This is a genomic window from Variovorax sp. OV329 (assembly GCF_900114785.1).
In the GTDB taxonomy this organism is placed as follows: domain Bacteria; phylum Pseudomonadota; class Gammaproteobacteria; order Burkholderiales; family Burkholderiaceae_C; genus Variovorax.
This window is the reverse complement of sequence record NZ_FOUG01000005.1, coordinates 55,602-281,361: the sequence shown is the minus strand read 5'-3', so window position 1 is coordinate 281,361 and position 225,760 is coordinate 55,602. Positions and strand designations below refer to the sequence as shown.

The 225,760-nt window shown below is 67.1% G+C and carries 199 protein-coding genes, 2 tRNA genes and 1 pseudogene (1 of these 202 running past the window's edge); 123 read left to right on the top strand and 79 right to left on the bottom strand.

Going from position 1 to position 225,760, the window contains the following annotated elements; all coding sequences use genetic code 11:
* The 4 genes from ftsH to BM345_RS10820 form a co-directional block, all read left to right on the top strand.
* A protein-coding gene (gene ftsH / locus BM345_RS10835) for an ATP-dependent zinc metalloprotease FtsH (protein WP_093379071.1) crosses the window boundary here: on the top strand, positions 1–1,907 show its 3' portion. The gene continues 13 nt to the left of window position 1, outside the view; 1,907 of the gene's 1,920 nt are visible here — the last part of the coding sequence; its start codon lies off the left edge, out of view; it ends in the stop codon at positions 1,905–1,907.
* A gap of 94 nt (positions 1,908–2,001) precedes the next feature.
* On the top strand, positions 2,002–2,868 hold the full coding sequence (folP, locus tag BM345_RS10830; RefSeq protein ID WP_093379456.1) for a dihydropteroate synthase: 867 nt from the start codon (positions 2,002–2,004) through the stop codon (positions 2,866–2,868).
* Positions 2,865–4,202: a phosphoglucosamine mutase gene (glmM, locus tag BM345_RS10825; protein ID WP_093379068.1), complete on the top strand. Its 1,338-nt coding sequence runs from the start codon at positions 2,865–2,867 to the stop codon at positions 4,200–4,202. Before folP ends, glmM begins: the two co-directional genes overlap by 4 nt.
* Before the next feature lies 1 nt (position 4,203).
* Positions 4,204–4,689 (top strand): GNAT family N-acetyltransferase, encoded by a 486-nt coding sequence (locus BM345_RS10820; RefSeq protein WP_093379065.1) that lies wholly within the window; start codon positions 4,204–4,206, stop codon positions 4,687–4,689.
* A gap of 51 nt (positions 4,690–4,740) precedes the next feature.
* On the opposite strand, the gene BM345_RS10815 is transcribed toward BM345_RS10820, so the two are convergent.
* Genes BM345_RS10815 through BM345_RS10795 form a run of 5 tightly spaced genes read right to left on the bottom strand, consistent with a single transcriptional unit; the run spans position 4,741 to position 10,251 of the window.
* Positions 4,741–6,009 (bottom strand): acyl-CoA dehydrogenase family protein, encoded by a 1,269-nt coding sequence (locus BM345_RS10815; RefSeq protein WP_093379062.1) that lies wholly within the window; start codon positions 6,007–6,009, stop codon positions 4,741–4,743.
* Positions 6,010–6,045: 36 nt separating this feature from the next.
* The gene (locus BM345_RS10810; RefSeq protein ID WP_093379059.1) at positions 6,046–7,152 is read right to left on the bottom strand and encodes a phosphotransferase; all 1,107 of its coding nucleotides are present in this window, start codon (positions 7,150–7,152) and stop codon (positions 6,046–6,048) included.
* A gap of 11 nt (positions 7,153–7,163) precedes the next feature.
* Positions 7,164–7,886, bottom strand: a complete 723-nt coding sequence (locus BM345_RS10805) for a Crp/Fnr family transcriptional regulator (RefSeq protein WP_093379056.1) — start codon at positions 7,884–7,886, stop codon at positions 7,164–7,166.
* A 58-nt stretch (positions 7,887–7,944) separates the two neighbouring features.
* Positions 7,945–8,724 (bottom strand): oxepin-CoA hydrolase, alternative type, encoded by a 780-nt coding sequence (locus BM345_RS10800; protein ID WP_093379053.1) that lies wholly within the window; start codon positions 8,722–8,724, stop codon positions 7,945–7,947.
* A gap of 6 nt (positions 8,725–8,730) precedes the next feature.
* Positions 8,731–10,251: a 3-hydroxyacyl-CoA dehydrogenase gene (locus tag BM345_RS10795; RefSeq protein ID WP_093379050.1), complete on the bottom strand. Its 1,521-nt coding sequence runs from the start codon at positions 10,249–10,251 to the stop codon at positions 8,731–8,733.
* 88 nt (positions 10,252–10,339) lie between these two features.
* Here BM345_RS10795 and BM345_RS10790 point away from each other — a divergent pair, with 88 nt between their 5' ends.
* Complete coding sequence (locus BM345_RS10790) at positions 10,340–12,466, top strand: hypothetical protein (protein WP_093379047.1); 2,127 nt, start codon at positions 10,340–10,342, stop codon at positions 12,464–12,466.
* 16 nt (positions 12,467–12,482) lie between these two features.
* On the opposite strand, the gene BM345_RS10785 is transcribed toward BM345_RS10790, so the two are convergent.
* The 3 genes from BM345_RS10785 to lexA all read right to left on the bottom strand — a co-directional run bounded on the left by BM345_RS10785 (position 12,483) and on the right by lexA (position 14,712).
* Complete coding sequence (locus BM345_RS10785; RefSeq protein ID WP_093379044.1) at positions 12,483–13,490, bottom strand: D-2-hydroxyacid dehydrogenase family protein; 1,008 nt, start codon at positions 13,488–13,490, stop codon at positions 12,483–12,485.
* A 79-nt stretch (positions 13,491–13,569) separates the two neighbouring features.
* Positions 13,570–13,908, bottom strand: coding sequence for a hypothetical protein (locus BM345_RS10780; protein ID WP_093379041.1), 339 nt, complete (start codon positions 13,906–13,908; stop codon positions 13,570–13,572).
* A gap of 120 nt (positions 13,909–14,028) precedes the next feature.
* Positions 14,029–14,712, bottom strand: coding sequence for a transcriptional repressor LexA (gene lexA, locus BM345_RS10775; protein WP_093379038.1), 684 nt, complete (start codon positions 14,710–14,712; stop codon positions 14,029–14,031).
* 85 nt (positions 14,713–14,797) lie between these two features.
* Between lexA and BM345_RS10770 the strand changes: the two genes are divergently transcribed.
* From BM345_RS10770 to BM345_RS10760, 3 genes are read left to right on the top strand one after another with little or no spacing between them, the layout of a single operon-like run.
* A complete protein-coding gene (locus tag BM345_RS10770; RefSeq protein WP_093379035.1) occupies positions 14,798–15,781 on the top strand; it encodes an asparaginase in 984 nt (327 codons plus the stop codon).
* Between the two features lie 4 nt (positions 15,782–15,785).
* Positions 15,786–16,202: a hypothetical protein gene (locus BM345_RS10765; protein WP_093379033.1), complete on the top strand. Its 417-nt coding sequence runs from the start codon at positions 15,786–15,788 to the stop codon at positions 16,200–16,202.
* Between the two features lie 17 nt (positions 16,203–16,219).
* Complete coding sequence (locus tag BM345_RS10760; RefSeq protein WP_093379030.1) at positions 16,220–16,693, top strand: DUF6152 family protein; 474 nt, start codon at positions 16,220–16,222, stop codon at positions 16,691–16,693.
* Between the two features lie 12 nt (positions 16,694–16,705).
* On the opposite strand, the gene adk is transcribed toward BM345_RS10760, so the two are convergent.
* From adk to BM345_RS10730, 6 genes are all read right to left on the bottom strand, one after another.
* On the bottom strand, positions 16,706–17,362 hold the full coding sequence (gene adk / locus BM345_RS10755) for an adenylate kinase (protein WP_093379027.1): 657 nt from the start codon (positions 17,360–17,362) through the stop codon (positions 16,706–16,708).
* 133 nt (positions 17,363–17,495) lie between these two features.
* A complete protein-coding gene (gene kdsB / locus BM345_RS10750) occupies positions 17,496–18,269 on the bottom strand; it encodes a 3-deoxy-manno-octulosonate cytidylyltransferase (protein ID WP_093379024.1) in 774 nt (257 codons plus the stop codon).
* A gap of 5 nt (positions 18,270–18,274) precedes the next feature.
* The gene (locus BM345_RS10745) at positions 18,275–18,457 is read right to left on the bottom strand and encodes a Trm112 family protein (RefSeq protein WP_093379021.1); all 183 of its coding nucleotides are present in this window, start codon (positions 18,455–18,457) and stop codon (positions 18,275–18,277) included.
* Complete coding sequence (lpxK, locus tag BM345_RS10740; RefSeq protein WP_093379018.1) at positions 18,450–19,421, bottom strand: tetraacyldisaccharide 4'-kinase; 972 nt, start codon at positions 19,419–19,421, stop codon at positions 18,450–18,452. The genes BM345_RS10745 and lpxK overlap by 8 nt, the downstream gene beginning before the upstream one ends.
* On the bottom strand, positions 19,418–19,843 hold the full coding sequence (locus tag BM345_RS10735) for an ExbD/TolR family protein (RefSeq protein ID WP_093379453.1): 426 nt from the start codon (positions 19,841–19,843) through the stop codon (positions 19,418–19,420). Before BM345_RS10735 ends, lpxK begins: the two co-directional genes overlap by 4 nt.
* A 25-nt stretch (positions 19,844–19,868) precedes the next feature.
* The gene (locus BM345_RS10730; protein ID WP_093379015.1) at positions 19,869–20,501 is read right to left on the bottom strand and encodes a MotA/TolQ/ExbB proton channel family protein; all 633 of its coding nucleotides are present in this window, start codon (positions 20,499–20,501) and stop codon (positions 19,869–19,871) included.
* A 319-nt stretch (positions 20,502–20,820) separates the two neighbouring features.
* On the opposite strand from BM345_RS10730, the gene xseA reads away from it, so the two are divergent.
* Positions 20,821–22,137 carry an exodeoxyribonuclease VII large subunit gene (xseA, locus tag BM345_RS10725; RefSeq protein ID WP_093379012.1) on the top strand — a complete coding sequence of 439 codons (1,317 nt, stop codon included), beginning with the start codon at positions 20,821–20,823 and terminating at the stop codon, positions 22,135–22,137.
* A 59-nt stretch (positions 22,138–22,196) separates the two neighbouring features.
* Positions 22,197–22,778, top strand: coding sequence for a superoxide dismutase (locus tag BM345_RS10720; protein WP_093379009.1), 582 nt, complete (start codon positions 22,197–22,199; stop codon positions 22,776–22,778).
* Positions 22,779–22,848: 70 nt separating this feature from the next.
* Here BM345_RS10720 and BM345_RS10715 read toward each other — a convergent pair whose 3' ends face one another.
* Together BM345_RS10715 and BM345_RS10710 are read right to left on the bottom strand one after the other, a co-directional pair.
* The gene (locus BM345_RS10715) at positions 22,849–23,319 is read right to left on the bottom strand and encodes a DUF192 domain-containing protein (RefSeq protein WP_093379006.1); all 471 of its coding nucleotides are present in this window, start codon (positions 23,317–23,319) and stop codon (positions 22,849–22,851) included.
* 175 nt (positions 23,320–23,494) lie between these two features.
* Complete coding sequence (locus BM345_RS10710) at positions 23,495–23,815, bottom strand: cell envelope biogenesis protein TolA (RefSeq protein WP_093379003.1); 321 nt, start codon at positions 23,813–23,815, stop codon at positions 23,495–23,497.
* 192 nt (positions 23,816–24,007) lie between these two features.
* Between BM345_RS10710 and icd the strand changes: the two genes are divergently transcribed.
* The 6 genes from icd (at position 24,008) to cls (ending at position 32,432) form a co-directional block, all read left to right on the top strand.
* A complete protein-coding gene (gene icd / locus BM345_RS10705; protein WP_093379000.1) occupies positions 24,008–25,267 on the top strand; it encodes an NADP-dependent isocitrate dehydrogenase in 1,260 nt (419 codons plus the stop codon).
* 166 nt (positions 25,268–25,433) lie between these two features.
* Positions 25,434–26,822, top strand: a complete 1,389-nt coding sequence (locus tag BM345_RS10700) for a DUF1800 domain-containing protein (protein ID WP_093378997.1) — start codon at positions 25,434–25,436, stop codon at positions 26,820–26,822.
* A gap of 2 nt (positions 26,823–26,824) precedes the next feature.
* The gene (locus BM345_RS10695) at positions 26,825–27,979 is read left to right on the top strand and encodes a DUF1501 domain-containing protein (RefSeq protein WP_093378994.1); all 1,155 of its coding nucleotides are present in this window, start codon (positions 26,825–26,827) and stop codon (positions 27,977–27,979) included.
* Between the two features lie 184 nt (positions 27,980–28,163).
* On the top strand, positions 28,164–28,523 hold the full coding sequence (clpS, locus tag BM345_RS10690) for an ATP-dependent Clp protease adapter ClpS (RefSeq protein ID WP_093379451.1): 360 nt from the start codon (positions 28,164–28,166) through the stop codon (positions 28,521–28,523).
* Between the two features lie 54 nt (positions 28,524–28,577).
* Positions 28,578–30,896 carry an ATP-dependent Clp protease ATP-binding subunit ClpA gene (clpA, locus tag BM345_RS10685; RefSeq protein WP_093378991.1) on the top strand — a complete coding sequence of 773 codons (2,319 nt, stop codon included), beginning with the start codon at positions 28,578–28,580 and terminating at the stop codon, positions 30,894–30,896.
* A gap of 90 nt (positions 30,897–30,986) precedes the next feature.
* Complete coding sequence (cls, locus tag BM345_RS10680) at positions 30,987–32,432, top strand: cardiolipin synthase (RefSeq protein WP_093378988.1); 1,446 nt, start codon at positions 30,987–30,989, stop codon at positions 32,430–32,432.
* Between the two features lie 10 nt (positions 32,433–32,442).
* Here the strand turns inward: cls and BM345_RS10675 are convergent, their stop codons facing one another.
* Complete coding sequence (locus tag BM345_RS10675) at positions 32,443–33,813, bottom strand: serine hydrolase domain-containing protein (RefSeq protein ID WP_093378985.1); 1,371 nt, start codon at positions 33,811–33,813, stop codon at positions 32,443–32,445.
* A gap of 105 nt (positions 33,814–33,918) precedes the next feature.
* Between BM345_RS10675 and sbcB the strand changes: the two genes are divergently transcribed.
* Complete coding sequence (gene sbcB, locus BM345_RS10670) at positions 33,919–35,373, top strand: exodeoxyribonuclease I (RefSeq protein ID WP_093378982.1); 1,455 nt, start codon at positions 33,919–33,921, stop codon at positions 35,371–35,373.
* Positions 35,374–35,390: 17 nt separating this feature from the next.
* On the opposite strand, the gene BM345_RS10665 is transcribed toward sbcB, so the two are convergent.
* Complete coding sequence (locus BM345_RS10665) at positions 35,391–35,951, bottom strand: peroxiredoxin (RefSeq protein WP_093378979.1); 561 nt, start codon at positions 35,949–35,951, stop codon at positions 35,391–35,393.
* A gap of 91 nt (positions 35,952–36,042) precedes the next feature.
* Here BM345_RS10665 and BM345_RS10660 point away from each other — a divergent pair, with 91 nt between their 5' ends.
* A complete protein-coding gene (locus BM345_RS10660; RefSeq protein ID WP_254789678.1) occupies positions 36,043–37,593 on the top strand; it encodes a phospholipase D family protein in 1,551 nt (516 codons plus the stop codon).
* On the opposite strand, the gene BM345_RS10655 is transcribed toward BM345_RS10660, so the two are convergent.
* Positions 37,590–37,961, bottom strand: coding sequence for a nuclear transport factor 2 family protein (locus BM345_RS10655; protein WP_093378973.1), 372 nt, complete (start codon positions 37,959–37,961; stop codon positions 37,590–37,592). The two genes, BM345_RS10660 and BM345_RS10655, sit on opposite strands and share 4 nt — an antisense overlap.
* Positions 37,962–37,966: 5 nt before the next feature.
* Positions 37,967–40,132: a sodium-translocating pyrophosphatase gene (locus BM345_RS10650; protein WP_093378970.1), complete on the bottom strand. Its 2,166-nt coding sequence runs from the start codon at positions 40,130–40,132 to the stop codon at positions 37,967–37,969.
* 258 nt (positions 40,133–40,390) lie between these two features.
* Between BM345_RS10650 and ppa the strand changes: the two genes are divergently transcribed.
* The gene (gene ppa, locus BM345_RS10645; RefSeq protein WP_093378967.1) at positions 40,391–40,918 is read left to right on the top strand and encodes an inorganic diphosphatase; all 528 of its coding nucleotides are present in this window, start codon (positions 40,391–40,393) and stop codon (positions 40,916–40,918) included.
* Positions 40,919–40,993: 75 nt separating this feature from the next.
* Here ppa and BM345_RS10640 read toward each other — a convergent pair whose 3' ends face one another.
* Positions 40,994–42,175, bottom strand: a complete 1,182-nt coding sequence (locus tag BM345_RS10640; RefSeq protein ID WP_093378964.1) for a GNAT family N-acetyltransferase — start codon at positions 42,173–42,175, stop codon at positions 40,994–40,996.
* A 2-nt stretch (positions 42,176–42,177) separates the two neighbouring features.
* A complete protein-coding gene (locus tag BM345_RS10635; protein WP_093378961.1) occupies positions 42,178–43,119 on the bottom strand; it encodes a DMT family transporter in 942 nt (313 codons plus the stop codon).
* A gap of 108 nt (positions 43,120–43,227) precedes the next feature.
* Between BM345_RS10635 and BM345_RS10630 the strand changes: the two genes are divergently transcribed.
* Together BM345_RS10630 and BM345_RS10625 are read left to right on the top strand one after the other, a co-directional pair.
* On the top strand, positions 43,228–44,916 hold the full coding sequence (locus tag BM345_RS10630) for an NAD+ synthase (RefSeq protein WP_093378958.1): 1,689 nt from the start codon (positions 43,228–43,230) through the stop codon (positions 44,914–44,916).
* Positions 44,913–45,251 carry a P-II family nitrogen regulator gene (locus tag BM345_RS10625; protein ID WP_093378955.1) on the top strand — a complete coding sequence of 113 codons (339 nt, stop codon included), beginning with the start codon at positions 44,913–44,915 and terminating at the stop codon, positions 45,249–45,251. The genes BM345_RS10630 and BM345_RS10625 overlap by 4 nt, the downstream gene beginning before the upstream one ends.
* Before the next feature lie 50 nt (positions 45,252–45,301).
* On the opposite strand, the gene BM345_RS10620 is transcribed toward BM345_RS10625, so the two are convergent.
* From BM345_RS10620 to BM345_RS10595, 6 genes are all read right to left on the bottom strand, one after another.
* The gene (locus BM345_RS10620; protein ID WP_093378952.1) at positions 45,302–45,904 is read right to left on the bottom strand and encodes an LOG family protein; all 603 of its coding nucleotides are present in this window, start codon (positions 45,902–45,904) and stop codon (positions 45,302–45,304) included.
* A gap of 18 nt (positions 45,905–45,922) precedes the next feature.
* A complete protein-coding gene (locus tag BM345_RS10615) occupies positions 45,923–46,321 on the bottom strand; it encodes a diacylglycerol kinase (RefSeq protein WP_093378949.1) in 399 nt (132 codons plus the stop codon).
* Positions 46,314–46,829: an RDD family protein gene (locus BM345_RS10610; RefSeq protein ID WP_302847517.1), complete on the bottom strand. Its 516-nt coding sequence runs from the start codon at positions 46,827–46,829 to the stop codon at positions 46,314–46,316. The genes BM345_RS10615 and BM345_RS10610 overlap by 8 nt, the downstream gene beginning before the upstream one ends.
* A 79-nt stretch (positions 46,830–46,908) precedes the next feature.
* A complete protein-coding gene (locus BM345_RS10605; RefSeq protein ID WP_093378944.1) occupies positions 46,909–47,709 on the bottom strand; it encodes a DUF3106 domain-containing protein in 801 nt (266 codons plus the stop codon).
* Positions 47,699–48,139, bottom strand: coding sequence for a DUF3619 family protein (locus tag BM345_RS10600; RefSeq protein ID WP_254789677.1), 441 nt, complete (start codon positions 48,137–48,139; stop codon positions 47,699–47,701). Before BM345_RS10600 ends, BM345_RS10605 begins: the two co-directional genes overlap by 11 nt.
* On the bottom strand, positions 48,136–48,702 hold the full coding sequence (locus BM345_RS10595; protein WP_093378941.1) for an RNA polymerase sigma factor: 567 nt from the start codon (positions 48,700–48,702) through the stop codon (positions 48,136–48,138). Before BM345_RS10595 ends, BM345_RS10600 begins: the two co-directional genes overlap by 4 nt.
* 298 nt (positions 48,703–49,000) lie before the next feature.
* On the opposite strand from BM345_RS10595, the gene BM345_RS10590 reads away from it, so the two are divergent.
* The 7 genes from BM345_RS10590 (at position 49,001) to BM345_RS10560 (ending at position 58,112) form a co-directional block, all read left to right on the top strand.
* Positions 49,001–50,785: an acetolactate synthase 3 catalytic subunit gene (locus tag BM345_RS10590; protein WP_093378938.1), complete on the top strand. Its 1,785-nt coding sequence runs from the start codon at positions 49,001–49,003 to the stop codon at positions 50,783–50,785.
* A gap of 130 nt (positions 50,786–50,915) precedes the next feature.
* The gene (ilvN, locus tag BM345_RS10585; RefSeq protein ID WP_093378935.1) at positions 50,916–51,407 is read left to right on the top strand and encodes an acetolactate synthase small subunit; all 492 of its coding nucleotides are present in this window, start codon (positions 50,916–50,918) and stop codon (positions 51,405–51,407) included.
* 47 nt (positions 51,408–51,454) lie between these two features.
* A complete protein-coding gene (gene ilvC, locus BM345_RS10580; protein ID WP_093378933.1) occupies positions 51,455–52,471 on the top strand; it encodes a ketol-acid reductoisomerase in 1,017 nt (338 codons plus the stop codon).
* Positions 52,472–52,566: 95 nt separating this feature from the next.
* A complete protein-coding gene (gene pssA / locus BM345_RS10575) occupies positions 52,567–53,391 on the top strand; it encodes a CDP-diacylglycerol--serine O-phosphatidyltransferase (protein ID WP_093378930.1) in 825 nt (274 codons plus the stop codon).
* Positions 53,392–53,575: 184 nt separating this feature from the next.
* Positions 53,576–55,279 (top strand): 2-isopropylmalate synthase, encoded by a 1,704-nt coding sequence (gene leuA, locus BM345_RS10570; RefSeq protein WP_093378928.1) that lies wholly within the window; start codon positions 53,576–53,578, stop codon positions 55,277–55,279.
* 38 nt (positions 55,280–55,317) lie between these two features.
* Positions 55,318–56,856, top strand: a complete 1,539-nt coding sequence (locus BM345_RS10565; RefSeq protein ID WP_093378925.1) for a 2-isopropylmalate synthase — start codon at positions 55,318–55,320, stop codon at positions 56,854–56,856.
* A 119-nt stretch (positions 56,857–56,975) separates the two neighbouring features.
* A complete protein-coding gene (locus BM345_RS10560) occupies positions 56,976–58,112 on the top strand; it encodes a serine hydrolase (RefSeq protein WP_093378923.1) in 1,137 nt (378 codons plus the stop codon).
* Between the two features lie 64 nt (positions 58,113–58,176).
* Here the strand turns inward: BM345_RS10560 and BM345_RS10555 are convergent, their stop codons facing one another.
* The 4 genes from BM345_RS10555 to BM345_RS10540 are packed head-to-tail and all read right to left on the bottom strand — an operon-like array spanning position 58,177 to position 62,088.
* The gene (locus BM345_RS10555) at positions 58,177–59,001 is read right to left on the bottom strand and encodes an IclR family transcriptional regulator (protein WP_093378920.1); all 825 of its coding nucleotides are present in this window, start codon (positions 58,999–59,001) and stop codon (positions 58,177–58,179) included.
* A 30-nt stretch (positions 59,002–59,031) separates the two neighbouring features.
* The gene (locus BM345_RS10550) at positions 59,032–59,781 is read right to left on the bottom strand and encodes an arginyltransferase (protein ID WP_093378918.1); all 750 of its coding nucleotides are present in this window, start codon (positions 59,779–59,781) and stop codon (positions 59,032–59,034) included.
* On the bottom strand, positions 59,778–60,554 hold the full coding sequence (aat, locus tag BM345_RS10545; protein WP_093378915.1) for a leucyl/phenylalanyl-tRNA--protein transferase: 777 nt from the start codon (positions 60,552–60,554) through the stop codon (positions 59,778–59,780). The genes BM345_RS10550 and aat overlap by 4 nt, the downstream gene beginning before the upstream one ends.
* 13 nt (positions 60,555–60,567) lie before the next feature.
* Complete coding sequence (locus BM345_RS10540; RefSeq protein WP_093378913.1) at positions 60,568–62,088, bottom strand: helicase HerA-like domain-containing protein; 1,521 nt, start codon at positions 62,086–62,088, stop codon at positions 60,568–60,570.
* 128 nt (positions 62,089–62,216) lie between these two features.
* On the opposite strand from BM345_RS10540, the gene BM345_RS10535 reads away from it, so the two are divergent.
* The 10 genes from BM345_RS10535 to fabG are packed head-to-tail and all read left to right on the top strand — an operon-like array spanning position 62,217 to position 71,656.
* Positions 62,217–62,525: a phosphopantetheine-binding protein gene (locus BM345_RS10535; protein ID WP_093378910.1), complete on the top strand. Its 309-nt coding sequence runs from the start codon at positions 62,217–62,219 to the stop codon at positions 62,523–62,525.
* Positions 62,526–62,542: 17 nt separating this feature from the next.
* Positions 62,543–63,181 carry a COG4648 family protein gene (locus tag BM345_RS10530; protein ID WP_093378908.1) on the top strand — a complete coding sequence of 213 codons (639 nt, stop codon included), beginning with the start codon at positions 62,543–62,545 and terminating at the stop codon, positions 63,179–63,181.
* 29 nt (positions 63,182–63,210) lie between these two features.
* Positions 63,211–64,893 (top strand): AMP-binding protein, encoded by a 1,683-nt coding sequence (locus tag BM345_RS10525; protein WP_254789676.1) that lies wholly within the window; start codon positions 63,211–63,213, stop codon positions 64,891–64,893.
* Positions 64,890–65,882: an LpxL/LpxP family acyltransferase gene (locus tag BM345_RS10520; protein WP_093378903.1), complete on the top strand. Its 993-nt coding sequence runs from the start codon at positions 64,890–64,892 to the stop codon at positions 65,880–65,882. The genes BM345_RS10525 and BM345_RS10520 overlap by 4 nt, the downstream gene beginning before the upstream one ends.
* Positions 65,866–66,432, top strand: coding sequence for an outer membrane lipoprotein carrier protein LolA (locus BM345_RS10515; protein WP_254789675.1), 567 nt, complete (start codon positions 65,866–65,868; stop codon positions 66,430–66,432). Before BM345_RS10520 ends, BM345_RS10515 begins: the two co-directional genes overlap by 17 nt.
* A gap of 25 nt (positions 66,433–66,457) precedes the next feature.
* Positions 66,458–68,824: an MMPL family transporter gene (locus BM345_RS10510; RefSeq protein ID WP_093378898.1), complete on the top strand. Its 2,367-nt coding sequence runs from the start codon at positions 66,458–66,460 to the stop codon at positions 68,822–68,824.
* A 54-nt stretch (positions 68,825–68,878) separates the two neighbouring features.
* The gene (locus BM345_RS10505; RefSeq protein ID WP_175544965.1) at positions 68,879–69,700 is read left to right on the top strand and encodes a polysaccharide deacetylase family protein; all 822 of its coding nucleotides are present in this window, start codon (positions 68,879–68,881) and stop codon (positions 69,698–69,700) included.
* The gene (locus tag BM345_RS10500) at positions 69,697–70,461 is read left to right on the top strand and encodes a class I SAM-dependent methyltransferase (protein ID WP_093378893.1); all 765 of its coding nucleotides are present in this window, start codon (positions 69,697–69,699) and stop codon (positions 70,459–70,461) included. Before BM345_RS10505 ends, BM345_RS10500 begins: the two co-directional genes overlap by 4 nt.
* The gene (locus BM345_RS10495; RefSeq protein ID WP_093378890.1) at positions 70,458–70,928 is read left to right on the top strand and encodes a hotdog family protein; all 471 of its coding nucleotides are present in this window, start codon (positions 70,458–70,460) and stop codon (positions 70,926–70,928) included. The genes BM345_RS10500 and BM345_RS10495 overlap by 4 nt, the downstream gene beginning before the upstream one ends.
* A complete protein-coding gene (gene fabG, locus BM345_RS10490; protein ID WP_093378887.1) occupies positions 70,925–71,656 on the top strand; it encodes a 3-oxoacyl-ACP reductase FabG in 732 nt (243 codons plus the stop codon). The genes BM345_RS10495 and fabG overlap by 4 nt, the downstream gene beginning before the upstream one ends.
* Before the next feature lie 18 nt (positions 71,657–71,674).
* Here fabG and BM345_RS10485 read toward each other — a convergent pair whose 3' ends face one another.
* Genes BM345_RS10485 through BM345_RS10470 form a run of 4 tightly spaced genes read right to left on the bottom strand, consistent with a single transcriptional unit; the run spans position 71,675 to position 75,029 of the window.
* The gene (locus tag BM345_RS10485; RefSeq protein ID WP_093378884.1) at positions 71,675–72,454 is read right to left on the bottom strand and encodes a glycosyltransferase family 2 protein; all 780 of its coding nucleotides are present in this window, start codon (positions 72,452–72,454) and stop codon (positions 71,675–71,677) included.
* Positions 72,418–73,221: a lysophospholipid acyltransferase family protein gene (locus BM345_RS10480; protein WP_093378881.1), complete on the bottom strand. Its 804-nt coding sequence runs from the start codon at positions 73,219–73,221 to the stop codon at positions 72,418–72,420. The genes BM345_RS10485 and BM345_RS10480 overlap by 37 nt, the downstream gene beginning before the upstream one ends.
* A gap of 15 nt (positions 73,222–73,236) precedes the next feature.
* Complete coding sequence (locus tag BM345_RS10475; protein ID WP_093378878.1) at positions 73,237–74,262, bottom strand: chorismate transformation FkbO/Hyg5 family protein; 1,026 nt, start codon at positions 74,260–74,262, stop codon at positions 73,237–73,239.
* Positions 74,259–75,029 (bottom strand): class I SAM-dependent methyltransferase, encoded by a 771-nt coding sequence (locus BM345_RS10470; protein ID WP_093378875.1) that lies wholly within the window; start codon positions 75,027–75,029, stop codon positions 74,259–74,261. The genes BM345_RS10475 and BM345_RS10470 overlap by 4 nt, the downstream gene beginning before the upstream one ends.
* A gap of 120 nt (positions 75,030–75,149) precedes the next feature.
* Here BM345_RS10470 and BM345_RS10465 point away from each other — a divergent pair, with 120 nt between their 5' ends.
* From BM345_RS10465 to rng, 8 genes are read left to right on the top strand one after another with little or no spacing between them, the layout of a single operon-like run.
* Positions 75,150–75,875, top strand: a complete 726-nt coding sequence (locus tag BM345_RS10465) for a YebC/PmpR family DNA-binding transcriptional regulator (protein ID WP_093378872.1) — start codon at positions 75,150–75,152, stop codon at positions 75,873–75,875.
* Between the two features lie 10 nt (positions 75,876–75,885).
* Positions 75,886–77,184: a phosphoribosylamine--glycine ligase gene (gene purD, locus BM345_RS10460; RefSeq protein ID WP_093378870.1), complete on the top strand. Its 1,299-nt coding sequence runs from the start codon at positions 75,886–75,888 to the stop codon at positions 77,182–77,184.
* Complete coding sequence (hemF, locus tag BM345_RS10455; protein WP_093378868.1) at positions 77,184–78,104, top strand: oxygen-dependent coproporphyrinogen oxidase; 921 nt, start codon at positions 77,184–77,186, stop codon at positions 78,102–78,104. Before purD ends, hemF begins: the two co-directional genes overlap by 1 nt.
* Positions 78,095–78,733, top strand: coding sequence for a nicotinate (nicotinamide) nucleotide adenylyltransferase (gene nadD / locus BM345_RS10450; protein ID WP_093378866.1), 639 nt, complete (start codon positions 78,095–78,097; stop codon positions 78,731–78,733). The genes hemF and nadD overlap by 10 nt, the downstream gene beginning before the upstream one ends.
* The gene (gene rsfS / locus BM345_RS10445) at positions 78,733–79,425 is read left to right on the top strand and encodes a ribosome silencing factor (protein ID WP_093378864.1); all 693 of its coding nucleotides are present in this window, start codon (positions 78,733–78,735) and stop codon (positions 79,423–79,425) included. The genes nadD and rsfS overlap by 1 nt, the downstream gene beginning before the upstream one ends.
* The gene (gene rlmH / locus BM345_RS10440) at positions 79,422–79,889 is read left to right on the top strand and encodes a 23S rRNA (pseudouridine(1915)-N(3))-methyltransferase RlmH (protein WP_093378861.1); all 468 of its coding nucleotides are present in this window, start codon (positions 79,422–79,424) and stop codon (positions 79,887–79,889) included. The genes rsfS and rlmH overlap by 4 nt, the downstream gene beginning before the upstream one ends.
* Positions 79,886–80,491: a Maf family protein gene (locus BM345_RS10435; RefSeq protein WP_093378858.1), complete on the top strand. Its 606-nt coding sequence runs from the start codon at positions 79,886–79,888 to the stop codon at positions 80,489–80,491. The genes rlmH and BM345_RS10435 overlap by 4 nt, the downstream gene beginning before the upstream one ends.
* A gap of 8 nt (positions 80,492–80,499) precedes the next feature.
* Entirely contained in the window at positions 80,500–82,026 is a 1,527-nt protein-coding gene (rng, locus tag BM345_RS10430) for a ribonuclease G (RefSeq protein WP_093379446.1), read from the top strand.
* Positions 82,027–82,041: 15 nt separating this feature from the next.
* On the opposite strand, the gene msbA is transcribed toward rng, so the two are convergent.
* Positions 82,042–83,832 carry a lipid A export permease/ATP-binding protein MsbA gene (gene msbA / locus BM345_RS10425; RefSeq protein ID WP_093378856.1) on the bottom strand — a complete coding sequence of 597 codons (1,791 nt, stop codon included), beginning with the start codon at positions 83,830–83,832 and terminating at the stop codon, positions 82,042–82,044.
* Positions 83,833–83,984: 152 nt separating this feature from the next.
* On the opposite strand from msbA, the gene tolB reads away from it, so the two are divergent.
* The 5 genes from tolB to BM345_RS10400 all read left to right on the top strand — a co-directional run bounded on the left by tolB (position 83,985) and on the right by BM345_RS10400 (position 87,631).
* The gene (tolB, locus tag BM345_RS10420) at positions 83,985–85,301 is read left to right on the top strand and encodes a Tol-Pal system beta propeller repeat protein TolB (RefSeq protein WP_093378853.1); all 1,317 of its coding nucleotides are present in this window, start codon (positions 83,985–83,987) and stop codon (positions 85,299–85,301) included.
* A gap of 25 nt (positions 85,302–85,326) precedes the next feature.
* Positions 85,327–85,842, top strand: a complete 516-nt coding sequence (gene pal, locus BM345_RS10415) for a peptidoglycan-associated lipoprotein Pal (RefSeq protein WP_093378851.1) — start codon at positions 85,327–85,329, stop codon at positions 85,840–85,842.
* On the top strand, positions 85,839–86,579 hold the full coding sequence (gene ybgF, locus BM345_RS10410) for a tol-pal system protein YbgF (protein WP_093378848.1): 741 nt from the start codon (positions 85,839–85,841) through the stop codon (positions 86,577–86,579). The genes pal and ybgF overlap by 4 nt, the downstream gene beginning before the upstream one ends.
* Before the next feature lie 61 nt (positions 86,580–86,640).
* Entirely contained in the window at positions 86,641–87,474 is an 834-nt protein-coding gene (locus BM345_RS10405) for a tRNA threonylcarbamoyladenosine dehydratase (RefSeq protein WP_093378846.1), read from the top strand.
* Between the two features lie 81 nt (positions 87,475–87,555).
* A tRNA-Lys gene (locus BM345_RS10400) sits at positions 87,556–87,631 on the top strand.
* Between the two features lie 218 nt (positions 87,632–87,849).
* Here the strand turns inward: BM345_RS10400 and BM345_RS10395 are convergent.
* The 3 genes from BM345_RS10395 to BM345_RS10385 form a co-directional block, all read right to left on the bottom strand.
* Complete coding sequence (locus BM345_RS10395; RefSeq protein ID WP_139237496.1) at positions 87,850–88,164, bottom strand: hypothetical protein; 315 nt, start codon at positions 88,162–88,164, stop codon at positions 87,850–87,852.
* Between the two features lie 129 nt (positions 88,165–88,293).
* Positions 88,294–89,184, bottom strand: a complete 891-nt coding sequence (locus BM345_RS10390; RefSeq protein ID WP_254789674.1) for a response regulator — start codon at positions 89,182–89,184, stop codon at positions 88,294–88,296.
* A 7-nt stretch (positions 89,185–89,191) separates the two neighbouring features.
* Complete coding sequence (locus BM345_RS10385) at positions 89,192–92,578, bottom strand: hybrid sensor histidine kinase/response regulator (RefSeq protein ID WP_093378838.1); 3,387 nt, start codon at positions 92,576–92,578, stop codon at positions 89,192–89,194.
* Positions 92,579–92,811: 233 nt separating this feature from the next.
* Between BM345_RS10385 and urtA the strand changes: the two genes are divergently transcribed.
* The 7 genes from urtA to BM345_RS10350 all read left to right on the top strand — a co-directional run bounded on the left by urtA (position 92,812) and on the right by BM345_RS10350 (position 99,417).
* Positions 92,812–94,077: an urea ABC transporter substrate-binding protein gene (gene urtA, locus BM345_RS10380; RefSeq protein WP_093378836.1), complete on the top strand. Its 1,266-nt coding sequence runs from the start codon at positions 92,812–92,814 to the stop codon at positions 94,075–94,077.
* 82 nt (positions 94,078–94,159) lie between these two features.
* Positions 94,160–95,074 carry an urea ABC transporter permease subunit UrtB gene (gene urtB / locus BM345_RS10375; RefSeq protein ID WP_093378833.1) on the top strand — a complete coding sequence of 305 codons (915 nt, stop codon included), beginning with the start codon at positions 94,160–94,162 and terminating at the stop codon, positions 95,072–95,074.
* Positions 95,075–95,109: 35 nt separating this feature from the next.
* On the top strand, positions 95,110–96,333 hold the full coding sequence (gene urtC, locus BM345_RS10370; protein ID WP_093378831.1) for an urea ABC transporter permease subunit UrtC: 1,224 nt from the start codon (positions 95,110–95,112) through the stop codon (positions 96,331–96,333).
* Positions 96,334–96,355: 22 nt separating this feature from the next.
* On the top strand, positions 96,356–97,099 hold the full coding sequence (gene urtD / locus BM345_RS10365; RefSeq protein ID WP_093378828.1) for an urea ABC transporter ATP-binding protein UrtD: 744 nt from the start codon (positions 96,356–96,358) through the stop codon (positions 97,097–97,099).
* A gap of 2 nt (positions 97,100–97,101) precedes the next feature.
* The gene (gene urtE, locus BM345_RS10360) at positions 97,102–97,803 is read left to right on the top strand and encodes an urea ABC transporter ATP-binding subunit UrtE (protein WP_093378826.1); all 702 of its coding nucleotides are present in this window, start codon (positions 97,102–97,104) and stop codon (positions 97,801–97,803) included.
* A 33-nt stretch (positions 97,804–97,836) separates the two neighbouring features.
* Positions 97,837–99,066: a formamidase gene (fmdA, locus tag BM345_RS10355; protein WP_093378823.1), complete on the top strand. Its 1,230-nt coding sequence runs from the start codon at positions 97,837–97,839 to the stop codon at positions 99,064–99,066.
* 6 nt (positions 99,067–99,072) lie between these two features.
* A complete protein-coding gene (locus BM345_RS10350; RefSeq protein WP_093378821.1) occupies positions 99,073–99,417 on the top strand; it encodes an FmdB family zinc ribbon protein in 345 nt (114 codons plus the stop codon).
* On the opposite strand, the gene BM345_RS10345 is transcribed toward BM345_RS10350, so the two are convergent.
* Positions 99,407–99,883 (bottom strand): hypothetical protein, encoded by a 477-nt coding sequence (locus BM345_RS10345; RefSeq protein WP_093378818.1) that lies wholly within the window; start codon positions 99,881–99,883, stop codon positions 99,407–99,409. The two genes, BM345_RS10350 and BM345_RS10345, sit on opposite strands and share 11 nt — an antisense overlap.
* A 133-nt stretch (positions 99,884–100,016) precedes the next feature.
* Here BM345_RS10345 and BM345_RS10340 point away from each other — a divergent pair, with 133 nt between their 5' ends.
* The 3 genes from BM345_RS10340 to BM345_RS10330 are packed head-to-tail and all read left to right on the top strand — an operon-like array spanning position 100,017 to position 103,484.
* Positions 100,017–101,060 (top strand): aliphatic amidase, encoded by a 1,044-nt coding sequence (locus tag BM345_RS10340; RefSeq protein ID WP_093378816.1) that lies wholly within the window; start codon positions 100,017–100,019, stop codon positions 101,058–101,060.
* Between the two features lie 14 nt (positions 101,061–101,074).
* Entirely contained in the window at positions 101,075–101,869 is a 795-nt protein-coding gene (locus BM345_RS10335) for a CbbQ/NirQ/NorQ/GpvN family protein (protein WP_093379443.1), read from the top strand.
* Entirely contained in the window at positions 101,856–103,484 is a 1,629-nt protein-coding gene (locus tag BM345_RS10330; RefSeq protein WP_139237495.1) for a nitric oxide reductase activation protein NorD, read from the top strand. Before BM345_RS10335 ends, BM345_RS10330 begins: the two co-directional genes overlap by 14 nt.
* 206 nt (positions 103,485–103,690) lie before the next feature.
* On the opposite strand, the gene BM345_RS10325 is transcribed toward BM345_RS10330, so the two are convergent.
* Positions 103,691–104,593 (bottom strand): LysR family transcriptional regulator, encoded by a 903-nt coding sequence (locus BM345_RS10325; protein ID WP_093379441.1) that lies wholly within the window; start codon positions 104,591–104,593, stop codon positions 103,691–103,693.
* Positions 104,594–104,718: 125 nt separating this feature from the next.
* Between BM345_RS10325 and mdlC the strand changes: the two genes are divergently transcribed.
* The 10 genes from mdlC (at position 104,719) to BM345_RS10270 (ending at position 117,386) form a co-directional block, all read left to right on the top strand.
* The gene (mdlC, locus tag BM345_RS10320; RefSeq protein WP_093378811.1) at positions 104,719–106,341 is read left to right on the top strand and encodes a benzoylformate decarboxylase; all 1,623 of its coding nucleotides are present in this window, start codon (positions 104,719–104,721) and stop codon (positions 106,339–106,341) included.
* 68 nt (positions 106,342–106,409) lie between these two features.
* Positions 106,410–107,858, top strand: a complete 1,449-nt coding sequence (locus tag BM345_RS10315; RefSeq protein WP_093378808.1) for an aldehyde dehydrogenase — start codon at positions 106,410–106,412, stop codon at positions 107,856–107,858.
* Positions 107,859–107,869: 11 nt separating this feature from the next.
* A complete protein-coding gene (gene pobA / locus BM345_RS10310) occupies positions 107,870–109,060 on the top strand; it encodes a 4-hydroxybenzoate 3-monooxygenase (protein ID WP_093378806.1) in 1,191 nt (396 codons plus the stop codon).
* A 260-nt stretch (positions 109,061–109,320) separates the two neighbouring features.
* On the top strand, positions 109,321–110,703 hold the full coding sequence (locus tag BM345_RS10305; protein WP_093378803.1) for an MFS transporter: 1,383 nt from the start codon (positions 109,321–109,323) through the stop codon (positions 110,701–110,703).
* Between the two features lie 55 nt (positions 110,704–110,758).
* On the top strand, positions 110,759–111,679 hold the full coding sequence (locus tag BM345_RS10300; RefSeq protein ID WP_093378801.1) for a ketopantoate reductase family protein: 921 nt from the start codon (positions 110,759–110,761) through the stop codon (positions 111,677–111,679).
* A gap of 45 nt (positions 111,680–111,724) precedes the next feature.
* Positions 111,725–112,699 (top strand): Bug family tripartite tricarboxylate transporter substrate binding protein, encoded by a 975-nt coding sequence (locus BM345_RS10295; RefSeq protein ID WP_093378798.1) that lies wholly within the window; start codon positions 111,725–111,727, stop codon positions 112,697–112,699.
* Between the two features lie 438 nt (positions 112,700–113,137).
* Positions 113,138–113,776, top strand: coding sequence for a 4Fe-4S dicluster domain-containing protein (locus BM345_RS10285; RefSeq protein WP_093378793.1), 639 nt, complete (start codon positions 113,138–113,140; stop codon positions 113,774–113,776).
* A gap of 16 nt (positions 113,777–113,792) precedes the next feature.
* Positions 113,793–115,442, top strand: a complete 1,650-nt coding sequence (locus tag BM345_RS10280) for an FAD-dependent oxidoreductase (RefSeq protein ID WP_093378791.1) — start codon at positions 113,793–113,795, stop codon at positions 115,440–115,442.
* Between the two features lie 18 nt (positions 115,443–115,460).
* Positions 115,461–116,705, top strand: a complete 1,245-nt coding sequence (locus BM345_RS10275; RefSeq protein ID WP_093378788.1) for a complex I 51 kDa subunit family protein — start codon at positions 115,461–115,463, stop codon at positions 116,703–116,705.
* 9 nt (positions 116,706–116,714) lie between these two features.
* On the top strand, positions 116,715–117,386 hold the full coding sequence (locus BM345_RS10270) for a COG3904 family protein (RefSeq protein ID WP_093378785.1): 672 nt from the start codon (positions 116,715–116,717) through the stop codon (positions 117,384–117,386).
* Positions 117,387–117,436: 50 nt separating this feature from the next.
* On the opposite strand, the gene BM345_RS29670 is transcribed toward BM345_RS10270, so the two are convergent.
* The 5 genes from BM345_RS29670 to BM345_RS10250 form a co-directional block, all read right to left on the bottom strand.
* A complete protein-coding gene (locus tag BM345_RS29670) occupies positions 117,437–117,676 on the bottom strand; it encodes a hypothetical protein (protein WP_175544964.1) in 240 nt (79 codons plus the stop codon).
* Between the two features lie 86 nt (positions 117,677–117,762).
* Positions 117,763–118,365: a hypothetical protein gene (locus tag BM345_RS10265; protein WP_093378782.1), complete on the bottom strand. Its 603-nt coding sequence runs from the start codon at positions 118,363–118,365 to the stop codon at positions 117,763–117,765.
* Positions 118,366–118,410: 45 nt separating this feature from the next.
* Positions 118,411–119,307, bottom strand: a complete 897-nt coding sequence (locus BM345_RS10260; RefSeq protein ID WP_093378779.1) for a DUF2950 domain-containing protein — start codon at positions 119,305–119,307, stop codon at positions 118,411–118,413.
* Between the two features lie 23 nt (positions 119,308–119,330).
* A complete protein-coding gene (locus BM345_RS30745; protein WP_093378776.1) occupies positions 119,331–120,743 on the bottom strand; it encodes a DUF3300 domain-containing protein in 1,413 nt (470 codons plus the stop codon).
* Positions 120,744–120,928: 185 nt separating this feature from the next.
* Complete coding sequence (locus BM345_RS10250; RefSeq protein WP_093378774.1) at positions 120,929–121,675, bottom strand: hypothetical protein; 747 nt, start codon at positions 121,673–121,675, stop codon at positions 120,929–120,931.
* A gap of 273 nt (positions 121,676–121,948) precedes the next feature.
* Here BM345_RS10250 and BM345_RS10245 point away from each other — a divergent pair, with 273 nt between their 5' ends.
* Positions 121,949–123,181 carry an alpha/beta fold hydrolase gene (locus tag BM345_RS10245; RefSeq protein ID WP_093378771.1) on the top strand — a complete coding sequence of 411 codons (1,233 nt, stop codon included), beginning with the start codon at positions 121,949–121,951 and terminating at the stop codon, positions 123,179–123,181.
* Positions 123,182–123,225: 44 nt separating this feature from the next.
* Here BM345_RS10245 and BM345_RS10240 read toward each other — a convergent pair whose 3' ends face one another.
* Together BM345_RS10240 and BM345_RS10235 are read right to left on the bottom strand one after the other, a co-directional pair.
* Positions 123,226–124,323, bottom strand: a complete 1,098-nt coding sequence (locus tag BM345_RS10240) for an AraC family transcriptional regulator (protein ID WP_093378768.1) — start codon at positions 124,321–124,323, stop codon at positions 123,226–123,228.
* Positions 124,324–124,445: 122 nt separating this feature from the next.
* Positions 124,446–126,152 (bottom strand): tannase/feruloyl esterase family alpha/beta hydrolase, encoded by a 1,707-nt coding sequence (locus BM345_RS10235; protein ID WP_093379438.1) that lies wholly within the window; start codon positions 126,150–126,152, stop codon positions 124,446–124,448.
* Between the two features lie 413 nt (positions 126,153–126,565).
* Between BM345_RS10235 and BM345_RS10230 the strand changes: the two genes are divergently transcribed.
* Positions 126,566–127,810 (top strand): branched-chain amino acid ABC transporter substrate-binding protein, encoded by a 1,245-nt coding sequence (locus tag BM345_RS10230; RefSeq protein WP_093378765.1) that lies wholly within the window; start codon positions 126,566–126,568, stop codon positions 127,808–127,810.
* Between the two features lie 104 nt (positions 127,811–127,914).
* Positions 127,915–128,691: an SDR family oxidoreductase gene (locus tag BM345_RS10225; RefSeq protein WP_093378762.1), complete on the top strand. Its 777-nt coding sequence runs from the start codon at positions 127,915–127,917 to the stop codon at positions 128,689–128,691.
* On the opposite strand, the gene BM345_RS10220 is transcribed toward BM345_RS10225, so the two are convergent.
* Complete coding sequence (locus tag BM345_RS10220; protein ID WP_093378760.1) at positions 128,688–130,652, bottom strand: helix-turn-helix domain-containing protein; 1,965 nt, start codon at positions 130,650–130,652, stop codon at positions 128,688–128,690. The two genes, BM345_RS10225 and BM345_RS10220, sit on opposite strands and share 4 nt — an antisense overlap.
* Before the next feature lie 219 nt (positions 130,653–130,871).
* Between BM345_RS10220 and BM345_RS10215 the strand changes: the two genes are divergently transcribed.
* From BM345_RS10215 to BM345_RS10180, 8 genes are all read left to right on the top strand, one after another.
* Positions 130,872–131,663 carry an SDR family oxidoreductase gene (locus BM345_RS10215; RefSeq protein WP_093378757.1) on the top strand — a complete coding sequence of 264 codons (792 nt, stop codon included), beginning with the start codon at positions 130,872–130,874 and terminating at the stop codon, positions 131,661–131,663.
* Between the two features lie 3 nt (positions 131,664–131,666).
* Positions 131,667–132,608, top strand: a complete 942-nt coding sequence (locus BM345_RS10210) for a branched-chain amino acid ABC transporter permease (RefSeq protein ID WP_093378754.1) — start codon at positions 131,667–131,669, stop codon at positions 132,606–132,608.
* Between the two features lie 8 nt (positions 132,609–132,616).
* Entirely contained in the window at positions 132,617–133,894 is a 1,278-nt protein-coding gene (locus tag BM345_RS10205; protein ID WP_093379436.1) for a branched-chain amino acid ABC transporter permease, read from the top strand.
* A complete protein-coding gene (locus BM345_RS10200) occupies positions 133,891–134,646 on the top strand; it encodes an ABC transporter ATP-binding protein (RefSeq protein ID WP_093378752.1) in 756 nt (251 codons plus the stop codon). Before BM345_RS10205 ends, BM345_RS10200 begins: the two co-directional genes overlap by 4 nt.
* Positions 134,643–135,365 carry an ABC transporter ATP-binding protein gene (locus BM345_RS10195; protein ID WP_093378750.1) on the top strand — a complete coding sequence of 241 codons (723 nt, stop codon included), beginning with the start codon at positions 134,643–134,645 and terminating at the stop codon, positions 135,363–135,365. The genes BM345_RS10200 and BM345_RS10195 overlap by 4 nt, the downstream gene beginning before the upstream one ends.
* An 18-nt stretch (positions 135,366–135,383) precedes the next feature.
* Positions 135,384–136,325, top strand: coding sequence for a 3,5-dioxohexanoate:acetyl-CoA acetone transferase (locus BM345_RS10190; RefSeq protein WP_093378748.1), 942 nt, complete (start codon positions 135,384–135,386; stop codon positions 136,323–136,325).
* Between the two features lie 25 nt (positions 136,326–136,350).
* Positions 136,351–137,268 carry an SDR family NAD(P)-dependent oxidoreductase gene (locus tag BM345_RS10185; protein ID WP_093378746.1) on the top strand — a complete coding sequence of 306 codons (918 nt, stop codon included), beginning with the start codon at positions 136,351–136,353 and terminating at the stop codon, positions 137,266–137,268.
* Positions 137,269–137,452: 184 nt separating this feature from the next.
* Positions 137,453–137,995, top strand: coding sequence for a hypothetical protein (locus BM345_RS10180; RefSeq protein WP_093378744.1), 543 nt, complete (start codon positions 137,453–137,455; stop codon positions 137,993–137,995).
* Here the strand turns inward: BM345_RS10180 and BM345_RS10175 are convergent.
* The 6 genes from BM345_RS10175 to BM345_RS10150 form a co-directional block, all read right to left on the bottom strand.
* A complete protein-coding gene (locus tag BM345_RS10175; RefSeq protein WP_175544963.1) occupies positions 137,985–148,631 on the bottom strand; it encodes a VCBS domain-containing protein in 10,647 nt (3,548 codons plus the stop codon). The genes BM345_RS10180 and BM345_RS10175 overlap by 11 nt on opposite strands.
* A 171-nt stretch (positions 148,632–148,802) precedes the next feature.
* Positions 148,803–150,911 (bottom strand): site-2 protease family protein, encoded by a 2,109-nt coding sequence (locus tag BM345_RS10170; protein ID WP_093378739.1) that lies wholly within the window; start codon positions 150,909–150,911, stop codon positions 148,803–148,805.
* Positions 150,912–150,925: 14 nt separating this feature from the next.
* Positions 150,926–152,275, bottom strand: coding sequence for an efflux RND transporter periplasmic adaptor subunit (locus BM345_RS10165; RefSeq protein ID WP_254789673.1), 1,350 nt, complete (start codon positions 152,273–152,275; stop codon positions 150,926–150,928).
* The gene (locus BM345_RS10160; RefSeq protein ID WP_254789672.1) at positions 152,272–153,090 is read right to left on the bottom strand and encodes an efflux RND transporter periplasmic adaptor subunit; all 819 of its coding nucleotides are present in this window, start codon (positions 153,088–153,090) and stop codon (positions 152,272–152,274) included. The genes BM345_RS10165 and BM345_RS10160 overlap by 4 nt, the downstream gene beginning before the upstream one ends.
* Positions 153,090–154,619, bottom strand: coding sequence for a TolC family protein (locus tag BM345_RS10155; protein WP_093378736.1), 1,530 nt, complete (start codon positions 154,617–154,619; stop codon positions 153,090–153,092). The genes BM345_RS10160 and BM345_RS10155 overlap by 1 nt, the downstream gene beginning before the upstream one ends.
* Positions 154,620–154,795: 176 nt before the next feature.
* Positions 154,796–155,305, bottom strand: coding sequence for an Lrp/AsnC ligand binding domain-containing protein (locus tag BM345_RS10150; protein WP_093378734.1), 510 nt, complete (start codon positions 155,303–155,305; stop codon positions 154,796–154,798).
* A gap of 74 nt (positions 155,306–155,379) precedes the next feature.
* Here BM345_RS10150 and putA point away from each other — a divergent pair, with 74 nt between their 5' ends.
* On the top strand, positions 155,380–159,153 hold the full coding sequence (putA, locus tag BM345_RS10145; RefSeq protein ID WP_254789691.1) for a trifunctional transcriptional regulator/proline dehydrogenase/L-glutamate gamma-semialdehyde dehydrogenase: 3,774 nt from the start codon (positions 155,380–155,382) through the stop codon (positions 159,151–159,153).
* 68 nt (positions 159,154–159,221) lie between these two features.
* On the opposite strand, the pseudogene BM345_RS30740 reads toward putA, so the two are convergent.
* Positions 159,222–159,341, bottom strand: a pseudogene (locus BM345_RS30740) (LuxR C-terminal-related transcriptional regulator); the annotation flags it as partial.
* 255 nt (positions 159,342–159,596) lie between these two features.
* On the opposite strand from BM345_RS30740, the gene BM345_RS10135 reads away from it, so the two are divergent.
* The 6 genes from BM345_RS10135 to BM345_RS10115 all read left to right on the top strand — a co-directional run bounded on the left by BM345_RS10135 (position 159,597) and on the right by BM345_RS10115 (position 167,064).
* Positions 159,597–162,185 carry a type VI secretion system Vgr family protein gene (locus tag BM345_RS10135; protein WP_093378729.1) on the top strand — a complete coding sequence of 863 codons (2,589 nt, stop codon included), beginning with the start codon at positions 159,597–159,599 and terminating at the stop codon, positions 162,183–162,185.
* 10 nt (positions 162,186–162,195) lie between these two features.
* Positions 162,196–162,966 (top strand): DUF4123 domain-containing protein, encoded by a 771-nt coding sequence (locus BM345_RS10130; RefSeq protein WP_093378726.1) that lies wholly within the window; start codon positions 162,196–162,198, stop codon positions 162,964–162,966.
* Between the two features lie 961 nt (positions 162,967–163,927).
* A complete protein-coding gene (locus BM345_RS29665) occupies positions 163,928–164,512 on the top strand; it encodes a DUF3304 domain-containing protein (protein WP_175544962.1) in 585 nt (194 codons plus the stop codon).
* 26 nt (positions 164,513–164,538) lie between these two features.
* Complete coding sequence (locus BM345_RS10125) at positions 164,539–166,365, top strand: T6SS phospholipase effector Tle1-like catalytic domain-containing protein (RefSeq protein ID WP_093378724.1); 1,827 nt, start codon at positions 164,539–164,541, stop codon at positions 166,363–166,365.
* Positions 166,362–166,811, top strand: coding sequence for a hypothetical protein (locus BM345_RS10120; protein WP_093378722.1), 450 nt, complete (start codon positions 166,362–166,364; stop codon positions 166,809–166,811). The genes BM345_RS10125 and BM345_RS10120 overlap by 4 nt, the downstream gene beginning before the upstream one ends.
* Complete coding sequence (locus BM345_RS10115; RefSeq protein WP_093378720.1) at positions 166,804–167,064, top strand: PAAR domain-containing protein; 261 nt, start codon at positions 166,804–166,806, stop codon at positions 167,062–167,064. The genes BM345_RS10120 and BM345_RS10115 overlap by 8 nt, the downstream gene beginning before the upstream one ends.
* A 57-nt stretch (positions 167,065–167,121) precedes the next feature.
* On the opposite strand, the gene BM345_RS10110 is transcribed toward BM345_RS10115, so the two are convergent.
* From BM345_RS10110 to BM345_RS10080, 7 genes are all read right to left on the bottom strand, one after another.
* Positions 167,122–167,757 carry a response regulator transcription factor gene (locus BM345_RS10110; protein WP_093378718.1) on the bottom strand — a complete coding sequence of 212 codons (636 nt, stop codon included), beginning with the start codon at positions 167,755–167,757 and terminating at the stop codon, positions 167,122–167,124.
* Positions 167,754–168,662 (bottom strand): sensor histidine kinase, encoded by a 909-nt coding sequence (locus tag BM345_RS10105; RefSeq protein WP_093378716.1) that lies wholly within the window; start codon positions 168,660–168,662, stop codon positions 167,754–167,756. The genes BM345_RS10110 and BM345_RS10105 overlap by 4 nt, the downstream gene beginning before the upstream one ends.
* A 91-nt stretch (positions 168,663–168,753) precedes the next feature.
* On the bottom strand, positions 168,754–169,623 hold the full coding sequence (locus BM345_RS10100; protein WP_093378713.1) for an endonuclease/exonuclease/phosphatase family protein: 870 nt from the start codon (positions 169,621–169,623) through the stop codon (positions 168,754–168,756).
* Between the two features lie 2 nt (positions 169,624–169,625).
* On the bottom strand, positions 169,626–170,462 hold the full coding sequence (locus tag BM345_RS10095) for a carbohydrate ABC transporter permease (RefSeq protein WP_254789671.1): 837 nt from the start codon (positions 170,460–170,462) through the stop codon (positions 169,626–169,628).
* Entirely contained in the window at positions 170,459–171,331 is an 873-nt protein-coding gene (locus BM345_RS10090) for a carbohydrate ABC transporter permease (RefSeq protein ID WP_093378708.1), read from the bottom strand. Before BM345_RS10090 ends, BM345_RS10095 begins: the two co-directional genes overlap by 4 nt.
* A gap of 20 nt (positions 171,332–171,351) precedes the next feature.
* A complete protein-coding gene (locus BM345_RS10085; RefSeq protein ID WP_093378705.1) occupies positions 171,352–172,653 on the bottom strand; it encodes an ABC transporter substrate-binding protein in 1,302 nt (433 codons plus the stop codon).
* 45 nt (positions 172,654–172,698) lie between these two features.
* A complete protein-coding gene (locus BM345_RS10080) occupies positions 172,699–173,721 on the bottom strand; it encodes an ABC transporter ATP-binding protein (protein ID WP_093378703.1) in 1,023 nt (340 codons plus the stop codon).
* 136 nt (positions 173,722–173,857) lie between these two features.
* Between BM345_RS10080 and phbB the strand changes: the two genes are divergently transcribed.
* The 3 genes from phbB to ybaL all read left to right on the top strand — a co-directional run bounded on the left by phbB (position 173,858) and on the right by ybaL (position 177,800).
* Positions 173,858–174,595: an acetoacetyl-CoA reductase gene (gene phbB, locus BM345_RS10075; protein WP_093378700.1), complete on the top strand. Its 738-nt coding sequence runs from the start codon at positions 173,858–173,860 to the stop codon at positions 174,593–174,595.
* Between the two features lie 78 nt (positions 174,596–174,673).
* The gene (locus BM345_RS10070) at positions 174,674–176,017 is read left to right on the top strand and encodes a dicarboxylate/amino acid:cation symporter (protein ID WP_093378698.1); all 1,344 of its coding nucleotides are present in this window, start codon (positions 174,674–174,676) and stop codon (positions 176,015–176,017) included.
* A 61-nt stretch (positions 176,018–176,078) separates the two neighbouring features.
* On the top strand, positions 176,079–177,800 hold the full coding sequence (gene ybaL / locus BM345_RS10065) for a cation:proton antiporter domain-containing protein (protein WP_093378695.1): 1,722 nt from the start codon (positions 176,079–176,081) through the stop codon (positions 177,798–177,800).
* A 19-nt stretch (positions 177,801–177,819) separates the two neighbouring features.
* On the opposite strand, the gene BM345_RS10060 is transcribed toward ybaL, so the two are convergent.
* On the bottom strand, positions 177,820–178,227 hold the full coding sequence (locus BM345_RS10060; RefSeq protein ID WP_093378693.1) for a hypothetical protein: 408 nt from the start codon (positions 178,225–178,227) through the stop codon (positions 177,820–177,822).
* Positions 178,228–178,399: 172 nt separating this feature from the next.
* On the opposite strand from BM345_RS10060, the gene BM345_RS10055 reads away from it, so the two are divergent.
* From BM345_RS10055 to dusA, 3 genes are all read left to right on the top strand, one after another.
* Positions 178,400–178,618 (top strand): hypothetical protein, encoded by a 219-nt coding sequence (locus tag BM345_RS10055; protein WP_093378690.1) that lies wholly within the window; start codon positions 178,400–178,402, stop codon positions 178,616–178,618.
* A 30-nt stretch (positions 178,619–178,648) separates the two neighbouring features.
* Positions 178,649–179,221: a hypothetical protein gene (locus tag BM345_RS10050; protein ID WP_093378687.1), complete on the top strand. Its 573-nt coding sequence runs from the start codon at positions 178,649–178,651 to the stop codon at positions 179,219–179,221.
* A gap of 79 nt (positions 179,222–179,300) precedes the next feature.
* Complete coding sequence (gene dusA, locus BM345_RS10045) at positions 179,301–180,320, top strand: tRNA dihydrouridine(20/20a) synthase DusA (RefSeq protein WP_302847514.1); 1,020 nt, start codon at positions 179,301–179,303, stop codon at positions 180,318–180,320.
* A 20-nt stretch (positions 180,321–180,340) separates the two neighbouring features.
* Here dusA and BM345_RS10040 read toward each other — a convergent pair whose 3' ends face one another.
* On the bottom strand, positions 180,341–181,078 hold the full coding sequence (locus BM345_RS10040) for an SDR family NAD(P)-dependent oxidoreductase (RefSeq protein WP_093378686.1): 738 nt from the start codon (positions 181,076–181,078) through the stop codon (positions 180,341–180,343).
* Positions 181,079–181,220: 142 nt separating this feature from the next.
* Positions 181,221–181,868 carry a GntR family transcriptional regulator gene (locus BM345_RS10035; protein ID WP_093378684.1) on the bottom strand — a complete coding sequence of 216 codons (648 nt, stop codon included), beginning with the start codon at positions 181,866–181,868 and terminating at the stop codon, positions 181,221–181,223.
* A 133-nt stretch (positions 181,869–182,001) separates the two neighbouring features.
* Here BM345_RS10035 and scpA point away from each other — a divergent pair, with 133 nt between their 5' ends.
* From scpA to BM345_RS10005, 7 genes are read left to right on the top strand one after another with little or no spacing between them, the layout of a single operon-like run.
* Positions 182,002–184,161, top strand: a complete 2,160-nt coding sequence (scpA, locus tag BM345_RS10030) for a methylmalonyl-CoA mutase (protein WP_093378681.1) — start codon at positions 182,002–182,004, stop codon at positions 184,159–184,161.
* Positions 184,162–184,163: 2 nt separating this feature from the next.
* The gene (gene meaB, locus BM345_RS10025; protein ID WP_302847512.1) at positions 184,164–185,207 is read left to right on the top strand and encodes a methylmalonyl Co-A mutase-associated GTPase MeaB; all 1,044 of its coding nucleotides are present in this window, start codon (positions 184,164–184,166) and stop codon (positions 185,205–185,207) included.
* A 58-nt stretch (positions 185,208–185,265) separates the two neighbouring features.
* Complete coding sequence (locus BM345_RS10020; RefSeq protein WP_093378678.1) at positions 185,266–186,798, top strand: acyl-CoA carboxylase subunit beta; 1,533 nt, start codon at positions 185,266–185,268, stop codon at positions 186,796–186,798.
* Positions 186,799–186,815: 17 nt separating this feature from the next.
* Positions 186,816–186,941 (top strand): hypothetical protein, encoded by a 126-nt coding sequence (locus BM345_RS30735; RefSeq protein WP_302847511.1) that lies wholly within the window; start codon positions 186,816–186,818, stop codon positions 186,939–186,941.
* The gene (locus tag BM345_RS10015) at positions 186,934–188,982 is read left to right on the top strand and encodes an acetyl-CoA carboxylase biotin carboxylase subunit (RefSeq protein ID WP_093378676.1); all 2,049 of its coding nucleotides are present in this window, start codon (positions 186,934–186,936) and stop codon (positions 188,980–188,982) included. Before BM345_RS30735 ends, BM345_RS10015 begins: the two co-directional genes overlap by 8 nt.
* Entirely contained in the window at positions 188,982–190,004 is a 1,023-nt protein-coding gene (gene bioB, locus BM345_RS10010) for a biotin synthase BioB (protein WP_093378673.1), read from the top strand. Before BM345_RS10015 ends, bioB begins: the two co-directional genes overlap by 1 nt.
* On the top strand, positions 190,001–190,489 hold the full coding sequence (locus tag BM345_RS10005; protein ID WP_093378670.1) for a VOC family protein: 489 nt from the start codon (positions 190,001–190,003) through the stop codon (positions 190,487–190,489). Before bioB ends, BM345_RS10005 begins: the two co-directional genes overlap by 4 nt.
* Here the strand turns inward: BM345_RS10005 and BM345_RS10000 are convergent.
* Positions 190,479–190,976 carry an Lrp/AsnC family transcriptional regulator gene (locus BM345_RS10000; RefSeq protein ID WP_093378667.1) on the bottom strand — a complete coding sequence of 166 codons (498 nt, stop codon included), beginning with the start codon at positions 190,974–190,976 and terminating at the stop codon, positions 190,479–190,481. The two genes, BM345_RS10005 and BM345_RS10000, sit on opposite strands and share 11 nt — an antisense overlap.
* Before the next feature lie 97 nt (positions 190,977–191,073).
* Here BM345_RS10000 and BM345_RS09995 point away from each other — a divergent pair, with 97 nt between their 5' ends.
* The gene (locus tag BM345_RS09995; RefSeq protein WP_254789670.1) at positions 191,074–191,958 is read left to right on the top strand and encodes an EamA family transporter; all 885 of its coding nucleotides are present in this window, start codon (positions 191,074–191,076) and stop codon (positions 191,956–191,958) included.
* A gap of 6 nt (positions 191,959–191,964) precedes the next feature.
* Here BM345_RS09995 and BM345_RS09990 read toward each other — a convergent pair whose 3' ends face one another.
* The 4 genes from BM345_RS09990 to BM345_RS09975 all read right to left on the bottom strand — a co-directional run bounded on the left by BM345_RS09990 (position 191,965) and on the right by BM345_RS09975 (position 196,115).
* Entirely contained in the window at positions 191,965–192,597 is a 633-nt protein-coding gene (locus tag BM345_RS09990) for a LysE family translocator (protein WP_093378662.1), read from the bottom strand.
* Positions 192,594–193,241, bottom strand: coding sequence for an RnfABCDGE type electron transport complex subunit B (locus tag BM345_RS09985; protein WP_093378660.1), 648 nt, complete (start codon positions 193,239–193,241; stop codon positions 192,594–192,596). The genes BM345_RS09990 and BM345_RS09985 overlap by 4 nt, the downstream gene beginning before the upstream one ends.
* Before the next feature lie 9 nt (positions 193,242–193,250).
* Positions 193,251–194,690 (bottom strand): polyhydroxyalkanoate depolymerase, encoded by a 1,440-nt coding sequence (locus BM345_RS09980; protein ID WP_093378657.1) that lies wholly within the window; start codon positions 194,688–194,690, stop codon positions 193,251–193,253.
* Between the two features lie 228 nt (positions 194,691–194,918).
* Positions 194,919–196,115: an amino acid aminotransferase gene (locus BM345_RS09975; RefSeq protein ID WP_093379423.1), complete on the bottom strand. Its 1,197-nt coding sequence runs from the start codon at positions 196,113–196,115 to the stop codon at positions 194,919–194,921.
* A 125-nt stretch (positions 196,116–196,240) separates the two neighbouring features.
* On the opposite strand from BM345_RS09975, the gene uvrB reads away from it, so the two are divergent.
* The 13 genes from uvrB to BM345_RS09910 all read left to right on the top strand — a co-directional run bounded on the left by uvrB (position 196,241) and on the right by BM345_RS09910 (position 207,460).
* Positions 196,241–198,364 (top strand): excinuclease ABC subunit UvrB, encoded by a 2,124-nt coding sequence (uvrB, locus tag BM345_RS09970; RefSeq protein WP_254789669.1) that lies wholly within the window; start codon positions 196,241–196,243, stop codon positions 198,362–198,364.
* A gap of 236 nt (positions 198,365–198,600) precedes the next feature.
* Entirely contained in the window at positions 198,601–199,137 is a 537-nt protein-coding gene (gene iscR / locus BM345_RS09965; RefSeq protein ID WP_093378655.1) for a Fe-S cluster assembly transcriptional regulator IscR, read from the top strand.
* A 76-nt stretch (positions 199,138–199,213) separates the two neighbouring features.
* Positions 199,214–200,434 carry an IscS subfamily cysteine desulfurase gene (locus BM345_RS09960; protein ID WP_093378653.1) on the top strand — a complete coding sequence of 407 codons (1,221 nt, stop codon included), beginning with the start codon at positions 199,214–199,216 and terminating at the stop codon, positions 200,432–200,434.
* A 33-nt stretch (positions 200,435–200,467) separates the two neighbouring features.
* Positions 200,468–200,878, top strand: coding sequence for a Fe-S cluster assembly scaffold IscU (gene iscU / locus BM345_RS09955; RefSeq protein ID WP_093378651.1), 411 nt, complete (start codon positions 200,468–200,470; stop codon positions 200,876–200,878).
* Positions 200,879–200,880: 2 nt separating this feature from the next.
* A complete protein-coding gene (gene iscA / locus BM345_RS09950) occupies positions 200,881–201,204 on the top strand; it encodes an iron-sulfur cluster assembly protein IscA (protein ID WP_093378648.1) in 324 nt (107 codons plus the stop codon).
* Between the two features lie 108 nt (positions 201,205–201,312).
* Entirely contained in the window at positions 201,313–201,831 is a 519-nt protein-coding gene (hscB, locus tag BM345_RS09945; protein ID WP_093378646.1) for a Fe-S protein assembly co-chaperone HscB, read from the top strand.
* 11 nt (positions 201,832–201,842) lie between these two features.
* The gene (gene hscA / locus BM345_RS09940; RefSeq protein WP_093378643.1) at positions 201,843–203,699 is read left to right on the top strand and encodes a Fe-S protein assembly chaperone HscA; all 1,857 of its coding nucleotides are present in this window, start codon (positions 201,843–201,845) and stop codon (positions 203,697–203,699) included.
* An 11-nt stretch (positions 203,700–203,710) separates the two neighbouring features.
* On the top strand, positions 203,711–204,049 hold the full coding sequence (fdx, locus tag BM345_RS09935; protein ID WP_093378640.1) for an ISC system 2Fe-2S type ferredoxin: 339 nt from the start codon (positions 203,711–203,713) through the stop codon (positions 204,047–204,049).
* Positions 204,050–204,068: 19 nt separating this feature from the next.
* Positions 204,069–204,794, top strand: a complete 726-nt coding sequence (gene dnaQ / locus BM345_RS09930) for a DNA polymerase III subunit epsilon (RefSeq protein ID WP_093378638.1) — start codon at positions 204,069–204,071, stop codon at positions 204,792–204,794.
* Positions 204,795–204,830: 36 nt separating this feature from the next.
* Positions 204,831–204,905: transfer RNA gene (locus tag BM345_RS09925), tRNA-Val, on the top strand.
* Positions 204,906–205,191: 286 nt separating this feature from the next.
* A complete protein-coding gene (locus tag BM345_RS09920) occupies positions 205,192–206,295 on the top strand; it encodes an NAD(P)/FAD-dependent oxidoreductase (RefSeq protein WP_093378635.1) in 1,104 nt (367 codons plus the stop codon).
* Positions 206,296–206,392: 97 nt separating this feature from the next.
* Positions 206,393–206,704 carry an ElaB/YgaM/YqjD family protein gene (locus BM345_RS09915; protein WP_093378633.1) on the top strand — a complete coding sequence of 104 codons (312 nt, stop codon included), beginning with the start codon at positions 206,393–206,395 and terminating at the stop codon, positions 206,702–206,704.
* Between the two features lie 51 nt (positions 206,705–206,755).
* Positions 206,756–207,460 (top strand): phage holin family protein, encoded by a 705-nt coding sequence (locus BM345_RS09910; RefSeq protein ID WP_093378630.1) that lies wholly within the window; start codon positions 206,756–206,758, stop codon positions 207,458–207,460.
* Positions 207,461–207,470: 10 nt separating this feature from the next.
* Here the strand turns inward: BM345_RS09910 and BM345_RS09905 are convergent, their stop codons facing one another.
* Complete coding sequence (locus BM345_RS09905) at positions 207,471–208,529, bottom strand: quinone-dependent dihydroorotate dehydrogenase (RefSeq protein WP_093378628.1); 1,059 nt, start codon at positions 208,527–208,529, stop codon at positions 207,471–207,473.
* A 45-nt stretch (positions 208,530–208,574) separates the two neighbouring features.
* Here BM345_RS09905 and rpiA point away from each other — a divergent pair, with 45 nt between their 5' ends.
* Positions 208,575–209,264: a ribose-5-phosphate isomerase RpiA gene (gene rpiA, locus BM345_RS09900; RefSeq protein WP_093378625.1), complete on the top strand. Its 690-nt coding sequence runs from the start codon at positions 208,575–208,577 to the stop codon at positions 209,262–209,264.
* Between the two features lie 15 nt (positions 209,265–209,279).
* On the opposite strand, the gene BM345_RS09895 is transcribed toward rpiA, so the two are convergent.
* The 5 genes from BM345_RS09895 to BM345_RS09875 all read right to left on the bottom strand — a co-directional run bounded on the left by BM345_RS09895 (position 209,280) and on the right by BM345_RS09875 (position 216,249).
* Positions 209,280–209,936 carry a glutaredoxin family protein gene (locus BM345_RS09895; protein WP_093378622.1) on the bottom strand — a complete coding sequence of 219 codons (657 nt, stop codon included), beginning with the start codon at positions 209,934–209,936 and terminating at the stop codon, positions 209,280–209,282.
* Positions 209,937–210,031: 95 nt separating this feature from the next.
* Positions 210,032–212,086 (bottom strand): M3 family metallopeptidase, encoded by a 2,055-nt coding sequence (locus BM345_RS09890; RefSeq protein ID WP_093379418.1) that lies wholly within the window; start codon positions 212,084–212,086, stop codon positions 210,032–210,034.
* 52 nt (positions 212,087–212,138) lie between these two features.
* Positions 212,139–212,990 (bottom strand): bifunctional methylenetetrahydrofolate dehydrogenase/methenyltetrahydrofolate cyclohydrolase, encoded by an 852-nt coding sequence (locus BM345_RS09885; protein ID WP_093378620.1) that lies wholly within the window; start codon positions 212,988–212,990, stop codon positions 212,139–212,141.
* A 74-nt stretch (positions 212,991–213,064) separates the two neighbouring features.
* The gene (locus BM345_RS09880) at positions 213,065–213,700 is read right to left on the bottom strand and encodes a response regulator transcription factor (RefSeq protein WP_093378617.1); all 636 of its coding nucleotides are present in this window, start codon (positions 213,698–213,700) and stop codon (positions 213,065–213,067) included.
* The gene (locus tag BM345_RS09875; protein WP_093378614.1) at positions 213,697–216,249 is read right to left on the bottom strand and encodes a PAS domain S-box protein; all 2,553 of its coding nucleotides are present in this window, start codon (positions 216,247–216,249) and stop codon (positions 213,697–213,699) included. The genes BM345_RS09880 and BM345_RS09875 overlap by 4 nt, the downstream gene beginning before the upstream one ends.
* Before the next feature lie 184 nt (positions 216,250–216,433).
* On the opposite strand from BM345_RS09875, the gene aceE reads away from it, so the two are divergent.
* The 4 genes from aceE to lpdA are packed head-to-tail and all read left to right on the top strand — an operon-like array spanning position 216,434 to position 223,317.
* Entirely contained in the window at positions 216,434–219,163 is a 2,730-nt protein-coding gene (aceE, locus tag BM345_RS09870) for a pyruvate dehydrogenase (acetyl-transferring), homodimeric type (protein ID WP_093378612.1), read from the top strand.
* Between the two features lie 55 nt (positions 219,164–219,218).
* The gene (gene aceF, locus BM345_RS09865) at positions 219,219–220,889 is read left to right on the top strand and encodes a dihydrolipoyllysine-residue acetyltransferase (RefSeq protein ID WP_093378609.1); all 1,671 of its coding nucleotides are present in this window, start codon (positions 219,219–219,221) and stop codon (positions 220,887–220,889) included.
* Positions 220,890–220,911: 22 nt separating this feature from the next.
* Positions 220,912–221,499: an Ntn hydrolase family protein gene (locus BM345_RS09860; protein WP_093378606.1), complete on the top strand. Its 588-nt coding sequence runs from the start codon at positions 220,912–220,914 to the stop codon at positions 221,497–221,499.
* A 3-nt stretch (positions 221,500–221,502) separates the two neighbouring features.
* Positions 221,503–223,317, top strand: coding sequence for a dihydrolipoyl dehydrogenase (lpdA, locus tag BM345_RS09855; RefSeq protein WP_093378602.1), 1,815 nt, complete (start codon positions 221,503–221,505; stop codon positions 223,315–223,317).
* A 79-nt stretch (positions 223,318–223,396) separates the two neighbouring features.
* Here lpdA and BM345_RS09850 read toward each other — a convergent pair whose 3' ends face one another.
* Entirely contained in the window at positions 223,397–223,957 is a 561-nt protein-coding gene (locus BM345_RS09850) for a C40 family peptidase (protein WP_093378599.1), read from the bottom strand.
* Positions 223,958–224,147: 190 nt separating this feature from the next.
* Here BM345_RS09850 and BM345_RS09845 point away from each other — a divergent pair, with 190 nt between their 5' ends.
* Both BM345_RS09845 and BM345_RS09840 read left to right on the top strand, forming a co-directional pair.
* On the top strand, positions 224,148–225,251 hold the full coding sequence (locus BM345_RS09845) for a PQQ-dependent sugar dehydrogenase (protein ID WP_093378596.1): 1,104 nt from the start codon (positions 224,148–224,150) through the stop codon (positions 225,249–225,251).
* Positions 225,248–225,712 (top strand): BON domain-containing protein, encoded by a 465-nt coding sequence (locus BM345_RS09840; RefSeq protein ID WP_093378593.1) that lies wholly within the window; start codon positions 225,248–225,250, stop codon positions 225,710–225,712. Before BM345_RS09845 ends, BM345_RS09840 begins: the two co-directional genes overlap by 4 nt.
* Positions 225,713–225,760 lie beyond the last annotated feature (48 nt).

Below are 225,760 nucleotides of genomic sequence, written 5' to 3'. Positions count from 1 at the left end.
GGTTTTCCAAAGTTGCCGTCTGGCTTGTCATTGCGATGGTGTTGTTCACTGTGTTCAAGCAGTTCGACACCCGCGGCGCCGCCGGAGCTGGCTATGTCGGGTATTCCGATTTCCTGGAAGAAGTCCGTTCCAACCGCATCAAGAGCGCAACCATCCAGGAAGGCCAGGGCGGTAGCGAGATCGTCGCCGTCACCACGGACGACCGGAAGATCCGCACCACCGCCACCTACCTCGACCGGGGCCTGGTGGGCGACCTGATCAACAACAACGTCAAGTTCGACGTCAAGCCGCGCGAAGAAGGCTCCCTGCTCATGACCCTGCTGGTCAGCTGGGGCCCCATGCTGCTGCTGATCGGCGTGTGGGTGTACTTCATGCGCCAGATGCAGGGCGGCGGCAAGGGCGGTGCCTTCAGCTTCGGCAAGAGCAAGGCGCGCATGCTCGACGAGAACAACAACACCGTGACCTTCGCCGACGTCGCCGGCTGCGACGAGGCCAAGGAAGAGGTGAAGGAAGTCGTCGACTTCCTCAAGGACCCGGCCAAGTTCCAGAAGCTGGGCGGCCGCATTCCCCGCGGCCTGCTGCTGGTCGGCCCTCCGGGCACCGGCAAGACGCTTTTGGCCAAGTCCATCGCCGGTGAGGCCAAGGTTCCGTTCTTCAGCATCTCGGGTTCCGACTTCGTTGAAATGTTCGTCGGCGTGGGCGCGGCCCGCGTGCGCGACATGTTCGAGAACGCCAAGAAGAACGCCCCCTGCATCATCTTCATCGACGAAATCGACGCCGTCGGCCGCCAGCGTGGCGCCGGCCTGGGCGGCGGCAACGACGAGCGCGAGCAGACCCTCAACCAGATGCTGGTCGAGATGGACGGCTTCGAGACCAACCTGGGCGTGATCGTGGTGGCTGCCACCAACCGCCCGGACATCCTGGACGCCGCGCTGCTGCGCCCGGGCCGCTTCGACCGCCAGGTCTACGTCACGCTGCCCGACATCCGCGGCCGCGAGCAGATCCTGAACGTGCACATGCGCAAGGTCCCGCTGGGCCAGGACGTGAACCCGGCCATCATCGCCCGTGGCACGCCCGGAATGTCCGGCGCCGACCTGGCCAACCTGTGCAACGAAGCCGCCCTCATGGCCGCCCGCCGCAATGCGCGCGTGGTCGAGATGCAGGACTTCGAGAAGGCCAAGGACAAGATCTTCATGGGCCCCGAGCGCAAGAGCATGGTCATGCCCGAGGAAGAGCGCCGCAACACGGCCTACCACGAGTCTGGCCACGCGCTCATCGGCAAGCTGCTGCCCAAGTGCGACCCGGTGCACAAGGTCACCATCATCCCGCGCGGCCGCGCGCTGGGCGTGACCATGAGCCTGCCCGAGAACGACCGCTACAGCTACGACCGCGAGTACATGCTCAACCAGATCAGCATGCTCTTCGGTGGCCGCATCGCGGAAGAGGTGTTCATGCACCAGATGACCACCGGGGCGAGCAACGACTTCGAGCGGGCCACCAACCTGGCGCGCGACATGGTCATGAAGTACGGCATGAGCGAGGCCCTGGGCCCGATGGTCTATGCCGAGAACGAAGGTGAAGTGTTCCTCGGCCGCTCGGTCACCAAGACCACCAACATGAGCGAGTCGACCATGCAGAAGGTCGACGGCGAGGTGCGCCGCATCATCGACGACCAGTACAACCTCGCGCGCAGCCTCATCGAGGAGAATTCCGACAAGATGCACGCCATGGCCAAGGCGCTGCTCGAGTGGGAAACCATCGACTCCGAGCAACTGGACGACATCATGGCCGGCCGCGAGCCCCGCCCGCCGAAGGACTGGACGCCGCGCGTGCCGCCTTCGACCGATGGCGGCGGCAGCGGCGGATCGCCCGCCGTGAAGCCCGACCCGTCGCCGACGACGGCTTGAGGCACGCGACGAGCGACAATGCAAACGGGGCCCAGCGCCCCGTTTTTTCATGGCGCCCTCGGATGACGGCGCCGGCATGGGCGATCGACTCGACATGAACTGGCAGACTTCCCGCTTCCTCATCGACCTGGCGCTGCCCAAGGTGATGGGCATCGTCAACGTGACCCCCGATTCCTTCTCCGACGGGGGCGCCCACGACACGCCGCGCGACGCGCTGGCGCATTGCGAACAGCTGCTGCGAGAGGGCTGCGACATCCTCGACGTCGGCGGCGAATCCACCCGCCCCGGCAGTCCGGCCGTGCCGCTGGACGAGGAACTGGCGCGCGTGATGCCGGTGGTGCGCGATGCGGTGAAGCTCGGCGTTCCCGTTTCCGTCGACACCTACAAGCCGCAGGTGATGCGCGAGGTGCTGGACGTCGGCGCCGACATCGTCAACGACGTGTGGGCGTTGCGGCAACCGGGCGCATGCGAGGTCGTGGCGGCGCATGCCAGCTGCGGGGTCTGCCTGATGCACATGCACCGCGATCCGCAGACCATGCAGCTCGATCCCATGAGCGGCGAGGCACTTCCGGTGGTTCGCGCCTTCCTGGCCGAACAGGCCGCGGCGCTGCGCGCCAGCGGCGTGGCCGCGTCGCGCATCGTGCTCGATCCGGGCATCGGCTTCGGCAAGACGGTGGCGCAGAATTTCGAGTTGCTGGAGTGCCAGGCCGAGCTGTTGCGGCTGGGCTACCCTGTGCTGGCCGGCTGGTCGCGAAAGGGCGCGCTGGGCACGGCGACCGGCATCAAGAACGTGGCCGATCGCATGGTGCCCAGCGTGGCGGCCGCATTGATGGCCGTGGAGCGGGGCGCGCGCGTCGTGCGCGTGCACGACGTGAAGGAAACGGTGGCGGCGCTGGCCGTCTGGCGCGCCGCGCATGCGACGACGACAACGACAACACAACAACAGGACACTGAAAAATGAATCGCCAGTACTTCGGCACCGACGGCATCCGCGGCACCGTGGGCACCGCGCCCATCACCCCTGACTTCGTGCTGCGCCTGGCGCATGCCGTGGGCCGGGTGCTCAAGCGCAGCGAGCCGCGGCCCAAGGTGCTGATCGGCAAGGACACGCGCATCTCGGGCTACATGCTGGAAAGCGCGCTGGAGTCGGGCTTCAACTCGGCCGGCGTGGACGTGGTGCTGCTGGGCCCGCTGCCCACGCCCGGCGTGGCCTACCTCACGCGCGCCCAGCGGGCCAGCCTGGGCGTGGTCATCAGCGCCAGCCACAACGCCTACCCGGACAACGGCATCAAGTTCTTCAGCGCCCACGGCACCAAGCTGGACGACGCCTGGGAACTGGCGGTGGAAGACATCCTTGAAGAGCCACCCGTGTGGGTGGACTCGGCCAACCTGGGCAAGGCACGCCGGATGGACGATGCCGCAGGCCGCTACACCGAGTTCTGCAAGAGCACCTTCGCCAACGACCTCACGCTGCGCGGCATGAAGCTGGTGGTGGACGGCGCGCATGGCGCCGCCTACCAGGTGGCGCCGCAGGTCTTCCACGAACTGGGCGCGGACGTCAGCAGCATCGGCTGCGCACCGGACGGCCTGAACATCAACAAGGGCGTGGGCGCCACGCATCCTCAAGCGCTGGTCGAAGCGGTCAAGGCGCGCGGTGCGGACTACGGCATCGCGCTGGACGGCGACGCCGACCGCCTGCAACTGGTGGACGCGCAGGGGCGACTGTTCAACGGCGACGAGCTGCTCTACCTGATGGTGTCCGAGCGCCTGGGCCGCGGCGAGCGCGTCGCCGGCGTGGTGGGCACGCTGATGACCAACAAGGCCGTCGAGATGGCGCTGCGCCATCGCGGCATCGACTTCGTGCGCGCCAAGGTGGGCGACCGCTACGTGCTGGAGGAACTGGACAAGCGCGGCTGGCTGCTGGGCGGGGAGGGCTCGGGCCACTTGCTGGCGCTGGACAAGCAGACCACCGGCGACGGCATCGTCAGCGCCCTGCAGGTGCTTCAGGCTTGCCAGCGCAGCGGCCGCTCGGTGGCGCAACTGCTGGCCGACGTGCAGCTGTTCCCGCAGACCCTCATCAACGTGCGCCTGGCCGACGGGCATGACTGGCAACGCAACGATGCGCTGGCCGAGGAAACGCGCAAGGTCGAGAAGGAACTGGGCGACGGCGGCCGCGTGCTCATTCGCGCCAGTGGCACCGAACCGTTGCTGCGCGTGATGGTGGAGGCGCGCGAGGCCGCGCAGGCCGAGTCCTGCGCTCGGCGTCTGGTGGCCACGGTCGAAGCGGCAACCTGAGATGGCGCAAGTCGACGTCCGCCTGGCCGACTACTCCGACCCGGTGCATCGCGAGGCGCTGCTTCTCTTGCTGGACGCCTACGCCCGTGACCCGGCAGGCGGCGGCACGCCCTTGGGCGAGTTCGTCCACCACAACCTTGTCCACGAGCTGGCCAGCCGGCCGTACGCCTTCAGCGTGCTCGCCTTCGACGGCGCGCAGCCGGTGGGCCTGGTCAACTGCTTCGAGGGCTTCTCCACCTTCGCCTGCAAGCCGCTGGTGAACGTGCACGACGTGGTGGTGCTGCAGAGCCACCGCGGCCGGCGCATCGCGCCGCTGATGCTGGCCAAGGTGGAGGAGGTCGCCCGCGAGCGCGGCGCCTGCAAGCTCACGCTGGAAGTGCTCAGCGGCAACACCCAGGCCATGAAGGCCTATGAGCGCGAAGGCTTCTCCGGCTACCAGCTCGACCCGAGCTTCGGCACGGCGACCTTCATGCACAAGAAGCTCTGAACGAAAAAAGCCCGCCGACCTGGCGGGCTTTCTCATTGCGCAATCCGGCGATCAGAAGCGCGTGACGGGCATCGCCTCGTCCTTGCCGGTGCCGTACTTGCCCAGCTCCCACTTGGCGATCGCGTTGCGGTGCACCTCGTCCGGGCCGTCGGCGAAGCGCAGCGTGCGTGCCTGCGCATAGGCGGATGCGAGCGGGAAGTCATCGCACATGCCACCGCCGCCGTGCGCCTGCATGGCCCAGTCGATCACCTGGCAGGCCATGTTGGGCGCCACCACCTTGATCATGGCGATGTCGTTCTTGGCGACCTTGTTGCCGGCAACGTCCATCAGCCAGGCGGCCTTGAGCGTGAGCAGGCGGGCCATGTCGATGCGGCAGCGGGCTTCTGCGATGCGCTCCTGCGTCACCGTCTGCGAGGCAACCGTCTTGCCGAAAGCCACGCGCGAGGACGCGCGCTTGCACATCAGCTCCAGCGCGCGTTCGGCCAGTCCGATCAGGCGCATGCAGTGGTGGATGCGGCCGGGGCCCAGGCGGCCCTGGGCGATCTCGAAGCCGCGGCCCTCGCCCAGCAGCATGTTGGCAGCCGGCACGCGCACGTTCTCGAAGTACATCTCGACGTGGCCGTGCGGCGCGTCGTCGTAGCCCATCACGTTGAGCGGCCGCACGATCCGGATGCCCTTGGTGTCGCCGGGCACGATGATCATGCTCTGCTGCGAATGCCTGGGCGCGTCCGGGTCGGACTTGCCCATGGTGATGAACACCTTGCAGCGCGGATCGGCCGCGCCGGAGATCCACCACTTGTGGCCGTTGATGACGTACTCGTCGCCCTGGCGCTCGATGCGGGTGGCGATGTTGGTCGCGTCGCTCGATGCCACTTCAGGTTCGGTCATCGCGAAGGCCGAGCGGATCTCGCCTTCCAGCAGGGGCTTGAGCCAGCGTGCCTTGATCTCTTCCGAGCCGTAGCGGGCGATGGTCTCCATGTTGCCGGTGTCGGGTGCCGAGCAGTTGAAGGCCTCGCTCGCCCATGGCACGCGGCCCATGATCTCGGCCAGCGGCGCGTATTCCATGTTGGTCAGGCCCGCACCTTCGTAGCCGGAGGCATGCGCGCTATCCACCGGCAGGAACAGGTTCCAGAGGCCCTGCGCCTTGGCCTTGGCCTTGACCTTCTCCACCGTCTGCAGGGCGCTCCAGCGCTTGCCGGCCGCGGTGTTCGCCGCCAGCTCGGCCGTGTAGTCGGCTTCGGCCGGGTAGATGTTGTCCTCCATGAAGGCGGTGACGCGCTTCTGCAGGTCCTTGGTCTTTGGCGAGTAGTCGAAATCCATGAGTTGTCTCCGGAGGTGGGGAAGGGTCGGGCGCCGTCAGGCGCGTTGTGCGAACTGCCAGGCCATCTGGGCCATCGGCCGCGCGCCGCGGGCGGAGGCCACGGCCTGCTCGCTCGAGGCCGTGCCGGCCTCGACGCGCTTGGCAATGCCTTGCAGGATGGCTGCCATGCGGAACAGGTTGTAGGCCTGGTAGAAGTTCCAGTCCGGCGCCAGCGCTTCGGGCGTGCTGATGCCGGTGCGCTCGCAGTAGCGGCGGATGTATTCGCTCTCGGTGGGAATGCCCAGCGCCGCCACGTCCACGCCGCCGATGCCGCGGCCGGTGGTGGGCGGCATGTGCCAGGACATGCAGTGGTAGCTGAAGTCGGCCAGCGGATGGCCCAGCGTGGACAGCTCCCAGTCCAGCACCGCGACGATGCGCGGCTCGCTGGCATGGAACATCACGTTGTCGAGCCGGTAGTCGCCATGCACGATGGAGACCTTGCTCTCGTCGCGTGCGCTCGCCGGCATGTGCGCGGGCAGCCAGTCGATCAGGCGCTCCATCTCGTCGATGGGCTGCGACAGCTCGCCGGCGCCGTCGGTCGAGGCTTTGTACTGCTTGCTCCAGCGGCCGATCTGGCGATCGAAGTAGTTGCCGGGCTTCCCGTAGTCGGCGAGGCCCTGCTGCGCGAACTTGACGGTGTGCAGCGCCGAGATGACGCGGTTCATCTCGTCGTAGTGGGCCGTGCGCTCGGCGTTGCTCATGCCGGGCAGCGACTGGTCCCACAGCACGCGGCCCTGCTTGAACTCCATGACGTAGAAGGCGCGGCCAATGACCGATTCGTCCTCGCACAGGCACAGCATGCGCGGCACGGGCACGTCGGTGTCGGCCAGGCCGCTCATCACCTTGTATTCGCGCTCGATGGCGTGGGCCGAGGGCAGCAGCTTGGCTACCGGGCCGGGCTTGGCGCGCATCACGTAGCTCTGGGTGGGCGTGAGCAGCTTGTAGGTGGGATTGGACTGGCCGCCCTTGAACATCTCGACCGTGAGCGGGCCCTTGAAGCCGGGCAGGTTGCTGTCGAGCCACGCGCTCAGCGCCTCGATGGCGAAGGCATGCTGGCTGGAAACGGCACGCGTGCCGACGAAGTTGCTGAAGTCCTGTGTCATGTCCGTGCTTCTTATTGCTCTGCGGCTTCAGAAATGCGCATCAGCGCGTCGCGGTCCAGCACCACCAGGCCGCCCGGCTCGATGCGGATGGCTTCCTCGCGCTCCATTGCCTTCAGTTCCTGGTTGACCCGCTGCCGGGAGGCCCCCAGCAGCTGCGCCAGCTCTTCCTGCGCCAGGTGCAGGCCGATGCGCATCTGGCTGCCATCCGCCAGGTTGGGAATGCCGTAGCTGCGCACCAGGTGGATGAGCTGCTTGGCCAGCCGCGCGCGCAAGGGCAGGGTGTTGAGGTCTTCCACCAGGCCGAAAAGCTGGCGGATACGCCGCGCCTGCAGGCGCATCAGCGCCTCGTACAGCTCGATGTGCGAGGCCAGGATCTTGTTGAAGTCCGCGCGCGCCACGCACAGGATCGTGGTGTCGCCATGCGCATAGGCGTCGTGCGTACGCCGGTCCCCGTCGAACATCGCCACGTCGCCGAACCAGATGCCCGGCTCCACGTAGGTGAAGGTGATCTGCTTGCCCGACACCGCCGTCGAACTCACCCGCACTGCGCCCCTCGCGCAGGCGATCCACGAGTCCGGTGGATCGCCCCGAGCGGCGATCAGTTCGCCGTCCTTGTAGCGTTTGACGAAGGCGCATCGAAGAATGTCGTGCCGAAGCGATGGTGATAGAGAACTGAACCAGCGACCACTGTTGATCGCTTCACGTTCTTCGATGGTAAGAATGGGGTCGTCCATTGGTCTGTCCTGTCGGCGACTGAATTGAGTGGGCTTGTCGCAAGGGTGACCTTGCGGGTCAGGAGTAGCGAGGCTTCTCCTTGGCGAGGAATGCGGCAATGCCGATGCCGGCGTTGGCATGGTGCAGGTTTCGCACGAAGTGATCGCGCTCCGCGTCCAACTGCTTCGACAAGGTGCTCCCGCGGCCTTCGTTGAGCAGCTCCTTGGCACTGGCCAGGGCGTTGGGTGCGCGGCCGTTGAGCTGCGCCGCGAGCGTCATCGCATCGTTCAAGGCCTGGCCGTTGTCGGCCAGCCGGTTGACCACACCCAGCGCGTGCAGCCGCTCGGCACCGATGCGCTCGCCCAGCATCATCCATTCGCTGATGACCTGGCGCGGCAGGAACTGGGACAGGTGCCAGCTCATGCCGCCGTCGGGCGACAGCGCGATGTTGCTGTATGAGGCGGCGAACACCGCGTCCCGGGCCGCCACGACCATGTCGCAGGCCAGCGCCAGCGAAAAGCCGGCGCCTGCGGCAGCGCCTTCCACCGCCGCGATGATCGGCTTGGGAAAGGCGCGCATCGCCTCGATCCAGTTGTGCAGGCCCTCGATGCTCTGCGCCTGGTACTCGGGCTCGCGCTCGCGGTTGGCCTGCAGACGCTGCAGCGAGCCACCGGCGCTGAACCAGGGGCCTTCGCCCGCCAGCACCACGCTGCGCACCTCGGCGCTGTCGCCGGCGCGGTTGAGCGTTTCGATGCCGGCGGCATACATGTCCGGGCCCAGCGCATTGCGCTGCGTCGGATTGGAGATCAGCAGCACCATGGTGCCGTCCTGCGTGCTGCTCTTGAGCTGTGCGGTCATCGGGTCTCAGTCTTCCTGGTGGGTGAGGCTCAGGCCCAGGGCGCCGCGGCGGCGCAGCCACGGGCTGGGGCGATAGCGCGGGTCGCCATACACGGTCTGCATGTTGAAGAGCACCTCCAGCATGTTGGTCGGGCCGCAGAGGTCGCCCAGGGCCAGCGGGCCCTGGGGATAACCCAGGCCCAGGCGCACGGCGGTCTCCAGGTCGGCGGGCGAGCAGATGCGCTGCTGGCACATGTCGGAGGCGATATTGACGATGGTCGCGATAACGCGTTGGGTGACGAATCCGCCCGAGTCGCGGATCACGCTCACGGCCTTGCCGTCGCGTGCGAAGAGGGCATGGGCGGCCTCGCGCATGTCGCGGCGCGTGGCGGGCGTGCCGGCCAGCACTCGGCGCTTCGTCGCGGCATCGTCCATCAGCATGTCGATGCCCACGGTGCGGGTGGCGTCCAGGCGGTCGACCGCTGCCACGGTGGTGATGTCGAAGCCCAGCGGCGCGACGAGGATCAGCGCGTTGGAGGAGGGTGAGGCACCGGTCTCGATGCGGGCGCCCAAGGCGTGCACCAGGCGCAGCAGCTCGGGCCGGCGGGCGGCGCGTGGCGACACCCACACGGGCGGCAGCGTCTCGAATTGGGGTGCGGGCGGCTCGGCTGGCACTTGCGCCGCGCCATCCACATAGCGGTAGAAGCCTTCGCCAGTCTTGCGGCCCAGGGCGCCGGCGGCCAAGCGCTGGGCGGTGATCACGCTGGGGCGAAAGCGCGGCTCGTCGTAGTACTGTCGGTAGATCGACTCCATTACCGGATGCGAGACGTCCAGCGCCGTGAGGTCCAGCAGCTCGAACGGGCCGAGCCGGAAGCCTGCCTGGTCCTTGAGGATGCGGTCGATGGTGGCGAAATCGGCCACGCCCTCGGAGACGATGCGCAGCGCCTCGGTCCCATAGCCGCGGCCGGCATGGTTGACGATGAAGCCGGGCGTGTCCTGGGTGTGGACCGCGCTGTGGCCCATCTGCACCGCGTAGGCGGCCAGCCGGTCGCAGACGCTGCGCTCGGTCTTGAAGCCGGCGACGACCTCGACCACCTTCATCAGCGGGACGGGGTTGAAGAAGTGATAGCCCGCAAATTGCTCGGGTCGCTTCAGGCCCGCGGCGATGGCCGTCACCGACAGTGACGAGGTGTTGGTGGCCAGCACGGTGCTGGCCGGCACCACGGATTCGAGTTCCAGAAACAGTTTCCGTTTGATTTCGAGGTTTTCGATCACCGCTTCCACCACCAGATCGCAGTCGGCGAGGGCCTGAACGGCGTCCGCGGCATGAAGGCGCGCGACGAGTGCAGCCTGGGTGGCGGCATCCAGCTTTCCCTTTTCCTGCAGCTTGGTCCACTGGGCGACGATGGCGTCGACGCCGCGCTGCGCGGCGCCGGCTTGGTTGTCTACAAGCAGCACATCGCTGCCGGCCTGGGCGGCAATCTGGGCGATGCCGCGGCCCATGGCCCCGGCACCAACCACGCCAACCTTGCAAAAGTTCACGGTCATATTTCGAAAGTCTGGATGTAAGTGATAAGTGCTGCCCGCCGTGTCAGAATGTGTTTACCTTTTTTTACGGTCTGCTCCATTGCAAGCTTTGCGACTCACCGCGGGTCTCCTGCTGATCGGCACTGCGCTTCAGTCCTCGGCCTTGACCATCGGGCGGCCCAACGGCAGCGCCTGGATCGGCAAGCCGCTCGACCTGGTGATCCCGCTCGAACTGGACAGCAGCGAGTCGGGGGACAGCCTGTGCCTCGAAGCCGAAGTGCTCCAGGGCGACGCGCGCGTCGACGACAAGCGAGTGACCCTTTCGATGGACCCCGGCCCCAGTCCCGACATGCCCCGGGTGCGCCTGCGCACCACGCGGGCCATCGAGGAGCCGGTCGTCACCGTGAAATTCACTGCCGGTTGCGCCACCAAGTCTACGCGCCAGTACGTCCTGCTGGCCGATCTGCCGGAAGCGCCGCCGGTGATCGCGTCGCCACCGCGACTCGCACCCGGCGCGGCGACGGAAGGCGGGGATCGATTCGCATCGCCATCGTCAAGACCAGCACCCGCGCGCGCTGCTGGCTCCGCCGCGAGCCGCGCGGCATCCGCTGGTGGCGACGACAGCACTGTCGCTGCGCCACCACCGCTGCGCAGGCGAACGCCGACGGCCGTGCCGGTCGCGCCTTCCGCCACGGAGGCCAGCCGCAAGCCACGCCCCCAGCCGCCGAAGGCCGCGGCTGCGACGACTGCGCCGGCCAACGAACCGAGATCACGCTTGCGGATCGAGGCGCTGGCGCCCGAACCCGTCCCACAGGCGCAGACGCCCCGCCCGACTCTGGCCCCTGGCAGTGGCGCGGCCGGCGCGACTGCCGCGGCAGGTCCGGGCGCCGCTCTCGCAGGTGCGCCTGCAGCGCCGGCGCAGTCACCGCCGGCGGCCGACGCCGCCGCGAACGTGTCGGCCGCGGCGGTGCTCGCCGCCGCCACCGAGCAGGGCAGGCGAGACGCGGATCGGCTGAAGGAGCTCGAGGCTGCGCTGGCCACCCTGCGTGACCAATCGGCGCAGACGCAACGCCAGCTGCTCGAGCTGCGTGGAAGCCTGGCCCAGGCCGAAGCGAGCCGATACCGCAATCCTGTCATCTATGGCCTGCTCGCTCTGCTTGCCCTGGCGCTGATCGGCCTGGTGGTGCTGTGGCGCGCTGCGCGCAATGCGCGACAGGCCGCCTGGTGGGGCACTGCGTCGGAGGAAGAGGCCGCAGCCGCGGGCGCGAGGCCGGTGCTGCCCAGGCATGGCGAACTGGCGGAAGATGAAGAGGACGAGGAAGAGGAAGACGAAGGCTCCCAGCCAGCCGATCTCTCCGGCTTGCGCACCACCGCGGCCCAGGGCATGCGGGTCACCTCCTTGCCTGCCGGGGTCGGCGCCTCGGCCTTCCACCAAACTCAGGTACGGCCGGTCAATGCCGAGGAACTGTTCGACGTGCAGCAGCAGTCGGACTTCTTCGTGTCGCTTGGCCAGCATGAGCAGGCCATCGGTGTGCTGCGCGAGCACATCGCGGCCAATCCGAACACCAGCGCCATGGCCTACCTGGACCTGCTGGCTGTGCTGCATTCGCTGGGCCGGCGCGAAGACTATGCAGCCGTGGCGCGCGAATTCGCCGAGGGTTCCAACGTCGATGTTCCTTCCTTCGACCACTTCACCCTGGGCGGGCGCGGCATGGAGCACTACCGCGAGGCCCTGCAACGGATCGTGGACAAGTGGCCGTCACAGGGAACGGCCGAGCTCATCGAGGACTTCGTCTTCCGCAAGCCGGGTTCGCCCGAGGAGAGCTTCGATCTTCCGGCCTACCAGGAGTTGCTGATGCTCTATTCGGTGGTACGCGACCTGGGCGAGTACGAGGGCCAATGGGCAACTCCGACGCCAGTCAAGGTGCAGCCGCCGACTGCCGTGTCGCCGGAATTCTCCGAGCACGCCTACCGCGAGACCTCGCCCATGCCCTACCTGCCGCAAGGCGAGGTAACGGCGCATCAGCCGGCTGAGGTGCCGCCGTTGGAGCTGGACCTGGCCGACCTGGACCGCACGGCCTTCGAGACGCTGCGCGCGCCCATCGAGCCGGCACCGGCTGCGAGCAAGCCGCAGGCGGTGCCGTCCGTGGACCCGCATGTGATCGACTTCGATCCCTTCGACCCGGCCACCAACCAGGGCGACCTTCGGCCGCGGCACCTGGGTGTGAAGCGCTAGGCGGGGCGCCCCAACTTCAACGCCGCACCTGCAGCGCGCCCGGGTTGACGATGTTGGTGGGGTTGCCCTTGATGAAGCTCACCACGTTGTCGAAGGCCTGGCCGAAGTACATCTCGTAGCTCTCCTGCTCCACATAGCCGATGTGGGGCGTGCAGATGCAGTTCTCCAGGCGCAGCAGTGCGTGGCCCTGCAGCGGCGGCTCGCTTTCGAACACGTCGATGGCAGCCATGCCGGGGCGGCCGCGGTTGAGCGCGGCCAGCAGGCCGTCCTGCTCAACCAGTTCGGCCCGCGACGTATTGACGAACAAGGCCGTGGGCTTCATGCGCGCCAAGTCTTCAAGGCGTACGACGCTACGGGTATCTTCGGTCAGGCGCAGGTGCACCGACAGCACGTCGGACGAGGTGAACAGCGCCTCGCGGCTGGCAGCCACCTGGAAGCCGTCCGAGCGCGCCTTGGCGCAACTCGCGTCGCTGCCCCAGATCAGCACCTGCATGCCGAAGGCCTGGCCGTAGCGGCCCACCAGTTGGCCGATGCGCCCGTAGCCCCAGATGCCCAGCGTCTTGCCCTTGAGTACCGAGCCCAGGCCAAAGTTTGGCGGCATCGAGGCCGACTTGAGGCCCGATTGTTGCCAGGCGCCGTGCTTGAGGTTGCTGATGTACTGCGGCAGCCGGCGCATCGCGGCCATGATCAGTGCCCAGGTGAGCTCCGCAGGCGCCTGAGGCGAGCCGGTGCCCTCGGCCACTGCCACGCCGAACTCACTGCAGGCGTTGATGTCGATATGCGAGCCGGCGCGGCCGGTCTGCGAAATCAACTTGAGCTTTGGGAGCTTCTCGACCAATTGCCGCGAGATCTGGGTGCGCTCCCGGATCAGGACAATGACGTCCGCATCCTTCAGGCGGACCGACAGCTGCCCGATGCCCTTGACTGTATTCGTGTAGACCTTGGCCGCGTAGGCATCGAGCGTCGAGGCGCAGCGCAGCTTGCGCACCGCGTCCTGGTAGTCGTCGAGGATCACAATATTCATGGCACGTTATTGTGCCCTGCGCCTCGGTAACTGCATGTTGTGCAGCGCGTCATGGCGCGCCGCACCGTGTCGACGAGCCTCAGTGCATGCGGCTTGCGACGGGATGCAGCGAGTGCGCCTCGAGGGCAGCGAGGCGGTCGAGTTCGGCGCACACGTCGTCCATTCGGCCGGAGATCACGACGCGGCTGGCGCTGTGGGTCGAGCGCGGATCGACCACGCGGATGACGCGAAGAGGACGTGCAGCATGGGCTTGTGGAGGCGACTTTTCCTCGGCGCCTGCGCGCGCGGCGCAGGCGGGACGGATCGCCACGTAGCGCAGATTGGACGACAGCGGGCTGCGGCGCGGCGTCATCCACCGGTGGGCCAAGGCTTGAAGGGGCGACAGCAGGTCGGCGATGGTCAGAACAGCGATTCCCATGTGAACTCCACGATGGTTGGGGTTGAACACAGGCAGGATTGCTTTCTTCACAACAACGGTCCGCGTCAGGGTGATGGCCTCGTGCCATACGCCCGCCACCTGGCGCGGCCCTGAAACTCGCTACATGAGCATGGTGTTGCGGATCAGGCCGACGGCCAGGCCTTCGATCTCGAATGGCTCGCCGGGCTGCACGATGATGGTCGGGTAGTCGGGGTTTTCGGCGTGCAGCTCGATCACCTGCTTGTTGCGCCGCAGGCGCTTGACGGTGACCTCGTCGCCCAGTCGCGCCACCACGATCTGGCCGTTGCGTGCTTCCCTGGTGGATTGCACCGCCAGGAGGTCGCCGTCCATGATGCCGGCGTCGCGCATGGACATGCCGCGCACCTTGAGCAGATAGTCGGGCTGGCGCTGGAACAGGGTGCTTTCGACATAGAAGGTCTGGTCGACGTGTTCCTGGGCCAGGATGGGCGCGCCGGCAGCCACGCGGCCGACCAATGGAAGCGCCAGCTGCGCCAGGCCGGGCAGGGGGAGCGAATACTGGTTGTTGCGCGACTCGTTGATGGAGCGCAGCGCATCGCCCTTGAGGCGGATGCCGCGCGAGGTGCCGCTGACCAGCTCGATGACGCCCTTGCGGGCCAGGGCCTGCAAGTGCTCTTCGGCCGCGTTGGCGGACTTGAAGCCCAACTCGGCTGCGATTTCGGCCCGCGTGGGGGGCGCGCCCGTGCGAGCGATGGCGGACTGGATCAAGTCCAGGATCTGCTGCTGGCGGGCGGTAAGCTTGACGGGAAAGGGCAGGTTGAGCATTCGCTGGACTCCTGTGGACCACCTAAGGTTACTGGCTGCATATCCAGTAACTGTATTTTTAACCAGTTTTCGAGGATTGGCAAGCATGAGCGAACAATTGGCGTCGTCCAGGCGCCGCGTACTGGTGCTTGGCACCGGCGGCACCATCGCCGGGCGCGCTGCCGCCAGCGGCGACAACATCGGCTACGTGGCCGGGCAGGTGGCGGTGGCCGAACTGTTGGCGGGCCTCGAGGCGCCAGCCGGTGTGTCCCTCGAGGCCGAGCAGGTTGCGCAGGTGGACAGCAAGGACATGGAGTTCTCCATCTGGCTGGCGCTGGCGCGCCGTTGCGCGCAGGCGCTGGCCGACCCCGCGGTTGCCGGCGTCGTCATCACCCACGGCACCGACACGCTGGAGGAAACGGCCTTCTTCCTGCACAGCGTGCTGGCAAGCGACAAGCCGGTGGTGCTGACCTGCGCGATGCGGCCCGCCAGCGCCCTGTCGCCGGACGGGCCGCAGAACGTGCGTGATGCCGTCGTGGTGGCTGCGTCCCACGGGTCGCGGGGCGTCAGTGTCGTCTGTGCCGGTGTCGTGCACACAGCGGCCGATGTGCAGAAGGTCCACACCTACCGACTCGACGCCTTTTCGTCGGGTGATGGAGGCCCGATCGGTTTCGTCGAGGAGGGGCAGGTCCGCGTCACGGGCAAGTGGCCGGAAGCGGGACGCGGCCTGGACGCTGCGCAGCAGTGGCCCCACGACCTGGACCCGCCGCGCGTGGAGATCCTGTTCAGCCATGCCGGCGCACGGGGCGCGCTCATCGACGCCTTGCTCGCCGAGCGGGCCCAGGGCGCGTCGGGCGCCATTCGCGGCCTGGTGCTGGCCGCGACCGGCAACGGCACGCTGCACCACGAGATCGAGCAGGCGGCGGCCCGTGCGCAAGCCGCGGGTGTTGCCGTTGTGCGCGCGACGCGTTGTTCGCAAGGCCGCATCCTGGCCAAGCCAGGCGACGCGATTCCCGATGCGGGTGCGCTCAGCCCGGTCAAGGCGCGCGTGGCGCTGATGCTGGAACTGCTGGGCGCGCCGTCGCTCTAGCCTCATGTTCGCCGCACTGCAGTCGCACGACTGGGCCTATCCTGCCTTTGAGGCTTTGCACGTGCTTGGCATTGCGCTTCTGCTGGGCAACCTGGTGGCGCTGGAGATGCGCGTGTTCGGCCGTGCCGCCGCCATCCCGGTGCAGCCCTTCGCGCGGCTGTCGCTCACGCTTGCGTTGGTGGGTTTCGGCATGGCCGCATGCACTGGCGCGCTGATGTTTTCGACCCGTCCCGGGGAACTGCTGGCGAATGACTACTTCCTGGCCAAGATGGCCCTGCTCGTCGCTGCAGGCTGCAACGCCCTGTACTTCCACCTGCGGGGTTCGCTGCGTCGCCTGGATGGTCTTGCAAGGGCCCAGATGTTGCTGTCCACTGCCATCTGGGTGGCGGTCGTGTTCTGCGGCCGCTGGATCGCCTATTGACCCGAAGGAGTCTGCTCATGAAACGTCGCCAACTCGTCCTGGTCGCTGCGGGAATGCCGCTGGCCCTGCGGACCGCGTGGGCTCACCACGGCTGGAGCAGCTTCGACCAGGACCGCCCGATCTACCTGGAAGGCAAGGTGGTGCAGTCACGCTGGCAGAACCCGCACGTGGAACTGGACATCGAGGTGCCTGCCGGGCTGAAGGTGCCCGCCGACCTGCGCCAGCGTCCATTGCCGGCGCAAAGTGCGCCCGTTGATGGCGCCGGCCTGCTGGCCAAGACCACCGTGCCGCGTCGCACCGATCGCAAGTGGGAACTGGAACTCGCCCCGCTCACGCGCATGCAGGCGTGGCGGATCCCGGAGGTCAAGGTTGGCGACACGGTGTCCGCCGTCGGCTTCACGCACAAGGATGAAGCCGGCGATCCGGTCATGCGGGTGGAGTTTCTCTACCTCGGAAACAACGTCTACGGGCTGCGCTCGAGCCCGGCCTGAAAGGCCTCAGGCTCAGTTCGAAAGGGCGGAGAGCGCGCGCTGGGTGATCTCTTCGACCGTGCCGACGCCGCTGATGGCGCGGTACTTGGGGGCCGCGGCCGGATCGGCCTTGGCCCAGGCGGCGTAGTAGTCCACCAGGGGGCGGGTCTGCTGGCTGTAGACGTCCAGGCGCTTGCCGACGGTCGCTTCCTTGTCGTCCTCGCGCTGGATCAGGTCCTCTCCGGTCGGGTCGTCCTTGCCGTCCACCTTGGGTGGGTTGAACTTGACGTGGTAAGTGCGGCCCGAGGCCGGATGCGAGCGGCGGCCGCTCATGCGCTCGATGATGTCCGAGAAGGGCACGTCGATCTCGAGTACATAGTCGATCTTCACGCCGGCCGACTTCATCGCCTCGGCCTGGGGAATGGTGCGGGGGAAGCCGTCGAAGAGGAAGCCGGAGGCGCAATCGGCCTGGGCGATGCGTTCCTTCACGAGATTGATGATCAGGTCATCGCTGACCAGTGCACCGGAATCCATCACGGCCTTGGCCTGCAGGCCCAGCGGGGTACCTGCCTTGACGGCGGCGCGCAGCATGTCGCCGGTGGAGATCTGGGGGATGCCGTACTTCTGGCAGATGAAAGTCGCTTGCGTGCCTTTGCCTGCACCGGGGGCGCCCAACAAAATCAGTCTCATGGTGTCCTCGGAGGGATTTCTTAATAATTCTTGCCGCGCCACGCAGGCGAAGGCCCCTCGGCCCGTGTGACGGAATTGCGTCGAGGATAGCATGCGCCCCAGGGCTCGCCCCCCTGCGGGAGCCCGCGCGGCCTCAGCCGGCCAGCAGCCGCCGCACCCGTTCCAGGTCTTCGGGCGTGTCCACGCCGGGCCCTGGCGCGTGGTCGCTCACGTGCACCACGATCCGGTGGCCATGCCAGAGCGCGCGCAGCTGCTCGAGCGCCTCGCTGGTCTCGATCGGTGCCGGCGCGAGCTTGGGAAACTGCTTCACGAAGCCGGCGCGGTACCCGTAGATGCCGATGTGCCGCCAGGGCGCGGGGGAAGGCAGTTCCTTGAAGGTGCCGTCGCGCCAGCCGTCGCGCCACCAGGGGATGGGCGCGCGGCTGAAGTAGAGCGCGGTTCCACGGGCGTCGAGCGCCGCCTTCACCACGTTGGGATTCAGGAACTCGGCCAGGTTGTCGATGGCGTGCACGGCGGTGCTCATGTCCCCATCCGGTCGCTGTGCCAGGGTCTGGGCCACCGCGTCGATCAGGCCGGCATCGATCAGCGGCTCGTCGCCCTGCACGTTGACCACGATGGTGTCGTCCGGCAGGCCCAGCTTCTCGCAGGCTTCGGCCAGGCGGTCGCTTCCGCTCGGATGGTCCTGCCGCGTGAGCAGCGCTTCGACGCCCCGCGCCGCGCACGCCGCCGTGATGCGCTCATCGTCCGCCGCCACTACCACCCGCGTTGCACCGGACGCGGCGGCCCGCTGGGCGACGCGCACCACCATCGGCAGGCCGGCGATGTCGGCCAGCGGCTTGTCGGGCAGGCGGGTGGAGGCCAGCCGCGCCGGGATCAGCACGACAAAGCCGTGATCATTCGCGGCCATCGCGTTCAGAGGCCCAGTTCGTCGTCGGTGAGCACGCGCGCTTCGTTTTCCAGCAACACCGGGATGCCGTCGCGCACCGGGTAGGCCAGGCGCGCGCTGCGCGACCACAGTTCCTGTTTGGCCGGGTCCCAGGTGAGCGGGCCCTTGGTGACGGGGCACACGAGCAGTTCGAGAAGCTTGCTATCCATCGAGCGATGATAGCTTTGCATCCAGCGCGCGGAAGAACTCCGCTTCAGGTTCGAAGACCAGCGGCACCGCCAGTGCGTCGGGTTGCACGCGCCACAGCTTGGCGGCGTCCTTTTCCGTGCACAGCACGGCGGTGCCGGCGTCCACGGGCACCCAGTCCTGGAAATCGTGATGGTCGGGCAGGGCGAGGCATTGCGCCGGTTCCACGCCCGCGGCGCGCAGCATGTCGAAGAAGCCTTGCGGCTTGGCAATGGCCGCCACCGCCACGATGCGCCGACCTGCAAGGGTTGCCAGTCGAACCTTGCCGCCCTGGCTGCCGACAGCATCGGCGGCCAGCGCCCGGTGCGCGCGAAACCCTGCAAAGGCGGGCCGATCGCCGGTGTGCAGCACCAGGTCGCAGTGGCGGGGCCAGGGTTCGCGCAGCGGCCCGGCCGGGAGCAGCCAGCCGTTGCCGACGCCCCGGTCGTCGAACACGCAGATCTCCACGTCGCGGGCCAGGGCCAGGTGCTGCAACCCGTCGTCGCTGACGATCAGCCTGGTCGCAGGATGCGCAGCCAGCAGTGCGCGCGCAGCTTCGATACGCTTGCGCGCAACGAAGGTGGGTGCGCCGGTGGCGCGGCGGATCAGCAGGGGCTCGTCGCCCGTCTCGTCGGGGGCGCTGCTGGCGAGCACCTCGCGGCAGTCCCCGGTGCTGCGCCCGTAGCCCCGCGAGATGACGCCCACCACGACGCCGCGCGCCTGCAGATGCCGCACGATGGCGATCACCGAGGGCGTCTTGCCGGCGCCACCGGCGACCACGTTGCCCACGATGAGCACCGGAACGCCGGCACGCTCCGAACGCAGCAAGCCGGACCGGAAAAGCGTGCGCCGAAGCGCGGCGAGGGCGCCGAAGAGGAGCGACAGCGGCCACAGCAGCCGCGCAAGCGCGCCGCGTTCCAGCCAGGCGCGCTGCAGGTCCAAGGCTATTTGCCGGCCTGGGCGGCCGACTGGGTGGCGAAGGTGATCTGCATCAGGCCGGCGCGGCGCGCGCCTTCCATGACCGTGATGACCGACTGGTGCGCCGCGCTGGCGTCGGCGCTGATGATCACCACGTTGTCCTTGCCGCCGCCGGCCGCGGCGCCAAGGGCGGCGGCGACCGCGTCCACGCTGCGCTCGGGCAGGGCGGTCTTGTTGATCATGTAGCGGCCGTCGGACGAGACCGAGACGATGATCTCCTTTGGATAGTCGCGCTGCGCTTCCGCGTCGGCCACCGGCAGGCGAAGCTGCATCTCGGTGAACTTGCTGTAGGTGGTCGAGAGCATCAGGAAGATGAGGATCACCAGCAGCACGTCGATGAAGGGAATCAGGTTGATCTCCGGCTCATCGCGCGAGCCGTGACGGAAATCCATCGAACTCTTGCGCTTCATGGCGGCCTCAGCCTCGCAGCAGTTCCAGGTGGCGCGCGAAGCGCTCGCTGGCCAGTTCCAGGTTCAGCAGGTATTCGTCCACCCGGCTGCGGAAATAGCGCCAGAAGATCAGCGTCGGAATGGCCACGATCAGGCCGAAGGCGGTGTTGTAGAGGGCAATCGAGATGCCGTGCGCCAGTTGCGCCGGGTTGCCCGAGCCCACCGCGCCGCCGGTGGGCGACTGCGATCCGAAGATCTCGATCATGCCGATCACCGTGCCCAGCAGGCCCAGCAGCGGGGCCGACGAAGCGATGGTGGCCAGGGCCGCGAGATAGCGCTCCAGCTTGTGGGCGACGGTGCGGCCGGTGGCCTCCATCGCTGCGCGGATGTCGTCGTCGGTCGAGCGCGGATTGGCATTCAGCGCGCGAAAGCCCGAGGCCAGCACTTCGCCCAGCGAGGAATTGCGTTCCAGCTTGGCCACCATTTCCGGCGCCGGCACGGAGTTGCGGGAGACGTTGATGGCCTCGTCGAGCAGCTTGGGCGGCAGGACCTTGGACGTCTTGAGGGAGGTGAAGCGCTCGATGACAAGCGCCAGCGCCAGAACGGAACACAAGAGCAGGGGCCAGATCGGCCAGCCTGCAGCAACTATGATCGAAAACAAAGAGCCCTCCGGCACTGTAAAGGAATGCAAATGCGCGGCGATTATCCACCGCGGCATCGTGCATCACGCAAGCTTCATGCGTGGCCAATTCAGCACACAGAAACTGTTGATAACTTTGTGACTAACTGGTCGCAGAACGTGGCCGGGCCCGCATCTGCTGGGCCTCCGATTGGATCGAGCGAAAATTGAGCAGTCATTTCTCCAATGGAATCAAGGGCTTGCACCAGAACATGGTCGATGTGTGCCGTCAAAGCACTGAGACAGCTACTGGGGCGAACCCTTGTGGAAGAGTGCTTCCCGCGCGTGGGCGGATTTGGTAATGGCGAATAACTTCCATGCCCCGGCCGGAGCGCGTGTCTGGGATGTCGGGGCGCTGTGCCACGCAGTGGCCGATGTGTTGGACGCACGCTTCAACCCGGTGGCTGTGCGCGGCGAGATCTCGGGCTTTTCGCGCGCTGCGAGCGGGCACTGCTACTTCTCGCTGAAGGACGATTCCGGCCAGCTGCGATGTGCCATGTTCAGGCGCGCCGCCGGCCTGCTGGATTTCCAGCCGCGCGACGGCGACCAGGTGGAGGTGCGCGGGCGCCTTGCCGTCTACGAGCCGCGTGGTGATCTCCAGTTGGTAGTGGAAAGCCTGCAGCGCGCCGGGCAGGGCGCGCTCTTCGAGCAGTTCATGCAGCGCAAGGCTCGGCTGGAAGCGCAGGGCCTGTTCGACGCGGCTAGAAAGCGCGCGCTGCCGACCATGCCGCGCTCGATCGGCGTGGTGACCTCGCTGGGCGCAGCCGCGCTTCACGACGTCGTGACGGCGCTGCGCCGACGGGTGCCGCACATCCCCGTCGTGCTCGCACCTGCCGCTGTGCAGGGCGCGGCAGCTCCAGGCGAACTGGTGCGCGCCTTGCGCAGCCTCTACGCGTTGCAACCTGCCGTAGACCTCATCCTGCTGGTCCGCGGGGGCGGCTCGATGGAGGACCTGTGGGCCTTCAACGACGAATTGCTGGCACGGGTCATCGTCGAGAGCCCGGTGCCCGTGGTGAGCGGCGTCGGGCACGAGACCGACTTCACCATCGCCGACTTCTGCGCCGATCTGCGCGCCCCGACGCCGACCGCGGCGGCCGAGATGGCCTGCGCGCCGCGCGATACCTGGCTGGGCGCGCTCGCGCTGATGCAGGAGCGCCTGGACGAAGCCCTGGATTCGCGCGTCGATGCCCTGGGCCAGCGCCTGGACCAGGCAGCCGCCCGGCTTGGCCGGCCCTCGGGCCTGATCGCACGCGCGCAACTGCAATGCTCGCACCTGGCGCAGCGGATGCACTTCGGCGCCTTGTCGAAGCTCGAGCGCCTGGCGCAGCGCCAGCATCGACTGCAGGAACATCTGCCTCAGGTGCTCGGCCGCGCAGTCGACGATCAGCATCGCCGACTGGCACATGCCGACACGCGGCTGCAACTGCTGGATCCGGCGCTGGTGCTGCAGCGAGGCTATGCCTGGCTGTCCGACAGCGAAGGCCATGCCCTCACCAGCGTGGACCAACTCGTACCTGGCGCCAGCGTGAGCGCGCGCCTTGCGGACGGGCACGCTGCGATGAGCGTACTGGGCGTAGAGCGGACGCGGCCCGGTACTACAGGCAAGGGCGATCAATAGTTTCTAGAATGCGCGCTTACACGCCCAGAATCATCATCAACTCACCACGAGCAACCCACATGGAACACGTTCTTCCCCCTCTCCCGTACGCTCTGGACGCGCTTGCGCCCGAATACTCCAAGGAGACGATGGAGTACCACTACGGCAAGCACCACAACGCTTACGTCGTGAACCTGAACAACCTGCAAAAGGGTACCGAGTTCGAGAACATGACGCTGGAGGAGATCGTCAAGAAGTCCAGCGGTGGCATCTACAACAACTCGGCGCAGATCTGGAACCACACCTTCTTCTGGAACTGCATGAAGCCCCAGGGCGGCGGTACGCCCACCGGCGCACTGGCCAAGGCCATCGAGGCCAAGTGGGGCAGCTACGACGCCTTCAAGGAAGCCTTCGTGAAGTCGGCCGTGGGCAACTTCGGTTCCGGCTGGACCTGGCTGGTGAAGAAGGCCGACGGCTCCGTGGACATCGTCAACACCGGCGCCGCCGGCACGCCGCTGACCACCGCTGACACCGCGCTGCTGACGGTGGACGTCTGGGAGCACGCCTACTACATCGACTACCGCAACCTGCGCCCCAAGTTCGTCGAAACCTTCCTGGCCAAGCTGGTCAACTGGGACTTCGCTGCCAAGAACTTCGGCTGATCTCGCGCCGCTCCAGCGGCAACAAAAAAGCCGGCGTCAAGCCGGCTTTTTTGTTGGTTGAACCCTCGTCTCAGCGTGCAGGCTGGAACGGAGCACCCGTCAAGCGGGAACCCGCCTTGATGTTCTTCTTGGCGAACCAGCCCTGGTTCATCTCCAGCACGTAGCGGACCGGCGCCTTGGAGCAGTGGTTGTCGGTGGTCTGCGGCTTCATGTCTTCCAGGTTGACGATGCGGCCGTCGTCGGCCACGAAAGCGGCCGTGAGGGGAAGCAGGGTGTTCTTCATCCAGAAGCATTGCGGCGAAGGCTGCTCGAAGACGAAGAGCATGCCTTCCTGCTGGGGCATTTCCTTGCGATACATCAGGCCGATCTGGCGCTCCAGCGGCGAGGCGGCCACTTGCGCATCGATCTGGTACATGCCGGCGCCCAGATGCACCCGCTTCAGGTCCATCTGCGGTTCGCCGGTGCCCTGCGCGTACGCGCCGGAAACAAACAGGCAATTGGCCAGAAAGAAGAGCGGCAAAAGAAGAGTGCGGGAAAGCATGGGGTGGAAGCGGAATGATCAGTATTGCCGGCGGTCCAGCCGCCTTCGTGAGCGAGCTTAGCGCGAATTCCGATTGGCGGAGTCTTGCGGTTGAGAGGACGGAAATCAATAAACAATGGCCGCCCAATAAAAAAAGCGCCCCAAAAGGGGCGCCTTCTCGTACATGCAGGGCGAATTACTTCGCGCCGGGCATGTCGGGCGTGCCGCCCTGCGTGGTCTTGGCGCGGCCCGGCTTGCGCTGGTCGCGGGTGTCCTTGCGAGCTTCGCCAGCAGCGGTCGACTTGTCGGAACCGACAACCGCGGTTTCGGACGAGGTGTTCGTGTCGCCACCCGACTTGCGGACCTGGCCTTGCGGCTTGGCGTTCTTGCGGGCTTCGCCGCGTTGCTGCGACTTGGTGTTCAGGTTGCCCTGCTCGGCCGATTGACCAGCCGGGTTTTGCGCATAGGCGCCAGCGGCGAACAAGCCGGCCATCATCACTGCGAGTACTTTGCTCATTGTCGAATTCCTCATTGAAATGGTTTCGAGACGCCTCCCGGGGGACAGAAGGTTCGCCAACAACGGGGCCGACATGACCTTGGTTGACAGTCCTCATTCTCCGGTTGCGTCTAAAATTCTAAGGCTAATCTTTAGCTGGCTGGGACGATGTGTTGTCCCTAACCATCACATTTGTCCGGAGCCTATCCCCACATGTCTGCTTATCAGCACATCAAAGTCCCGACCGAAGGCCAGAAGATCACGGTCAATGCCGACAATTCGCTCAATGTGCCAGATCAGCCCGTCATTCCGTTCATCGAGGGGGATGGAACCGGCCTGGACATCACCCCGGTGATGCTGAAGGTGGTGGATGCGGCGGTCGAGAAGGCTTATGGCGGCAAGCGCAAGATCCATTGGATGGAGGTCTACGCTGGCGAGAAGTCGACCAAGGTCTACGGCCCCGACGTCTGGCTCCCCGAGGAAACCCTGCATGCGGTGCGCGACTACGTGGTGTCGATCAAGGGCCCGCTGACCACGCCGGTGGGGGGCGGCATCCGCTCGCTGAACGTGGCACTGCGCCAGGAACTCGACCTGTACGTCTGCCTGCGTCCCATCCAGTACTTCGAAGGCGTGCCCAGTCCGGTCAAGGAGCCGCAGAAGACCAACATGGTCATCTTCAGGGAGAACTCGGAAGACATCTACGCCGGTATCGAGTTCGAGGCCGAAAGCGACAAGGCCAGGAAGCTCATCAAGTTCCTGCAGGACGAAATGGGCGTCAAGAAGATCCGCTTCCCCAACACATCGGGCATCGGCGTGAAGCCGGTTTCGAGGGAAGGCACCGAGCGCCTGGTGCGCAAGGCGATCCAGTACGCCATCGACAACAACAAGCCCAGCGTCACCATCGTGCACAAGGGCAACATCATGAAGTTCACCGAGGGTGGCTTCCGTGACTGGGCCTACGCACTGGCGCAGAAGGAATTCGGCGGCGAACTGATCGACGGCGGCCCGTGGATGAAGGTCAGGAATCCGAAGTCGGGCAAGGAAATCACCATCAAGGACAGCATCGCCGATGCCTTCCTTCAGCAGATCCTGCTGCGCCCGGCCGAGTACAGCGTGATCGCCACGCTGAACCTGAACGGCGACTACGTCTCCGACGCCCTGGCTGCGCAGGTCGGCGGCATCGGCATCGCCCCGGGTGCGAACATGAGTGACACCGTCGCCATGTTCGAAGCCACCCACGGAACGGCGCCCAAGTACGCCGGCAAGGACTACGTGAACCCGGGCTCGGAAATCCTCTCCGCCGAGATGATGCTGCGCCACATGGGCTGGAAGGAAGCTGCAGACCTGATCATCAGCTCGATGGAGAAGTCCATCGCCAGCAAGAAGGTCACCTATGACTTCGCCCGCCTGATGGAAGGCGCTATGCAGGTGAGCTGCTCCGGCTTCGGCCAGGTGATGATCGAGAACATGTAGCGGGCAAGCGGCCTTCAGCGGCCGCTGCCAGTTCGTTCCGCCCCGGTGTGCCAGCAGGTGCGCCGGGGCTTTTTGCATCTGGCGGGTAAAGCCCGCCTGGAGCGTCATCGCGGGCGGATCGCGCGCCGTTGAGTCGATTCCACCTCAAGCAGGAGAGGGACACGACATGCAGACCCCGATGACGCCCGCGGCCATTGCGCTGAATCGATTCGGCTTGGGTGCGCGTGCCGACGAGCCGCTGATGTCCGGTGATGGCCGGCGCTGGGTGCTCGAACAGTTCTCCCGCTACGAAGCGCGCGTGCCCGGCTGGGAGGGCGAGCCGGATTCGGCGTCGCGTGTCGCCGGGTACGCCCGCAGCATCCGCGAAGTGCGCGCGGCGCCCGAGGGCGACCGGGCCGCCATGCGCCAGGCGCTGCGGCAGGGCAACCGCGATGCTTACCTGGCCTCGGTGGGTCTGCGAATGGCCAGCGCACTCGACACGCCCGCACCCTTCGTCGAACGCATGGTGCACTTCTGGTCGAACCATTTCGCGGTCTCCGTCGACAAGGCGGCAGTGGCACCCCTGGCCGGCGCTTTCGAGGCCGAAGCCATCCGGCCCCACGTGCTCGGCCGGTTCCAGGACATGCTGCTCGCGGTCGAACGCCACCCGGCCATGCTGATCTACCTCGACCAGGTGCGCTCCATCGGGCCGGGCAGCCTCGCCGCTACCCGCGCCGCGCAGCGCGAGGGCGCCCAGGTCCGCGGCCTGAACGAGAACCTGGCGCGGGAGATCCTGGAACTTCACACCGTCGGCGTGCGCAGCGGCTATGGGCAGGACGACGTGAGCGAAATGGCGCGTGCACTGACGGGTTGGACGGTCTCCGGCATCGGCCGGCAGGTGCCCGACGCCGAGCCGGGCGCCTTTGTCTTCCAGCCCGCCCTGCATGAGCCGGGTGCCCGCAAGGTCCTCGGCCGGCACTACGCGGAGGGCGGCGAAGACCAGGCCCGCGCCATCCTCGTGGACCTGGCCGGCGCGCCGGCCACGGCGCGGCACGTTGCCACCAGGCTGGCACGGCACGTGGTGGCCGATTCCCCCTCGCCCGTCCTGGTCGATCGGCTGGCGGACGCCTTCACTCGCAGTGGCGGCGACCTGCCCATGCTCTACATGGCCTTGATCGAGTCGCCCGAAAGCTGGGCGCCCCAGGCGGCCAAGTTCAAGACGCCCTGGGAATGGGCCGTCTCTGCCATGCGCGCTCTGGGTTGGCGCGATGCGCCGCCGCGGCAAACCATTGCCATGCTCAACCAGCTTGGGCAGCCGGTCTGGCGCCCCGGTTCGCCGGCCGGCTTCGACGACTTCGCCGCGAGCTGGGCAGCGCCCGACGCCCTGTGGCGGCGGGTCGAGTTCGGCCAGCGCCTGGCAGTCCAGCAGGGAGACGGCGTCGATGCCCGCAGCCTTGCAGCCCACGTGCTGCCGGGCTCACTGGGCGAGGCGAGCGCGCGCGCCATCGCCCGGGCCGAGAGCGGGCCGATGGCGCTGGCGTTGCTGCTCGCGGCCCCCGAGTTCCAGAGGAGGTAACCATGATTCGATCGCGACGCGATTTCCTCGCAACGACTGCGGTGGTCGGCGCGGGCCCCTGGCTTTGGGGGCCGGCCCTGGCCCTGGCGCGGGTCGAATCGGACCGGCGATTCGTCTTCGTCATCCAGCGCGGAGCGGCGGACGGACTGAACACGCTTATCCCGTACGCGGACCCGGACTACGCGCGCCTGCGAGGCCCGCTGGCGCTGGCGCCGGAGGCAGCCAGCCGACTCGACGGCACCTTCGCCCTGCACCCGTCCATGGTCGAGGCATCGAAGCTGTATGCCGCCGGCCAGGCCCTGCTGGTCCATGCCGTGGCGTCGCCGTACCGCGACCGATCGCATTTCGATGGCCAGAACGTGCTGGAAACCGGTGGCGTCAGCCCCTACCGGCTGAAGGCCGGCTGGCTCAATCGGCTGCTTCCATTGCTGCCGGGTGGCGCCGACAAGGCGATCGCCCTGGCGCCCACCGTGCCGATGGCGTTGCGCGGGCCGGTCGAGGTCGGCTCCTACGCGCCCTCGACCTTGCCGCAGCCCAGCGACGACTTGCTGGCGCGCGTCAGCGATCTCTACCGCGGCGACGCCCAGCTGCACGCTTTGTGGGCGGCCGCCATGGAGAACCGCGCCATGGCGGGGCAGGCCGGCCAGCGCCAGGACGCGACCGCGCTGGGCAAGCTGGCGGCCAGCTTCCTCGCCAAGCCCGACGGGCCGCGCATCGCCATGATCGAGACCGGGGGCTGGGACACCCACAGCGCCCAGAATCCGCGGCTGGCGGCGCAGCTGAGGTCCCTGGACGCTCTGGTCGCCTCCCTGCGCGATGGACTGGGCGAGGCCTGGCGCACCACCACCGTGCTGGTGGCCACGGAGTTCGGCCGTACGGCTGCTGCCAACGGCACGGGCGGAACAGACCATGGCACCGGCGCCGTCGCCATGCTTTTCGGCGGCGCGGTGCAGGGCGGGCGGGTGCTGGCCGACTGGCCCGGGCTGGGCCCGTCGTCGCTGCACGAAGGCCGTGACCTGCGGCCCACGCAAGACCTGTACGCCATCATGGCCACCAGCGCCGGCGAGGCCTTCGGCGTGGACCCGCAGAAGCTGGCGCGCGCGGTGTTTCCCGAGGCCCGGGTGAGCAGCTTCCCGTCCGGCCTGGTGCATGCCTGATCGGCGACTCAACAAAAGTCGGAGACTGCCGATATACCTTTGGGCGAGGAGGCGGTGCGCGCGCGATGCGGCGCAGCGCGCGACGTGTCGTCGTTCACGAAGCCTGGCCCTTGATTTGTCGGGAATGCGCCACCAATTCAACTGGGCCCGGCATGGCATGTGCGTGCTCTATAGAATGATTTTCATGGCTACCCGAATCCCCCCTGTACCCAAGACACCGCCGGCGGCCAAGCCCGCCAAGGATGACGGTGACTCCGTGGTGCTGGAGCGCAGACCGCAGAAAACCGCACCCCCCCAGATGTACCAGGTGGTGATGCTCAACGACGACTACACCCCGATGGAATTCGTGGTGGTGGTCATTCAGGAGTATTTCAACAAGGACAGGGAAACAGCGACCCAGATCATGTTAAAGATCCACCTGGACGGCCGGGGTGTCTGCGGCGTTTATTCGCGGGACATGGCGGCCACCAAGGTCAATCAGGTGATGGAAGCGGCCCAGCAGGCCGGTCATCCGCTGCAATGCGTGAGTGAACCGGTTGAATAAGCTGGACTCCAACCCAATTAGTTAGATATTTACAGCAAGGCAAAAGGAAATCACATGATTGCCCAGGAACTGGAAGTCAGCTTGCACATGGCCTTCGTCGAGGCCCGGCAGCAGCGCCACGAGTTCATCACCGTGGAGCACCTGCTGCTCGCTTTGCTGGACAACCCGAGCGCCGCAGAGGTCCTGCGCGCCTGCTCGGCCAACATCGACGACCTGCGCGCGTCGCTGACGAACTTCATCAAGGACAACACGCCCCAGGTGGCCGGCACCGACGATGTCGACACCCAGCCCACCCTGGGCTTCCAGCGTGTGATCCAACGCGCCATCATGCACGTGCAATCCACCGGCAACGGCAAGAAGGAAGTCACCGGCGCCAACGTGCTGGTGGCGATCTTCGGCGAGAAGGATTCGCACGCCGTCTACTACCTGCACCAGCAGGGCGTGACGCGCCTGGACGTGGTCAACTTCATCGCCCACGGCATCAAGAAGAGCGATCCGCCCGAGCCCACCAAGGGCAGCGAGGGTGGCGCCGGCGAGGGCGAGGAAGGCAACGGCGAGAAGAACGAGAAGTCTTCCCCGCTGGAGCAGTTCACCCAGAACCTCAACCAGCTGGCCAAGGACGGCAAGATCGATCCGCTGATCGGCCGCGAGTACGAGGTCGAGCGCGTCATCCAGATCCTGTGCCGCCGGCGCAAGAACAACCCGCTTCTGGTGGGTGAGGCCGGCGTGGGCAAGACGGCCATTGCCGAAGGCCTGGCATGGCGCATCACGCAGGGCGAGGTGCCCGAGATCCTGGCCGAATCCAGCGTCTTCTCGCTGGACATGGGCGCGCTGCTGGCCGGCACCAAGTACCGCGGTGATTTCGAGCAGCGCCTCAAGGGCGTGCTCAAGTCGCTCAAGGACAAGCCCAACGCCATCCTGTTCATCGACGAGATCCACACCCTGATCGGGGCCGGCGCGGCCTCGGGCGGCACCCTGGACGCGTCCAACCTGCTGAAGCCGGCGCTCTCGAGCGGCCAGCTCAAGTGCATCGGCGCGACCACCTTCACCGAGTACCGCGGCATCTTCGAGAAGGACGCGGCCCTGTCCCGCCGCTTCCAGAAGGTCGACGTGGTCGAGCCCAGCGTGGCCGAGACCATCGAGATCCTCAAGGGCCTGAAGTCGCGCTTCGAGGAGCACCACAGCGTCAAGTACGCCGCTGCGGCCCTGCAGGCGGCGGCGGAACTGTCAGCCAAGTACATCAACGACCGCCACCTGCCCGACAAGGCGATCGACGTGATCGACGAGGCCGGCGCGGCCCAGCGCATCCTGGCGCCCACCAAGCGCAAGAAGACCATCGGCAAGACCGAGGTGGAGGAAATCGTCGCGAAGATCGCGCGCATTCCCCCGGCCAACGTCAGCAACGACGACCGCGGCAAGCTGCAGACGCTGGAGCGCGACCTCAAGAGCGTGGTGTTCGGCCAGGACAAGGCACTCGAAGTGCTGGCCGCCTCGGTCAAGATGGCACGCTCGGGCCTGGGCAGGGGCGACAAGCCGATCGGCTCCTTCCTGTTCTCCGGCCCGACCGGCGTGGGCAAGACCGAGGCTGCGAAGCAGCTGGCCTTCATCATGGGCATCGAGCTCATCCGCTTCGACATGTCCGAGTACATGGAGCGCCACGCCGTCAGCCGCCTCATCGGCGCGCCTCCGGGCTACGTGGGCTTCGACCAGGGCGGCCTGCTGACCGAGGCCGTCACGAAGAAGCCGCACGCGGTGCTGCTGCTCGACGAGATCGAGAAGGCGCACCCGGACATCTTCAACGTGCTGCTGCAGGTCATGGACCACGGTACGCTGACGGACAACAACGGACGCAAGGCCGACTTCCGCAACGTCATCATCATCATGACGACCAACGCGGGCGCCGAGACCATGAACAAGGCGACCATCGGCTTCACCAACCCGCGCCAGGCGGGCGACGAGATGGCCGACATCAAGCGCCTGTTCACGCCCGAGTTCCGCAACCGCCTGGACGCGACCGTGAGCTTCAAGGCGCTGGACGAGCAGATCATCCTGCGCGTGGTCGACAAGTTCCTGCTTCAGCTGGAAACGCAACTGGCCGAGAAGAAGGTGGAAGTCACCTTCACCGACACGCTGCGCAAGCACCTGGCGAAGAAGGGCTTCGATCCGCTGATGGGTGCGCGCCCGATGCAGCGCCTGATCCAGGACACCATCCGCCGTGCCCTGGCCGACGAACTGCTGTTCGGCCGCCTGACCGAAGGCGGACGCCTGACGGTCGACCTGGACGAGCAGGGCGAGGTGCTCCTGGACATCACGCCGCTTCCGAAGAAAGAGGGCAGGAACAAGCCCGAGGCCGAGGAGACGGCCGCAGGCTGATCCTTGGGTCCTGCCCGTTCATCGGGTTCACGCAAAAGGCCGGTAGCATTCGCTCCGGCCTTTTTCTTTGCCCATCGCAACGAGCCCAACTTGACCCTGCCCGAGATCAGCGCCCAATGGAAGACCGGCTTGTCGCTGGCCTGGAGCGCCTACATCGCGGTGCTGTCGGTGTGGATCGTGATGCAGAAGCGCGCGCCGGTGTCCACGGTCAGCTGGATCCTCTCGCTGGCGCTGATTCCCTTCCTGGGCTTCTTCATCTACTACTTCCTGGGCCCGCAGCGGCTGGTGAAGCAGCGGCTGAAGCGCCTGCGCAGCCGCGCCAGCGCCCACGCGCCGGCCGACGTCGCCTTCCTGCGCGAGGCGCGGGAGAGGGCGCCGCCTGCGCTGCGACAGCTCGCGGCCCTGGGCTCGGCCACCTGCGGGCTGCCGGTGTCCAGCGCCACGAGTGTCGAGCTTCTCTCGGGTGGGGCCCGAACCTACGACGCCATCTTCGAGGCGATCCGCGAGGCGAAGAACCATGTTCACCTCGAGTACTACATCTACGAGCCCGACCAGATCGGCACCCAGCTGCGCGACCTGCTGATCGAGCGCGCCCGCGAGGGTGTGTCGGTGCGGCTGCTGATCGACGCGCTGGGCTCCAAGCGCATCGGCCGCAAGTTCATGGCGCCGATGCGCGAGGCCGGCATCGAGGTGGCGCTGTTCCATGACACCCGCATCGGCCGCCGCCTGCGGCCGGTGACCAACTACCGCACCCACCGGAAGATCGTGGTGTGCGACGGCCGGGTCGGCTTCACCGGCGGCGTCAACATCACCGATGAGGAGGACAAGCGCACTCGCGTCGACGCCTACCATGATGTGCACGTGCGGCTGGAGGGCAGCGTAGTGCGCTGGTTGCAGACCACCTTCCTGGAGGACTGGATCTATGCCACCGGCGACATGCCGCGCGACATCGACGCCGCGCTGCCACACCTGCTGCCGCGGGTGGATGCGGGCGACATCCCCGTGCAGATCGTGACCAGCGGGCCCGACAACCCGCTCGAGGCCATCCATCGCATGCACCTGGCCGCCATCAATGCATCGACCCAGCGCGCCTGGCTCACCACACCGTACTTCGTGCCCGGCGAGCCGGCCATGATGGCGCTCACCAGTGCCGCGCTGCGCGGCGTGGACGTGCGGCTGCTGGTGCCGCGGCGCAGCGACTCGCTCATCGTCAGCGCAGCGGCCCGCTCCTATTACGAGGAGCTGATCGCCGCTGGCGTGAAGGTGTGGGAATACAAGGCCCGCATGCTGCACTCCAAGACCCTGGTGGTGGACGACAACTGCGCCATGATCGGCACGGCCAACTTCGACAACCGCAGCTTTCGCCTCAACTTCGAGGTGTGTGCGGTGGTCTACGGGGCCGAGCTGGCCAAGCCGCTGGCGGCGCAGTTCGAGACCGACCTGCACAGTTCCTCCGGCGTGCGCGGCATGCGCAAGCAGCCCTTCCTGCGGCGGCTGGGAGACTCGGTGGCCCGGCTGTTCTCGCCGCTGCTCTGAGAACGCAGCTTCAGCCCTCGTAGCGGCGCTGCACTTCGCGCGCCACCACCTTCTCTGGCCGGTTGAGCGAGCCGCCCAGCCACAGCTCCTTGGCCTGCCCCTGGCTGTCGCGAACCAGCCGCGCTTCCTCGCCGAAGGCGGCATAGCCGTTGGCCTGCGACATCAGCGCGCGGTCCTTGCCCTTTGGCGTGAGTTCGGTCGCGTCGGTGAACGGCGAGGTCATGGCCGGCGCGATGGCGAAGACGCGGTCTCCCGCGGGCACCAGGTCGGTCGGGCCGAAGAGGCTCCACCAGCGGCCGCTCCATCCGCGCGTGCGGGCGCTGGGGGCACCATGCCTGTCGAAGACCTGCAGCGTCTGCAGGATGCCGTCGACCCAGGGCCAGGTGAAGGCATCGAGGGAGTTGGCCAGCAGCGAGATCGCGATCTCCTGCTGCGGCAGCACCAGGCTGCGCGACACGAAGCCCTGCAGGCCGCCGGTGTGGCCGACCCAGTCCCAGCCCTGGAAGCTGCCGTGCATGACGCCCAACCCGTACCAGGCGGGCAGGGTGCTGTGCGGCACCTGGGCGTACCTGCGCATCAGTTCGCGCCGGCTTTCGACCGACAGCACGCTCCTGGCAGCCTGCGGCAGCAATTGCGCATAGAAGCGGGCCACGTCCGACGCGGTACTGACGAATCCCCCGGCCGGCGCAATGGCGTGGGTGGGCTGCGCACCGGGCACGACCACCCGACGCCCCAGCAGCAGGCGGCCTGAGTGCCCGCTTGCCAGGCGCATGCGTGCCGGCGGCAGCGCGTCCGGCAAGGTGTCCTTCAGGCCTGCGGGCCCGATGACCTCGCGCTGCATCCAGTCCGCGTAGGTTTCGCCCGTGATGGCCTCGATCACGAGGCCGAGCAGGGCGAAGCCGTGGTTGGAGTACTTGAAGCGCATGTTGGGCGCAATGGCGGGCCCGGCGGCCAGGTCGGCCAGCAACTGCGCGCGGCTCAGGAAGGGATGCCGGTCCTGGAACTGGCCGGCGTCCGCGCCGTCCCGCGCCACCCCGGCGCTGTGCGAGAGCAACTGCGAAAGCCGCACCTTCGCCATCTCCGGCGCCAGGCCCTGCACGTGACGGTCGACCGGGTCGTCCAGGTTGAGCAGGCCTTGTTCACGCAACTTCAGGATGCCCACGGCCGTGAAGCTCTTGGAATGCGAAGCGATGCGCAACTGGTGGCGCGGCGTCATCGGCTTCTTCTTCAGGATGTCGGCCTGGCCCAGCGCCAGGTCGAGGACGACGCGCTGCTTGTGGCTGATGGCCAGCGTCAAGCCGGGCCGCTCGAGCGCGCGCATCTGGAAGCCGAGCCAGCTCTCGACGTATTGCAGGGCAGCCTGCAGCGCCTTGGGATCCATGCTGTTTGTCTCCTCGACGGGTTCTTCTTGGCGGCGCTGCGGGGGCTCGCTTGCGCTTGCGGATATTCTTGCAGGCCGGCCGACCCGAGTTTTCCTCATCTGCGCATGTCTTCTTCCCCCGCTCTCACCTATTTCTGGCACGACTACGAGACCTTCGGCGTCAATCCGCGGCGCGACCGCCCGGCGCAGTTTGCCGGCATCCGCACCGACGCCGAACTCAACGAGATCGGCGAGCCGCTCATGCTGTACTGCCAGCCGGCGCCCGACTTCCTGCCCGACCCGGGGTCCTGCCTGCTGACCGGCATCACGCCGCAGCAGTGCCTGGAACGCGGCGTGCCCGAGCACCAGTTCGCCGCGCGCATCGAGCGCGAACTGGCGCAGCCCGGCACCATCGGCGTGGGCTACAACACCATCCGCTTCGACGACGAGGTCACGCGCTTCCTGTTCTGGCGCAACCTGATGGACCCCTACGCGCGCGAGTGGCAGAACGACAGCGGCCGCTGGGACCTGCTGGACGTCGTGCGCCTGACCTACGCGCTGCGCCCCGACGGCATCGAGTGGCCGCGACGGGAAGACGGCTCCCCCAGCTTCAAGCTGGAAGACCTCAGCCGGGCCAACGGCCTGGTGCACGAGGCGGCGCACGATGCGCTGTCGGACGTGCGGGCCACCATCGCGCTGGCGCGGCTCATCCGCGAGCGCCAGCCCAAGCTCTTCGACTTTGCCTTCGCCCTGCGCAAGAAGGAGCGCGTGGCGACCGAGCTGGGCCTGCCGGCGGTGCGGGGCAGCGTCAGGCCCTTCCTGCACGTGTCGGGCATGTTCCCGGCCGAGCGCGGCTGCCTGGCCGTGATGTGGCCGCTGGCCAGCCATCCGAGCAATCGCAACGAACTGCTGGCCTGGGACCTGTCGCAGGACCCCACCGGACTCGCCACGCTGGATGCCGCGACGATCCGCGAGCGCATGTTCACCCGCAGCGCCGACCTTCCCGAGGGCGTGACGCGCCTGCCTATCAAGAGCGTGCACCTGAACAAGTCGCCCATGGTGGTGGGCAACCTGCGCACACTCAGCGACGCCATGGCGCAGCGCTGGCAGATCGACATGCCGCAGGCCATGCGCCATGCCGAGCTGGCGGCGCAGCTGCCGGACATGAGCGCCATCTGGCCCGAGGTCTTTGCGCGGCCCAAGGAAGCCAGCCTGGACGTCGATGAAGACCTGTATGGCGGCTTCGTCGGCAACGAGGATCGCCGGCGGCTGGAACGCCTGCGCGGCATGGCGCCGGCCGAGCTGGCCCGCGCGCGCAGCGGCTTCGACGATCCGCGGCTGGAAGAACTGCTGTTCCGCTACCGCGCCCGCAATTTCCTCGATACGCTGTCGCCGGAGGAGGCGGAGCGCTGGGAGCAGCACCGCGCGGCGCGGCTGCTGGAAGGCGAGGGCGGGGCACGCAACGTCGACGCCTATTTCGCCCAGATCGACGAACTGGCGCAGCAGGCGCAGGACGAGCGCACCGAGAACCTGCTGTCCGAGCTCTACGACTACGCCGAGGCGATCACGCCCTCGGCCTGATGCCGGGCAGCCCGCGGCTACTTCCTGTCGCGGTTCTGCGGCAGGTCCTTGACGGCCGCGAGCATCTTCTCGACGTGCTTGAAGGGGTTGAGGCTCTGGTAGAAATAGGCCACCTTGCCATTGGGCGCCACCACGTAGGAGACGCGGTTGGCATAGTCGGGCCGGGTCTGCATCAGCGCGTCGAAGCCCTTGCTGATGTCCTTGTTGGCGTCGGAGGCCACCGGGAACTTGCCCTGGCAGGTCTGGCTGGAGAACTTCGACAGCGTGTCCATGTCGTCGGTAGACACGCCGATCACGGTGGTGCCCAGGGCCTTGAACTGGTCCATGGCCTCGGCGAAGGCATGGGCCTCGATCGAGCAGGCGGTGGAGAAGGCGGCAGGAAAGAAATACACCACCACCGGCCCCTTGGACAGTTCCGTCGCCAGTGAATACGTGAAGGGCTTGCCGTCCAGTGCTGCCGGCGCATTGAACTTCGGGGCCGACTCGCCGATGTCGAGTGCGGCCTGGGCTGGCAAGCCGGCCAGAATTGCGGGCATCATCGCCAGCGTTGCAAATACCTTTTGGATCGAACGCGTCATGTTCAGAGTCTCGCAGTGGGTCGCCGGCATCTTATTCGGATGGCTGGCTCCGCGCAGGCGCGCCGCGCCGACGGCCCCCTGGCTGGCGCGGTTGCTTCTTGCTCTCGGCACCTGCCTGGTGCTGGCGAGCTGCGGCAGCTTGCCGCCGCAGGAGCGTGCCAGCGAGCCGGCCCTGGCGCTGCCGATGGACCCGAACACGCCCTTGGCCAGGATCGTGGATTCGTCGACCCCTCCGGACGAGCACTCGGGCTTCCGCCTCATGCCGCTGGGCGTCTATTCGCTGGACGCACGCATCGAGCTGGCCAAGCGCGCCCAGCGCTCGCTCGACGTGCAGTACTACGTCATCGCCAACGACGGCACCGGCCGCCTGCTGCTGCGCCACCTGAAGGAGGCAGCCTTGCGCGGCGTGCGCGTGCGGCTGCTGGTGGACGACCTCTACACCGCCACCACCCAGGAACTGCTGATGGCGCTGAAGGCCACGCCCAACGTGGAGGTGCGCCTGTTCAACCCTTTCTGCTGCGGGCGCGACGGTCTCGTAAGCCGATTTGCCTCGTCGCCGCTGGACATCACCCGCCTGAACCACCGCATGCACAACAAGCTGTTCATCGCCGACGGCGTGATCGGCGTGGCAGGCGGGCGCAACATCGCCGACGAGTACTTCACGCTCAACACCGCGCAGAACTTCGTCGACATGGACGCCCTGTTCATGGGCAAGGTGGTGCGGCAGCTCGAAGGCATCTTCGACGACTACTGGAACAGCGAGGAGGTCTATCCCATCGAGCGCATCGTTGCGCCGCACGCCGCGCGGGCGGCCATGGCACGCGGGTTCGACGAGCAGGTGAACATGGCGGCGCCCGCCCCCAAGGTGGTGCTGCCGCCCACCGACGTGCTGGGCTACGGCCCGATCGGCGAGGAGCTGGACTCCGGGCGCATCGGCATGATCTGGGGCAAGGCCAACGCGGTGGCCGACCCGCCCGCCAAGCTGCGCTCCATGAGCGAGGACGAAGCCTTCGCCACCAGCGTCACGGCCCGCGTCTGGGCGCAGCTGATGGACGCCAAGAGCGAGGTCTACATGACCTCGCCCTACCTGGTGCCGGGCGAGCGCGGCATGGAAGCCTTCGAGGCCCTGTGCAAGCGCAACGTCAAGGTCACGCTGCTGACCAACTCGCTGGCCGCCAACGACGAGCCGCTGGTGCACGGCGGCTACATGCGCTATCGCGAGCGCATGCTCAAGGCGGGCGTGGACCTGTACGAGCTGAGCCCCCAGCGCACCACCAGCAACAAGCGCCTGGGGATGTTCGGCAACTCACTGGGGCGGCTGCACGCGAAGACCGCGGTGCTGGACCGCGAGAAGGTGCTGCTGGGCTCGGTCAACCTCGATCCGCGCTCGGCCACCTCGAACACCGAGCTGGGCATCATGGTCGAGAGCCCGCAGCTGGCGCGCGAGCTGCTGCGCGTCATCAACATCAGCAAGCTGGAAAGCGCCTATCGTCTGCGCCTGGTGCCCGAGCGCGACGAGATCGAATGGCTCACCATGGACGAGGACAAGGAGATCATCCTGCACTTCGAACCGGAGTCCACCTGGAGCCAGCGCCTGTACAACCGGCTGCTCAGCCCGTTGGTGCCGGAGGATCTGCTCTAGGCGCTGGGCGCGAACTGCGCCGGGTCGTAGAAGAATTCCTCCTGGGCGATGCGCTCGCCCTCCCAGCGCTGCCAGGCGAGTTCTTCCATGCGGCGCGTGCGCCCGTCGGTTCCGGTGAAAACGAAGATCCAGCGGATCACCACGTGGTCACCGTTGACGAACACGGGGTGCACGCAGGTCGACTCCACATGGGCAGTGCGGGCGAGCACCGCCTTCTCGTGCGCCACCAGCACATCGCGGCCACGCCGGGGCTCGGCCTGGTTCTCGCGCATGCTGGCGTTCCCGGTGTAGTAGTCCTCGATGGCCCGCGCATGCGCGCCGCCCTCGACCGCGGCGATGAAAGCCTCGAGCGTGGCGGCGCTGGGCATGAGGGCTACTGCTGCTTGGCCACCGGCGCGGCCACCACGGCAGCGGCCGGCGCAGAGGCCGAGACCACCATCGGTGTCGGCTGGGGTGCCGCGGCCGTTGTCTCTCCGCCATGGAACTTCACCACCAGCGGCACGATGAGCAGGGCCACGATGTTGATGATCTTGATCAGCGGGTTCACGGCCGGGCCGGCCGTGTCCTTGTAGGGGTCGCCCACGGTATCGCCCGTGACGGCCGCCTTGTGCGCCTCGCTGCCCTTGCCGCCGAAGTTGCCGTCCTCGATGTACTTCTTGGCGTTGTCCCAGGCACCGCCGCCGGTACACATCGAGATGGCGACGAACAGCCCCGTGACGATGGTGCCCATCAGCAGGCCGCCCAGCGCCTTCGGGCCCAGCAGCAGGCCGACGACGATCGGCACCAGCACCGGCAGCAGCGAGGGGATCATCATCTCCTTGATGGCGGCACCGGTCAGCATGCCCACCGCGCGGCCGTACTCGGGCTTGGCGGTGCCTTCCATGATGCCGGGGATCTCGCGGAACTGGCGGCGCACTTCCTCCACCACCGAACCGGCGGCGCGGCCCACGGCCTCCATGGCCATCGCGCCGAAGAGGTAAGGGATCAGGCCGCCGATGAACAGGCCCACGATCACCATCGGGTCGGAGAGGTTGAAGGTGATCTCGCGGCCGTAGCTTTCCAGCTTGTGCGTGTAGTCGGCAAAGAGCACCAGCGCAGCCAGGCCTGCCGAGCCGATGGCGTAGCCCTTGGTCACTGCCTTGGTGGTGTTGCCCACGGCGTCCAGCGGGTCGGTGATGTCGCGCACGGAGGAGGGCAGTTCGCTCATCTCGGCGATGCCGCCGGCGTTGTCGGTGATGGGGCCGTAGGCGTCCAGGGCCACCACGATGCCGGCCATGCTCAGCATGGAGGTGGCGGCCACCGCGATGCCGAAGAGGCCGGCCAGCGAGTACGAGGCGATGATGGCGATGCACACGAAGATCACCGGCCAGGCGGTGGAACGCATCGACACGCCCAGGCCCGCGATGATGTTGGTGCCGTGGCCGGTGGTGGATGCCTGTGCCACGTGGCGCACCGGCTTGTACTGGGTGCCGGTGTAGTACTCGGTGACCCACACCAGGGCGCCGGTCAGCACGAGGCCCACAACGCAGGCACCGAACAGGCGCATCTGGCTGCCCGTTGCCAGGACCGCGTTGTCGGGAATGAGCCATTGCGTGACGAACCAAAAGGCGATCAGCGACAGGATGCCCGCCACCGCCAGGCCCTTGTAGAGCGCCGGCATCACGTTGGTCATGCCCGGCGAGGCCTTCACGAAGAAGCAGCCGATGATCGATGCGACGATCGACACCGCGCCCAGCGCCAGCGGGTACATCACCGCGTTGAGCGGTGCCGCCGTCACCATCAGCGCACCCAGCACCATGGTGGCGATGATGGTCACGGCGTAGGTCTCGAACAGGTCGGCCGCCATGCCGGCGCAGTCGCCGACGTTGTCGCCCACGTTGTCGGCGATCACTGCCGGGTTGCGCGGGTCGTCTTCCGGAATGCCGGCCTCGACCTTGCCCACCAGATCGGCGCCCACGTCGGCGCCCTTGGTGAAGATGCCGCCGCCCAGGCGGGCGAAGATGGAGATCAGCGAGGAGCCGAAGGCAAAGCCGATCAGCGGATCGAGCAGCTTGGCCAGGCTCTGGTTCGGCGTCAGCTGGCCGTTGCCCACCAGGAACCAGAAGAAGACCGTGACACCCAGAAGGCCCAGCCCCACCACCAGCATGCCGGTGATGGCACCGCCGCGGAAGGCCACGTCCAGCGCGGGGCCGATGCCTTGCGTGGCGGCCTGGGCGGTGCGCACGTTGGCGCGCACCGAAACGTTCATGCCGATGAAGCCGCAGGCGCCCGACAGCACGGCGCCCACCACGAAGCCCACCGCGGTGGTCAGGTGCAGGAAGATGGCGATCAGGATCGCCAGCACGATGCCCACCATCGCGATGGTGCGGTACTGCTTGGCCAGGTAGGCCGCCGCGCCGGTCTGGATCGCCGCGGCGATCTCCTGCATGCGTGCGTTACCGGGGTCTTTTGAAAGAATCCAACTGCGGGCCCAGACGCCATAGCCCACGGCCAGCAGGCCGCAGACGATCGCGAGGATGAGAGGGGTGTTGCCAGTCATGCCTTTGCTTCTCCAGAAAGTTCGTTGTGACTTGTGGAGACGAAGGCATGTAGTCCGGTGCGCAACGCGTTCGGGTCAGTGCCTTCGCCGCGTTGCTTCCTCGATGCCGCCCGCTGCCTTGGAGCGGTGCGACCGATTGGCCAACGGGTGCAATTTACAGGCAAAAGACACAAATGGTGTGAAGGTGCCGTGACGCGGAAAGTAAACTTGGGGTTTGTCCGCATCCTCTTAGAACTTTCCACTCACCGAAAAAAGACAATGGCCTTCGACAAAGTCTCCCCCGGCAAAGCGCTCCCCGACAGCTTCAACGTCGTCATCGAGATCCCGATGAACGCCGACCCGATCAAGTACGAAGTGGACAAGGAATCCGGCGCGATTTTCGTCGACCGCTTCATGACCACGGCCATGTACTACCCGGCCAACTACGGCTACGTGCCGCAGACCCTGTCGGGTGACGGCGATCCGGTGGACGTGCTGGTGATCGCCCCGTACCCGCTGCTGCCGGGCGTGGTGGTGCCCTGCCGTCCCCTGGGCATCCTGATGATGGAAGACGAGGCCGGCGTGGATGGCAAGGTGCTGGCCGTGCCGACCGACAAGGTGCTGCCCATCTACAGCCACTGGAAGTCGGTGGACGACGTGAACCCGATGCGCCTGAAGGCCATCAGCCACTTCTTCGAGCACTACAAGGACCTGGAAGCCGGCAAGTGGGTCAAGGTGCTGGGCTGGGAAGGCCTCGATGCCGCCAAGAAGGAAATCATGGACGGCGTGGCGAACTACCAGAAGTAATTCAGCGCCGTTCCCTGTATCAGACCAGAACGCCTCGTCGCCTTGCGCCACGAGGCGTTCTGTCTTGGGGCGCGGTCATGGCGGCTCGTGCCGGAAGGGGCTGCGCTCGTCCAGGTGGCCCAGGTAGTTGTCGATGCCCGCACCTTCGCGCTCCAGGAAGCGTTCCACGGCATCGGCGAAGGCGGGATGCGCCAGCCAGTGCGCGCTGCTGGTGCGCACCGGCATCAGGGCGCGTGCCATCTTGTGCTCGCCCTGCGCGCCGCCCTCGAAGCGCGATACGCCGTGTTCGATGCACCACCGCAGCGGCTGGTAGTAGCAGGCCTCGAAGTGCAGGCAATCGACCCGTTCGAGCGCACCCCAGTATCGGCCGTAGGCGGCTTCGGGAACGCCGCTTGCCGCATCGTCCTGCGAAAGCGCGATCAGGCTGCTCGCGATGGGCCGGCCTTCACGCTCGGCAATGAACAGCAGCCAGGACTCGGGCATGGTGCCCGCCATGCGGCGAAAGAAGTCGGGTGTGAGGTAGGGCGGGTTGCCGTGCTCGCGGTAGGTGCGGGCGTAGCAGCGGTAGAAGAAGTCCCAGTCTGCGGCAGCGATGTCGCTTCCGCGCGCCCAGCGGAAGCTCACGCCGGCATCGCTCACCTTGCGGCGCTCCTGCCGGATCTTCTTGCGCTTGTCGTGCGAGAGGCTGGCGAGGAAGGCATCGAAGTCGCTCCAGCCCTGGTTGAGCCAGTGGAACTGCACCGTGTGGCGCAGCATCAGCCCGGCCTCGGTGCATGCAGCCAGGTCTTCGTCGGCGCCGAAGAGCAGGTGCAGCGAGGACAGCTTCTGCTCGCTGCACCAGGCCAGCAGTGCCTGCACCAGCAAGGCGCGGCTCTGCGCGTCGCCCGCGAGCAGCCGCGAGCCCGGTACCGGCGTGAAAGGCACGGCCACCAGCGCCTTGGGGTAGTAGTCGAGGCCATGCTCCTGATAGGCGTTGGCCCAGGCCCAGTCGAACACGTACTCTCCGTAAGAATGGTCCTTGAGGTACAGGGGGCACGCCGCCAGCAGGGTCTTGCCGCGCCACAAGGTGAAGAAGCGGGCCGTCCAGCCCTTGGCGCCCGCGGCGCTGCCGCTTTCATGCATGGCGGCGAGATAGGCATGGCGCATGAAGGGCGAGGGCACGGCCTGCGCGGCCAGCAGCGCGTCCCACGCGGCCGCGTCGATGTCGGCGGGCGAGCCATGCACCCGCGCGATGAGTTCGCCGCCCGACTTGGCCATGTTCAGTTCCGTCGCCCGCCCAGGCGCTCGGCGATGAAGATGCCGCCCAGCACCATCGCCAGGGCCACGCCGTGGTAGAGCGAGATGGGCTCGCCCAGCACCAGCAATGCGAGCAGCGGCCCGAAGATCGGCACCAGGTTGAGGAACACGCCCGCGCGTGCGGGCCCGATGAGGCCCACGGCCTGGATGAAGGTCACCTGCGACACGAAGGAGGGCAGCAGGCCCACGAAGGCGATCAGGGCCCAGCCCTTGGCCGTGGGTGCGAAGAACTGCCCCATGGCCACTTCGGTGGCCACCAGCGGGAGCGAGACCAGGCAGGCCACCATCGCCGTGGCGGCGAAGAACACGATGGCCGGCACCGCGGGCCGCTTGCGCAGGCCCAGCGTGTAGCCCGCGTAGAGCAGGCAGGCCAGGATCATCCAGACGTCGCCCTCGTTGAAGTCCAGCTTGGCGAGCTGATCCAGGTGGCCGTGCGATGCAACCACCGCGATGCCAGCCAGAGTCAGGATCACGCCGAACCATTGCAGTGCGCTCACGCGGGTGGCGAAGAAGAACACGCTGCCGATCAGCACCAGCACGGGGATCGCGCCCTGCAGGATCGCGATGTTGATGGCCGTGGTGTGGTGAGCCGCGGCGTAGAAGAGGGCGTTGAAGCCGGTGAAGCCCAGCGCACCCATCAGGGCGATGGCCCGCCAATGGGGCACCAGCGCGCGCCAGTGCATCCGGATCGGGCCGCGCGCGAACAATAGCAGCGCACCGCAGGAAATGCCCCAGCGCATGAAGGTCAGGAACATGGGCGACACCTCGCCCACGGCCAGCCGCGCCGCCACCGCATTGGCGCCCCAGATCAGGGTGGTGAACACCAGCAGCAGGTAGGCGTGGCTGGCGGGTCGGAGTGTCTGGGAGTCAGGAAGGCCGGGAGAGGCGGGGGGACCGGTGCGCATTGCCGCCGAGGGTAGCAGTCCATGCGCGATCGCGCCGGCCAAGCCCGCGCAAGGCCTTGGGTTGCGGGGCGAATGACATAATCGTTGCAGCCTCGACTTCCCCGTTCTATGACTCTCAAGATTGCCATCGCGCAACTCAATTACGTGGTGGGTGATCTGGCCGGCAATGCCCGCCGGATCATCGATGCGGCCCGCACGGCGCATGCGCAAGGCGCGCGCCTGCTGCTGACGCCCGAACTCTCGATCTGCGGCTACGCGGCGGAGGACCTGTTCCTGCGCCCGGCCTTCGTTGCCGGCTGCGACGCCGCGGTGCAGACGGTGGCGCGCGAGCTGGCCGGCCTCGAAGACATGACCGTGGTGGTCGGCCATCCCAGCGGCCACAGCCTGCGCAGCCGCTCGGTGGCGGTGCAGATGCGGCACAACGCAGCCAGCGTGATCCGCGGCGGCCGCATCCTCGAGACCTACGCCAAGCGCGAGCTGCCCAACTACCAGGTCTTCGACGAGCGGCGCTACTTCACGCCGGGCGAGGGCAGTTGCGTCTTCGAGGTGGGCGGCATTTCGGTGGGCCTGCTGATCTGCGAGGACGCCTGGTTCGATGCACCTGCCGACCTGGCGAAGCAATCCGGCGCCGAAGTGCTGGCCGTCATCAACGCCTCGCCCTTCCATGTCGGCAAGGAAGGCGAGCGGATCGACCGCATGGCCGATCGCGCGCGCAGCATCGGCCTGCCGCTGGTCTATGCCCACCTTGTGGGCGGGCAGGACGAGGTGGTGTTCGACGGTGGTTCGTTTGCTCTGCAGGCCGACGGCAGCCCGGCGGCGCAGGCCGCCAGCTTCAAGGAAGAGATCGCCTTCGTGGAACTCGCGCGCCAGGACGGTGCGGTGAGCGTCGTCGCGCAGCCGCTGTCCGAAGAACGCAGCGCCCACGCCCAACTCTGGGATGCCCTGGTGCTGGGCGTGCGCGACTACATCGGCAAGAACGGCTTCCCCGGCGTCCTGCTGGGGCTGTCGGGCGGCATCGATTCCGCTTTGGTGCTCGCCGTCGCGGTGGACGCCCTTGGCAAGGACAAGGTGCGCGCCGTGATGATGCCTTCGCCCTACACGGCCGACATCAGCTGGATCGATGCACGCGAGATGGCCAGCCGCCTGGGCGTGCGCTACGACGAGATCTCCATCAAGGCCACCTTCGAGTCCTTCAAGGCCACGCTGGCCGAGGAGTTCAAGGGCCTGGCCGAGGACGCGACCGAGGAGAACATCCAGGCGCGCATCCGAGGCACCTTGCTGATGGCGCTGTCGAACAAGTTCGGCTCCATCGTGCTCACCACCGGCAACAAGAGCGAGATGGCCACCGGCTACTGCACGCTCTACGGCGACATGGCGGGCGGCTTCGCGGTCATCAAGGATCTGCTCAAGACCACGGTGTTCGCGCTGGCCCGCTGGCGCAACGAGAACGACCCCTACGGCACCGGCGCCGCGCCCATTCCCGAGCGGATCATCACCCGGCCCCCCAGCGCCGAACTGCGCGCCGACCAGACCGACCAGGACAGCCTGCCGCCCTACGACATCCTGGACGGCATCCTGGCGCGCTATATGCAAGACGACGAGAGCGTCGATGCCATCATCGCCGCCGGCTACGAGCGCAGCGTGGTCGAGCGCGTGGTGCGCCTGATCAAGATCAACGAGTACAAGCGCCGCCAGGCGCCCGTCGGGATCCGGGTCACGCACCGCAGCTTCGGCAAGGATTGGCGTTACCCTATCACCAGCAAATTCAACGAAACCGCCGGGAGCACACCCAAATGAAGCAGATCACCGCCATCGTCAAACCCTTCAAGCTCGACGACGTGCGCGAGGCACTGGCCGAGGTTGGCGTCACTGGCCTCACCGTCACGGAAGTCAAGGGCTTCGGCCGCCAGAAGGGCCACACCGAGCTGTACCGCGGCGCCGAGTACGTGGTCGACTTCCTGCCCAAGATGAAGATCGAGGTGGTGGTCAACGAGGGCGACGTGGAGCGTTGCGTGGACGCCATCGTCAGCGCCGCGCGCACCGGCAAGATCGGTGACGGCAAGATCTTCGTCACCAACGTCGAGCGCGTGGTGCGCATCCGCACCGGCGAGGAAAACGAAAGCGCGGTCTGACCTTGCGCTGAAAGCACCGGCGCGGCGCGCCCGCCCGCTCGGCACGCTTCCTAGATGTTCTCGGCCAGCCGGTCGTCCTGCGAATGGCGCGGGACTTCCGCGCGCAGCGCCTCCAGCAGTTGCGCCGGCTCGGTGCCGGTGCGCACCAGGTCCATCTGCCAATCGCCCATGAAGGCCTCGCGCACGCTGTGGCGCAGGAATTCGAGCATGGCGTCGTAGTAGCCGGCCGCGTTCAGGATGCCCACCGGCTTGTCGTGATAGCCGAGCTGGCGCCAGGTCCAGATCTCGAACAGTTCCTCGTACGTTCCGATACCGCCCGGCAGGGCCAGGAAGGCGTCGGAGCGCTGCGCCATCAGCGCCTTGCGCTCGTGCATGGTGTCGACCACGTGCAGTTCGTCGCACAGGGGGTTGGCGAGTTCCTTGTCGACCAGGGCCTTGGGAATCACGCCCACCACGCGGCCGCCGGCCTCGCGCGTGGCTTCGGCCACCAGGCCCATGAGGCCGGTGCGCCCGCCGCCGTAGACGAGCTGGCCGCCCTGGCGACCGATCCATTGGCCGACGGCCTGCGCCGCGCCGGCAAATTCCGGCCGCGCGCCGGGCCGCGAGCCGCAGTAGACGCAGATGGAGAAGGGTTGGGATTGCGGGGAAGTCATCCCCCGATCATGCCGTGCTCAGGCGACGAATCGATGCCAGAGCGCGGCGGCCCAGATGCCGCCGGCCAGCAGCAGGGCCAGGAGGACGGCGGCGCTGCCGGTGTCCTTGGCACGCTTGGACAGGTCGTGCCATTCCGGCCCGATCCGGTCGATGGCGGATTCCACCGCCGTGTTGAGCAGTTCGACGATCAGCACCAGCAAGGCGCTGCCGGCGAGCGCGGCGACTTCCAGCCAGTTGCGCCCCAGCCAGAAGGACAGCGGCACCAGCACGATCGCCAGGATGGCCTCTTGACGGAAGGCGGTCTCGCCCCAGCCGGCGCGCAAGCCGTTGAAGGAGATGAGCATGGCATGCCAGATCCGGCCGAGGCCGCGGCGTCCCAGCTGGGTGTTGGCTGCCGCCGGGCGCTGCTCAGCCATGGCGTGCTGCCGCTGCTGCGTCCGCGCGCACCAGGCGGGTGCCGGCGAATGCGTCGTGCCAGAACTGGCCCAGCGGATGGAAGCGTGACAGGACCGCCCACACCGCCACCCAGCCGAAGACGATGACCATCGCCTCGCCAGGCCCCACCTTGAACAGGGACAGCATCGCCAGCGGCGGCACGAACCACAGCCAGCTGAGCAGGTAGCGCCAAAGCGCGCGCGGCTGGCTGATGGGGCGGCCTTCGCGGTCGACCACGCGGATGCCCCAGGTCTTCATGGCCAGGGTCTGGCCCCGGGACCAGAACCAGGTGAAGTACACGCCCAGCACCAGGAACAGGAAGCCCTGCAGCATCGGGTGGCGGCTGCCGTCCACGGCATTGCGCATCTGGGTGAGGGTGCTGAACAGCCAGCCGGCGACGAAGACCACGGCAAAGAGCAGCATGCCCTCGTAGAGCCAGCAGGCCATGCGGCGGCCGAGGCCGGGGGCGATCAAGGAGTGGGGAGTCACCGCGCAATTCTGCCCGGGTTCGAGTCCGGCGCTGGCGGGCAGCCCGGCGTGCACGGACGTCATCGAGGCGTCACGCGATTCAGGGCGCTTCCTGCGGCCGAGGCGGCTCCACAGGGGCTGAAGGGATCGGCGCAGCGGCCGGGGGCGTGGAAACCAATGCCGGTGCAAGCGTCGCGGCCGGTGCAATGGCCGGGGCCGCAGGTGCCTGGGCCGCGGTCGGAATCACGGGCGGCGCCAACTGGATGCGCGGCGGAAACTGGCTGCTCGCGGTGGCGGACACGCTGGGCACCGGCGCGAACTTCTGGGCCGGCACGGGGCGCACCGGCGCGGCGGCGCTGGGTGGGCGGGTGCCTGCGCGCTCAGCGAGCTTGCGCTTTTCTTCCTCGCTGAGGGCCTGGTAGGCCTCCCACTTGGCCTTGCGCTCGTCCTCCGGCGCCAGGCGCTTGACTTCGGCAAAGTTCAGGCGGGCGCGGGTCCGGTCGGAGGCGCTCAGGGCCGCCCATTCGGTCATCCGGCTGTGCAGGGTTTCTTGCTCGACCGGGCTCATGCTGTCGAAGTTGCCGGAAAGGGCGATCCACTTGCGCTTTTGAGCCGGGTGCAGCGTATTCCAGGGGCCCGCCAGGGGCTCCAGCGACTTCTGCTGGCCGGGAGTCAGTTCGCTCCAGAGTGGGCGCGTGCTGGCTGGCGCCTTGGACGCCGCGGTGGCTGGCGCCGTTGGCCCGTTGGCCACGGCTGCCGGCTTGGCCCCGGTGGACGGCCCCTCGGCTTGCGCCGACGTCGGGCCCAGCAGGCCGGCCAGACCAAGCGCGAGCGGCCAGCCTGCCAACGCCCTGGGGGCGGGCCACTGCCCGGTGAGGATACGGAAGCGGTCAGTGGCCAAGGCCGTCGTCACCCTTCAGGAACTGGGCAAAGCCCGGGTCGGTGTAGGCAGCAGGCGGCAGATCACCGGTGAGCAGCGCGGCATCGACCTCGGCCACCTCGCTGGCGCGGTTGTCGTCTTGCATGACGCTGATGGCCACCAGGCCGGCGGCCAGGGCCACCAGCGGCACGACCGAGGCGATCCGGGTGAACCAGCCGCCGCCAAGCACCAGGGCGCCGCCGCGGGTGACGGAGGTGACCACCGGGGCGGTCTGCGTCTGCACCAGCTTGCGGCGCGCAGCCGCCTGCACCCGCGCGGCGCGCAGGCGTTCGGCGATGTCGTACGGCAGGTCGTCGGCCCCGGCCGACAGGCGTTGGGCGACGCGCGCGCCGAAGCGCGCCTCCAGGCCACCGGACCCGGAGGGGGAGATGGATATGCGACTCGTGCTCACAGTTGGATTCCCTTGGCCTTGAGCGCGCGGCTCAATGCATGAACGGCGCGCGAACAATGGGTCTTGACGCTGCCCTCTGAACATCCCATGGCTGCCGCCGTCTCGGCGACATCCAGTTCTTCCCAGTAACGTAGCAGGAAGGCTTCCCGTTGACGCCCGGGCAGCGCCTCGATCTCCGATTCGATCTCACGCAGGATCTGGGCCCGCCGGGTGGTGTCCTCGGCGCTTTCGGACTCCCGGGTGTCCGCAACGGGGGACAGGTTCTCCAGCAGGTCGAAATCGCCGTCCTCGTCCGCCGTCTCGAAGTCGCTCAGGTTCGAAAACAGGGCACGGCGGGTCTTCTGGCGGCGGAACCAGTCCAGGGTGCAGTTGGACAGGATGCGCTGGAACAGCATCGGCAGTTCGTTGACCGGCTTGTCGCCATAGTGCTCGGCGAGCTTCATCATGCTGTCCTGCACGATGTCCAGGGCCGCCTCCTCGTCGCGCACGTGGTACACCGAGCGCTTGAAAGCGCGTCGCTCGACACTCTTGAGGAAGTCGGAAAGTTCTTTTTCGGTGGCCAAACGAGGAAGGGGGCGCAGCGCGCTTCGTGGGTGTCGTGCCCTGTGATGGCCTGCTCGGCGACAGGCTCTTGTTGCAGCGGCGAATTATGCCCCGGGGCGCTGTTTGCCGGGCGGCGCCCGGGAGGTGGTCCGCGCGTCTGTCATAATCCTGGTTGCAAGTCAAAAGGCAAACGGGTCATAGTCCGGCGAAAACTCATTCGTCCATGGCTATGGTCTTAAGTCCCGATGCGGCTTCAAAAGAGCTGGCAAAGGGGCACCGTAGGTTTTTCGTTCCCGAAAATCACACAGGTTCATCATCATGGAAATCTCCAAGGCGGAACTCTCCTCCGCAGCCGCCGCTTCCTCCGGGATGGGCGCACAAAGCGAAGAACTCATGGGCGCGGAAGTGCTGGTCAAGGCACTCCAGGCAGAAGACGTCAAGTTCGTCTGGGGCTACCCCGGCGGCGCCGTGCTCTACATCTACGACGCCTTCTACAAGCAGGACACCATCCAGCACGTGCTGGTGCGACACGAGCAGGCGGCCGTGCATGCGGCCGACGGCTATGCGCGCGCCACCGGTGACGTGGGCGTGGCCCTGGTCACCTCCGGCCCCGGCCTGACCAATGCGGTGACCGGCATCGCCACGGCCTACATGGACTCGATCCCGATGGTGATCATCGCAGGCCAGGTGCCGACCCCGGCCATCGGCCTGGACGCCTTCCAGGAGTGCGACACCGTCGGCATCACCCGGCCCATCGTCAAGCACAACTTCCTCGTCAAGGACGCCAAGGATCTGGCGATGACGATGAAGAAGGCCTTCCACATCGCACGCACCGGCCGGCCCGGTCCGGTGGTGGTGGACGTGCCCAAGGACGTCTCCTTCAAGAAGGTCGCCTACCACGGCTACCCCGAGAAGGTGGAAATGCGCTCGTACAACCCGGTGCGCAAAGGCCACGGCGGCCAGATCCGCAAGGCACTGCAACTGCTGCTGACGGCCAAGCGCCCCTACATCTACAGCGGCGGCGGCGTGCTGCTGGGCAACGCCACGCAGGAACTGCGCACCCTGGTTGACATGCTCGGCTACCCGGTCACCAACACGCTGATGGGCCTGGGCGCCTATCCGGCGAGTGACCGCAAGTTCCTGGGCATGCTGGGAATGCACGGCACGCTGGAAGCCAACCAGGCGATGCAGAACTGCGACGTGCTGCTGGCCGTGGGCGCGCGCTTCGACGACCGCGTGATCGGCAACCCCAAGCATTTCGCGCAGAACGAACGCAAGATCATCCACGTCGACATCGACCCGTCGAGCATCTCCAAGCGAGTGAAAGTCGACATTCCGATCGTTGGCGACGTGAAGGACGTGCTCACCGAATTGATCGCCATGATCCGCGAGAGCGACACCCGCCCCGATGCAGAGGCGCTGTCCGGCTGGTGGAAGGCGATCGAGGGCTGGCGCAGCCGCGACTGCATGAAGTACGACCGCGATAACACCGAGGTCATCAAGCCGCAGCGCGTGGTCGAGACGCTGTGGAACCTGACGAAGGACAGCGATGCGTACATCACGTCCGACGTGGGCCAGCACCAGATGTGGGCCGCGCAGTACTACCGCTTCGATGAGCCGCGCCGCTGGATCAACTCCGGTGGCCTGGGCACCATGGGCGTGGGCATTCCCTACGCGATGGGCATCAAGCTCGCCAAGCCCGACTCGGAAGTGTTCTGCATCACCGGCGAAGGCTCGGTGCAGATGTGCATCCAGGAACTGTCGACCTGCCTGCAGTACAACACGCCGATCAAGATCGTCTCGCTGAACAACCGCTACCTGGGCATGGTGCGCCAGTGGCAGGAGATCGAGTACTCCGGCCGCTACAGCCACAGCTACATGGACGCGCTGCCCAACTTCGTGAAGCTGGCCGAGGCCTATGGCCACGTCGGCATGCTGATCGAGCGGCCGCAGGACGTGGAGCCGGCGCTGCGCGAGGCGCGCAAGCTCAAGGACCGCACCGTGTTCATGGACTTCCGCACCGACCCCACCGAGAACGTGTTCCCGATGGTGCAGGCCGGAAAGGGCATCACCGAAATGCTGATGGGGTCCGAGGACCTGTAACGGACGACAGGCCGTTCCGCACCTGCGGAGTCGGCTACTTGATCAATCTAAATCTGACAAATCTATTGCCCGCCGAGCCTGCGCATTACCGTGCGCAGGGGAGGGCGGCGAAAAGAGGAGTCACGCAAACATGAAGCACATCATCGCTGTCCTGCTGGAAAACGAGCCCGGCGCTCTTTCCCGCGTCGTGGGCCTGTTCTCGGCCCGCGGCTACAACATCGAATCGCTCACCGTCGCGCCGACGGAAGACCCGAGCCTTTCGCGCATGACGATCCAGACCACCGGTTCGGACGACGTCATCGAGCAGATCACCAAGCACCTGAATCGCCTCATCGAGGTGGTGAAGGTGGTCGACCTCACCGAAGGCGCCTACACCGAGCGCGAGCTCATGATGGTGAAGGTGCGCGCGGTGGGCAAGGAGCGCGAGGAGATGAAGCGCATGGCCGACATCTTCCGCGGCCGCATCATCGACGTGACCGACAAGAGCTACACCATCGAACTCACTGGCGACATGGGCAAGAACGACGCGTTCCTGGACGCGATCGAGCGCAGCGCCATCCTGGAAACCGTGCGCACCGGGCCGAGCGGCATCGGCCGCGGCGAGCGCATCCTGCGCGTCTGAGGCACTCACGCCACAACATACCGAATCGAATCTACGAAGGAGCAATCATGAAGGTTTATTACGACAAGGACGCTGACCTGAGCCTGATCAAGGGCAAGACCGTCGCGATCATCGGCTACGGCTCTCAGGGCCATGCACACGCGCAGAACCTGAACGACAGCGGCGTGAAGGTCGTGGTCGGCCTGCGCAAGGGCGGCGCTTCCTGGCCCAAGGTCGAGAAGGCCGGCCTGAAGGTCGCCGAAGTGGCCGATGCGGTGAAGGCCGCCGACGTCGTCATGATCCTGCTGCCCGACGAGCAGATCGCCAGCGTCTACAAGAACGACGTGGCGCCCAACATCAAGGAAGGCGCTTCGCTGGTCTTCGCCCACGGCTTCAACGTGCACTACGGCTTCGTGCAGCCGCGCGCCGACCTGGACGTGTGGATGGTCGCCCCCAAGGCCCCCGGCCACACCGTGCGCAGCACCTACAGCCAGGGCGGCGGCGTGCCCCACCTGGTGGCCGTGCACCAGGACAAGAGCGGCAAGGCCCGTGACCTGGCTCTGAGCTACGCCACCGCCAACGGCGGCGGCAAGGCCGGCATCATCGAGACCAACTTCCGCGAAGAAACCGAGACCGACCTGTTCGGCGAGCAGGCCGTCCTGTGCGGCGGCACCGTCGAGCTGATCAAGGCCGGCTTCGAGACGCTGGTGGAAGCCGGCTACGCGCCCGAAATGGCCTACTTCGAGTGCCTGCACGAACTCAAGCTGATCGTCGACCTGATCTATGAAGGCGGCATCGCCAACATGAACTACTCGATCTCGAACAACGCGGAATACGGCGAGTACGTCACCGGCCCGCGCATCGTGACCGAGGAGACTAAGGCCACCATGAAGAAGGTGCTCAAGGACATCCAGACCGGCGAATACGCCAAGAGCTTCGTGCTGGAGAACGCCGGTGGCGCCCCCACGCTCATCAGCCGCCGCCGCCTGAACGCCGAGCACCAGATCGAGGTGGTGGGCGAGAAGCTGCGCGCCATGATGCCCTGGATCAAGAAGAACAAGCTGGTCGACCAGACCCGTAACTGAGCCTCGGGGCTCGAAATGGAAGGCCACCCTCGCGGTGGCCTTTTTCATTGGCGCGCGCCGGATTCCCCGGTGGCGCTGAACTACACTTCGCCCCCATGCATGACGACACCCCGTTGATGTCCGCGGAGCCCAGGAAGCGGCGCAAGGGCATCTACATCCTGCCGAACCTGTTCACGCTCGCCGCGCTGTTCGGTGGCTTCTACGCCATCGTGATGGCGATGAATGCGCGCTTCGACCAGGCGGCGCTGGGCGTGTTCGCCGCGATGATCCTCGACAGCCTGGACGGCCGCGTCGCGCGCATGACCAACACGCAGAGCGCCTTCGGCGAGCAGATGGATTCGCTCTCGGACATGGTGTCCTTCGGTGCGGCGCCGGCGCTGATCGCCTACGAGTGGTCGCTCAAGGGGCTGGGCCGCTGGGGCTGGATTGCCGCCTTCGTCTACTGCGCTTGTGCGGCGCTGCGCCTGGCGCGCTTCAACGTCAACACCGGCGTGATCGACAAGCGCTGGTTCCAGGGCCTGCCGTCGCCGGCCGCCGCCGCGCTGGTCGCTGGCTTCATCTGGCTGATGACCGAGTGGGGCCGCCGCGGCAGCGACGTGCTCTACCTCAGCTGGAACCAGATCACCTGGATCACCTTCGGCTTCACCCTGTACGCGGGCCTGTCCATGGTGACCAACGCGCCGTTCTACAGCTTCAAGGACGTGCAGATGAAGCGCAGCGTGCCCTTTGCGGCCATCGTGCTCATCGCGCTGGGCATCGCCGTCATCAACATCCATCCGCCCACGGTGCTGTTCGGCCTCTTCATGGCCTATGGCCTGAGCGGCTACGTGGTCTACGGCTGGCGCAAGGCCAAGGGCCAGCAGACCAGCGTGATCAGTGTCTCGACCGACGAGCCGGATGAGCGGGGGTTGCATAACTAGCCGGCAAGTTGTGCTAGAGTTACGCCACCATGCAAAAGATTTCGCTGGCCCTACTAGTGATCCCCTTCGGGCGGAGTCGGTAGCGCACGCGCAATTTTTTCGACCAACGGCCCGTTAGCACCAGCAACGGGCCGTTTTTTTTGGGTTGCTGGGCTCGACAACCATCACCAGCAAGAGAGAAGCCATGTTGAAGCAACCCAGCCGCAAGTACCGCGCCTTCGCACCCGTCGGCCTCAAGGACCGCACCTGGCCGGACGCCGTCCTGACCCGCGCGCCGATCTGGCTGTCGACCGACCTGCGCGACGGCAACCAGGCGCTGGTGGAGCCCATGGACCTCGAACGCAAGATGCGCATGTTCGAGACGCTGGTGAAGATCGGCTTCAAGGAAATCGAGGTGGGCTTCCCCTCGGCCTCGCAGGTCGAGTTCGAATTCGTGCGCAAGCTCATCGAGGAAGACCGCATCCCTGACGACGTCACGATCCAGGTGCTGACCCAGGCGCGTGACCACCTGATCGAGCGCACCTTCGAATCGCTGCAGGGCGCGCCGCGCGCCATCGTGCATCTCTACAACGCCGTGGCGCCGGTCATGCGCAAGGTGGTGCTGGGCATGGACGAGGACGGCATCGTCGAACTGGCCGCCTCGCACGCACGCATGTTCAAGGACATGGCCGCGCAGCAGCCCGGTACGCAGTGGACCTTCCAGTACTCGCCCGAGATGTTCTCCGGCACCGACCTGGCTTTTTCCAAGCGCGTTGTCGACGCAGTGACGGAGGTCTGGGCGCCCACGCCAGAGCGCAAGTGCATCGTCAACCTGCCTTCGACGGTGGAGCATTCCACCCCGAACATCTTCGCCGACATGATCGAGTGGATGCACCGCCACCTGGCGCGACGCGATGCGATCGTGCTGTCGGTGCATCCGCACAATGACCGCGGCACCGGCACGGCGGCCGGCGAGTTCGCGCTCATGGCAGGCGCCGACCGCATCGAGGGTTGCCTCTTCGGCAACGGCGAGCGCACCGGCAACCTGGACCTGGTCAACGTCGCGCTCAACCTCTACACGCAAGGCGTGTCGCCCGAGCTGGACTTCTCCAGCATCGACGAGATCCGCGCCACGGTCGAGCACTGCAACCAGTTGCCGGTTCATCCGCGCCATCCCTACGCTGGCGACCTGGTCTACACCTCTTTCTCGGGCTCACACCAGGATGCGATCAAGAAGGCCTTCGCTGCCCGCAAGGAAGACGACATCTGGGACATGCCCTACCTGCCGATCGACCCCAAGGACGTGGGCCGCAGCTACGAGGCGGTGATCCGCGTCAACAGCCAGTCGGGCAAGGGTGGCATCTCCTACCTGCTCGAAGCGGAGTACGGCCTTGAGATGCCGCGCCGCCTGCAGATCGAGTTCAGCCAGGTGGTGCAGCGCGAGATGGACGTGGCCGGCAAGGAGATGTCCGCCGCCGACCTGTGGGACATCTTCCAGCGCGAGTACGGCGTGACTGCCGCCCATGCACTGACGCATCGCGTGCTGGAAGAGCAGGGCGAGGGCGACAACGCCTCGGTGGTGCTGCGCGGCGACCTGAACTGGGATGGCGAGATCCGTGCCATCGAAGGCCGAGGCAACGGCCCGGTCGACGCCTTCATCCGCGCGCTGTCCGAAGCCACCGGCCACTCGATCCGCGTGATCGACTACCACCAGCATGCGATCGGCACCGGAGCCGACGCGCGGGCGGTCGCTTACATGGAAGTGCGCGTGGACGAGTCGCGCACGCTGTTCGGGGTAGGCGTCGACGCGGACATCATTTCCGCCTCGCTGAAGGCCATTGTCTCGGGCGTCACGCGCGGCCGGGGCAAGGACGCAAAGAGCGCACAATCCGCCCTCGAAGCCGCCTGAAGCGCGGCGCGCGGGAAGCCGCACACCAGGAGAACACGATGACCGACAAGCTGATCATTTTCGACACCACCCTGCGCGACGGCGAGCAGTCGCCCGGGGCCTCCATGACGCGTGACGAGAAGCTGCGCATCGCCCGCCAGCTCGAGCGCCTGAAGGTCGATGTGATCGAGGCCGGCTTTCCTGCCAGCTCCAACGGCGACTTCGAGGCGGTGCAAGCCATCGCCAATGCCATCAAGGACTCCACGGTGTGCGGCCTGTCGCGGGCCAACGACCGCGACATCTCGCGCGCTGCCGAGGCGCTCAAGGGGGCAGAGCGCGGCCGCATCCACACCTTCATCGCCACCTCGCCGCTTCACATGGAAAAGAAGCTGCGCATGACGCCCGAGGAGGTGCTGGAGCAGGCGAAGCTGTCGGTGCGCTTCGCCCGCAACCTGATGGGCGACATCGAGTTCAGCCCGGAGGACGGCTACCGCAGCGACGTCGACTTCCTCTGCCGCGTGCTGGAGGCGGTGATCCAGGAAGGCGCCACCACCATCAACGTGCCCGACACCGTGGGCTATGCGATTCCCGAGCTCTACGGCAACTTCATCAAGACGCTGCGCGAGCGCATTCCCAACAGCGACAAGGCCGTGTGGTCGGTGCACTGCCACAACGACCTTGGCATGGCGGTGGCCAATTCGCTGGCAGGCGTGAAGATCGGCGGCGCGCGCCAGGTGGAATGCACCATCAACGGCCTGGGCGAGCGCGCCGGCAACTGCTCGCTCGAAGAGATCGTGATGGCCGTGAAGACCCGAAAGGATTACTTCGGGCTGGAACTGAACATCGACACCCCCCACATCCTGGCGGCCAGCCGCATGGTCAGCCAGACGACCGGCTTCGTGGTGCAGCCCAACAAGGCGGTGGTGGGCGCCAACGCCTTCGCCCATGCCTCGGGCATTCACCAGGACGGCGTACTCAAGGCCCGCGACACCTACGAGATCATGCGGGCCGAGGACGTGGGCTGGACCAACAACAAGATCGTCCTGGGCAAGCTCAGCGGCCGCAACGCCTTCAAGCAGCGCCTCCAGGAACTGGGCGTGGTGATGGAGAGCGAAGCGGACATCAACGCCGCCTTCGCCCGCTTCAAGGAACTGGCCGACCGCAAGAGTGAAATATTTGACGAGGACATCCTCGCCCTTGTCAGCGATGAGGAAGGCTCGAACGTTGGTGAGCGGTTTGGATTTGTTTCCTTGAGTCAACACAGTGAAACCGGCGAGCGCCCGCAGGCGCGTGTCGTGTTCACGGTGGAAGGCAAGGAGGTGACCGGCCAATCCGATGGAAATGGCCCGGTCGATGCCTCGCTCAAGGCAATCGAGTCGCATGTGAAAAGCGGCGCGGAGATGGTGCTCTATTCGGTCAATGCCATCAGTGGCTCGACCGAAAGCCAGGGTGAAGTCACCGTCCGCCTGCAGAACGCCGGCCGCGTGGTCAACGGCGTCGGGGCCGATCCCGACATCGTGGTGGCTTCCGCCAAGGCATATCTGAGTGCGCTCAACAAGTTACAAAGCCAAGCTGAGAGAGTGGCCGCACAGGGTTAGTTACGAAATGTAGTCCTTGGTATTCAAGCGAAGAAGGGGGTGCAAGTGACTGATATTGCGGGTTTTTTTATAGATAGTTAAACTGCGGTTCCATTTCCATCCCGCTGGAGAGTCTTCCCATGCCCGAAACCCCCGGCCTAGTTCCAAGCCAGCGGATCCTGCGCACCCTCGCCGCCGCGTTTTTCGCGACGGCTTTTTTGTTGTCCGGCGCCCACGCAGCGTCGTCGAAGAAGGAAGTGCCTGCCAAGAAGCAGGCTGCCTCTTCCAAGTCCAGGACCGAATCCAAGACCGCCAAGGCGCCGGCCATCGAAAAGACGGCCCGTGGCGGCCGCAACGTGACGGCCACCTACAGCAAGCGCGACGGCAAGGCCGTGGTTGCGGTGCAGCGCCGCTCCGTGGTGCGCCTGGCAGAGCCAGCCCGTCAATCCTTCGGCCAGATGGCCGGCCTGCACGGCACCGACGACGTGCTCGACCTGAAGTCCAGCGTGGCGCTGGTGGTCGACCAGGACACCCGTGAAGTCCTCTTCAGCAAGAACGACCAGGCCGTGCTGCCGATCGCCTCGATCACCAAGCTCATGACCGGCGTGCTGATCAGCGAAGCCCAGTTGCCGACCGAGGAGATGATCACCATCACCCAGGACGACGTCGACACCGAGAAGCACAGCAGTTCGCGCCTGCGCGTTGGCGTCTCGCTGCCGCGCGGCGAACTGCTGCACCTGGCGCTCATGTCGAGCGAGAACCGCGCTGCCCATGCCCTGGGCCGCACCTATCCGGGCGGCATCGACACCTTCGTGGCCATGATGAACGCCAAGGCCCGCACGCTGGGCATGCGCGACACGCGCTACGTCGAGCCCACCGGCCTGTCCAGCAGCAACCAGTCCAGCGCGCGTGACCTGGCGGTGCTGGTCAGCTACGCCTACAACGATCCGACCCTGCGCCAGCTGACGACCTCGCCCGAGCGCGTTGTCGAGGTGGGCAACCGCACCCTGCAGTTCAACACCACCAATCGGCTGGTGAAGAACCCCGACTGGGATATCGGCCTGCAGAAGACCGGCTACATCTCCGAGGCCGGCCAGTGCCTGGTGATGCAGGCCCGCATCGCCGGCCGCAAGCTGATCATGGTGTTCCTGGATTCGGCCGGCAAGTTCAGCCGCCTGGGCGACGCCGAGCGCGTGCGCCGCTGGGTGGAAGCCACGCAACTGCTCGCGCCGGCCGCCAACCACACACCCGTGGCCAGCGTGCACGCTGCCAGCTGAGGCTTCTCGCCGCACAGAAAAAAGCCCGCCATCGGCGGGCTTTTTTCATTGCGGGCCGAGCAGTTCAGCCGGCCACCGGATCGGAAGCCGTGGACGCAGGCTTCGATGCGTCAGCGGTCTTGAAACCCAGCGCCCCGGAAATCTCGTCGGCGGTGGCCTGCAGCTTGGGGAGCCAGCCGTCATCCAGGCGATCGGCCGGGGCGGAGATCGACAGGCCCGCCACGAGCTTGCCCTGGTCGTCGTAGATGCCCGCGGCCATGCAGCGCACGCCCAGCTCCAGCTCCTCGTTGTCCCGCGCGATGCCGTACTGGCGGGCCTTGGACAGTTCTCGCTCCAGCGCGGGCAGCTGGGTGATGCTGTTGCGCGTGTGGCCGGCCAGGCCCGTGCGGGTGGCATAGCTGCGCACACGCTGCGGGTCGTCCAGCGCCAGGAAGAGCTTGCCGGTGGAGGTGAGGTGCAGGGGCGCCCGGCCGCCGATGGCGCGCACCACCTGCATGCCCGAGCGCTCGCTGAAGGCGCGCTCGATGTAGACGATTTCGTCACCCTGTCGCATGCTGAGGTTCACCGGCTGCTGGGTCAGCTTGTGCAGCTCCCGCATGGGGGTGAGGGCGGCGTCGCGCACATTCAGCCGGCCCTTGACCAGGTTGCCCAGCTCCAGGAGGCGCATGCCCAGCCGGTAGCTGCCGGCCTCGGGACGGTCGACGAAGCGCCCCACCGCCAGGTCGTTCAGGATGCGGTGGGCGGTGGAGGGGTGCAGTCCGGTCTTCTCGCTGATTTCCTTCAGCGAGATGGCTTCTTCGCGCGAGGCCAGGACGTCGATCAGCGAGAACATGCGCTCGATCACCTGGATGACCGGCGTGGCAGGAATATCCGATTGTGTTTTTCTCATGTCACAGCAGCTGGAAATCTGCTGGCCATTTTACCTTGTGAAATCAGAATGCGCTTGCCAGTGTCCGTCAAGCAGGACTTCGTTGGGGGCAAAGCGGGCCTTGTAGTTCATCTTGGAGCTGCCGGCGATCCAGTAGCCGAGGTAGACGTGCGGCAGGCCCAGTTGGCGCGCCTGCTCGATCTGCCAGAGCACGCTGAAGTTGCCGTAGCCGGCGTTGGGGTCCGGCTCGTAGAAGGTGTAGACGGCGGAAAGTCCGTCATTGAGCACGTCCAGGATGGAGACCATCTTGAGCGGGCCCGCGGTGCCGTCCGGCAGGGTCTCGCGAAACTCCACCAGGCGTGAATTGACGCGGCTTTGCAGCAGGAACTGCGTGTACTGGTCGATGCTGTCGTGGTCCATGCCGCCGCCTGCATGGCGGCCGTTCTGGTAGCGCAGGTAGAGCTGGTAGTGCTCCGGCACGAAGCACAGCTTGAGCACCCGGGCCTGCAGCCCGGCATGCCTGGCGCGGGCGCGGCGCTGGCTGCGGCTGGGCTTGAATTCGTTGACCTTGACCCGCAGGGGTACGCAAGCCTGGCAGCCGTCGCAGTAGGGGCGGTAAGTGAACATGCCGCTGCGCCGGAAGCCCCCCAGCACCAGGTCGGAGTACGCGTCGCTGTGGATGAGGTGGCTGGGGGTTGCCACCTGCGACCTGGCGAGGCGGTCCGGCAGGTAGCTGCACGGGTAGGGCGCCGTTGCATAGAACTGCAAGGTCTGGAGCGGGAGATCCTTGAGATGCGTCACGTCGTCGTCGAATCAGGTCGCGCGAGGGAGAGTGCGTTCCAGTATACGGGCTCGAATTCCCATTGGGGGGCGGCCAAAGGGATGGCCTTCGCTACCCTTGACAGGAAGAGGCTGCGCGGCATTTCTGCAGCGCCCAGGCTGGCCAGGTGCGCGGTGTTCTGCTGGCAGTCGATCTGCGCGATGCCGTGCTGCCGGCAGAAGGCCACGAGTGCCGCCAGGGCGATCTTGGAAGCGTCCGGCCGCTGCGCGAACATTGATTCGCCGAAGACCGCCTGGCCGATGTTCACGCAGTACAGGCCGCCGGCCAGCCGGCCGTCGATCCAGGCTTCCACGCTGTGCGCGTGGCCGGCTTCGTGCAGCCGGACGTAGGCCTCGATCATCGTGGGCAGGATCCAGGTCCCCGACTGGCCCGCGCGCGGCGCGCCTGAGCAGGCCTCGATGACGGTTCGAAAGTCGTGGTCGAAGCGGATCTCGCAGCGCGGATCCGCCGTGAAGCGCCGCAGCGTCTTGCCGAAGGACCGGTGCAGCCGGAAGTGCGCCGTCTGCAAAACCATGCGCGGGTCCGGGCTCCACCAGAGGATCGGCTGGCCCTCGCTGAACCACGGAAAGATGCCGCCGCTGTAGGCAGAAAGCAGGCTGTCCACGTCCAGCGCACCGCCGGCGGCGAGCAGGCCCGGGACCGGGTCCTGCGGCCCCCAGGCCTGCGCGGCGCCGGGCAGGGGCTCGCCCGGCGCCAGCCACGGCAACTGTTTGGGGCGCGGCTGGCGCGTCACCGGGCGGCGGGGCTCAGCGCCCCTTCTTGCCGCCGAAGATGCCACCGAGCACGCCGCGCAGGATCTCGCGGCCGGCGGTGGTACCCATGGTGCGCACGGCGGACTTGGCCATGGTCTGCACCAGGCCGTCGCGCTTGCCGCCGCGCGGCCCGGTCGATCCGAAGAGAAGGTCGTTGAGGCCGCCCATCAGGCCACTGTCTTCCTGCGCTGCGGCGCCCGGCTTGCCCCCAGGGGCGGTGGCCGGCGCGCCAGGCGCAGCCTCGGCCCGGCCCTTGAGCTTTTCGTAGGCCGATTCGCGGTCCACGACCTTCTCGTAGACGCCCGCCACCAGCGAGCCGGCCATGAGCTGCTGGCGCTGCTGCGGCGTGATGGGGCCGATCTGGCTGCCAGGCGGCATCACGAAGACCCGCTCGGTCACGCTGGGCCGGCCTTTGGGATCCAGGAAGCTCACCAATGCCTCGCCGACGGCCAGCTCGGTGATGGCCGTCTCGATGTCCAGCCCCGGCTTCTGGCGCATGGTGGTGGCGGTGGCCTTCACCGCCTTCTGGTCGCGCGGCGTGAAGGCGCGCAGCGCGTGCTGCACCCGGTTGCCGAGCTGGGCGAGCACGGTGTCGGGGATGTCCAGCGGGTTCTGCGTGACGAAGAACACGCCCACGCCCTTGGAGCGCACCAGTCGCACCACCAGTTCGATGCGCTCGACGAGCGCCTTTGGCGCCTCGTTGAACAGCAGGTGCGCCTCGTCGAAGAAGAACACCAGCTTGGGCTTGTCCGGATCGCCGATCTCGGGCAGTTGCTCGAAGAGTTCCGACAGCATCCAGAGCAGGAAAGTGGCGTACAGGCGCGGCGAATTCATCAGCTTGTCGGCCGCAAGGATGTTCACCACCCCCTTGCCCGACACCGTCTGCATGAAGTCGCTGATGTTGAGCATGGGCTCGCCGAAGAACTTGTCGCCGCCCTGGGTCTCGATCTGCAGCAGCCCGCGCTGGATCGCGCCCACGCTGGCGGCGCTGATGTTGCCGTACTGCGTGGTGAAGTCCTTGGCGTTCTCGCCCACGTGCTGGAGCATGGCGCGCAGGTCCTTCAGGTCCAGCAGCAGGAGGCCGTTGTCGTCGGCGATCTTGAACACCAGGTTGAGCACCCCGCCCTGGGTCTCGTTCAGGTCCAGCATGCGGCCCAGCAGCAGCGGGCCCATGTCGGACACCGTGGCGCGCACCGGGTGGCCCTGCTCGCCGAAGACGTCCCACAGGGTGACCGGGCAGGCCTGCGAGGGCGGAACCTCGATGCCCCGCTCCTTCAGTGTGGCCGCCATCTTCTCGCCGATGCTGCCGGCCTGGCTCACGCCGGTGAGGTCGCCTTTCACGTCGGCCATGAAGACCGGCACGCCGATCCCGGAAAGCCGCTCGGCGATGGTCTGCAGCGTCACCGTCTTGCCGGTGCCGGTGGCGCCGGTGATCAGGCCGTGCCGGTTGGCCAGGCCAGGGAGCAGGGCGCATTCGACATCGCCGTGGCGGGCGATCAGGAGGGGGTCAGCCATGGGAACTCCGAGGAAATTGTGGGTTCGTCAGGGGCTCAGTCTATCCAATGGGCCCCTCCCTATAATTTGCCTTTAGCTTGCATTTCCCGCCGCGCTCGCGTGCAGCGGGTTTTTCCTGGAGTCTTCCTTTGTCTTTGACCGCAGAGCCCTCTAAGCCCGCCGCCGGCGGCGCCCAACAATCGCCGCTCGAGCACGAACTGGCTGTGCTGCTGGTGGAAGCGCTCAACCTCGAAGTGGCTGCCGCCGACGTTGCGCCCGAAGCACCTCTGTACGGCGAAGGGCTGGGCCTGGACTCGATCGACATCCTGGAAGTGGCGCTCGAAGTCTCGCGCCGCTACGGCTTCCAGCTGCGCTCGGACGACGAGCGCAACAAGCAGATCTTCGCGTCGCTGCGCGACCTGGCTGCGCACGTCGCTCAGAACCGCACGGCGCCCTGAGCGCGCCGCAATCCGCCATGTCGCAATGGCGCCTGGCACTGTTCCTGGTGGCCGGGCTGGCTTATGCCGGCCTGTCGCACTGGATGATGCTCTACCACGCCACCGCGCCGTGGGCGCTGGTTGCCCTTTTTGCGCCCCTGTGGCTGGCGGTGCTCGGCCTGGGTGCGAGCCGCTTCGGCACGGCCGGAGCGCTGGGCGTCATCGTCCTGGGCGCGCTGCTCGTGTATGCCGTGGCCCACGGCGACGCCGGTGATCCCAACCGGCTGTACGTGCTGCAGCACGTGGGCATCAATGCCGTGCTGTGCGCCTGGTTCGCCAGCACGCTGCGCCCCGGGCGGCTCTCGCTGATCGGTGATTTCGCCCAGCGCATCCATCCGCTCTCGCCAGAGATGCGCCTGTACACCGCCAAGGTGACGGGCGTCTGGGCGGGCTACTTCGCGATGATGGCCGTCGTTTCGGTGGGTATCTACCTCAGCTTGCCATTCAGCGCCTGGTCGCTGCTGGCCAATGTGCTGACGCCGCTGTGCGTGGCTGCGCTTTTCATGGGCGAGCACTTCATGCGCTACCGGCTGCATCCGGAATTCGAGCGCTCGCGCCTGATCGACGTGGTGCGCGTGGCCATGGGCGGGCGTTCGGACCGGGCACTTCGCCGATGAGCACCTTCTCTTCTGCAGCAGACGCAAAGATGCTGCCGCTTCTTGCTGCGCGGGACCAGGCCGCACCCATCGCCTGGCGCCATGGCGTGCCGGTGAGCGGTCGCCGCTTCCTGGCCGACGCGAGGCAACTGGCAAACGCGCTGCCCGAAGACGGCCCGGCCATCAACCTGTGCAGCGATCGCTATGCCTTCGCAGTGGGCCTGGCCGCGGCCCTGATTCGCGGGCAGGCCAGCCTTCTGCCGCCCGATGCCCGTCCCGACACGCTGGCCCGCCTGCACGAGTCGGGCGACGGCTGCTATGCCCTGACCGACGATGCAGCGCTCGCCACGCCGGGACTGCGGCGCGTGCTGGTCGAACTGCCCGTCGCGTCCGATGCAGAGGGCGAGGCGAAGGTGCCGTCCTTCGATGCCATGCGCCATGCGGTGAGCCTGCTCACCTCGGGCTCCACCGGCGTGCCGCAGGCGCATGCCAAGCGCTGGGACACCCTGGTGGGCGACGTGGCTGCAGCGGTGCCGCGTCTCTCGGCCCTGCTGGGCCGGCCTTCGCTGGAAGGCCTCACGCTGGTGGCCACCGTGCCGGTGCAGCACAGCTACGGCCTCGAATCCTCCGTGCTGCTGGCGCTGCTGGGCGGCGCGGCCTTCGACAGCGGGCGGCCCTTCTTTCCCGCCGACATCGCGCAGGCCCTGGCCGCCGTGCCGCGCCCGCGAGCGCTGGTGACCACACCCTTCCACCTGAAGACGCTGCTCCTGTCGGGCGTAGAAATGCCGCAGGTGGACTTCGTCCTCTCGGCCACCGCGCCGCTCTCGCCCCAGTTGGCCGCGCAGGCCGAGCAGGCCCTGGGTGGGCCGATGATCGAGATCTATGGCAGCACCGAGACCGGCCAGGTGGCGGCCCGCCGCACCACGCAGACCGATGTGTGGGAGACCTTCGGCGAGATCCGTGTGCGTGCCGAACATGGCAAGGCGGGCGAGCGCTTCATCTTCGAAGGCGACTTCGTGCCCGAGCCCACCGCGATGGCCGATATCCTGGAACTGCAGGACGAGCGCCACTTCCGCCTGCTGGGCCGCGCCAACGACTTGATCCACGTGGCGGGCCGCCGCAGCTCGCTGGGCTTTCTCAACTACCACCTCAACAGCATCCCCGGCGTGCAGGACGGCGCCTTCTGGCTGCCCGAGGACGTGGCCGACGGCGTGGTGCGCCCGGTGGCCTTCGTGGTGGCACCCGAGCTGTCGCACGACGCCATCGTGGCGCAACTGCGCCAGCGGCTCGAAGCGGTGTTCGTGCCGCGCCGCGTGGTGCACGTGCGCTCGCTGCCGCGCGAGGCCACCGGCAAGCTGGGCGTGCGCGCTCTGGCCGAATTCGCCCGCGCGCAACTGGCAGGCGAGGGCGACACGGTGAGCTTCACGCACGAGGTGCCGCAGGACCATCCCTGCTTCGCCGGCCACTTCCCCGGCCAGCCGCTGCTGCCCGGCGCGCTGATCCTGGCCGAGGTGCGCGAGGCCATCGCGCGGGTGCCTGCGCTGGTCGCGCGCCTGGGCGCCGAGCCCACGCTGGCGGCCGCGAAGTTCCTCGCGCCGGTGGGGCCGGGCGCGAGCCTGGCCATCCAGCTGGTGCCTGAGGCAGGCGCCGCCGGCGGCGTGCGCTTCGAAGTCCGCAATGGCGAGGTAGTGGCGGCCAGCGGCCGCTGGACCCGTCCGGTGGAGCCCGCATGAGCCGCCCGCCCCTGCAGATCCATGCTGCTGGCAACAACGCCACGCCGGCAAGTGGCGACTGGGCCCACGTGCCGGAGCGCAGCAGCATGCTGGTGCTGCGCTTCTTCTGCTGGCTGGCGCTGACCTGCGGCCGCCGCGTGGCGCGCCTGGTGCTGGCGCCCATCAGCTTCTACTTCCTGCTGTGCTCGCCCACGCAGCGGCGGCACATCAAGCGCTACCTGGCCCGCACCGTCGGCGAGGAGCGGATGAACTGGCGCGACGGCTACCGGCTGATCCACGCCTTCTCGTCCGTGGTGCTCGACCGGGTGTTCTTCCTGCGCGGGCGCCATGAACTCTTCAGCTTCGACGTCAAGGGCGCGCCGGCGCTCGATGCCGAGGTGGCCTCCGGCCGGGGTGCCTTCCTCATCGGCGCGCATGTGGGCAGCTTCGAGGCGGTGGGCGCGAGCCGCTACACCAGCACCGACCCCGACCAGCTGCGCTTGGCGATGCTCATGTACCCCGACAACGCGCAGCAGATCAACTCGGTGCTGGACGCCATCAGCGAGCCGCGCTTCCGCCCCGAAGTGATCGCCCTCGGGCGACCCGAGGCCATGCTGCGCCTGCGCGACTGGCTGGACGCGGGCGGCCTGGCTGGCCTGCTGGCCGACCGCACACTGCCCAGGAGCGAAGACGGCGCAGCTCAGCGCGGCGACAGCATCGAGCTGCCTTTCCTCGGACGCAACGCGAGCTTCAGTGACGGTCCCTTCCGCCTGGCTGCGCTGCTGCGGCGCAAGGTGTTCTTCATGGCAGGCCTGTACCTGGGCGGTGCGCGCTACGAGGTGCGCTTCGAGCCACTGGCCGACTTCAGCCAGGGCACTCCCGGACCTGCACGCGAGGCGCAGATCCGCGAGGCACTGGAAGCCTACGTGGCACGGCTGGAGGCCCTGTGCCGCGAACATCCGCACAACTGGTTCAACTTCCATGATTTCTGGCTTGAAGACGCGACTTGAAGCTGCGCTGCTGGCCCTGGCGCTGCTGCTGGCCGCTCCCGCGGCCTGGGCCTTCGATCTGCCCGAGCTGATGGCGCAGCTGGCCAAGCAGAAAAGCGGCGAGGCCAACTTCGTCGAGGAGCGCTTCGTGCGCGGCGTGGACGGCCCGCTGGCTTCGGCGGGCACGCTGAGCTTCACCGCGCCCGACAAGCTGGCGCGCCGCACCCAGTCGCCCCGGCCCGAGTCGATGGTGGTGGACGGCAACACGCTGACGCTCTCGCGCGCCGGCCGCACCCGCACCCTCGCGCTGGACAGCATGCCCGAGCTGCAGGGCATGGTGGACGCGCTGCGCGGCACGCTGATCGGCGATGCGCAACTGCTGCAGCGCAACTTCCGCACGCAGCTGGCAGGCACGCAGGCCAGCTGGACGCTGGACCTGCAGCCCGTGGACTCGCGCCTGTCCGCGCAGGTCAGGAGCGTTCGCCTCAGTGGCCGGCAAGGACAGGTGCTGGGCGTGGAGATGGAGTTCGTCGGCGGCGACCGCTCGGTGATGACCATCTCGCCCAAGTGAGCGCCCGGATCTCGGAGCGCAGCCGATGAGCAGCACCACGGCCGCCGACCGACCACCGCATCGCGTGGCCGCGCTGGCCGCCTGGCTGGCGGTGCTGCTGGCAGGCGTGCTGGTGATCATGCATGCGCGCTTCAGCGCCGACCTGTCGGCCTTCCTGCCCGCCAATCCGGACGCGCGGCAGCAGATGCTCATCGACCAGCTGCAAAGCGGCGTGGCCTCGCGCAGCCTGCTGATCGGCATCGACGGCGGTGCGGATGCGAAGCAACGCGCGGCGGTGTCCAGCGCGATGGCCAAGGCGCTGCGCGGCAGTGGGCTGTTCGAGCAGGTGCAGAACGGCGAGACCGCCGACTGGACCGAGGCGGGCAGCTGGCTGCTGCAGCACCGCTACCAGCTCGCGCCCGACCTGGACGCCGAGCGATTCAGTGTCGCGGGACTCCGTGACGCCGTGCTCGATACGCTGTCGTTGCTGGGCACGCCGGCTGGCAATGCCTTCAAGCCGCTGCTCGATCGCGATCCGACCGGCGAGATGGCGCGCATTGCCGAAGGCCTCATCCCCGCCAGCGCGCCACGCAGCGAGGAGGGCGTGTGGGCCTCGCGCGATGCGCCCCGCGCCATCCTGCTGGCCACCACCAAGGCGCCTGGCAGCGACCTGGATGCGCAGGAGCATGCGCTGGCGCAGGTGCGTGCCGCCTTCGAGCAGGCGCTGCCGGGCGTGCAGGGCGCGGCCCCGCGTCTCATGGTGAGCGGCCAGCCGGTGTTCTCGGTGCAAAGCCGTGCGCAGATCAAGGGCGAGGCCTACCACCTGGCGGCCGTGGGCGGCGTGGTGGTGGGCTGCCTGCTGCTGCTGGCCTTTGCCTCGCCGCGTGCGCTGGTCATCGCCATGCTGCCGGTGGCCACCGGCGTCGTGGTGGGCACGGCCTCGGTGGCACTGGCCTTCGGCCATGTCCACGGCCTGACCATCGCCTTCGGCAGCACGCTGATCGGCGAGACCATCGACTACGCCATCTACTACCTGATCCAGGCACGCCAGGGCGGCTGGCGCCATTGGCGCGACATCCATTGGCCGACGGTGCGCCTGGGCCTGTTGACTTCAGTGGTGGGTTTCGCGGCGCTGGTGTTCTCCGGCTTCCCGGGCCTGGCGCAGCTGGGCGTGTTCTCGCTGGCCGGCCTGATCGCGGCCGCGCTGGCCACGCGCTACGTACTGCCGGTCTTCGCACCCGCGGGCGCTTCGGGCAAGGGCCTGCGCGGGCAGATGGCCCGCCTGGCGGCCTGGGTGCTGCGCGCCATGCCACGCCTGCGCTGGCCGCTGCTGGCCCTTTGCATGGCATCGGCCGTCCTGCTGTTCTGGCAGCGCGACCATCTGTGGAGCGCCGGCCTGGGGGGCATGAGCCCGATTCCCGTCAGCGCGCAGGAACTGGACGCGCAGTTGCGCGCCGACCTGGGCGCGAGCGACGCGCGCACGCTGGTCATCGTGCAGGCCGCCGACGAGGAGGCCACGCTGCAAGGGGTGGAAGCCGCCAGCCAGCGACTGCAGCAACTGGTCGACCGGGGCGAGCTCGCCGGCTTCGACGCCGTCACCCGCGTGTTGCCCAGCCTCGCGGCCCAGAAGGCGCGCCAGCAGAGCCTGCCCGATGCGGCGCAGCTGCGCGAGCGACTGCCCGAGGCACTGAAAGGCCTGCCGCTTGCGCCCGCACGGCTGGAGCCTTTCGTGAGCGAAGTCAGCGAGGCCCGGGCGATGCCGCCCATCCGTCTGGCCGACCTGCAGAACGGCCCGTTGGCGCCCATCGTGAGCGCGATGCTTCTGCAGCGGCCCGGCGGCGGCTGGAGCTCGGTGATCTCGCTGCACACTGCCGCCGGCTTCGATGCGCAGCGTCTGCGTCAGGCGCTGGTGGACGTTCCATCGGCGCAGGTGGTGGACGTGAAGGTGGAACTGGACAGCCTCTATGCACGCTACCTGCACGAGGCCTTCGTGCAGGTGCTGCTGGGCGCGCTGGCGGTCGTGCTTCTGCTGGGCCTGTACCTGCGCTCCGGCCGTCGCCTGCTGGCGGTGTGCCAGCCGCTGGCCTTCGCGGTGCTGCTGACGCTCGGTGCCCTGGCTGCGCTGGGCGTGCCGCTGGGCATCCTGCACCTGGTGGGCTTGCTGCTGGTGGTGGCGGTGGGCTCCAACTACGCGCTCTTCTTCGATCAGCTGCGCGTCACCGGTCGCGCCGACGAGGACACGCTGGCTTCTCTGCTGCTGGCCAACCTCACCACCGTGATTTCCTTCGGGCTGATCGCCGTTTCCCAGATTCCCTCGCTCGCGGCCATCGGCCGCGTGGTGGCACCGGGTGCGCTGCTGGCCTTGCTGCTGTCGGCCGCCTTCACCCGGGCGAAAGCCCCGAGCGCGCCCTGAGGGAAAATGTCATTCCGAGAACCGAGCTGCCTCATCGACACTCCTCATTCGCGCATGTCCCCAACCGCTTCCCTGTCCGCTGTCCGTTTCGTGACGCCCTTCGTGGGCGCCAGCATTGCATGGCACTGCCTCGCCGCGGCAGCGGCGGTGCTGGTGCCGGGCGCCGCGCCCTGGGCGCTGGGCGCGATCGTGCTGAATCACGTGGTGATCACGGCTGCGGGCCTCGCGCCGCGCAGCACACTGCTGGGCCGCAACATCTCCCGTCTGCCGGATGCGGCGGTGGCGCGTGGCGAGATGGCCATCACCGTCGACGACGGTCCAGATCCGGAAGTGACGCCCGCGGTGCTCGACCTGCTCGATGCGGCCGGCCAGAAGGCCACTTTCTTCTGCATCGCCGAACGGGTGGCGCAGCATCCCGGACTGGCGCGCGAGATCGTCCTGCGCGGCCACAGCATCCAGAACCACACCGCCCGCCACCGCCACGATTTCTCGCTGCTGGGCCCGCGCGCTTATGCCAGGGAACTGGAGTACGCCCAGCGCATCGTGGCGCAGGTGACCGGTCAGGCACCCGTCTGCTTCCGTCCTCCGGCGGGCTTTCGCAACATGTTCCTCGCGCCCGTGCTGCAGCGCATGAACCTCACGCTGGTGAGCTGGACGCGCCGCGGCTTCGACACGCGCGAGGCCGACGCGCAGCGCGTGCTCGAGCGCCTCACGCGCGGTCTGGCCGCCGGCGACATCCTGCTGCTGCACGACGGCAACTCGGCGCGCTCGCTGCAGGGGCGCCCGGTGGTGCTTGAAGTGCTGCCGCAACTGCTGGCAGGGCTGAAGGCTCAGGGGCTTCGCTCGGTCACGCTGCCGCAGGGCCTGGCAGCGTGACGGCGCCGCACCATCCCGACGCTGCCTGGCGGCGGCTGCACGACGCAGCCACGCAGCCTTATCGGCAGGCCGGCCGCTTCGCCTGGCACTTCGCGCGCGGCAAGCTGGCGCGCGACCCGATCTTCCGCGGCCTCATCGAGCAGGGCCTTATCGCGCCCGGCCAGCGTCGCGTGCTGGACATCGGCTGCGGCCAGGGCCTGTTCGTGAGCCTGTTGTCGTCGATGGGCGAGATGCAGGCCCGGCGCCACTGGCCCGCCGGCTGGTCGGCCACGCCGATGCGCGTGGACTACACCGGCATCGAGCTGATGCCGCGCGACATCGCCCGCGCCACGCGCGCGGTGGGGCATCTTCAGCCTGCGCCGGCCTTCGTCTGCGGCGACATGTGCGACGCGCCGCTGCCCCCCAGCGACCTGGTGGTGATCCTCGACGTGCTGCACTACGTGGACCTGCAGGCACAGGAGGGCGTGCTCTCCCGCGTGCGCCAGGCCCTGCAGCAGGGCGCAGCAGAGCGCGATGACGGCACGCCCGCGCGCCTGCTGCTGCGCGTGGGCGACGCTGCCAGCCGCCGCGGCTACCGCATCAGCCAGTGGGTGGACCGCACCGTGACGCGCGTGCGCGGACACCGCGTCGCGCCCACTTGGGGCCGGCCGCTGCACGAGTGGACCGCGCTGCTGCAGCGCCTGGGCTTCGCGGTGCACAGCCTGCCCATGAGCCAGGGCACGCCTTTTGCCAACGTGCTGCTGGTGGCCGATCTGAAATGAGTGGACCGCAGACACTGGACCGCGCCGGCATCGAGTCGCGCATCCCGCACCGCGGCAGCATGTGCCTGCTGGAAAAGCTGGAAGGCTGGGACGCGCAACGCATCCACTGCAGCACCACGACCCATCGCGACGGCGCCAACCCGCTGCGCACCGCTTCAGGCCTCCTGGCACCCAACGCCATTGAGTACGCCGCGCAGGCCATGGCGCTGCATGGCGGGCTCACGGCCGGCGCGGGGCAGGCACCCTCGGCCGGCTACCTGGCCAGCGTGCGCTCGGTGCGCCTGGGCGTCGAGCGCCTCGACACGGTGGAGGGCGCGATGCAGGTGCATGCCACGCGCCTGTCGGGTGATGACCGGCAGGTGCTCTACGAGTTCAACGTGGCTGACGGCACCGGCCGATCGCTGGCTTCAGGCCGCGCGGTGGTGGTGCTGAACACGCCCCTCACTCCGACGGAAAAACCTGCATGAGCTGGAACGGCAAACGCGCTCTCATCACCGGCGCCAGCGGCGCACTCGGCCAGGCCATCGCGCGGCGGCTGGCCCAAGGCGGTGCCACCGTGCTGCTGCACGCCAACTCGCGGCCGGAATCGGTGCAGGCCCTGGCCGACGAGATCACGGCCGCCGGCGGCCGCGCCGAGTGCCATGTGTTCGACCTGCGCAGCGACGAGGCCTGCGCGCAGGCGTGCGAGAAGATCCTGGCCGACGGCCCGGTGCAGATCCTGGTCAACAATGCGGGAGTCCATGATGACGCCGTGCTTCCCGGCATGCGCGCCGAGCAGTGGCACAAGGTGATCGACGTGTCGCTCAACGGCTTCTTCCGCGTGACGCAGCCGCTGCTGCTGCCCATGCTTCGCACGCGCTGGGGGCGCATCATCAATGTGTCGTCGGTGGCCTCGCTCACCGGCAACCGCGGGCAGGTGAACTACTCGGCCGCCAAGGGCGCGCTCAACAGCGCGACCAAGTCGCTGTCGCTGGAAGTGGCGGCGCGCGGTGTGACGGTGAACGCGATCGCGCCGGGCATCATCGCCTCGCCCATGGCCGACGCGGCGTTCGACAAGGCGCTGATCGACCAGCTGGTGCCCAGCAAGCGCGCCGGCACGGCGGAGGAAGTGGCGGCGCTCGCCGCCTTCCTTGCGGGCGCGGAGGCCGGCTACATCACGGGCCAGGTGATCTCGATCAACGGCGGAATGATCTGAGGCTGGCCCCAGGCCCGCTCAGGGCTGGAAGGGCGGCGCCTTGCGGATGCGCCGCGACACCAGCAGCGGCAGGCGCAGGCCGAACTCGACCATCAGCCGTGTGTGCATCCAGGTGAGCAGGGCGTTGTCGCGCACGTAGTTGAAGTGCGAGACGCCGCCTTCCTCCGCGCTGAGGTACTTCACCGGTGCGTCGATGTTGATGGGCTTGATGCCTTTCCAGGCCAGCCGCACCACCGCCTCGGTGTCGAAGTCGAAGCGGCGCATCCAGGGCTGGCGCTGCATCACCTTGATGAGCGGCGCGATCGGGTAGACGCGAAAGCCGTAGAGCGAGTCGCCGATGCCGGCGAACAGCGTCTCCAACTCGGTCCAGCCGTTGGAGATGCGGCGCCCACGCACCCGCAGAAGCGGCGCGCTGGCATCGAACACCGGCTTGCCCAGCACCATGGCCTCGGGCCGCGCCTGCGAGCGCGCCATGAAGGAGGGGATGAGGTCCGCCGGATGCTGCCCGTCCGAATCCATGGTCAGCGCATGCGTGAAGCCGCTGGCGCGCGCTTCGTGCAGGCCGCGCAGCACGGCCGCGCCCTTGCCGCGGTTCTCGGGCAGCAGGAACACGCGCAGGCCGGGGTCGTTCTCGGCCATGACGCGAAGTCGCTCGCCGGTTCCGTCGGTGCTGCCGTCGACCACCACCCACACCGGGGCCCATTGCGCGCGCGCGGCAGCCACGGTGGAAAACAGGCGTTCGCCTGTGTTGTAGGACGGGATCAGGACAATGTGGGTGCGCGAGGGCTCGTGCTGCATGCGGCGGTCGCGCCGATTGCGCGCTCTTCTTCCAGTTGGCCCCGATAGTACTGTTCCAGCTCGTGCAGCACGGCGTCGCTGTCGGCGCGCGCGACAAAGCGCTCGCCGAGCCGCAGCTTCACGCGGATGGGCAGCGGCGGCACGCGCCAGATGGGCCAGCCTTTGCGAAGGTAAGGTGTGTCGGTGTCGATGAAGACGGTCTGGATGGGGGCCTTGGCCCGCTTGGCGATCAGCGTGACCCCTGGGCGAAAGGCGTCCAGTGGCGGCGTCACCGTGCGGGTGCCCTCGGGAAAGATCACCAGCTGGCCGCCGCGCTGCAGGTCCTGCACCGCCAGGCGGATCATGTGGCGGGCCGAGTCGTTGCGGATGTAGCGCGCCAGCCGCGCGCCCGAGCCCAGGAAGACGTTGCGCACCAGGTCGGCCTTCATGATGCAGGCGCTGCGCGGCAGCCGGGCCACCAGCAGCAGGGCGTCGAGCATGGTCGGGTGGTTGGCGACGATGATCAGGCCGCGCTCGTCCCGCAAGGCATCGAGGCAGGTGGCATCCACGCGCATCATGCCGGTGGCCGAGGCCACCGCCCAGAACATGCGGTAGGAGCGCGCGATGACGGCGCGACCCACCCTGCGGCCGGTCTCTTCAGGCAGCAGCCGGTGCAGCGGCAGGGCCAGCAGGTTCCAGCCGAGCGAGACCAGTCCGAGCCCGATCAGCAGGCAGTACAGCGGCAGGGCCAGGAGAAGGGACGTCGCCCTGCAAAAGAAACTCTTCATGGGTGAGGGCTGCTGTCATGCGTGCAGCACGCCGCTTGCGACGGCGTGTGCTTCGATCTCGACCAGCAGGTCTTGGCGGCAGATGTCTGCCTGCAGGTAAACGGCATGGCGCAGGAAGTCGGCGTCGGGGCCGAGCGCCTCTGCAAGCACCTCGCGCACCCGGGGCGTGTCGGCCACATGGCGTACGTAGACTACCGGATGCAGCATGCCCAACTCGTAGCGGGCGCTGCCGCGCTCGCTGGCCGCCTGGACAATCACGGACAGGTTGCGCAGCGTCTCGCGCGTCTGCTCGGCAACGTCGTCCGGGTGGACGGTGGCATGGCCCACGATGCTCGCGGTTCCGGAAATGAACAGGGCCACTTGTCCGTCGCCGATCTCCGCCAACGCCGCGCGCGAGAACGTGGGCGGGCGCGGGCCGTAGGCGCTGGGGTAGCGGTAGGCCGAGACCTGGCGAGGGTTCTCGATGGCCAGCGGCGCGCGCTGGCCGGCCAGGAAGCGGATGGACAGCGCGCCGCGCTGCACGCCGAGTGCGCAAGCGGCCGGCGCGCCTTCGTACACCGCGTGGCCGGCGTCGATGAAGGCCTTCTGGCGGCCCATGTTGAACTGTCGGTAGCGCTCGAGCCCGCCGCCATCCTCGTTGATGCGCGGCAGGTAGTTCCACACGCGCTGCAGTTGCGGGCAGCCGGCGTCCCGCAAGGCCTGGAAGAGGTCGCGGTAGGCGGCCTCGGAGGCCTGCTCAAGTCCCTGGCCGTCCTCGTGCAGATCGATGCTGCCCAGCATCCAGTGGCCATCGGTGCGCCAGTGCGCCGCACCGCTGCGCCCGGAATCGATGCGCCCGCCTGAAAGCCAGAAGTCGGCCATGGCGTCGTCGCCCGCCAGCAGGGGCGCATCCACACCGCTCACCCAGGCCGGCTGGGCCGGCTGTCCGTAGGCGAGGGCGCCCAGCGGCGGCGTACCGAGGGTCGCCGGGTCCAGGATGCTGGCCAGGGGAGCGCGCTGCACGCGCAATGCCGAAGCCGAGACAGGCGTGCCGAATCTCACTGGGGCTTGCTCGCTGTGTATTCGGAAAAAATGCCCAGTTCCAGCCGTTGCTGCACGTCCACGAAGCCCGCATCGCGCAGGGCCTGGAGCACCGTCTCGGGTGCGATACAGGTCTCGATGGTGTCCCAGTAGTAGCGCCAGAGCTCGGGCGTGGCACGGCCGCGCGCGGCGACGCGGGCGATGACCGGCACCACGCTGCGCATGTAGGTCTTGAGCAGGGCCGTGCCTACGGGGCCGCGCGGCTTGGTGATCTCGAGGACCACCACGCGCCCGCCCGGGCGCAGCACCCGGTGGAATTCGGCGAAGGCGGCCGTCACGTCGCCGATGTGGCGCAGCGCATAGCCCATGCTGAGAAAGTCGCAGCTGGCGTCCTCGCGGGGCAGGGACTCGGCCATGCCCTGCACCAGCTCCACGCCGGGCAGGTGCACCTGGCCCATCATGCCGGGGCTGGGGTCCACGCCCACCAGGCGGCCTTCGGGCCCGATGATGCCCAGCGCCTCGGTGGCCACCATGCCGGTGCCGATGCCCACGTCGAGCACCTCCGCACCCTGGCCGAGGCCGGCGCGCATCAGTGCCTGGCGGCGGTACCAGCGGCCGGAGCCCAGCGCCAGCACGTTTTCGATGCGCTCGTAGTCGGGCGCGGTGTCGTCGAAGATCTTCTGGAGGTAGGCACGGTGCTCGACTTCGTCCTTGTAATAACCTGCCAAGGGCGTGTGCGGCGCGAGGGCCTGGGGGCTGCGACTGGCGTCGACGTGCGGTAGGGTCATCGGACGATTATGCTCAAAAGCGCCATGTGAAATCGGGTGCAACGCCCGGCCTGCCCCCGAGCGCCGCCAAGTAAACTCGCGGTCTGCTTTGACTATTGAGAGAGATCGAGAGAAAGACCTATGGCCGGACACAGCAAATGGGCGAACATCCAGCACCGCAAAGGCCGTCAGGACGAGAAGCGCGGCAAGCTCTGGACGCGCGCGATCCGTGAAATCATGGTGGCGGCCAGGGCAGGCGGCGGCGATCTGAGCGCCAATCCCCGCCTGCGTCTGGCGGTCGACAAGGCCAAGGCGGTGAACCTGCCGGCCGACACCATCAAGCGCAACATCGACAAGGCCACCGGCAACCTCGAGGGCGTGACCTACGAGGAGATCCGCTACGAGGGCTACGGCATCGGCGGTGCCGCCATCATCGTCGACACCATGACCGACAACCGCGTGCGCACCGTGGCCGAGGTGCGCCACGCCTTCTCGAAGTACGGCGGCAACATGGGCACCGAAGGCTCGGTGGCCTTCCAGTTCAAGCACTGCGGCCAGCTCATCTTCGCGCCCGGCACCAGCGAGGACAAGGTGATGGAAGTGGCCCTGGAGGCCGGCGCCGAGGACGTGGTCAGCGACGACGACGGCGCCATCGAAGTGCTGACCGCCGTTGCCGATTTCGAGACGGTGAAGAACGCCCTGGAAGCCGCCGGCCTGAAGCCCGAGGTGGCCGAGGTCACCATGCGCGCCGAGAACAACATCGACGTCACCGGCGAGGACGCCGCGAAGATGCAGAAGCTGCTCGACGCGCTGGAAGACCTGGACGACGTCCAGGACGTCTATCACAACGCATCCCTGGACGCATGAAGGCCCGCGCATGAAGGTACTCGTCATTGGGGGAGGCGGCCGGGAGCACGCGTTGGCGTGGCGACTGGCCCAGGGCAATCGGGTGAGCCGCGTGTACGTGGCGCCGGGCAACGGCGGCACGGCCAGCGATTCGCGCTACGAGTGCATCGACATCACCGAGCCCGCGGCACTGCGCGAGTGGGCACAAAAGGAAAAGATCGCGCTGACGGTGGTGGGCCCCGAGGGTCCGCTGGCGGCTGGCGTGGTGGATGAATTCCGCTCCTACGGCCTGCGCATCTTCGGTCCCACCAAGGCGGCCGCGCAGCTCGAGAGTTCGAAGGCCTTCTCGAAGGACTTCATGAAGCGCCACAAGATTCCCACCGCCGAGTACGAGACCTTCTCGGACCCCGCGGCGGCTCATGCCTACGTGGACGCCAAGGGCGCCCCGATCGTGGTCAAGGCCGACGGGCTGGCCGCGGGCAAGGGCGTGGTCGTGGCCACCACCGTGGCCGAAGCGCACGAAGCCATCGACTTCATGCTGGTGGACAACAAGCTGGGCGTCACGCACAACCAGGGCGGCGCCCGCGTGGTCATCGAGGAATTCCTGCAGGGCGAGGAAGCCAGCTTCATCGTCATGTGCGACGGCAAGAACGTCACGGCCCTGGCCACCAGCCAGGACCACAAGCGCCTGCTCGACGGCGACCAGGGCCCCAATACCGGCGGCATGGGCGCGTATTCGCCCGCGCCGGTTGTCACGGCCGAGGTGCATGCGCGTGCCATGCGCGAGATCATCCTGCCCACGGTGCGCGGCATGGAGAAGGACGGCATTCCCTTCACCGGCTTCCTGTACGCCGGCCTGATGATCGACGCCAGCGGCCACCCCAAGACGCTGGAGTTCAACTGCCGCATGGGCGACCCCGAGACGCAGCCGATCATGATGCGCCTCAAGTCCGACCTGTTCGAGGTTTTCTGGCATGCCACCGATGGCACGCTCGACCAGATCGAGCTGCAGTGGGACCGCCACACGGCGCTGGGCGTGGTGATGGCCGCGCACGGCTACCCGCTGTCGCCGCGCAAGGGCGACCGTATCAACGGCATCCCGGCCGAAACGCCCGACTCGGTGGTCTTCCATGCCGGCACCACGCTGGAGGGCGGCGAACTGCGCACCAGCGGGGGCCGCGTGCTGTGCGTCACGGTGCTGGCCGATGGCGTCAAGCAGGCGCAGCAGCGGGCCTACGAGGTGGCCTCGAAGATCCACTTCGACGGCGCCCAGTACCGCAAGGACATCGGCCACCGCGCCGTCCACGCCCGCAACACGTCATCGAGTTGATGAGCGATCGCGATCGCACCCAGGTCGTCGGCGACTACCTGCGCCGCCTGCAGCACAGCATCATGGCCGCGGTGGAAGCGGCGGACGGCACGGTGTGCGTGCGCGACCCCTGGACCAAGGAGCCGCATGAACCCCTGCAGGGCAACGGCCTGACCTGCATCCTGGAAGGGGGGCCGCTCTTCGAGCGCGCCGGCTGCGGCTTTTCGCAGGTGCGCGGGCCCCGGCTGCCGCCCTCGGCCACGCAGCACCGGCCCGAGCTTTCGGGCGCGCCCTTCGAGGCGATGGGCGTCTCGCTGGTCTTCCACCCGCGCAACCCCTACGTGCCCACGGTGCACATGAACGTGCGCATGCTGGCGGCGCTGCCGGAAGGCGGCGAGCCGGTGTGCTGGTTCGGCGGCGGCATGGACCTCACGCCCTACTACGGTTTCGAGGAAGACGCGGTGCATTTCCACCGCCACTGCCGCGAAGCGCTGGCGCCCTTCGGAGACGACAAGTACCCGCGCTTCAAGAAATGGTGCGACGAGTATTTCTTCCTCAAGCACCGCAACGAGCAGCGCGGCGTGGGCGGCATCTTCTTCGACGACTTCTCCGAACTGGGCTTCGACGAGAGCTTTGCGATGCTGCGCTCTGTGGGCGACGCTTTCGTGCCGGCCTACTTCGACATCGTGCAGAAGCGCCGCGACACGCCATACGGCGAGCGCGAGCGCGAGTTCCAGCTGTACCGGCGCGGCCGATACGTCGAATTCAACCTGGTGTGGGACCGCGGCACCCATTTCGGCCTGCAGTCGGGCGGGCGCACCGAATCCATCCTGCTGTCCATGCCGCCGCAGGCCAGCTGGTCCTACCGAAACGAACCGCAGGCCGGCACGCCCGAGGCGCGCCTGTACAGCGACTTCATCGTGCGCCGCGAATGGCTCTGAGCACTGGCAGCGAGGCGACGGCCAGGCGCATCGGCGTCTTCGGCGGGGCCTTCGATCCACCGCACAACGCCCACCTGGCGCTGGCGCGCTGTGCCCTGCAGCAGCTGGCGCTGGACGAATTGCGAGTGATTCCCACCGGGCAGGCCTGGCACAAGGCCAGGGTGCTCAGCCCCGCCGAGCACCGCCTGGCCATGGCCCGGCTGGCTTTCGGCGAACTGCCCGGCGTGGTGGTGGACGAGCGCGAAATCCGGCGCAGCGGCCCAAGCTATACACTCGACACCCTGCGCGAGCTGCGGCAGGAGCACCCCGGTGCCCAGTTGCTGCTCATCCTGGGTGCCGACCAGGGCGCCGCGCTGCCAAGCTGGCATGGGTGGCAGGAAATCCTGGAAATGGCCGTCGTTGCGCTGGCGCAGCGGCCCGATCCCGACCGTCCCGACGCGGGTTTCGACCCCGCCACGCTGCCGGATCTGCCGGCAGGCGCGCGGTTTGCCCGCATCGAGCTTCCGGCCATGGACCTGAGCGCGACCGAAATCCGGTTGCAGGCAGGCCACGGAAAGGACGTTTCCCTTCTGGTTCCGCCCGCGGTTGCGCGCTATATTGACTTACACCACCTCTACCGTTCGCCCTGATGACCTCTGAATCCGCCGCCAAGAAAGACACCCAGAAACTGCAGAGAGCCATCGTCGATGGCCTCGAAGACGTCAAGGCGCAGGACATCCAGGTATTCGACACCGAGAGTCTCTCGCCGCTTTTCGAGCGGGTGATCGTGGCTTCGGGCACTTCCAACCGCCAGACCAAGGCACTGGCTGCCAGCGTGCGCGACGCCGTGCGCGAGGCCGGCTTTTCCAAGCCGCGCACCGAGGGCGAGGAGAACGGCGAGTGGATCATCGTCGACTGCGGTGCCGCGGTGGCGCACATCATGCAGCCGGCCATCCGCCAGTACTACCACCTGGAAGAGATCTGGGGCGAGAAGCCCGTTCGCCTGAAGCTGGGCGCTAGCAAGCCCGCTGCGCCGGCCGCTGCTGCCGCTGAAAAGGCGGCACCCGGCAAGAGCGGCTCGCTGCGCCGCTCCAGCGCCGCCAAGTCGGGCCAGCGCGAAGCCGACCTGGCCGCCAAGAAGCCGGCCGCGAAGAAGGCTGCGGGCAAGACCACCGCCAAGACCGCGGCCGGGAAGACGGCTGCCAAGAAGCCGCCGCTCAAGAAGGCCGGCCCCGTCCAGATGGTGGTGGGCAAGAAGCCCGCACGCAAGACCGCTCCGGCCAAGAAGACTGCACCGGCGAAGAAGACCGCCGCACGCAAGGCGCCTTCGCGCGGCGCATGAAGCTGCTGGTGGTCGCGGTTGGGCAGCGAGTGCCCGACTGGGCCCAGACCGCCTGGGACGACTACGCCAAGCGCTTTCCGCCCGAACTCAAGCTGGAGCTGCGCGCCGTCAAGACAGAGCCGCGCGCCTCCAAGTCACTCGAAACCATCTACGCGGCCGAGCGCGAGCGCATCGAGGCCGCAATCGCGAAGAACATGCGCGTGGTGGTGCTGGACGAGCGCGGCACCTCGCTCACCACCAAGGCCCTGGCCGCACGCCTGTCGAGCTGGCAGGTGGAGGGGGACGATGTCGCACTGGTGATCGGCGGGCCCGACGGCCTGGACCCGGCACTGCGCGCCGCCGCGCACGAGCGCATCCGGCTGTCCGACCTCACGCTGCCCCATGCCATGGTGCGCGTGCTACTGGTCGAGCAGCTCTACCGCGCCTGGTCGGTCAACGCCGGGCATCCCTATCACCGCGAATGAGCCAAGACTTCATCTACCTCGCGTCGCAGAGCCCGCGGCGCGCGCAACTGCTCGAACAACTGGGCGTGGGCCATCGCCTGCTGCTGGCCGAAGCCCATGAGGACGCCGAGGCGCTGGAAGGCGTGCGCGGCCGCGAGGCGCCGGCCACCTACGTGCAGCGCGTGACCGCGCTCAAGCTTGACGCCGCCGTGGCACGCCATGCCCGGCTGGGTCTTGCAGCAGCGCCCATCCTCTGTGCCGACACCACCGTGGCCCTGGGCCCGCAGATCCTGGGCAAGCCGGAAGACGCGAAGGACGCGCGCCGCATGCTGCGCCTGCTCTCGGGCAGCACGCACCGCGTGCTCACGGCCGTGGCGCTGCAGCACGGCAAGCGACGGCACGCGACGTTGAGCGTCTCGAAGGTGCGCTTCGCGCAGCTCACGAATCGCCAGATCGACGCCTACGTGGACAGCGGCGAGCCGCTGGGCAAGGCCGGCGCCTACGCGGTGCAGGGCAGGGCGGCGGCCATGATCGAGCACATCAGCGGCAGCTATTCAGGCATCATGGGGCTGCCCATGTTCGAAACCGCACAGCTGCTGCGCCTGGCGGGCTGGCGGATATGAAGGCCCCCATGCAAGAGATCCTCATCAACTGGTCGCCGCAGGAGACACGCGTGGCGCTCGTCGAGTACGGTGCCGTGCAGGAACTGCACGTGGAGCGCACGCTCGAGCGCGGCCTGGTGGGCAACGTCTACCTGGGCAAGGTCTCGCGCGTGCTGCCGGGCATGCAGTCGGCCTTCATCGACATCGGCCTGGAGCGCACCGCCTTCCTGCACGTGGCGGACATCATCGCGCCCTTCGCGCCCGGCTCGCGCGGCGCCACAGGCGTGACGGCGCCCGACCACCGCGGCGCCGCCGGCGCCGTGCCCATCGAGCGGCTGGTGTTCGAGGGGCAGTCGCTGCTGGTGCAGGTGATCAAGGACCCCATCGGCACCAAGGGCGCGCGCCTTTCCACGCAGATCAGCATCGCGGGCCGGCTGCTGGTCTTCCTGCCGCAGGACAACCACATCGGCGTCTCGCAGAAGATTCCCTCGGACCTGCGCGACGCGCTGCGCTCGCGCATGCAGGCGCTGAGCGATGCCGCTGCGGCGGCCGAGAACAACGGCGTTGTGCCCGAGAGCACCGGCGGCTTCATCCTGCGCACCAACGGAGAAGATGCGAGCGATGCCGAGCTGGCCGAGGACATCGGCTACCTGCGCAAGACCTGGTCGCGCATCCGCGACCTGTCCACGCGGCTGCCCCCCATGTCGCTGCTGCACCAGGACCTGAGCCTGCTGCAGCGCGTGCTGCGCGACCTGGTGGGCGAGGACACGCAGACCATCCGCATCGACTCGCGCGAGCAGTTCGAGGTGCTGCAGAAGTTCGGCCGCGAGTTCATGCCCACCGCGGCCGAAAAACTCCAGCTCTACAAGGGCGAGCGGCCCATCTTCGACCTGTACAACGTCGACGAGGAAATCGCCCGCGCGCTCGGGCGCCGCGTCGACCTGAAGTCCGGCGGCTACCTGGTGGTGGACCAGACCGAGGCGCTGACCACCATCGACGTGAATACCGGCGGCTACGTGGGTGCGCGCAACTTCGACGACACGGTGTTCAAGACCAACCTGGAGGCTGCGCAGGCCATCGCGCGGCAACTGCGGCTGCGCAACCTGGGCGGCATCGTCATCGTCGACTTCATCGACATGTCGCGCGACGACCACCGCGAGCAGGTGCTGGGCGAGTTCCGCAAGCAGCTGTCGCGCGACCGGGTGAAGACCACCGCCGGCAGCTTCTCGCAGCTGGGCCTGGTGGAGATGACCCGCAAGCGCACCCGCGAATCGCTGGCCCACATGCTGTGCGAGCCCTGCGCGGCCTGCAACGGCCAGGGCATCGTGAAGACGGCGCGCACCGTGGCCTACGACGTGCTGCGCGAGATCCTGCGGGAAGCCCGTCAGTTCACGCCGCGCGAGTTCCGAATCGTGTCCTCGGCGCAGGTCATCGAGCTTTTCCTCGACGAGGAAAGCCAGCACCTGGCGGGCCTGTCGGACTTCATCGGCAAGCCGATCTCGCTGCAGGCCGAGCCCTCGATGGGGCAGGGCCAGTACGACATCGTCCTGCTGTAGCCGCGGGCTGCAGGGCTACAGCACCGCTTCCTTGCCCGGCTCGGCCGTGCGCATGGCCAACGTCTGCAGGCGTGCGTAGAGGCCGTCCAGCGACATGAGCTGGGCATGGCTTCCCTGCTCGGCGATGTGGCCGTGGTCCATCACCACGATGCGGTCGGCGTGCTGGATGGTGGAGAGGCGGTGCGCCACGATCAGCGTGGTGCGGCCCTGCATGAGCCGTTGCAGGGCTTCCTGCACCAGCCGCTCGGACTCCGTGTCCAGCGCCGAAGTGGCTTCGTCCAGCAGCAGGATGGGCGCGTCCTTGTAGAGCGCGCGGGCAATCGCCAGGCGCTGGCGCTGGCCGCCCGACAGCTGCGTGGCGTTGTGGCCCAGCAAGGTGTCGATGCCCTGCGGCAGGCCCTGGACGTGCGTCGCCAGGTTGGCCGCTTCCACGCACTGCTGCACGCGTTCGCGATCCACCTGCGAGCCCAGCGCCACGTTGGCTGCCAGCGTGTCGTTGAGCATCACCACGTCCTGGCTGACCATGGCGAACTGGGAGCGCAGGCTGGTGAGCTTCCAGTCGGCGATGTCCTTGCCGTCCAGCAGGACCTGGCCGCTGCTGGGCAGCACGAAGCGCGGCAGCAGGTTGATGAGGGTGGTCTTGCCCGAGCCAGAAGGGCCGACCAGCGCCACCACCTCGCCCGGCGCGATGAGCAGGTTGACGCCATCAACCGCGCGGGCCTCGTCCTCGCCACGGTAGTTCACGCGCACGGCCTTCAGCTCGATGCGGCCCTGGGCGCGTGGAACCTCGAAGGCGCCTTGCTTCTCGGGCGGCACGATGTCCACCATCTGCAGGCCGCGTTCCAGCGCCGCCAGGCCGCGGGTGATGGGATTGGCCATGTCGGACAGACGGCGGATGGGTGCGATCAGCATCGCCATGGCCGCGATGTACGCCACGAAGCCGCCCACCGTCAGGCCCTGGCCGCCGCTTTGCCACAGGGCCACCATCACCACCACCGACAGCGCCACCGAGGCCAGCAGCTGGGTGATGGGCGTCATCGCCGCGGAGGCGATGGTGGATTTCACCGCCAGGCGGGTGAGCAGGTGGCTCAATTTCTCGAAACGCTCGCGCTGGGCCGTCTCGGCGCCGTGCAGGCGCACCACGCGATGTGCCAGCACGTTCTCTTCCACCACGTAGGCGAGCTCGTCGGTGGTCTTCTGGCCCAGCTGCGTGAGGTGATAGAGGCGCTTAGAGAACACCTTCATGACCCAGGCCACGCCCGGCACCATCAGGCCCACGATCAGGGTCAGCTTCCAGTTGAGGTAGATCAGGTAGATCAGCAGCCCCACGAGCGCGAAGCCGTCGCGCGACACGCCCAGCAGCGCCTGCACCAGCAGCATCGAGCCGGTCTGGATCTCGTAGACGACGGTGTTCGACAGCGAGCTGGCCGACTGGCGGGAGAACATGGCCAGCTCCGCGTCCATCACGCGGGCGAAGAGCACGCGGCGCAGGCGGTGCATGCCCTCGTTGGTGATGCGGGCCAGCGCGTACTGCGAAGCGAATTGCGCCATGCCGCGCACGGCGAACAAGGAGATGGCCACCGCCGGCACCATCCACAGCTCGATGCCGCCGGTGAAGCCCTTGTCCAGCAGCGGCTTGGCCAGCGCCGGCATCATGACTTCGGTCAGGGCGGCGATCAGGGCGGCCACGACGCCCACGCTCCACCACTTGCGCGAGCTGCCGAACCAGGACATCAGTCGTGCAAGTCGGCGGGGGAGGGACAGGGGCGGGCGCGGATCCGCGTCCGCGGCGGGGGAAGGCTGCATGGCGGCGGATTCTACGGGGCCCCCGGCGAGGACCCTGCCTGTAGGACCGGGCCGCGTCGTACACAGTTTGTGACGTGTGCCTTTTGGCAGTGTGTACCATTGAGCCTCTTGTGCGTGGTGAAACTTTCCACCCGCAAACCCCTCCGAACTGCATGATCAAGCCGTTGAACGCGAATAACGCAACTCCTTCTTCATCGTTCCTCACCCGCCGCGCCGTCGTTGCGGCACTCGCAAGCTCCTCCGCCGTTCCTGCACTGGCCCAGTTCCGGGTCGAGGTGTCTGGCGTGGGGCTGACGCAGTTGCCGATCGCACTGGCGCCTTTCCGGGGGCAGGACGCCGCGCCTCAGAAAATCTCGGCCATCGTCCAGGCCGACCTGGAGCGAAGTGGCCAGTTCCGCGGCGTGGACGCCTCGGGCGAGCAGCTCGACGAGAACTCGCGCCCGGACCTCAACCTGTGGCGCCAGCGCACGGCCGACTCGCTGTTGACCGGCAGCGTCACCCGCCAGGGCGATGGCCGCTACCTGGTGCAGTTCCGCCTTTGGGACGTGGTCAAGGGCCAGGACCTGGGTGGCCAGAGCTACACCGTGCCCCAGGCCGACCTTCGCCTGGCGGCCCACCGCACGGCCGACTACGTCTACGAGAAGCTGACCGGCGAGCGCGGCATCTTCTCGACCCGCATTGCCTACGTGACCAAGTCGGGCACGCGCTACGCGCTGTGGGTGGCCGATGCTGATGGCGAGAACGCGCAGGCGGCTCTGAACAGCCCAGAGCCGATCATCTCGCCCACCTGGTCGTCCAGCGGCACGCAACTGGCCTACGTGTCCTTCGAGTCGCGCAAGCCGGTGGTCTACGTGCACAACGTGTCCAGCGGCCAGCGGCGACTGGTGGCCAACTTCAAGGGCAACAACAGCGCGCCGGCCTGGGCGCCGGACGGCAACACGCTGGCCGTGACCCTCAGCCGCGACGGCGGCTCGCAGCTCTACACCATTCCCGCCTCGGGCGGCGAAGCCAAGCGCCTCACCCAGAGCGCCAGTATCGACACCGAGCCGACCTATTCGGCCGACGGCCGCACCATCTTCTTCACGAGCGACCGCGGCGGCTCGCCCCAGATCTACAAGATGAGCGCGAGCGGCGGCAGCCCCAGCCGCGTCACTTTTACCGGCAGCTACAACATCTCGCCCGCCGTCAGCGCCGACGGCCGCTGGCTGGCCTACATTTCGCGCGTCGGCGGCGGCTTCAAGCTGTACGTCATGGACCTGTCCAGCGGCACCGCCAACGCGATCACCGACACCACGGCCGACGAAAGCCCGAGCTTCGCGCCCAACAGCAAGCTGATCGTCTACGCGACGCAGCTGCAGGGACGCGAAGCGCTCATGACAACGACACTGGACGGCAAGATAAAAGCAAGGTTGGCGGGGCAGGCGGGAGACATTCGCGAACCGGACTGGGGTCCGTTTCAAAAGCAATAACTGAAGATCAACCGAGGAGTTCGATATGTTGAAGAGTACGATTTGTTCGCTGGCCATCCTGGCATTGGTCGCCGGCTGCTCCAGCACCAAGCTGGATGACAGCGCCAACGCAGGCGCCGGTGCAGGCGGTGCAGGAAGCACCGGTTCGGCCAGCGGCGTGGCCCCCGTCACCATCGATCCGAACGCGCAGACCGCAGCCGGCCCGGTGGGTGTGGCGCGCATCGTGTATTTCGACTACGACAGCTACACGATCAAGCCCGAGTTCCAGTCGCTCATCGACGGCCACGCGCGCTTCCTCAAGGCCAACGCGCAGCGCAGCATCTCCATCGAAGGCCACACCGACGAGCGCGGCGGCCGCGAATACAACCTGGCGCTGGGCCAGAAGCGTTCGGAAGCCGTGCGCCGTGCGCTCACGCTGCTGGGCGTGAGCGACAACCAGATCGAAGCCGTCAGCTTCGGCAAGGAAAAGCCGGCGGCGCAAGGCACGGGCGAGGACGTCTGGGCGCAAAACCGCCGCGCTGAAATCGTCTACCGTCGATGAACCCCGCCTTCGCCTGGCGGCGCGTGGCCATCGCTGCCGCCCTGATCGGTGCCACCTGTGGCGCGCAGGCCGCCTTGTTCGAAGACGACGAAGCGCGCCGCGCCATCCTCGACCTGCGCACGCGCGTGGAAACCATGCGCGAGCGCTCGACCGAAGAAAACGCGCAGCTGCGCCGCAGCATGCTCGAGCTGCAGAACCAGATCGAAGCCATGCGCGGCGAGATGCAGCGCATGACGGGCCGCAACGAGGAATTGAACAAGTCGCTCACCGACCTTCAGCAAAAGCAGAAGGACGTGGACGAGCGGATGAAGAAGAACGAGCCGGCCAAGGTCAGCGTGGACGGCCGCGAGTTCACGGCCGACCCCAAGGAGAAGGCCGACTTCGACGCCGCGCTGGGCATCTTCCGCGCTGGCCAGTTCGCGCAGGCGCAGACGGCCTTCGCCGACTTCGTCAAGCGCTATCCGCAGAGCGGCTTCAACCCTTCGGCGCTGTTCTGGCTGGGCAACGCGCAGTACGCCACGCGCAACTACACCGAGGCCATCGCGAACTTCCGCTCCATGCTCTCGCTGGCGCCGGACCATGCGAAGGCGCCCGAGGCGGTGCTCTCCATTGCCAACTGCCAGATCGAACTGAAGGACACCAAGGGCGCTCGCCGCACCCTGGAAGACCTGACCAAGGCCTATCCCAACTCCGAGGCGGCCCAGGCCGGCAAGGAGCGGTTGGCGCGTCTGAAGTAGCGCCTGTCGAGGCGCCATCGTTGGCAGGCCCGCCGTGGCAACTAGCAGCATCGCCGCAGAGATGACCAATCTCGTTGCGCCACCCTCCGGGGTGGCGAGCGGCGTGCCGCCTGCTGCAGAGGCCGACCTGGCGCGCCGCTTCTCGGGCCTGGAGCGCCTGTACAGCGTGCAGGGTGCCGCGCGCGTGCGCGGCGCACACGTGCTGGTGGTGGGCATCGGCGGTGTCGGCTCCTGGACTGCCGAGGCGCTGGCCCGCAGCGGGGTGGGGCGCCTGACCCTGATCGACCTGGACCACGTGGCCGAGTCGAACATCAACCGCCAGATCCACGCGCTGGAATCCACCATCGGCCAGGCCAAGGTGCTGGCCATGCAGCAGCGCATCGCGCAGATCAACCCCGACTGCCAGGTCGTCGCGATCGACGAGTTCGTCGAGCCCGAGAACTGGCTGCAGTTGCTGGCCATGGCCGTGCAGAAGGCGGGCGAGGTCGATGCAGTGATCGATTGCTGCGACCAGCTCAAGGCCAAGCTGGTTCTGGCCCAGTGGTCGCGCGAGACGAGGTCGCGCTTCATCACGGTGGGCGCGGCCGGCGGCAAGCGGCTGGCGCACAAGGTCGACATCGACGACCTGTCGCAGGTCACGCACGATCCGCTGCTGTCGCAGCTCCGCCAGCGCCTTCGCAAGCAGCACGGGGCGCCGCGCGAAGGAAAGAAGATGGGTGTGAACTGTGTCTTCAGCCGCGAGAGCGTTGCGCCGCCGGATGCTTCCTGCGCCATCGAGGGCGACGGCAGCCTGAACTGCCACGGCTACGGCTCGGTGGTGGCCGTGACCGCGACCTTCGGGCAATGCGCGGCAGGCTGGGCCATCGATCAGATCGCCCAGGCCCCCATGCTATAATTTTTGGCTTTGCCGGATGGGCTAGCCCTCTGGCGGGTCTTGGATAACAAGAAGAAAAAGAAGAGCAATAACAAGAAGAACGGGACGTTAGCTCAGTTGGTAGAGCAGCGGACTTTTAATCCGTTGGTCACTGGTTCGAATCCAGTACGTCCTACCATCCATCTCCCCTCTGTGGAACGCAAGAATCCCGCTATCTTTCTGGTAGCGGGATTTTTCATTTTGAGCTCCAGTTATCTCCCAGGTATCTTGGATGGGTGACGCAGCCTCGAGCACCGACCAGTTCACGCCTTGCTGCTCGTGCGCCAAGACGGCGCGACTGGTGTTGGATCTTTAACAGCGGGCGTCTTTCATCACTCGGGGAAAACGCCATGTACGTCATCCCGCGGCGCGGGCAAGCATGAGCGCGGCAGCTTCTTCTTCGAGCCCCGCGCGCACGCAAGCGCCTTCGAGCTCGATGATCAATGCGTCGATCCTGCCCAAGAATGCGGTGCGACTGCCTGGAACGGATCGGGTCGTCAACGCTCCGGCCTTGTCGGCAAGTCGCGGCTCGTCTGCGCTGCGCGCCCATGGCCTGACCTCGCAATAGCACAGCAGGGCCAGCCTCCCCAGCTGCTCGCTTCGTCGGGCATGCGCCATGTCCGACGCAAGGTCTTCGAGACTCAACCGTAATCGTTCGGAAAGTGGTTCCATGATGCTGCAGTGCAGCATTCTCCGCCACTGTTGGAAAGAGTCAACTGGCGATTGGTATCCACACGCACCGTCCGACCTGGTGTCGAGCAACCCCGGTGTGAAGCAACATCGGCTGAACGCCAGGGCGCATCACGCAAGTTGCCCGCTTGCCAGGGCTGCGGCGGCAGCGCGGGTCTCCACACCCAGCTTCTCGAAGATGTGCTCCAGGTGCTTGTTCACCGTGCGTGGGCTCATGCCGAGGATGTCGGCGATGTCGCGGTTGGTCTTGCCCTTCGCCAGCCACGAGAGCACCTCTGTTTCTCGCGGCGTGAGGGCGGCTTCGGCCAGGCGTCCCGGCTGGCTTCCGCGCTCCTGGGCCAGCAGCAGCATGGTCTCGCCCAGCGTGGCGACGCCGAGGTTGCGCACCGACAGCCTCACGCCCGTGGATGTGCCCGCACGCACGGCAGCACCTGGCGTGAGCGCCGGTGCCAGCGAACGCGGCAGGTGGCCAGCATGCTCGACCGGCCCCAGCAGCGGCAGCCACTGCGCCGCCTGGGGCGAGCGCCAGGCGATGCGCCCGTGCGCATCGACAAAGACCGTGCCCATGCCGGCCACGTCCACCGCGTCGCGCGCCATGCGGGTGATGCGCGCGTTGCGCGTGTGCGTGTGCAGACGCGCAAGCACCTCCTGCACCCGGATGGGCTTGACCACGTAGTCGACGCCGCCGCAGGCGAAGCCCTCGACCACGTGCGGCGTCTCGGACAGCCCCGTCATGAAAAGCACGGGGATGTGCGCATGCGCCGGATCGGCCTTGATCCGGCGGCAGGTCTCGAAGCCGGACAGGCCCGGCATCATGCCGTCCAGCAGGATGGCGTCGGGCGCCACCAGCTCCAGCCGCTCCAGCGCCGACTCGCCGTCGGCCGCCACCAGCACCGTGTAGCCGGCGCCTTCCAGCGCGTCGCACAGCAGGCCGAGACTGCTCGGTGCATCGTCCACCACCAGCACCACGGGGCGCTCGGCGGTTTCGTTTTCTTCGATCAAGAGGTCTTCAGGCATCGAGTGTGTCGGCATCTTCTTCGGCCAGGGCCTTGCGCAGGCGGTCGAGTTCGAAACGGGCCACCATGCCGCGCAGGTGGCTGCAGGTGGCGGCCAGCGGAGGATGGTTGGCGCAGATGCGGTCCAGCGCCTGCTGCAGGCCGCGCACGTGACCGAGCTGCACCAGACGAATCAGCTCGGCGCGCAGCTCGCCGGGCAGGCGCATGGCCGGTGCAGTCGCGGGCGACGGAAGGGGCAAGGGCGGCGTCACCGGGTGCGCCAGCCATTGCAGGCCCAGGTTGCGCTCCAGCACCGCCAGCAGCTCGGATTCGATCACCGGCTTGCCGATGAAGGCCTGGCAGCCCGCGGCACGCAGGCGCTCGGCCTGGTTCTCGAACACGTTGGCCGAAACGATGAGGATCGGCACTTCGGTGTAGCCGGCGGCGCGCACGCGGGCTGCTGCTTCCCAGCCGTCCATGTCGTCCATCGTGATGTCCATGAGGATGGCCGAGGGCAGGTCCTCGCGCAGGCTGTCCAGGCATTCGGTGCCGCTGGCTGCCTCTCGCACGTCGAAGCCCAGCGGCATCAGCATGCCGGCCAGCATCTGGCGCTGCACCGGCTGGTCGTCCACCACCAGCAGGGTGCGGCGCGGGCCGAAGTAGCCCGAGATGGGGCGGCGCGGTTCCATCTGCGGACCAGGATCAGCCACCTTGCGCAGATAGATGCGAACGCCAAAGGTGCTGCCACGCGGGGAGCTGTCGGCCAGTGCGAGTTCGCCCCCCATGAGCGAGGTGAGCAGCCCGGTGATGGTCAGTCCCAGCCCCGTGCCAGGGACCCCGGCGCGGCGGCCGCCGGCGCCGCGCTCGAAGGGCAGGAAGATGCGCTGCCGGTCCTGCGGCGCGACGCCGATGCCCGTGTCCACCACATCGAAGCGCAGCACCTCGCGGCGCGCGTCCACCAGCAGCGTGACCATGCCGGCTTCGGTGAAGCGCACCGCGTTGGCCAGCAGGTTGATGAGGATCTGGCGCAAGCGCTTGGCATCGGCCAGCACCCAGGGGGGCAGCTCGCCGAGCGTGGTGTAGACGAAGGCAAGGCCCTTGTCCTCGGCCTGAGGGCGCACCATGTGCACGATCTCGTCGAGGAACTGCGGCAGCGCCAGGGGCGCGGGTTCCAACTGCAGCCGGCCGGCCTCGATGCGCGCAAGGTCCAGCAGGCCATCGATCAGGCCCAGCATGTGCTCGCCGCTCTTGTGGATGGTGGACAGCGCCTCGCGCGGAGGCGGCGAGGCGGCGCCACCCTTGAGGAGGATCTGCGAATAACCCAGGATGCTGTTGAGGGGCGTGCGCAGCTCGTGCGTCATGCCTGCCACGTAGCGGGTCTTGGCCTGGTTCGCGGTCTCGGCGGCGTCCTTGGCATCCTGCAGCGCGGCGTCGGTGCGCTGGTGCGCCTCGATCTCGGCCGAGAGCAGGTGGTTGTGCCGGTTCGACTCGTCCTGCGCCATGTGCCGGCTTTCGCTGGCCAGCACGATCCACCAGGCCCCCACCACCGCCACCAGCGACAGCAGCGCGAACACCTTCAGGAAGGGCGTCCGCAGCAGCTCGGTGCCGCTACCGGTGATGGCCTCCTGCGCATAGACGATGGCCATGCTGCCCGCCAGCAGCGCCACCAGCGAGCTGGCCACCACCAGGTAGTGCGCCACCCGGAAGTTCAGCCGCGTGGCGATGCGCGGGGGCAGCCAGGCGCGCAGCCAGCCGCTGACCTGCTCGGCGGCGCGCGAGTCGGTCTTGCAGCGGTCGTGGCAGCGCGATTCGAGCGTGCAGCACAGCGAGCAGATCGGCGCGCCGTAGGCCGGACACCAGGCCATGTCCTCCGACTCGAAGCGGTTCTCGCAGACCGAGCAGTTCACCACCTCGCCCGGCGTCCAGCGTTGCACGTCGGTGCGCGCCAGGTAGTAGCGCCCGCGCGTGTACCAGGCCAGCAGCGGCGAGACGAGCATCGCCACGGCGAGCGCGATGAAGGAGGAGAAGGCCTGCGCCCATTCGCCCAGCAGCCCAGCGTAGGCCACGATCGCCGCGCCCGCGGCCACCACCATGGACACCAGGCCCACCGGGTTGAGGTCGTACAGGTGCGCGCGCTTGAACTCGATGGTCTTGGGCGAGAAGCCCAGCGGCTTGTTGATGACCAGGTCGGCCACCAGCGCCCCCACCCAGGCGATGGCGATGTTGCTGTAAAGGCCCAGCACCCGCTCCAGCGCGCCGAACACGCCCAGGGTCATGAGCAGCACCGCGATCAGCACGTTGAACACCAGCCACACCACCCGCCCCGGGTGGCTGTGCGTAAGCCGCGCGAAGAAGTTGGACCAGGCCAGCGAGCCGGCGTAGGCGTTGGTCAGGTTGATCTTCATCTGCGAGACCACCACGAACAGCGTCGTGATGGCCAGCACCCACACCGGGTCCTGCAGCACGTAGGCGAAGCCGGCCAGGTACATGCGGGTGGGTTCGACCGCGTGCTCCGGCGGGATCTCGTGCTGCAGCGCCAGGAAGGCGAGGAAGGCCCCGCCCAGCATCTTGAGCATGCCCGGCACGATCCAGCCCGGGCCGGCCACCAGCACCGCGGTCCACCAGCGCACGCGGCTCTCGCGCGTCTTCTCGGGCAGGAAGCGCAGGTAGTCCACCTGCTCGCCGATCTGCACCACCAGCGAGAAGGCCACCGTGGCACCGGCCCCGAACATCAGCGGGTCGAAGCCGCTGCTGCCCGACACGCGGCCCACCAGCGTGGTGAAGTCCGCATAGAGCCGGGGGTGCCCGGCCAGGACGGCCAGGAAGGGCAGGAAGAACAGCACGATCCAGATCGGCTGCGTCCACAGCTGCAGACCCGAGATCATGGTGATGCCGCGCATCACCAGCGGAATGATCACCAGCGACGCGAGCAGGTACAGCACCGGCAGCGGCCAGTCCACGTACATCTGCACCGCCAGCGCAAGGATGGCCGCCTCCAGCGCGAAGAAGATGAAGGTGAAGCTGGCATAGATGAGCGAGGTGATGGTCGAGCCCAGGTAGCCGAAGCCGGCGCCGCGGGTCAGCAGGTCCATGTCCACGCCGTGGCGTGCGGCATAGTAGGAGATGGGCAGGCCGGTGAGGAAGGTGATGAGCCCCACCACGAGGATGGCCCACAGCGCGTTGGTGAAGCCGTACGAGAGGGCGATGGACCCGCCGATGGCCTCCAGCGCCAGGAAGGAGGTCGCGCCGAAGGCGGCATTGGCCACGCGGAACTCCGACCACTTGCGGAAGCTGCGCGGGGTGTAGCGCAGGGCGTAGTCCTCCAAGGTCTCGTTGGCGACCCAGGCGTTGTACTCGCGCCGGATGCGGAAGATCTTCTGGCCTGGAAGGGTGGAGGACATGGCGTGCAACGGGCCCGGACGTGAACAGGCCTTGGCCACTGCAAGAACCGGTCCTTCGCATGCGGCGCGGGCTGTGCAGTCTGGCGCCGCGGCCTGGATGGCGCGCTACGTTGAATGACGTATTCGGCGTACGCAGGACGCTTCCTACATTGGCGGTCATGGTGCTTCGCGGCACCACAAGTCCGCACTGCGATGGTGCAGCGCGACCCCTTCGTTACTGCATGGAGTCCTCGATGCCCCGTTCTTCCGATCCTGCCAAATCACTGCTCGACCTTCGCCGCCGCAAGCTGCTGCAAGGAGCCGCGGCGCTGCCGGCCCTGGGCCTGGGCGGCCTGGCCCTGGCGCAGACGCCGCCGACCGCCAAGGTGAACACCACCAAGCTCGCAGTGACCGACACCGAGGTGACGGTGGGCCAGCTGCACTCGTCCAGCGGCACCATGGCCATCTCGGAAACCGGCTCGATCCAGGCCGAGCAGCTGGCCATCGACCAGATCAACGCCATGGGCGGCATCCTGGGCCGCAAGATCAAGGTCATCAAGGAAGACGGCGCCTCCGACTGGCCGACCTTTGCCGAGAAGAGCAAGAAGCTGCTGGTCAACGACCGCGTGGCCTGCGTGTTCGGCTGCTGGACCAGCGCCTCGCGCAAGGCGGTGCTGCCGATCTTCGAGAAGGAGAACGGGCTGCTTTACTACCCCACCTTCTACGAAGGCCTGGAGCAGAGCAAGAACGTGATCTACACGGGCCAGGAGGCCACGCAGCAGATCATCTACGGCCTGGACTGGGGCGCCAAGGAGAAGAAGGCCAAGACCTTCTTCCTGGTGGGCTCGGACTACATCTGGCCGCGCACCTCGATGAAGATCGCGCGCAAGCACATCGAGACCGTGGGCAAGCTGGGTTCGGTGAAGGGCGAGGAGTACTACCCGCTGGGTCATACCAACTTCAATTCGCTGATCAACAAGATCAAGGTCGCCAAGCCCGACTGCATTTTCGCGGCGGTGGTGGGCGGCTCCAACGTGGCCTTCTACAAGCAGCTCAAGGCCGCGGGCATCACCGGCGACAAGCAGTTCCTTCTGACCCTGTCGGTGACCGAGGACGAGATGACCGGCGTGGGCGGCGAGAACTTCGCCGGCTTCTACTCGTCGATGAAGTACTTCCAGACGCTGGACAACGCCAACAACAAGGCCTTCGTGGCGGCCTTCAAGGCCAAGTACGGCAAGGACGCGGTGATCGGCGACGTGACGCAGGCCGGCTACCTCGGTCCCTGGCTGTGGAAGGCCGCGGTGGAGAAGGCCGGCAGCTTCGACATCGACAAGGTGGTGGCAGCGTCGCCCGGCATCGAACTGAAGACCGCGCCCGAAGGCTACGTGAAGCTGGATGCCAACCACCACCTGTGGAGCAAGTCGCGCATCGCCCAGGGCCAGCTGGACGGCACCTTCAAGGTGGTGGCGGAGTCGCCTGAGCTGATCAAGCCCGACCCGTTCCCGGCCGGCTACCAGTAAGCAGCCGCAGGGCTTCGCTTCGCGCTCGCAAGCGAAGCCCGCGCATTTCCGCACCTTTCCAACCTTCCAGAGATCCAATGCCATGACCTTCTCGGACATGCTCAACATCGGCCTGATGCAGGGCTTCGCAGGGCTGTCGCTCTTCGCGGTGCTGCTGCTGATGGGCCTGGGGCTGGCCATCATCTTCGGGCAGATGGGCGTCATCAACATGGCGCACGGCGAGTTCATGGCAATCGGGGCCTACACCATCTACATGTCCGCCACGCTGACCGAGAAGGTGGCGCCGGGCGCGATGGCCTACTACTTTCCCGTGGCGATCGGGCTCGCCTTCATCGTGGCCTTCGTCTTCGGCTGGGTCATGGAATGGGCGCTGATCCGGCACCTGTACAGCCGGCCGCTGGACACGCTCTTGGCCACCTGGGGCGTGAGCCTGGGCCTGCAGCAGTGCTTCCGCACCTTCATCAGCCCCAAGGAGGTGAGTCCCACGCTGCCCGAATGGCTGATGGGCTCGTGGTCGCCCGCCGAGGGGCTGGACATTCCCATCAACGGCCTGTTCGTGCTCACGCTCACGGCCATCGTCACGGCCGGTGTGCTGCTGGCGCTGCACAAGAGCCGCTGGGGCCTGCGGGTTCGCGCCACGGTGGCCAACCGCACCATGGCCAACGCCACCGGCATCGACACCAAGAAGACCGACCGACTGACCTTTGCCATCGGCTGCGGCATCGCGGGCGTGGCCGGTGCCGCCTTCACCACCATCGGCTCGACCGGGCCGACCTCGGGACAGCTCTACATCGTCGACTCCTTCCTGGTCGTGACCTTCGGCGGCGCGGCGAGCCTGCTGGGCACGGTCGTGTCGGCCTTCGGTATCGCGCAGACGCAGTCGATCTCGGAGTTCTTCATGACCGGCTCCATGGCCAAGGTGCTGACGCTGTCGCTGATCGTGCTGATCTTGATGCTGCGGCCGCAAGGGCTGTTCGCCTCCAAGGTTCGACGTTGAACCACTGAATTCCCGAGAGCTCCCGGAGTCCCTGAATGGAAACCCTCAAAGCCCTGATCAAGCGTTACCAGGTCGGCAGCCTGCTGCTCCTGACCCTGCTCCTGGCCGTGGTGCTGCCGCTGTCGCTGGACATCTTCCGCCTCAACCTGGTGGGCAAGTACCTCTGCTATGCCTTCGTGGCCGTCGGCCTGGTGATGGTGTGGGGCTACGGCGGCGTCCTCAGCCTGGGGCAGGGCGTGTTCTTCGGCCTGGGCGGCTATGCCATGGCCATGTTCCTCAAGCTGGAGGCGTCCGACCCCGTGAGCACCAAGATCCAGTCCACGCCCGGCATCCCGGACTTCATGGACTGGAACCAGATCACTTCGCTGCCGGCCCTCTGGGTGCCGTTCGAGAGCTTTCCCATCGCCGTGCTGGCGGTGGTGTTGGTGCCGATGGCACTGGCCTGGCTCATCAGCTTCGCGATGTTCAAGCGGCGCGTGGGCGGGGTGTACTTCGCCATCATCACGCAGGCCGTGGCGCTGATCATGACGGTGCTCATCATCGGCCAGCAAGGCTACACCGGCGGCGTCAACGGCATGACCGACCTGAAGACGCTGCTGGGCTGGGACACCCGCACCGACAGCGCCAAGTACATCCTCTACTTCGTCTGCGTGGCGCTGCTCATCGGCTCGATCGTGCTGTGCCGCTGGGTGCAGACCAGCAAGCTGGGCACGCTGCTGCTGGCCATGCGGGACAAGGAAGACCGGGTGCGCTTCTCGGGCTACGACGTCGCCAACTTCAAGGTCTTCACCTTCTGCCTGGCCGCGGGGCTGTCGGGCATCGGGGGCGCCATGTTCGCGCTGCAGGTGGGCTTCATGTCGCCCAGCTTCGTGGGAATCGTGCCTTCCATCGAGATGGTGATCTTCGCCGCGGTGGGTGGCCGCATGAGCCTGGTGGGTGCGGTGTACGGCACGCTGCTGGTCAATGCAGGCAAGACGCTGTTTTCGGAGAGCTTCCCGGACCTGTGGCTGTTCCTGATGGCCGCCCTGTTCATCGGCGTGACCATGGCTTTCCCCATGGGCCTGGCGGGCCTGTGGGAAGAAAAGATCAAGCCATGGTGGCGACTGCGCGGGCTCGCGCGCAAGGAAGAGGCGCTGCGCCTGGCCGCCGCCCACGCTGCCTATCCCGAGGTGCTGCCTCCGCGCGGCAAAGCCGATGCCGGCGGCCCCGCCGGCCAGCACGCCGGCCTGCATGAAGGCATGACCGGCCAGAGCGCCTGAACAACCCGGAAGCACCCGACCCATGAGCAACACCGACTTCGCACTGGCCGTGGAAGACCTCACCGTCTCCTTCGACGGCTTCAAGGCCATCGACCAGCTGACCCTCTACATCGACCGCAACGAGCTGCGGGTGATCATCGGCCCCAACGGCGCGGGCAAGACCACGCTGCTGGACCTGATCTGCGGCAAGACCAAGGCCAGCGCCGGTTCGATCAAGTTCAAGAACACCGAGCTCACCGGCATGGCCGAGCACAAACGAGTGCGGCTGGGCCTGGGCCGCAAGTTCCAGACGCCGTCCATCTACGAAAACCTTTCTGTGTTCCAGAATCTGGAGGTCTCCTACCCCAAGGGCCGCTCGGTGCTGGGCGCGCTGGCCTTCAAGTGCACCGACGAGGTGAAGGCGCGCGTGCAGGTGGTGGCCGAGGACATCGGCCTGGCCGACAGGCTGCAGACCGAGGCCGGCCTGCTCAGCCACGGCCAGAAGCAGTGGCTGGAAATCGGCATGCTGCTGATGCAGGAGCCCGAGCTGCTGATGCTCGATGAGCCCATCGCCGGCATGAGCGCCCGCGAGCGCGAGCTGACGGCCGAGCTGCTCAAGCGCATCTGCCAGAACCGGGCGGTGATCGTCATCGAGCACGACATGGACTTCGTCAAGCAGATCGCCCACAAGGTCACCGTGATGCACCAGGGAAAGATCCTGGCCGAAGGGCCGATGGAAAAGGTGCAGGCCGACCCGAAGGTCATCGACGTCTACCTGGGGCATTGAGCATGAGCGACATCCGACTGAGCGTGCAGGACCTCTTCGTCGCCTACGGCCAGAGCCAGGCCCTGCATGGCGTGACTTTCAATGCGATGGCCAACGAGACGGTGGCCATCATGGGCCGCAACGGCATGGGGAAGACCACGCTGTTCAAGGCGCTGATGGGCATCCTGCCCACCAAGGCCGGGCGCATCGAGGTGGCCGGGCAGGACGTGACGAAGGACGAGAGCTTCAGGCGCGTGGCCAAGGGCATCGCCTACGTGCCGCAGGGCCGCATGATCTTCCCGACGCTGACGGTGGAGGAGAACATCCAGACCGGGCTGGAGAACAGCCTCACGCGCCGAATTCCCGACGAGATCTACGCGCTCTTCCCGGTGCTGTTCGACATGAAAAGGCGCAAGGGCGGCAACCTCTCGGGCGGGCAGCAGCAGCAGCTGGCCATCGCCCGCGCGCTGGTGACCGAGCCCAAGGTGCTGCTGCTGGACGAGCCAACCGAGGGCATACAGCCATCGATCATCAAGGACATCGCCAGGGCGCTGAACGAGATTCGCAAGATGAAGGGCATCACGATCGTCGTCTCCGAGCAGGTGCTCTCCTTCGCGATGGACGTGGCCGACCGGCTCTTCGTCATCGAAGGCGGTCGGCTCGTGCACGAGACCGCCCGCGACAAGACCGACGAGGCCCACATCAAGGCTTATCTCTCGGTCTGAATTCCCGCATTACCAACCCCGGAGAACTCTGAAATGCCCGATACCCTGATCAAGGTCGACCTGACGAAGCCCGCGCCCACCAACGAGATGGTGCACAACCGCTGGCACCCCGACATCCCGATGGCGTGCTGGGTGAACCCCGGGGATGACTTCGTGCTGGAGACCTACGACTGGACGGGCGGCTTCATCAAGAACAACGACAGCGCGGACGACGTGCGCGACATCGACCTGACCACGGTGCACTACCTCTCGGGCCCGGTGGGCGTGAAGGGCGCGGAGCCTGGCGACCTGCTGGTGGTGGACCTGCTGGACATCGGCGCCAAGCAGGATTCGCTTTGGGGCTTCAACGGCTTCTTCTCCAAGAAGAACGGCGGCGGCTTCCTGACCGAGCATTTTCCGCAGGCTCAGAAATCGATCTGGGACTTCCACGGCATGTTCACCACCTCGCGCCACGTCCCGGGAGTGAAGTACGCCGGCCTGATCCATCCCGGCCTGATCGGTTGCCTGCCCGATCCCAAGATGCTGGAAATGTGGAACACGCGCGAGCAGGCGTTGATCGATTCCGACCCGGCCACCAGCGGCCTGGCCAACCCGCCGTTCGTCGGCACCGCCCACATGGGCAAGCTCAGCGGCGACGCCAAGGCCAAGGCGGCCGCCACCGGTGCGCGCACCGTGCCGCCGCGCGAGCACGGTGGCAACTGCGACATTAAAGACCTGTCGCGCGGCTCCAAGGTCTTCTTCCCGGTCTACGTCGACGGCGCGGGCCTGTCGGTGGGCGATCTGCACTTCAGCCAGGGCGACGGCGAGATCACCTTCTGCGGCGCCATCGAGATGGCCGGCTGGGTGCACATGAAGGTCTCGCTGATCAAGGGCGGCATGGCCAAGTACGGCATCAAGAACCCGATCTTCAAGCCCAGCCCCATCAAGCCGGTGTACGACGACTACCTCATCTTCGAAGGCATCAGCGTCGACGAAAGCGGCAAGCAGTACTACCTGGACGTGAACGTGGCCTATCGCCAGGCCTGCCTGAACGCCATCGAGTACCTGAAGAAGTTCGGCTACTCGGGCGCGCAGGCCTATTCGATTCTGGGCACCGCGCCGGTGCAGGGCCACATCAGTGGCGTCGTGGACGTCCCCAACGCCTGCGCCACGCTATGGCTGCCCACCCAGATCTTCGACTTCGACATCAACCCGAACGCCGCGGGGCCGACGAAGTTCCTGGACGGCAGCATCGACATGCCGCTGTCGCCCGACCTCGTCTGAGCCGCCATGCCGACCTACGACTACGCGTGCAGCGATTGCGGCGGCTTCGATGCCCTGCGTTCGCTGGCGCAGCGCAACGAACCTGCGGCCTGCCCGGACTGCGGTGCGGCGTCCCCACGGGTCTTCGCCACTGCGCCACGACTGGGGCTGCTGGAGGAGGGCACGCGCCGCGCCATGGAATCGAACGAGCGCGCCCGGCATGAGCCGAAGAGTTCGCGCGACTACCAGCGGTTGCGCCACCCCGCGGGCTGTGGCTGCTGCAGCACGGCGCGCTCGCGCAAGACCACGGCAACGGCGCCGGACGGCGCCAAGTCATTCCCGGGCAAGCGACCGTGGATGATCAGCCACTGAAGGCCGACGGTGCGCGCCGCACCGGCACGGTGATGATCACCGTGCTGTGGTTGGCGCGATCGCGCAATTCGCCATGCGCTTCGATGCGCAGGCCGAACTCGCCGTCCGCGCCGCCCAGATGAGCGAGCAGCTCGGCCGCCGGCACCTCGCAGTCCCATGAGCCCGGGTCGCGTGGGCCGCAGGTGATCAGTCGGTTCATGCGCGCCAAGCCGCCTGGCGCCGCGCGCACGAAGGGAAAGACGTTGACCTGTGCGAGCGGGTCGGTGGCCACGAAACTCAGCGTGATCGCCACGGCTCGCCCGTCGAGCTGCGTGGGCGTCACGCCGAACACCACGAAGGGCGCCTCGTTCGACACATAGTGGATGCGCGCCGGGTAGCCGTCGAGCGACGACGCCGGGCGCGCGCCCGCCAGCGCCGCAGCGAGCGCGATGGCCATCGCGATGAACGCCATCTTCGGGATTCGCATGATGGTTGCCTCTCGTTGTGCTGCGGATTCTGACGCCGCCCGTCCCTACGTCAATCAACGTATTCGCCAGCCCCCGGCGGCTTCGGACAATGGATCGCATGCCATCCACTCCTTCGAGCGAGGTCCAGCAGCCATGATCCACGGCGACATTTCCAGCAGCCACGACACGGTCGGCGTGGCGGTGGTCAACTACAAGATGCCGCGCATTCACACGCGCGCCGAGATCATGGCCAACGCCCGGCAGATCGCGTCGATGGTGGAAGGGCTCAAGGCCGGCCTGCCCGGGCTGGACCTGGTGGTCTTCCCGGAGTACAGCACCCACGGGATCATGTACGACAGCGCCGAGATGTACGAGAACGCCGCCGCCGTGCCCGGCTTCGAAACCGAGATCTTCGCTGCCGCCTGCCGCAAGGCCAAGGTCTGGGGCGTGTTCTCGCTGACCGGCGAGCGCCACGAGGAGCACCCGAACAAGGCGCCCTACAACACGCTGATCCTCATGAACGACCAGGGCGAGATCGTGCAGAAGTATCGCAAGATCATGCCCTGGGTGCCCATCGAGGGCTGGTACCCGGGCAACTGCACCTACGTGAGCGATGGGCCCAAGGGGCTGAAGATCAGCCTGATCATCTGCGACGACGGCAACTACCCCGAGATCTGGCGCGACTGCGCCATGAAGGGGGCCGAACTCATCGTGCGCTGCCAGGGCTACATGTACCCGGCCAAGGAGCAGCAAATCCTCATCAGCAAGGCCATGGCCTTTGCCAACAACGTGTACGTGGCGGTGGCCAACGCCTCGGGCTTCGACGGCGTGTACTCGTACTTCGGGCATTCGGCCCTCGTCGGCTTCGACGGCCGCACCCTGGGCGAGTGCGGCGAGGAGGAAATGGGCGTGCAGTACGCGGCCCTGTCCAAGAGCCTGATCCGGGACTTCCGCAAGAACGGCCAGAGCGAGAACCACCTGTTCAAGCTGCTGCACCGCGGCTACACCGGCATGATCAACTCGGGAGAAGGCGATCAGGGGGTGGCGCAGTGCCCGTACGAGTTCTACGGCAAGTGGATTTCCGACCCGCAAGGCACGCGCGAGATGGTGGAGTCATTCACGCGCAAGACCGTCGGCACGGCAGAGGCGCCCATCGAGGGCATTCCCAACGAGGCCACCATCGCCACGCATCGTTGAAGCGCGTGGTGGACATGATCGATCCGCTGGCCGCCTGGCGCGTCGGCAGCGAGCCCTTCTACCAGCCGCAAGGCGACGAGTGCGACCGCTTCGAGGCCGTCTGGTCGCGCCGGCTGCCCTTGCTGCTCAAGGGGCCGACCGGCTGCGGGAAGACCCGCTTCCTCGAGCACATGGCCTGGCGGATGGGGCGGCCGCTGGTCACGGTGGCCTGCAACGAGGACACCACCGCCGGCGACCTGCTCGGGCGCTGGCTGCTGGACGCCGAAGGCACCCGCTGGCAGGACGGGCCGCTGGCACTGGCCGCGCGGCACGGGGCCATCTGCTACCTCGACGAAGTCGTCGAAGCGCGCCCTGATGCGCTGGTGGCCGTGCATCCGCTGACGGACACGCGCCGCGTGCTGCCGCTGGACTGTGCTGCGGAAATGGTACGCGCGCATCCGGATTTCATGCTGGTGGCCAGCTACAACCCCGGCGGCACGCGTGAGCTGAAGCCCTCGACCCGTCAGCGCTTCTGCGGCATGGCCTTCGGATACCCCGAAGCGGAGGACGAGGCGCGCATCCTCATGCGAGAGGGCGGCGCCGATGTGGCGCTGGCTTCCGCGCTGGTGGCACTGGGCCGGCGCACCCGGCGACTGGCGGGCCATGGACTGGAGGAGGGCGCCTCCACCCGGATGCTGGTGCGTGCGGCGCAACTGGCGCGGCAGGGCCTGTCGCCGGAGGTGGCCTGCGTTGCTGCAATCGTGGTGCCGCTGTCGGACGACGCGGCGCTGCGCGATGCGCTCTTGGCGGCGGTGGATGCATCGTTCTGAACCGCTTGGCGCGATCGGCCCATGGCTGCGGCTGTTGTGGAATGTCGCACCGCCCTTGCTGCAGGTGCCGAGCCCCGGCGAGGATGAACCTCCACCCGCGCCATGGCTGTCGCACGCGGGCCTGCACCTTCCTTCGCCACCTGCGAGCTGGGACGAGCATGCACGCGCTTGCTGGCTGCGGGCGGCGAGCGCCCATGCGGCGGCGCACCTCGTGTTCTCGCGCAGCGTGTTCATGCGCGAGGGCGTGCCTGCCGTCACCTGGGCGCTGACAGGCCTGCTGGAGGACGCCCGCGCAGAAGCGCTGGCGGCGCGGGAACTGCCCGGCCTGGCGCGCCTTTGGGCTGCGCAGCACAGCGCCACGCCGGCCGACGGCGACGGCTTCGAGGCGTTGCTCGCGCGCCTTGCCCGCGCCCTGGCGGATGCGGCGTACGATGACCCGCACCCGTGGGTGGGCAAGGGGCGGGCCCTGTTCTGGCGCGACGCGGCTCAGCAGGTGCTCGCCGAGCCGGGCGCGCAGACCATGCGGCGGCTGGCTTCGCTTCTGGGGCACGACATCGGCCAGATGCGCATGGGGCTGAACCCGCGTACCTACAGGCAGGCCCCTTCGTACCGCGACGACAACCGGTGGCTGTGGCATGCGGAGGGCCAGCAGGCCGCGGTGCCGATGCCCGCGCCGGCACCGGCTTCGCCGCGCAGGTCGAGCGACACCGTCCAGCACGCCGCGCAGGCGCTTCAATCGCGCTACCCGGAGTGGGATGCGAACGCTGCCGTCTGGCGCCGCGACTGGTGCACCGTGGTCGAAGAGGCGGCGCCCGCCGGGAACATCGAAGATGGCACGCATTGGCCGGATCCTCCTGCAAAGCTGTCGCGCGACCTTGTTGCGGCCATCCGGCGCATCGACGCGCCACGGCCGAGTGCCGACCCGGGCGATGAACTTCATGTGGATGGCGCCGTGCGCTGGGCTGCCGCGCGCCGTACCGGCCGGCCCGAGGCAGCCGTGTTTCCCTACCTGAGAAGGTCACCCTCGCGCCGGCAAGCTGCTGTGCTGCTGCTTGTGGACATGTCCGCATCGAGCGCCGACCTTGCGCGGGTCGGAGGCCGGAGCGTGCTGTCGCGCCAATGCGCGCAGGCCGCTGCACTCGCGCAGGCCATGCAGCGAGCTGGCTGGCGTGTTGCGATCCAGGGTTTTCATTCGGATGGCAGGCACAAGGTACGCGTGCAGCGCGTCCTGGACTTCGGCGCGACGTGGGACGCGAACTCAGCCGCTCGCCTTGCGACGCTGCGATCCGCGCTGTCGACACGGCTGGGTGCCGTGCTCCGGCATGCCAACGGGGTGCTCGCAGGGCAGCCGGAAGGGGCGCGCTGGGCCGTCGTGCTGGGCGATGGCGAGCCGCATGACATCGACGTGCATGATCCCGCGCATCTGGTGGCGGACGCGCGGGTGGCAGTGCGAGAGGCGCGGCGCTGCGGCGTGCGAGTCGTGTGTCTGCGCCAGTCGGGCAGCCCGGTTGCGGATGTGGAGTCGAGTGCGCGCTTGGTGTTCGGCGACGCCAGTGTGGCAAGTGCCGGCGACGACTGGCGGAGCGGGCTGTTGCGGCTGTTGTCGCGCGGCTGAGCATGAGGTCCGCGAGCGGCAGCCGCCATGCATCTCGTTGCGCGTCCATGTCCGGCTGGCGCTCTGCCAAGCCGGCTCCACAGCAAGCGCCGGAGTTCCTCGGGGCAGGCTTTGGCGGCGTCTCAGTGCCCCAAGCCGCCTTGGGGCTTGGCCCAACGAGCGACTGCAATGCGCTCGACACCTGTCACACACCCCGCAAAGACTACCTACTTTGCTGTCATCGACCGTAGCGCCTCCAGAAGCTTGACCGCGGGACCGGGCAGCATGCCTGCTCTACGTCTGAAGGCGGTAAGCGTTCGGCGGTCCGAGGCGCCCGGTATATCCAGGGCGTCGATCAGTCCGGCCTTCCGCTCGGCGTCGTACATCGGCTCGGGCATCCAGCCAAGGAAGCCTGAGCGGCCGATCAAGCTCTTGAGCGCGGTAACGGAGCGCGTCTCGACGACGACGTGCGGCAGCGCCAGGTTCTGTCGGGCAAATACCTTCTTCATATGCTCGAAAGGTCCGGTTCCTTTTGGCAGGATGGCCCACCGCTCCGACAGTGTGTCCGCAAGCTTCAGCTTCGGCTTCTTTCGCAAAGGATGGCGTCGACCCGCGACGACGTAGCTGGTGTCTTCCCACCGGCAGTCCTTGACAGCCACGATCTCATCGGTGTCCTCGATGTCGACACCGAGCGCGAGATCGATTTCGTGTGAAACAAGTGCATCCGCAAGACGGTCCCACACGCCTTCGATGATCTGAACCTGCAGGTTCGGCCATTTCTGGCAGGTGGCGCCAATCGCCAATGGAAGGACCAGGCACGCGATGCTGCCGACGGCACCGACACGGATGGTGCCCTTGGCCAGGCCCAGCATGGCCTTGATGTCCTCGTTGGCGTGCTCCGATTCGCGCTGCAACAGGACCGCGTGCGGCTGCAGCGCGCGCCCGACGTCCGTCAGCTGCATTCCCTTCGAGTGACGCTCGAACAATGGCGCGCCCGCCTGCTCCTCCAACCTGCGAATCGTGCGGCTCAGGGCAGGCTGCGTCACGTTCAGTGCGTCGGCGGCTCGCCCCAGGCTTCCGCACGCGACGATGGCATTGAAGGCGATGAGGTGTTGGAGATCGAAAGTCATGCGCAACAGTAATGACTTTTGCCCATAAAGGCAATTTTCAAGAAGCTCCTGAGATTCCACACTTGAGGCATCGAGACAAGCGCTGTGATCTTCCGCAGCGCACCGCCAGAAAGTGAGAGCACGCAATGACCGGACCCGTACCGCTCGCCATCGTCGAAACGACCCAGCAACCCACCACCATCATCACCGTACGCGACGCAGTGTTCGATCTCATGCGCCGCTTCGGCATGACTTCCGTGTTCGCGAATCCGGGGTCGACCGAACTGCCGATGTTCCGGGACTTTCCCAGCGACTTTCGCTATGTGCTTGGCTTGCAGGAAGCGAGCGTCGTCGGCATGGCCGATGGTTACGCACAGGCGACCCGCAACGCCTCCTTCGTGAATTTGCATTCGGCCGCAGGTGTCGGCAATGCGATGGGCAATATCTTCACGGCGCACAAGAATCGCACGCCGATGGTGATCACGGCTGGTCAGCAGGCACGCTCGATCCTCCCGTTCAATCCGTACCTTTCCTCCGCGCAAGCCACCGAACTGCCGAAGCCCTACGTGAAATGGAGCATCGAGCCCGCGCGGGCGCAAGACGTGCCGCTCGCCATCGCACGGGCTTACTACATCGCGATGATGCCGCCGTGTGGCCCGGTGCTGGTGTCGGTGCCCGTCGACGACTGGGATCAACCGGCTGAACTGGTGCCGGCAAGAGTCGTCAGTACCGGACTGCGCCCTCAGCCGGCCGTACTTGCGCAGATCGCCGACGCACTGAACGCAAGCGGTCGACCTGCGATCGTCGTCGGCGCAGCGATCGACCGCGACAACGCGTGGAACGAGGTGGTCGCATTGGCCGAATCGCACAACGCCCGCGTGTGGGTTGCACCGATGTCGGGCCGTTGCAGCTTCCCGGAAGACCACAGGCTGTTTGCCGGGTTCTTGCCCGCAATGCGGGAACGGATCGTCGAACTGTTGGGCGGTCATGACCTCATCCTGGCCATTGGTGCGCCTGCGTTTGCCTACCACATCGAGGGTGCGGGTCCGCACATCCCCGCTGGCGCCACTCTGTGCCAGCTGACCGAAGACCCCGACACCGCAGCCTGGGCGCCAGTCGGAACCTCGGCCGTCGGAAGTATCCGTCTGGGTGTCCTCGATCTGCTGGCGCGGCCGCCGCAAAAAGAACGTCCCCTTCCTCCCGCGAAAAGCGTGCCACAGAGAGCAGAGCCCTCGTCGCGGATGTCGGTTGCCTATGTGCTGCAGACCCTCGCGGAAGCGAAAAAGCCCGATGACATCGTGGTCGAGGAAGCACCCAGCGCCCGTGCGGTGATGCAGACCTACCTGCCCATCACCCGCAGCGAAACCTTCTACACGATGGACAGTGGCGGCCTCGGCTACGGCATGCCCGCGGCTGTCGGCGTCGCGCTTGGCAAACCGAAAAGTCGCGTGATCTGCCTGATCGGCGACGGGTCGAGCATGTACTCCATCCAGGCGCTCTGGAGCGCAGCCCAGGGCAAGCTTCCGATCACATTCGTGATCCTGAACAACCGGCGCTACGCGGCGCTACAAGACTTCGCGCCGGTATTCGGGTTCTCTCCCACCGATGTAGTCCAGGGGACCGAATTGCCCGACATCGACTTCCAGTCGCTGGCCAAGGGGATGGGCTGCGCCGCTTCCCGCGTGAGCGATCCCGGCGAACTGCGCGCGGTGCTTGATCGCGCCCTGGCCAGCAACGCCCCCTCCGTCGTGGAGGTTCGCGTCGCCTGACTGTTCCCCCCACTCGATTTCACGCCTATCCGATTTCCACGTTCAAACCACCATCCGGAGACAAAGCCATGAAGACTTCGATGTTGATCAACGGCGAGCCGACTCAGGCTCGCAACGGCGCCACCTTCGAGCGACGCAACCCGCTCGACGGCAGTGTCGCCACGGTCGCACCCGCAGCCACGGCGCAGGACGCCGTGGCTGCCGTCGATGCCGCCGCCACGGCCTTCAAGACCTGGTCGCGCACCGGCCCGAACGAACGCCGCGCGCTGCTGATGAAGGCCTCGCAGGCGCTGGAAGCCAAGGCCGAGGCGTTCGCGGCAGCCGTTGCTTCCGAGACGGGCGCGTCGGCAATCTGGGCGGGCTTCAACGTTCATCTTGCGGCCGGGATGTTGCTCGAAGCCGCATCGCTGACAACTCAGATCAGCGGCGAAGTCATCCCTTCGGATGTTCCGGGAAGCCTCGCGATGGGCGTGCGCCAGCCTGCGGGAGTCGTCCTGGGCATTGCGCCCTGGAATGCGCCTGTGATCCTTGCAGTGCGCGCCATTGCAACGCCTCTTGCTTGCGGCAACACCGTGGTGCTGAAGGGCAGTGAAATCTGCCCGGCGACCCACGGGCTGATCATCGAAGCGCTGCAGGAGGCCGGCCTGCCCAAGGGCGTCGTGAATTTCGTCACCAATGCGCCGGCAGACGCCGCCGCCGTGGTCGAAGCGATGATTGCTCATCCAGCCGTGCGGCGAGTCAACTTCACCGGGTCGACCCATGTCGGGAAGCTCATTGCCACGACCTGTGCCAAGTACTTGAAACCAGTGGTGCTCGAGCTGGGTGGAAAGGCGCCATTGGTCGTGCTGGACGACGCCGATGTCGACGCAGCCGTCAACGCGGCCGTGTTCGGTGCATTCGCCAATTCGGGACAGATCTGCATGTCGACCGAGCGGATCGTTGTCGACAAGAGCATTGCCGATGAATTCGTTGCAAAACTCGCCGCGCGGGCAGCCAGTCTGCCGCTCGGTGACCCGCGCCTCGGTCCCGTCGTCCTCGGCTCCGTGGTCGACATGAGCACCGCGAAGCGCTGCAACGATCTGATCGACGATGCGATCGCCAAGGGCGCAAAGCTCGTGACGGGCGGGAAGGCGAACGACACGCTCATGCCGGCGACCTTGCTCGACCACGTCACTTCCGAGATGCGCATCTTCCGCGAAGAAGCTTTTGGTCCCGTGAAGGGCATCGTGCGCGTCAGCGGCGTCGAAGAGGCAGTGGCTTGCGCCAACGACAACGAGTATGGCCTTGCGGCCGCGGTCTTCGGTCGCGATCTGGCACGGGCGATCCAGGTGGCCGGCCGCATCGAGTCTGGCATCTGCCATGTGAACGGCCCCACGGTGCACGACGAGGCACAGATGCCGTTCGGAGGCGTCAAGGGCAGCGGCATCGGGCACTTCGGCGGCAAGGCGGGCGTGGACGCATTCACTGAACTGAGGTGGCTGACGGTTCAGACCTCACCGCGGCACTACCCCTTCTGAGAGGCCGCATCGTGAAGACACAAGTAGCCATCATCGGCGCCGGCCCGGCCGGCTTGATGCTGTCGCACATCCTGCACTTGCAGGGGATCGACTCGATCGTTCTCGAGACCCGCAGCCGCGAGGCCATTGAAGCCACGATCCGTGCCGGCGTGCTTGAGCAGGGGACCGTCGACCTCATGAAGGAAATCGGCGTGGGTGCCCGCATGGAGCGCGAAGGCTTTCGCCACGAGGGAACGATCCTGCGCTTCGATGGCATCGACCGGCGCATCGATTTTCCGGAACTCACTGGCGGCAAGGCGGTGATGGTCTACGCGCAGCACGAGGTCATCAAGGATCTGGTTGAAGCGCGATTGGCCGGTGGCGGCGACATCCGGTTCGAAGTGACCGATGTGAGCGTCCATGGCCTGGATGGCACGTCGCCCAGTGTGCGCTTTCGCCAGCAAGGCGGCGAGTCGCAGACGATCGACGCTGACTTCATCGCGGGCTGCGATGGCACGCAGGGCGTCAGCCGTCCCGCGATTCCCAAAGGCGTGCTGAAAGGCTTCGAGCGGCTTTATCCCTTCGGATGGCTTGGCATTCTTTGCAAGGCGCCACCGTCGTCCGATGAGTTGATCTACGCCTTGAGTGATCGTGGCTTTGCGCTCGTGAGCACGCGCTCGCCCGATGTGCAGCGCATGTACCTGCAGTGCGAGCCCACCGACAAGATCGAGAACTGGTCCGACGACCGCATCTGGAACGAGTTTCGCGCTCGCCTGGCGACGCGCGACGGTTGGGCGCCGAAGGAGGGCCAGATCTTCAGCAAGACGGTCGTCGGCATGCGGAGTTTCGTGACTGAACCGATGCAATACGGACGGCTGTTCCTGGCCGGTGATGCCGCGCACGTGGTGCCTCCGACTGGGGCCAAGGGCCTGAACCTGGCGGTGGCCGACGTGCGTGTGCTCGCGCGCGCCATCAGCGAGTTCTACAAGGCGGGTCGGGAGGATCTGCTCGAGCGCTACAGCGAGACCGCCTTGCGTCGCATCTGGAAGGCGCAGCGCTTTTCCTGGGGGATGACGTCGATGCTGCACCGATTCCCCGGTGCCGATGAGTTCCAGCACAAGGTCCAGGTCGCCGAACTCGACTACGTCACCGGGTCGCGCGCTGCTTCGACAGCGCTGGCGGAGAACTACGTAGGCCTGCCTTTCGACGCACTCGGAAATTGACGTCTGTATAACCGCCTGCAAGAGGCGGGTTGCACCCAAAGTCATGCTTGAAGGGCATGCCTTTCTCTCAACAAAGCAATTCTCCGGCGGTGCTGAATATTTGACACTGCCCTATCGAAGCGCGAGGCACCGCCGAAGCGCTCAACCAGGAGACAAGACATGATCAAGCGAATCCCGCTAGCCGCTGCCGCGCCATCCTCGCGTTCGCACCGGCCCCTTCAGCGATCGCTGCAAGCTCCCCGTGGCTCAGGAGCATGCGCATGACCGCTCAGACGATCCCTTTCAGGGGCAATGCCGACATCGGTCGTTTGCTCGACGAAGGTGCCTACACAACCATGCAGAAGATCGTGGTCTTCCTGGCAGCCATGTCCATCGTGATGGACGGCTTCGACGGTCAGCTCATAGGCTTCGCGATTCCGCTCATGATCAAGGAATGGGGCATCACCCGAAGCGCCTTCGCACCGGCGGTGGCCGCGGGCCTCATCGGCATGGGGATTGGCAGCGCTTGCGCAGGGCTCTTTGCTGACCGCTTCGGCCGTCGGATGGCCGTCATTGCAAGTGTTTTCGTGTTCGGTTCGGCGACCTGCGCCATCGGCTTCGCACCGGACATCCTGACTGTCGCCGCGCTCCGCTTCATTGCCGGTCTAGGCATCGGGGGTGCGCTGCCGAGTTCGACGACGGTCACAGCGGAATTCACGCCGGCGCGACGCAGGACACTGGCGGTCACGGCAACGATTGTCTGCGTACCGCTCGGCGGCATGCTCGCTGGATTGTTCGCTGCGGAAATCCTCCCGGCCTTCGGCTGGCGCGGCCTGTTCATGATCGGTGGAAGCTTCCCGATTGCCCTGGCCGTCCTTCTTCTCTTCACGCTGCCTGAGTCGCCCCGCTTCCTCGCACGCCATCCGGCGCGCTGGAGCGAATTGGGCAAGCTGCTGGGCCGCATGAATCGTCCGATGGATGCCGACGTGACTTACAGCGACGCCGCGGAACAGGTCGTCGAGAAGCGGGCTGGCTTCGGTGCGCTTTTCTCAGGTGGCTTGGCACGCGACACGCTGGCGACCTGGGCGGCCTTCTTCATGTGTCTTACCGCCGTGTACAGCGCTTTCAGCTGGCTGCCGACCATGCTCGCTTCCGAAGGCCTGTCGATGACCGTTGCGGGCTCGGGCTTGACTGCTTACAACCTCGGGGGCGTCGTAGGCGCCTTGCTTTGCGCCGTTGCGATCACCCGTTTCGGTTCACGTTGGCCATTGGTGCTGTGCTGCGCGGGTGCGGCCGCGAGAGCGTTTGCCTTGCAGTCCTTGAATGTAGGGCGCGACACGAACCTGCTGATCTTCGGCTTCGGTGTGCATGGCATGTTCGTGAACGCGGTGCAGTCCACCATGTATGCGCTGTGCGCCTTCATGTACCCGACGAGTGTCAGGGCGACCGGGACTGCTTCCGCGCTTGCCTTCGGACGGCTGGGCGCCATCCTCAGTGCGTTTGCAGGCGCAGCGGTGATTACCGCGGGCGGCGCCACTGCCTATCTCACGCTGCTCGGTTCGGCGATGGTCTTCGCCATGGTCGCCCTCATGGTCGTCAGGCGGCACATCCCGAAGCGCACGATCCTGTTGCGCCCGAGCCAAGCGGCGACGGTCACGAACTGACCGTCTGGCCTGTTCCCCGCTATTTCATCGTGCAACTCAGCAATCGAAGCCAATCATGAAGATTTCCATCGTCGGCGCTGGAGCCATGGGCTCCCTGTTCGGAGGCCTGCTCGCCGAAAGCGGGAACGACGTCACGTTGATCGACGTCAACGATGCGCACATTGACGCGATCCGAGCGGACGGCCTCCGCCTGGCCACTGATGGCAGCGATCGGCATGTCAAGCTCAGGATTTGCCGACCGGAAGAAGCCACAGACGTTCCCGATCTGCTCGTCGTGTTCACCAAGACGCTGCACACGAGGGCCGCACTCTCGGGAGTGAGGCATCTGATCGGACCTGATGTGCATCTGTTGAGCTTGCAGAACGGCCTGGGCAATGTCGAGACGATCTCCGAGTTCGTTGATGCGGAGCGAGTTCTCATCGGTGTGACCACATGGCCGGCCGATCTGGCAGGACCGGGTCACGTGCATTCGCACGGCAAAGGCGTGGTGCGGCTCATGGCCGCCGATGGGATTGCTCGACCCATCGTCGAGCATGTGTCCGAAGCGCTCTCGACAGCTGGCCTCCAGTGCACATCGGATGCCACCGTGTGGGCTGCAATCTGGGAGAAGGTTGCGTTCAACGCGGCACTCAACAGCATCTGCGCCGTTTCGGGTTGCACCGTCGATCAGCTCGGCCTGACACCCGATGGCCGCCGTCTTGCAGACGAAGTCGTTTCGGAGGTGCTCTCTGTCGCGCAACGTCTCGGCATCGACGTCGATCCTGACAAGTGCAGAACCAGCGTCGCGGGCGCCATTGCCCAGCACAAAGGACACAAGCCGTCGATGCTGCAGGACGTTCTGGCGGGACGCCGCACCGAGATCGAGTCCATCAACGGCGCCGTGGTTTCCGCAGCGGGGCGCCTCGACATGGAGGTACCCACTACCGAGACGCTGTTGTCGCTCGTGCGCCTTGTCGAAGCTCGTGCCGTCGCCTGACATGGCGCGTTCAGTCCATCGCCCAAACCACTAGGAGAAAAAACCATGACGCCTTCGAAGATCCTCGCCATCGCCTGTACGTTCCTATCGGTCGCCGTGTCCAGTGCCACCGCAGCCGATGCGTATCCGACCAAGCCCATCCGATGGGTGGTTGCCTACTCGGCTGGAGGTGGATCCGACGCGCTGGCTCGTGCGGTCGGTGCTCAGCTCTCCGCGCAACTCGGCCAGTCGGTGCTGATCGACAATCGGCCCGGCGGCGCAACCGTCATCGGGGCCGACGCGGTGGCGAAGTCGCCAGCAGACGGCTACACCGTCCTCACGGCGGACAATGGAACCCTGATCTTCAACACGGCGCTCTTCAAGAAGTTGCCATACGACCCGAACAAGGACTTTGCACCTGTCGGCCTGATGGCCAAATTTCCACTTGTGCTGGCGGTCAACCCCAACTCGGGGTATGGCAGCGCGAAGGAACTCATCGATGCCATGCGAAAGCAACCTGGCAAGCTCAGCTACGCGACGCCGGGCATTGGCAGTCCGCATCATCTTGCGATGGAGATGCTGAAGGAGCGGACCAAGGTTGACGTGGCACACGTCGCTTACAAAGGCGCCGCTCCGGCTATTCAGGACGTGGTTGGCGGGCAACTTCCGATCATGGTGGTCGACACGGCGGCAGGCATGCAGATGATGAAAGCCGGCAAGCTCAAACCGCTGGCGACGTTCTCAAAGGGCAGGTTGCCATCGATGCCGGACGTTCCGACTCTGATGGAACTGGGCTACACGGACATGGAGGCGGCTGCCTGGCAAGGCTTGGTCGTGCCCTCGTCAACGCCGAAGGACGTTATTGCCAAGCTGAGTACCGAACTGCAGAAGGCCATCGCTTCACCTGCAATCCAAACGCAGTTCGCCACCATGGGCCTCGAAGCCACACCGAGCGATGCCGCTGGGATGGCCAAGCACTGGAGCGATGAATCCAGGTATTGGCCAAAGCTCATTCGCGACCGGCAGATCTCTCTTGACTGATTCTTTCCTGGAAGAGTCCGCGTTTGGCATGAGCGAAGCGGTGACAGTGGAAAGATCTGTCGTCGCAAGCTCTGGGGCAAAGCTGCTCCGTGTCTGCCCCTCACATCGATCATCGATCCGGATCAACTCGTGATGCCCTGGGCCGCGACCTGGCTGACCCAAAGGAGCAGAAGGGCCGGGAAGAAGTCGCCGCGGATCACAGACGAAATCTGATCGCCGCCGAAGATCCCGATCACGCCGGCGAGGATGGCGAAGCAATACCACGCGTGCTGCCCCCTGCAGGCGCGGGAACCGGGGCCACCGCGATCGCCACGGCAACGGCGGCCAGAGCCTTCCACGGGATGCTCATGGAACCTCCTCGCTGTGCTATTGTTTCTTGCGTCCCTTGGAGGGATCACCGTCGCGCCCCACACGCAGCCGATGAAAAAAGACGACAGGATGCAACGCCTCATTGTCGAAGGCCGGGCTATCGAGGCACCGGCCGCCAGCTCGATCCTGCAGGCCTTCGTGCAGGCGGGAGAAACGCTCGTCGCGGGTGTCGGCTGCATGGGACAGGGCGTTTGCGGCTCCTGCCGTGTCATGGTCCGGCGCGCCGGCCAGCAGGAAGTGAAGACCGAGCTGGCCTGCGAAACCGTGGTCGAGGACGGCATGCAGGTCTCCTTCATCGACTACCTGACGCCCTCCACCCATCATGTCTACCGCATCGAGGACATCGCGGACAGCTGGCAGGCGCCTCGCAAGCTGCTGGAGATCTTTCCAGAGGCACCGCATTGCCGCCACTGCAGCGGCTGCGACCGCGCGTGCCCCAAGGGACTGGAGGTGCAGCGCGGCGTCAACCTTGCGGTGGAAGGCGAGCTGAACGCGTCCGCCCAGGTCTTCGACGAGTGCGTCATGTGCAACCTGTGCACCCTCGCATGTCCCGAGCACATCGGCCCGAACCACCTGGGCCTGTTCGTGCGGCGCATGGTTGCCAGCCTGTCGCTGCGGCCCGCCGACCTGATGCGACGGCTGGAGCAGATCGAGCGCGGCGACATGGCGATCGACTTCGATGCGCCCGGCGCACAGCCGCCACGCTGACGGAAGACCGTCGGACATGAAAGGCTCCATCCCCTACGAGGACGCACGCCGGCGCTACAAGGCCGGCGCGGCACCCGCGTTCCGGGAAGATGCCACGCCGGTGCAGCAGCTGCTCCAGGACTGGCATCCCGACCACGGGGCGAACGCGCGCGTTCCCCTGGCCGCCGGGGTCAACCGGGGCGATGCCTGCCAGCCCGACCTTGCCCGGCTGCTGCAGGCCAACTCGCTGATCGACGACATCGACCTCGCCGGCGCGCAGCTGGTGACCACCGACGTGCTGGTCATCGGCGGCGGCGGCGCGGGCTGTGCCGCGGCGCTGACGGCAGCCCGCCAGGGCGCGAAGGTCATTCTCGCCACCAAGCTGCGGCTGGGCGACAGCAACACGGTGATGGCGGAAGGCGGCATCCAGGCCGCCGTGGGCGCGGACGACAGCCCGCAGCTTCACTTCGAGGACACCCTGCGCGCCGGGCACCATTGCGCGGAGCCCGAACTGGTGGCGCAGATGGTGATGGACGGCCCGGACGTCCTGCGCTGGCTGATCCAGCTGGGCATGATGTTCGACCTCGAAGAGGGCGGCCCCATGGGCGGGAAGCTGCTGCGCAAGAAGCCGGGCGGGGCCTCTGCAGCGCGCATCCACTCCTACCGCGACTACACCGGACTCGAGATGATGCGCGTGCTGCGCGAGGCAGTGGCCCTGGAGCCCGGCATCTCGGTCTGGAACCGGTGCCCGGCGGTGGAGCTGCTGTCCGACGAGCGCGGCCGATGCGCAGGCGCCGTGATCTACAACCTCGAGTGGCGCAGCTTCGTGATGGTGCGTGCACGCTCAATGATCCTTGCCACGGGCGGCACGGGACGGCTGCACCTCAATCGCTTCCCCACCTCCAACCATTACGGCGCCACCGCCGATGGCCTGGTGCTGGCTTACCGCCTGGGCGCCAGGCTGCGCGAACTCGACTCCTTCCAGTACCACCCGACCGGCATCGCCTACCCGCCCCACCTCGCGGGGGGACTGATCTCCGAGGCCGCCCGTTCGGCCGGTGCGAAGCTGGTCAACGGCGTGGGCGAGCGCTTCGTCGACGAGCTCAAGGCCCGCGACGTGGTCGCCTCCGCGATCTTGCGCGAATGCGGCGAAGGACGCGGGATCGAGCGCAACGGCCAGGTCGGCGTCTTCCTCGACACGCCGACGCTCGAGATGGAACACCCCGGCATCCTGGAGAAGCGCCTGGTCACGCTGCGCCACCTGGCCGCCAGGTGCGGCCACGACCCGGCCGCGGAGCCCTTCATGGTCTACCCCACGCTGCACTACCAGAACGGCGGCGTCGACATCGACAAGGACGGCGCCACAGCGGTCGAGGGACTGCACTGCGTGGGCGAGCTCAGCGGCGGCATCCATGGCCGCAACCGGCTGATGGGCAACGCCCTGCTCGACATCCTGAGCATGGGAAGGCGCGCGGGCGCAAAGGCGGCGGAATCGGCGGGCGGCGTGATCAGCGGCCGCGCAGGCATCTCTCACGTGTACGACTGGCAGCGCGAACTCACGCTGGCTGGGCTGCCGCTGGACCTGCGCTCGCCGCTGCTGTTCCCTGAATACGCTCACTTCGACCTTCGGACCGACGCCCAGATGCGCCCGAGCGGGCACGGCCGCGTGGTCGCAGGGGTGCGCTGAGCGCACTGGACCGACACGATGAACAAGGCGAACCAGGTCCTGCTCAAGGAAGAAAGCCGGATCGGCGCCGACCTGGCGGCGTGGCTGTCTGTCGGTGGTGGCGAGGGCCTGGCCGCGGCCTTGCGAGAACCTGGTGCCGTGATCGCGCAGATCGAGCAGGCCGACCTGCGGGGCATGGGCGGCGCCGGCTTCCCGACCCATCGCAAGTGGGCGCCGGTGGCTGCCGCACCCGATGGCGACAAGTACGTCATCTGCAACGGCAACGAGGATGAGCCCGGCACCTTCAAGGATCGCTTCCTGCTCGAGCACACGCCGCACCAGGTCATCGAGGGCGCCCTCATCGCGGCCGTCGCCACCCGTGCCAACCATGTGGTCCTCTACGTGAATCCGCATGAATCGCGCGCCCTGGCCGTCGTCCGGGAAGCAGTGGACCAATGGCGGCAACATGAGCACATCTCGGCGATCGAGGCATGGCTGGGTGTGCCGCTGTCGATGTCGGTGGTGCCGAGTTCGGGTCTCTACATCGGCGGCGAGGAAACGGCCGTGATCGCGACCGTGGAAGGCGGCTTTCCCTTTCCGCGCCGCAAGCCGCCCTTTCCGGCGCAAAGCGGCGTGCATGGCGTCCCCACCATCGTCAACAACACCGAAACCCTGGCGCACCTGCCGGGCATCCTGCGCGAGGGCGCGTCCTGGTACCGTGGACTGGGCCTGGGGGCTGCGTCGGGCACCAAGCTCTACTCCCTGTCGGGCGACGTGCTGCGGCCCGGCCTGTACGAGTTGCCGATGGGCACGAGCCTGCAGGAACTCGTGTTCGAACACGGCGCTGGAATGCTGCAGGGCAAGGAGTTCAAGGCGGTGTTCACGGGCGGACCGTCCAACACGCTGCTCACCCGCAGCGACCTGGACGTGCCGCTGGACTTCGACTCGGTTCGCCAGCGGCAGTCGCGCCTGGGGACCGGGGCGATGATCGTGGTGTCCGAAGGCACGAGCATCGTGCGCAAGGTGGCGGAGTACGTGAACTTCTTTGCCCAGGGGTCGTGCGGTCAGTGCCCACCGTGCAAGGGCGGCACCTTCCAGCTCGCGCGTGTGCTCAACCGCATCGACACGGGTCGCGGGGTGCGCGCCGACCTGGTGGCCCTCGCGAACCTTTGCCAGCTCCTTCCCGGAAGCGGCCGGTGCGGGCTCATCGACGGCGCGGCGACCGTGGTGCAAAGCTCGCTGCATCACTTCAGCCACGAATACAAAGCGCTGTTGATGGGCTAGGCTAGGCCGATGTCCAGGATTTCGATCGTCATGCGCGGGCTCAGGATCTGGCGCTCATCCATCGTCCTGATGGCCGCCTCCGCCTGCATTCTTCCCGCCTGGGCGCGCGTTCACTACCAGGCACCCACCGGCAATCGGCCTGCGCTGATCCTGATCAAGGGCGAACTTGTCCAGGCCGATGTCGAGGCGTTCACCGCCATTGCCGAGACCGCGCGACAGGCGGCAGCGAACAGAAGCTCGCGTGCACCGGCGCATGGCAAGGGATTGGTCAACGTGGCCCTCGACAGCCGCGGCGGCAGCATCTGGGTCGCCATGTCCATCGGCAGAGTCATCAGGAAGCACGCGTTCATGACGCGCGTGGAGACGGGTGCCTCATGTGTCAGCGCGTGTGTGTACCTCCTGGCGGCGGGGCAGGGGCGGTACGTGGGGGGCCGGGTCGGCATCCATCGGCCCTACCTCCCCAACGACGGGGTCACCTCGGCCCGGGCCAAGAAGGCGCAGTACGAGGGCATCAATGCCCAGACCAGGCAGTACCTCGAGGAGATGGGCCTGCCGGGCTCGCTGCATGACCGCATGATGCAAACCGCACCGGATCGCGTGACCTGGCTCTCCGCGCAGGATCTCTCGGACTATGGCTTGACGATGTTGATTCCCGCGACGCCGAGGGCCGTGGGGCCTTGATGGTCGCCCTCCAACGCGGAAGGGCTGGAGGGCGGTCCCTCAGGTCCGCGTCACCCGCGCCAGAAGGCCCACCAAGGTGACTTCTTCGATGCCGGATTTCGCAGTTCCGCACCCAGCGTGGAGAGTGCGCCGCTTCGACGACGGAGCTCGCGCTCCAGCTCGTGAGCCTTGCCGTTGGCATCACGGTCGCCGTGCAGGGCGCGAGCCCGCCACTGTGCAGCCAGCGCTGCCAGTTCGTCGTCGCCAAGTTGTCTGATTTCTTCCGGCAGGTTCACTTTGATTCTTGTCATGAAGTTGCGTGTCTGGACAAGCCTTCGGCGGATTGAATCGCGCGAAACCCCTGCATCGATGCCTGGAAGGTCTCGTGCGCGCCGCGCTACTTCTTGTGCGCCACCGGCTCGAGGCCCAACGCGAGTGCCTCGGTGTAAACCGCCTGCACCTGGTCGCCGACCTTGATCAGCTTGAGTTGCTCGGGATCGCGCACCTTCAGGTCGACGGTCCGGTTCGGCCCGCGCAGCGTGACCACCTGCTTCTTCCTGTCGACGGCTGTCACGTCCGCAGTGACCTCGAGCTGCTGTGCAACGACGCCCGCCGGGGGCTCGCCTGCAGCCGATCGCGCCCCGCCCTCGGCGAACTTGCTGCCTCGCAACTCCTTGCCATCCTTCTTGAGCGTGAGCGTCAAGGCCTCGAGGTATTCCACCGCCACGCGGTCGCCTACCTTCACCTTGTCGAGGTTCTTCACCTCGGGCCCCACCTGCAGGGGCACGACCTTGCCGCGCGGCCCCTTGAGCGTGACGCGGCGGTTGGCGGCATCCACCGACTCGACCGTCGCGGTGACCCGGGTGGTGCGCGCAAGCGCGGCCTGGCCCGGTGCCGTCGCGCCGACCACGACCGAGTCGGGGTTCTGCTGCGCAGACGCCGGGAGGGCAAGGAGGCCGACCAGCACGGCGGCGGCGATATGCGTGAGGTGCTTGTTCATTCGGTTTTCCGTTGGATGGGAGTCGATCGGTTGATGAACTGCCCATCAGGGCACAGAAACCTTGCTCCAGGATGAATCCGGATTGAAGGCCTTCATCCCCTTCGCGATGGCCGCGCTGTCGGGCCCCAGGTCCTTCTGGTAGAGCACGCCATCGTGGCTGATCATGAAGCTGGTCACCCCGGTGTCGCCGTAGTGGATGGGCCAGGCCACCAGCGCGAAGCCCGCGCGCATGCGGTTCCCGATGACGTAGTCGTAGGCACCGCCCGGTGCGTCCTTGCCCTGGGCGGTGAGGATCTTGTAGTGGTAGCCGTAGTAGCCCTCGCCGGGCTTCACGGCGCTGAAGCGCGGCCCGAGCGGGCTTTCTCCCTGCGCATCGGCCGCCCAGTACAGGCCGTCGCGCCGCCCCGGCGTACTGGCGAATTTCTGCGCATACGAGAGGACGCCGTCACCATCCCGGTCGCGCTGCGCGTATTCCTTCTGCGCGTCGAAGTACGCCAGCACGGCCTGCATGGCGTTCAGCTCGTTGCTGCCGATGCGCCGTGTGCGCATCTCGTCTGCGCCGGCGCTGGGGTCGAAGCGCCAACTCCCGCCCGACATCACCAGGGGAATCGGAAGGGTCCAGCCGCCATCGCCGACGGCCAGTGCCGCCTTGTCCTGGCCGGTGGAAACCACGCTGTGCTTCTTGTCCCAGGCCGCCAGGAAGGTCTGCAACTCGCCCTGGCCGATCTCGTCGCGCGGCACGAAGCGCCGCCAGTCCCGGCCGAGCACCTTTTCGAGCGCCTTCACGTCGTTGTTCGCAATGGCATCGCGGAAGGCCTGGGCTGCCGCCTCCGTGCTGGAAAATGCCTGCTGCGCAGCGGCCGCCAGCGGGCCCAGGAGCCCAGCAACGAGCGCTGCGGCAGCGACGAAGCGGACAGGCCTGCGATGGGTTGAACTGCTCATGGTCGATCCTTTCCTGTCCCGGCCTATCGGCGTCCGCCGCCCCGACCGCCACCGCCTCCACGGCCGCCGCCGGAGAAGCCGCCGCCACCACGGCCACCGCCGCTGAAGCTGCCACCCCCACGACCAGCGCCGCTGTAGCCGCCCCCAATGTTGCCGCTGCGCTGCATGGATTGGCGGCTGGCATTGCCACGGTCGAACTGCTGGCGTGATTGACCGGCATTGCCGACACCGCTGAAGGCGTTGTCACGGCCCGCGCCGCCGCCGAAGCTGCCCCTGTCGCCCCTGGCTGCGGACTCGGCGCGCTGGCGTGCGCCAGGGTCGTTGCGCAACTGCTCGCGCCCTGCGCCGGGGTCCATGCCGCGCTGCTGGAGGTTGCTTTGCGCCTGCTGCCGCTGGGCGTCCCGACCCCGGAAGTCGCCACGGTTCTCGGCGCCGGGCACGTTCCGGCCGAACTGCTGCTGGCTGCGGCTGTCGCGGTAGGGCACGCCGCGCCGGTTCTGCGCGTTGTGCTGGAACTTGTTCTGGTCGCCGCGGATCTGGCGGTTGGAATTGATGTTGTTGTAGCGGTTGGTGTTGATGTTGATGTCGCCACCGCCCCAGTTGCAGTTGCCCCAAAGGGCTCCCACCGCCGCCACCCCGATGCCGAAGGCCAGTGCCGATCCCGCGTAGTAGCCCGGGTAGTAGCCGGGGTAGTACATCGATGGCGGGTACCAGTAGTAGGGCGGATAGGCCGGGTAGGGCCAGGTGCCGTACACCACCGCCGGGTTGTACGTCGGCACATAGACGGTCTGCGGATTGGTGGGCTCGATCTTGATGACGGTCTGCTGCGTCTGCGGCTCCTGTTCCACCTTCACCGTCTGCTGTTCGGTGGTCTTGAGGCTGCCGGTCTGCTGGGCCTTGGTGCGCAGCCGCTGCGCCGAGTCGAGCACGTCCTTGGAAGACGCGAGGAAGGCGTCGCCGAGGTTCTGCACCCAGTCGGGCTTTTCTCCCATCGCCTGGATCACCTGCGGAAAGGCGATCAGGGACTTCACGCTCGGATCCCAGGGCTGGTTCTCGACGGCGCGCACCGCGGCGTCGCCCGATTGCTGGGGATTGGCCTTGGACCACTTGGCCGCATCGGCGACGTCCGCCGGGTAGGTGGAGGCCATCAGCACCTGCGAGAGCAGGGAGTCGGGATACAGCGCAATGGGCGCCATCAGCTGGTCGATCTGCGCCTGGCTGAAGGTGCCATCCGCTGCTGGCGCCGTCGACACAGGTGCAGGTGTGCGGACGGCGCCGGGCGACGGGGAGGTCGTGGTCGTCGTCGTCACCACGGTGGCGGGTTGCTGAACCGGCACCGGCGTCGGGTAGGGATAGACGCAGCCGGCCAGAAGAACCGAGATCGCCAGCACGCTGGGCAGCGGGGCAGCGGGGGCGGCAGCAACGGAGAAGTTCATTCATCAGTCCTCAAGCAACCAAGCGGATCCACACCACGACCGGGACCCGAATCTCGTTCCGACGAGAAGCCGCTTTTCCCTGCTGAGCCGAATCAGTCTCGGACGTGGTGAATCGCTTTCGTTGGATAGATAAATCCAGTGATGGCAGCAAGCCCCTGCCATAGGGTACTCGGACTGCGAGGCCGCTACGCATCTCCCTGGCACGCACGATTTTTCTTGTGGACCAGCGCCTTGAAATCCATCACCGGTGCCCTCGCCCGAACCAGGACCAGGTGCCACATTTCGCCATTCGAGGGTTGCTTTTTCGGCTTTACCGCCCAGATCGAGATGCACATGTTGTCGACGGCGGTGACCAAGCCGAAGACCGTGAAGCCATAGGGATCGGCGATCACACTCTCCCCGATCAACTTGCCGATCAAGGCCGATTGGATATCGGCATCCCGGCTTTCGACAAAGGGCTGAAAGTAGTGATCGAGCTTGTGGTTCTTCTTGGCATGCTTCGTTTTCAGATCGCTTGTCAGCGTTGAATGATCCTGAAAGTAATCCCGAAATTCGCCGATGCAATCGTTGTCGATCGAACTCGCTTTGGGCACGTGGGCGACCCGGCGGTGATGGTTGCCGCTGTAAACCGCCATGAGGCACCCGGAATACTCGCCGCTCAGCACAGCGTCATTCCCCTGGTGATAGTGAATCCGCCCCTCTCTGTAGGGGACATACGCAACGGCGAAAGGCGTAGACAGCGGCTTGTTCGCGCGATCGGGCAGCGAAAGGACCCGCTTCAAAGTGCCCCAATCGTCCGACGGCGTCGGGACGATGGCTCCGGAGACCGAGGATGATTTTGAGAATTCCCCGACTTCGACATCTCCTGAGCCCTTGGCAAGAGCCGCATCGAAGTGGAGACTAAGTCCGGTATGGAGGTCGCTCAGCTTCATTCTTGTGGACCCGTTGAAACTGCCCGGAAAGGGTGAACGCGCGCGATTTCAATGTACTTGCCGACCCGAAAGGGGTCAAGCCGTCGCGCTTTCAAGCCCTTCGTACTTGCCAAGCACTCTTCATGCACCAGGCGCCCGGGCCGAAGAGCCACGCCGGCGTCCCCTCCGATGCGCTCTGCGCCGGCATGGCCTCATCCAGGCGCGCCAAGTCCTTCTGCGGGCCAGGTTCCGCGCGATCGCCGGCGGGCGCACCTTCCGGTTCTAATGCGAACCATGAGTTCAACCTACCACATGCCCGGGGCAGTTTTGACCGAGCGCGAGCACTCGGTTCCCTTGGTTCACGGCGACGCGTCGCGTGGCACGATCAGCGTGTTCACGCGCGAGCTTGCTGCCCCGGACGGATTTGACCGGCCCTATCTCGTGTTCCTGCAGGGCGGCCCGGGCTTCGAGGCGACCCGCCCGACGAGTCCGCCTTCAGGGTGGATGGCGCGTGCCCTTGGCGACTTCCGGGTTCTCCTGCTCGACCAGCGCGGCACAGGGCGCTCCAGCCCCGTCGGGCCAGTCATCCCCGGGGCAGCGCCTGCCGACCAGGCCGAGTACCTCACGCATTTCCGCGCCGACTCCATCGTGCGGGACCTTGAACTGATCCGCGATGAACTGGGCGTCGAGCGCTGGAGCCTGCTCGGTCAGAGCTTCGGGGGATTCACCTCGCTTAGCTATCTGTCGCTGGCGCCCGAGGGACTGCGGGAGGTGCTGATCACCGGCGGACTCGCGCCGATCACGAATCGGCCGGTCGATGAGGTCTACGCGGCGACATGGGCGCGCGTACGCGAAGCGAATCAGCGCTATCACGCCCGATACCCAGGAGACCTCGAACGGTTGCGAACGATCCTGCGCCGGCTGGACGAGGAAGACGTCCGCCTGCCCAACGGCGATCGCCTCAGGTCGCGTCGGCTTCGGCAGACCGGAATGTGGCTTGGCGATAGCGCGGGGTTCGAACGGCTGCACCACCTGCTCGAACTGCCCTTCGGCTCGGCGGCATTCTTGTCCGACGCGCAGATGGCGTCTCCCTGGGAGCGCAATCCTATCTACGCAACGCTACATGAGTCCTCGTACGCCGACGGGGGCGCCACTCGCTGGTCAGCACACCGGCTCGCACCCGAGGAGGCGATGACCGGCGACCTCCTCGGCGCGGAGCACGTCTTCCCTTGGATGTGGGATGACTATTCCGGCTTGCGCGCGCACCGCGAGGTGGCGCAACTTCTGGCCCAGCATTCGTGGCCGCGCCTGTACGACGCCGACCGCCTCGCCCGCAATGAGGTCCCGGTGGCAGCCACCGTGTACGTCGACGATGTCTACGTGGAGCGATCATTTGCCGAGGAGACGGCCCGCGGCGTTCGTGGGCTGCGGGCCTGGGTGACCAACGAGTACGCCCACAACGGCCTGCGGGCCGACGGCGAGCGGATCTTGGGTCGCCTGCTCGACATGGTCAGAGGCCGGGCGTGAAGCGATAGGCGGGGCCTTGGCGTACGCAGCAGGCGGCCGCGCCCTCATTGCGTCGCGAGCGAAAAAGGGTGGCTCGCGGCGCGCGCTGGCTGCGGATGCCCATGGTGCGCCTGGTGCTGCCTGCGGAACTGGGCCGGCGTCATCCCGGTCCAGCGCAGGAAGGCCCGCCGGAAGTTGGCCGAGTCCGAAAAGCCGGTGATGAGTGCGATCTGCTCGACGCTCGCGCCAGGCCGCTGCAGGTGCTGCGTCGCCATGCGGTGGCGGACCTGGTCGGCAATGCTGGAGAAGGAGGTGCCCTCGCCCGCGAGGCGCCTTCGCAGCGTGCGCTCGGTCATCTGGAAGGTCGATGCGACCGCTTTCATGCCGGCGCCCAATTCGGGCAGCATGCACAGGGCCTGGTAGACCTTGCCCGCAAGGCCCAGCGAATCCTCGATCTCCGCCAGCGCGCCCTCGCATGCCGTCTGGAGCGCGGCGGCGGTGAAGGCGTTGGCCAGTCGCGGCCGCCGCGAGAGCACTTCTGCGTCGAAGCGCAGTTCGTTGCGGTGCCATCCGAAGACGCTGGGGCACTGCAACTGCTGGGCGTAGATCGCCCGATGCGGCGGCGCGGGATGCGCGAAGCGCGCCAGGGCAGGGCGGACCTCCGGCCCCAGCAAGTCCTGCATCTGGGTCACCAGCTGCGCAACCTGCTGCTCGATGAGGAAATCGTGCAGGGCATTCGGCAGCTCGTGGGCGGCGCCGTCGGTGAGCACCCAGAGTGCATCGCCCCCCTCGATGCGCGCTTCCAGAGTCAGGGCGCTGGCCACCAGACCCTGGCAGGCCTGGGCCCGTCGGAAGTAGTCGGAGACGGATTCGCAGGACAACAGCATCAGCCCGAAGCTCCCGTGGTCGGGCAGGTGCAGTCCGCGGCCGAGCTGGAACGACAGGCCCGGGTCCGACGCGAGTTCCAGCGCGTTGCGCCAGGCCGCCAGGTGTTGCATGACCGAGCTGCGGCACGCCACGTCGTCCAGCGCCACGGGATCCAGCCCCGTGCCGGCCAGCACGGCGCTTGCCGGCAGGCCCCTGTCCGCAAGCAGCCGGGCGATGGCTGCGATCTGGTAAGGAGGGTAGTGCCGCCCCCAGGGCGGCGGTATCCGGTGTGACATGCGTCGGACTCGCCAGGGCTATCGATCCTGGCCGAGTCTGCGCGGCGCAGCGGAGGCTGCCTATGTCCTCATGTCACACAGAAGAGGCCGCAACGATGTGAACGCGTTGCGGCTCGGCTGGCTCAGAAGGTCGCGCAGCTGAAGGATTCGGCGGCGTTCACATCGCCCGAGCCCTTGTACTTGGGCCACGCCGGGTAGTCGCACAGCGGGCGCTTGCGGCCCGGCACGCCGACGGTATCGGTGGTCACCTGGGCCTTGGGGGCCGTGCCGTTCTCCGTCCATTGCTCCAGGGCGGTGAGGGAATCCCAGGTCGCGTTGAACACGGTGCTCAGCGCATGCCCATAGCCGGCCACCTCGTAGTAGCGCGCGAAGCCGTCCACGTAGCTCGGGCCGAACTGTGCCTGCAGGCGCTGGTAGAACTGCTCGGTGGCGCGGGTGCTCACCAGCACGTCCGACAGGCCGTGCGCGAGCAGCAGCTTGCCGCCGCGCGCCGCGAATTCCGACAGGTCGCTGCTGACGTCGAGCATGGTGCTCAGCTCGCTCAGGCGCGCGCCCCACGGGCCCGGGTTCTCCGGGTCGAGGGACAGCGAGTCGAACTGCGGGTCGCGCGTCACGCCGTACTTGATCGTCTGGTCCAGCTGCTTGGTGATGTAGGGCGCGCCGGCCGGCACGGGCATGGCCGGCTGCTCGGTGCCGAAGTTCAGGAAGGTCACGGTCGGCTGCAGTGGCGACGGGTTGCTGGTGATGCCCAGGTCGGCACCCCAGACGTTGTAGCCCGGGTAGCCGGTCGAGCCGCTGGCCACGAAGAAGTTGAAGCTGGTCGCGGTGTTGATGGTCTTGAGCGCGGTGATCTGCGCGTCGGACAGGCAGGTGTCGCCGGTGTCGGCGCCGTTCGCGCAGCGCAGCGGGGCGCCATCCACCAGGGCCACCGAGGGATCGAAGGTGCTGTTGCACTTCAACTGGTTGCTGACCAGGCCGTCGGCCACGCCGTCCAGCGTGTCGCAGGCCTGCAGCACCGCCTTGAGCAGGAGGGCGCGCTTGGGCGTGTTCGGATAGGCGCCCGGCTGGGCCAGGGCGCGGCTCATGCGGTGGCCGCCCAGCATGGCCGACAGCTGGTTCCACGCCGGGTACCAGGCGATGATGCCGTCCCAGTCCTGCGGCCAGCGCTGCGCCACGGAGACCGCCTCGCGGCCACCGGTCGAGCCGCCGGCGAAGTACGACTTCACCGGTGCGCCGGCCGCATAGCGCGCCTTGATCAGGTAGAGGGCGGCATCCCGCGTCTTCTTGAGCGCATGGCCGCCGAAGTTGCGGACGGCCTCGTCGTTGAGCTGGAACTGGCCGTCCAGCGAGCCGGCGGCATTGGCCTGGTGGCCCGAGTCGCTGGCGAAGGTGGCATAGCCCCGGCCCAGGGGCGTCGGCTGGTCGGCCGGGCCCGCGGGCACGTTGCCCGCCACGTTCGGAAGCGTTCCATCGAAGCCGCCGCCGCCGAACATGACCACCTTCTTGTTCCATGTGGTGGGCAGCGCCAGGCGGAAGTTGATGTTCGGGGCGCTCGGGTCGACCGGTGCGATGCTGGCCAGCACATTGCAGTACTCGGGCAGCGCAGCCGCCCCTGTTCCCGCCGCCGCGGTGACGGTCGCCGCCGTCACCTTGGCGCCGGTGGTGGGCAGCCCGATGGCCGAGGCCGGGATCGCCATGCCGACCAGGTCGGCGCAGGCCTTCGGCGAGACGACCACGGGCGGCGTGGTGGGCGTCGTGGGTGATGTCGGCGTACCGGTGCCACCGCCGTTGCCATTGCTGCCGCCACCGCCGCAGGCCGCCAGCGTCATCGCGCTCAGGCAGCCGAACAGGATCAAATGGTGTTGCTTCACGAGAGTCTCCAATGCTTCTTGGTGGGGCGCCGTGGTCGGCGACCACATGCAGCGCCTTGGCGGCGGATGTTGGAGCGCGGCATGCCGGCCCGAAAGGTCGGGCGCGGCAACGCCGGCAGTCATTTGCGGACAGCACGGGAAAGCCCCAGGTCGGGTTTCCAGGGAGGCTGCACGCCACCGTCTCGATTCCTTGCCTTTGCCAACCGCCGGCGCGTGCCGATGACATCGAAGCGCGTGCAAATGTGTGTGGCCGGCACATAGGGTCGAAGGCCCCCTTTGCAGAGACTTCTCCAGCGCAAGCAGCCGCTGCGCGGCGTGACGTGAAGTGCGTTGCGCGCGGCTCCACAACCACCACTGAAGGAGACAAGTTCATGACCGTCGTTCGCCACCTTGCCCGCGCCGCGCTGCCGGCCGCCCTCCTGTTTGCCGCGGCGGCCCAGGCCGCGCCGGTGAAGATCGGCATGGTCGAGACGCTGTCCGGCCCGCAGGCCTCTTCCGGCCAGGCCTACCGCGCTGGCGTGCGCTATGCCATCGACCGGTTCAATGCCGCGGGTGGCTGGAACGGGGAGCCGGTGCAGCTGGTCGAGTACGACAACCAGGGCGGCCCGACAGGTGCTTCGGAAAAGCTCAAGGCGGCCATCGCCGATGGCGTGCAGATCGTCGTGCAGGGCTCCTCGTCCGCCATCGGCGGCCAGATTACCGAGGACGTGCGCAAGCACAACCTGCGCAACCCCGGCAAGGAAATCGTCTACATCAACGTCGGCGCCGAGGCGCTGGAGCTCACAGGCGAGAAGTGCAACTTCTATCACTTCCGCTTCGCCGGCAACGCGCAGATCCGTGCCAAGGCCCTGGTGCAGGCGATGAAGGAGTCCAAGGCACTGGGCACCAAGGTCTATGCCATCAACCAGAACTACTCCTGGGGCCAGGACATGGAGCAGGCCATCGTCGACAACGCAGGTCCCGGCGGCTACCAGGTGGTCGAGAAGACGCTGCACGACGTCAACAAGATCCAGGACTTCGCGCCCTACGTGTCCAAGATCAGCGCCTCGGGCGCCGACACGGTGATGACCGGCAACTGGTCCAACGACCTGCTGCTCATGATGAAGGCGGCCAAGGCCAGCGGCCTCAAGGCGCGCTTCGGCACCGTCTACCTCGACCAGCCGGGCAACGTCAGCAACGCGGGCGAGCTGGCCATCGGCAACTACGTGGCGCACGCCTTCAATGCGGAAGCCGCCGGTGCCGACGGCGAACGCTTCGTGGCCGACTACACGGCGAAGATCGGCCATGCACCGGTGTTCGTCGAGCCACAGACCGTGTTCGGCCTGGAGATGGTCACCGACGCGCTCAAGCGGACCAGGCCCGTCAACGGCGCGCTCGACGTCAACGCCTTCGCCAAGGCACTGGAGACCGGCAAGCTCAAGACGCCGATGGGCGAGATGAGCATGCGCGCGGCCGACCACCAGGTGCAGATGCCGCTGGTGGTCTCGGTGGTGTCCAAGGATGCGAAGTACAAGGCGGACGGCACCGACATGGGCTTCAAGCCGGTGAAGATGTTCAGTGCCGACGCGGTGTCGGTGCCGGCGCAGGCCAGCTGCAAGATGCAGCGTCCGGGCTGAGCGAACAGGCGGGTGTGGCGCATGCTGCCGCTTCACCACTACGATCCGGGGTATCCAACCCGCCGCGTCATCCGAGCGGCAGCAGCAAAGGCGGAGAAGGTTTCATGAGCTCATCTCTCGAAGGCCAGCTGGCCTGGGTCACCGGTGGCGGCAGCGGCATCGGCCTGGCCGGTGCCATCGAACTGGCGCGCGCGGGCTGCCGCGTGGTCATCTCGGGCCGCGACCCGGCCAAGCTGGAGGCCGCGCTGGACAGGGCCCGGCAGGGCGGCGTGGCAAACGACGCCATCAGCGCGATGCCGCTGGACGTCGCCGACAAGGCCTCGGTCCAGCGCGTGGCCAAGGACATCCAGGCGGCACACGGCCCGGTCGGCATCCTGGTCAACAGCGCCGGCATCAACTTCCCCAAGCGCTACTGGGGCGACACCGACGGCGAGACCTTCGACAAGGTCGTGGCCGTCAACCTCAGCGGCGCCACCTATTGCACGCTGGCGGTCCTGCACGGCATGCGTGCGCTGGGGCGCGGCACGGTGATCAACGTCGCGTCCTTCGTCGGCTGGTATCTGTCGCACCTGACCGGACCGGCCTACACCGCCACCAAGGCCGGCATGATGGCCCTCAGCCACTCGTTCAACATCGAGGAGGGCGTCCATGGCCTGCGCGCCACGGCGCTGTGCCCGGGCGAGGTGGCCACGCCCATCCTCCAGTCCCGGCCGGTGCCGCCGAGCGCGGACGACATGGCCCGCATGCTGCAGGAGGAAGACCTGGGCCGCACCATCCGCTTCGTCGCCGAACTGCCGCCGCATGTCTGCATCAACGAGCTGGTGATCTCGCCGGTGTTCAACCGCCTTTACCTCGGCGGCAAGGAGTTCGCGAGGCGCTAGGCGGCCGGCGCGATCAGGCTCCAGAGGCGCAGCGCCATGTGGATCTCCAGCGCCCGCGCCGCATTGCCCCAGTGCCCCAGCATCTCCTCGATGCTCGCGAGCCGCTGGCGCACGGTGTTCACATGGATGCCCAGGCGCTGCGCCGTGGTCTTGGCGTTCTGGTTGCAGTCGAAGTAGCACAGCAGCGTAGACGCCAGCTGGGCATTGCGCTTGCGGTCATGCGCAATGAGCGGGCCGATGGTCGCGTCGAGGAAGTGCGACAGGCTCGCCTGGTCGTGCGTCTCGAACAGCGCCGAGTACAAGGCCAGCTCGTTCTGCGCCAGCACCTGGCCCTGGACGCCCAGGCGCCCCAGCACCCCCAGCGCGCGCCGCAGCGTGGCGTAGAGCGCAGGGATCTCGGCCGGCGACGCGGCCGGCCGGGAGAGCACGCCGCGATGCATCGCCGTCGCATGGCGACGCGCCCAGGCGGAGACCTCCTGGCGCAGGTCGAAGGCCCGCGGGGCGGCGCACAGGATGACGAGCGTGCCGTCGATCTCGTCGACCAGGGCGCGCCCCATCGAAGCCATGGCACGGAAGTGCCGCGCCGCATAGCTGGCGCCTGGCTCTTCCAATTCCACCAGCAGGAGCGCGAGCGGCTGTGACAAGTCCAGCCCCAGCCGCTCGGCGCGGTTGAGCAGCACCGCAGCCTCGTCCTGGCGCGGCGACACCAGCGTGCGCAGCAGCGCCGAGGCATTGCGGCTCCGCGCGGCTTCCATGCGTTCCTGCGACAACAACACGATGCCGATCACGCTGGAGCTGCGCTCGAAGGTGCGCACCGCGACCTCTTCGAGCGCGCCGCGGTGGAAGAGGGCGATGGCACCCAGCACGTCGTCGCCGCCGATCACCGGCATCACGCGGCAGCATTCGCCGTCCTGCGCGTAGGCCTCGACGGAGCGGCCGAGCTGGCGGCTCAGGCGCAACGCCTGCGCAAGCTCGGCGCTGCGGGCGCCGTGCGGCTCGTAGCCCTGCGCACCCTGGCCCGCGTAGCCGGCTGCCGAGCCCTGGCTGATCGGTTGCGCCGCCTCGTCCAGCACCAGCAGGCTGCCGCCGAGCAGTTCCGCCACCGACTGGCAGAGCGTGGACAGCGAGGCGCCGCGCGCCAGCAGGGAAGTCATCTGCTCGTGCGCATCCGCCGCCGTCTGGATGCCGCGCAGGTGCCGCTCGAGTTCGGCGCGCGCCGCATCGGCCTTGCCCAGCGCGGCGTGCAGCGCCTCGAAGTCGCGCGCGTTCTTGAGTGCCACGGCGCCATGGGTGGCGAGCGTGCACAGGATCGACAGGCTTTGCGTGGTGTGGACGCGGTGATAGCGGTCGGCCACGAACAAAAGGCCGATGACCTCGCCCTCCCAGATCAGCGGCACGCCGACCAGGGCTGCAATGCCGTCCTCGCGGAAGACCTCGTCCAGCCCGGCGTCGTGCGTGAAGCGCGTGTCGTGCAGGTAGTCCGCCGTGGTGAAGGGCAGGCGGGTGGACATCACCACCCCGGCCACGCCCCGCCCGCGCATCGTCACCATGTCGGACACATGTGGCGAGATGGCACCCTGCGCCACCAGCACGCGGAACTCGTCGCGCACCGGGTCGTGCACCGACAGCCAGGCCAGGTCGGAGCCCAGCAGCTTGCGTGCGCGCGCCACGATGGCGCCCAGCAGGCTGTTGAGGTCGAGGCGGCTGGACAGTTCCTGCGCCGACTCGATCACCGCCAGCATGCCGCTCTCGCGCTGCTGCAGCAGCTCGAGCCGGTTGCGCACGGCCATGGCCATGCGCACCGCCTCGACCAGGTTGGACTTGCCGGGCCGGCCGGCGGGCAGCGCCTCGGCCTCGACCATGCATTGCGTGAATTCGTCGGTGGAGGTGCCCTGGTGCAGCAGGCGAACGAGCTGCAAGGCGATCTGCTCGCCGGTCTCCTCTTCTAGGGTGGTGCGCATCGTGCTGTCTCGATTTCTTGTGTCGCCACGGGAGGCCATGGGCCCCGAAGTCCCGACCTAGGCTAACAGACGCTGCCGCCGCATGCATGAGGGCCGATGACATGGATGCGGCTGCAAAAGTGTGCGCCTGACACATAGGGCGCGGCGCGCCCGGCGGGGAGACTCTGCGGCAGACGACGCGATGCCATGGGTGGCGACGCGCGATCGCGGAGGACCCCCATGCCCCTGTACGAATCCCTTCGACCGTTGCCGGAACTGCGCGTGCTCGTCACGGCCGGTGCCAGCGGCATCGGCGCCTGCATTGCGCGTGCCTTCCACGAGGCCGGCTCGCGGGTCCACGTGTGCGACATCGACCGCGCGGCGCTGGACCGCCTGGTCACCGAGACGCCCGGCGTCACCGGCAGCATGGCCGACGTCTCGGTGCCCGCCGACGTCGACCAGGTGTTCGAGGACGTGCGCGGCTGCCTCGGCGGCCTCGACGTGATGATCAACAACGCGGGCATCGCCGGGCCGACCGGGCCGATCGAAAGCCTCGATGCGCTCGCCTGGGAGCGCACCGTCTCGGTCAATCTCAACAGCCAGTTCTACTTCGCGCGGCGCGCGGTGCCGCTGCTGAAGGCGTCGTCCGCCAACCCGCTCCTGATCGCGATGAGTTCGGTGGCGGGGCGCCTGGGCTATGCCTTCCGCACGCCCTACGCGTCCACCAAGTGGGCCATCGTGGGCCTGACCAAGTCGCTGGCCATGGAGCTCGGTCCGCAGGGCGTGCGCGTCAACGCCATTCTTCCCGGGGTGGTGGAGGGCGAACGCATGGACGGCGTGATCGCCGCGCGCGCCGCCGCCATGGGCATCAGCGTGGAGCAGACGCGAGAGGACTACCTGCGCAAGATCTCGCTGCGGCGCATGGTCACCGCCAGCGATGTGGCGGCGATGGCGTTGTTCCTGTGCTCGCCAGCGGCGCGCAACCTCAGCGGCCAGGCCATCAGCGTCGACGGCAACCTCGAGTACCTCTGAGCCATGGACTGGATCGTCTTCTCGCTGCTCAACGGTGTGATACATGGCCTGCTGCTGTTCATGGTCTCGGCCGGACTCACGCTGATCTTCGGGATGATGGGCGTGCTCAACTTCGCCCACGCCTCGTTCTACATGCTGGGCGCCTACTTCGCCTACACCTTGCAGGGCCTGGTCGGGTTCGGGCCGGCGGTCGTGCTGGCCACGCTGCTGGCCGGGGTGGTCGGCGCGGGAGTGGAGCGCTGGTTCCTGCGCCGGGTGCACCGCCATGGCCACGCGCACGAGCTGCTGCTGACCTTCGGGCTGTCCTTCATCATCGCCGAGACCATCAAGCTGTTCTTCGGCAACTACCCGGTGGACTACCGCATCCCGCCGGCGCTGGACATGGCGGCCTTCGTGATCGGCAGCCAGCAGTACCCGCTGTACCGCGTGCTGATGGGCGCCGTTGCGCTGGCGATGTTCGCAGCCATCTACCTGTTGCTGACGCGCACCCGGGTCGGCATCGTGGTGCGCTCGGCCATCTACAAGCCGCGCATGGTGGAGGCGCTGGGCCACAACGTGCAGCTGGTCTTCATGGGCGTGTTCGGCGTCGGCGCGGCGCTCGCGGGCCTTGCGGGCGCCATCGCCGGAGCCTTCTACACCACCAACCCGAACATGGCGCTGGAGGTCGGGGTGATGGTCTTCGTGGTGGTGGTGGTGGGCGGCCTGGGCTCGCTGGGCGGGGCGATGCTCGCCTCGCTGCTCATCGGCGTGCTGACCTCGCTGGCCGTGGGCGTGGACCGCAGCCTGGCCGATGCGCTGGCGCTGGTGGGGGCGGGCGATTGGGCCCGCAGCACCGGCGGCCTGCTGACGCTCAAGCTCTCGAGCCTCGCAGCCACGCTGCCTTTCGCGCTGATGCTGCTGGTGCTGCTGGTGCGCCCCTCCGGCCTGATGGGCGAGAAGGCGTGAAGACGATGATGCGCACGCCACTCGTGTTCTCCTTCGCGGCCGTCGCCGTGCTGGCCGCGATGCCGGTCCTGCTGCCGGCCGGCCTGCTCAATGCATCCGTCCAGGCGCTGATCGCCGCGCTGTTCGCGTCGGCCTACAGCCTGCTGGCCGGTCGCGCCGGCATGCTGTCCTTCGGCCATGCGGCCTATTTCGGCGTCGGCGCCTTCGCCACGGTGCACGCGATGAACGCCCTGGGCGGCACCGGCCTGCTGCCGACGCCGCTGATGCCGCTGGTCGGTGCCCTCGGCGGCCTGGGCTTCGGCCTGGTCGCAGGCTGGTTCGCCACCCAGCGCAGCGGAACGGCCTTCGCGATGATCACCCTGGCCATCGCGGAACTGCTGCATGCACTCGCACCACAGCTCAAGGGCTGGTTCGGCGGCGAATCGGGCATCTCCACGATGCGCGCGCCGGCGTGGGGGCTGAGCTTCGGATCGACCACGCAGGTCTACTACCTGACCCTGGCCTGGGTGCTGCTCTCGCTGGCGCTGCTGTACTTCCACACCCGCACGCCGCTGGGCCGGCTCACGCTGGCGCTGCGCGAGAACGAGCATCGCCTGCGCTTCCTGGGCTACGACGTGCACGGCCTGGGCGTGTCGGCCTTCGCCATCTCGGCGATGTTCTCGGGCATCGCGGGCGGCCTGCAGGTGATGGGCAACGAATCGGCCAACTACGTGGTCTTCGACCCCGGCGTCTCGGCCACGGTGGTGCTCAACAGCTACATCGGCGGTGTCGGCAGCTTCTTCGGCCCTGCGCTGGGCGCTGCGCTGATGAGCTTCTTCGGCTATGCGGTGTCCGACACCACGCAGTCGTGGCTGCTCTACCAGGGCGCACTGTTCGTGCTGGTGATGATGTTCATGCCCGAAGGGCTGACGGGGCTGTTCACCGCGGCGGCGCGGCTGGTGGACCGCCACGGGGTGCTGGCGTTGCTGCCCCTGGCGCTGAGCGCGGTCCTCGCGGTGGCACTGGTGGCGGGCGGCGCGGTCTTCGTGGTCGAGATGCTGCAGCGGCTGTTCTCGCAGGACTACCGCTCGCTGGCCCGGATGAGCGGCGTTGCGCCGCCGGTGCCGCTGTTCGGCCGCGCCTGGTCGGCCGGTGCTTGGACCACCTGGATCGTCCCGGCCGGCCTGCTGCTGGCGGGGGCGCTGATGACCGCCATCGCCCGCCGCTGTCATCGCGGGCTCGCGCTCGCGGCCGTGCGGGACGCCGTTGCGCGCCCGACGCCCCTTCCGGAGCAAGCCCATCCATGAATGACAGCATTCTTTCCCTGCGCGGCCTGCGCAAGTCCTTCGGGCCCACCGAGATCATCCGCGGCGTGGATCTAGACCTCGGTGCCGGGGAGCGGCGCGCCCTGATCGGTCCCAACGGTGCGGGCAAGTCGACCCTGTTCCACCTGATCTCGGGCAATCTCGCGGCGACTTCGGGCGAGGTGGTCTTCGACGGCCAGCGCATCACGGGCTGGACGCCGCAGCGCATCAACCGCCTCGGCCTCGCGCGCTCCTTCCAGATCACCAACATCTTTCCCGGACTGACGGTGTTCGAAAACATCCGGCTGGCGCTGATGCGCCACCACGAGCGCCAGTACACCTTCTGGCGGCCCATCGACCGCCTCGCGGGGCTGCGCGCCGCCACCGAGGCCCTGCTCGAGAAGGTGCGCCTGCAGTCCCAGGCCCGGACGCTGGCGGGCGAGATGTCCTATTCGGAGCAGCGCTCGCTGGAGTTGGCGATGACGCTGGCCTCCGACCCCAAGGCCATCCTGCTGGACGAACCCATGGCCGGCATGTCCAATGAGGAGACCCACTACACCATGGAACTGATCCGCGACGTGACGGCGGGGCGTGCGCTGCTGATCGTGGAGCACGACATGGACGTGGTGTTCGCGCTGGCCGACCGCATCAGCGTCCTCGTCTATGGCGAGGTGATCGCCACCGGCACGCCGGAGCAGATCCGCAGGCACCAGGGCGTGCGCGAGGCCTACCTGGGCGAGGAGGCGGCAGCATGAGCGCGCCGGCCGATCCGCTGCTGCAGGTCGAGGGCCTGCAGGCCCACTACGGCAAGAGCCACATCCTGCGCGGCGTGAGCTTCGCCGTCGCGCGCGGCGAGGTCGTGAGCCTGCTCGGGCGCAACGGCTCGGGCCGCTCGACCGCGCTGAAAGCCATCATGGGCCTGCTGCCGCCCAGCTCGGGCCGGGTGTCGCTGGGCGGCCGGGAACTGGCCGGCGCCAAGCCGAATGCCATCTGCCGCGCCGGCCTGGCCTACGTACCGGAAGAGCGCGAGGTGTTCGCCAACCTGACGGTGGACGAGAACCTGCGCATGGGCGAGCAGCCGCCGGTGCCGGGGGCCCGGCGCTGGACCGTGCAGCAGATGTTCGACTACTTCCCCCGCCTGAAGGAGCGCCGCGGCACGAAGGCCGGCAGCCTCTCCGGCGGCGAGCAGCAGATGCTGACCATCTGCCGCTCGCTGCTCGGCAATCCGCTGGCCATCCTGATCGACGAGCCCACCGAGGGACTGGCGCCCAAGATCGTCGCGCAGGTGGGCGAATGCATCCAGGACATGCGACGCCAGGGGGTGTCGGTGGTGCTGGTCGAGCAGAAGCTGGCGATTGCCTTGAAGGTGTCGTCCAGGGTGTGCGTGATGGGACACGGCCGCATCGTGTTCGAAGGCACGCCATCGCAATTGGAAGCCGACCGGGGACTGCTGTCCCAGTGGCTGGCGGTTTAGACAAACCAGGAGCAAGGCATGGCGCAAAGCCAGGACAAAGTGATCATCAGCTGCGCCGTCACCGGCTCGGTCCACACGCCGACGATGTCGCCCTACCTGGCGCTCACGCCGGAGCAGATCGCCACGCAGGCGATCGAGGCTGCGGAGGCGGGCGCGGCGATCCTGCATCTGCATGCGCGCGACCCGGCCGACGGGCGCCCGAGTGCCGACCCGCGCGTGTTCGACCAGTTCGTGCCGCGCATCAAGGCGGCCACCGATGCGGTGATCAACATCACCACGGGGGGCAGCACTCGCATGACGCTGGACGAGCGCCTGGCCTATCCGCTGCAGGCGAAGCCCGAGATGTGCTCGCTCAACATGGGCTCGATGAACTTCTCGGTGCACCCGCTCGCGCGCAAGTACAGCCAGTGGCAGCACGATTGGGAGAAGCCTTACGTGGAAGGCATGGAGGACCTGATCTTCCGCAACACCTTCCGCGACATCAAGCACATCCTGCGGGTGCTGGGCCAGGAGTGCGGCACGCGCTTCGAGTTCGAATGCTACGACGTGGGGCACCTCTACAGCCTCGCGCACTTCGTGGACGAAGGGCTCATCGAGGGGCCGCTGTTCATCCAGGGCATCCTTGGCATCCTGGGCGGGCTGGGGCCGGACCCGGAGAACCTGCTCATGCTGAGAAGCACCGCCGACCGGCTGTTCGGCCGCGGCGGCTACCGCTTCTCGGTGCTGGGCGCGGGCCGCCACCAGATGCCGCTGCTGACCATGGGCGCGGTGCTCGGCAGCAGCGTGCGCGTGGGCCTGGAGGACAGCCTGTACCTCGGCAAGGGCCAGCTGGCGCGCAACTGCGCCGAGCAGGTGCGCAAGATCCGCCGCATCCTGGAAGAGCTGTCCCTGGAAGTGGCGACGCCCGCCGAAGCCCGCGCCATGCTGGGCCTCAAGGGCCGGGACGCGGTGGCATTCTGAACAATCGACTGGAGAGAAGTAAGCAATGAAGAAGCTGTTGCAGGGCCGGGTGGCCATCGTCACGGGGGCCGGCGGTGGCCTGGGCCGCACGCATGCGATCGAACTCGCGCGCCACGGCGCGCGCGTGGTGGTCAACGACCTGGCGCATGAGCGCAACGCTGCCGCGGCGAGCGCAGTGGTGGAAGAGATCCGGCGTGGGGGCGGCGACGCCATCGCGCTCGCGGGCGACGTCACACGACCGGACGAGATGGACGCCGTTGCAGCGCACGCCGCCGAGAAATGGGGGCGGATCGACATCCTGGTGAACAACGCCGGCATCCTGCGCGACCGGACGTTCGCCAAGATGTCGCTCGAGGACTTCCGGCTGGTGATCGACGTGCACCTGATGGGCGCCGTGCACTGCACCAAGGCAGTATGGGCGCGGATGCAGGAGCAGCAGTACGGCCGCATCGTGATGACGACCTCGTCCTCGGGCCTGTATGGCAACTTCGGCCAATCCAACTACGGTGCGGCCAAGATGGCACTGGTGGGCCTGATGCAGACGCTGGCGCTGGAAGGCGAGCGGCGCAACATCCGTGTCAACTGCCTCGCGCCGAGCGCGGCCACCGCGATGACCGAAAGCATCCTGCCACCGGAGGCGTTGGCTCGACTCACGCCGGAGCAGGTGAGCCCCGGCCTGGTGGCGCTGGTCGGCGAGGATGCGCCGACCCGGATGATTCTCCTGGCCGGCGCGGGCAGCTTCGAGCGGGCTCACATCACGATGACCCAGGGCGTTCATCTGCCCAACCGCGACAGTGCAGGAGAGGCCTTGTGCGAACTGCTTGAGGCCGTCAGTGCACGCGAGGGCGAACGCGTGCCGGGGTCGGGTTGGGAACAGTACGAGCTGGAAGTGGCGAAGGCTTCGCCGCAGGATTCGCACCTGGTCGCTGACGCGGTGCGCTGATGGACGCTCCCTGTCCGTAGCTGCACGACGGCCTGCGCTACCTCGTCGATGCCGTTGGCCACCGGCCGTGAGCGCTTCGGCCGTCCATCGGCAATCGCGAAGGTGGTCGCGGCACTGAATGCCGCTTTTGTGCTCGGCGGGCCTCGGGCCTAAAGTTTCCGAGGATCGTGCCGATAAAGGTGCCATGAAGCATCTGCGCCACGTCTCCTTCGCACTCTTGCTGTTCGCCGCAGTCGTGCCGGTCGGCGCCACGGAAACCTATGACACCCGCACCGGAGATATTCCCAGCTGGTGGCGGCAGCCGCTCCAGGAAGACTCGGCTCGCGCCGCCGCGAGGGAAATGGAGGCACGACAGCAGAAGATTGCATGGCTGCGGCAGGCTCCGATCGGCTCCCTGGATTACTGCGCCGTGTCGGTCATCGTGTCTCAGAAAAAGGTGGCGTCGAATGACGGCGGCGTGGTGCGCTGCTTTCTTGGGGAGACCAGCGCAAGCGAACTGCAGGCCAACGGTTGGGAGATGACAAACGAGCGCCGCAGTGTTCATCCTCATTCCCCCGGCTTCGAAGTCGAGGTGGTCAGCACAGTGGTCGTCAAGCGTCAATGTGTGGCGGAAAAAACAGGTGCCTTGTATTTGCCAAGCGGTGGGCAGCACAGTTGCAAAGCAGGCCGCAGCGACTCTGACCTCAGGCCAAGCTTGTTCTGGCTGCCACGAGGCTTCAATGGATGAGCGACCGGCTTCGCGCAGCCGTGTGCAGTTGCTGGGTGAAGCTCGACGCCGTCAGCGGCTTCTGATCTGCAGCCAAGGCGTTGGACGCCGCAAAGGGTGACACCTCCTCGCCAATGGCCGGTGGCAGACCGGCGGCGAACTCTGCAAGCGGATTGCCCCCTTCATTCCGAATCCCTGAACCGTCGGTGTCGCGGGAAACCAGTTGCGCCGGATCGGGCGTGAATACCGAAGGCCCCGCGAGCAAGCCATCGACCGTCAGGTCGATGCGGCTTGCGCGCCCCAGCATTCGGGCAATGCTGAATTCGCGCTCGCTACGGCTCTCTGCCACCGAGCGGGCGACGAACTGCCCGGGCGTCTCGCCGAGGCCGGCCCCGATCGACAGGCTGACGTTCTCGCGCGGCAGCTGCTGAAGCGTGCGGGTGCCGTCGGTGCCCCAGGACGAGATCTCCAGTCCCGCGGCCACCTGCCGCACCACCGGCTCCACGAACACCGCCGGCTGTACCTGCGGCAGTGGCTGGTTGCGGAAAGTGGGGCGGTCGAGGTCGCTGAAGATCTGATCGCTCTGCGGTGCGATGAAGGGCGCTGCGATGTCCAGGTGGATCACGAGTTGCGCCTGATCCGTGGCGCCCAGGCGATCGGCCACCGTGTAAGTGAAGTAGTCGTCGAGCACCTGGCCGACCCCGGCCGCGGCCAGCACCTCTGGGTTGGTCTGGTCGATGGTGTAGGTGTAGCTGCCATCGGAGTGGATCACCAGCGTGCCGTAGCGGCCGGCCAGTGGCTGGCCCAGCACGCCGGCGGCGCCGGTGGCACTTTCCGCCCCAGCGCGAATGGCGGTCACCTGCAGGGCATCGCCTCCGTCCACGTCGCTGTCGTTGGGCAGCACATTGCCGGTGGTCTGCGGCGGTGGTACCTGGTCAGTGGCAGCGGAACTGTCGTCGCGCGCCACCGGGTTGTCGTTGGCGCCCTGCAGGGTGATGGTCAAGCGCGCCGTCGACCCGGCGCCCTCGGTGTCCCGCATGGTGTAGGCGAACACCTCGGTGAGCGTTTGGTCCGGCGTGCGCAGCGCCTGCACCGCAGGGTTGTCGTTGTCCACGATGTAGGTGTAGCTGCCGTCGGCGTTGAGCTGCAGGGTGCCGTAGGTGGCTTGCAGCAGCGTGCCGGCCGTGACCGCCGGGGCGCCACCATGCGACACGGTGAGAACCTGCCTGGTTTCGCCATTCGCGACGCTGTCCACGTCGGTGTCGTTGTCCAGCACGTTGCCGATCGGATCCAAGCCGGGCGTGGTGTTGGCAACGCCGCCGGCTTCCACCGCGGTGTTGGCGTCGTCATTGGCGATGGGGTCGTCGTTGCGGCCGTCGATGACCACCCGCAGTTCCGCGTTGGCGCGCGCGCCCCAGAAGTCCCGGAGCGTGTAGGTGAAGACATCGGTCAAGGTCTGGCCGCTGACGCGCAGCGCCTCCACTTCCGGCGAGTCGTTGTCGACGTCGTATTTCCAGGAGCCATCGCGCTGCATGGTGAGCGTTCCGTACTGCCCCTGCAGCACCGTGCCGACACCGGTGGTCGTGGCGCCGCCGGAGATGTCTCCCGTCCGGATGCCAATCACGAAAAGGGCGTCGTCCTCGAAGTCGAAGTCATTGGAGAGCACCCCGTGGGTGGCATCGACGTCGAGGTTCTTGCCAGGGATCGCGTTGCGATCTCCACCAGCCTCGATCGCATCTCCCCGGTCCGCGTCCGGAATCGGCGCCTGATTGACGCCTCGAACCAGTACCGTGAGCTGTGCCAGGTCTGTGAGGCCGCCCAGGTCCTGCGCCGTGTAGCTGAACTGATCGGTCACGAAACCGAGCGGGCCAAGCGCGAGGATCGTCGGATTGAGGCTATCCACCTCGTAGACATAGCTGCCGTCCGCGCCGACGTTCAGCCAGCCGTACTGGCCGGTGATGCGCACACCGCCGCTGGCGGCCGTGCTTCCCGCGGCCACGGCGATCATGCCGCCCGGGCCTGCGGATTCCGGACCGGCGCGCACCGAACTCACCACCAGCACGTCGCCATTGTCCACGTCGCTGTCGGCGCCGAAGACGATGATGCCCAGGAAGTTGTCGTCGGTGATGAGATTGCCGCTGGGGTTGACGCCCGTGCGCAAGGGGTTGTCGGCCACGGCGTAGTTCGCGTTGTCCCTGGCCACAGGCGCGTCCCACGCGCCGCCGATGGTGACGTCGAGTTGTGCGAAGTCCGTGCCGCTGTCCAGGTCGCGCACCGCATAGGTGAAGCTCTCGGAGAGGCTCTGCCCGGGTCGCAAGCCCTGCACCTGCGTGTTGTTGTTGTCGACGGCGTACTGGTAGTTGCCGTTCTCGAAGATGACCAGGCTGCCGTAGCTGCCCTGGATCGTGATGCTGGCGCCCGTGAGCATTCCGGTGAAGGTTCCGCCGGCCGATTCGGCGCCGGCGCGCGCGCCTGTCACGAACATCTGGTCATCGTCGTCGACGTCCGTGTCGTTGTCGAACACGTTTCCGGTGGGATCGGTACCGGTCGCCTGGTTGAGCGTGCCCCCGGCTTCCACGGCAGTGGCCACGTCGTTCGCTGCCACCGGGTTGTCGTTGCGCCCGTGGATGTCGATGGTGATCTGGCCGCGGTCGGTCATGCCGTGGCCGTCGTTGGCGGTGAAAGTGAAGCGGTCAAGAAGCTGGTCGCTATTCGTCCGCAGGGCCTGCACCGCCGGGTGCAGGTTGTTGACCACGTAGGTGAAGCTGCCGTCGGCGCGGATCGTCAGCGTGCCGTAGGTGCCGTCGATGACGGTGTTCCCCGTCGGTGCGACAGATTGGTCGGTCCCCGGGGCAGTTTCGGCGCCAGGGCGAATGAAGGTGATGCTGATCGCGTCGCCGTCCGGGTCGGTGACCACGCGCTGCACTGTGTCGCTCGGGTCCACGCCCAAGGTGGCGTTGAAGGCGCCGCCCGCCTCGATGGCCGCCACCGCAAGGTCGCCGGCCACGGGAGGATCGTTCACGCCGTTGACCCGGATCGTCAGCTGCGCGAGGTCGGTCAAGCCGGCAGTGTCCACCAACTGGTAGGTGAAGACGTCGTTGAGGAAACTGCCCGGCGGCAGGGCCTGGACCGCGAGCTTGGTGCTGTCCACGTCGTAGACGTAGGTGCCGTTGGCGCCTATGGTGAGCGTGCCGTACAGGCCCGTGAGAACGGTGCCGCCGCTGGTGCTGGTGGTGCCGGCGGTCACGCCGTCCAGGGTGCCGCCCGCGGTCTCTGCGCCTGGACGGATCCCGCCCACCCTCAGGACAGTGTTCGGGTTGTCCACCGCGTCCACATCGCTGTCGATTCCGTTGCCGTTGTCGTCGGTGATGACGTTGCCCCCGGGGTTGATCTCCGGCTGGCTGTTGTCGGTGGGCGCCGCCTGGGCCACCGCCGAGTTGTCGGTGGCCACCGGGTTGTCCTGGGCACCCTGGATCGTGATGTTGAGTTCGGCGACGTCGTTCAGCCCGTCGGTGTCCGTCAGCCTGTAGCTGAAGGTCTCCACGAGCGTGTCGCCCACGGCCAGCGCCTGGACGGCGGCGAGGGCGTTGTTCACCACGTATCGGTAGCTGCCATCCGCGCCGATGGTGAGCGTGCCGTACGTGCCGGCGATCTGCGTTCCCGTGGTGCTGCTGGTGCCTGCCGCCACCTCCACCGCCGGGCCGGGCACGGTCTCGGGCAGCGCCCGGATGCCGGTCACCCTTCGCGTCTCGCCGTTGGCCGTGCTGTCCACGTCGGTGTCGTTGGCCAGTACGAAGCCGGTCGCGTCGGCGCCCGCCGTGCCGTTGGCGACGCCCCCGGCTTCGATGGCGATGCCGGTGTCGTTGATGCCGACGGGCGCATCGTTGGCCCCGTGGATGGTCACGGTGAGGGTGGACGTCGCCGTGAGGCCGCCTTCGTCCACGATGACGTAGGTGAAGGTCTCCGTCAGTGTCTGGCTCGGCGTGCGCAACGCCTGCACGGCCGCGTTGCTGTTGTCGAGGATGTACTGGAAGAGCCCGTCCGAATCGACCACGAGCTGCCCGAACTGCCCGTTCGCCACGGTCAGCCCGATCGGGAGTACCACCACCGTGGCGGTGCCGCCCGCGCCGATCAGCGACACGCGGATCGAGTCTGCGTTGGTGGCGATGTCTACGTCGCTGTCGTTGCCGAGCAGGCCACCGCGGGGGTCGCTGCCCAACTGCTGATTGAAGGTGCCTCCGGCTTCGAGCGCATCGGCGGTGTCGGGTCTTGCGATGGGCGCGTCGTTGACCGCCGCCAGCGTGAGGGTGATCTGGTCACGGTCGGTGCGCGCATCGGCCAGTTCGCCGGGGATGCCGTTGCCATTGAAGTCGCCGAAATTGCCGAGATCGCTGGTGAGCACGGTCAGCACGTCGGTGCCGTTGTAGTCCTGGCGACCGAGGTACATGAGCCGGTCGAGCGCGGCATTGAGGTCTGCCAGGGTGCCGGTGAGCACCATCGTCGCGGTGTTCGCCCCGCTCACCGTTACGCCGGCCTGCGCGGCCGAGAGGAACAGCGTGCCTTGCGTGACGGACAGCGTGATCTGCAACGTGCGGCTCGCAGGCACGGGGTCGCGGTCGACATCGATGTCGCTGACCGTGATGCCGTCGATTTCGAGTTCCACGTCCTCGAATCCGTCCGGCACGCTTGCGGGCATGTTGTTGACGGGCGCGTCGTTCTGCTCCACGTAGCCCGCGTTCGCCTGCCTCGTCTGGCCTTCACCGAGCGTGACCAGAATCTGGCCCAGCGTGCCGCCATCGGTGTCGATGCGCACGCGCAGGTCGCCCACCGGCTGCGGATAGGTGATGGTGCCCGTGGGCGTATCGATGCGGAAGTTGCCCGCCGGCAGCAGGGCGAACTGGTAGCGGCCGAGGGCATCGGTGGTCGCGGTGAACGACACGTTGTCGCCGGTGGTTGCAAGGTTGTTGTCCAGCCCGCTCCACACCAGCGTCACGGTCTGGCCGGCAAGGCCGGGGCCGTCGGGGGTGCTGGACGCGTTGGCCGAGGCGGTGTCGTTCCACAAGGTGCCACTGATCACGCCGAGCCCGGCGCCTTCGCGCAGGACGTAGTCATTGACGGCGGGCGTCTGGCTGCCGGTGCGTTCTCCGATCTCGCTTCCCGCCGGCGTGCCGACGGTGGAGCCGCCCCAATTGGTGAAATCATCCGGCAGGCTGGTCCAGGTCAAGGTGGCGTTGCTCACAGCGATCGCCGCCGTGTTGGGCAGCGTCACCTGGTAGACGATCCGCACGCTCTGGCCCGCGTTCAACTGGTCGAAGCCGGCCACGATGCCGGTCGAGGTGTCCACGGTGACCCCGGCTGGCAGCGCCCCGGGCACGTAGGTGGTGCCGTCGATGGTGACGCCGACCAGCGTGTAGCTGCTGCCGCCCGGAATGGCGTCGGTCACGCGCGTGTCGAAGGCGGGCAAACCGCCGTTGCTCGTGAAGCTCAACTGCACCGTCGCCGTGCCGGCCGCACCCGCGGGATTGGGGTTGAATCCGATCACGCGCTTGTCGATGGCCGCGAAGCCCGGCTCGACCACGCGTTCGCTGATCGTCTCGCTATTGGCCCGCGCCAGGTTGTTGACGAATTCGTGCGCGGACACGCCGAGCAGGGGGGCTGTCGACTGGTTGCTCGCCACGTTGGTGACGCGCACATTGAATTCGAACACCACGCCTTCGAGGTTGGCGTCGCTTTCCTGGTTGCGCAGGTTGCCGAGGCTGAAGCTCACGGTGCGGCCGTCCGCCGACACGCTGACATAGTTCGGGTTGAACACGCCGTCCGGTGCAGGCCCGTTGAGGTTGGGCGTGATGTACAGGGCGATGGCGCTGTCTTCGTCGCCGTTCACCGCGAGCGTGCCGGCGGTGACTAGGTCGGCGCGATCGCTGGTGAGGGCGCCGTTGGAAACGAAGGCCAGTCGTACCGTGTTGGCGAAGGTGAAGGGATCGATGAAATCCAGCCCCGCCGGCAGCGTGATGCGCAGCTCGTAGTTGGGGTTGTCACCCTCGGGCACCAGCACTGCAACGCGGTAGCGGATGACCTCGCCGATGGTGACCTGCTCCACCGGCGCATTGGTGTCAGGCGTCGGTGCGGGCGTGTCCGGGAGCCCGCCCACGCGCGAGATGCGGATCGCCTGCGCCACGGGAACCAGCAGATTCGAGAGGCGCTGGTAGTCGTTGAGCGTGCCGCCATTGAGCACGCCGTCGTTGCCCGTGCGTTCGCCGGCCGGGTCGGCGATGGCACTGTTGGTGCCGTCGAGGCTGGTCCACTGAAGCCGGATCGGGTTGTCGATGACTGCCTGGCTGGCGGCCTGCGCCGTCACCACGCCCGAGAAGCGCAGCACGATCGAGCCACCCGTCGGGATGTCGATGTTCGAACCCGCGAGCGAGATCAGTTGGTTGCCATTGATATCGAAATCGGGCAGGGCGTTGTTGGTCGCGCCGCCGGCGTACGTCACGCTGAGCAATCGCAGGTTGGCGAGTTCGGTGGGGATGTCGTCGACGAACAGGATGTCGAAGGCGTTGAAGTCGCTGCCCGCGCTCGCGTTGGAGATCGTGATGACGAACTCGACCGTGTCGCCTTCGTCCACGCCGATGCCCGGGTCGGTGGCGGTGGTCTGGGTGATCACCAGGGTCGGTTCGCGCACCGTCACCGTCGGCTGGCTGCCGGTCAGTGCGACCACGACCGGCGTTGCGTCGGTGCCGTTGGGAACGCTGCCGTCGGGGTCGGAGTAGTTGAGCCGGGCATTGTTCGGCAATGAGCGGCCCTGCTGGTTGTCGGTGGCGTTGCTCGCCACCAGCCGGATGCGCAGCACGAAGCTGTTGTTGCCCGTGTCGTTGTCGCCCTGCGCACTGGCGCTTGCGAGCGTGAGGTGCGCGCCGACGCCGTCGTTGCCCAGCGTGCCGCCCGAGATGCCGGTGAACGTTCCGGCAATCACGGCACCGTTGAAGTTGGCGCCGAGCGCGCCGCTGTCGGCGGTGCTGGTGATGATCTGGTAGCCGACGCCGTTGAACGTGGTGTCCAGCCTGAGCCCGGGCGGAATCAGGTCGTCGATGCTCAGAGACTGCGTCATGCCCTCGGGCAGCGTCACCACGATGTCGTAGAGCATGCTTTCGCCGATCACCAGGTCGGAGCCGGTGGTGTGCGTGGCGCTCGAATCACCGCCGTCCAGCGTGCCGCCCGCGAAGAACTTCGTCACGGTGGGCGCGGCCACCTGCTGGTCGGCGTTCTCGGTGAGTGCGGTGGGTATGAAATTGGGGCCGCCGTTGACGCCCGCATAGTTCGACAGCGTCGCCGTACTCTGCATGGTGCGGCTGGCGTCGATCGCGCTGTTGACCACCACGTCGTAGGTGATCACCACCACGTTCGCGCCCGCGGCGTCGGCCGCCGTGCCCGCCCGCCCCGCCAGCAGGGAGCCAGCCCCGCCCGGGTCGAGGAAGGTGATGGCATTGGTGGCGTTGTCGACGCTGTAGTCCGTGCCCGCCGCAAGCAGCGTGCCGTCGCCGCGCCGGATCTGCAGGTTCGCCGCCGACAGGCTGCCGCCAAAGAAGCTCAGGCCGGGCGGCAGCGTGATGCGGGTGACCACGTCGAAAGCCGCGCCACCGCCCGTGTTCTCGATCGCCGTGGCAAGGCGCACGAGGTCGCTGGCATCGATGCCGTCCACCCGTCCGTCGACCGCCGCGAGGTCGTTCACCGTGCCGGTGAACGTGGGGCCGGTGCTGCCGGGCGCGGCCCAGGTCACGGGTCCGGTGGTGCCGCTCGCCGTGCCATGGCTGGTCGACACCACACCGTGGCGGATTGCAAGGATCGGCTCGGCCACCGAGATGGTGTTCGTGATGTCCGAGGTCACCAGCAGCGCGTGATCGAGCGTGGTCGTCTGTTGCGACTGCCCGAGCACCGCGAGCGTGCGCCCGTCGGCATAGGGTTGGTCGCTCACGACAAGCGTGAATTCCAACTCGATCCGGCTGCCTGCCGCCGCATTGACGGCGTAGCTGCCGAATTCGAAGATCACCGAGTTGCCGGGCCCCGAGGTGACGGTGGGCGCTGGCCCGAGGTTGGTGTTCGCGCCGGTGAGCTCCCATTGCCCTGCGCCGCTGCCCACGGCCCAGGCAACGCCCGCGGTGCTGAGTAGCGGTGGCGGCAGGTAGGCGGTGAGCCGGAACTGCTCGTAGTCGCTGGTGAGGAGGTTGTAGCTGAGCCGGAAGGTGACCAGGTCGCCCGGGCGCAGTTCGGCATTCGCGGGCGGGGCGGCGCCGTTGACCTCGGTAAGCACGATGTCCACCGCACTCGTCGGCACGGTCGCTGACGCATTTGACGTGTCGCGCTGGATCACGCCTCTGTTCGTCAGGAGGTTGTCCAGCACGGTGGCACTGACTTCGGCGCGGTTGCCGACCGGGTCGCCTTCGTTGATCTCGCTGTGAGGTGAGCCTCTGGGCGGCGTGTAACTCTGGCCGACGGTCGCCTGGTAGGTGATCACGCCGGTGGTGGGGCCGTCCCGCGCGCCGTTGTCGGCCAGGTCGCCGTCGAGCGCCCGGCGCGTGGGGTCGATGGTCTGGACCGTCGCCACGATGTCGAACACCAGAGTCGTCGTGCCGTCCGCGTTGGTGACCGCCGTATAGACCATGGGTATCGACCCGGAATTGCCCTGGTAGGTGTAGGCGAGCATCGGCGTGCCGACAAGGGTCTGCCCATCTCCCAACTGATCGGTGACGGCGAAAGAGCCGTTGAAGAAGAAATCCTCGCCGAAGGCGAAGTAGTCCGAGATGTGGATGTCGAGCCGGTAGTTCAGCGTGTCGCCCGGCGTCATGCCCGGCGTGCCCGTGTCCACGGCCACCGACGACTCCTTGTGCAGCGACAGCGACCGCGCGACGAAGGTGGTGTCCGCGCCGTTGCTGGTGAAGGGGATGTCCGCGCCCGGAGGCACCGAGTCGCGCACGTCCAGCGGTGTCCAGGTGCCGGTGGCGGTCGCTGCGCCGATGGTCACATTCACCGGATTGCCGTTCGAGTCGATCACCGGGTTGCCATCGGCGTCAAAGTCTGCGACGTAGAAGGTCACTTGCGTCGCGGTGGCGGCATCCACGGTCGGGTAGCTGACGGTGAAGTCCTGCAGATAAGTCCCGACTGCGAGCAGCACAGCGATGTCCACCGGGTCGGTGACGACGGTTCCGTCGACGAGCGTGAGCGACTGGATCGTGCCGCCGCCTGCTGGCGTGATGCTGGTGACCACCACGTCGGGGGACATCGGCTGCGTGACCGTCACGTTCTCCAGCGTCTGGCCCGGAGCGGGGGTGGCGGTCACCGTGAGCGTGTGCGGGAAGTTGGGGCCGGTGGCTGTCTCGCCTTCGACGGTATCGATCGCGCGCGTGAAGGTCAGGATGGTGGGGTGCACCGTCAGGTCGGGGGTGAAAGCTCCGACCCGAGTCGGGTCCTGCGCCGGGTTGTTCAGCGAATCGTTGCCGAACTGAAAGCCGCCTCGCACCCTGACGCCCAGGTCGGGCGTGCCGTTGGAGAAACTGGTGTCGGCAAGTTCGCTCAGATGCGCCCTGACATTGATCGGGATCACCGGCTGCTCGTTCGACACACTGCCGTAGGGCAGCACGACCACCACCATCTGGTCGCCCGCCTGCATGCCGACGCTGGCGGCAGTGACAACCACGGGGTTGCCATTCGCATCGCGCCACAAGGGGTGGAGGGCGTTGCCTGCAGCGTCGAAAGTCACCGAGATGGCGGTCAGCGGCTGGCCGAGGTAGCTGGCCGACACGAAGGATGTGCCGTCGTTGCCGTCCTTGCCCGTGGCCGGGAAGAACAGGTCGATGTAGGGCGCATAGCCGATCTGCGTGGACGCATTGGTGAAGTTGACCGTGAAGGTGAAGTCGCTGCCCAGAAGCACGTCGCCCGGGCCGTTGGCAAAGCTCGCGGCGGGGATGGCGTCGGCGAGCAGGCTGTCGTAGGCAGCGACGGAAGTGGCGGCCAGCGCAATGGCCTTGTCCACATCGCCGCTGCGCACTTCCAGCGTCCAGTTGCCGCCGGCGGCTGTGCCGCCGGTGTTGTCGATGGATGCACCGACGTCGGCGCCGGTCAGGCGCGCAAGCTCGCCCACAAGTGCCTGCCCGGCCGCACCCGAGCCCACGTTGCAACCATAGAGCTGGATGTCTGCGCCTGGCTGCAGTTCGGCCCGCCAGCCCGCCAGCAGGCTTGCCGCCGCGTCGATGTTGTCGCTGCTCAGCGTGCGACTGCCCAGCGTGAACTGACCCGAACCGCCGTGCGAGAAGATCTGTATCGAGTCGACGTGGCCCAACTCGGCCAGCGCGGCGGAGATGGCCGCGAGGCCGTCGGTCTGCGTGTCGACCACCAGCAGCCTGGCGTTGGCCGGCAGCCGGGCCGCCAGTCGCTCGCTTCCCTCTATGCGCGAATCGATCATCACCAGGTTCAGCGTGGCGGGCGCAGCAGCGGGTGCGGGTGTGGCGCTGGATGCGCCCGTGCCGGCGGCCGCGGGCGCCGCGCTGGAGGGTGCCTGCGCGGCCGGATCGGCCGTGCTGGCGTGACTGGAGGACGACGGATTGCCGTTACCGTCGTCGTTGTGGTGCTGTTCCGCCGCAGTGGCCGCGGCGCCGTCGAACATGATCCGTGGCTCCAGGGCCAGGGCGTGCGCGCGCGGCCGCAGGACGGATGTTCGAGGAGACGGAGCAGGCAGATCCATGTTTCTCGACCTTGCGGGCGGCTCATCATTGAAGCGATCGCTCTTCACATCAAGTCCTTTCTCCGCCCGGGCATGCGTCTGGGCACGCCCACATCAGAAGCCGCTCTCGCGCCGCAGCACGGCCAGCACGTTGATCGCACTCTTGGCCAGCAGGCTGCTGCGTGTGCCGTCGATCTGCAGTTGGCCGCGCGTCTCCTGCCGCGCTGGCGGTGCTTCGTCCAACTGCACCAGCACGTGGAAGAGGGCTGGCGTGGGCACCAGGGCCTCTTCCCGCCGGGTGGTGGCCAAAGGCCCGCCATGGCGTGAAGACAGCATGGGGTGCTCCAGCTGCGCAACGCGCGTGCTGCCGATGGCCCGCACCCGGCCCTCGATGGGACGCACCTGCCCCTCAGGATAGAAGCGCACCTGGGCACCCACGTCGATGCGGTGCACCTCGTCGGGCTTCACGTAGGCATCGACCTGCCAGTTCGCCGGGTCGTAGAGCACGCCCAGCGAAGTGCGAACGCCGGTCCACTGGCCGGCCTGCCAGTCCGGATCGACGTCGCGCCACAGGCCGTCGAAGGGTGCCTGCAGGTTCAGGCGCTCGATTTCCGAGCGCGCGGCGCGGCTCTCCTGCACCTGCACGTCCAGCCGTTCGCGCGTCGCGGCCTCCTCGCGCAGGCCATCCGGCTCGGCCAGCAGTCCCAGCAGGCGTGCGTCGTAGCCGCGCGCACCAGCATCGCTTCGCTCCATGCGTTCGACGATGTCGGGCTGCCTCAGGGACACCAGCATGTCGCCCTTCTTCACTTCGCCCACCGGCCGGATCTCGCCGATCAGGGCCGGATACGGGGCGTACACCCGCACCTGCCGCTCGGCGCGGGCCATGCCCCAGGCGTGAACCTGGGTCTGCCAGGGCAGGGCCAGCAGCAACACCAGCAGGAAGAAGAAGCCCGCCAGCGCGAGCCGTCGCGACGCGGACACGGCGCGGCGCCGCATCCACCACTGGCGCATCTCGCGCCACACCGGCAGCACGATGAACCAGGAGATCTCGACCAGGAAGAGGAAGATGCCCAGTGCCTTGAAGAAGAGCAGGTACACCGCCACCGCGATGCCCGCGAACAGCACCAGCCGGTACAGCCAGGTGGCGATGGCGAAGGCCACCAGGGCACGCCGCGTGCGTGGGGCGAAGGGCTCGGGCCAGGGCTCCTCGATGCCCAGCACGCCGCGCCGCAGGGCCGTACGCGCCTGCGCACCCGCCCGTTCGTGCAGGTTGGGAAAGTCCAGCAGGTCCGACAGGATGAAGTAGCCGTCGAAGCGCATGAAGGGACTGGCGTTGAGGGCGAGCGACAGTACCCAGTTGGTGGTAGCCAGGTAGAAGAAGGCATCACGCACCGCGCCCGGCTCAGCCAGGGCCCAGCCCAGCGTTGCCAGGCCAGCGATGGACAGCTCGGTGAGGATGCCCGCGCTCGCAATGGCCAGCCGGGCGCGGGCGCTGCGCAGCTTCCACGCCTCGCCCGTGTCGGTGTAGAGCATGGGCCACAGCACCACGAAGGCGACGCCCATGTGCGCCACCTTCAGGCCCAGGCGCGTGGCCACAAGCGCGTGACCCATCTCATGCAGCGTCTTGCCCACCACCAGCGCCAGGGCGAAGCCCAGCATGCCTTCGGCCGAGAAGGAGTCGAGCACCGCGCTCTTGAAGGCGTCCCACTGGTGCGCGACCAGCACCAGGCCCAGGAGACCCAGTGCGAGCACCAGCCAGGCCATGAGGGGATGGAACAGCCAGCCCAGTCGTGCGGCCAGCCATCCGAGCATGCGCTGCGGCCGCACCAGCGGAATGCGGAAGAACAGGTAGTGATGCAGCCAGCCCTTCCAGCTGAGCCACGGACTGCCCTCGCTGCGGGCGCGCAGCCGGTCCGCGGCCTGCGCGCCGGGGCGCAGCAGTTGGTGCTGGGCCAGGAAGTCCCGGAAGGCCAGCACCTGCTCGACGTCGGGCTTGAGCGCGGTCTGGGCGCCGATCTGCTCGCTGATGCGCCGCGCACTCTGGCCCCAGCGCAACAGGCACTCGAACTCGAACCAGCCGATGCGATAGAAGCGGTTGATGACCGTGTCCTGGATCACCCAGCTGGGCTCACCGTCCGCTCCCGCCGCCGCCTCGCCCAGGCGCAGGTCTTCGCGCAGCGGTAGCAACGGCAGGTCGGCGGCCATGGCTGCGGTGTTCAGCATCGGCCGTTCCCTCGTTACCAGCCGAGCCAGGCGCGCGCAGCGGCAATCGGCCGGCGCAGAAGGTAGTAGCCCAGCACCACCCGCTCGCCATAGAGCTTGGCCGTGCCATGCAGACCCAGGCGGCGCGATGCGACCTCGCCGTCGTCGATGCTGGCCAGCAGTCGGTAGGCCACCACGCTCTCGTCGTTGACCCGGGCCTGATAGCTGGTCTCGAGGATCCTGCCATGCAGCGGCTGCAGCGGATAGGCCGTGAGGTAGAGGGTGACCGGCGCGCCCGGCTCCAGGGCGATCGCATCGGCCACCGGCAACTGCACCCGCATCGCCGGCTGCGCCGGATCGGCCACCAGCAGGATGCGCTCTCCGGTCGCCACCGGCTTGCCCAGCCAGTCGTTCGCATCGCCATACACCGCCACGCCGGCGCGCGGCGCGACGACCTGGGTGCGCTCCAGCTGCGCCAGCACGCCCGAGAGTTCGGAGCGGCGCTGCTGCGCCTTGCCGGTGAGCACGGTGAGCTCGCTCTTGCTCTGCGGGTTGTCGAAGGCGCGCTGGCTGGCGGCGATCAGCTCCGCATCGGCCACCGCGACCTCCTTGCGCAGCACCTCGGCGCGGCTGCGCAGCGTCGTCTCGTCCAGCGTGAAGAGAAGGGCGCCATGCTCCACGGGCTGATTGGGTCGCACATGCATGCGGGCGATGACGCCGTCGATGGGCGAGCTGACGATCTGCGCCTGCCGCGAGACGATCTCGGCCGGCGCCAATGCCGTCTGCCGAACCGGCACCAGGAGCAGCGCCGCCAGCAGCGCCACGACCACCAGCACCTGCCGCCGCCCAGGCCGCCAACCCTTGAGGCGCCCTTCGCCGCTCAACGCACCCCAGCAGTAGGACCAGGTCTGGAAGAGGCCCTGCATCAGCGGCACCAGGTTCTCCTGCACCGGCTCTTCGAGCAGGAACACCACCAGGCCCAGGCGCTGCCCGTTCCTGCCGTGGATGGGCACGCACCAGGCGCCCGGCGGCCACCACTCGGCCCAGCCATCAGACACCTCGGGGGGCGGGCCGAGCGACTCGCGCGCCAGCCAGGCGGGTTCGATGTCCGTCATTTGCCGTCCCAGCCAGGGCATCGCGCGACGCAGCCACACCAGATAGGGCGAGTCCTCCTGAGGCTTGGCCAGGCCCGAGACGCACAGCAGATCGAAGCTGCCGCCGGGCCGCTGCGCGAACACCAGGGCCTGGCGGAATCGCAACAGCGGATATGCATCGTTGGCGATGCTGAAGGCCAGCGCATTGAGCGACTCAGCCGCCATGGCCTTGTCGCGCAACTCGGCCAGGGCCAGCAGCAACTGCGAGGGGATCTGGACCCGGTCGTTCACTGCGAACCGATGCTTGGAAAACGCGCCACGCCGCTCATGCCGGCGATGAGCTCGGGGTAGGCCTCGTCCAGGCGCGCCTCCAGCTCGACCGTCTGCGCCACCGCGTCGACGCGTGCATTGATGGCCGTGACCCTGGCCGGATAGGTCTTGCCGGTCTCGATGATGCTCACCTTGAATGCCTGGCCCGGCTTGAGCTGCCTGAGCATGGCCGAGGGCACGTTCAGTCGCACCTTGAGCGCGCTGTCGCTCACGATGTCGAACAGAGGCGCGCCCGCGCTGACCGTCTGGTAGGGCTTCACGTAGACCTTGGCGACGCGGGCGCCAAAGGGCGCGCGCACGAAGCAGTAGCCGGCCTGCGTCACCGCCAGCGCGCGGGCACCGATGGCCTTCTGCAGCTCGGTATTTGCCGTGGAGACCTCGATGTCGCCCACCGCATTGAGGTCGCGCATGGCGCGCTTGGCGTCCAGGTTTTGCCTGGCCTGCGCCAGTTCGGCCTCAGCCACGTTGGCGCGGGCCTGGGCCTCGTTGCACTGCAGCTGCACCAGAAGTGACCCCTTGGGCACCTGACGGCCCAGCGAGGCCTTCAGGTCGCCCAGCGTGCCGGCCATCTGGGCAGACAGGGTGGTCTCCAGTTCGGCCACGAGCAGCACGCGGATGGCCGACGGGTCGATCGCCGCCGGCATGGGCTGCGGCTGCTGCGCCATGGTGGCCGGTGCAAGCAGCCCCAGGCAGGTGGCTGCCAGCAAGGCGGACATGACGTTGGCGAGCCCGGTGCACGAGCTGCGTGGCGCATTGGCTTCGAATCGGCTTTGCATCACTTGGCAATGCTCGGGCTGCCGTCGCCGGGAACCGCGTCGACCAGCTTCTGCGTCTCGACCGTCTGCGTGATGCGTTCGATCTCGCCAGCCAGCGTCTTGAGGTCGTAGTTGTCGATGGTGGCGGGAAATACGTCCAGGCCCACCGAGTTGTACAGCCGCCCCCACGCCGCCTGCGCGGTCGATTGCGCCGCTTCACGCTGGTAGCGCGAGAGCAGGAAGCGGCCCTCGGCACGGATCAGCTCCAGGTCGGAGCCCAGCGAGGTCTTGCGGGCCGAGCGCGCATAGTCCAGCAAGTTGGTGTCCACCGTGAGGCTCTCGTTGGCGAACTGCAGCTCCTGCATCGCCAGCGAGTAGCGCAGCGCCCCGATTCGCACCTGCGTGAGCACCGCCATCGACAGCGCCACGCGGCGCATTTCGTCCGTCTCCATCTGCGACTGCTGGGCCGCGTTGAGCGAGGGGATCTGCAAGAGGCGCAGCAGGTTGATCGACACCTCGATGCCGGCGGCCTGCCAGTGGCTGTTGTAGAGCAGATTGTTCGAGTCGTAGCGCGTCGACAAGTCCACGCCAACGCTGGGCCACAGTTGGGCCTTGGCGATTTCCAGATCGCGCTGGTTCACGCGCTGGCGGTACCACTCCTCCTGGATCTCGGGGCGGCGTACCAGCGAGACCTGCTCAAGCTGGGTGAGGTCCTGGCTGAGCTTGGGCAGCGGCGGATCGGGCACGTCCACCAGTTGCATGGGCTGCGTGGGCGGCAGCGACATCAGGGCGCGCAGCTCTGCCTGGGCGAACTCCAGGTCCTGCCGGCGCTGAGTGAGCAGCGAAATGGAATCGAGCAAGGCGCGCTGGTAGGCCAGGATCTCCTGGCGCGGCAGCAGGCCGCGGTCCTGCGCCTCGCGCGCCTGGCGCAGTGCGTCATTGGTGCGCGCGAGCAGCCCGTCGACCTGCGGTAGCAGGCGCTGGGCGCCGAGCGCGCGCCAATAGGCACTGCGCACGTCCTGCAGCACGTTCTGCGCGACCTTGCGTCGGCGCTCCTCGGCCATCAAGATCTGGTCGGAGCGCTGCGCGGTGCGGTAGTAGGCCACCGCGAAATCCAGCGTGCTCCAGCTCAGGCCCAGGCCGGCGATGGTGTGGTAGCGCTCCTCCGACGTGGAAGGTCGCAGGCTCACCTGCCGATCGATGATGCCGATGGAGGTGCCACCCGAATCGTTGCTGCGCCCGCTGCGAGCCGCCGAGGCCACCAGGCGCGGCAGCATCTCGTGGCTGGACACGTCGCGCAGGTTGGCCGATAACGCGCTTTCCAGCAGCTTGAGCCGGTAGTCCAGGTTGTACTTGAGGGCGCGCGCTGCTGCCTCGTAGAAGGTGATGGAGCCGCTGACCGGCTCCTGCTGCGCGTACATCCGGGTCTGGTCGGCCTTGGCGCGCTCCCGGTTCTGGTCCTCGGTGTAGGGCTGCTCCTTGACCGCGGACGTGCAGGCCGCGAGCAGCAGCAGCGCACAAAGAAAGACCGGCGTCTTCACTCCAGGCATAGGTATCAGCCCCCTTGAATCTCGTTGAGAATCTGCCTCGGCGGTCACGGCAGGGACTCTACGGTCGACCTCGCATGTGCGCCTGGGTATGCGGCCCCGGTTCTATCTTGTCCTTGTCTCGCTGTCCATGCCCCGGGGCCCCGGGGGTCTGCTTCGGGCGCGGCCCGCCGCTTGCATCAGGCCTGCGGCAACGCCAGCTTGGCGGAATTCTTCACCTCCTCCATGACTGCGTAAGTACGGGTCTCGCGCACACCCGGCAATTGCCAGAGCACGGAACCGGCGAATCGCCGGTAGTGGTTCATGTCCGCACTGCGCGTCTTGAGCAGGTAGTCGAAGCCGCCGGCGACCATGTGGCACTCCATGATCTCCGGCTGCACCTGAACTGCCGCCTTGAACTCGTCGAAGACATTGGGGGTGGTGCGGTCCAGGAGGACCTCGACAAACACCAGCATCCCGGCGCCCAGCTTCATCGGGTTCAGGCGCGCTTCGTATCCGAGGATGTAGCCCTCGCGCGTGAGCCGCTGCACGCGGGCCAGGGCCGCAGTGGGAGAGAGACCGACGGCCTGCGCCAACTTCAGGTTGGCCATGCGGCCATCCGACTGCAGGGCAGACAGGATCCGTAGATCCAAGCGGTCCAAGCCGGTCAGGTCGGCTGTTTCCGCTAGTGAATTGTTCTTTGGAATCATTGATATTCGAACAAACATTCGGTTGGACGCGGAGCATTATGCGCATATCCACCGTTAATCCCCGAGGCAACGCCATGCCCCCCGCCGCCGCCCATTTCGACCCCGCTTCGCTCTTCCGCGGCCTTGCCGAAGCGACCCGTGACAACTCTGAACTGCGAGAGCGAATCACCCGCGCCTATCGCCGGCCGGAGTCCGAAGCCGTTGCTGAACTGTTGCCCCAGGCCGCGCTGGCACCGGAAGCCCGCAGCCGAGCGAACACATTGGCCTTGAAGCTGGCGGAGCAACTTCGCGGGCGCAAGAATTCCGCCGGGCGCGCCGGGATCGTCCAGGGGCTTTTGCAGGAGTACGCCCTGTCCTCCCAGGAGGGCGTTGCATTGATGTGCCTGGCCGAGGCCTTGCTCCGCATCCCGGACATGGCCACGCGCGATGCGCTGATCCGCGACAAGATCTCCCACGGCCAGTGGCAGGAGCACTCGGGGCGCAGCCCCTCGCTCTTCGTGAATGCGGCCACCTGGGGCTTGTTCCTGACGGGCAAGCTGGTGGCCACGCACAGCGAATCCACCCTGTCGTCCTTGCTCACCCGGCTGATCGCCAAGGGCGGCGAGCCGCTGATCCGCAAGGGCGTGGACATGGCCATGCGCATGATGGGCGAGCAGTTTGTCACCGGCGAGACCATCAAGGACGCACTGGAGCACGCGCGCGACTTCGAAGCGCAGGGCTTTCGCTACTCCTACGACATGCTGGGCGAGGCGGCCATGACGGCTGCGGATGCGGACCGGTACCGCCACGCGTACGAGCAAGCCATCCATGCGATCGGCAAGGCGTCCAACGGGCGCGGCGTGTACGGGGGGCCCGGCATCTCGATCAAGCTGTCCGCGCTGCATCCGAGGTATACCCGCGCGCAACAGGGCCGGGTGATGCACGAGCTTTACCCGGTCGTGCGAAGCCTGGTGCTGCTGGCCAAGCGCTACGACATCGGCCTGAACATCGACGCGGAAGAGGCCGATCGACTGGAGTTGTCGCTGGACCTGCTGGAGAAGTTGTGCCTCGAGCCCGACCTGGCCGGCTGGAACGGCATCGGCTTCGTCATCCAGGCCTACCAGAAGCGCTGTCCCTTCGCCATCGACTACGTGATTGGTCTTGCTCGACGCAGCCGGCGCCGACTGATGGTCCGCCTGGTGAAAGGCGCCTACTGGGACAGCGAGATCAAGCGTGCCCAGGTCGATGGGCAGGACGGCTTTCCGGTCTACACGCGCAAGGTCTACACCGACGTGTCCTACCTGGCCTGCGCCCGCAAGCTGCTCGCAGCGCCTGCCGAGGTCTATCCGCAGTTCGCCACGCACAACGCCCACACGATGGCTGCGATCTACACGCTGGCAGACCCGGACCGCTACGAACCGGGCCAGTACGAGTTCCAGTGCCTGCACGGCATGGGCGAGCCGCTTTACGAGCAGGTGGTCGGGCGCACGGAGGACGGGAAGCTCGGGCGACCGTGCCGGATCTACGCGCCGGTCGGAACGCACGAGACCCTGCTGGCCTACCTGGTACGGAGGCTTCTCGAGAACGGTGCCAACACTTCCTTCGTCAACCGGATTGCCGACCCCACCATCCCGCTGGAAGCGCTGGTCGAAGACCCGGTTGTCGCGGTGGAACGCATGGCCAGGGAGGAGGGCGCACTGGGCCTTCCCCATCCTTCCATTCCAAGTCCTCTTGATCTCTACGGGGATGCTCGCCGCAACTCTGCAGGACTGGACCTGTCGAACGAAGGCACCTTGCAGGCCCTGGAGCGATTGCTGGTGCAGGAAGCATCGGCACAGTGGTTCTCCCAGCCCATGCTGGCCGAACCCGTGACGATTGCCGGCGAGACATGGGCGCCGGTGGTGAATCCGGCCGACCGTCGGGACGTCGTCGGCAAGGTGCGGGAAGCCAGCGAGGCCGAGATCGACAGCGCCTTGCAAGCCGCGACCCGGTTTGCCCCCGCCTGGGCAGACACGCCCGCCGGGCAACGCGCAGAGGCGCTCGAGCGCGCTGCAGATGCCCTGCAGCAGAGCCTGCCGCGCCTTCTGGGCCTGCTGGCCCGCGAGGCCGGCAAGACCTATTCGAACGGCATCGCCGAGGTGCGCGAGGCCATCGACTTCCTGCGCTTCTACGCCGCACAGGCGCGCGCCGACTTCGACAGCAGCATGCACAGGCCGCTTGGCCCGGTGCTGTGCATCAGCCCGTGGAACTTCCCGCTAGCCATCTTCGTCGGGCAGATCTGCGCGGCGCTTGCCGCCGGCAACCCAGTGCTGGCCAAGCCGGCCGAGCAGACTTCGCTGATCGCCGCCGAAGCTGTGCGGCTGCTGCGCGAGGCGGGCGTCCCGCCTGCTGCGCTGCAATTGCTTCCCGGCGATGGGTCCGTCGTCGGCGCGCGCCTGGTTGCGGATGCACGCGTACATGGCGTGATGTTCACCGGCTCGACCGAGGTGGCGCGCCTTCTCCAGCGCGCGCTTGCCGGCCGTCTCGGCCCCGCGGGCTCGCCGGTGCCGCTCATCGCGGAGACTGGCGGGCAGAACGCAATGATCGTGGACTCCTCGGCCCTGGTCGAGCAGGTGGTTGCCGACGTCATGGTTTCGGCCTTCGATAGCGCGGGCCAACGGTGCTCGGCGCTGCGGGTCCTCTGCGTGCAGGAGGACGTGGCTGACCGCCTGCTGGACATGCTGCGCGGCGCGATGGGCGAGGCGACCGTCGGAAATCCGGCCTTGCTGCGTACGGACGTGGGTCCAGTCATCGACGCGCAGGCACGCGACGGCATCGAAGCGCATGTGCTGGCCATGCAGGGCCGCGGCCGCCGGGTTCATCGCCTCGGTCGCGGCAATCGCGATGTCCTGGAGGGTGGGACCTACGTGCTTCCGACGCTGATCGAGCTGGACAGCATCTCCGAGCTGAAGCGCGAAGTATTCGGTCCCGTGCTCCATGTCGTCCGTTATGAGCGCGCGGGCCTGCAGAACCTGATGGCCCAGATCGGCGCGACAGGCTACGGCCTGACGATGGGCTTGCACACCCGCATCGACGAGACGATCGGCCAGGTCGTATCGAGCGCCCACGTCGGCAACGTCTACGTGAACCGCAACATGGTGGGCGCGGTCGTCGGCGTGCAACCCTTCGGTGGCGATCGCTTGTCAGGGACGGGGCCCAAGGCTGGTGGGCCGTTGTATCTCTATCGACTGCTCGCAAAAGGCCCTTCGGACGTGCTCGCCCGCGCAGGCGAGCACGGGCTGCCTGGGTCGACAGCGGAAGGCGAGTCCGCCGCTCCGGTGCCGGCGTTCGAGTCGCTGCTGAAATGGATTGCAAAGCACCGCGATCAGCGCGATGCGGCGCAATGCCAGCGCCTGGTGCAGCTGGCGGGCGATCGCAGGGCCCGGGTGGTGATCGGGCCGACTGGCGAGCGCAACGTCTACTCTCTCCTGCCCCGGGAGGCGGTGCTTTGCCTCGCGGCGTCGGAGCAGTCCCTGCTGCTGCAACTGGCTGCCGCGCTGACCGTGCGCTGCCGGGCCATCTGGCCGTCTGCGCCCGGCACGCAGGCACTTCTCGCGAGCCTGCCGCTGGACGTGCAGGAACACATCGCCTTGGCCAAGGACTGGACCCAGCCGGGCGTCGAGTTCGACCTTGCCCTGCACCAGGGCGGCGAGGCCGATCTGCTCGCGGCCCTGGCGCAGCTGGCGCTGCGCGATGGACCCATCGTGAGCCTGCGCCGCTTCGCCGCAGAGTGCGATGACCTTCCCATGGAGGCCCTGGTCATCGAGCGGGCCGTGAGCACCAATACGGCGGCAGCCGGCGGCAATGCGAGCCTGATGACGATTGCCTGACGCGCTGCCTGCGCTGCGGCGGCGAGTTCCGAATCGCTTCCCGGCATTCCGGTGCCGGTGCCCAGCTTCTCCTTGATCTGGCTCTGCAGGTTGGAGACGGTCTTCGGACTCAGGTGCAGCACGCGGGCGCATTCGGCCGAAGACTCGCCGCGTGAAAGCAGGCGTAACACCCCGAACGCGCGCGGCATGAGCATTCCTCTCCTTGTCATGGAAGCACGCGCGACCCGCGGCTCCAGTGCCAGTTGCACGCGGGGTGCCGTGGTCGAACAGGGAAGATTTCCCGGCGTGAACGGGACGCCCTGCCTGTTGGCATTTGTGGCCGGCGGCAATCATGTTTTGCGCCGCTCAGAATGTTTGACGCAGGGCGAGCTTTCGCTACATTCGCGAGTCGGCAGTGCGTCCAGAAGAGACGTGCAAGTGAAAAGAAAGTCAGGGAGGAAAAAATGTCATCACCGGCAGGCATCGGCGCGAGCACGCGCACGCTTCGCATTCACAGCGAAGCAATTCCACTGGTTCAGGGCGCTCCGGTTCTCGAGCCCGTTCGGCTCGCCGGGCGCGAAGGCGTCAACAGCCTTTTCGAATACGAGCTCCGGCTCAAGTCCACCACCGCGTACATCGGGGCAACGAGCGCAGCCGATTTCGACCTCGACGCCTTCCTCGGCCGAGAAATCTCCTGTTCGATCCAGCTCGATGGGGCCGGCGAATTTCGGCCCGGCGCAGTCGGGACGGCCGTGGACCATATAGGCGCAGGCGTCCGCGAGATCAATGCACTCATCACCGATGCGGCCGTCCTCGGCGAAGTCGGCCGCGCTGTGCAGTACAAGCTGACACTGCGCCCGTGGCTGCACCTGGCGACGCTGGAGACCGACTGCAAGGTGTTCCAGAACAAGACCGTCGTCGACATCCTCGACGAGTTGCTCGCCGACTACAACTACCCCGTGGAGAAGCGCCTCTACGGCCTGGATCGCGCAGACGGCCGGCTCTACCCGGTACGCGACTACCAGACCCAGTACAACGAAAGCGACTTCGCCTTCTTCGAGCGCCTGTGCCAGGAATGGGGCATCAGCTATCACTTCGAACACAGCCGGGGGCACCACCGGCTCGTCCTCTGTGACGCGATGGCCGCGTACGGGGAGAACGCGAGCGAAGCCTATCGACAGGTCGAGTTCCATCCTCCCGGCTGGAAGGTGGATGCCGAATACCTGCACAGCTTCACGCCCGAGCACCACCTCACCAGCGGCAGATACACCACCCGCGACTATGACTACACCCGCCCGCGCGCCGACCTGACGCAAACCCGCCAGGAGCCCCGGCCCACGGGCCTGGCCGACGCCGAGGTCTATCACTGGCACCATGCACAAGCCGGCAGCCACTACGCGCAGCCTCGCGCTGGCAGCCACGGCGACACCGACCCGCAGGAAGAAGCCAGGCACCTCGCATTGCTTCGCATGCAAGCCCTGCGCACCCATGGCGCACGGGCCCAGGCCAGCGGCAATCTGCGTGGCATGGTGCCGGGCTGCACGTTCAAGCTCGCGAAGCATCCGCAGGCGCGCGCGAATGCGGAGTATCTGATCCTGGACACGTCGTTCCTGATCGAGGATGTGGCGCAGGAGGCGGGCGACGACGCAAAGCGCTCCCAGCACTGGCAGGTGAGCGTGGACCTCGCGGCCCATCCGATCAGGGAGCCGCTGCGCCCCGCGCTCACGTATGCCAAGCCCCATAGCCCAGGGCCGCAAACGGCCCGTGTCGTCGGCCCCGAGGGACAGAGCCTCTGGACCGATGAATTCGGCCGAATCAAGGTCCAGTTCCCGTGGGACCGCATCGGTCAAAGGAACGAGCACAGCTCTTGCTGGGTCAGGGTTTCCAGCCCATGGGCGGGCAACCAGCTGGGCGGCATGCAGCTCCCCCGCATCGGCCAGGAGGTCATCGTCGACTTCATCGGCGGCGACCCCGACCTGCCGATCTGCACCGGCCGAGTTCACAACCAGTTGAACCTTCCGCCCTGGCAACTGCCTGGCCAATCGGCCCTGAGCGGTTTTCGAAGCAGGGAGCTCACCAAGGAAGGCGGCAACGGCGCGGGCGGGCGGAGCAATCACCTGATCCTCGACGACACCGAGTCGAAGATCCAGGCTCAACTCAAGAGCGACCACAAGCACAGTCAGCTCAGCCTCGGCCACATCACCCGCATCGAGGACAACGCCGGGCGCAAGGACGAACGCGGAGAAGGCTTCGACTTGCGCACGGACGCCCATGGCGCCATCCGCGCCAAGGATGGGCTGTACCTCAGCGCCGAAGGCAGGGAGCAGGCCCGGTCGCACGTCCTGGACATGGGCGAGACGGTGTCGCGGCTGACCCAGGCCCACGACCGGCACGACACCCTCGCCTCGCTGGCCGAGCACCACAAGGCGCAGGAAGCCGGCGAAGACCAGAAGGCTGTCGCCGATGACCTCAAGGCGCAGAACGAGGAAATCAAGGGGACGAGCGAAGGTGGCAAATTCCCGGAGCTCGCACGGCCGCATCTGGTCGCATCCAGCCCCGCAGGCATCGAGACCAGCACGGGCGGCACGACTCACATCGCCAGCGGCGAACACACGGCGATCACCAGCGGGGCGCACACCAGCATCGCGAGCGCACGGAGCTTTTTTGCGAGCGCGCTGGATGCCGTCTGCCTGTTCGCCTACAAGGCGGGCGTGCGCATCTTCGCAGGCAAGGGCGCGGTGCAGATCCAGGCGCAGGACGACCGGATCGAACTGATCGCCAAGCGGGCCATCGAACTCATCAGCGAGTCGGACTGGATCCGGCTCAAGGCGAGAAAAGGCATCTCGTTCGAGGTGCCCGGACACTCGTTCACGATGACCGACACCAAAGGGTTCGAGGCGTTGACCGGCCAGGCCTTCCATATCTGGTCTTCCGACTTCCAGACCTTCGGCCCCAAGGCACCGCCCACAGCCTTGCCGATCCTGCCCGAGAGCACCTGCATTCCGTGCATGCTGAAGGCCGCGCGCGCTGGCAGCCCCACCTCCGCGATCTGAGGCGCGGCGCATGAATGGCTACATCCTCATGGATGGCGCGATGATCCATCACGCCGTCAGCACCTCGAAGTGGTTCGCCTCGCCAAGCCCCATGTTTGCTCCCTTGATGCCCAAGACGGAGCAGCACCTTGCGGGCCCCATCCTCATCTCGGAGGAAGTCGCGCTGGAGCTCCCAAACAAGGCCGAGATCCTGCGGCTGATCGACTGCTACCCGCGCCGCCTGCACATCGCATTTCTTCAGTCATCCGCAACGCTCGAAGAACTGGCGCAGCATCTGCGCCACTACGTCTATTTCGCCGACGACACGGGCTTGGCGTATGGCCTGCGCATCGGGGACTCTCGCGTCATGGCGTACCTGCCACAAGTGCTTGCCCCAGACCAATGGGACGCCATCACCGGACCGCTCGCCAGGTGGGCAGTTCACAAGCGAGAAGGCGAGACTTATGAGCTCTCGCTCAGCGAGTCGCGCCTGCAACGCACGCAGCCTCCACAGCCGCTACGCCTCACCGACGAGCAGGTCGGGCGCCTGATGGACGAGGGCGAGCCGGATGTCCTGCTGCATCACATCGGGAAGGACGTCGGCCTCGGCGAAGAGAAATTCGCGCTGAGCCGCTATGAGGCCGCGTGCAAATGCATCCGTCATTGGAAGGCCAGCGGAAGCACGGACAGAAGGGTGCTTGTCGACTTTCTGAGGCAGCTCTTCAACGAGGGCACGCAATACCGGAACGACGAGGCGTTCATGCACAGCCTGTTGGGTACGGCCGCTGCGAATGTGCGATGACAACGACGGGTGGCTGTTCAATGAGTGCAGTTGCGATCCAGCAGCGCGACGCTGCTCAGGGAGCATGGAGAAACCATCCAGAGAAGCGACGCGACGGTCTACGTGCTCTCGCCAGCGAGAAGCCGCACCCGGCCGGAGGCAGCAGGACAACCGACGGGCGCAATCACGACATGAGGAAATCGAAGACCTTTTCTTCGGAGCCGCAGCGAGCCAGAGCCCGAAGATGGCAGTTCGAAGTGGGTCGCCGGAAGTGTGCGGCTGTTGCGGCCTTGACGGTCGCTTCATTTTTCGCGGGTTGCGCGAGCACGGCCGACGACCTTGTGCCTGATAAAGACAAGGTCGGTGTGCCCATCGGGCTTGTGACTCACTACGGATCGTGGATCGGAGTTCCTGACGCCTATCTCGACGGGGAGCCGATCACAAGCGTATCCGGGTGGGGGCAGAGCGGAAGCCTGTGCTGCCTGCTGCTGCCGCGCGAGATCCCAAAAGAACGAATGATGGTCAGGGTGCGCTGGATTACCTATCGAAGCAATGTCGAAGAGAAGCTGGAGCATGACGTTACTGTGCCCGTGAACTTCGCGGTTGCACCCGGCAAAGGTGGCTCGGGGCTATACGTGCATCTGTTGCCGGGTCATAAGGCAGAAGTCTGGTACTCGGGCCCGATGCCAGGAAGCACGTTGTACCTAGGTCCTGCGTATCCGAAGGGGCCGGCCCCAGTCTACGAACCTGTGCCCGGCGAGAAACCGCAACCGACGAGCGACAACTAAGAAAGCCAAAGGGAGCAACTACAACCATGAGCACATTCAAGACCGTTCTCCAGCCCGCGGACGTGAAATGTCCATCTTCGCTTGCGCAATGCAGTCCACAGCAATGCGAAACCACGATGAACATACGACCGAAGAATAGACGCGTTCAATACGGTCGCCCTGGTGAATGCCATTGGAGCAGGGCGGAGGCTCCGATGAGCACGCTCGGGACCTTTCGACCGTCACATCCAACAGGAGCCAAGAGATCCTTCATCGATATTGTCCGTTGCATCCTGGCGACCATAGCGGCGGCTCTAATAGTTGCGGGCTGTTCGAACACGGCCTATGACCTTGTGCCCGACAAGAACAAGATGGGTGTGCCGGTCGGCGTAGTGACGCACTACGGTTCCAAGATCGGGTTGCCAGACATTTATCTGGACGGGCATTGGCTCGGAAGCGCGGCGGGCTGGGGAGGGGGCACCGCGGGACGATGTTGCGCACTGTTGCCACGCGAGATTCCCAATGGGCCAGTGATGGTCAAGGTGAAGTGGATCACCTATCGCAGCAATGTCGAAGAGAAGCTGGAGCACGAGGCGACTGTGCCTGTGAACTTTGCCGTCAGACCTGGAGATAGTTCGGGCGTATACGTCCACTTGTTGCCTGGCCATAAGGCAGAAGTGTGGGTGAGTTGGCCGGCCCCGGGAAGCACTGAGTACCCCGGGCCTGCCTATCCGCGAGGCCCAGCAAAGGTCTACGCGCCTTTGCCCGGCGAGAAGCCGCAACCCACAAGCGACGACTAAGACACCCTAAGGGAGTAATCACAACCATGAGCACATTCAAGACCGTTCTACAGCCCGCGGACGTGAAATGTCTGCCTTCGCTCGCGCATTGCCGTCCACATGAATGCGAGTTCACGCTGAACATCGGACTTTTCTTCGACGGCACAGACAACAACCGACAGAAGCCGGAAGAGGTCGCAAACCCTGGACTGAATACCAACGTGACAAGGCTCTGGCAGGTCTATCGCGATGATCCCAATGAGGGGCACTTTCCGCATTACGTTTCAGGCGTCGGCACACCCTTCTACGAACTTGACAAAGAGGAAGCCGAATCCTTTGGTGGACCGGGCGGCGCTGGCGGCGAGGCTCGCATCCTCTATGGGCTGTTGCAGGTCGTCAATTCGGTGCACCAGTTCATCAACAATCAAAAACTGCGTTTCCGAGTTGAGCAACTCGCTGCCTTGTGTTCAACGGCCCGTGTTCCAACTCCCAACGCGGAAAGCCCCACCCAGCAGCCGCCCCGCATGACGCCCGAACAGCAGATCCTCGATTCCCTCGATCTGCCCTACGGCCTCGTCGGCGCGGACGACCGCACCAGCTTCGGCGCGAAGATCAAGGGCGAGCGCCACAAGTTCTTTTCCCGGATCCGCCAGGAACTGACCCAGCAGGTGCTCGCGCGCAAGACGCTCCCGAGGATCGGCGCGATCTACATCGATGTCTTCGGATTCAGCCGGGGCGCAGCACAAGCTCGCGTGTTCTCGAACTGGCTGCACGAGTACATGCTGATGGGAGGCCAGCTGTTCGGCGCGCCGAGCTACGTTCGCATGCTGGGTCTGTTCGATACCGTCGCTTCGGTAGGCCTGACCAATGCCATCGGAAGCAGCGGCCACAACGCATGGGCCACGGAAAAAAACCTGCTGATCGACCCCGAGGTCAAGAACTGCGTGCACTATGTGGCCCTGCATGAGCTGCGCACCAACTTCCCCTTGGACAGCGTGGCACGGGCCGACGGCCTCATTCCGGTCAACTCCCATGAGCACCATTGCCCCGGCGCGCACAGCGATGTAGGTGGCGGTTATGCCGCGGGCGACCAGGGCAAGGGCGTTCGTCTTCAGGCGGACGACCCGCGTCAAGCCGGGCTCAGCCCCGTCAAGGACGATCAGCGCCTGCTCTCCCTGCTGCCGCTCAACGAGATGTACCGCGCGGCATTGAAATCGTGCTCCGGGCACGAAGACATCCCGTGGATCAACATCTATATGCAGAAGGCCAAGGACCAGGGGTTGTGGGCGCGCTTCGGCCTGGACGGTCTCGACGATGTCCGGGCGGCGGTCGCCTCCTACTTCGAGCAGGCGGGCGTGCCGACCAGCCCGAGTCCCGACACCCGCGACGCGCTGCGTCAACATGGCTTGCGCTATCTGGCGTGGCGTTTGAAGGTCACCCAGGAGAAGCGCTTCGAGAAGCTGGACAGCGTGCGCTACGCCTATCGCTTCGACACCAAGGGGTTGGAGTACTACCGGCAGGGGCAGTCCTTGTTCAGCAGCCAGATCGGATTGCTGGAGAGGGGCGAACCGGCAATCAATCTTTTCGACAGCAAGACCACCTATCAGGGCTTCAATCGCCACGCACCGGAAATCCTCAAGGATATGAAGCGGATGAAGATCGGGCCTGCGCTGGAAGAGTTCTTCGATCGATGGGTGCACGACTCCTACGCGGGCTTCATCGGGAAGTTCAAGGAGAACGGAGGCAATACGGTCCATCTGGCCGCGGAGGCGCAGCGCTACGTGCGCTGGCGCGAGCTCTATCAAGGCAGCAACGAAGGGCTCAACGCGCTCTTGCAGCCCGGCGTGGATGGCAAGGCAGCGAGGTCCGCATGAGCGACCAGCGAAAAGGCGGTGCGAACGATGACGACGACGTCATACGCGTTGGCGATGTCAAACCCGGCGAGCCGGCGCAGATCTACCTGACGCCCTATGGGGTGGTCGTCAACCAGGTGGGCGGCGCTACCTGGCATGCAGCGCACGGCAGCACGATGACGCTGCACGCCGACAACAGTGTCGAGATCAGGAATCCGACGGTGAGGCGCATCGAGATCGACGACGCGCTTCTGATCGTGGACTACCGGATGATGCGGACTCCGGATACGACTTCGCACGTAATGGAATTCGAGGGCGGAGGCGTGTTCGCCTATCTGCAGGACGGGCAGGGGAAGGTGATCGAGATGGCCCTGCGTGGCGGCGCGTACATGAAGGCCGATTGGAGCGGCAACCTGCGCATCTTCGGCTGCGCGCCCGATACCGACGCCGAGGCCGCCCATGCGTGACGAGCACGGCAGGCCCGCCGTTCGCTTAGGCGACACGACCGACCATGGCGGCGAAGTGATCACCGCGCTGGACATCCACGTCCACGGGCGGCGGGTCGCCGCCCAAGACTGCCTGACGCGCTGTCCTCGTTGCGGCGGCGAGTTCAGGATCATTCCCCGGCTGTCCGGTGCCAGGCACAAGGGGCGAATACTGGCGTTCGACGGGGATCTCACGGAGTGCGGGGCGAAACTGATCTCGAGCCTGAGGACTTGAGTCGAGCCTGACCCTGCTCGCGCCATGCAGTGGCGCGGAGCAATGTCCGGTTGTCCCTCAGGTATTGCCAGGGGGTATCAACCCATGGCTGATCGCCAGGTGCGCCATCGCGGCGCTGGTGCCGGTGCCCAGCTTCTCCTTGATCTGGCTCTGCAGGTTGGAGATGGTCTTGGGGCTCAGGTGCAGCACGCGGGCGCATTCGGCGGGCGACTCGCCGCGCGAGAGCAGGCGGAACACCTCGAACTCGCGCGGGGTGAGTTGCGCGAAGGCGGGCGCGCGCGCGGCACTGTGCAGCCAGTGCTGCGGCAGGCCGGGGCTCAGGTAGCGCCGGCTGGCCAGGGCGCTGTGCACCGCCTCGATCAGGCTGTCGGGCGCGCAGCTCTTGGAGACGAAACCCAGCGCGCCCAGCTCGAAGGCGCGGTGCACCAGCATCTCGCTGTCGTGCATGCTGAAGACCAGCGTGCGCGCCTGCGCCGAGCGCTCGCGCAGCCGGTGGATCAGGTCCAGGCCGCTGCTGCCGGGCAGTGCGACGTCGGTGATGGTGATGTCGGGCTCGTGCGCGACGAAGTGGGCGTAGGCCTCGTCCACGCTGCCGGCCTGGGCCACCACCGTCATGTCGCCGTCCTGCTCGAGCAGGTGCTGGTAGCCGGTGCGCACCACCGGATGGTCGTCGACCAGGAGCAGCCGGATCATGCGGCCAGGCCCACGCCGGCCGCCACCTGCAGCGGCAGGTGCATGCGCACCTGCGTGCCGCAGCCGGGCGCGCTGCGGGTCTCGAAGCTGCCGCCCAGCGCCGCGGCACGCTCGGTCGCGCCCAGCAGGCCGAAGCCTTTCGATGGAGCGTGCGCGGCCAGGCCGCGGCCGTCGTCCTGCACGTGGAGCACCACGCTGTCGGGCGTGGCCACCAGGGCGATCTCCACCTGTGTGGCCTGCGCATGCCGCATCACGTTGACCAGTGCCTCCTGCGCCACGCGGTAGATGGTGGTGTCCATGGCCTCGCCGCAGCGGCGCAGTTCGCCCTGCGGGTGGAAGCGGCAGGCCACGCCGCTGCGCGAGGCCCAGTCGTCGCACAGGGATTGCAGGGCGGCGACCAGGCCGAGTTCGTCCAGCTCGGCCGGGCGCAGCCGGCGCAACAGGCGGCGCACGCCGGCCTGCAGCAGTTCGGCCGACGAAGCGGCGCGCCTAGCGGCCGCGCCGATCTGCTCGAGCGACTGCGCGCGCTGGATGTAGGTGGCCTCGATGCGGATGGCGGTGCAGTGCTGGGCCAGCTCGTCATGCAACTCGCGTGCGAGGGACTGTCGCTCGCTGTCCTGGACCGCGATCAGCTGCTGCGTCAGCTCGCGGTTGCGCGCCAGGAGGCGCGCGGCTTCGTTGCGGCGCCGCCAGGCGTACCAGGCCAGCGTGACGGAGAGCACCAGCAGGGCCAGCGGAATCTCGTCGACCTGCCACTTCTCCAGGCGGGCGGTGAGGTGGGCCATGCGCTCGTGCAGCTCGAAGCGGGTTGCCAGCACGAAGGTCGCGAGCGGCAGCAGCACGACCCACAACAGGTCGCTGCGGCCGGCGCGGCCAGGCGCCGGGATGGGTCCGGGAACTTTCATGGCGTGGTCTCCACTTGCCGTTGGCACGCACGAATAAACAAGGGCCCATGTTAAGGACCAATCGCCCGCGCCGTGCGCGCGGCGCTGTGAATCAGCCCAGCTCGACCAGGACCGGCTGGTGATCGGAGACCTGCGTGGCTCCGTCCACCTCGATGCGGCGCAGGCGCGGCACGAGGCTGTCGCTCAGGAAGACGAAGTCGCAGGCGACGGGCTCGGGCCCGTAGCGCCGGTCGAACAGCCGGAAGGTGGGCGCGTGCGTTGCGCCGCTGCCGTACTGCGCGCGCCAGGCATCGTGCAGCGCATGCTGCGAGCCGTCGGTCAGCGAGAAGGGCTGCTGCACCGCCGCATAGGCCGGGTCGCTGGGCGGCATGTTGAAGTCGCCGCACAGGATGGCCTGCTGCGTGTGCAGCTTGGGCTGGAAGGGCGTGCCGAGGTCGGCAGGCAGCTCGGGTGTCGGCGGCGCGGCGGCTTGCGCACAGCCTTCGGCGTGCAGGGCGCGCAGGGCCTCGGCCTGTGCGCTGCGCTGGGAGGCGGAGTAGTACTCCAGGTGCGTGGTCATCACCCTCAGGGCGCCCAGCCCGGGGCTGCGCAGCGTGACGCTGGTGCACATGCGCGGCATGCTGCCCACCGCCGGGTCGGCCGGCCAGGGCAGCAGGTGATGCTGCACCCGCGACACCGGCAGGCGCGTGGCGATGAGGTTGCCAAAGCGCTGCTCGCGGCCGCGTTCGGTGATCTCGTGCACCGCCGGCCCGAAGAAGAGCCGGAAGCCCGGCAGCAGTTTCGCCAGCTCGGCCGGCTGGTCGCCAGGCGAGCCGGCCATGCCGTCGAAGCCCTGCGCGATCTCCTGCAGGCACAGCACGTCGAAGTCGGCCATGCTCCGCGCGTGCTCGACGATGCGCTTCGGGCTGACGAGGCCGTCCAGGCCGCGGCACCACTGGGTGTTCCAGGTGATCAGCTTCATGGCTACTTGATGCCCGCCCGCATGAAGCTCTGCACGAACTGCCGTTGGAAGAGCAGGAAGGCCACCAGCAGCGGCGCCGAGGTCATCAGCGTGGCTGCGGTGATGATGGACCAGTCCACCCCCTGGTCGACCGAGGAAAACACCTGCAGCCCCACCGTGAGCGGCCGCGCGTTCTGGCTGTTGGTGATGATGAGCGGCCACAGGAAGTTGTTCCAGTGGAAGCTCACCGACACCAGCGCGAAGGCGGTGTAGATTGGCCGCGCCAGCGGCACGTAGACGCGCCACAGCACCTGCATGGCGTTGGCGCCTTCCACCCGCGCGGCCTCGTCGAGTTCCTTGGGGATGCCCAGGAAGGTCTGGCGCAGCAGGAAGATGGCGAAGGCCGAGGCGAAGTAGGGGAGGCCGATGGCCAGCAGCGTGTCCACCAGGCCCAGGCGGGCCATGGTCTTGTAGTTCTCCACCACCAGGATGTCCGGCATGATCATCAGCTGCACCAGCACCAGGGCGAACGCGATGTTGCGCCCCGGGAAGCGGTAGCGCGCGAAGGCGAAGGCGGCCAGGGTGCCCAGCACCAGTTGTACCGCGAGGATCATGACCACCAGCAGCGTGGTGTTGAGGAAGTAGCGCGCGAAGGGCGCCGCCACCCAGGCGCGGCGGAAGTTGTCCAGCGTGAGCGGCGCGCCCAGGTCTAAGCGGGTCGAGAACTCGGCCGGGTGGAAGGCGGTCCAGAAGGCGTAGGCCAGCGGCAGCACCCACAGGATCGCCAGCAGCCAGGCTGCGAGCGTGTCCAGCCAGCCGGGCTCGTTGTAGGCCATGGGCTGCGGCGTTCGCGACTTCATTTGTAGTGCACCCGCTTGTCCAGCACGAAGAACTGGAAGAGGGCGATGCCCGCCAGCACGGCCACCAGCACCACCGTGATGGCCGAGGCGTAGGCCGTGTCCCAGAAGCTGAAGCCGACTTCGTACAGGTGGTAGAGCAGCAGGATGGAAGCGTTGTCCGGCCCGCCGCGCGTCAGCACGAAGAGGTGGTCGACCATGCGGAAGGCGTTGATGAAGGCGTTGACCAGCACGAAGAGCGTGGTGGGCATGAGCAGCGGCCACTGCACCCGGCGGAAGAAGTACCAGCGCGAGGCACCCTCGATGGCCGCGGCCTCGCGCAGGCTCGGATTGAGCGACTGCAGCGCGGCCAGGTAGAAGATCATGAAGAAGCCGGCTTCCTTCCAGATGGCCACCAGCGTGACCGCGCCCAGCGCGGTGGACGGGCTGCCCAGCCAGTTGTGCGAAGGCAGGCCCAGCGCGCCGGTGATCTGCTCCAGCAGGCCGTACTGCGGCGTGTAGAAGAACAGCCAGATGTTGGCCACCGCGATCATCGGCAGCACGGTGGGCGTGAAGTAGGCCATGCGCAGGAAGGCACGGCCGGCGATGCGCTCGTTGACCCACAGGGCCATCACCAGCGCCAGGCCGATGGAGGCCGGGATGGTGGCGCTGGCGAAGATCAGGTTGTTGCGCACCGCCTTCCAGAACACCGGGTCGCTCACCATGACCTGGTAGTTTTCCAGCCCCACCCACACCGCCGGCCGGGCACCGCGCGGCGTGGAATAGAAGCTGTCTATAAGGGTCGAGACCGCCGGCCAGTGGGTGAAGCCCACCAGCAGCACCAGGGCCGGCAGCAGCATCAGCCAGGCGTGGACGGCAGTGCGGTTCCTCATCGTGTGGTGCGCTCCCCGGTCTACTTGTAGGAACGGAGGATGCGGTCGGCTTCGGCCTGGGCGTCCTTCATCGCCTGGGCGGGCGTCTTGCTGCCCGTCAGCGCAGCCTGCAGGCCGTCGTTCAGCGCCTTGGTCACGCGCTGGTTGTCATGCGTGGAGAACTCGGCCACCGACACCGGCAACTGGTCGCGTGCCACCAGCGCGGGCGGGAACTCCTGGCCGTACTTCTTGAGCGTCTCGGTGGCATAGGCCGCCTCGGACACGCCCACGTAGCCGGTCTCCATGCTCCAGGTGGCGGCGCGCTCGGGCTGCGTCACCCACTTGACGAACTTGAAGGCCGCTTCCTGCTGGGCCGGCGAGGACTTCTTGAAGATGTAGAAGTTGCCGCCGCCGGTGGGCGAGCCCTTGCGGGTGTTGCCGGGGATCATGCCCACGCCGAAGGGAAAGCCCGCGCTCTTGCGGATGTTGGTCAGGTTGCCGGTGGTGGTGAAGATGATGGCGGCCTTCTTCTCGAAGAAGTCCTTGGGGGTGGTGCCCCACTCGACCACGCCGGGCGGGTGCACGCCGGCCTTGCCCAGGTCCACCCAGTACTGCAGCGCCTCGACCACCTTAGGGTCGTCGAAAGTCACCTTGGTGCCCGCCTCGTTGGCCAGGATGGCGCCGTTGGGCGTGGTCAGCGTCTGGAACAGCCAGTAGGGGAAGCCGCTGGAAGGAATCTGCACACCCCACTGCGTGACCTTGCCGCTGGCGTCCTTCTTGGTGAGCTTGGCGGCCATGCTCTTGAGTTCGGCCCAGTTGGCCGGGCCCTTCTCGGGGTCCAGGCCGGCTTCCTTGAAGGCCTCCTTGTTCCAGTACATCACCACGGTGGAGCGCTGGAATGGAATGCCCCAGGTCTTGCCGCCGGTCTGGCTGTTGGCCATGAAGGCCTTGTAGAAGCTGCCCATCCAGGCCTTGTCCTCGGCCGTTTTGGCCAGGCTGTCGAAGGGCACGATGGCGTCTTCGTCGATGAGCGTGAACATGTCGGTGGACAGCAGCACCGAGGTCACCGGCGGCGTGCCCGACTTGTGGGCCGTCAGCGCCTTGACGATGGTCTCCTGGTAGGTGCCGGCATAGATGGGCGTGACCTTGATGCCGGGGTTCTCCTTCATGAAGCCCTCGGCGAAGCCGTCGATGGTCTTGGCGATCGGGCCGCCCACGGCCACCGGGTAGTAGAACTGCAGGTCGACCGGCGCCTGGGCCTGCACGGCCGATGCGCTGGCCAGAAGGCCGCCGGCGGCGGCGAGTTGCCAGAAGGCGGCGCGCAGGAATGTCTTTCTTTGCATCTTCTTGTCTTTCCTTGGATGGAGATGAGAACTTGGAAAAGGGGCCTAGTGAACCCGCCGGCCCTGGGCGTCGAAACCATGCGCGTCGGCGGCCTGCCAGGCCAGCCGCACGGCCGTGCCGGGCGCGACCTGGTGCTGGCCCTCGGTGCGCACCAGCAGCGATTCGCTGCCCACGCTGCAGCGCAGCACGAGGTCGGCGCCCAAGTACTCGGCGCTCTGCACCACGGCATCGAAACCCTCGCCGGCGCCGGCCAGGCGCACCGCCTCGGGGCGCACGCCCAGCGTGGCGGCGGGCACGCCGGTGGCCACGTCGCTGCCCGCGATGCGGCCACCCTCTAGCGCGACCAGGTTCATGGGCGGCGTGCCGATGAAGCGCGCCACGAAGGTGGTGGCCGGGCGGGCGTACAGCTCGCGCGGGGCGCCGGCCTGCTCGATGCGGCCTTGCGACAGCAGCACCACCTGGTCGGCCATGCTCATGGCCTCGGCCTGGTCGTGCGTCACGTAGATCACCGTCAGGCCCAGCTGGCGCTGCAGCTCTCGCAGTTCGCGCCGCATCTCCTGGCGAAGCTGTGCGTCCAGGTTGGACAGTGGTTCATCCATGAGACAGACCTTGGCCTGCGCCACCAGCGCCCGGCCCAGGGCCACGCGCTGCTGCTGGCCGCCCGAGAGCTGCGAGGGCTTGCGCTCCAGCAGGGCGGCCAGGCCAAGCAGGTCGGCCGTCTCCTTCACCCGACGCTCGCTCTCGGCTGCCGGCACCTTGCGCACCGACAGGCCGAAGCCGATGTTCTGCGCCACCGAGAGATGCGGGAACAGCGCGTAGTTCTGGAACACCATCGCGATGCCGCGCTGGGCGGGTGGCAGGGTGGTGACGTCCTTGCCGTCGATGAGCACCTGCCCGGCCGTGGCGCTTTCCAGGCCGGCGACGATCCGCAGCGTGGTCGACTTGCCGCAGCCCGAGGGGCCTAGAAAAACGCAGAAAGAAGCTGCGTGGATGGCGAGATTTACGCCATGCAATGCGGTACTCTCGCCCCAGGACTTGGCGACGCCAACAAGCTCTACGGAAGACATCGCCGGAGTTTAGGGGCGACGTGTGACAGATCGTTGCAGATAACGTTGGTGTTTTCCTGAGACGGCGGGTTCATCTAATCTCGCTACAGTGGTTCGGCCCCCTTGGGGAAGTTGTACAAAGAAGGAAGGACAAATCATGAGCAAGAAGGTCGCATACGTCACCGGCGGCATGGGAGGTATCGGAACCGCCATCTGCCAGCGCCTACACAAGGATGGCTTCACGGTCATCGCCGGTTGCGGTCCCACCCGTGACTACGCCAAGTGGCTGGCCGAGCAGAAGGCGCTGGGCTTCGACTTCCACGCCTCGGTGGGCAACGTCGGCGACTGGCAGTCGACCGTCGAGGCCTTCGGCAAGTCCAAGTCCGAGATCGGCAGCATCGATGTGCTGGTGAACAACGCGGGCATCACGCGCGACCGCATGTTCGTGAAGATGACGCCCGAGGACTGGAGCGCCGTCATCGAGACCAACCTCAACAGCATGTTCAACGTCACCAAGCAGGTGGTGGGCGACATGGTGGAAAAGGGCTGGGGCCGCATCGTCAACATCAGCTCGGTCAACGGCGCCAAGGGCCAGGCCGGCCAGACCAACTACTCGGCCGCCAAGGCCGGCATGCACGGCTTCACGATGGCGCTGGCGCAGGAGCTGGCCACCAAGGGCGTGACGGTCAACACCGTGAGCCCGGGCTACATCGGCACCGACATGGTCAAGGCCATCCGCCAGGAAGTGCTCGACAAGATCGTGGGCACCATCCCCGTCAAGCGCCTGGGCGAGCCCAGCGAGATCGCCTCGATCATCTCGTGGCTGTCCAGCGACGAGGGCGGCTATTCCACCGGCGCCGACTTCCCGGTCAACGGCGGCCTGCACATGCACTGAGATGCCCATGGACAACCCATAGGACAGGAAACCCGCCTCGGCGGGTTTTTTTGTGCCTGCCCGAACCAGGAGGACAAGATGGAAACCGCGACGACAGCTACAAGAGACAAGCTTCCCCTGTATCGCTCGCTCTACGTCCAGGTGATCACGGCCGTGGTCATCGGGATCCTGCTGGGGCACTTCTGGCCCTCGCTGGGCGAGACGATGAAGCCGCTGGGCGACGCCTTCATCAAGCTGATCAAGATGCTGATCGCCCCGATCATCTTCTGCACGGTGGTGGTGGGCATCGCCGGCATGGAAGACATGAAGAAGGTGGGCAAGACCGGCGGCCTGGCCTTGCTGTACTTCGAGATCGTCAGCAGCATCGCGCTGGTGGTGGGGCTGGTGCTGGTCAACGTGTTCAAGCCCGGGGCGGGCATGAACATCGACCCGGCCTCGCTGGACACGCGGGCGCTGGCGGCCTACACCGGGCCGGGCAAGATGGAAGGCACGGTCGACTTCCTGCTGCACATCATCCCCAACACGGTGGTGGACGCCTTCGCCAAGGGCGAGATCCTGCAGGTGCTACTGATCGCCGTGCTCACGGGTTTCGCACTGCACCGCTTCGGCGGGCGCGGCACGCTGGTGTTCGACATGATCGAGAAGAGCTCGCACGTGCTCTTCGTGATCATCGGCTACGTCATGAAGCTGGCGCCCATCGGGGCCTTCGGCGCGATGTCCTTCACCATCGGCAAGTACGGCATCTCCTCGCTGTTCTCGCTGGGCAAGCTGATGGGCACCTTCTACCTGACCTGCCTGCTGTTCATCTTCGTGGTGCTTGGGACCATCGCGAAGGTGCACGGCTTCTCGATCTGGAAGTTCATCAAGTACATCAAGGAGGAACTGCTCATCGTGCTGGGCACATCCTCCTCCGAGTCGGTGCTGCCGCGCATGATGGAGAAGATGGAGAACCTGGGCGCCGACAAGACCTGCGTGGGCCTGGTCATTCCCACCGGCTACTCCTTCAACCTCGACGGCACCTCCATCTACCTGACCATGGCGGCGGTGTTCATCGCGCAGGCCACCAACACCGACATGACGCTCATGCAGGAACTCACGCTGCTGGCGGTGCTGCTGCTGACGTCCAAGGGGGCGGCCGGCGTGACGGGCAGCGGCTTCATCGTGCTGGCGGCCACGCTGTCGGCGGTGGGGCACGTGCCGGTGGCGGGGCTGGCGCTCATCCTGGGCATCGACCGCTTCATGTCCGAGGCCCGGGCGCTCACCAACCTGGTGGGCAATGGCGTGGCCACCATCGTGGTGGCCAAGTGGACCGGTGCGCTGGACGAGGAGCGGCTCAAGGCCGGCCTGAACAACGAGAGCTGGGTCGAGGCGCAGGAGCCGGAGGAACTGGTGAACGCCAAGGACAGCCGGATGGCCGGTTGAAGACAGAGGAAATTGAAGGGATTGCCGCGATGGGCGCCGATCTTGCGTGCAACATAGGCACATGCCGCACGCCGCTTCCCTCATCAACACCATTGCCGCGGGCCTCGGTCTTGCACTGATCCTGGGCTTCGTGGCCGTGCGGGCCCGCCTGCCTGCGCTGGTGGGCTACCTGCTCGCCGGGGTCATCATCGGTCCCTTCACGCCCGGCTTCGTGGCCGACGCGAGCATCGCCGCCCAACTGGCCGAGATCGGCGTGATGCTGCTCATGTTCGGCGTGGGCCTGCACTTCTCGCTGGACGACCTGCTGGCGGTGCGCAAGATCGCGGTGCCGGGTGCCCTGGTGCAGATGGCGGTGGCCACGCTGCTGGGCGGCATCCTGGCGCACTGGTGGGGCTGGGACCTGGGCGCCGCGCTGGTCTTCGGCCTGGCCCTGTCCGTGGCCAGTACCGTGGTGCTGCTGCGCGCCTTGGAGAACCTGGGCCTGCTCGATACCTACGTGGGCCGCATCGCGGTGGGCTGGCTGGTCGTGGAGGACCTGGCCATGGTGCTGGTGCTGGTGATGCTGCCGCCTCTGGCCGAGGCCATGGGCCGCGCCGGCGTGGGGGGCGGCCAGAACGTCTGGCAGACGCTGGGCGTCACCTTCCTGCAGGTGGGCGGCTTCGTGGCGCTGATGCTGGTGGTGGGGCGGCGGGTGCTGCCGTGGTTGCTGTGGCAGGTCACGCGCACCGGCTCGCGCGAGCTCTTCACCCTGTGCGTGGTGGCGGCCGCGGTGAGCATCGCCTTCGCATCGGCAGCGCTGTTCGGCGTGTCCTTCGCACTGGGCGCCTTCTTTGCCGGCATGGTGCTGCGCGAGTCGGAGTTCAGCCACCGGGCCGCGCAGGAGTCGCTGCCGCTGCGCGACGCCTTCGCGGTGCTCTTCTTCGTGTCGGTGGGCATGCTCTTCGACCCCATGGTCATCATCGACCGGCCGCTGCAGGTGCTGGCGGTGGTGCTGGTGATCGTGGTGGGCAAGTCGGTGGCCGCCCTGTGCCTGGTGCTGCTGTTCCGTTATCCGCTGGGCACGGCGCTCACCATCTGCGCCAGCCTGGCGCAGATCGGGGAGTTCTCCTTCATCCTGGCAGGGCTGGGGGTGGCGCTGAACCTGCTGCCCATGGAAGGGCGCAACCTGGTCCTGGCCGGCGCACTCATCTCCATCGCGACCAACCCACTGTGGTTCGCGCTGATCGCTCCATTGCAGCGCTGGCTGCTCAAGCACTCGGCGCTGGCGCGCGGTTTCGAGTCGCGCATCGATCCGCTGGCCGAGCTGCCCATGACCACCGACGCCCGCTACCTCTCGCGCCAGGTGGTGCTGGTCGGCTACGGCCGGGTCGGCCGGCGAATCGCGGCCATGCTCGACGCCAGCGACGTGCCCTTCGTGGTGGCCGACCAGAACCGCGAACTGGTGGAGACGCTGCGGGGCAAGGGCGTGGCAGCCGTGTGGGGCGACGCGGCCGACCCGGCGGTGATGATCCAGGCGCACATCGCTCGCGCCCGGGTGCTGGCCATTGCCACGCCGGCGGCCATCAACGTGCGCCAGATGATCGAGACCGCCCGCATGCTCAACCCGTCCATCGAGGTGGTGGTGCGCAGCCATGACGAGGCGCAAGCCCAGTTGCTGAGCCACGAGGTCTCGGCCACCGTGTTCCTGGGCGAGCACGAACTGGCCCAGGCGATGGCGCGCGACGTGCTGCGCCGGGCCGGCCCCGCGCCGGCGTCGGCACCGGCCTCCGTGTCGGCGCACTAGGGCGCGCCGGAAAAAGCGCCTACAGGTCCTCGATCACCAGCCGGCGGTAGCGCTCGGCGACGGAATAGGGCACCTGGCGAACCACTTCCATCACCTTCTCGGCCACGACCTCGTCGCGGGTCTTGACCAGCAGGGCGTGATGGCCCTCGCGGGCCAGGCGGGTGTAGGTGCGCACCGTCGCGGCTTCGGTGCCGGCCGAGGGCAGGGGGTAGTCCGATCCCTTGATGGTGGGGGTGATCTGGTCGAGGATTTCCTGCGGAGTGACCAGATAGACCTCGTCGCCGCTCACCACGCCGTCCTCGATCAGCTGGTGCCCGATGCGGCTGGCGTCCTCTTGGCTGGGAAACATGATCATCGAATGGCCGGTCGGGTAGAAACCGCCGCCGATCAGCGACGTCATGTGGCTGTTCAGGTTGAATCTCTTCATGGCTGCCTCCGCGTCTTGAGTCACGCCCCAAGCTGTACGCCTTTTCGGGAAGCTCAGTGTGCGCTAATCTGATACTAAATGCCACATTTGTACCTAATCGTGAAATAGTCGCTTGGCGTTCTACTGAATGCTTTCTTACGATGTCCTTGTCTGAATTGATAGTTTTTTCTGCATGCGGACCTTGCGAAACATCGCGCTCACTGTTCACGAACTGGAAGAGGGAGAGTTCTATTGGGTGCTGATGGAAGGCACGGACCATCAGAGCGATGAATACCTGCCCTACGTGACGCTGGAAGCCGCGTGCACTCCTTACGGCAGCTACTCCGACGCCCTGGTGGCCGGAGTGGCGGCGATCCGGCGGATGTTCGGCAAGGAGGGGCCCCGCAATTGAAGAACAAAAGACCATGACCGAGAGGGAAACATGAGAAAGACACTGGCGCTGATGGCCGGGCTCCTGCTTGCTCTGGCGGTGGGGGCATGGCTGGCCTATCCGATGAATGCGGTTGCATGGGCGGCCTGGGTGCAGGCGGCCGGGGTGATCGCGGCCATCTGGTGGTCGGTGCGCTTGCAGGAGCGCCAGTCGGGCCAGGCCATGCGCCAGGCCAACCAGGTCGCTGCCATCTTCGCTGCCAACTTTCACTGGGTGTTTCGAGAGCTCAACGACGCCTGCGCCAAGCGTTCCTGGCCGGACTACGTGGTCAACCGCCGCATCCTGGAAGACATCCTCAGCCAGGGCCGCAACGTGCCGGTGCAGGCGCTGGAGGGCCGGTCCCTGGCCATGGTGAGCAGCCTGCGCGCCATCGGCGTGGAAGCGCTGGAAGTGACGCTGGGCCACCAGGCCAACGGCGACTGGCGCGAGCTGCAGACGTACTTCGCCAAGCGGTTGCCCAGCATTGCCGCCTGGCTGTCGGCCACCGGCAATCCGCCGGAGAGCAACGGACCCACCGACTACCTGGGACTGCGCACTTCTTTCAGCCAGCTCGGCCAGCTCTGAGCGGCAAATAGCCGGACGGCCGGGCGGCCGTCCGCGGGTCGGCGAAAATCGAAGACTGCCCCTGGCCGCCTTCCTCCACGTGACCCTGCCCAAGCCCACACCCTCTGCCGCTGTTCCCTTCGACGCCAGTCGCGTCTCCGTCGCGCCCATGATGGATTGGACCGACCGGCACTGCCGCTACCTGCACCGGCTTCTCAGCCGCCATGCGCTTCTCTACACCGAGATGGTGACCACCGGCGCGCTTCTGCATGGCGACGTGCCGCGCCACCTGCGCTTCAACGACGAGGAACACCCGGTGGCGCTACAGCTGGGCGGCAGCGAGCCAGAAGACCTGGCCAAGTGCGCACGGCTGGCGGAGGACTGGAACTACGACGAGGTCAACCTGAACTGCGGCTGCCCCAGCGAGCGGGTGCAGCGTGGTGCCTTCGGCGCCTGCCTGATGAACGAGCCGCAGCTGGTGGCCGACTGCGTCAAGGCGATGGTCGACGCCACCCGCCTGCCGGTCACGGTCAAGCACCGCATCGGCATCGACAAGATCGAGCGCTACGAGTTCGTGCGCGACTTCGTCGGCCAGGTGAGCGAAGCCGGCTGCAGCACCTTCATCGTGCATGCCCGCAACGCCTGGCTCAAGGGCCTGTCGCCCAAGCAGAACCGCGAGGTGCCGCCCCTGCGCTACGAGCTGGTGCACCGGCTCAAGCACGAGTTTCCGCACCTGCGCATCTCCATCAACGGCGGCTTCGCCCAGAGCGAGGCCGTGCACGAGCAGTTGCGGCTGCTGGACGGCGTGATGGTCGGCCGTGAGGCTTATCACAACCCTTGGTGGCTGGCCGAGTGGGACTCGGCCTTCTTCTGCGACGCGAGCGCGCCCGAGCGCACGCGCGAGGAAATCGAGCTGGCCATGTGCGAGTACATGGTCCGCGAGGCCCAGGCGCACGGCACCCACTGGTACAGCATCGCCCGCCACATGCTGGGCCTGCGCCACGGCCTGCCGGGCGCGCGCCGCTGGCGCCAGGTGTGGAGCGACCACCGCATGAAGGAGCTGCCGCCGCACGAGGTGATGCAGCGGGCCCACGCGCGTGAGGCGGTCGCGGCGGCCTGAGCCTTGGCCGCCGGGCGGCGCTAGAGGGTCAGCCCGCCATCCACGTGCAGCACCTGGCCGGTGATGTAGGCCGCTTCGGGGCTGAGCAGGAAGGCGATGGGCGCGGCGATGTCGTCGGGCGTGGCCAGCCGTCCCAGCGGGACGCGGCCCGCCACCTCCTGCCATTGCGCGGGGCTGAGGGCACCGCTGCCCGGCTTGTCCTTGCTCACGTAGCCGGGCGCGATTGCGTTGACGGTGACACCCTGCGCCGCCGATTCCGCGGCCGCGGCCTTCACCAGTGCCTCGATGCCCGCCTTGGCCGCCGCGCTGGCCGGAAAGGCGGAGGCGCCCTGCAGGAAGCGGTGCGCGATGAAGGAACTCACCGCCACGAAGCGGCCATGTTGCACTTGCCGCAGCAGCGGCAGGCTGGCCCGCATGAGGTGGGCGACCGACACCACCATGGCACGCAGCGACCGCTCGACGCCTTCGTCGTCCAGTTCGGCGATCGAGCGGCGGTCGGCGAAGCCGGCATTGGCCACCACGCCGCGCAGTGAGCCCAGGGCTTGCGCGGCCTCGATCAGAGCGGTGACGGTCGCGGCTTCAGCCATGTCGCCCAACACGACCGTGCTGCGCACCGCGCAGCATTCGTTGGCGACGGCTTGCGCCGCATCCCGGTTGCTGCCTGTGTGGATGACGAGTTGCGTGCCTTGGGCGGCGAGCCGGCGGCATGTGGCCGCGCCAATGCCCGAGCCGGCGCCTGTAACGATGATGGTGTGCATCTCTTGCTTCCTCCCTTGATGGCGGGGATTCTGCATCGCGCGGGAACGCTTGCCGCCCGGCCGCGGCTTGCATGGGATGCGCCGATTCCCGGTATGCAGGCGCGGGCTCCCGGCGCCGGGAAGACCGAAGCCGGGTGGCCGCTCAGGAAGCCGCTTCGAGCCCGTTGCGGAAGTGCGCCTGCATCTGCGCCATGGCGCCGGCCGGGTCGCGCGCCTCGATGGCGGCCATCACGGCGCGGTGCTCGGCCAGCGACTCGTCGATGCGGCCGGCCTTGAGCAGCGAGTTGTGGCGGTTGAGCTTCATCACCTTGCGCAGGTCGGCAACCATCTGGTCGCGCCAGCGGTTGTCGGCAAAGGCCAGCAGGCGCATGTGGAAACGCTCGTTGATGGCGAAGAAATGGTCTCGGTCGACGCGGCCCGGGCGGGCCGCAGCCTCCAGCTCGGCATGCAGGGCCTTCAGTTCGGCGCGCTGCGCATCGGTGGCACGACCCGCGACCACGCCTGCAGCGTCGCTCTCCAGCAAACTCAGCAGGTGGTAGACGTCGGCGAGGTCCTTCTCCGACACCTCCGTCACATAGGCGCCGCGGCGCACTTTCATGGTCACCAGGCCTTCGGCGGCCAGCACCTTCAGTGCCTCGCGCAGGGGGGTGCGGCTGATGCCGTATTCCTCGGCGATCTTCAACTCGTCGATCCAGCTGCCGGGCTCCAGTTCGCGCTTGAAGATGCGCTGGCGCAGCAGCTCGGCCACCTCTTCGTACAGGGCGCGGGGAGTCAGGGTGAGGGCAGACATGGAAGGCGACTGTACCTCAAAAACGGGATTTTAAATTCATAATTATGAATGTTAGACTTGTGGGTATCGCCGGCGCCCGGTTCAATGACGGGCGAGCCGCGCATCCAAAAGAGTTTCAGCCTTCGAGCCGTCCATGAGCACCAAACCCGAACCGACCTTCCAATCCGCCGACCTGCAAGCCTGGGCCAAGGCGGCCGCCAAATCCGCGCCCGGTGGCAACGTGGAGGCGCTCAACTGGATCACGCCCGACGGCATCGCCGTCAAGCCGCTCTACACCGCGGCCGACCTCGAGGGCCTGAAGTACGCCGACACGCTGCCGGGCTTCGAGCCCTACCTGCGCGGCCCGCAGGCCACCATGTACGCGGTGCGCCCCTGGACCATCCGCCAGTACGCCGGCTTCTCCACCGCCGAGGAATCCAACGCCTTCTACCGCAAGGCCCTGGCGGCGGGCGGGCAGGGCGTGAGCGTGGCCTTCGACCTGGCCACCCACCGCGGCTACGACTCCGACCATCCGCGCGTCACCGGGGACGTCGGCAAGGCCGGCGTGGCGATCGACAGCGTGGAGGACATGAGGATCCTGTTCGACCAGATCCCGCTGGACAAGGTGAGCGTGTCCATGACCATGAACGGCGCCGTGCTCCCGGTGCTGGCCGGCTACGTGGTGGCGGCGGAAGAGCAGGGCGTGTCGCAGGACAAGCTGTCAGGGACCATCCAGAACGACATCCTCAAGGAGTTCATGGTCCGCAACACCTACATCTTCCCGCCCCAGCCGAGCATGCGGATCATCGGCGACATCATCGAGTACACGGCGAAGAACATGCCGAAGTTCAACTCGATCTCGATCTCGGGCTACCACATGCAGGAAGCCGGTGCCAACCAGGCGCTGGAGCTGGCCTTCACCCTGGCCGACGGCAAGGAGTACGTGAAGACCGCCTTGGCCAAGGGCCTGGACGTGGACGACTTCGCGGGCCGCCTGTCCTTCTTCTGGGCCATCGGCATGAACTTCTACCTGGAAGTGGCCAAGATGCGCGCCGCGCGCCTGCTGTGGTGCCGCATCATGAAAGAGTTCGAGCCCAGGAACCCCAAGAGCCTGATGCTGCGCACGCATTGCCAGACCTCCGGCTGGAGCCTGACGGAGCAGGACCCGTACAACAACGTGGTGCGCACCACCATCGAGGCCATGGCCGCGGTGTTCGGCGGCACGCAGTCGCTGCACACCAACGCGCTGGACGAAGCCATCGCGCTGCCCAGCGAGTTCTCGTCGCGCATCGCGCGCAACACGCAGCTCATCATCCAGGAAGAGACCCACATCACCAGCGTGATCGATCCCTGGGCCGGCAGCTACATGATGGAGAAGCTGACCCAGGACATGGCCGACGCCGCCTGGACCATCATCGAGGAGGTCGAGGCCATGGGCGGCATGACCCGCGCGGTGGATTCCGGCTGGGCAAAGCTCAAGATCGAGGCGGCGGCTGCCGAGAAGCAGGCGCGCATCGACTCGGGCAAGGACGTGATCGTGGGCGTCAACAAGTACAAGCTCAAGGCCGAGGACACGGTAGACATCCTGGAGGTGGACAACCTCAAGGTGCGCGACCAGCAGGTGGCGCGTCTTGCGAAGATCCGCGGCTCGCGCGACAGTTCCAAGGTGCAGGCCGCGCTGGATGCGCTCACGCAGGCCGCGGAGTCGGGCCAGGGCAACCTGCTGGACCTGAGCATCCAGGCGGTGCGCCTTCGGGCCACGGTGGGCGAGGTCTCCGATGCACTGGAAAAGATCTACGGGCGCCACCGCGCCGACACGCAGAAGGTGACGGGTGTGTACGCAGCTGCCTATGACTCGGCCGAGGGCTGGGACAAACTCAAGACCGAGATCGATGCCTTTGCCGAAGAGCAGGGCCGCCGCCCGCGCGTGATGATCTCCAAGCTGGGCCAGGACGGCCACGACCGTGGCGCCAAGGTGGTGGCCACGGCCTTCGCCGACCTGGGCTTCGACGTGGACATGGGGCCGCTGTTCCAGACGCCGGAAGAGTGCGCGCGCCAGGCCATCGAGAACGACGTGCACGCGGTGGGCGTTTCCACGCTGGCGGCGGGCCACAAGACGCTGGTGCCGGCCATCATCAGCGAGCTGCGCAAGCAGGGCGCGGACGACATCATCGTGTTCGTCGGCGGCGTGATCCCGCGCCAGGACTACGACTTTTTGTACGAGGCAGGCGTGAAGGGCATCTACGGCCCGGGCACGCCCATTCCGGCCAGCGCGAAGGATGTGCTGGAACAGATCCGCGCCTCGGTGGCCTGACGGTGGCGCAATCGCCAGTCACTGCCGAATCGGTCATGGACGCCTCGGGCCTGCCGCAGCGGCGCGCCATCGCCAAGGCCATCACGCTGCTCGAATCCACCCGCGCCGACCATCGCGCGCAGGGCGACGAACTGCTGACGGCGTTGCTGCCACGCACGGGCAAGTCGTTCCGCCTGGGCATCAGCGGCGTGCCGGGCGTCGGCAAGTCGACCTTCATCGAGACGCTGGGCCTGTACCTGATCGAGCAGGGGCATCGCGTGGCGGTGCTCACCATCGATCCGTCGTCCACCTTGTCGGGCGGCTCCATCCTGGGCGACAAGACGCGCATGGAGCGCCTGTCGGTGCACGAGCGTGCCTACATCCGGCCCAGCCCCTCCAGCGGCACGCTGGGCGGCGTGGCCGAGAAGACGCGCGAAGCCATGCTGGTGTGCGAGGCCGCTGGCTACGACATCGTCATCGTCGAGACGGTGGGCGTGGGCCAGAGCGAGACCGCGGTCTCGGGCATGACCGACATGTTCGTGCTCATGCAGCTGCCCAACGCCGGCGACGACCTGCAGGCGATCAAGAAGGGCGTCATGGAGCTGGCCGACCTGGTGGTCATCAACAAGGCCGACCTCGACCGTGATGCAGCCACCCGCGCGCAGGCGCAGATCACCTCGGCGCTGCGCCTGTTCGGCCACCACGGCAATCCCGAGCACGCAGCCGCGATGCACGACGCCGCCAGCGGCGCCGAGCTGGCGCAATGGACGCCGCAGGTGCTGCAGATCAGCGCCCTGGCCGGCACCGGCGTCGTCGAGTTCTGGCGCGCCGTCAGCCGTTTCAGGACCCTGCAGACGGCCAACGGCCGTCTCGACAGGCGGCGCGAGAAGCAGTCGCTGGCGTGGATGTGGGAGCGCATCGACGCCGGCCTCAAGCAGGCCTTCAAGCAGCATCCGCAAGTGCGCATGCTCTTGCCGCAACTTTCGCAGCAGGTGGCCGGTGGCCAGCTGCCGGCTTCCACCGCGGCCCGCAACCTGCTGTCGGCCGCCGCTGCGCTGAACGGCTGAGGCGCGCACCCCGATTTCGACTCACAAGACAAACCAACATTTTTCCGCGAAAGACATCATGCAAGACCTCATCGACGAACTCGAGAAGCGCCGTGCCCAGGCCCGCCTGGGCGGCGGCCAGAAGCGCATCGACGCGCAGCATTCCAAGGGCAAGCTCACCGCGCGCGAGCGCATCGAACTGCTGCTGGACGACGGCACCTTCGAGGAATGGGACATGTTCGTCGAGCACCGCTGCACCGACTTCGGCATGGCCGACAACAAGATCCCCGGCGATGGCGTGGTCACCGGCTACGGCATGATCAACGGCCGCCTGGTCTTCGTCTTCAGCCAGGACTTCACCGTGTTCGGCGGCGCGCTGTCCGAGGCGCATGCAGAGAAGATCTGCAAGGTGATGGACCAGGCCATGAAGGTCGGCGCACCGGTGATCGGCCTGAACGACTCGGGCGGCGCCCGCATCCAGGAAGGCGTGGCCTCGCTGGGCGGCTATGCCGACGTGTTCCAGAAGAACGTGCTGGCCTCTGGCGTGGTGCCGCAGATCAGCATGATCATGGGCCCCTGCGCCGGCGGCGCGGTGTATTCGCCCGCCATGACCGACTTCATCTTCATGGTGCGCGACAGCAGCTACATGTTCGTCACCGGCCCCGAGGTGGTGAAGACCGTCACGCACGAGGAAGTGACGGCCGAGGAACTGGGCGGCGCCATCACCCACACCACCAAGAGCGGCGTGGCCGACATGGCCTTCGAGAACGACGTCGAGGCGCTGATGATGCTGCGGCGCCTGTACAACTACCTGCCGCTCAACAACCGCGAGAAACCGCCGGTGCGCCGCAGCGGCGACCCGGCCGAGCGCGCCGAGCTGTCGCTGGACACGCTGGTGCCCGACAACCCGAACAAGCCCTACGACATGAAGGAGCTGATCGCCAAGGTGGTCGACGACGGCGACTTCTTCGAATTGCAGCCCGACTACGCGAAGAACATCCTGATCGGCTTCGGCCGTATGGACGGCCAGACGGTGGGCATCGTCGCCAACCAGCCGCTGGTGCTGGCCGGCTGCCTGGACATCAAGAGCTCCATCAAGGCCGCGCGCTTCGTGCGCTTCTGCGATGCCTTCAACATCCCGGTGGTCACCTTCGTGGACGTGCCCGGCTTCATGCCCGGCACCAGCCAGGAGTACGGCGGCATCATCAAGCACGGCGCCAAGCTGCTCTACGCGTATGCCGAGTGCACCGTGCCCAAGATCACCGTCATCACCCGCAAGGCCTACGGCGGCGCTTATGACGTGATGGCCTCCAAGCACCTGCGCGGCGACGTCAACCTGGCCTGGCCGCGTGCCGAGATCGCGGTGATGGGCGCCAAGGGCGCGGTCGAGATCATCTTCCGCGAAGACAAGAACAACCCCGAGAAGCTGGCAGCCCGCGAGGCCGAGTACAAGGCCCGCTTCGCCAACCCCTTCGTCGCCAGCGCCCGCGGCTATGTCGACGACGTCATCCTCCCGCACGAAACCCGCAAGCGCATCTGCCGCTCGCTGGTGATGCTGCGCGACAAGAAGCTGGACAACCCCTGGCGCAAGCACGGGAACATTCCCCTGTAAGTGTGGAGAAGAAGAACATGTTCAAGAAGATCCTGATTGCGAACCGCGGCGAAAGCGGCCGCAAGGCCGCTTCGGCGAAGCCAAAGTGCATGGCGCGCGAAGCGCGCTCAGGCGATTTCCACGCGGAGACCCGAAATGTTTAAGAAGATCCTGATTGCCAATCGCGGGGAAATCGCCTGCCGCGTCATCGTCACCGCCCGGAAGATGGGCATCAAGACCGTTGCCGTTTACTCGGACGCGGACAAGGAAGCCCGCCACGTCGAGCTGGCCGATGAAGCCGTGCACATCGGCGCGGCGCCCAGTCGCGAGTCCTACCTTCAGGCCGACCGCATCATTGCCGCGTGCAAGGCCACGGGCGCAGAAGCCGTTCACCCGGGCTACGGCTTCCTGTCGGAGAACGAGGCCTTTGCCCGCAAGGTCGAGGAAGAGGGCATCGTCTTCATCGGCCCCAAGCACTACTCGATCGCGGCCATGGGCGACAAGATCGCCTCCAAGAAGCTGGCGAACGAGGCCAAGGTCAACACCATCCCCGGCTGGAACGACGCCATCGACTCGGCCGAGCGCGCGGTGGAGATCGCCAAGGACATCGGCTACCCGGTGATGATCAAGGCCAGCGCCGGCGGTGGCGGCAAGGGCCTGCGCGTGGCCTTCAACGACAAGGAAGCCTTCGAGGGCTTCTCGTCCTGCCGCAACGAGGCGCGCAACAGCTTCGGCGACGACCGCGTGTTCATCGAGAAGTTCGTCGAGGAGCCGCGCCACATCGAGATCCAGGTGCTGGGCGATTCGCAAGGCAACGTCATCTACCTGAACGAGCGCGAGTGCTCCATCCAGCGCCGCCACCAGAAGGTGATCGAGGAAGCGCCGTCGCCCTTCATCAGCGACGAGACGCGCAAGGCCATGGGCGAGCAGGCCGTGGCCCTGGCCAAGGCGGTGAAGTACCAGAGCGCCGGCACGGTGGAGTTCGTGGTCGGCAAGGACCAGAGCTTCTACTTCCTGGAGATGAACACCCGCCTGCAGGTGGAGCACCCCGTCACCGAGTGCATCACCGGCCTGGACCTGGTGGAACTGATGATCCGCGTGGCGGCCGGCGAGCAGCTGCCGCTGGCGCAGTCCGACGTGAAGCGCAACGGCTGGGCGATCGAGTGCCGCATCAATGCGGAAGACCCCTTCCGCAACTTCCTGCCGTCCACCGGCCGGCTGGTGAAGTTCCAGCCGCCGCAGACGGACATGTTCGCGGCCGACACCGAGCACCTGAACGGCGTGCGCGTGGACACCGGCGTGTACGACGGCGGCGAGATCCCGATGTACTACGACTCGATGATCGCCAAGCTCATCGTGCACGGGAAGGACCGCCAGCACGCCATCACCAAGATGCGCGAGGCGCTCAATGCCTTCGTCATTCGTGGCGTGAGCAGCAACATCCCCTTCCAGGCGGCGCTGCTGGCGCATCCGAAGTTCGTCGCGGGCGACTTCAACACCGGCTTCATTGCCGAGAACTACGGCAAGGGCTTCCATGCCGAGGACGTGCCGCACAGCGAACCCGATTTCCTGCTGGCGCTGGCCGCCTTCATGCATCGCCGCTACCGCGCGCGTGCTTCGGGCATCAGCGGGCAGTTGGAAGGCCACGGCGTGAAGATCGGGGAGAAGTTCGCGCTGGTCACGGTCGACGGCGAAGGCCGGCAGCACCAGACCGAAGTGTCCGTGACAGACTTCGAGGGCAGCACGGGTTCGAGCGCCGTCACGCTCAACGGCAAGACCTGGCAGATGAGCAGCAATGCCGCGCTGGGTGCGGTGGTGGTCAGGGGCATCGTCAATGGCCAGCCTTTCACTGCGCAGGTGGAACGGGGCGCCGGCAAGAACCCGCTGGCATTGCGCGTGGCCCACAACGGCACGCAGGTGGAGGCCATGGTGCTCTCGCCCCTGGGGGCGAAACTGATGAAGCTGATGCCCTACAAGGCGCCGCCGGACCTCAGCAAGTACCTCATGTCGCCCATGCCCGGCCTGCTGGTCGAGGTGTCGGTGCAGCCGGGCCAGCAGGTGCAGGCCGGCGAGAAGCTGGCGGTGATCGAGGCCATGAAGATGGAGAACGTGCTCTTCGCTGCGCACGACGGCGTGGTGAGCACGATCTCCGCCAACAAGGGCGAGTCGTTGGCCGTGGACCAGGTCATCCTGGAATTCGCCTGATGACGGTGGACCATGCCGTGACCCTGCACCGGCCGGCCGCGCCGGTGCGTGCCCGTGGCCCTTGGTCGGTGGAGGCCGTGCAGGCCCTGCTGGACAAGCCGCTGATGGACCTCGTCTTCGAGGCGCAGACGGTGCATCGCGAGCACTTCCCCGAAGGCGACATCGAGCTGGCGACCCTGCTGTCGGTGAAGACCGGCGGTTGCCCCGAGAACTGCGGCTACTGCCCGCAGGCCGCCGAGTTCGACACGGGCGTGAAGGCGCAGAAGCTGATGGAAGTGGACGAGGTCCTGCGCGCCGCCAAGGCCGCGCAGGACGCCGGTGCCACGCGCTTCTGCATGGGCGCCGCCTGGCGCGCGCCCAAGGACCGCGACGTGGAGAAGGTGGCCGAGCTCATCGAGGCCGTGAAGGGCCTGGGCCTGCAGACCTGCGCCACGCTGGGCATGCTGGAGCCGCACCAGGCCCGGCAGCTCAAGGAAGCCGGCCTGGACTACTACAACCACAACCTGGACACCGCGCCCGAGTACTACACCGACGTGGTGCAGACCCGCCAGTACCAGGACCGGCTCGACACGCTGTCGGCAGTGCGCGAGGCCGGCATCAGCGTCTGCTGCGGCGGCATCGTGGGCATGGGCGAGCAACCGGTGCACCGCGCCGGCCTGATCGCGCAGCTGGCCAATCTGCAGCCGTACCCGGAATCAGTGCCCATCAACAGCCTGGTCCGCGTGCCCGGCACGCCCCTGGCCGATTCGGAGCCCATTGATCCCTTCGACTTCGTGCGGATGATCGCGGTGGCGCGCATCACCATGCCCAAGGCGCGCGTGCGCCTCTCGGCCGGCCGCCAGCAGCTGGGCGACGCAGTGCAGGCGCTGTGCTTCATGGCCGGCGCCAATTCGATCTTCTACGGCGACAAGCTGCTCGTCACCGGCAACCCAGACGTGGAAGCCGACGTGCAACTGCTGCGCAAGCTCGGCTTGCGCGCGCGCCGGACCACAACCTCAGAAGCGCAGGAGGTGTGCGCATGACCACGATGAACCGTCCTTTCCAGGTGCTGGGCATCCAGCAGATCGCCATCGGCGGCCTCGACAAGCTTCACCTGCGCCGCCTGTGGGTGGACATGCTGGGCCTGGAGATCACCGGCACCTTCAGGAGCGAGCGCGAGAACGTCGACGAGGACATCTGCGCCATCGGGCAGGGCCCCTTCAAGGTGGAGGTGGACCTGATGCAGCCGCTCGACGCAGAAAAGAAGCCGGCGGTGCACGCCACGCCGCTCAATCACATCGGCCTGTGGATCGACGACCTGCCGGCTGCCGTTCAGTGGCTCACCGACCAGGGCGTGCGATTCGCGCCGGGCGGCATCCGCAAGGGCGCGGCAGGCTTCGACATCTGCTTCCTGCATCCCAAGGCCAGCGAGGAATTCCCGATCGCGGGCGAGGGCGTGCTGATCGAGCTGGTGCAGGCGCCACCCGAGGTGACGGCCGCCTTCAAGGCGCTCGCGCTCAGGCCCTGAGCAGCTTGCGGCCGCCTGCCTTCGCGGGCGGCTTGCGCGGCGGCAGCATCGGCTGATGCTCGCGCGCCACGTTCAGGATGATGGACGTGGCGGTCTCGGTCAGCAGGCAGAACTTGCTGACTACAGCGTCGAGGTGGGCCACGTCCTCGACTGCGATCTCCAGCACCCAGCTGTCTTCGCCGGTCACGTTGTAGGCATTCACGCACTCGGGCGTCTGCTGCACCAGCTTCACGACCCGGTCGTAGTCCGCGCGGCCCACGCGGATCAGCGCACGGATGCCGTAGCCCAGCTTCGAGAGGTTCACGCTGGCGTGGTAGCCGCTGATGATGCCGCTCGCCTCCAGCTTGCGGACGCGCTCCGTCACCGCCGGCTGGCTCAGGTGAACACGCCGGCCCAACTCGGCCATGCTCAGGCGCGCATCGGCCTGCAACTCGGCGAGGATGCGGGTGTCGTGAGCGTCCAATTCAGCGTTGAAGGCGGCGGTCATGAATTTCCTTTGAATCGACGGCATTCTGGTCCCGATGCCGTCGAACCCGCATGGCTGAATGCCGTGCGCCTTCATACCATGCTGGCCATGGACACCCTTGCCAACCCTTCGGGGCCGCGCCTTGCCGCCTTTCGTGCTGGTGTGCCTCTTCGCCACCTGGGTGGTGTGGGGCTCGACCTACCTGGCCATCAAGTACGCGCTGCTTAGCTTCGCGCCCTTTCTTCAGATGGGCACGCGCTTTCTCGTGGCCGGCGGCTTGCTCATGGCGTGGATGCGCTGGCGCGGCGCGCCCTGGCCCTCGTTGATGCAGTGGCGCAATGCGCTGGTGGTGGGCGGCCTGATGCTGGGCGGTGGCATGGGCGGCGTGGCGCATGCGGAACTCACCATCGGCTCCGGGCTGGTGGTCGCCTTCATCGCGGTGGTGCCGCTGATGATCACGCTGCTCAACCTGTTCTGGGGGATGGTGCCGGGCCGCTGGGAATCGGCCGGCATCGCGCTGGGCCTGGCGGGGGTGCTGATGCTGACGCAGGGCAACGGCTTCCAGGCCTCGCCCCTGGGCCTCGTGGCGATGGCGGTCGCCTGCCTGAGCTGGTCACTGGGCAGCGTGCTGAGCCAGCGCAGCCTGCCGCTGGCGCAGGGCGCCATGGGCTTTGCCAGCGAGATGCTGTGCGGTGGTGCGGTGCTGATGGGCCTGTCGCTGCTGGCGGACGAAAGCTGGGTCTGGCCGCCGCAGCCGCTGGCCGCGGCGGCATGGCTCTACCTGGTGGTGTTCGGCTCCCTCATCGCCTTCAACGCCTACATGGTGCTGCTGGCGCGTGCGCCGGCCTCGCTGGCGGCGAGCTACACCTTCGTCAATCCGGTGATCGCGATGATGCTGGGCGTGTGGGTGGCGGGCGAGACGGTCTCGCGCTTCGAGTGGTACGCGGTGGCCGTGGTGCTGGCCGGCGTGCTGCTGCTCCTGTGGCAGCGCCGCCGCGCCTGAACAGTTTCAGGCGCCCGGCCGACGCCAGAAGGCGAGGGTGGCAGCCAGCGCCCACATGCCTGCCGCGCAGCCGCGGTTGAGGTTGCGCAAACTGCGGCGGGACATCCAGCGTACGGCCTGGGTGCCCGCGCCGGCATAGGCCAGCATGATGCAGGTGTCCAGCACCACGAAGATGGCGCCCAGCACCAGGTACTGGTGGCCTTGCGGTTGCGCCGTGTCGATGAACTGCGGCAGGAAGGCCGCGAAGAACAGCACCGACTTGGGGTTGGACAGCGCCACCGTCAAGCTGCGCAGCAGCGCGACGCGACCCTGCGACTCGGTGTCGGGCGCGGCGAGGGCGGCGGCCACGTCCGGCGGCGGGCTGCGCCAAAGCTTGATCCCCAGCCAGACCAGGTAGATCACGCCGGCCGCGCGGATCGCATTGAAGAGCCACTCGGAAGCCGCCAGGAGCGAGCCCAGGCCGAGGGCCACCGTGGCGATCACGATGGTGCTGCCCATCGAGGCGCCCAGGATTCCCCAGCGCGCGCGGCGCATGCCGCCTGAGATGCCGTTGGACAGGGCGAGCAGCATGGTCGGCCCGGGCGTGACCGCCAGCACGAAGGAAGCGGCCAGGAAGAGCAGAAGGGTGTCGGTTCTCATGACTTGTCTCCGGGTGGCGCCAGGCGTGCTCGCGCCTTGGCAAGGGCGGCCTCGATCACGGCTCGCTTGCGTGCCGCGGCCTCGTCGACGGCAGGCGCCGCCTCAGGCGCGGCAGCCGATTCGGGTTCGGCTTCGGCCGTGGCGGCCTTCGCGCTCAGCCGCGCCTTGTGCACGGCGTAGCGGGCACGCGCGGCGCCGGCTTGCGCGGCCGACCAGGCCTGCCAGCCGGTTCGCCCGGGTGTGGCGACTTCGAGTGAGATGCAGTCCACCGGGCACACGGGAATGCACAGCTCGCAGCCGGTGCAGTGCGGCTCGATCACGGTGTGCATCCGCTTGTTGATGCCCACGATGGCATCGGTCGGGCAGGCGTCCAGGCAGAGCGTGCAACCGATGCACCAGTGCTCGTCGATCACCGCCAGGGCGCGCGGCCCTTCGACGCCGAACGCCTCGCCCAGTGGCCTGGACGGTCGCCCGGTGATCGCGGCCAGTCGCTCGATGCCCTCGGCACCGCCGGGCGGGCACTGGTGGATGTCCGCCTCGCCGTCGGCGATGGCCTGGGCGTAGCCGGCGCAGTCAGGGTAGCCGCAGCGGGTGCACTGCGTCTGTGGCAGTGCGTCGTTGATGCGTGCGGCAAGCCGGTTCATGGCAGCGGCTCAGCGCCGCGCCGGAGCCGCCTTCTTGCGGGTGGCTGCGGTGCTCTTGCGGGCCGGGCGGATGCCGACCGTCTCGGCCACGGCGGCCGGGCGTGCGCGCGACCGCGGTTGCTGGGTGCCCGCGCGCACGCTGTCCTCGGAGCTGACCGAGGCGCCGGAGGTGCCGCGGTGCTTTTGCGGCTGGTCGTGCGCGATGATGAATTCCTTCACCTCCGGATAGACATGCTCGCGCCAGCGGCGGCCGCTGAAGATGCCGTAGTGGCCGGCACCCTTGACCTCCAGGTGCTTGCGGCTGCCCGCCGGAATGGCGGTACACAGGTCGTGCGCAGCCTCGGTCTGGCCCGAACCGGAGATGTCGTCGAGCTCGCCTTCGATGGTGAGCAGGGCACTGCCCTCGATGTCCTGCGGGCGAACAAGTTCGACCTGGCCATCGACGCCTTTCACCTCCCAGGTGCCGTTGACCAGATCGAACTCCTGGAACACGGTTCGGATGGTGTCCAGGTAGTAGTCGGCGTCCATGTCTAGCACGGCGTTGTACTCGTCGTAGAACTTGCGGTGCGCGTCGGCGCTGGCGTCGTCGCCCTTGATCAGGTCCTTGAAGTAGTCGTAGTGGCTCTTGGCGTGGCGGTCGGGGTTCATCGCCACGAAGCCGGTGTGCTGCAGGAAGCCCGGATACACGCGGCGGCCTTCACCCGGGAAGCCGTGCGGCACCCGGTGGATGACGTTGTTCTCGAACCATTCGAAGCTCTTGTTCATCGCCAGGTTGTTCACCGCGGTGGGCGACTTGCGGGCGTCGATGGGGCCGCCCATCATGGTCAGAGACAGCGGCGTCTGCTCGCCGCGGCTGGCCATGAGCGACACGGCCGCCAGCACCGGCACCGTGGGCTGGCACACGCTCATCACGTGGCAGTGGCCGTATTCGTCCTGCAGGCGGGCGATGAATTCCTGCACGTAGTTGATGTAGTCGTCCAGGCGGAATTCGCCTTCGGACAACGGCACCATGCGCGCGTTCTTCCAATCGGTGATGTAGACCTTGTGGTCCTGCAGCATGGTGCGCACCGTCTCGCGCAGCAGCGTGGCGTAGTGGCCCGAAAGAGGTGCCACGATGAGCACCACCGGCTGCGACTTCAGCACGGACAGCGTGTGCGTGTCGTCGGTGAAGCGCTTGAAGCGCCGCAACTCGCAGAAGGGCTTGTCGAGCTCGACGATCTCCTGGATGACGACGTCGTCGCCGGCGACCTTCACGGTCTTGATCTCGAACTCGGGCTTCTCGTAGTCCTTGCCCAGCCGGTAGAGCAGGTCGTAGCCGGCGGCCACGCGCTGGGCCATGGGCATCTGGCTGAAGCCGGTGCCGGCGCCAAACAGTTTGGAGGCAGCCTGGGCGAAGTCGGCGAACGGCTCCATCAGGGAGCGTTGGGCTTCGTAGAGTTGGTACAGCATGTTGGGCCTTGGTGTTCTTCGCTGCAGTGCAATATATCAGTGGGCTGATACCGGTTGCAGGAGAGAGTTCCCTATGTGACAAGACCTAACTGTCACATCTTTGTGAACGCGGCCTTGGCGTCCACGGCGGCCTGAAAACTTTCAACTTCGCTGGCGGACCGGGGTCCGCCAGCGGGTTGCGGCGCCGCAACTTCGCGGGCGCGCTGCTGCGCCCACTAGTTCACGTAATCAGAGAACTTTCGCGATGCTCTGGCAAACGTACTCGATGTTCTTGCTGTTCAGCGCAGCGACGCACATGCGGCCGGTATCGGTACCGTAGACGCCGAATTCGTTGCGCAAACGCACCATCTGGTCCTTCGTCAGGCCCGAATAGCTGAACATGCCGATCTGTTCGGTGATGAAACCCATGTCGCGCTCGACGCCGGCGGCCTTCAGGCCGTCGACCAGCTTCTGGCGCATGGCCTTGATGCGCACGCGCATCTCGCCCAGTTCGTTCTCCCAGACCTTGCGGCGTTCCGGGTCGTTCAGCACGGCCGCCACCACGGCGCCGCCGTGGATCGGCGGGTTGCTGTAGTTGGTGCGGATGGCGATCTTCAGCTGCGACAGCACTCGCGCGGCTTCTTCCTTGCTCTCGCACAGCACCGACAGGGCGCCCACGCGCTCGCCGTACAGGCTGAAGCTCTTGGAGAAGGAGGTCGAGACGAAGAAGTTCAGGCCGGCAGCCACGAACTTGCCGATCACGGCGCCGTCCTCGGCGATGCCGTAGCCGAAGCCCTGGTAGGCCATGTCCAGGAAAGGCACCAGGTGCTTGGCGCGCACCACGCCGATGACCTGGTCCCATTGGGCCGGCGTGATGTCGTAGCCGGTCGGGTTGTGGCAGCAGGCGTGCAGCACGACGATGGTCCCGGCCGGGGCGGCGCCCAGGGCTTCGAGCATGCCGTCGAAGTTCACGCCCAGCTTCTCGGGGTCGTAGTAGGGGTAGCTCTCGACCGCGAAACCGGCGTTGGTGAACAGGGCGCGGTGGTTTTCCCAGCTCGGGTCGCTGATCAGCACCTTGGCGTTCGGGCTGATCTTCTTGAGGAAGTCGGCGCCGACCTTCAGGCCGCCGGTGCCGCCGATGGCCTGGATGGTGGCGACGCGGCCGGTGGCCACCGGCTCGCTGTCGGCGCCGAAGACCAGGCTCTTGACCGCGTTGTCGTAGGCGACGATGCCGTCGATGGGCAGGTAGCCGCGGGCGGTCGGTGCCTTCAGCATGTCCGCTTCGGCCGCCTTCACGCAATCGAGCAGCGGCAGCTTGCCGTTGTCGTCGTAGTACACCCCCACGCCCAGGTTGACCTTGTTCGGATTGGTGTCGGCAGCGTATTGCTCGTTGAGGCCAAGAATCGGGTCGCGCGGCGCCATTTCGACGGCGTTGAACATGGACATGGTGAAAAGTCGGTTGGGATGGGAGGACACCCGGCCTGGGCCGGGCTTTCTTGCAACTGGCGGTTTAACCTATCCAGTTCCCTTGAATTTTAACGTTTGCGACCCACGTCATGCGGGAACACCCTATGTCCGAGCTGCCAGAAGTCCTTCCCGCCTCGCCAACCACAGGTTCGGTGGGCCCCGCCAAGCCGGGCGAATTCGTGCGCTTTCCCGATTCCCCCTTCGAGCTCTTCCAGCCCTATCCCCCCGCAGGCGACCAGCCCGCGGCCATCGAACAGCTGGTGGAGGGGGTGCGCGACGGCGAAGTGTTCCAGACGCTGCTGGGCGTGACCGGCTCCGGCAAGACCTACACCATGGCCAACGTGATCGCCCGCCTGGGCCGCCCGGCCATCGTGTTCGCGCCCAACAAGACGCTGGCGGCGCAGCTGTACAGCGAATTCCGCGAGTTCTTCCCGAAGAACGCGGTCGAGTACTTCGTCAGCTACTACGACTACTACCAGCCCGAGGCCTACGTGCCCCAGCGCGACCTGTTCATCGAGAAGGACAGCTCGATCAACGAGCACATCGAGCAGATGCGGCTGTCGGCCACCAAGAGCGTGCTGGAGCGGCGCGACACCATCATCGTGGCCACGGTGAGTGCCATCTACGGCATCGGCACCCCCGAGGACTACACGCAGATGCGCTTCATCCTGCGCATCGGCGACAAGATCGGCCAGCGCGACGTGATCGGCCGGCTGATCCGCATGCAGTACATGCGCAACGAGCAGGATTTCTCGCGCGGCACCTTCCGCGTGCGCGGCGACACCATCGACGTATTCCCGGCCGAGCACAGCGAACTGGCGATCCGCATCGAGCTCTTCGACGACGAGGTGGAATCGCTGCAGCTCTTCGACCCGCTCACCGGGCGCATCCGGCAGAAGATCCCACGCTTCACGATCTATCCGTCCAGCCACTACGTGACGCCGCGCGACAAGGTGGTCAACGCGGTGGAAACCATCAAGATCGAGCTGGACGGGCGCCTGAAGGAGCTGCTGGCCGACAACAAGCTGGTGGAGGCGCAGCGGCTGGAGCAGCGCACCCGCTTCGACCTGGAGATGCTCGCCGAGATCGGCCACTGCAAGGGCATCGAGAACTACACGCGCCATCTTTCGGGCGCCGCCCCGGGCGATCCGCCGGCCACGCTGACCGACTACATGCCCAAGGACGCGCTGATGTTCCTGGACGAGAGCCACCAGATGATCGGCCAGCTCAGCGCCATGTACAACGGCGACCGGGCGCGCAAGACGACGCTGGTGGAGTACGGCTTCCGGCTGCCATCGGCGATGGACAACCGGCCGCTCAAGTTCGAGGAATTCGAGCGCCGCATGCGCCAGTGCATCTTCGTCTCGGCCACGCCGGCCGACTACGAGAAGCAGCACGCCGGCCAGGTGGTGGAGCAGCTGGTGCGCCCCACCGGCCTGATCGACCCCGAGGTGGAAGTGCGCCCCGCCACCCACCAGGTGGACGAAGTGCTGCAGGAAATCCGCATCCGCGTCGAGAAGAACGAGCGCGTGCTGATCACCACGCTGACCAAGCGCATGGCCGAGCAGCTCACCGACTACCTCAGCGACAACGGCGTGAAGGTGCGCTACCTGCACAGCGACGTCGACACGGTGGAGCGCGTGGAGATTCTGCGCGACCTTCGCCTGGGCGCGTTCGACGTGCTGGTGGGCATCAACCTGCTGCGCGAGGGCCTGGACATCCCGGAGGTGTCGCTGGTGGCCATCCTCGACGCCGACAAGGAAGGTTTCCTGCGTGCCGAGCGTTCGCTGATCCAGACCATCGGCCGCGCCGCGCGCAACCTGAACGGCAAGGCGATCCTGTATGCCGACAGGATGACCGACTCGATGAGACGGTCCATCGACGAGACCGAGCGCCGCCGTGCCAGGCAGATCGCGCACAACGAGGCCAACGGCATCACGCCGCGCAGCATCGTCAAGGCGGTGCGGGACCTGATCGACGGCGTTTACAGCGAGAAGAGCGGCAAGGAAGCCGAGAAGCTCGAGCTGCAGCGCGCCAAGGTCGAGGACATGAGCGAGAAGGACGTCTCGCGCGAGATCAAGCGTCTGGAAAAACTGATGATGGAGCACGCCCGCAATCTCGAATTCGAGAAGGCGGCGCGGGTTCGCGACCAGCTGGCGTTGCTGCGCGAGCAGGCCTTCGGCGGTGCGCACGGCGACAACATCGTGGTGCTTACGCCCGGGAAATAAAGCCCATTGGCTGGGTCAATCGGGTCCATAGCCGGTGCCATTGGTGTTTACCCGAGATCTCTAGGGTTTCTGGTATACTTGACTCAATTACTCAACAACAAAAGAACTTCGCGATGAAGGGCCGGCTCCAACGCACTGGGTCTCCAGTGCCGCCGAGAGTCGGTTAGGGCGGAGACGAGCCACCGAGGTCACAAACTTCGGTGTGGTTTCAACGGTAAGCACATAAGGAGCTTGCGATGCGTCTCACTACCAAGGGCCGGTTTGCGGTCACAGCCATGATCGATCTGGCCCTGCGCCAGAACAGCGGTCCCGTCACGCTGGCTGCCATCAGCCAGCGCCAGCAGATTTCCCTGTCGTACCTGGAACAGCTGTTCGGCAAGCTCCGTCGCCACGAATTGGTGGAGTCCACCCGTGGTCCCGGCGGCGGCTATTCCCTGGGCCGCAAGGCGGCGGAAATTACCGTGGCCGACATCATCGTGTCGGTCGACGAGCCGATCGACGCTACCCAATGCGGCGGCAAGGAAAACTGCCTGGGCGAAGCCGGCCGTTGCATGACGCACGAGCTGTGGGCCTCGCTCAACCAGCGCATGGTCGAGTTCCTCGACTCGGTCACCTTGCAGAAGCTGGTCGACGACCAGCTCGCCAAGGGCGTCACCGTCGAGAACAAGCCGGCGGTCAAGCGTGCGATCTCTGCGCAGCCCGTGGTCAAGCCGATTCGGGTGAACGCGCCCAACTCGGTCTTCGCGCTGGGCAACGTCTTCGCCAAGTCCTGATCCCGACCGCGGGCATGCCGGGGCATGTGCCCTGGGTGCCCGCACGACCCCACGAACACATCAAGAACAGTCAGCCATGGACGTCACTCCGCATTTCCCGATCTACCTCGACTACGGCGCGACCACGCCGGTCGATCCGCGCGTGGTGGACGCGATGATTCCCTGGTTGCGCGAGCATTTCGGCAACCCGGCATCGCGCAGCCACGCTTGGGGTTGGGAGGCTGAAGAGGCCGTGGAGAAGGCCCGTGGCTATGTGGCCGAACTCATCGGCGCCGATCCGCGCGAAATCGTCTGGACCTCCGGCGCCACCGAATCGAACAACCTGGCCTTGAAGGGCGCTGCCAACTTCTACAAGGGCAAGGGCAAGCACCTGATCACGGTGAAGACCGAGCACAAGGCCGTGCTCGACACCATGCGCGAGCTCGAGCGCCAGGGCTTCGAAGTGACCTACATGGACGTCGAGGAAGACGGCCTGCTCGACCTGGAGAAGTTCAAGGCGGCGATCCGCCCCGACACCATCCTGGCGAGCGTGATGTTCGTCAACAACGAGATCGGCGTGATCCAGGATGTCGTGGCGCTGGGCAAGCTGTGCCGCGAGAAGGGCGTGATCTTCCACGTCGACGCCGCGCAGGCCACCGGCAAGCTCGAGATCGACGTGCAGCAGCTGCCGATCGATCTGATGAGCCTGGCTTCGCACAAGACCTACGGCCCCAAGGGCATTGGCGCGCTGTACGTGCGCCGCAAGCCGCGCGTTCGTCTGGAAGCGCAGATGCACGGCGGCGGCCACGAGCGCGGCATGCGCTCGGGCACGCTGCCCACGCACCAGATCGTCGGCATGGGCGAGGCCTTCCGCCTGTCCAAGCTGGAAATGGCGGAAGACATCGCCAAGGCCCGCAAGCTGCAGCAGCGCCTGCTGGACGGCCTGAAGGACGTCGAGCAGGTGTTCATCAACGGCGACCTGGAGCGCCGCGTGCCGCACAACCTGAACATGAGCTTCAACTACGTCGAAGGCGAGTCGCTCATCATGGGCATCAAGGGCCTGGCCGTTTCCAGCGGCTCCGCCTGCACCTCGGCCAGCCTGGAGCCCAGCTACGTCCTGCGCGCCCTGGGCCGCAGCGACGAGCTCGCCCACAGCAGCCTGCGCATGACCATCGGCCGCTTCACGACCGAGGAAGAGATCGACTACGCCATCTCGACCATCAAGCACAACGTGGCCAAGCTGCGCGAGCTGAGCCCGCTGTGGGAGATGTTCCAGGACGGCGTGGACCTGAACACGATCCAGTGGTCGGCGCATTGAGACAACACAACACATATCGATAAGAGGTACCCCATGGCTTACTCATCCAAGGTCATCGACCACTACGAGAATCCGCGCAACGTCGGCTCCTTCGACAAGGGCGACGACACGGTGGGCACCGGCATGGTCGGCGCTCCGGCCTGCGGCGACGTGATGAAGCTGCAGATCAAGGTCAACCCCGAGACCGGCGTGATCGAAGACGCGCGCTTCAAGACCTACGGCTGCGGCTCGGCCATCGCCTCGTCCTCGCTGGTGACCGAATGGGTCAAGGGCAAGACGCTGGACGAAGCGGCATCGCTGAAGAACGCGCAGATCGCCGAGGAACTGGCCCTGCCGCCGGTAAAGATCCACTGCTCGATCCTGGCGGAAGACGCCATCAAGGCAGCTGTCAGCGACTACAAGCAGAAGCACGGCGCCACCGCGGCGGCCGAAGCCGCCCACTGAACATGGCCGTTACGCTCACGGAGGCCGCCGCGCGCCACGTCAACCGTTACCTCAGCAAGCGAGGCAAGGGCCTGGGCGTGCGCCTGGGCGTCAAGACGACGGGTTGCTCGGGCCTGGCCTACAAGCTCGAGTACGTGGACGACCTGTCGCCCGAGGACGTGGTCTTCGAGGACCAGGGCGTGAAGGTGCTGGTGGACCCCAAGAGCCTGGCCTACATCGACGGTACGCAGCTGGACTTCGTGCGCGAGGGCCTGAACGAGGGTTTCAAGTTCAACAACCCGAACGAGCGCGACCGCTGCGGCTGCGGCGAGAGCTTCAGGATCTAGGTTCACCCCCGGGCTGCGCGCTCTTCATGCGCGCGGCCAACCCCCTTGCAGGGGGCAACGACAGCCAAAGTCGCCGCCGTGTCATGGACCGGCGGCTTTTTTCCGCTCATGAAGCTCGACGCCACCGATTTCGAACTGTTCGACCTGCCGCCTGCCTTTGCGCAGGACCGCGCGGTGCTGGATGCCCGCTGGAAAGACCTGCAGCGTGAGGCGCACCCCGACCGCTTTGCCGCCCAAGGCGCAACCGCGCAGCGCGTGGCAATGCAATGGTCGGTGCGCATCAACGAGGCCTACCAGCGCCTGAAGGACCCGATCAGGCGTGCCAGCTACCTGTGCACCCTGAATGGCGTGCCCATCGATGCGGAGCACAACACCGCCATGCCGGCCGACTTCCTGATGCAGCAGATGGAATGGCGCGAGTCGCTGGATGACGCGCACGAGTTGAAGGCGCTGGAGGCGCTGCACGACGAGGTTGATGGTGCTCGCCGCCAGGCGCTGTCCTCGCTGGACTCGCTGATCGACGGGAAGGGCGCGTACGTGGAAGCTGCCGCGCAGGTCAGAGCCCTCATGTTCATTGAGCGCTTTGCGAAGGATGTCGAGAAGAAGCTCGACCGATTGGGACAATAGAGCCTCAAGTTATGGCACTTCTACAGATTTCAGAGCCCGGGCAGGCGCCCGACCCGCACCACCGCCGCATCGCCGTAGGCATCGACCTGGGCACCACGCATTCGCTGGTGGCATCCGTACGCAACGGCGTGGCCGAATGCCTGCCGGACGCGCAGGGCCGCGTGCTGCTGCCCTCGGCCGTGCGCTACCTCGAGGACGAACGCCGCCAGATCGGCTACGACGCATTGGCCGCGCGCGCCGAAGACCCGGCCAACACCATCACCTCGGTCAAGCGCCTGATGGGGCGCGGCCTGGCCGACATCGGCCGGCGCGAATCGCTGCACTACCAGCTGGCAGGCGAGGGCGGCATGGTGCAGGTGCAGACCCGCGCCGGCACCAAGTCGCCGGTGGAGATCAGCGCCGAAATCCTGGCCACGCTGCGCTTCCGCGCCGAGGACACCTTCGACGACGACCTGTACGGCGCCGTCATCACCGTGCCGGCCTACTTCGACGAAGGCCAGCGTCAAGCCACCAAGGACGCAGCCCAACTGGCGGGCATCAACGTGCTGCGCCTCATCAGCGAGCCCACCGCCGCCGCCATCGCCTACGGCCTGGACAACGCGGCCGAGGGTGTCTACGCGGTGTACGACCTGGGCGGCGGCACCTTCGACATCTCCATCCTGCGGCTGACGCAAGGTGTATTCGAGGTGATCGCCACCGGCGGCGACTCGGCCCTGGGCGGCGACGACTACGACCACGCGCTGGCAGACTTCGCCCAGGCGCAGGCCGGCGTCACGCTCAAGAGCGACACGGACAAGGCCGCCTGGATGATCGCGGCACGTGCCGCGAAGGAAGCGCTGTCCGATGCCGACTCGACGGCTTTCGTCGCGACGGTCGACGGACGCAGCGTCAGCCAGCCGGTCACGCGTGCCCAGTTCGAGGAGGCGAGTGCATCGCTGACCGACCGCACACTGGCCGCCGTGCGCAAGGCCTTGCGTGACGCCTCTCTCAAGCCGCAGGAACTGCAGGGCGTGGTGCTCGTGGGCGGTGCCACCCGCATGCCACAGATCCGCCGTGCCGTCGCCGAGCATTTCGGCCGCGCACCTTTCGTGGACCTGAACCCCGACGAGGTCGTCGCGCTGGGCGCAGCCGTGCAGGCGAATCAGCTGGCGGGCAACGGTGGCAGCGGCGACCTGCTGCTGCTGGACGTGATCCCGCTGTCGCTGGGGATCGAGACCATGGGCGGCCTGGTGGAGCGCATCGTGCCGCGCAACCAGACCATTCCCACCGCCATGGCGCAGGACTTCACCACCTACCAGGACGGCCAGACGGCGCTGGCGCTGCACGTGGTGCAGGGCGAGCGCGACCTGGTGCAGGACTGCCGAAGCCTCGCGCGCTTCGAGCTGCGCGGCATCCCGCCGATGGCGGCCGGCGCGGCGCGCATCCGCGTCACCTTCACCGTGGATGCCGACGGCCTGCTGAGCGTGGGCGCCAAGGAGCAGGCCAGCGGCGTCGAGGCCAGCGTGAAGGTGAAGCCCTCTTACGGCCTGTCGGACGACCAGATCGCCACCATGCTGCAGGACAGCTTCGCCACCGCGCAGCAGGACATGCAGGCCCGCGCCCTGGTCGAGGCGCGCGTGGATGCCGATCGCATGCTGCTGGCCACCCAGAGTGCGCTGGATGCAGACGGCGCTCTGCTCGAAGCGGAGGAGCGCCAGCAGATCGACGCGCTGATGGAAGCGTTGCGACTGGCTCGCGACGTCGGCGATGCCTCGACGGTGGAGGCCGCCACCAAGGCGCTGGCCGACGGTACCGAGGACTTTGCCGCCCGCCGCATGAACCAGGGCATTGCGCGCGCGCTCTCGGGCCGCACGCTCGAATCCCTCTGAACATCTTTTCCATGCCCACCATCAAGATCCTTCCGCACGCCGAGTACTGCCCGCAGGGCGCCGAGATCAGCGCGCCCGCCGGTACCTCCATCTGCGAGGCGCTGCTGGACAACGACATCCACATCGAGCACGCCTGCGAGATGAGCTGTGCCTGCACCACCTGCCACGTGATCGTGCGCGAGGGCTTCAGCTCGCTCAACGAATCGGACGAAAGCGAAGACGACCTGCTGGACCGCGCCTGGGGCCTGGAGCCGCAGTCGCGGCTGAGCTGTCAGGCTATCCTTGCGCAGGAGAACGTGACGGTCGAGATTCCCAAGTACTCGATCAATCACGCCAAGGAAAACCACTGACACCGCAGCGCGCGACCGCATGACCCGGCAAATCGTCCTCGACACCGAAACCACTGGCCTGTCCGCCGAAGACGGCGACCGCATCATCGAACTGGGATGCGTCGAACTCTTCAACCGCAAGCTGACCGGCAACGACCTGCACATCTACTTCAACCCCGAGCGCGAGAGCCACGAGGACGCGTTGAAGGTGCACGGCCTGACCACCGAGTTCCTGCGCGACAAGCCCAGGTTCGAAGTGATGGCGCCGGAGATCGTGGAGTACCTGCGCGGCGCCGAGATCATCATCCACAACGCGGCCTTCGACGTCGGCTTCCTCAACAAGGAATTCGAACGCGTCGGCCTGCCACCATTGCGCAACCACTGCAGCGAAGTCACCGATACGCTGGCCATGGCCAAGGCGCTGTTCCCGGGCAAGCGCAACTCGCTCGATGCGCTTTGCGACCGCTTCGGCGTCGACCGCTCCAACCGCACCTTCCACGGCGCGAAGCTGGACGCGCAGTTGCTGGCCGATGTGTACATCAACCTCACGCGCGGCCAGGATGCACTGCTGATCGACGTGGGCAGCGACGAGCCGCAGCAGGGGCAGGTCGCGGTCATCGACTTGCGGCAGTTCCAGCTGCCGGTGCTCACTGCTTCGGCGCAGGAACTGGCGATCCACGAGGAAGTGCTGCTGCAGCTGGACAAGTCCAGCAACGGAAAAACGCTGTTCCGGCTGGAAGCAGCCGAAAATGTTGCTATAATCTGAGGCTTCGCAGCAAACGCAACAGCGGTTGCCGACGAAGGGCGGTTAGCTCAGGGGTAGAGCACAGCATTCACACTGCTGGGGTCGGAGGTTCGAAACCTCCACCGCCCACCAAATTCCCCAAGAAAAAGGCGATCTGGATTTCCAGATCGCCTTTTTGCTTTGCGCTCTCGCCATGTGATGTCCACCGGCGCACACTTGGGGCACAGGAGCAAAGAATGGCCATGACCCCCGAGCTTCATACGCCACACAAGCCCGGCCCCGCGGACCCGGGCGAGATGCCGGTCGAGCCGGACCAAGGCCCGGTGCCGCCACCGAGCCAGCCCGATGACCCCTCCCAACCGATCGCGCCGCCGCATTGAGCTTCCCGGCAGGCCAAGCGCGCAGCTAAGCTTCGCGCATGGAAGCAGAGAAGATCGATTGCGCCGTGATCGGCGCCGGCGTGGTGGGGCTGGCCGTCGCGCGCGCGCTGGCCCTGGCGGGGCGGGAAGTGATGGTGCTGGAGGGTGAAGGCGGCATCGGCACCGGCACCAGTTCGCGCAACAGCGAGGTCATCCATGCCGGCATCTACTACCCGAAGGGCTCGCTGAAGGCGCAACTGTGCGTGCAGGGCAAGCAGGCGCTGTACGACTACGCCGGCCAGCGCGGCGTGGCGCATCGGCGGTGCGGCAAGCTCATCGTGGCCACTTCGGCCGAGCAGGTGGGCGAACTCGAAGGCATCGTCGCCAAGGCCCGCGCCAACGGCGTGGACGACCTGGTCATCCTCACGCGCGGGCAGGCGCAGGCGATGGAGCCGCATCTGCAGTGCGTGGCCGCCATCCATTCCCCCAGCACCGGCATCGTCGACAGCCACGCGCTGATGCTGAGCTTGCAGGGCGACCTGGAGAACGCCGGCGGCATGGTGGCGCTGAAGTCGCCGGTGGCACGTGCCGAATGCGCGAACGGCGCCATCGATCTCTTCATGGCGGACGGCACCGTGCTGCGCTGCGCCAGCGTGGTCAATGCTGCAGGCCTGCACGCGCCGCTGCTGGCCCGTCGCTTCCAGGGGCTCGATCCTCAGCAGCTGCCCACGGCCTATTTCGCCAAGGGCAACTACTTCACCCTGAGCGGGCGCGCTCCCTTCAGCCGGCTCGTCTACCCGGTGCCCGAGCCCGGCGGCCTGGGCGTGCATCTCACGCTCGACCTGGGTGGCCAGGCCAAGTTCGGGCCCGATGTGCAATGGGTCGAGTCGCCTGGCGACCTGGTGGTGGATCCGGCGCGCGGCGACGCCTTCTACGCGGAAGTGCGCAAGTACTGGCCGCAGCTTCCGGATGGCGCGCTGCTGCCCGGCTACGCGGGCATGCGGCCCAAGATCTCCGGACCGGGCGAGCCGGCAGCGGACTTCATGATCCAGGGGCCCGAGGCGCATCGCGTGCCGGGGCTGGTCAACCTGTTCGGCATCGAGTCGCCGGGCCTCACGAGCAGCCTTGCAATCGGCGCGCGCGTGGCGCAAATGCTGGCATAGCGGCGGCCAGCCTGTAACATGGGGCCATGCGCCATTTGTGGTGTGTCTCACCGCCGGCGTGTGGCCGGCGAAGCTTTTTTCAGGAGGATCGTCAGTAATGTCTACATCAACCGCCAACCTCGAAGCAGCTGCGAACCAGGTAGTCGAAGACCTCGCCAGCGACGTGCGTGGCGTGCTCTCGAGCAAGGAGCTGGATTCGGTTCCGCACATCAAGGCGTTGCGCCAGCGTGTCGATGCCAAGGTGGCCATCGCTCGCGAATTGGCGTCCGAAAAGGCCAAGCTCGCCGCCAGGAAGGCGCGTGAAGCGGCCGACCAGGCCAACGCCTACGCCCATGACGAGCCCTGGCAGATTGCCGGTGCCGCCCTGGCGGTCGGCGTTCTCGTGGGTTTGTTGATTGGCCGTCGCTGAACGCATGCCAGGCGACCTGATGGCGGGCTGCCGGGCTGGCGGAGCGCCTGAATGACGGGTGTGCTGACCAAGCGCCTCCTCGCGCTCACCGGCCTGGACGCCAAGCTGCGCCACGTGCGCGTGGCTGCGGGCGAGGGCGCCCTGGCGGCCGAGGACCGTGCGCAGTTGCTGCGCTTGGCCTGGGAGGAGGAGAAGCAGCGCCTGCATCTCATCACCCTGTTGGTGGTAGCCGTGATGGGCCTCACCACGGTGGCGGTGGCCTTGCTATCGGTGGCAGTTGTGGTCCATTTCTGGGACACACCGCACCGCAGCGCCGCCGCGTGGACGGTCGCCATCGTCTGGGCGGTGGTCTGGCTGGGCTTCCTGCTCTGGCTGGTCAAGGCCCTGCGCAGCAAGACCGAGGGCATCGACCTGGCGCGTCGCGAGTTCGCCCGCGACTGGCACTGGGTGCAGGCACAGATCGGCTCGCGCCCGCGCGATCCGGCCCTGCGCGAGCCCCGCCCGGCCAACCGCGACGAACTGCTGGCGCGCATGGAGCGCCAGCGCGAGCGCATCCTGCGCCTGCAGAACCCGCTCCCGGGCTCGGGCGCCTCCATGCCCCAGGAGGCACCGCTCAGCCAGATGGTGACGCAGACCTTGCGCGAGCATCCCGTGGCCACCGCGGCCGTGGCGTTCGGCGTGGTCGCGGCTGTCGGCCCCAGGCGCCTGCTGCGCATGGCGACCTGGGCGCTTCCGCTTTTCTGGAAGCTGCGCTGAGGCGCCTGCCTCAGCCCGGCGCGCGCGCAGCCAGCGCGCGCGCCGCGTCCCGCACCAGCGCGGGTCCCCTGTAAATGAGCCCGGTGTAGATCTGCACCAGGTCCGCGCCGGCGTCGAGCTTGGAGCGCGCATCCTCGGCGCTCAGGACGCCGCCCACGCCGATGATCGGATAGGCAGGGCCCAGGGCCGCGCGCAGCTGCGCGATGACGCGGTTGCTGGCCTGCAGCACCGGTGCGCCGGACAGGCCGCCGGTTTCCTCCGCATGCCGCAGCCCGGCCACCACGTCGCGCGCCAGGGTGGTGTTGGTGGCGATCACGCCGTCGATGCCATGGCGCTTCAGGGTGGCCGCGATCAGCTGCACCTGGGTCTCGTCCAGGTCGGGTGCGATCTTGACGAAGACGGGCACGCGCTTGCCGTGTTGCGCCGCCAGTTCTTCGCGCCGCTTGGCGACTGCCGCCAGCAAGCCGTCCAGCGCTTCGTCGCTCTGCAGGCTGCGCAAGTTGGCGGTGTTGGGGCTGGAGATGTTGACGGTGACGTAATCGGCATGCGGGTACACGCCGGCCAGGCCGATCAGGTAGTCGTCCACGGCGTTCTCGATGGGCGTGGCCGCGTTCTTGCCGATGTTCAGGCCCAGCAGGGTGGGGCTGCCCCGGCCTGTGCGGCGGAAGCGCGCGCGCTGCACGTTGCGCAGGAAGGCCTCCAGTCCTTCGTTGTTGAAGCCCAGGCGGTTGATCAGCGCATTGCGCTCGGGAATGCGGAAGATGCGCGGCTTCGGGTTGCCCGGCTGGGCCTTGGGTGTGACTGTGCCCACCTCGACGAAGCCGAAGCCCATGGCAGCGAAGGCGTCGATGCAGCGGGCGTTCTTGTCCAGGCCGGCGGCCAGGCCCAACCGATTGGGGAATTCGAGCCCGGCGAGGCGAACCGGATCGTTCACGCGGGTCTGCGAATAGAAGCAGGCCAGGGGCGTGTTCTGGGTGCGTGCCAGCGCGTCGAGCGTGAGCTCGTGGGCCTGCTCGGCATCCAGGCCGAACAGGAAAGGTCGCGCCAGGCCGTAGGGAACGAGTGACATCGGATAATTCTCTTGTTTTCGATTAGCAGCCAAGGATTTTCCCCGATGAACAGCACCCCCCCGACCCAGGACGAACTCAAGGCCCAGGTGGGCCGCGCCGCGCTGGCCTATGTGAAGCCCGGCAGCATCGTCGGCGTGGGCACCGGCTCGACGGTCAACAAGTTCATCGACGCCCTGGCGAGCATGAAGGACCAGATCAAGGGGGCCGTGTCCAGCTCCGTCGCCTCCACCGAGCGGCTGAAAGCCCTGGGCATCCCGGTCTTCGACAGCAACGAGGTCGAGGAGCTGGCCGTCTACATCGACGGCGCCGACGAGATCGACGGCGGCGGCCACATGATCAAGGGCGGCGGCGCGGCGCTCACGCGCGAGAAGATCGTCGCGGCCCAATCGCTGCAGTTCGTCTGCATTGCCGACGCTTCCAAGCGAGTGGAGGCGTTGGGCGCCTTCCCGCTGCCGGTCGAAGTGATCCCGATGGCGGCGCAGCGCATCATCCGCCAGTTTGCGAGCAAGGGTGGCGTGGCGCAGGTGCGCGAGAAGGACGGCGCCGCGCTTGTCACCGACAACGGCCAGCACATCGTGGACGTGAGCGGCCTGCGCATCACCGACCCGAAGGCCTTCGAGCTGGAAGTGAGCCAGTGGCCGGGTGTGGTCACCGTGGGTGTGTTCGCGCTCCAGCGCGCGAACGTGTGCCTGCTGGGCACGCCGACGGGCGTGCAGACGCTGAACTTCGACTGAGGAAGAGGCGCGCGCCTAGAAGCGGATGCCGGCGGGGTTCTCCGGCGTCGGCACGCCCGCGGTCGACGGCGGAGGCGGGCTGGATGGCGCGGCTGCGGGCGCAGCGGCCGCCGGTGCCTGAGGCGCGGCCCTCACTTGAGCCACCAGCGGCGAGGCTGGCGCGTTTCTATAGCTGGGGGGCAGGCGCGAGCTCGTCGGATAGCCGGCGGCGTCGAGGTAGCGGGACCATTCGGAGTCCTGGAAGCCCACCAGTTGCTGCGCACCGATGGCCACCAGGGGCAGGGAGTTCTGTCCGGTCTGGCGTTGAAGGGCGTCGTTGTCCTGCGCCGTCTGCACGGTCTTCTCGCTGAACGGAACGCCTCGCGTGGTGAGCAGGCTGCGGGCCGCGTCACAGGGCTGGCACTCGTCGCGGGTGTAGAGGGTGACCGGGTAGCGCTGCGCCACCTGGCGAAGCTCGTAGGGCAGGGAGTTGTCGACCGGCAGCGAGGTCACGTCGCCGCCGCGCGAGCCCGTCACGGGCTGCGCGTTGCGAGCCGTGGGCGCCTGGTCGGAATAGGTGACCTTGCCGTTGGCGTCGACCTGGCGATAGACCTGCTGCGCGAAGGCGCTGCCTGCCGCACAGGCAGTCAGTGCGGCCAGTGCGATCGAGCCGAGGCGGCCATCCAGCTTCATTGCGAGCTCCGGGTTTGCGAAAGAACGGAGCAAGTATGCCAAGGCCGGCGCTGTTCGCCGCCCTCGGGGCCCCAGGGCCGATGCAAAAAAGCCACTCAGGCGGAAGTTGTACTCGGCGAAGCCATGCCCTGGTGGCGCAGCAGTGCGTCCAGTTCGGGGGCGCGGCCGCGGAAGGCCTTGAAGGACTCCATGGCCGGGCGGCTGCCGCCGGCTTCCAGGATGGCCGTGCGGTAGCGGCGCCCGATTTCCACGCTGGGCTTGCCATCGGCGCCCGCGCTTTCCTCGAAGGCCGCGTAGGCGTCTGCGCTCAGCACCTCGGCCCACTTGTAGCTGTAGTAGCCGGCTGCATAGCCGCCCGAGAAGATGTGGCTGAAGGTGTTGGGCGTGCGGCTGAAGGGCGCCGCCGGCATCACCGCGACCTCGGCGCGCACCTTGTCCAGCAAGGCCATCACGGCGCCGGGTTGCGCGTCGGCTGCCTCGTGCTCGGTGTGCAGCAGCATGTCGAACAGGGAGAACTCGATCTGGCGCACCGTCTGCAGGCCGCTCTGGTAGTTCTTGGCCGCGATCATCTTGTCGAAGAGATTGCGCGGCAGCGGCTCGCCGGTGTCCACGTGCGAGGTCATGTGGCGCAGCACGTCCCACTCCCAGCAGAAGTTCTCCATGAACTGGCTGGGCAGTTCGACCGCGTCCCACTCCACGCCGCTGATGCCCGAGACGTCTCGCTCGTTCACCTGGGTCAGCATGTGGTGCAGGCCGTGGCCGAACTCGTGAAAGAGGGTGATGACGTCGTCGTGCGTGAGCAGCGGCGGCCGGCCATCGACGCCTTCGGCGAAGTTGCACACCAGCTGCGCCACCGGCGTCTGCAGGTGCTGGCTGTCGGGGCGCAGCCAGCGGGCGCGCACGTCGTCCATCCAGGCGCCGCCGCGCTTGCCCGCGCGCGCCGAGGGGTCGAGGTAGAACTGGCCCACCAGCTGGGTGCCGCGCTCGATGCGGTAGAACTCCACGCCGGGATTCCACACCGGCGCGCTGTCGCGGCGGATCGACACCTCGAACAGCGTCTCGACGATCTTGAACAGGCCCGCCAGCACCTTGGGGGCGGTGAAGTACTTCTTGAGTTCCTGCTCGCTGAAGGAATAGCGGGCTTCCTTCAGCTTCTCGCCGATGAAGCTCCAGTCCCAGGGCTGCGGGTCGGCAATGCCCAACTCCTTCGCGCCGAAGGCGCGCAGGTCGGCCAGGTCCTGTTGCGCATAGGGCTTGGCCTTGGCGGCCAGGTCGCGCAGGAACTTGAGCACTTCGTCGGGCGAGTCGGCCATCTTGGGCACGACCGACAGTTCGCCGAAGCTGCGGTAGCCCAGCAGCTTCGCTTCTTCTTCACGCAAGGAGAGGATCTCGCGGATGAGCTCGGTGTTGTCCAGTGCCGGGTCGCCCAGCTCGCTGGCGCGGGTGACGTAGGCGCGGTAGAGGGCCTCGCGCAGCCGGGTGTTTTTTGCGAACTGCATCACCGGCAGGTAGCAGGGCATCTTCAGCGTGAGCTTGTAGCCTTCCTTCTGCTCGGCTTGCGCTGCGGCCTGGGCGGCGGCAATCACGTCCTGCGGCACGCCGTCGAGTTCGTCCAGGCGGGCGTAGTAGGCAAAGGCATCGGTGGCGTCCAGCGCGTTCTCGCTGAACTTCTGGCTCAGCTCGGCCTGTCGTTCCTGGATGGCGGCAAAGCGCTCCTTGGCCGCGCCCTGCAGTTCGGCACCGCCGAGCACGAAGTTGCGCACCGCGTTCTTGTGCGCCTGGCGCTGCTCGGGCGTGAGCTTCGCGGGGTCGATGGCCTTGTACTTGGCATAAAGGCGCTCGTCCGAACCCAGGCGGGTCCAGAAGGCGGTGACGCGCGGCATGGCCTCGTTGTAGGCGGCACGCAGTTCAGGCGTATCGGCCACGGCGTTCAGGTGCCCCACCGCGCCCCAGGCGCGGCTGAAGCGCTCGGTGGCCACGTCCAGCTCCTTGGCGATGGCGTTCCAGTCGGCGGGGAAGGCCGGGTCCGTCACCTTCTGGAGTGCCGCATCGGCTTGCGCCAGCAGGATATCCACCGCCGGGCCCACGTGCTCCGGGCGGATCTGGTCGAACAAGGGGAGGTCGCGGAAATCGAGGAGCGGATTGGTCATCATGGGTGCAAGATGGGGCCGGAAGAGCAAATGCGCAAGGCGAAAAAATCAATCAGGCCGATTGCCGTTCAGCCGCTTCGAGGGTGTTGACCAGCAGCATGGCGCGCGTCATGGGGCCGACGCCGCCGGGCACGGGCGTGATCCAGCCAGCCACTTCGCGCACGCCTTCGAAGTCCACGTCGCCGCAGAGCTTGCCTTCGTCGTTGCGGTTCATGCCGACGTCGATGACCACGGCGCCGGGCTTGACCATGTCGGCCGTGAGCACATTGCGCTTGCCCACCGCGGCGACGATGACGTCGGCCTGCCGCGTCATGGCGCCCAGGTCGGCGGTGGCGCTGTGGCAGATGGTGACGGTGGCGCTTTGCGCCAGGAGCATCATGGCCATGGGCTTGCCCACGATGTTGCTGCGGCCGATGACCACCGCGTGCTTGCCACGAAGGGAGTAGCCGATGGACTCGAGCATTTTCATGCAGCCGTAGGGCGTGCAGGGCCAGAAGCCCTTGGCGCCGGTCATCAGCGCGCCGGCGCTGGCGATGTGGAAGCCGTCGACGTCCTTTTCGGGCGAGATGGTCTCGATGACCTTCTGGCTGTCCATGTGCCTGGGCAGGGGCAGCTGCACCAGGATGCCGTGCACCTTCGGATCGACGTTGAGGGCCTTCACCCGCGCGAGCAGGTCGGCCTCGCTCATGTCGGCGGGGTAGCGCTCCAGCGTGGCCGACAGGCCGGTCTCGTTGCTGTCGTTGACCTTGTGCTTCGTGTAGACCTGGCTGGCCGGGTCGTCGCCCACCAGGATGATGCTCAGGTGCGGATGCACGCCGCGGGCCTTCAAGGCCTGGGTGCGGCCGGTGACTTCTGCGCGGATGGTGCGGGCAAGTGCGTTGCCGTCGATGAGTTGGGCCGTCATGGCTGGATGCTTCCCTGGAAGTAAAAACGCCCGCTTGCGCAGGCGTATTTTGTGGCGGTTGGTTGAAACGGGGCTTAAGAGGCCGCCTTGGCAGCGCCGGCCTGGCCGAGCGCGATCTTCAGAAGGTCGGCCACCGTGTTGGCGTTGAGCTTTTCCATGATGTTGGCGCGATGCGCCTCCACCGTCTTGATGCTGATGCCCAGGTCGTCGGCGATCTGCTTGTTCAGGCGGCCGGCGACGATGCGCTCGAGCACCTGCGCCTCGCGGCCGGTGAGCTTGGACAGCAGGGCGTCGCGGCTGGCCGACTGCTGGTGCTGCGCGAAGGTGCCGCGGGCATGCTCGAGCATGCGCTCGACCAGTGCCACGAGTTCTTCGTCGTTGAAGGGCTTCTGGATGAAATCCATCGCGCCCTTCTTCATCGAGTCGACCGCCATCGGCACGTCCCCGTGGCCGGTGATGACGACGATGGGCAGCGGCGAGCGGCGTTCGATGAGCCGGTCCTGCAGTTCCAGGCCGGTCATGCCGCCCATGCGGATGTCGACGATGAGGCAGGCCACCTCGCGCGGGTCGTAGCGCGAAAGGAAGGATTCTGCGGAGTCGAAGCAGCGAACGCGGTAGTCCTTGCCCTCAAGCAACCATTGCAGCGAATCTCGAACGGCTTCGTCGTCATCGACGACATAGACCGTGCCCTTCTTGGGAATCAAACTCATGCAGGTACCTTTGCCTCGTCGCTTGCTATTGATCTTGTAGCGTCAAGTACCGGAATCCAGAACGAAAAACGGCACCCGACAACCTCTGAACCATTGTAGATGTTCTCTGCCTGCATCCGGCCCTTGTGCGACTCCACGATGGTGCGGCACAGGTTCAGGCCGATGCCCATGCCTTCGGGCTTGGTGGAGAAGAACGCCTCGTACAAACGCTCCATCACTTCGGGCGCGAGGCCCATGCCGGTGTCCTGCACCGAGAACTCCACCGCGGGGTGGCCGTCGATCATGCGCGGCAGCACGCGCAACTCGACGCTGCGGCGCGCGGGCGGGCGCTTGGCCACGTCGATGGCTTCGGCGGCGTTGCGCAGCAGGTTCACCAGCACCTGCTCGATCAGGATCGGGTCCACCTGCAGCACCGGCAGGCGCGCGGCCACGTAGTGGTTCAAGCGCACGTTGCGGCGGCGCAGTTCGATGCCGGCGAGTTCCACCGCCTCGCTCACCATCGTCGTGGCCTCGGCCGGGGTGCGGTTGGGTTCGCTGCGCTTCACGAAGGTACGGATGCGCTGGATGATCTGGCCCGCGCGTTGCGCCTGGCGCGAGGTCTTCTCCAGCGCCATCAGCAGCGCGTCCGAATCGATCTGCTGGCCCTTGATGCGCGACACCATGCCGTTGCAGTAGTTGGTGATGGCGGTCAGCGGCTGGTTCAGCTCGTGCGCCACGCTGGAGGCCATCTCGCCCATGGTGATCAGGCGGCTGGCCGCCTGCGCGCGGTCGGCCTGCGCCGCGTTCTGGTCCTCGGCGTCTCGGCGCTGCGTGATGTCGGTGGCAATCACCATCTGCGCCAGCCGGCCGTCGACCCAGGTGAGGTAGCGCGAGCGCACTTCCAGCCACTTGCCCAGCTCGGGCACGAAGATTTCGTTGTTGGCCGGCTGCGCGCCGGTGAGCGAATCGAGCGGCAGGCCGGCGAAGGCGTCGACGTCGTCCATCTCCTCGTCGTGGCCGCCGGCGGGGGGCACGCCCGCCTGCGCCACCATGCCCAGGTGGCCGACGGTGTCGGAGCCGAACCAGAGGCGGTAGAGCTTGTTGGCGAACAGAAGCTCCTCGCTGCCGATGGGGGCCACCGAGATGGCGGCGTCCAGCGCTTCCAGCACGGTGGTAAAGCGTTCGTAGGACGCCGACAACTGCTCGCGGATGCGCGTGGGCTCGGTGATGTCGGTCATCGAGGTCATCCAGCCGGTCTGGTGGCCGCGCGCGTCGATGAGGGGCGACACGTACAGCCGCGCGTTGAACACGCTGCCGTTCTTGCGCTTGACGCGGACCTGGAAGCCGCCGGGCAGCGAGCGCCCGTGCAGCTCTTCCTCGAGCCGCTCGTTCATGATCTCGCGGTCGGCCTCCAGCCAATAGGGGAAGGGCGGGGACTGGCCCACCAGCTCTTCCTCGTTCCAGCCGGTCATCGCGCAGAAGGCGGCGTTGACGTAGGTGATGCGGCCTTCCAGGTCGAGAACCCGCATGCCGGTGGGCATGGAATTCTCCATCGCGCGGCGGAAGTTGGTCTCGGCCACCAGGGCCTGCTGGGCCTGCTGGCGCCGGCGGGTGTGGCGCCAGGTGCCGATCAGCATCCAGCTGGTGAGCACCGAGAGTGCCACCACCAGCCAGAACAGCCCATTGCCCACCAGGCCCTGCGAAGTGCGGTAGGCCTGCGCCCGCAGCACCAGGCTGTTGCCCACGGGCGAGACCGGCACCTCGTATTCGTTGACCTTCTTGCCCCAGGGCAGCAGCCGGTGGCCGCCGGGGTCCGGCACGTTCACCGTGTTGCCGGCAATGAGGCGGCCGTTGCCGTCCAGCAGCGAGACCGCGTAGCGCGCCGCCACCTCGGGAGGAATGCCATAGCGCAGCAGGCCGTCGATGGAAAACTCGCCCAGCACCACGCCTGCGAACAGGCCCTGGTCGAAGAGCGGGATGTGCAGCTGCAGCACCGGCGGCAGGTCGCCCCCCTGGCTGGGCTGCGAATACACCGGCTGGCGCAGCTCGCGCGCCAGCGCATAGTGGGTTTCGAGGTCGCCCGGGCGCAGCACGTCGCCGGCCAGGTGCTGCTGCGACGGGTGCACGCTGGGCGCCGAGTAGCTGCCCTGGAAGCGGCGGCGGTCGTCGATCCAGCTGATGGCCTGCAGTTCGGGGAACTGGCTCACCAGCGACTCGGAGCGGCTCACGAACTCGCTGGGGTCGATTTCCCGGTTGCCCGCGTCGCGGGCGATGCGCATCAACTGCTCCTGGCGCTCGAGCAGTCGCAGGCGCATGCGCTGCTGCGCGTATTCGACGTCGCGGCGGACCGATTCCTGCTCGCGCTCCACCTCCTCGGTCCGCAGGTACCAGAAGGCGGTGACGATTGCGGCCAGAAACAACAACACCGCGGCCATTGGTGCCACCATGGCAACCGCGTCCTGCAGCACCGGCGTCTGGCGGCGCCACCAGCGCCGCCAGACCGCCCAGGGCGAGGAAGACGAGCGCGCAGCAGCGCGGACGTCAGTTGACGGCAGGTTGGGCGGAGGCATCACTCGAGTGTAGGGGAAGGCCCCAAGTAGCTTGCACTAGGACACAAATAGCACGCTCGTGTTTCAAGATTTCATATTACAAGATGAAAAAGCACCATTTGAAATTGAGACTTTTTTGTGGGACACTGCCGCGCAACCTCAACCGGCACTAAATTAAGAGCCACACCCATCAAGGAGACAAAGCATGTCGGCAAATCCCGAGAAGACCTTCGGTTCGGCTGCAGCGAACGATGCGGACGCGCAGGAAACGCGCGAATGGATGGACGCCTTGTCCGCCGTGATCCAGAGCGAGGGCCGTGAACGCGCCCACTTCCTGCTCGAGCAACTCCTCGAGCACGCGCGCCAGAACAGCATCGACAAACCCTTCTCGGCCAACACCGCTTACGTCAACACGATCGAGCCCGACCAGGAAGACCGTTCGCCCGGCAACCTGGAGATCGAGGAGCGCCTGCGCTCCTACATGCGCTGGAACGCCATGGCGATGGTGGTCAAGGCCAACCGCCTGCACCCGCCCGAGGGCGGCGACCTGGGCGGCCACATCGGCTCCTTTGCCTCGCTGGCCTCCATGTTCGGCGCGGGCTTCAACCACTTCTGGCATGCCGAGAGCGAAGGCCACGGCGGCGATTGCCTCTACATCCAGGGCCACGTGTCGCCCGGCATCTATGCCCGCGCCTACCTGGAAGGCCGCCTGACCGAAGACCAGCTGCTGAACTTCCGCCAGGAAGTGGACGGCAAGGGCCTGTCGAGCTACCCGCACCCCAAGCTCATGCCCGCCTTCTGGCAGTTCCCGACCGTCTCCATGGGCCTGGGCCCGCTGATGGCCATCTACCAGGCGCGTTTCCTGAAGTACCTGCACGCCCGCGGCATCGCCGACACCTCCAACCGCAAGGTCTGGGTCTTCTGCGGCGACGGCGAGATGGACGAGGTCGAGTCGCTGGGCGCCATCGGCCTGGCCGCGCGTGAGCGCCTGGACAACCTGATCTTCGTGATCAACTGCAACCTGCAGCGCCTGGACGGCCCGGTGCGCGGTAACGGCAAGATCGTCCAGGAGCTCGAGGGCGAGTTCCGCGGTGCCGGCTGGAACGTCATCAAGCTGCTGTGGGGCAGCAACTGGGATCCGCTCCTGGCCCGCGACAAGGACGGGGCGCTGCGCAAGCTCATGATGGAGACCAACGACGGCGACTATCAGTCCTTCAAGGCCAACGACGGCGCCTATGTGCGCAAGCACTTCTTCGGCCGCGACCCGCGCACGGCCGAGATGGTGGCCAACATGAGCGACGACGACATCTGGAACCTTCGCCGCGGCGGCCATGATTCGCAGAAGGTCTACGCCGCCTTCTCGTCGGCGGTCAAGCACACCGGCCAGCCCACCGTGCTGCTGATCAAGACCGTCAAGGGCTTCGGCATGGGCAAGATCGGCGAAGGCAAGAACACCGTGCACCAGACCAAGAAGCTGGGCGAAGAGGACATCAAGGCCTTCCGCGACCGCTTCAACATCCCGATCCCCGACAGCCAGATCGCGGACCTGCCTTTCTACAAGCCGGCCGACGACACGCCGGAAATGAAGTACCTGCACGAGCGCCGCAAGGCGCTGGGCGGCTACCTGCCGCACCGCCGCGCCAAGGCCGACGAGAGCTTCACAGTGCCTTCGCTGGAGACCTTCAAGTCGGTGCTCGAGCCCACGGCCGAGGGCCGCGAGATCTCCACCACCCAGGCTTACGTGCGCTTCCTCACGCAACTGCTGCGCGACCAGGCGCTGGGCCCGCGGGTGGTGCCGATCCTGGTGGACGAGGCCCGCACCTTCGGCATGGAAGGCCTGTTCCGCCAGATTGGTATCTACAACCCCGATGGACAGCAGTACACCCCGGTCGACAAGGACCAGGTCATGTACTACAAGGAAGACAAGTCGGGCCAGATCCTGCAGGAAGGCATCAACGAGGCCGGCGGCATGTCCAGCTGGATCGCGGCGGCCACCAGCTACAGCACCAACAACCGCATCATGGTGCCGTTCTACGTGTACTACTCGATGTTCGGCTTCCAGCGCGTCGGCGACCTGGCCTGGGCGGCGGGCGACATGCAGGCGCGAGGCTTCCTGCTGGGCGGCACCTCCGGGCGCACCACGCTCAACGGCGAAGGCCTGCAGCACGAGGACGGCCACAGCCACATCCTGGCCAACACCATCCCCAACTGCGTGAGCTACGACCCGACCTTCGCGCATGAAGTCGGCGTGATCCTGCACCACGGCCTCAAGCGCATGGTGGAGAAGCAGGACAACGTCTACTACTACCTGACCCTGCTCAACGAGAACTACGCGATGCCTGGCCTGCAGCCCGGCACCGAGGAGCAGATCATCAAGGGCATGTACCTGTGCAAGCAGGCGCCCGCCGTCAAGGCCGCCAAGGGCAAGGAGGCGCCTTCGGTGCAGCTGATGGGCAGCGGCACCATCCTGCGCGAGAGCTTCGCGGCGCAGGAACTGCTGGAGAAGGACTGGGGCGTGAGCGCCGGCGTCTGGAGCTGCCCGAGCTTCAACGAGCTGACCCGCGACGGCCTGGACTGCGAGCGCTGGAACCTGCTGCACCCCACCGAGAAGGCGCGCGTGCCTTTTATCGCGCAGCAGCTCTCGGCCAGCACCGGCCCGGTGGTGGCGTCCACCGACTACATGAAGGCCTACGCCGACCAGGTGCGTGCCTTCATCCCCAAGGACCGCAACTTCAAGGTGCTGGGCACCGACGGCTTCGGCCGCAGCGACTTCCGCAGCAAGCTGCGCGAGCACTTCGAGATCAACCGGCACTACATCACCGTGGCGGCGCTCAAGGCGCTGACCGAGGACGGCGTGCTGCCGGCGGCCAAGGTCCAGGAGGCGATCCAGAAGTACGGAATCAACGCCGACAAGATCAACCCGCTCTACGCCTGAGAAACTCGGGCGCCCCCAACAACCAACAATACGCTTTCGGGCGGGAGACACGAACATGGCTATGGTGGAAGTCAAGGTGCCGGACATCGGCGATTTCGACGAGGTCGCAGTGATCGAGGTGCTGGTCAAAGTCGGCGACACGGTCAAGCCGGAGCAGTCGCTCATCACGGTGGAGTCGGACAAGGCCTCGATGGAGATTCCCTCGTCCGCCGCCGGCGTGGTGAAGGAGATCAAGGTGCAGGTCGGCAGCAAGGTGAAGGAGGGCAGCGTGGTGCTGAGCCTCGAATCCGATGCGGCTGCTGCGCCTGCACCGGCGGCGCAGGCCTCGGCTGCTGCGCCTGCAGCAGCGCCCGCGAGTGCGCCGGCTCCGGCACCAGCGCCCGCTGCGGCCCCTGCCGCCAGCAGCGGCCCGGTCGAGGTAAAGGTGCCCGACATCGGCGACTTCAAGGACGTGGCCGTCATCGAGGTGCTGGTCAAGCCCGGCGATTCGATCAAGGTCGAGCAGTCGCTCATCACCGTCGAGTCCGACAAGGCCTCGATGGAGATCCCGTCCTCGGCGGCCGGCACGCTCAAGGAACTCAAGGTCAAGGTGGGCGACACGGTCAACGTGGGCGACCTGATCGCGGTGCTGGAAGGCGCCGGCGGTGCGGCGCCCGCTTCGGCACCTGCGCCCGTGGCGGCAGCCGGCGCGCCGGCTGCTGCGACTGCCTCGGCGCCTGCGCCCGCAGCAGAAGCAGCAGCAGCAGCGCCTGCGGCCGCAGCAGCGCACGACCCGACGGTCGCGCCCAGCGGCCAGCTGCCCCATGCCTCGCCCTCGGTGCGCAAGTACGCACGCGAACTCGGCGTGCCGCTCGAAGAAGTGAAGGGCAGCGGTCCCAAGGGCCGCATCACGCAGGAAGACGTCCAGAACTTCACCCGCGCCGTGATGAGCGGCCAGGCGGTGCCCAAGGCCGCCGCGGCCTCGCGCCCTGCGGCATCCGGCGGCGGCGCCGGCCTGGACCTGCTGCCCTGGCCCAAGGTGGACTTCAGCAAGTTCGGCACCTTCGAGCGCAAGGAGCTCTCGCGCATCAAGAAGATCAGCGGCGCGAACCTGCACCGCAACTGGGTGATGATCCCCCACGTCACCAACAACGACGAGGCCGACATCACCGAGCTGGAGGCCTTCCGCGTCTCCACCAACAAGGAGAACGAGAAGTCGGGCGTCAAGGTGACGATGCTGGCCTTCGTGATCAAGGCGGTGGTCTCGGCACTGAAGAAGTTCCCCGAGTTCAACACCAGCCTGGACGGCGACGCCCTGGTCTACAAGCAGTACTACCACGTCGGCTTCGCGGCCGACACGCCCAACGGCCTGGTGGTGCCCGTGCTCAAGGACGCCGACAAGAAGGGCGTGTTGCAGATCAGCCAGGAGATGGGCGAGCTGGCCAAGAAGGCGCGCGACGGCAAGCTGGGCGCGGCCGACATGCAGGGCGGTTGCTTCTCGATCAGCTCCTTGGGCGGCATCGGCGGCACGAACTTCACGCCGATCATCAACGCACCCGAGGTGGCCATCCTGGGCCTGTCCAAGAGCGCGATGAAGCCGGTGTGGGACGGCAAGCAGTTCGTGCCGCGGCTGACGCTGCCGCTGTCGCTGTCCTATGACCACCGCGTGATCGACGGCGCCTCGGCGGCCCGCTTCAACGCCTACCTGGGCCAGGTCCTGGCGGACTTCCGCCGGGTCCTGCTGTGAGCCACCTGGCGCGGTTCACGGCATGACCACGGTGGTGGCCGTCCGCAAAGGCGGCCAAGTGGCGCTGATGGCAGACACGCTGGTCACCTTCGGGGACACGCGGCTGTCGCACCGCATGGAGGCCAACCAGAAGGCCTTCGAGGTGCCGGACGCGCAGGGCAAGAGCATCTTTGCCGCCGCTGGCGCGGCCGCGCACTTCCTGGTGCTGCGGCATGCACTGGCCGCGCAGCCGCGCGAGGAGATTCGCCTTGGCAGCAAGGACGACGTCTTCCGCACGCTGTCGCGGCTGCATCCGGTGCTCAAGGAAAGCTACTTCCTGCAGACCAAGGAAGACGACCACGACCCCTATGAATCGAGCCAGTTCACGCTGCTGATCGCCAACCCGAGCGGGATCTACGGCGTCTACAGCTACCGCGAGGTGTTCGAGTTCAAGGAGTTCTGGAGCATCGGCTCGGGGCGCAGCTTCGCGCTCGGCGCCATGCACGCGGCCTATGGCGGCAAGGGCCGCACGGCACGCGAGGTGGCCAAGGCGGGCATCGAAGCCGCCTGCGAATTCGATCGCAATTCGGCCGGACCGGTCGACGTATTCACTCTCAAATTGAAGGTGTAGGCAATGAGCGAACAACAAATCAAGGTGCCCGACATCGGTGACTTCGCGGAGGTCGCGGTGATCGAGGTGCTGGTCAAGCCAGGCGACAAGATCAAGGCCGAGCAGTCGCTGATCACGGTGGAGTCGGACAAGGCCTCGATGGAGATCCCTTCCAGCCACGCAGGCACGGTGAAGTCGCTGGCCGTGAAGGTGGGCGACAAGGTGAGCGAAGGCTCGGTGGTGCTCACGCTGGAGGTGGAAGAGGGCGCAGCTGCTGCGGCGCCCGCGCCGTCAGCGGCTGCGCCCGCGGCCAAAGCGGCCCCGGCGCCCAGCCCGGCGCCTGCGGTGGCCACCGGCCCGGCCGGCAGCTACAGCGGCTCGGTCGACCTGGAATGCGACGTGCTGGTGCTCGGCGCCGGCCCCGGCGGCTATTCGGCCGCGTTCCGCAGCGCCGACCTGGGCATGAAGACGGTCATCGTGGAGCGCTACGCCACGCTGGGCGGCGTGTGCCTCAACGTGGGTTGCATCCCCTCCAAGGCACTTCTGCACGTGGCCGGCGTGATGGACGAGGTCAAGCACTTCGCCGACCTGGGCGTGGACTACGGCGCCCCCAAGATCGACCGCACCAAGCTGCTGGGCTACAAGAACAAGGTGGTGGGCAAGCTCACCGGCGGCCTCGCCGCGATGGCCAAGATGCGCAAGGTGACCACGGTGCGCGGCATCGGCACCTTCCTGGACCCCTACCACCTCGAAGTGCAGGAAACCACCGGCGACGGCAAGGATGCCGGCGGCAAGAAGCAGGTCATCCGCTTCCGCAACTGCATCATCGCCGCCGGCTCGCAGTCGGTGAGCCTGCCCTTCATGCCCAAGGACCCGCGCGTCGTCGACTCCACGGGTGCACTGGAACTGGCGCACGAGCCCAAGCGCATGCTGGTGCTGGGCGGCGGCATCATCGGCCTGGAGATGGGCACGGTCTATTCCACGCTGGGCGCCCGCCTGGACGTGGTCGAAATGCTCGACGGCCTGATGCAGGGCGCCGACCGCGACCTGGTCAAGGTCTGGCAGAAGTTGAACACACCGCGCTTCGACAACATCATGCTCAAGACCAAGACGGTCGCGGCCGAGGCGACGAAGGAAGGCATCCGGGTCACCTTCGAGGGCGAGCAGGCACCGAAGGAACCGCAGGTCTACGACCTGGTGCTTCAGGCCGTGGGCCGCAGCCCCAACGGCAAGAAGATCGGCGCCGAGAAGGCCGGCGTGGCAGTGGGCGACCGCGGCTTCATCCCGGTCGACATCCAGATGCGCACCAACGTGCGGCACATCTTTGCCATCGGCGACATCATCGGCCAGCCCATGCTGGCCCACAAGGCGGTGCACGAGGGCCACGTGGCGGCCGAGGTGATCGCCGGCGAGCAGAAGGGCGACAAGGAACTGGCAAGCGCTGCCTTCCAGGCGCGTGTGATCCCCAGCGTGGCCTACACCGACCCCGAGGTGGCCTGGGTGGGCCTGACCGAGGACGCGGCCAAGGCGGAGGGCATCAAGGTCAAGAAGGGCCTGTTCCCATGGACGGCTTCGGGCCGCGCCATTGCCAACGGTCGCGACGAAGGCGTGACCAAGCTGCTGTTCGACGCCGAGACGCACCGCATCGTCGGCGGCGGCATCGTCGGCACGCATGCGGGCGACCTGATCAGCGAAGTGGCCCTGGCCATCGAGATGGGCGCGGACGAAGTGGACATCGGCAAGACCATCCACCCGCATCCGACGCTGGGCGAATCGATCGGCATGGCGGCCGAAGTCGCGCACGGCACCTGCACGGACCTGCCGCCGCAGCGGCGCTAAGCCGAGGTGAAGGGCGGCTTGCGCCGCCCGGAAAACAAAAACCCGCCGACGGCGGGTTTTTTGTTGGGGTGCGGCGCGGTCAGTCGCCGCTGACGGGGGTGACCCCGCTGGCGTCGGCCTGAACGCGGCGTGCGCCGTTGAAGCGGCGCTGCCAGTAGCTGCCGTTCATGTCCTCGACGCGCACGGAGGCACCGGTGCGCGGCGCGTGGACGAACTTGCCGTCGCCGATGTACACGCCCACGTGGCTGAAGGCGCGGCGCATGGTGTTGAAGAACACCAGGTCGCCCGGCTTGAGTTCGTTGCGATCGATCTTTTCGGTGGCTGCGGCCTGCTCTTCGGCGCGGCGCGGCAGGACCAGGCCCAGGGTCTGGTTGTAGACGGCGCGGACCAGGCCGCTGCAGTCCAGGCCGGTCTCGGCGGTGTTGCCGCCACGGCGGTACGGGACGCCGATGAAACCCATGGCGCCGCTCACCAGGGTGGAGGTGCGGTCAGAGACCGTCTGGCGAACCTGTTCGAGCTGGGCGATCAAACCCTGGTCGACCAGCAGACGGCCGATTTCGTCATTGCGCTCGATTTGGGGTGCTGCAACGGCAACGCTGCAAGCGGCCAGAAGGAGTACAGGTAAGACGATAAAACGCATGACGCGTAGGATATTGATGACATTGGGTCATGTCAAACAATGTAAAAGCTGAACTAATGATCCTAACTCATTGTTGCAAAACAACATTCAGTTCAACGATGATTATAAAAATGTAACTTGTTTGGTTGGCCCTTTTGGGGCTGGCCTTTCAAGTAATGGCAAAGTTTTCGCTTTTGGACTGGAGCCGCACATGCGCTTCTCACGCCTTTTGGCCTATGTGTTGATGCTTGCCGGTGCCACTGCGGCCATGGCCGAGCCCCGGCCGGTGGTGGTCGCCAGCGGCCTGGAGAACCCCTGGGGCCTGGCTTTCCTGCCCAGCGGCCGCTACCTGGTGACCGAAAAACTGGGCCGCATGCGTGTCATCGATGCGGAAGGCAAGGTGAGTGCGCCGCTGCAGGGCGTGCCGCAGGTGGCGATCGGCGGGCAGGGCGGCCTGCTGGACGTGGTGCTGGATTCGGGCTTCGACAGCAACCGGACCCTGTACTTCTGCTTCTCGGAGCCCGATGCGGACGGCCGCGCCAACAGCACCGCGCTGGCCAAGGCCCAGCTGTCGACGGACCGCGCGCGGCTCGAAAACGTGCGCGTCATCTTCAGCCAGCAGCCCAAGGTCGCCAGCCGCAATCACTTCGGCTGCCGCATCGCCGAGGGCAAGGACGGCAACCTCTACATGACCATGGGGGACCGCTTCAGCCGCAAGGAAGACGCGCAGAAACTGGACAACCACTTGGGCAAGATCATCCGGGTCACCAAGGACGGCGCTGCGCCTCCGGACAACCCCTTCGTCGGCCAGGCCGGCGCCTTGCCCGAGATCTGGAGCTACGGCCACCGCAACGGCCAGGGCCTGGCCTTCGCGCAGGACGGGCGGCTGTGGATGACCGAGCACGGCCCGCAGGGTGGGGACGAGATCAACATCGTGCAGCCCGGCCACAACTACGGCTGGCCGGTGATCACCTACGGCGAGAACTACGGCGGCGGCAAGATCGGCGACGGCATCACCGCCAAGGAAGGCATGGACCCGCCGCTGCACTACTGGGTGCCCTCGATCGCGCCCTCGGGCATGGCCTTCCTCAACAGCGACCGCTACGGAAAGGGCTGGCGGGGCAACCTCTTCGTGGGCTCGCTCAAGTTCGGCTACCTGGACCGCATCGAGATCCAGGGCGGCAAGGTGGTGGCCGAGCACAAATTTCTGGAGGATGACCGTGCGCGCATCCGCGACGTGCGCCAGGGGCCCGACGGCCTGATCTACGTGCTGACGGACCAGAGCAAAGGCCAGTTGATCCGGCTTCAGCCATGACGCCTCGCGCCCGCCCTGGCCTGCTCGCGTTGTGCGTGGCGCTGGCGGGGGGCGCTTCCGCGGCGCAGGAGCGGGCCAACTTCTTCAATGACCCCTTCGAGCAGGTCACCTCGGGCATCGCGTCCTGCCCCGTTCCGGACGGGCCGCTGATCACGAAGCAGGAGATGCTCTCGCAGACCCACGGCCGGGCCGAGCGCGGCACCAGTTGCTACCAGTCGGGCCGCTGCCGCCTGCCCAACGCCTACCTGTACGACCCGGACATCGTCGCGCGCAGCAAGAAGGCCGTGCTGGCCGAAGGCCGCTATGGCGACACCAGCGTCTGGGTGATGGGCCAGCGGCGCTGGGTCTGGCTGCAGGGGTGCGTGCGCACCAAGGCGCAGTCGGACGCGCTGGAGCGCATGATCCGATCTCTGGACGACGTCGAGAACGTCATGAACGAACTGAAGATCGTGCCGCCTTGAGGGGTGCGGTTCGGTGGTACTTTCGGAGATTGACCTGAACAGCCCCAA

What these genes read in the sequence shown, in the direction of transcription:
- folP (WP_093379456.1), top strand. Translation starts at nt 2,002, where the DNA reads ATGAACTGGCAGACTTCCCGCTTCCTCATCGACCTGGCGCTGCCCAAG.
- glmM (WP_093379068.1), top strand. Translation starts at nt 2,865, where the DNA reads ATGAATCGCCAGTACTTCGGCACCGACGGCATCCGCGGCACCGTGGGC.
- BM345_RS10820 (WP_093379065.1), top strand. Translation starts at nt 4,204, where the DNA reads ATGGCGCAAGTCGACGTCCGCCTGGCCGACTACTCCGACCCGGTGCAT.
- BM345_RS10815 (WP_093379062.1), bottom strand. Translation starts at nt 6,009, where the DNA reads ATGGATTTCGACTACTCGCCAAAGACCAAGGACCTGCAGAAGCGCGTC.
- BM345_RS10810 (WP_093379059.1), bottom strand. Translation starts at nt 7,152, where the DNA reads ATGACACAGGACTTCAGCAACTTCGTCGGCACGCGTGCCGTTTCCAGC.
- BM345_RS10805 (WP_093379056.1), bottom strand. Translation starts at nt 7,886, where the DNA reads ATGGACGACCCCATTCTTACCATCGAAGAACGTGAAGCGATCAACAGT.
- BM345_RS10800 (WP_093379053.1), bottom strand. Translation starts at nt 8,724, where the DNA reads ATGACCGCACAGCTCAAGAGCAGCACGCAGGACGGCACCATGGTGCTG.
- BM345_RS10795 (WP_093379050.1), bottom strand. Translation starts at nt 10,251, where the DNA reads ATGACCGTGAACTTTTGCAAGGTTGGCGTGGTTGGTGCCGGGGCCATG.
- BM345_RS10785 (WP_093379044.1), bottom strand. Translation starts at nt 13,490, where the DNA reads ATGAATATTGTGATCCTCGACGACTACCAGGACGCGGTGCGCAAGCTG.
- BM345_RS10780 (WP_093379041.1), bottom strand. Translation starts at nt 13,908, where the DNA reads ATGGGAATCGCTGTTCTGACCATCGCCGACCTGCTGTCGCCCCTTCAA.
- lexA (WP_093379038.1), bottom strand. Translation starts at nt 14,712, where the DNA reads ATGCTCAACCTGCCCTTTCCCGTCAAGCTTACCGCCCGCCAGCAGCAG.
- BM345_RS10770 (WP_093379035.1), top strand. Translation starts at nt 14,798, where the DNA reads ATGAGCGAACAATTGGCGTCGTCCAGGCGCCGCGTACTGGTGCTTGGC.
- BM345_RS10765 (WP_093379033.1), top strand. Translation starts at nt 15,786, where the DNA reads ATGTTCGCCGCACTGCAGTCGCACGACTGGGCCTATCCTGCCTTTGAG.
- BM345_RS10760 (WP_093379030.1), top strand. Translation starts at nt 16,220, where the DNA reads ATGAAACGTCGCCAACTCGTCCTGGTCGCTGCGGGAATGCCGCTGGCC.
- adk (WP_093379027.1), bottom strand. Translation starts at nt 17,362, where the DNA reads ATGAGACTGATTTTGTTGGGCGCCCCCGGTGCAGGCAAAGGCACGCAA.
- kdsB (WP_093379024.1), bottom strand. Translation starts at nt 18,269, where the DNA reads ATGGCCGCGAATGATCACGGCTTTGTCGTGCTGATCCCGGCGCGGCTG.
- BM345_RS10745 (WP_093379021.1), bottom strand. Translation starts at nt 18,457, where the DNA reads ATGGATAGCAAGCTTCTCGAACTGCTCGTGTGCCCCGTCACCAAGGGC.
- BM345_RS10735 (WP_093379453.1), bottom strand. Translation starts at nt 19,843, where the DNA reads ATGGATTTCCGTCACGGCTCGCGCGATGAGCCGGAGATCAACCTGATT.
- xseA (WP_093379012.1), top strand. Translation starts at nt 20,821, where the DNA reads ATGGCGAATAACTTCCATGCCCCGGCCGGAGCGCGTGTCTGGGATGTC.
- BM345_RS10720 (WP_093379009.1), top strand. Translation starts at nt 22,197, where the DNA reads ATGGAACACGTTCTTCCCCCTCTCCCGTACGCTCTGGACGCGCTTGCG.
- BM345_RS10715 (WP_093379006.1), bottom strand. Translation starts at nt 23,319, where the DNA reads ATGCTTTCCCGCACTCTTCTTTTGCCGCTCTTCTTTCTGGCCAATTGC.
- BM345_RS10710 (WP_093379003.1), bottom strand. Translation starts at nt 23,815, where the DNA reads ATGAGCAAAGTACTCGCAGTGATGATGGCCGGCTTGTTCGCCGCTGGC.
- icd (WP_093379000.1), top strand. Translation starts at nt 24,008, where the DNA reads ATGTCTGCTTATCAGCACATCAAAGTCCCGACCGAAGGCCAGAAGATC.
- BM345_RS10700 (WP_093378997.1), top strand. Translation starts at nt 25,434, where the DNA reads ATGCAGACCCCGATGACGCCCGCGGCCATTGCGCTGAATCGATTCGGC.
- BM345_RS10695 (WP_093378994.1), top strand. Translation starts at nt 26,825, where the DNA reads ATGATTCGATCGCGACGCGATTTCCTCGCAACGACTGCGGTGGTCGGC.
- clpS (WP_093379451.1), top strand. Translation starts at nt 28,164, where the DNA reads ATGGCTACCCGAATCCCCCCTGTACCCAAGACACCGCCGGCGGCCAAG.
- clpA (WP_093378991.1), top strand. Translation starts at nt 28,578, where the DNA reads ATGATTGCCCAGGAACTGGAAGTCAGCTTGCACATGGCCTTCGTCGAG.
- BM345_RS10675 (WP_093378985.1), bottom strand. Translation starts at nt 33,813, where the DNA reads ATGGATCCCAAGGCGCTGCAGGCTGCCCTGCAATACGTCGAGAGCTGG.
- sbcB (WP_093378982.1), top strand. Translation starts at nt 33,919, where the DNA reads ATGTCTTCTTCCCCCGCTCTCACCTATTTCTGGCACGACTACGAGACC.
- BM345_RS10665 (WP_093378979.1), bottom strand. Translation starts at nt 35,951, where the DNA reads ATGACGCGTTCGATCCAAAAGGTATTTGCAACGCTGGCGATGATGCCC.
- BM345_RS10655 (WP_093378973.1), bottom strand. Translation starts at nt 37,961, where the DNA reads ATGCCCAGCGCCGCCACGCTCGAGGCTTTCATCGCCGCGGTCGAGGGC.
- BM345_RS10650 (WP_093378970.1), bottom strand. Translation starts at nt 40,132, where the DNA reads ATGACTGGCAACACCCCTCTCATCCTCGCGATCGTCTGCGGCCTGCTG.
- ppa (WP_093378967.1), top strand. Translation starts at nt 40,391, where the DNA reads ATGGCCTTCGACAAAGTCTCCCCCGGCAAAGCGCTCCCCGACAGCTTC.
- BM345_RS10640 (WP_093378964.1), bottom strand. Translation starts at nt 42,175, where the DNA reads ATGGCCAAGTCGGGCGGCGAACTCATCGCGCGGGTGCATGGCTCGCCC.
- BM345_RS10635 (WP_093378961.1), bottom strand. Translation starts at nt 43,119, where the DNA reads ATGCGCACCGGTCCCCCCGCCTCTCCCGGCCTTCCTGACTCCCAGACA.
- BM345_RS10630 (WP_093378958.1), top strand. Translation starts at nt 43,228, where the DNA reads ATGACTCTCAAGATTGCCATCGCGCAACTCAATTACGTGGTGGGTGAT.
- BM345_RS10625 (WP_093378955.1), top strand. Translation starts at nt 44,913, where the DNA reads ATGAAGCAGATCACCGCCATCGTCAAACCCTTCAAGCTCGACGACGTG.
- BM345_RS10620 (WP_093378952.1), bottom strand. Translation starts at nt 45,904, where the DNA reads ATGACTTCCCCGCAATCCCAACCCTTCTCCATCTGCGTCTACTGCGGC.
- BM345_RS10615 (WP_093378949.1), bottom strand. Translation starts at nt 46,321, where the DNA reads ATGGCTGAGCAGCGCCCGGCGGCAGCCAACACCCAGCTGGGACGCCGC.
- BM345_RS10590 (WP_093378938.1), top strand. Translation starts at nt 49,001, where the DNA reads ATGGAAATCTCCAAGGCGGAACTCTCCTCCGCAGCCGCCGCTTCCTCC.
- ilvN (WP_093378935.1), top strand. Translation starts at nt 50,916, where the DNA reads ATGAAGCACATCATCGCTGTCCTGCTGGAAAACGAGCCCGGCGCTCTT.
- ilvC (WP_093378933.1), top strand. Translation starts at nt 51,455, where the DNA reads ATGAAGGTTTATTACGACAAGGACGCTGACCTGAGCCTGATCAAGGGC.
- pssA (WP_093378930.1), top strand. Translation starts at nt 52,567, where the DNA reads ATGCATGACGACACCCCGTTGATGTCCGCGGAGCCCAGGAAGCGGCGC.
- leuA (WP_093378928.1), top strand. Translation starts at nt 53,576, where the DNA reads ATGTTGAAGCAACCCAGCCGCAAGTACCGCGCCTTCGCACCCGTCGGC.
- BM345_RS10565 (WP_093378925.1), top strand. Translation starts at nt 55,318, where the DNA reads ATGACCGACAAGCTGATCATTTTCGACACCACCCTGCGCGACGGCGAG.
- BM345_RS10560 (WP_093378923.1), top strand. Translation starts at nt 56,976, where the DNA reads ATGCCCGAAACCCCCGGCCTAGTTCCAAGCCAGCGGATCCTGCGCACC.
- BM345_RS10555 (WP_093378920.1), bottom strand. Translation starts at nt 59,001, where the DNA reads ATGAGAAAAACACAATCGGATATTCCTGCCACGCCGGTCATCCAGGTG.
- BM345_RS10540 (WP_093378913.1), bottom strand. Translation starts at nt 62,088, where the DNA reads ATGGCTGACCCCCTCCTGATCGCCCGCCACGGCGATGTCGAATGCGCC.
- BM345_RS10530 (WP_093378908.1), top strand. Translation starts at nt 62,543, where the DNA reads ATGTCGCAATGGCGCCTGGCACTGTTCCTGGTGGCCGGGCTGGCTTAT.
- BM345_RS10525 (WP_254789676.1), top strand. Translation starts at nt 63,211, where the DNA reads ATGCTGCCGCTTCTTGCTGCGCGGGACCAGGCCGCACCCATCGCCTGG.
- BM345_RS10520 (WP_093378903.1), top strand. Translation starts at nt 64,890, where the DNA reads ATGAGCCGCCCGCCCCTGCAGATCCATGCTGCTGGCAACAACGCCACG.
- BM345_RS10510 (WP_093378898.1), top strand. Translation starts at nt 66,458, where the DNA reads ATGAGCAGCACCACGGCCGCCGACCGACCACCGCATCGCGTGGCCGCG.
- BM345_RS10505 (WP_175544965.1), top strand. Translation starts at nt 68,879, where the DNA reads ATGTCCCCAACCGCTTCCCTGTCCGCTGTCCGTTTCGTGACGCCCTTC.
- BM345_RS10495 (WP_093378890.1), top strand. Translation starts at nt 70,458, where the DNA reads ATGAGTGGACCGCAGACACTGGACCGCGCCGGCATCGAGTCGCGCATC.
- fabG (WP_093378887.1), top strand. Translation starts at nt 70,925, where the DNA reads ATGAGCTGGAACGGCAAACGCGCTCTCATCACCGGCGCCAGCGGCGCA.
- BM345_RS10485 (WP_093378884.1), bottom strand. Translation starts at nt 72,454, where the DNA reads ATGCAGCACGAGCCCTCGCGCACCCACATTGTCCTGATCCCGTCCTAC.
- BM345_RS10480 (WP_093378881.1), bottom strand. Translation starts at nt 73,221, where the DNA reads ATGAAGAGTTTCTTTTGCAGGGCGACGTCCCTTCTCCTGGCCCTGCCG.
- BM345_RS10470 (WP_093378875.1), bottom strand. Translation starts at nt 75,029, where the DNA reads ATGACCCTACCGCACGTCGACGCCAGTCGCAGCCCCCAGGCCCTCGCG.
- BM345_RS10465 (WP_093378872.1), top strand. Translation starts at nt 75,150, where the DNA reads ATGGCCGGACACAGCAAATGGGCGAACATCCAGCACCGCAAAGGCCGT.
- purD (WP_093378870.1), top strand. Translation starts at nt 75,886, where the DNA reads ATGAAGGTACTCGTCATTGGGGGAGGCGGCCGGGAGCACGCGTTGGCG.
- hemF (WP_093378868.1), top strand. Translation starts at nt 77,184, where the DNA reads ATGAGCGATCGCGATCGCACCCAGGTCGTCGGCGACTACCTGCGCCGC.
- nadD (WP_093378866.1), top strand. Translation starts at nt 78,095, where the DNA reads ATGGCTCTGAGCACTGGCAGCGAGGCGACGGCCAGGCGCATCGGCGTC.
- rsfS (WP_093378864.1), top strand. Translation starts at nt 78,733, where the DNA reads ATGACCTCTGAATCCGCCGCCAAGAAAGACACCCAGAAACTGCAGAGA.
- rlmH (WP_093378861.1), top strand. Translation starts at nt 79,422, where the DNA reads ATGAAGCTGCTGGTGGTCGCGGTTGGGCAGCGAGTGCCCGACTGGGCC.
- BM345_RS10435 (WP_093378858.1), top strand. Translation starts at nt 79,886, where the DNA reads ATGAGCCAAGACTTCATCTACCTCGCGTCGCAGAGCCCGCGGCGCGCG.
- rng (WP_093379446.1), top strand. Translation starts at nt 80,500, where the DNA reads ATGCAAGAGATCCTCATCAACTGGTCGCCGCAGGAGACACGCGTGGCG.
- msbA (WP_093378856.1), bottom strand. Translation starts at nt 83,832, where the DNA reads ATGCAGCCTTCCCCCGCCGCGGACGCGGATCCGCGCCCGCCCCTGTCC.
- tolB (WP_093378853.1), top strand. Translation starts at nt 83,985, where the DNA reads ATGATCAAGCCGTTGAACGCGAATAACGCAACTCCTTCTTCATCGTTC.
- pal (WP_093378851.1), top strand. Translation starts at nt 85,327, where the DNA reads ATGTTGAAGAGTACGATTTGTTCGCTGGCCATCCTGGCATTGGTCGCC.
- ybgF (WP_093378848.1), top strand. Translation starts at nt 85,839, where the DNA reads ATGAACCCCGCCTTCGCCTGGCGGCGCGTGGCCATCGCTGCCGCCCTG.
- BM345_RS10405 (WP_093378846.1), top strand. Translation starts at nt 86,641, where the DNA reads ATGACCAATCTCGTTGCGCCACCCTCCGGGGTGGCGAGCGGCGTGCCG.
- BM345_RS10395 (WP_139237496.1), bottom strand. Translation starts at nt 88,164, where the DNA reads ATGGAACCACTTTCCGAACGATTACGGTTGAGTCTCGAAGACCTTGCG.
- BM345_RS10385 (WP_093378838.1), bottom strand. Translation starts at nt 92,578, where the DNA reads ATGTCCTCCACCCTTCCAGGCCAGAAGATCTTCCGCATCCGGCGCGAG.
- urtA (WP_093378836.1), top strand. Translation starts at nt 92,812, where the DNA reads ATGCCCCGTTCTTCCGATCCTGCCAAATCACTGCTCGACCTTCGCCGC.
- urtB (WP_093378833.1), top strand. Translation starts at nt 94,160, where the DNA reads ATGACCTTCTCGGACATGCTCAACATCGGCCTGATGCAGGGCTTCGCA.
- urtC (WP_093378831.1), top strand. Translation starts at nt 95,110, where the DNA reads ATGGAAACCCTCAAAGCCCTGATCAAGCGTTACCAGGTCGGCAGCCTG.
- urtD (WP_093378828.1), top strand. Translation starts at nt 96,356, where the DNA reads ATGAGCAACACCGACTTCGCACTGGCCGTGGAAGACCTCACCGTCTCC.
- urtE (WP_093378826.1), top strand. Translation starts at nt 97,102, where the DNA reads ATGAGCGACATCCGACTGAGCGTGCAGGACCTCTTCGTCGCCTACGGC.
- fmdA (WP_093378823.1), top strand. Translation starts at nt 97,837, where the DNA reads ATGCCCGATACCCTGATCAAGGTCGACCTGACGAAGCCCGCGCCCACC.
- BM345_RS10350 (WP_093378821.1), top strand. Translation starts at nt 99,073, where the DNA reads ATGCCGACCTACGACTACGCGTGCAGCGATTGCGGCGGCTTCGATGCC.
- BM345_RS10345 (WP_093378818.1), bottom strand. Translation starts at nt 99,883, where the DNA reads ATGCGAATCCCGAAGATGGCGTTCATCGCGATGGCCATCGCGCTCGCT.
- BM345_RS10340 (WP_093378816.1), top strand. Translation starts at nt 100,017, where the DNA reads ATGATCCACGGCGACATTTCCAGCAGCCACGACACGGTCGGCGTGGCG.
- BM345_RS10335 (WP_093379443.1), top strand. Translation starts at nt 101,075, where the DNA reads ATGATCGATCCGCTGGCCGCCTGGCGCGTCGGCAGCGAGCCCTTCTAC.
- BM345_RS10330 (WP_139237495.1), top strand. Translation starts at nt 101,856, where the DNA reads ATGCATCGTTCTGAACCGCTTGGCGCGATCGGCCCATGGCTGCGGCTG.
- BM345_RS10325 (WP_093379441.1), bottom strand. Translation starts at nt 104,593, where the DNA reads ATGACTTTCGATCTCCAACACCTCATCGCCTTCAATGCCATCGTCGCG.
- mdlC (WP_093378811.1), top strand. Translation starts at nt 104,719, where the DNA reads ATGACCGGACCCGTACCGCTCGCCATCGTCGAAACGACCCAGCAACCC.
- BM345_RS10315 (WP_093378808.1), top strand. Translation starts at nt 106,410, where the DNA reads ATGAAGACTTCGATGTTGATCAACGGCGAGCCGACTCAGGCTCGCAAC.
- BM345_RS10305 (WP_093378803.1), top strand. Translation starts at nt 109,321, where the DNA reads ATGACCGCTCAGACGATCCCTTTCAGGGGCAATGCCGACATCGGTCGT.
- BM345_RS10300 (WP_093378801.1), top strand. Translation starts at nt 110,759, where the DNA reads ATGAAGATTTCCATCGTCGGCGCTGGAGCCATGGGCTCCCTGTTCGGA.
- BM345_RS10295 (WP_093378798.1), top strand. Translation starts at nt 111,725, where the DNA reads ATGACGCCTTCGAAGATCCTCGCCATCGCCTGTACGTTCCTATCGGTC.
- BM345_RS10285 (WP_093378793.1), top strand. Translation starts at nt 113,138, where the DNA reads ATGCAACGCCTCATTGTCGAAGGCCGGGCTATCGAGGCACCGGCCGCC.
- BM345_RS10280 (WP_093378791.1), top strand. Translation starts at nt 113,793, where the DNA reads ATGAAAGGCTCCATCCCCTACGAGGACGCACGCCGGCGCTACAAGGCC.
- BM345_RS10275 (WP_093378788.1), top strand. Translation starts at nt 115,461, where the DNA reads ATGAACAAGGCGAACCAGGTCCTGCTCAAGGAAGAAAGCCGGATCGGC.
- BM345_RS10270 (WP_093378785.1), top strand. Translation starts at nt 116,715, where the DNA reads ATGTCCAGGATTTCGATCGTCATGCGCGGGCTCAGGATCTGGCGCTCA.
- BM345_RS29670 (WP_175544964.1), bottom strand. Translation starts at nt 117,676, where the DNA reads ATGACAAGAATCAAAGTGAACCTGCCGGAAGAAATCAGACAACTTGGC.
- BM345_RS10265 (WP_093378782.1), bottom strand. Translation starts at nt 118,365, where the DNA reads ATGAACAAGCACCTCACGCATATCGCCGCCGCCGTGCTGGTCGGCCTC.
- BM345_RS10260 (WP_093378779.1), bottom strand. Translation starts at nt 119,307, where the DNA reads ATGAGCAGTTCAACCCATCGCAGGCCTGTCCGCTTCGTCGCTGCCGCA.
- BM345_RS30745 (WP_093378776.1), bottom strand. Translation starts at nt 120,743, where the DNA reads ATGAACTTCTCCGTTGCTGCCGCCCCCGCTGCCCCGCTGCCCAGCGTG.
- BM345_RS10250 (WP_093378774.1), bottom strand. Translation starts at nt 121,675, where the DNA reads ATGAAGCTGAGCGACCTCCATACCGGACTTAGTCTCCACTTCGATGCG.
- BM345_RS10245 (WP_093378771.1), top strand. Translation starts at nt 121,949, where the DNA reads ATGAGTTCAACCTACCACATGCCCGGGGCAGTTTTGACCGAGCGCGAG.
- BM345_RS10240 (WP_093378768.1), bottom strand. Translation starts at nt 124,323, where the DNA reads ATGTCACACCGGATACCGCCGCCCTGGGGGCGGCACTACCCTCCTTAC.
- BM345_RS10235 (WP_093379438.1), bottom strand. Translation starts at nt 126,152, where the DNA reads ATGACGCTGGCGGCCTGCGGCGGTGGCGGCAGCAATGGCAACGGCGGT.
- BM345_RS10230 (WP_093378765.1), top strand. Translation starts at nt 126,566, where the DNA reads ATGACCGTCGTTCGCCACCTTGCCCGCGCCGCGCTGCCGGCCGCCCTC.
- BM345_RS10225 (WP_093378762.1), top strand. Translation starts at nt 127,915, where the DNA reads ATGAGCTCATCTCTCGAAGGCCAGCTGGCCTGGGTCACCGGTGGCGGC.
- BM345_RS10220 (WP_093378760.1), bottom strand. Translation starts at nt 130,652, where the DNA reads ATGCGCACCACCCTAGAAGAGGAGACCGGCGAGCAGATCGCCTTGCAG.
- BM345_RS10215 (WP_093378757.1), top strand. Translation starts at nt 130,872, where the DNA reads ATGCCCCTGTACGAATCCCTTCGACCGTTGCCGGAACTGCGCGTGCTC.
- BM345_RS10210 (WP_093378754.1), top strand. Translation starts at nt 131,667, where the DNA reads ATGGACTGGATCGTCTTCTCGCTGCTCAACGGTGTGATACATGGCCTG.
- BM345_RS10205 (WP_093379436.1), top strand. Translation starts at nt 132,617, where the DNA reads ATGCGCACGCCACTCGTGTTCTCCTTCGCGGCCGTCGCCGTGCTGGCC.
- BM345_RS10200 (WP_093378752.1), top strand. Translation starts at nt 133,891, where the DNA reads ATGAATGACAGCATTCTTTCCCTGCGCGGCCTGCGCAAGTCCTTCGGG.
- BM345_RS10195 (WP_093378750.1), top strand. Translation starts at nt 134,643, where the DNA reads ATGAGCGCGCCGGCCGATCCGCTGCTGCAGGTCGAGGGCCTGCAGGCC.
- BM345_RS10190 (WP_093378748.1), top strand. Translation starts at nt 135,384, where the DNA reads ATGGCGCAAAGCCAGGACAAAGTGATCATCAGCTGCGCCGTCACCGGC.
- BM345_RS10185 (WP_093378746.1), top strand. Translation starts at nt 136,351, where the DNA reads ATGAAGAAGCTGTTGCAGGGCCGGGTGGCCATCGTCACGGGGGCCGGC.
- BM345_RS10180 (WP_093378744.1), top strand. Translation starts at nt 137,453, where the DNA reads ATGAAGCATCTGCGCCACGTCTCCTTCGCACTCTTGCTGTTCGCCGCA.
- BM345_RS10175 (WP_175544963.1), bottom strand. Translation starts at nt 148,631, where the DNA reads ATGTTCGACGGCGCCGCGGCCACTGCGGCGGAACAGCACCACAACGAC.
- BM345_RS10170 (WP_093378739.1), bottom strand. Translation starts at nt 150,911, where the DNA reads ATGCTGAACACCGCAGCCATGGCCGCCGACCTGCCGTTGCTACCGCTG.
- BM345_RS10160 (WP_254789672.1), bottom strand. Translation starts at nt 153,090, where the DNA reads ATGCAAAGCCGATTCGAAGCCAATGCGCCACGCAGCTCGTGCACCGGG.
- BM345_RS10155 (WP_093378736.1), bottom strand. Translation starts at nt 154,619, where the DNA reads ATGCCTGGAGTGAAGACGCCGGTCTTTCTTTGTGCGCTGCTGCTGCTC.
- BM345_RS10150 (WP_093378734.1), bottom strand. Translation starts at nt 155,305, where the DNA reads ATGATTCCAAAGAACAATTCACTAGCGGAAACAGCCGACCTGACCGGC.
- putA (WP_254789691.1), top strand. Translation starts at nt 155,380, where the DNA reads ATGCCCCCCGCCGCCGCCCATTTCGACCCCGCTTCGCTCTTCCGCGGC.
- BM345_RS10135 (WP_093378729.1), top strand. Translation starts at nt 159,597, where the DNA reads ATGTCATCACCGGCAGGCATCGGCGCGAGCACGCGCACGCTTCGCATT.
- BM345_RS10130 (WP_093378726.1), top strand. Translation starts at nt 162,196, where the DNA reads ATGAATGGCTACATCCTCATGGATGGCGCGATGATCCATCACGCCGTC.
- BM345_RS29665 (WP_175544962.1), top strand. Translation starts at nt 163,928, where the DNA reads ATGAGCACGCTCGGGACCTTTCGACCGTCACATCCAACAGGAGCCAAG.
- BM345_RS10125 (WP_093378724.1), top strand. Translation starts at nt 164,539, where the DNA reads ATGAGCACATTCAAGACCGTTCTACAGCCCGCGGACGTGAAATGTCTG.
- BM345_RS10120 (WP_093378722.1), top strand. Translation starts at nt 166,362, where the DNA reads ATGAGCGACCAGCGAAAAGGCGGTGCGAACGATGACGACGACGTCATA.
- BM345_RS10115 (WP_093378720.1), top strand. Translation starts at nt 166,804, where the DNA reads ATGCGTGACGAGCACGGCAGGCCCGCCGTTCGCTTAGGCGACACGACC.
- BM345_RS10110 (WP_093378718.1), bottom strand. Translation starts at nt 167,757, where the DNA reads ATGATCCGGCTGCTCCTGGTCGACGACCATCCGGTGGTGCGCACCGGC.
- BM345_RS10105 (WP_093378716.1), bottom strand. Translation starts at nt 168,662, where the DNA reads ATGAAAGTTCCCGGACCCATCCCGGCGCCTGGCCGCGCCGGCCGCAGC.
- BM345_RS10100 (WP_093378713.1), bottom strand. Translation starts at nt 169,623, where the DNA reads ATGAAGCTGATCACCTGGAACACCCAGTGGTGCCGCGGCCTGGACGGC.
- BM345_RS10095 (WP_254789671.1), bottom strand. Translation starts at nt 170,462, where the DNA reads ATGAAGTCGCGAACGCCGCAGCCCATGGCCTACAACGAGCCCGGCTGG.
- BM345_RS10090 (WP_093378708.1), bottom strand. Translation starts at nt 171,331, where the DNA reads ATGAGGAACCGCACTGCCGTCCACGCCTGGCTGATGCTGCTGCCGGCC.
- BM345_RS10085 (WP_093378705.1), bottom strand. Translation starts at nt 172,653, where the DNA reads ATGCAAAGAAAGACATTCCTGCGCGCCGCCTTCTGGCAACTCGCCGCC.
- BM345_RS10080 (WP_093378703.1), bottom strand. Translation starts at nt 173,721, where the DNA reads ATGTCTTCCGTAGAGCTTGTTGGCGTCGCCAAGTCCTGGGGCGAGAGT.
- phbB (WP_093378700.1), top strand. Translation starts at nt 173,858, where the DNA reads ATGAGCAAGAAGGTCGCATACGTCACCGGCGGCATGGGAGGTATCGGA.
- BM345_RS10070 (WP_093378698.1), top strand. Translation starts at nt 174,674, where the DNA reads ATGGAAACCGCGACGACAGCTACAAGAGACAAGCTTCCCCTGTATCGC.
- ybaL (WP_093378695.1), top strand. Translation starts at nt 176,079, where the DNA reads ATGCCGCACGCCGCTTCCCTCATCAACACCATTGCCGCGGGCCTCGGT.
- BM345_RS10060 (WP_093378693.1), bottom strand. Translation starts at nt 178,227, where the DNA reads ATGAAGAGATTCAACCTGAACAGCCACATGACGTCGCTGATCGGCGGC.
- BM345_RS10055 (WP_093378690.1), top strand. Translation starts at nt 178,400, where the DNA reads ATGCGGACCTTGCGAAACATCGCGCTCACTGTTCACGAACTGGAAGAG.
- BM345_RS10050 (WP_093378687.1), top strand. Translation starts at nt 178,649, where the DNA reads ATGAGAAAGACACTGGCGCTGATGGCCGGGCTCCTGCTTGCTCTGGCG.
- BM345_RS10040 (WP_093378686.1), bottom strand. Translation starts at nt 181,078, where the DNA reads ATGCACACCATCATCGTTACAGGCGCCGGCTCGGGCATTGGCGCGGCC.
- BM345_RS10035 (WP_093378684.1), bottom strand. Translation starts at nt 181,868, where the DNA reads ATGTCTGCCCTCACCCTGACTCCCCGCGCCCTGTACGAAGAGGTGGCC.
- scpA (WP_093378681.1), top strand. Translation starts at nt 182,002, where the DNA reads ATGAGCACCAAACCCGAACCGACCTTCCAATCCGCCGACCTGCAAGCC.
- BM345_RS10020 (WP_093378678.1), top strand. Translation starts at nt 185,266, where the DNA reads ATGCAAGACCTCATCGACGAACTCGAGAAGCGCCGTGCCCAGGCCCGC.
- BM345_RS30735 (WP_302847511.1), top strand. Translation starts at nt 186,816, where the DNA reads ATGTTCAAGAAGATCCTGATTGCGAACCGCGGCGAAAGCGGCCGCAAG.
- BM345_RS10015 (WP_093378676.1), top strand. Translation starts at nt 186,934, where the DNA reads ATGTTTAAGAAGATCCTGATTGCCAATCGCGGGGAAATCGCCTGCCGC.
- bioB (WP_093378673.1), top strand. Translation starts at nt 188,982, where the DNA reads ATGACGGTGGACCATGCCGTGACCCTGCACCGGCCGGCCGCGCCGGTG.
- BM345_RS10005 (WP_093378670.1), top strand. Translation starts at nt 190,001, where the DNA reads ATGACCACGATGAACCGTCCTTTCCAGGTGCTGGGCATCCAGCAGATC.
- BM345_RS10000 (WP_093378667.1), bottom strand. Translation starts at nt 190,976, where the DNA reads ATGACCGCCGCCTTCAACGCTGAATTGGACGCTCACGACACCCGCATC.
- BM345_RS09990 (WP_093378662.1), bottom strand. Translation starts at nt 192,597, where the DNA reads ATGAGAACCGACACCCTTCTGCTCTTCCTGGCCGCTTCCTTCGTGCTG.
- BM345_RS09985 (WP_093378660.1), bottom strand. Translation starts at nt 193,241, where the DNA reads ATGAACCGGCTTGCCGCACGCATCAACGACGCACTGCCACAGACGCAG.
- BM345_RS09980 (WP_093378657.1), bottom strand. Translation starts at nt 194,690, where the DNA reads ATGCTGTACCAACTCTACGAAGCCCAACGCTCCCTGATGGAGCCGTTC.
- BM345_RS09975 (WP_093379423.1), bottom strand. Translation starts at nt 196,115, where the DNA reads ATGTCCATGTTCAACGCCGTCGAAATGGCGCCGCGCGACCCGATTCTT.
- uvrB (WP_254789669.1), top strand. Translation starts at nt 196,241, where the DNA reads ATGTCCGAGCTGCCAGAAGTCCTTCCCGCCTCGCCAACCACAGGTTCG.
- iscR (WP_093378655.1), top strand. Translation starts at nt 198,601, where the DNA reads ATGCGTCTCACTACCAAGGGCCGGTTTGCGGTCACAGCCATGATCGAT.
- BM345_RS09960 (WP_093378653.1), top strand. Translation starts at nt 199,214, where the DNA reads ATGGACGTCACTCCGCATTTCCCGATCTACCTCGACTACGGCGCGACC.
- iscU (WP_093378651.1), top strand. Translation starts at nt 200,468, where the DNA reads ATGGCTTACTCATCCAAGGTCATCGACCACTACGAGAATCCGCGCAAC.
- iscA (WP_093378648.1), top strand. Translation starts at nt 200,881, where the DNA reads ATGGCCGTTACGCTCACGGAGGCCGCCGCGCGCCACGTCAACCGTTAC.
- hscB (WP_093378646.1), top strand. Translation starts at nt 201,313, where the DNA reads ATGAAGCTCGACGCCACCGATTTCGAACTGTTCGACCTGCCGCCTGCC.
- hscA (WP_093378643.1), top strand. Translation starts at nt 201,843, where the DNA reads ATGGCACTTCTACAGATTTCAGAGCCCGGGCAGGCGCCCGACCCGCAC.
- fdx (WP_093378640.1), top strand. Translation starts at nt 203,711, where the DNA reads ATGCCCACCATCAAGATCCTTCCGCACGCCGAGTACTGCCCGCAGGGC.
- dnaQ (WP_093378638.1), top strand. Translation starts at nt 204,069, where the DNA reads ATGACCCGGCAAATCGTCCTCGACACCGAAACCACTGGCCTGTCCGCC.
- BM345_RS09920 (WP_093378635.1), top strand. Translation starts at nt 205,192, where the DNA reads ATGGAAGCAGAGAAGATCGATTGCGCCGTGATCGGCGCCGGCGTGGTG.
- BM345_RS09915 (WP_093378633.1), top strand. Translation starts at nt 206,393, where the DNA reads ATGTCTACATCAACCGCCAACCTCGAAGCAGCTGCGAACCAGGTAGTC.
- BM345_RS09910 (WP_093378630.1), top strand. Translation starts at nt 206,756, where the DNA reads ATGACGGGTGTGCTGACCAAGCGCCTCCTCGCGCTCACCGGCCTGGAC.
- BM345_RS09905 (WP_093378628.1), bottom strand. Translation starts at nt 208,529, where the DNA reads ATGTCACTCGTTCCCTACGGCCTGGCGCGACCTTTCCTGTTCGGCCTG.
- rpiA (WP_093378625.1), top strand. Translation starts at nt 208,575, where the DNA reads ATGAACAGCACCCCCCCGACCCAGGACGAACTCAAGGCCCAGGTGGGC.
- BM345_RS09895 (WP_093378622.1), bottom strand. Translation starts at nt 209,936, where the DNA reads ATGAAGCTGGATGGCCGCCTCGGCTCGATCGCACTGGCCGCACTGACT.
- BM345_RS09890 (WP_093379418.1), bottom strand. Translation starts at nt 212,086, where the DNA reads ATGACCAATCCGCTCCTCGATTTCCGCGACCTCCCCTTGTTCGACCAG.
- BM345_RS09885 (WP_093378620.1), bottom strand. Translation starts at nt 212,990, where the DNA reads ATGACGGCCCAACTCATCGACGGCAACGCACTTGCCCGCACCATCCGC.
- BM345_RS09880 (WP_093378617.1), bottom strand. Translation starts at nt 213,700, where the DNA reads ATGAGTTTGATTCCCAAGAAGGGCACGGTCTATGTCGTCGATGACGAC.
- BM345_RS09875 (WP_093378614.1), bottom strand. Translation starts at nt 216,249, where the DNA reads ATGCCTCCGCCCAACCTGCCGTCAACTGACGTCCGCGCTGCTGCGCGC.
- aceE (WP_093378612.1), top strand. Translation starts at nt 216,434, where the DNA reads ATGTCGGCAAATCCCGAGAAGACCTTCGGTTCGGCTGCAGCGAACGAT.
- aceF (WP_093378609.1), top strand. Translation starts at nt 219,219, where the DNA reads ATGGCTATGGTGGAAGTCAAGGTGCCGGACATCGGCGATTTCGACGAG.
- BM345_RS09860 (WP_093378606.1), top strand. Translation starts at nt 220,912, where the DNA reads ATGACCACGGTGGTGGCCGTCCGCAAAGGCGGCCAAGTGGCGCTGATG.
- lpdA (WP_093378602.1), top strand. Translation starts at nt 221,503, where the DNA reads ATGAGCGAACAACAAATCAAGGTGCCCGACATCGGTGACTTCGCGGAG.
- BM345_RS09850 (WP_093378599.1), bottom strand. Translation starts at nt 223,957, where the DNA reads ATGCGTTTTATCGTCTTACCTGTACTCCTTCTGGCCGCTTGCAGCGTT.
- BM345_RS09845 (WP_093378596.1), top strand. Translation starts at nt 224,148, where the DNA reads ATGCGCTTCTCACGCCTTTTGGCCTATGTGTTGATGCTTGCCGGTGCC.
- BM345_RS09840 (WP_093378593.1), top strand. Translation starts at nt 225,248, where the DNA reads ATGACGCCTCGCGCCCGCCCTGGCCTGCTCGCGTTGTGCGTGGCGCTG.